The sequence below is a fragment of the Noviherbaspirillum sp. FW303-A3 genome (assembly GCF_058788695.1).
Genome location: NZ_JBYTAZ010000001.1, coordinates 4,987,794 through 5,218,479, shown reverse-complemented (window position 1 = coordinate 5,218,479; position 230,686 = coordinate 4,987,794). Strand labels below are relative to the sequence as shown.

Genomic DNA, 230,686 nt, shown 5'->3' with positions numbered 1-230,686 from the left:
CGATCGAGGGTCGGATACGGGCGTAGGCCTTCGACTCCTGCGAAGGCAGCATGCTGTTTTCAAGTGTATGCAGCACGGCGGCATCGATGTCGCGCTGGGTGAAGCGGCGCTCGGCGGGGGCAAGTGTCGAGTACGCAAGGAACATCAGCACGCACAGCAGCACCGGGACGCTCATCAGCAGAAAACGCTCACGGCGGCGGAGGAACGCGCGGGTCCGGCCAAAACGCGGAGGGCGTGGCGCCGCCGCAGCCTGGGGTGGCGGCGGCGCCTGTCCTCCGGATGGCGGGGACGCAACCGTGCCGCTGCGCTGCCTGCGGGCGGACCTGCTGTAGATGGGCGTCCTCTTCATGCCCGTCCGCGCCTCAATGAAGGTCCTTGTAACGGCCGACGCGGTATTTTCGCATCTGGTAATTGGCGGTCCCGCCCAGGACCAGCACGCCCAGCAGCGGAATCAGGACGATGGGCGAGTCGGTGAAGATCGCGCCGCCAAAGCCCAGGACCCCGCACGCGGCAAGGAGTTTGCCCATTTGCCGCATCCCGACCTTCCACGCCTGCCAGGCGAGATCGAGGGTCATGAGCATGAAGAAGAGATTCAGGAAGGCCATGATGTATTCCCTGGATATCGAGCCGCAACGCGGCCCGGTAAGCCCCTCTGCAGGAGCTGTCCGTCTTGCTACTTTGTCCTCGCGGCGTTGGGCAAGTTCAAGCCGTTTCAGCATTGAGGCGATTCGGATCAGGGAACGTGCGGAAATCTTCCGCAGGCTCACCGGGCTGCGGGGCACGGATATGCACTGCGGAAAGGAAATCGTCCGCTCAAATGGCGCGGATTTCGGAAGGGTTGGCCGGTTCGGCAAAGGGGCCGCGGGTCTCCAGGTGCTCTTCGAAGTCCGCATCCAGCTGCCCGTGCTGTTTCAGGAACTCGCGCACCTCGCGCAACCACAGGCGCTTGTCGCTGAGGCCGGAGTCGTCGCCAAGCGTATACGTATTCCTGTCGCTGAAAAGGTGTTCGGCGTCGCCCGGTTCCAGGCCGAATATGTGCGCCAGGATGGCGGCCTCAGATTCTTCCACCGGCGATTCGCCCGCCAGGACAAGCCTGCTGTCGTCGGCAAGCGACAGTCCGAGTCCCACGAACTTCGGATGTTGCGCAAGCCATCCGGCCGGGGAGCAGATCGTGCCGTACTCCAGTGTTTCGCCGCGCCTGCTGACCAGGCGGTCGAGGTCGATGGCGGTTTCGGGAATGCCGTCGATGATGGCGTAGGCATCCTTGATCAATTCGAAATTCGGGGCGGTATCCATCGCATGTCCTTTCTGCGTTCTGCCGGCACAAATTCCATTTATAGGCGCCGCTATCGGCACACGTCTTGCGCCGCTTCAATGTGCCCTTAATCGCTGGCCGCATAGAGTGCCTGCAATTCCTGCAGCGCCCTGACCGTCGACTCGTGCCCGTGCATCGAAGTCAGCGAAAACACCGTCGAGATCGAGGAACACCTGCAGTTTCGGTTTATGCGCCATGCTGATTGGAAATCCTTCCCTTGCCCGTCTCATTTCAAGCGATTGTCCTCCAGGCTGACTGGTTCCACAGCACCCTTGTCTTGTTTTTACAGGGAACGATTGCGGGCATCCCGGGTCGACTGCCGGGCCCTATATTTAGAGCACGGCACCTAATTTTTCTGCCGTACACTCGCGGGCACACTTTGATCCAGATTAAGGAAGCCCGCCATGGGCCTTTACCTCGCCTACGATTCCGACCACAAGACCTCCGGCCACGATCAAGTGGATGCACGCCCCAAGCTGCTGATTGCCATCCGGCCGGAAGATGTCGCCTTGTCGAAAAGCATCCTCGGCGATGCATTCAATACCGTCTTCTGCCACTCCTATTCCGAAGCATGCGCCCGACTCGACGACGACGTGCGCCTTGTTACTTGCGGCGTGCATTTCGACAACGGCAGGGTCTTCGACCTGCTTCGCTTCGTACGCCAACATCCGCATACCGCAGACTTGCCCTTCTTCATCCTGCTCGGCGCAGGCAGCCGCTACTCGCCTGCCATCGTGCAGGGAATCCGTACGGCGGCGAAGCTCCTCAAGGTGACCGCCTTTACCGACCTGACCCGGTTCTCCGACAAACTCGGGACAAATGCATCCATCGACGCCTTGCGGCAGGGCATACGGGATGCCATTGCCGCTCAACCTTCCCAGGAATCATCCCGCTCCACTTCCCTCGGGTAACCCCTTGCATGCTGCGGCGCATGGCACCAATACGGAGCCTGGCCGTCTAACCTACGTACCTGTACGGCAATTTCACACTCGCATAACCGCTGGTCATGTTGCCGCCCTTTTCCGTGGATCACGACACCAGCCCATTCATGCTCGACAACGCATCTGCCCCGGTTCCCTGCCTGGAAGGCGGGGGGGAATGCGGGCGACTGCTGCGTGCAATGGACTGGAGCTCGAATCCGCTGGGTCTGCCCGCGACCTGGCCGCACACCCTGAAGATGTGGGTCTGCGCGATATTGCACTCAAAGCTGCCCATGGCCGTGCATTGGGGGCCAGCGCTGATCACCATCTACAACGACGCCTTCATTCCGGCCTTTGGCACCAAGCACCCCGGCAACCTCGGGCAGCCGGCCAAGGAATGGTGGAGCGAAATCTGGGACAAGCTCGGCCCCGCTTTCGAGCAAGCCATGCAGGGACAAGCGGTGTACGCGGTGGATATCCCTTATGCCGTCCTGCGTGGCAACCGCATCGAAGAAGGCAATTTCACGCACAGCCACAGCCCGTTGTGGGACGATAGCGGCAATATCGAAGGTGTCCTTGCCGTCGGATTCGATACCACCAACGAAGTCCGTTCCCGTACGGAACTGCAGGCCACAAGCGAACGCCATACGGCGCTGCTGCACATGACGCAATTGCTGCGGAACCTGAAAAATCCGGAGGAGATCATGCAGGCTGCGGCCGAGATGGTCGGCCGCCATCTGGGCGTCAACCGGTCGGGGTTCGCGGAATGGTCGGAAGACGGCCTGTTGCGCCATACCGTTACCTGGACCGATGGCTCGATTGCCCCCATCGATGTGGACCTGCCGGAAACCGCACTGGGCTCGGGCATGCGCACGGGGGCGCATGAAGGCAGGACAATGGCTGTACGCGACGTCGTGACCGATCCGCTCACGGTCGATTCCCTCTTTCCTTCCCTGGGTGTGCGTTCGTGCATCGGCGTTCCCATCGTCCGGCGCGGACGATGGCGGAGCGGCTTCTATGTGCACTGCAGCCAGCCCAGGGCATGGAGCGAAAACGAGATCAGATGCGCCGAGGAAGTCGCTGCCCTGACCTGGGACGCAGTGGAACGGGCACGAGCCCAGACACACCTGCGCGAAAGCGAAACACGGTTCCGCACAGCACTCGACATCGCGCAGCTCGGCACGTTCGACTGGGATTTGCAGTCCGACCGGGTGATCTATTCGGAACGCACGCGCGAGATCTTTGGCCTGTCCGGCAATGAAGGCCGGCGGTCGCAAGACTATTTCGCGCGCATGCTGCCCGAGGACAGCGAGCGCATCCGGCAAATCATTGCCAACCTGAATGCACAGGAACCGCGCATGCAAGTGGACTTCAGGATTCGCCTGCCCGACACGCGCATGCGTTATATCACCAGCATAGGCGAAGGCTTTTGCGTGGCGGGAGGACCATGCACCCGCATCCTCGGCGTGGTGAGCGACGCCAGCCAGGCAAAACTCGCGGAGCAATCCTTGCGGGAAAATGCCGAAGTCTTCAATGTGACTTTCGAGCAGGCCGGTATCGGCATCACCCATATCAGACCGGACGGACGTTTCCGCCATGTCAACCGGAAGTTCTGCGAGATGATCGGCTACACGCGCGAAGAGCTTGGCCGGATGACCATCGCCGACCTCGCCCATCCCGACGACCGGGAAATCGGATGGCAGGCCTTCCGGCAGTCCATCGCCCGCGAGATTCCCAGCTTCACCTTCGAGAAGCGTTACGTGCGCAAGGACGGCAGCACCATGTGGGCACGGATCAATTCCACCTCGATTGTCGACGAATCTGCCGGCACCGTGAAGTTCAACGTGACAGTGATTGAAGACATCACCGAACGCAAGCAGAACGAGGAGCGCCAGCTCTTCATGCTGCGCCTCGACGCCTGCCTGCGCGACGTCACCGATCCGGCGGAGATTCCGCGCGCCGTCTGCCAGATGCTGGGTGAACGCCTGTCGGCGGACTACGTCTATTTCGCCGAGTTCGAGGATGACGAAGACCATCTGGTCATACGCGCCGCTTACCGCAAGGGGAAGCGCCAGTTTTCAGGCTACTGGCGCCTGCATGACTTCGGCGAACGCATCGTGCGCACGCTGCGCGCAGGCAAGACTGTCATCATCAACGATATCGCAGGCGACCCGCAGGTTGCCGGCATCCAGCCTTCGCTGTTCAGGGAGATCGATGCGCGGGCCGGCGTGGCCGTCCCCCTGCTTCGCCACGGACGCCTGCGCAGCGTGTTCGTCGTGCTGTGTTGCCAACGGCACGAGTGGGCCGACACCGCCGTCCACCTGATCGAAGAAACCGCTTCCCGCGCGCGCGATGCGGTCGAACGGGGACGGGCCGAGCAGGAGCTGCGCGTGACCGGCGAACGCCTGAGCCTTGCAGTGGCAGGCACGGGCGACGGCGTCTGGGACTGGTATATCAAGGATGGCCGTGTCGACCTGTCCCCGCGCATGGCGGATATCCTCGGCTACCCGGAGGATGCCATGCCCGACAGCGTCGAAAAATGGACGAAGCTGGTCCACCCCGACGATACCGGTCGGCTGGAGCAGACCACCGCGGAATGCCTGCGCGACGGCGGCACGCTTTCCTGCGAATACCGCATGCGCTGCCATGACGGCAGCTACAAATGGCTGCTGTCGCGCGGGATCGTGGTGGCACGGGATGCGCGCGCCGAGCCGGTCCGCATGACAGGCATGATCACCGACATTTCCGAGCGCAAGGAGGCCGACGAACGCATCTGGCGCCATGCCAATTTCGATGCCCTGACCGGCCTGCCCAATCGCCGCCTGTTCCGGGACCGCCTCAACCGCGAGGTCGTCAATGCCGAACGCGAGGGGACGAAAATTGCCTTGATGTTCATCGACCTCGACCGGTTCAAGCAGGTCAACGACCTCCTGGGCCATGATGCCGGCGACCTGCTCCTGAAGGAGGCCGCGCGCCGCATCACGGAGTGCGTGCGTGCCTCGGACACCGTAGCCCGCCTTGGCGGGGACGAGTTCACCGTCATCCTGACCACGCTCGGACATCGCAGCCATGTGGAACATCTTGCGCAAAAGCTGCTCGACGCGCTCGGCAGCCCCTTCAAGCTGAACGCCGAGTCGGCCTATGTCTCCGGCAGCATCGGCGTGGCCATCTTTCCCGACGATGGGACCACATCGGAAGAACTGATCCGCAAGGCGGACCAAGCCATGTACGCCGCCAAGCACGCCGGCAAGAACCAGTTCAGCTACTTCACCCGGTCGATGGACGAATCGGCGCACCTGCGCCTGCGGCTGACCAGCGAGTTGCGCAACGCGCTTGCCCGCGGCCAGCTGGAAGTGCATTACCAGCCGGTCATCGATTTACGCTCCGGCGAGATCGCAAAGGCGGAAGCCTTGCTGCGCTGGAAGCATCCGCGCATGGGTGAGGTCGAGCCCTCTCGCTTCATTCCTCTTGCCGAAGAGTCGGGGATGATTACCGATATCGGCAACTGGGTGTTCCGGGAAGCGGCAAACTGCTCCCGCCGCTGGAGCACCAACATGGATGCGCCCTTCCAGATCGCCGTCAACAAGTCGCCGCTGCAGTTCATGTCGCATTCCGGGGAGAGCTGGCTGGCTTACCTCGAACGGATGAACCTTCCCGGCGCCGCCATCTCGGTCGAGATTACCGAAGGCATGCTGCTGCACGCCGCAGACAACGTCGCCGCCACATTGCTGCGCTACCGCGATGCCGGCATACAGGTCGCCATCGACGATTTCGGAACCGGCTATTCATCCATGAGCTACCTGAAGAAGTTCGATATCGATTACCTGAAAATCGACCAGTCCTTCGTCAGGGATATCACGACGGACCCGACCAACCAGACCATCGCCGAATCGATCATCGTCATGGCGCACAAGCTGGGGCTGAAGGTGATCGCCGAAGGCATCGAAACCGCCGGGCAGCGCGACCTTCTGGCTGCCGCCGGCTGCGATTACGGACAGGGATATCTCTTTTCCCAGCCGGTGCCGGCAGACCAGTTCGAGCAGCTGCTCGTCGCTACCCAGGCACGCAGAAGCGGCATGGAACCGGGCTTGCGTCGGCTTCACTGAAATGGAACCGCGGCAACGCGCTGTCAAGGGAGTCGTCGCGGCATCGGACGGCTTTGCGCCAGGAGAACAATGACGGCAGACAAACCTCCCCGCTCCCTCGTTCCGTCTCCGAAAAACTGCGAACCTGTCAACAATTTCCAGTCTAATTCTTACCTTCCGAGGTCTTTCGAATTCAACCAATTCAGGAGCGAGCATGAAAAAATTACCTATCGCAATCTTTCTGTCGCTGATCGGAACTGCGACGATGACGTTCGGACAAACCACCACGACCACGACAACCACCGATCCGTCCAAAGCGGGCGCATCTTCGTCCGGGGCCAGCCCATCATCTTCAAGCAGCGGCGCATCGGGAACGGTCACGACGACAACCACAGTGGAAACACCCAAGAGCGACAGCTCTTCCGGCGGTTCGGGCACAAGCGGCAGCAGCTCGTCGGGAAGCAGCGACACGTCCAGCGGTTCCGGCACGAGCAGCAGCTCCCCGTCGAGCGGTTCGTCGTCCACGGACAGCAGTTCCGGCACACTGAGCACGCCTTCCGCTCCGAGCTACGGGTCGGGCAGTTCGACGTCGGGATCGTCGGGCAGCGACACAAGCGGTTCAGGCACGTCGGGATCCGGCAGTTCGACAACGGGCACATCGTCCTCGGGCACCGGCACAACGGATAGCAGCACCTCGTCGGGCACCTCCGGAACCGGCACATCGGGAACGGGCAGTTCGACATCCGGCACGTCCGGCATGGACAGCTCGACGTCCGGCACATCGGGCACCGGATCGTCCAGCGGTTCGATGGGCACAGGAAGCGGTTCGACGCCGGGGACATCCAGCACTACCGGCACGTCGGGGACTTCCGGCACGGATACGTCGACGACCGGATCAGGTACCTCAGGCAGCGGAAGCTCCGACACATCGCCTGGCAGCACAAGCGGTACAAGCTCGACGACAACGCCGTCGTACGGCACTACCACGCCGCCCTCCGGCTCCACCTCCCGCTGATCAGTTGAACCCTGGGGCGAGTCCGCAGGCATCGCGCTCGCCCCTTGGCTAGCGGCTGCCGCCCGGTTGCCGCAGTCCGTCTGTCGACTCTTGTTGCGAGCGGGTGCTGTCATCCGCCGAGCTTGACGTTCCAGACGCGGCACTGCCCTGCCGGCCCCCTCCCGAGGAGGGCGGGTCGTCCGTCGTTCCCGAGCTGGTGCCGGTACCTGTGGCGCCCCCGGTGCTCCCCACGCCCAACCAGCGCCGCGATGTGTCACGATCCGAGGTCGATGCATCGGACGAACTGCCGCGCACGTTCGAATTAAGCGCCTTGTTTCCTTCTGTGGTGGGCGCGGTACCGCTGGCGCCGCGCCCTTTCGTCCCTGACGCACCGCTTGATTCCTGGATCGCCTCGCGCAGGCTGCCTGGCTCCCTTGCAGGCTCCGACGGCGTGGCGGATTGCGCAAATACGGCGCCGGACACTGCCAGCAGGGCGATGGGGACGATCGTGTACCTGTACATGCTGACTCCTGTTCAAAACGATATTGGGGTTAGACCCTTGTCTCCCCGCCGGTTCAGGTGCCGGTTTACAGCACTTGCCCAGCCTGTTACGATCACATGTCAATTTTGGAACTTAATTCTGCATTGCAGAACAACAAGCCATGTCAGATCGCCATTTCGCCCATTGGCCAGCCGGCCATTCCCGTACGCTGAGCGCACCTCAGACCAATCTCTTCTACAACGTGGAGGTCTCCGCCACGCGCTGGCCGGACAAGCCATACATCCAGTATTACGACACGCCCATCAGCTACGCCGAATTCCGCGACGAGGCCGAGCGCATGGCCGGATGGCTGGAGCAGAAGTGCGGAGTACGGCGAGGCGACCGTGTGCTGCTTTACATGCAGAACAGCCCGCAGTTCGTGCTGGCGTATTACGGCATCCTGCGCGCCAACGCCGTGGTCGTACCGGTCAATCCGATGAACCTGACCAACGAATTGCGGCATTACGTGAAGGATACCGGCGCCAAGGTCGCCATCGTCGCCCAGGACCTGTATCCGCAGATGGGGCCGCTGGTGGGCGAAGGCCTGGAACATATCCTCGTGGCCGCCTATTCGGACTATATCCGCCGCCCGACCGACCTTCGCCTGCCGGACGTGGTAGCAGCGCCGCGCCAGCCCATCACCGGCCCCGGCGTCACCCTCTGGAACGACATGCTGGCGCAGCGCCTCCATCCCGGCCCGCTCACCGCCGGTCCGGATGACCTGTGCGTCATGCCATACACCTCCGGCACAACCGGCCATCCGAAGGGATGCATGCATACCCATCGCGGCGTGATGTTTTCGGTGGCGGCCAGCATGCAGTGGTTCAATACCAACCAGGATGCGGTGATCCTGTCGGTACTGCCCTTCTTCCACGTCACCGGCATGGTGGGCAGCATGAGCGGCCCGCTGTACCACGGCGGCACCATCGTCCTGCTCACGCGCTGGGACCGCGAAGTGGCGGCGGAATGCGTGCAGCGCTACAAGGTCAAGACCATGCAGCTGATCGCGACCATGGTGGTGGACCTGCTGGCCAATCCGCGCATTGGCGAGTACGACTTCTCCAGCCTGCACGGTATCCGCGGCGGCGGCGCGGCGATGCCGGAAGCGGTCGCGCAAAAGATGAAGGAGCTGATCGGCGTGCCCTATGTCGAGGGCTACGGCATGTCGGAAACCATCGGCGCCACGCACATCAACCCGATGCACCGGCCGATGAAGCAATGCCTCGGCATTCCGCTCTATGACGTCGATGCGCGCGTAGTCGATCCGGCGGATTTCCACGAACTGCCGCCGGGCGAAGTCGGCGAGATCATCGTGCATGCCCCGCACGTCATGCAAGGCTATTGGAACAATCCGCAGGCCAGCGCCGAGACCTTTGTCGAAATCGACGGCAAGCGGTTCCTGCGCACCGGCGACCTGGCGCAGACCGACGAGGACGGCTATTTCTTCATGGTCGACCGGCTGAAGCGCATGATCAACGCATCCGGCTTCAAGGTCTGGCCGGCGGAAGTGGAATCCTTGCTGTACCAGCATCCAGCCATCCAGGAAGCCTGCGTCATCGCCGCGCAGGATGCGAAACGCGGCGAGACGGTAAAGGCCGTAGTCGTGCTGCGCGAGGCCTGGCGCGGCAAGGTCAGCGAGCAGGAAATCATCGACTGGGCGCACGCCAACATGGCCGCCTACAAGAGCCCGCGCATCGTGCAGTTTGTCGATGCCCTGCCCAAATCCTCGACCGGAAAGCTGCAATGGCGGGAGTTGCAGGAGCGTGAAAAGGCTGCCGGATAACATTTCTCAAAAATTCGATGCATACGGTTATTTTTTCGAGAAATGCGAAATTTTCATTGTAATATCCCCATCGCTGCACCAAAAAAATCCGTTTCAGGATGACGAGTGAGACAGGAGCCCGCGACGCATTTGCATAGCGGGCTTTCTTATTTTCAACGTCCTTATAACTAATTCATATAACTCATATAACAACAATAAAGAGGACAACTATGCTGCGGTGCGATAAAGTTACACCTGTCTCCTCCAACTCTTCTTGAATTGGATTAACCCGCAAACCGCAAGGTCTGCGGTTTTTTTTTCGTCCGTACGGGCAAAGCCCCCGATCCCGAGTTCCCCACAACAGCTGTGGTCAATTCTGTGGACAAGTGAGGAAATGCTTCCTTATGTCCATGATTTTCAAAGGAAACTTTCTGTTGATGAAAATCAAGGCAGATATGCCTCGCCAAGCGTCCTTCGACACATAGCCGGGTGACCGGGAAACTACTGGTATCCGTCTGCCGTCTATCACACGAGCAATCGCACGCACGGCCCGCTCGCCGGGCTTTCCATGAGATCCGTTACCGCAGGGCAGCACGAATGACGACATCCCAGCCCTTGCCTGCCGGGAACGGCCAGGAGGACAGGTAGCATCCGATCGACGTCACGGAGCTGGAGCGCCTGCGGGAAGCGGTCCGCGTATCGGAAGACGGCTCGCCAGTCGAACTGGACGATGCGCAGAGTGGCATATTCCTGCGCGAACTGTTCAGGCAGGCGCCGAGTCCGATCGTCGTCTTCCGGGGAAAAGACCATGTATTCGACATGGCCAACGAAGCCTATTTCTCTGCCAGCTCAATGAAGTCACCGAAGCCTACCGGACGCAGGCGGCGCTGCGCGAAAGCCAGGACAGGCTGCAGGAAGGCATGATCGCCGCGCGCATGCTGGTGTGGGACTGGGACATCGCGGCAGGAAGCCTGACATTTTCGGAAAACGCGCCGGAAATCCTCGGCACCGCCGCAACCCCTTCCACATCCGTGCTCGACGCCGCGAAGAAGGCGGGCCGCAGCAACTTCAAGATTTACTCGCCCGGCATCAACGATCGGGAAAACGATCTGCTCCGCCTCGAGATGCGATTGAAGCCGGGCTGCAGCCGATCACCATTTCCATCAACGTGTCACCGATCCAGTTCCGGCAGCCCTCTTTTGCATCGGTCACCATGCAGGCCGTCGAGGACTCCGGCATGAACCCCTCCTTCCTGCAAATCGAAGTCACGGAAAGCACCCTGATGGACAACATCCCGGAAACCGTGGCCAAACTCCGCCAGCTCCAGACCATCGGCATCCGAATCTCCCTCGACGATTTCGGAACGGGCTATTCCAGTCTCAGCTACCTCGGCAGCCTCCCCCTGGACAAACTGAAGATCGACCGTTCCTTCATCCACGCCATGGCCAGCGACAAACGCAGCCGGTCGATCACCGAAGCCATCATCGCACTCGGCAGGACGCTGAACCTCAAGGTGGTGGGCGAAGGCATCGAGTCGGAAGAGTCGATGAACTTCCTGCGCGATTTCGGATGCGACCAGGCACAGGGCTTCCTGTTCAGCCAGCCCCTCCCCGCGCAGGAATTTGCTTCCTGGTGCAGGCTTCACTGATATTGCGGCGTTAATCGTCACAGGATTTCACCGAGCCGAAAAACTTGATCCAGATCAAATAATTGCAAACTGGCACGGATTCCACCATAAACATGAGAGGCAATCCTCCACTTCGTACGATTTAATTTTCCCGTGGAAATTGAATCGGGAGCCGGAGACATGCAAGACGTCAGAATCTGCGTCAGGGTACTTCGCAATACAAGACCGGCATCCCGTATCGGGAGTCCTCATCCACATCCGTACAACGCTGCAAAAGGAAATCCAGCGGCGCCCCTCCCTCTCGGGAATCACCTTTTTCCACCGGCAATTACCTGCTGAACGCGCTCGTTGTCAATGCACGGCAACCGTGCGTGTTTTTGCGTTCCCTCTAATTTCGCCAGACCGTAAAACGTCCCATTGCTGTTTCAAATTAACAAGGAGGAGACATGAGCAGCGACACTCAAAGCAGCAACGAAAACGAAGTCCTGTCGTTCAGGCTGGGCAAGGAAGAGTACGCAATCGGCATCCTCAAGGTACAGGAAATTCGCGGCTATGAGGCCGTCACCACCATCGCCAATGCACCGGATTTCATCAAGGGGGTGATCAACCTGCGCGGCATCATCGTCCCGATCATCGACATGCGCATCCGCTTCAATGTGGGCACGATCACGTACGATCAGTTCACGGTCGTCATCATTCTCAATATCGACACACGTGTCATCGGCATTGTCGTCGACAGCGTATCGGATGTCGTCGCACTCTCGCCTGACGATGTCAAGCCGGCGCCGGAAATGGGCACCGCGCTCGACAGCAACTACCTCAAGGGGCTGGCCACGATCGGGGAACGGATGCTCATCCTCCTCGACATCGACAAAGTGGTCAATGACGAAGTGCTCGGCCTTGGCACGGCCCTTCGTCACGCAGCCTGATAACCGCGTTCCAATCACCTCGACAGGGAGATATCGTGAATCTTTCCAAGATGAAGGTCAGCCACCGCCTCGGCCTCGGTTTCGGCATCGTGCTCGTCATGCTCGCATTTATCGCCGCGCTCGGCATACTCCGGATGCGGCAGATAGATGATCGCGTCGACGAAATCGTCAACGACAACGTGTACAAGATGGGACTCCTGCAGGATATGTCGGAGGCCGTCCACGTGGTTTCGCGCATCACCCGGACCGTCGTCCTGCTTCAGGATGCGGCCACTATCGAAACGGAAATCGCCAAGATCGTCGAAATGCGCAAGAAATACGACGACGCCGCGGCGGCACTGGACAAGACGCCCGCAAGCGAAACCGGCAAGGGATTCCGGACGCGTATCAGTACAGCCATGCAGACCGCACGCCCGCTCAATCAAAAAGTCATTGAACTGGCGAAAGAGAACAAGGATGCCGAAGCAACGCAATTCCTGATGGAGACCGCTGCGCCGGCTACCCGGAAATGGCAGGAGGCGCTGGACGAAAATATCAACTTCCAGAAGCAAAACAACACGAAGGACGCCCAGGCCGCCGACGAAGCCTATGAGAGCGCGCGATTCTGGATGCTCCTGCTGTCCGCCCTCGCGCTCGTGGCCGGCATTTCTGCTGCGGTGACCATTACACGCGGGCTTGTCAGGCAATTGGGCGGCGAGCCGGCCTACGCCACCGAGATCGCCAACCGCATCGCAAGCGGCGACCTGACAGTCAATGTTTCTCTGCGCAAGGATGACAATACGAGCATGCTGTCCGCAATGAAAGCAATGCGCGACAGCCTCTCCAATATCGTCCAGGAAGTACGCAAGGGAACGGAATCCATCGCCTCGGCCTCCAGCCAGATCGCGACCGGCAACCTCGACCTCTCCTCACGCACTGAAGAACAGGCAAGCTCGCTGGAAGAAACTGCCTCGTCGATGGAAGAGCTGACCTCCACGGTGAAGCAGAACGCCGACAATGCCCAGCAGGCGAACCAGCTCGCGATGTCCGCCTCCGAGGTGGCAAGCAAGGGCGGAGCGGTCGTTTCGCAAGTCGTCGATACGATGGGTTCGATCAATGAGTCGGCAAAGAAGATCGTCGACATCATCGGCGTCATCGACGGCATCGCCTTCCAGACCAATATCCTTGCGCTGAATGCCGCAGTGGAAGCGGCCCGCGCCGGCGAACAGGGCCGCGGCTTCGCGGTAGTCGCCGCCGAAGTGCGCAACCTGGCGCAGCGTTCCGCCTCGGCCGCCAAGGAAATCAAGGCGCTGATCGACGACTCCGTCGAGAAGGTGGATACCGGATCGCGGCTGGTGGACCAGGCCGGCACGACGATGACCGAGATTGTCGACAGCGTCAAACGCGTGACGGACATCATGGGCGAGATCATGGCGGCCAGCACCGAGCAGACGGCCGGCATCGAGCAGATCAACCAGGCCATCTCGCAGATGGATGAAGTCACACAGCAGAATGCATCGCTGGTGGAAGAAGCGGCTGCAGCGTCCGAATCCCTGCGCGAACAATCCGCATCGCTTGCGGGTGTCGTCAGCGTGTTCAAGGTCGCGGGCGGCGTCCCGTCCGATCAACCGGCAGTCCGGGAGATGCGCGCTCCCGCAAAGCACCTGGGCCGCAAGACCACCTCCAGCACGGCCGTCGCCGCGCAACGCCGTACGGAACCCCGCCAGCTGGTCGCACTGAAGACCGGGACAAATGATGAATGGGATGAGTTCTGACGCCGTCAAGCGGCATTGAAAGCAGCCAGCCGGACAAGCCGGCTGGATTCCTTGGTCAAATCCACTCCGTATTGCCCTCGTGTCATATGTGTAATAGCATTCGGCCCGCCGCGGACATATGCTGCGGCAGATTTTCTTCAGGTGCCCGCAAGGGAGAATCGGGAAGGCGGTGCGATTCCGCCACGTGCCCAACGCTGTGAGGAGGACGGGCAGAGCTGAATGCCACTGGCGCGAGTCGGGAAGGCGCTCTGCACGGATGAATCCGAGTCAGAAGACCGGCCTGAAGATCGACAGCGGCTGCAAGGCCCGGCAGCCGATACTTTTCCTGAAGGGGAATCCATGGAAAACCAGACCATCCAGACCGAACACCAATTTTCCGATGCGGCCCGTGCCGCAGTTTATCAGGCCATTTTCAGCCGCCGGGACGTGCGTGGGCAATTTTTGCCCGATCCCGTTCCCGACGAGGTTTTAAGCCGGGTATTGATGGCAGCGCACCATGCTCCTTCGGTGGGCTTCATGCAGCCCTGGAATTTTCTGCTGGTCCGCTCGCAGGAGGTGAAGCAAAGGGTCCACGACGTATTCAAGAAGGCCAATGACGAAGCTTCGCAGATGTTCGACGGTAACAAGCGCGACATCTACAGCAGCCTCAAGCTCGAAGGCATCCTCGAGTCGCCGGTCAACCTTTGCATCACCTGCGATCGCGAGCGCACTGGCCCCGTTGTGGTGGGGCGCACCCATATCCGGACCATGGATCTCTATAGCAGTGTCTGTGCCGTGCAAAATCTATGGCTGGCCGCCCGCGCAGAAGGCCTGGGGGTGGGCTGGGTGAGCATCTTCAACCAGGACGACTTGCAGGATGCACTCGGCATCCCCCGTAGCATTACCCCGGTCGCCTACCTCTGTCTCGGCTATGTCAGTCATTTCTACCAAAAACCGGAACTGGAAAGCGCAGGTTGGTTGCCCAGGCTGCCCATAGACCAGCTGGTGTATTTCGATCAGTGGGCCCAGAAGCCAAAAGCCGACGAAACGCTAATCGATCACTTGCGCCAACAGCAGGCGACCATTGAAGTACGCGGCAATAATGGGCCGGGGCTGAAATAGCCTTTCCGGCATGGCAGGTTGGGCTGCAAAGCCCGACCTTCTGAACATGCGACCTAACTCGCGACGGCTTCATGCCAGGTTATTTGCTTGCGCGGCGCCCTGAATGCTTTCCGAGAGCCGCGTGCGCAACTCCGTCTTCAGCACTTTTCCGTAGTTGTTCTTCGGCAGCTGCCCCACAAGCAGGTAACGTTTCGGCCGCTTGAAGCGCGCGATCTGTTCCAGGCAGTGCCGGTCCAGTAACTCCTCTGTGACTTCCGCGCCGGCGGACGGAACAACAAAGGCCACCACCACCTCGCCCCATTCCGGATCGGGCGCACCGACAACGGCCGCCTCGGCCACGCCCGGGCAAGTCAGCAGCACCTCCTCCACTTCGCGCGGATAGATATTGGAGCCCCCGCTGATGATGAGGTCCTTGCTGCGGTCTTTCAGCGTGAGGAAACCGTCCGCATCCAGGCACCCGACATCCCCGGTAAACAGCCAGCCATCGCGAATGGCGGCGGCTGTCGCGGCGTCATTGCGCCAGTAGCCGGCCATGACGCTGTCGCCCTTGACCAGCACTTCGCCGACGTCTCCTGCGGGCAGGTCGCGCCCGTTCTCGTCAGTGACGCGGACCTGCACGGGCGCCTGCGCAATGCCGACCGAGGCAATTCGTTCGAGATAGCGAGGATGGCCGGAATCCGCGAGGTGACGGCGCGACAGTGCGGTGGCGACCATCGGCGTTTCGCCCTGCCCGTAGATCTGCACGAAGCGCGGCCCCATCACGCGCAGCGCCCGCTGGATGTCGGCCACGTACATCGGCGCGCCGCCGTACACGATGGTCTTGAACGAACGGGCTGCGCCCTCCGGCGACAGGCCGGTTTGCTCCGCATGGTCCACCAGGCGCTTGACGATGGTCGGCGCGGCGAAGGTGGAAAGCGGTCCGGCCGCCCTGCCCAGATCAAACAGCTCTGCGGGGTCCACGCCGCCCGACGCCGGCACCACATGCCGCGCGCCGGCCATGAGATGCGGAATTGCATACAGGCCCGCGCCATGCGACATCGGGGCGGCATAGACGATCGCGTCCTCCGGCGATACCGCATCGACATCCACGAAATACGTGAGCCCCATGGTCATCAGGTTGCGGTGGGTGATCATCACGCCTTTGGGCCGGCCGGTGGTGCCGCTGGTGTAGAACAGCCAGGCGGTGTCGTCCTGTGCGCGTTCGGCAACCGGGATGGCCATCGGGTCCGATGCCGCGGCAAGCAGCATATCCGCCTCAGGCGATTCGATGTCCACCTGGCGCTCCAGTCCGGCCAGCGCATCCGGTGCGACATCTTTGGTTACGAAACCCCAGCGCGCTCCTGCATTGGCGATGATCCATTCCACTTCCCTGGCATGGAGCTTGGCGTTGACCGGCACGACCACGAGGCCGGCCCACCAGGCGCCCCAGATCACTTCGAGATAGCGCGGATGGTTGCGCATGAATAACAGCACGCGGTCGCCCGGCACGAGTCCGGCATCGCGGAACCGCTGCGCGAGGCCGGCACTGCGCGACGCCCATTCGCCGTAGGTCGCATGCACCGCCTCTCCATGCAATATCGCGGGCCGACCTGCCGATTGGCGGGCGTGGCGGGTGAGAAGATGGGCAAGGCTCATGGTCTGTCTCCAATATTTTTTATCAGCCAGAAGGTAACCGCAGCCGGCCGCTCTGACCATATCGTAGTAATACTGCCTGCGGATACCCGCGTCCAGCCTTGATTGCACGCAACTATCGACTCGCATCATTGTCCTGCATTAATTGATCGAACTGTAATATCCAGCCGCAATCAAACGGTCATGAGACGTGGACTGAAAATTGCTGGAATCACGCTTGCGTCGATCGTCGCCCTGCTGGCATTGCTGCTGGCGATCGCATCGTCCCTCGACTGGAACCGTTTCAAGCCCTGGATCAACGACAAGGTCAGCGAGGCCACCGGTCGCGCGTTCGCCATCAACGGCGACCTGTCGTTCAGCTGGGAGCGACCGCCGGAGCAGCAGGTCGGCTGGCGGCGCTTCGTCCCCTGGCCCCACATCCGCGCCCAGGACATCACTCTCGGCAATCCGGACTGGGCACGAACCGGCCCGATGATGGCACGCGTGCGGCAGGTCGACACCACGGTCAATCCGCTCGCCTTGTCCACGAAGACCATCAGCATCCGCACCCTGGTCATCGATGGCGGCACGGTGACTTTGGAGAAGAGCAAGGACGACAAGAACAACTGGACCTTCAAGAAGGAGGAAGAGGACGAGCCGTCGGCGTGGACCTTCTCGCTGCACAGTCTTGCCATCAAGAACGGCAATGTGCGCTACGTCGATCCGGCGAAGAAAGCCGATGCCACCGCGCAGATCGACACGTCGGATGACGGCACGGTCAACTTCAGGCTGGGAGGCACTTTCAACGGCGAGCGCGTGGGCGGCGGCGGCAAGGCGGGCGGCCTGCTGACGCTGATGGAAAAGAACGTGCAGTATCCGGTGGAGGCTACGCTGAAGGTGGGCGAAACGACGATCACCGCCGACGGGCGGCTCACCGACCCGGCACATCCGAGCGCGCTCGACCTCAAGCTCAAGATCCTTGGCGCCAGCATGGCCGACCTGTTTCCGATCAGCGGCCTGGTGCTGCCGGAAACACCGAAATTCTCCACCGAGGGCCGCGTAGTCGCCAGCTTCAAGCCGGACGACATCCGCGTGCGCTACGAAAAATTCCAGGGCAAGGTCGGCGACAGCGACATCGGCGGCACGCTCGAATACCTGCACCGCAAGCCGCGCCCCTTCCTGGGCGGCGAAGTAGTGTCCAACCAGTTGCGTCTGACCGACCTGCGCGCCCTTGTCGGCACCGATGAGGAAGCCAACAAGGAGGACGAAGAAGCGAAAATCCCTCCCGGCAAAGTCCTCCCCGTGTCCCCGTTCAAGACCGACCGCTGGGGCAAGATGGACGTCAAGGTCAAGTTCAGCGGCAAGAAAATCATCCGCGATGCAGCGCTGCCCATCGACAACCTGCAGACGAATGTAACGATGGACAACGGACTGCTGTCGCTGGGGCCGCTCAACTTCGGGATTGCGGGCGGAAGGCTGACCACCGAGCTGAACATCAATGGCCGCGGCAATCCCGCCAAGGCGAGGATGAAGATGTCGGCACGCGGACTGCGCCTGAAGGAACTCTTCCCCAAGGCCGAATCGATGCAGGCGAGTATCGGTGAAGTCAATGGCGACGCCGAACTGAGCGCCACGGGCAACTCCTTCGCCGCCCTGCTCGCCTCTTCCAACGGCGAAGTGAAGTCGCTCATCAGCCAGGGCAGCATCAGCAAGTTCATCCTCGAGGCCGCCGGCCTGAACATCGCCAGCGCGCTTGCCGCCAAGCTGTTCGGCGACCGCCAGGTGCAGCTCAACTGCATGGCGGCTGACTTCGCGGTGAAGGATGGCGTGATGCAAACGCGGCTGTTCGTCATCGACACCAATGATGCGACGATCACCGCCGACGGCAATATCAGTTTTGCGGAAGAAAAACTGAACCTGACCATTCAACCGGAAAGCAAGGGCGTGCGCATCATTTCCCTGCGCTCGCCGCTGTACGTGAGCGGCACGTTCAAGGAACCCGATTTCGGCGTGGACAAGGGTGTGGTGGCAGCCAAGGCGGCAGCGGCGACGGTGCTCGGGGTGGCCGCCGCTCCTGCAGCGGCCTTGCTGGCGCTGATCAACCCCGGGCCGGCCGAGGACAGTCCCTGCGTGTCCTTGCTGAAGGAAGCTGGGAAGAAACCGCAGGCGCCGCCGCCGGGAAAGAAATGACTCAGGCGATCCGCTTGATATCCGACACCTGGCCGAACTCTTCCTCGGGAGCATGCTGCCGGAACGACTCGATCGCGCCGTAGCCCCATGAGACCGCCCCGAACGCGATCCCTTCCTTGCGTGCTGCTTCCAGGTCGGTAAGCTGGTCGCCGATGTAAATTTCCCTGCTGGCGAGGATGGCGGTCTTTTTCAGCAGGTTCCTGATCCTCGCCGCCTTGCCGAAGATCGACATCCCGCAATCGAAATGCCTGATCAGGGCCGAATTCTGCGGCCCCAGCACGCGGACGATATTGTCTTCCGCATTGGACGACATGATGGCGAGGTAGATGCCGGCATTGGAGAGATGCTGCAGCGTGTCGCCGACGCTCTCGAACAGGGGGATGCTGTCGGCATTCTCCCGCATCAGGGCGATGAAACCCGATGCGACGACGGGCAGTTTCCAGCGCGGCAAGCCGACGTGCCGCATCATTTCCGCCGCCGTGTAGTGCCGGTAGGCGTGGACTTTTTCAGGATCGATTTTCCTGAAGCGGTAGCGTTCCGCAAGATGGTTGAACTGGCCCGCGAAAAACGGAAACGAGTCCGCCAGCGTTCCATCGAAATCGAAAATGGCGAGCTGGTATTTCATCGTCCTCGACGCGCCTCCTCGGCAAAAAAATGCAAATTTAACATCAATTCCGTTTGACAGTCGGAACATCGCGGCAACGCGCCCGCTCTCCGCATGGAACAAATATCAACATTTCCCGCTCCTAAGTCGAAAACACATCAGGAGAAGTCCATGAAAACGCAGCATCAGGTCGACCCGGGCGAAATCGTCTCGGGCGTGCTCCAGGTTGCGGTGGCGGTGCTTTCGGTCCTTGTTCTCCGCAAACGCTCGAAGCGCCCCATGACCGCGCGACAGGCATCCGTCTCATACGTCACGACGCCCGCGGTCGGCTACGACAGCGCCTTCGACAAGGAACAGGCGCAGCGTCAGTTGCAGGAAGCGGCACGCAAGGAAGCCGTCCGGAAGAAATCGGACGAGGTCGCCTCCCTGCGCAAGGAATCGAAACCCAAAGCCCTGTTTCATATCGCCATCTCGGCCGCCAAGGAATGGTCGGCCCATCGAGCCGCCAGCAAAGGCGCGGCACTATCGCTGTACACCCTGTTCTCCCTGGCGCCCATGCTGGTGCTGGTCGTGACTATCGCCGGCTTCTTCTTCGGCCAGGACACGGTACGCGATGCCCTGCTCCAGCAGATGTCGGGGCTCATGGGTGAGCAAGGCGGCGACGCGGTACGCACCATCCTTGCCGGGGCACAGAATGAGGACGCGGGCCTCATGGCGGGCCTGATCTCGGCGGCACTGGTGCTGATCAGTGCGACGAGCGCATTTTCCGAACTGAAGGACAGTCTCGATGAACTGTGGGAAGTCCCGCCGTCGAAGGAGTCCGGCATCTGGTCTTTCATTCGCCAGCGCGTGCTTTCCTTCGGACTGATCCTGGTGATCGCGCTGATGCTGCTCATTTCGCTGGCGGTCAGCACGGCGCTTGCGGCAATGGACAGCATCTGGCCGGGGGGTGAAGGATCGCCGCTCAAGATCATCAGCGTGACGATCTCGCACCTCGTGTCCTTCGCCATCGTGACCGGCCTGTTCGCCGTCATCTTCAAGTACCTGCCCGCGACGAAAATCGCGTGGAAGGACGTGATTGTAGGCGCGCTGATTACCGCCGTGCTGTTCATCATCGGCAAGACGCTGATCGGCATTTACGTTGCCAGCGCCGACATCAGTTCCGCCTACGGGGCAGCCGGCTCGGTGGTCATCCTGATTACCTGGGTCTATTACTCGGCGCAGATCTTTTTCTACGGGTCGCTGTTCACGCACGAGTACGCGATGAAACTGGGCAGCCGCGCCGACGCGACCGACAGCGAGAGCATTCCCAACAGCAGCACGCCGCCCGGCATAGAGCGCGCTCAGCCAGTACAAAATTAGACTGCTCGCTTTTGCGTGTCCGTGATGGTCCAGAGATGGATCTTCCGGTCGCGCACCGTCTCGCTCCTGTCCGGCACCCACTCCGGCCCCATGTCCCAGAGATGGGAAACGACGCGTGTGCCGACCTTCAACTGCCGCCAGAGGATGGGGCGCAGCTTGCGGTTCACATGCGGCCAGAGGAAGAGCGTGACGACGGTGGCGTCCGAAAAATCTGCCGTGTACATGTCGCCCACACGGAACGTCACGCGGCTGTCGACGCCGGCGCCCTTCGCGTTATCCCTTGCTTCTTCCACGCGCCGCGGGTCGAGGTCGATGCCGACGCCACGCGCGCCGTACTTCTGGGCGGCGGCGATGACGATGCGGCCGTCGCCGCAACCCAAGTCGTACAGCAGGTCGTCACGCGTCACGGCGGCAAGGGCAAGCATGCGGTCGACCACATCCGGCGGCGACGGATCGTAGGGCACGTCCAGGCCGGGTGGAGGCACGATCTGAGCCCGGCAAGGAACATGCACCAGGCCGGCGGCAAGCGCGGCGATCCCGGCCGACAAAACGCGGCGCCGCACCGGTGACACAGGACCTGCGATCCGATTCCCGGCCATACGCCCTCCATTGACAGACTGTTCACGTCATTGCTGTAGGCGGGAAATGTCGTGAAAAGTTCGCTTTTCGCCATGCCATCCCGCCAAGAATCAGCACGCCGTCTTAATCCATGTCAAAATATTTCCTGCAAACAAGCTGCCTGCAACACTCCCCGCTTGCTCGACGCCCCCACCTATCTACCTTGCTTATCAGGAGAGCATGACATGCAATTCATCACCAAGCCCGCGAACCTGCTGACCTTGATCGCAGCCGCTGCGGCTTTCTTCACCACGCAGCCGTCGCTGGCGGTTGACGCCGCCGCTGCCGAAAAGCTCGCACGCCAGGAAGGCTGCCTGCGCTGCCACGGCATCGACCGCGCCAAGGACGGTCCGGCCTACAAGCAGATCGCAGAGAAGAACCGTGGCAAGGCCGATGCCGAGGCACGCCTGATCAAGCACCTGAGCAGCGGCCAGAAAGTGAAGTTCGAAGACGGCCACGAAGAAGAACACAAGATCCCGAAGACCAAGGACGCCGATCAGATCAAGAACCTGATCCAGTGGATCCTGTCGCTCTGATCCTCTACCTTTCACGATGACGGGGCGGGGCCGCAAGGCTGCCGCCCCGTTTTCATTCCTGCGATCACAAGGCCGGAATGAGTACCTTGTCGATCACATGGATCACCCCATTGCTCGCCCTGACGTTGGTCGCCACGATCCTGGCCGCCGCTGCCGTCGTGTCGCTGATCGTCGGCGGCGTACCGGCATTGATCACGATGGCCTGTGTCGTCAGCGTACTGACCGGCGTCCCGAACGGAATCTGCGACGCGAGAACTTGCGTCCCGAGGACGTGATACCGGAGCACTGTTCCCAGCTGGATCGCGCTCAGTCCCGATGGCGCTTGCGCGAACGCCGCATTGGTCGGGGCGAACACGGTGAACGGCCCGGCGCCTGACAAGGCTTGCTGCAGGTTGGCGCTGCCCACGGCGGCGACCAGCGAGGACAGGTCCGGATTGAGCTGCGCCATCTGGACGATGTTCAAGACGCCGGGCGGAACCAGTACCTTGTCGATCGCATGGACCACACCATTGCTGGCCGCCACATCGGCTGCCGTTACCCGTGCAGATGTCAGCGCGGCGTCGGTGAGTGTGACGCCCGCCTGGCTCGCGCCGACCGCCACCGCTGACGGCTGCCCGTCGAAACTGTACAAGGTCGATTGGGAGGACTGGGATGCTGCGCTCAGTTCGGCGGCCCGCTTTGCTCCGGGGAGAACGTGGTAAGTCAGGATACTGCGCAGTGTCGCCGCCGGCAGCGCGTCGACCATCGCGGCCGCGCTCGAAAACCCCAGCGCCGACGCCAGCCTGGAGAATGCCTCGTCAGTTGGCGCAAATACGGTCAGCTGCGTGTTCCCATCCGCCAGCGCAGCCCCGAGGTCGGCCTTGGTTGCGGCGGCAAGCAGTGCATTGAAACCGCTCGCGCCGGCGACCTTGTCGATGGTCAGCGAAGCGCCGGATGCCGGTGCCGGCGCTCCGGATGCGGCAGGCACGGACGACTGGGATGCGACAGGCTCCGGATCGTCGCTGCTGCCGCAAGCTGCGATCAGTGCCGCAGACAGCAGCACCAGAGAGTGCGTAGTGAGTTTCATGAAGGTCTCCTGAAGAATGGTGCCGGGAAGGCGAAGGTGCGCCCTGCCAGAAAAGCATAGGACGACGCCTCCTCTGTCCTTTGTGATTCATCAAAGGGGCACTCATTTTGTCCTAGACAAATCGTATATTCTTGGTAGAAACAATTTGCATCTGGAGGCAAAAAAAAGCCCGGCACACCAGTGCCGGGCCAGATGCCGCTTGTCATACAGCAATCAAGAATGCGACATTTTCTTCGCCGCAAACAGCGTGTAGAGGGCGGACAACCCGACCAGTACATACACTACGCGCGACAACGCACTCATCTCTCCAAACAGCGCCGCCACGAGATCGAAGCCGAACAAACCGACCAGCCCCCAATTCAAGCCGCCCACGACGAGAAGCAGGGTTGAAATCCAGTCCATCGCGTTCCACCGTCTCGCGCTCTGCCCTCCTGCCACCGCCCTTCTTTCAGGAATGTGGCGCCGCTCATGCATGTGTCCATCAACTGTTGTAGCCATTACTGCCTCCTGTTTACACGAAACCCCGGGCACGAGAATCGTGCCCGCATGGAATACCTCGCAGGCCGGATGATTCCGGCTGAAGGACATTGATATGGACAGCCTGGCATTTGCTTGGTTCGAAAAAATTCCGCTATTGTCTTGGACAAAAACCGCCTAGAATGCACATTAACAAGTTGACAGCACACTAGGCCACAACTGAAAATGCCGCCCCCGCCCTCCCACCTCAGCATTGCGTCTGTCGAACGCGAAACAGGCTTGTCGAAGGACACGCTGCGCGTCTGGGAACGACGCTACCGCTTCCCGCTGCCACAGCGGGACGAGAGTGGCGAGCGCACCTACCCGCCGGACCAGGTGGAAAAGCTGCAGCTGATCAAGAAGCTGATGGATCGTGGATACCGGCCGGGCAAGCTCGTCGGAGAAGCCCCCGACAAACTGCATGCACTTGCCGCGGATGCCGCGCTTCCGGAGCCCCCCGGCGCACTCGTGCGTTACATCGGCATGTGCAGGGAGCACCGTCTCGACGAACTCCGGCAGGCGCTCGCCCAATCCCTGCTGCGCATGGGCATGTACGCGTTCGTGACGGAGGTGGTCGCGCCGCTGACCACCCTCGTCGGTGCCGAGTGGGCCAGCGGCCGCCTCGCGGTCTTCGAAGAACACCTGTACACCGAAGCGATGCAGTCCGTCCTGCGCCAGGCCATCGCCGCCATCCCCGCGGCCAATCCGAGGCGCAGCCCGCTTGTCCTGCTCACGACCACGCCGCGCGAACCGCATTCCCTCGGGCTGCTCATGGCCGAGGCGATCCTTACGCTCGAGGGCGCACATTGCGTATCGCTCGGTGTGCAGACTCCGGTCGGAGAGATTGCGCAAGCAGCCGCTTCGCAATGCGCGGATATTGTCGCCTTGTCATTTTCTTCGTCAGCCCCGGCAGCCCACGCCCTGCAAGCTTTGGCCGACCTCCGCATGGCATTGCCGCCTCACACGGAGATCTGGACCGGCGGCCATTGCCCGGCCCTCAACCGCCGCCGCCCTCAGGGTGTCGCACACTTCCACTTGCACGACATCTCTCCCGCGCTAGCGCAATGGCGCGCCAACAGGCCGGCTTGATTGCCGCAGTGCCGCATCGATTGCCGCATCCATTCCGGACGGTTTTGACCTGAATCAATCAATTCAAATTTCCCGCTCCATACACTGCCTCGAACACCGGCGTCACTGTATTTTCTCGGCAACGGCGAAGGGATAGACGCATCCCGCCGCCATCCCGCGTGCATGGCACGCAAATATGAACGCACGCTGCAAGAGCAGGTGCCTCGCCAAGGAGAGCGCATTGAAGCCGACCGACATCAGTAATCCGGATTTCTACCACCAGGTAGTCAACTGCCAGTGGACCTGTCCGGCACATACCCCCGTCCCCGAATACCTGCGACTGATCGCAGCGGGCCACTATAACGAGGCCTACATGCTGAACTGGCGCGCCAACGTGTTCCCCGGCGTGCTGGGCCGCGTCTGCGACCGCCCCTGCGAGACCGGCTGCCGCCGCTCCCGTGTCGAGAGTGCGGACAGCAACGAACCGGTGGCTATCTGCCGCCTCAAGCGCACTGCTTCCGATTACAAATCCGATGTGAGCGTCCGCATGCCCAAACCTGCACCCCTCTTCGGAAAACGCATTGCCTGCGTCGGTGCAGGCCCGGCATCGCTGACGGTCGCCCGCGACCTCGCGGTCCAGGGTTACAAGGTCACCGTCTTCGACGGCGAGAAAAAGGCTGGCGGTTTCATGCGCAGCCAGATTCCGAAGTTCCGCCTGCCGGACGAAGTCATTGACGAAGAAACCGGCTACATCCTCGACATGGGCGTGGATTTCCGCTCCGGCAAGCGCATCGAGAGCCTCAAGGCGCTGCTCGGCGAAGGCTACGACGCGATCTTCGTCGGCTGCGGCGCACCGCGCGGACGCGACCTCGACGCCCCCGGCCGCAAGGAAGCTGCAGCGCATATCCACCTCGGCATCGACTGGCTTGCTTCCGTCTCCTTCGGCCATGTGACCAAGGTGGCGCCCCGCGTGATCGTGCTCGGTGGCGGCAACACGGCGATGGACTGCTGCCGCTCCGCCCTGCGCCTCGGCGGCGAAGACGTGAAGGTCATCGTCCGTTCCGGCTTCGAGGAAATGAAGGCCAGCCCGTGGGAGAAGGAAGATGCGATGCACGAAGGCATCACGATCCTGAACTACATGGTGCAGAAGTCCTTCACGCATGAAAACGGCAAGCTGACCGGAATGGTGTTCGAGAAGGTCAAGGCTGTGTATGACGACAAGGGCAGGCGCAGCCTCGTCCCGTCCGGCGATCCGGACGAACTTGTCGAATGCGATGAAGTGCTGATCGCCGTCGGCCAGGAAAACGCCTTCCCGTGGATCGAGCGCGACATCGGCCTGCAGTTCGACGACTGGGGCATGCCGGTGGTCGACAAGAAGACCATGCAGGCAACGCTGCCGAACATCTTCTTCGGCGGCGACGCAGCCTTCGGCCCGAAGAACATCATCACGGCCGTCGCGCATGGCCATGAAGCGGCCGTCTCCATCGACCGTTTCCTCAATGGCGAAGACGTCGCCGTCCGTCCCCCGCCGTCGGTCAACCTGGTGAGCCAGAAGATGGGCATCCACGAGTGGAGCTTCGACAATGTCGTCTCGCTCGACCACCGCCACAAGGTGCCGCTGGAAGAATTCCACGTCGCGCGCAAGAGCATCAAGATCGAAGTCGAACGCGGCTTCACGCCGCAACTGGCCGCGAAGGAAGCGCAGCGCTGCCTCAACTGCGACGTGCAGTCGATCTTCACCGCGAGCCGCTGCATCGAATGCGACGCCTGTATCGACATCTGTCCGATGGACGCGCTCACGATGACTGACAACGGTGAGGAAAGCGACCTCCGCACCCGCCTGAAAGCACCCTCGCTGAACCCGTCCCAGCCCTTGTACGTCTCGGCGGCATTGAAAACCGGCCGTGTCATGGTCAAGGACGAGGACTTGTGCCTGCACTGCAGCCTGTGCGCAGAGCGCTGCCCGACCGGCGCGTGGGACATGCAGAAGTTCTCCCTCTGCACCACGCAGGCCGGCCCGAACTGCCGTGACAAGCATATCGCGCAAGTGCGCAAAACCGCGTAACAAGGAGCAAGCGCGATGACTCAAAAGATCCAGGCGACCAACGATTTCGTTGTCAAGTTCGCCAACATCAACGGCTCGGGCTCGGCCTCGGCCAACGAGCTGTTTGCCCGTTCCATGCTGCGCATGGGCGTGCCGGTCAGCCCCCGCAACATTTTCCCGTCCAACATCCAGGGCATGCCGACCTGGTATGAAGTGCGCGTCTCGGAATCCGGCTATCTCGGCCGCCGCGGCGGCTGCGACCTGATGGTCGCGATGAACCCGCAGACCTGGGATGCCGACCTCAAGGAGATCGATGCCGGCGGTTACCTGTTCTATGACAGCACCCGCGAAATTCCCGCATCCCGCATGCGCAGCGACATCACCGTGTTCGCCATGCCGCTCACGCAGATCTGCAACGACGCCTATACCGACGCGCGCCAGCGCCAGCTGTTCAAGAACATCATCTACATCGGTGCCCTCGCCGCCCTGCTCGGCATCGACGAAAAGGTCATCGAGCAGTTGTTCGCGGAGCAGTATCGCGGCAAGGAAAAGCTGCTGGATTCGAACGTGCAGGCGCTGCACATGGGCCGCGACTACGCTCTCGCCAATCTCGACTGCAATGCGATGGGCCTGAAGGTCAAGCGTGCGGACAAGGTCGGCAAACGCATCTTCATCGACGGCAACCAGGCATGCGCGCTCGGCGCGGTCTGGGGCGGCGCCAACGTCTGCGCGTGGTACCCGATCACGCCGTCGTCGTCGATTCCGGAAACCTTCGACAAGTACTGCCACAAGCTGCGCATCGATCCGGAAACCGGCAAGCACAATTTCGCCATCGTGCAGGCGGAAGACGAACTGGCCTCCATCGGCATGGTGATCGGCGCCAACTGGAACGGCGCGCGTGCCTTTACCGCGACCTCCGGCCCCGGCATCTCGCTGATGACGGAATTCCTCGGCCTCGCCTACTTCGCGGAAGTGCCGGCCACCCTGGTCAACGTCCAGCGCGGCGGCCCGTCCACCGGCATGCCGTCCCGTACGCAGCAGTCGGATCTCCTGCAATGCGCCTATGCGTCCAACGGCGACACCCGGCATGTGCTGCTGTTCCCGCAGGACCCGAAGGAATGCTTCGACTTCACCGCCGCCGCCCTCGACCTCGCCGACCGCCTGCAAACGCCGGTGTTCGTGATGTCCGACCTCGATATCGGCATGAACTCGCGTCTGTGCGATTCCTTCGAATGGGATGACAGCAAGCGCATGGACCGCGGCAAGGTCATGACTTATGAAGACCTGGAGGCAGGCAAGGATTTCGGCCGCTATCTCGACGTGGACGGCGACGGCATTCCGTTCCGCACCTATCCGGGCACGCACCCGACCAAGGGCGCGTTCTTCACGCGCGGCACGACCAAGGACCGCTATGCGCGCTACAGCGAGGAAGGCCCGGTCTATGTCGACAACATGGAGCGACTGCAGAAGAAGTTCGAGACCGCCAAGAACCTGGTGCCGATGCCGGAAGTAAAGAAAGCATCGAAGCCGACCAAGTTCGGCGTGATCCACTTCGGCTCGACCAGCCCCTCGATGTACGAAGCGCTCGACGTGCTGGAGCGTCAAGGCCATGCGATCGACTCGATGCGCATCCGCGCCTTCCCGTTCCATTCGAGCGTGCTCGATTTCATCGAAGCGCACGACCATGTGTTCGTCATCGAGCAGAACCGCGACGGCCAGCTGCGAGACATGCTCATCACCGAATGCGGCATCGACCCGGCGCAACTGAGTTCCGTCATCCACTACGACGGCACGCCGATCACCGCACGTTTCATCACCAAGGCCATCGCTTCGCGCCTGGCGTTGTTCAGCCCGCTCAAGGAGGTGGCGCAATGACTTATATCGCTAAACCGAAACTGCATCACCCCAGCCTGCAAGTCAACAAGGCCGGTTATACCCGCCGCGACTACGAAGGCCCGGTCTCCACGCTGTGCGCCGGCTGCGGCCACGATTCCATTTCGGCGGCCATCATCCAGGCCTGCTTCAACATGGATATCGAACCGCACAAGGTCGCCAAGCTGTCCGGCATCGGCTGCTCGTCCAAGGCACCGACCTACTTCCTCGGCGGCTCGCACGGCTTCAACACGGTCCACGGCCGCATGCCTTCCGTGCTGACCGGCGCCGCGCTGTCCAACCGCGACCTGACCTATCTCGGCGTGTCCGGCGACGGCGATTCCGCCTCGATCGGCCTCGGCCAGTTCGCGCACATCATGCGCCGCGGCGTGAACATGACCTACATCGTCATGAACAACGGCGTGTATGGCCTGACCAAGGGACAGTTCTCGGCGACCGCAGACCAGGGCTCCAAGTCCAAGAAAGGCGTCGTCAATTCCGATGCCCCGGTGGACCTGGTGGGACTGGCGCTGCAATTGGGCGCCACCTTCGTCGCCCGCAGCTTCTCCGGCGACAAGGCACAACTCGTTCCCCTGATCGAAGCCGCGCTGGTGCACAAGGGCGCTGCATTCATCGACGTGCTTTCGCCTTGCGTGACCTTCAACAACCACCATGGTTCGACGAAGAGCTACGACTACGTGCGCGAGCACAACGAAGCGGTCAACCGCATCGACTTCTTCACTCCGGGTGAAGAAATCACGACCGAGTATGCGCCGGGCACCGTGCAGGAAGTGACGCAGCATGACGGCTCGGTGCTGCGCCTGCGCAAGCTGCACGAGAGCTACGATGCGAGCGATCGCGTGGCGGCGATGAACCATCTGCAGAAACATCATGCGATGGGCGAGATCGTGACCGGGCTGTTGTATGTGGATCCGAGCGCTTCGGATATGCATGACCACCTGAATACCGTGGCAAAACCTTTGAACCAGCTCGGGGATGAGGCGCTGTGCCCGGGTTCGGCTGCGTTGGAGAAGATCAACGCGTCGTTGCGGTAATGGAAGTTCGAGGGCGGGTGGGGTGCTTTACGCGCCAACCGCCCTCCCCCCCGTCATTCCCGCGAAGGCGGGAATGACGGGGAAAGGAAGTCAAAAGTAACACAGCAGTCGCCCGCCCCCGAGCGACTGCCAGCAACACCAGGAGCCCCTCATGCTATTCCAAGTCCGAATCCACGGCCGCGGCGGCCAGGGGGTCGTCTCCGCAGCGGAGATGCTTTCCGTCGCCGCCTTCCTCGAAGGCAAGCACGCGCAAGCTTTCCCAAGCTTCGGATCGGAGCGCATGGGCGCGCCGGTAATGGCTTTCTGCCGCATCGACGACAAGGAAATCCGCCTGCGCGAACCGGTCATGCATCCCGATGCGCTGATCATCCAGGACCCGACATTGCTGCATCAGGTCGACCTGTTTTCCGGCGTCTCGCCGGAGGGTTACATCCTCATCAACTCCACGCGCAATTTCGAGGAACTCGGCATCGGCGATTTCGTGAAGGGCTACCGCCCGGAACGCCTGTGTACTGTCCCGGCAACCGAACTCGCCCTCAAGCATGTTGGCCGGCCGCTGCCGAACGTCGCGCTGCTCGGCGGCTTCGCCGCCATCAGCGGGATGGTGAACATCGATTCGGTCTGCGCCGCCATCCGCGACAAGTTCCCGTCGAAAATCGCCGACGGCAACATCGCCGCCGCGCGCGAAGCCTATGCCTTCGTCAAGGAAGAAATGAAAGAGGCCAGCCATGCTTAAGCAAACCGAGGGATCGCACGCCATGGCGGAAGCCATTGCGCTATGCCGCCCGGAAGTCATCTGCGCCTACCCGATCACCCCGCAGACTCACATCGTCGAGGGCCTGGGCGAAATCGTGAAGTCGGGCGAACTGGAGAACTGCGAGTTCATCAACGTCGAATCGGAATTCGCCGCGCTGTCCGTGGCCATCGGCGCGTCCGCCGCCGGCGCGCGCACCTATACCGCGACCGCCAGCCAGGGTCTGCTGTTCATGGCTGAAGCGGTCTACAACGCCGCCGGCCTCGGCCTGCCGATCGTCATGACCATCGGCAACCGCGCGATCGGCGCGCCGATCAACATCTGGAACGACCACACGGATTCCATGTCGATGCGCGACGCCGGCTGGATCCAGATCTATGCGGAAAACAACCAGGAAGCGGTCGACCTGCACATCCAGGCCTTCCGCCTGGCGGAAGAGCTGTCGATGCCGGTGATGGTGTGCGTGGACGGCTTCATTCTGACGCATGCCTACGAACGCATCGACGTCCCCAGCCAGCAGCAGGTGGATACCTTCATCCCGCCGTTCGAGCCGCGCCAGGTCCTCGATCCGCGCCAGCCCGTCTCCATCGGCGCGATGGTCGGACCGGATGCCTTCATGGAAGTCCGCTACCTCGCGCACTACAAGCAGATGCGTGCGCTGGAACTGATCCCGCAACTGTCCGCCGAGTTCGAGCAGCAGTTCGGCCGCAAGGCGGGTGACCTTATCAAGACCTATCGCTGCGAGGATGCGAAGACCATCGTCGTGGCGCTCGGGTCGGTGATCGGCACGATCAAGGATGTCATCGATGACATGCGCGACCAGGGCGAGTCCATCGGCGCGGTGTCGATCTGTTCCTTCCGGCCTTTCCCGACGCGCCAGCTGCACGATGCGCTGTGCAATGCCGAACGCATCGTTGTGCTCGAGAAGGCACTGTCGCTCGGCATCGGCGGCGTCGTCTCGCACGACCTGCACATGGCGCTGGCGGGGACGAAGGTCCGCGCCTATACCGTCGTCGCGGGACTCGGCGGCCGCCCGATCACCAAGACCAGCCTGCGCAGCCTGTTCGAGAAAGCGCAGCAGGACACGCTGGAACCGCTCACCTTCCTCGACCTCAACCAGAACGTCGTGAACCGCGAAATCGAGCGCGAGAAGCAGGAACGCCGCTCCGGCCCGACCGCGGAAAACATCCTGCGCGACATTGCCGCCGGCAACGCGCACTGAGGAGCCGGCCATGGAAAAGCAACCCGTCAAGTTCTACCAGACCGGCACCTTCACTGTCGGCAACCGCCTGCTCGCGCCGGATGAACGCTCGGTGCAGGCCAACATGACCCGCACCAATTCGCTCAACTCCGGCCACCGCGCCTGCCAGGGATGCGGCGAAGCACTGGGCGCACGATACGCCATCGATGCGGCGATGCGTGCCGCGAACAACCAGGTCATCGCTGCCAACGCGACCGGCTGCCTCGAAGTGTTTTCCACGCCCTACCCAGAGACGTCCTGGCAGATTCCCTGGATCCACTCCCTGTTCGGCAATGCCTCGGCGGTCGCCACCGGCGTCGCAGCGGCGATGAAGGTCAAGGGCCGCAAGGACGTGCGCGTGATCGCCCAGGGCGGCGACGGCGGCACGACCGATATCGGCTTCGGCTGCCTGTCCGGCATGTTCGAGCGCAACGATGACGTGCTCTACATCTGTTACGACAACCAGGGCTACATGAATACCGGCGTGCAGCGGTCGTCGGCCACACCGCCTGCCGCCCGCACCGCGACGACCATGCCGGTCGGCCCCGAGCCCGGCGCAACCTTCGGACAGGGCAAGAACGTGCCGCAGATCGCGATGGCCCACGAGATTCCCTATGTTGCCACCGCTTCGGTCGCCTACCTGCGCGACCTGGAAACGAAGGTGGCCAAGGCGATGACGATACGCGGCGCGCGTTACATCCATATCCTCGTGCCCTGCCCGCTCGGCTGGGGCGCAGTCTCTCAGGACACGATCCGTCTTGCCCGGCTCGCGGTGGAAACCGGCCTGTTTCCCTTGTTCGAGGCGGAGCACGGCGAAGTCGTGGCCTCGCAGAAGATCCGCCAGCGCGTACCGGTCGAGGAATACCTGAAGCTGCAGAAGCGCTACGCCCACCTGTTCGGCAAGCAGCCGGCGGTAGAAACCATCGCCCGCATCCAGGCGATGGCAGACAGGAACATCAGGAAATTTGCACTGCTGGAGGACCGCTGACATGGACAAACCCTTTGCCATCACGCTCGACGTCGGCTCCTCGCTGGCCAACCGCACCGGCTCCTGGCGGACAAATCGCCCGGTCTATGTCGACCGTCTTCCGCCCTGCAACAACGCCTGCCCTGCCGGCGAAAACATCCAGGCCTGGCTCTACCATGCCGAGTCCGGCGACTACGAACAGGCCTGGCGCGAGCTGGTGAAGAACAATCCGATGCCGGCCATCATGGGCCGCGTCTGCTACCACCCCTGCGAGTCCGCCTGCAATCGCGGCTGCCTGGACGAGCCGGTGAATGTGCATGCGGTGGAACGCTTCCTCGGCGACGAAGCCATCCGGCGCGGCTGGACGGTGGAACCGGGACCGGCAAGCGGCAAGAAGGTACTCGTGATCGGCGCCGGTCCCTCCGGCCTCTCCGCTGCATGGCACCTGCGCCTGCTCGGCCATGAGGTCACGATCGACGAAGCCGGCCCGCTCACCGGCGGCATGATGCGTTTCGGCATTCCGAAATACCGCCTGCCGCGCGATGTGCTCGATGCCGAAGTCCGGCGCATCGAAGCCATGGGCGTCACCATCCGCCTCAACCGCAAGGTCGACGACGTGCAGGCTGCAATGAAGGACGGCGGCTTCGACGCAGTCTTCCTCGCCGTCGGCGCGCATGTCGCCAAACGCGCCTATATCCCGGCGGGAGATGCAAACAAGATCCTTGATGCGGTCTCCGTACTCAAGAGCATGGAAGGCGAGGATAAGCCCCTGCTAGGCCGGCGCGTGGTGGTCTATGGCGGCGGCAATACGGCCATCGACGTCGCTCGTACCGCCAAGCGCCTTGGCGCGGAAGAATCGATCATCGTCTACCGCCGCACGCGCGAGAAAATGCCCGCGCATGATTTCGAGGTCGAGGAAGCGCTGCAGGAAGGCGTGATGATGAAATGGCTGTCCACCATCAAGGAAGCCGGCGAAGACGGCTTCACGGTCGAGAAGATGCGACTGGACGAGAACGGTTTCCCGCAGCCGACGGGCGAGTTCGAAACCATCGAGGCCGATTCGCTGGTGCTGGCGCTGGGACAAGACGTGGACCTGTCGCTGCTGGCGAACGTGCCCGGGCTGGCGGTCAAGGATGGCATGGTGCAGGTCGACCGCAGCATGATGACGTCCCATCCCGGCATCTTTGCCGGCGGCGACATGGTGCCGGCGGAGCGCACGGTGACGGTGGCTATCGGCCACGGCAAGAAAGCCGCGCGCAACATCGATGCCTGGCTGCGCGGCGCAAGATATGAGGCGCCGCCGAAACACGAACTGGCCACCTTCGACAAACTCAACACCTGGTACTACGCGGATGCGCCGAAGACCGTGCAGCCGGTGCTGGACATCATCCGGCGGCAATCAACATTCGACGAGGTGCTGGGTGGACTCGATGAAGGCAATGCGCAGTTCGAGGCGCGCCGCTGTCTCTCATGCGGAAACTGCTTCGAGTGCGACAACTGCTACGGCGTCTGTCCGGACAATGCGGTAATCAAGCTCGGGCCTGGAAAGCGGTTCGAGATCAATTACGACTATTGCAAGGGATGCGGGATTTGTGTGTCGGAGTGTCCCTGCGGGGCGATCAGGACTGAGGCGGAAACCATCTGAGCAGCAATCAAGTGGAAAAAGGAAGAAGGATCAGGAGGCTTTCGGAATGTTGAAGATCAGCACTGGCTGATCAATCTGCTGAGCAATGGAAAAAGTTCAATCGCGACACGATTTTTTGCCCCGCCTTTGCGCAAGCTTTAGCCGCTGAATTATTCTGGAACTTCGTCATTGACGCTGAACAGCGCTAAGACCAGAATAACCAAAAGGCGGTAACTATGGACTTTTTATCCGACGGCGGACAAAAACCCCCAATGGGAAAAATTCTGGTTGTAGACGATACTCCCGGCAACTTGCGTCTCTTGATACGCATGCTAGGTGTTCAAGGCTACACTGCCCATCCCGCCATCAGCGGCAAAGATGCCCTGCAATTCCTGCAAACAACACTTCCTGACCTTGTCCTTCTCGATGTCATGATGCCTGAAATGGATGGGTATGAAGTGTGTCGGCAGATCAAAGCCAATGAACGCACCCGAAGCCTTCCTGTCATTTTCATCAGTGCTGCCGATGAGGTATTGGACAAGGTCAGGGCATTTTCTTCCGGAGCAATCGACTATGTCGTGAAACCTCTGCAAGAGGAAGAAGTGCTGGCGAGGATAAACACACATCTGACGTTGGCCCGACTGCAGAAAAGTCTGGAAGAGCGCGTTCGAGAAAGGACTGCTGCGCTGACTGAAGCCAATATCCAGTTAAACGAGGAAATCAGCGAGCGCAAACAGGTCGAAGCAGAATTGCGTACGAGAGAGGCGCAAATTCGCAGCCTTGTCGATGCCAATATCATCGGGATTTTTTTCTGGGATATCGATACGGGCGTGGTCGATGCAAATGACGCGTTTTTGTCGATCATCGGTCATGGCAGAAACGATCTGATTTCCGGAAAGATAGATCTGGCGGCAATTACGCCTCCGGAATATCTGGAGCGCGACCAGAATGCGCTTTTTCAGCTCAAGAAATCCTCTCGCTTTGTGTCCTATGACAAGGAATTCCTGCGCAAGGATGGCGAGCGTGTGCCGGTAATGATTGGCGGCACGTTCATAGAGGGTTCGCACCAGGAAGGGGTATCTTTCGTGCTCGATCTGAGCGAGCGAAAACATGCTGAAAAGCGCATCAAATACCTGGCGCAGCACGATGCGCTCTCCGGCCTTCTCAACCGAAGATCCATAATAGAGAGGCTTGACCAGTGCATTATGCAAGTACAAGCTGGCAGCCATCATCACGTCACGGTTTTTTTTCTTGACCTGGATGATTTCAAACGCATTAACGATTCCTTGGGGCACCAGATCGGAGACCGGCTGCTGCAGATGACGGCAAGGCGCCTGGAAAGTTGTCTGCGACACGGAGACAGTATCGCGCGCGCAGGCGGAGACGAGTTTGTCCTTCTCTTCCCGGCATTGCATGACAGAAGCGATGCCATCCTGATTGCCGAAAAGGTTCTGTGGTCCATGAAGCAGCCCTTTTCAGTCAATGGACACGAACTGCATATCAGCTCCAGCATCGGCATCAGCATGCATCCTTATGACGGCGCAAATGCCGTTGCTTTGCTGCGCGCGGCGGATGCGGCCATGTTCGAAGCCAAGAAGAAAGGGCGCGACAATTACCAGTTCTATACGACATCACTCGACGCAGCCGTCAAGGATCGCTTTGCGCTTGAAAACCAGTTGCGTCATGCATGGATGCACAAGCAGCTTGCCGTCTATTACCAGCCGCAAGTGGATATGGAAACCGGCAATATCTACTCTGCGGAAGCATTGTTGCGCTGGGAGCAACCGGGATGCGGTCCCGTGTCGTTCGCCAGGTTTGTACCCATCGCAGAATCGACAGGCTTGATTCTGCCGATCGGCGAATGGCTGCTCAGGCAATGTTGTCTTGAACTGCAGCATTGGCGCAATCATGGCAGCCCGGAATTAAGGGTAGCGATCAATCTCTCCCCTCGCCAGTTTGAACAGGGCGATTTGCATGTGCAGGTTGCGATGATTCTTGAGGAATTCGCATTGCCGGCTGATGCGCTTGATCTGGAAATCACCGAAAGCATCCTGATGCAACCCAGTGAGGACAATCTTGCGGTCCTCAACCGCTTGAGCGAGATGGGCATCCATCTCTCGCTGGATGACTTTGGAACAGGCTATTCCAGCCTGGCCTATTTACAGCGATTTCCGATCGATGTCCTGAAGATCGACAAGGCCTTCATCCACGGGCTCCTGACCAGCCCAAACGACAAGGCACTGGTCACAGCGATTATCGCCATGGCGGAGAGCCTGCAGCTCAAGGTTCTGGCCGAAGGCGTGGAAACGCTGCAGCAGGCGCAATTTCTTCAAGAAAGCGGCTGCAAGGCAGCCCAGGGTTTTTACTACAGTGAAGCGGTGCCATCCTCGCAATTTGCGGAACTGTTGCAGAACCAGAGCGCACAGCGAAAACGATCTTCTTTCCAGTCGACTCCCATACCAGCGAAATAGCACTTCGGGAGCTGCCAGGCCTACGCAATCGAAGGCCTTCCACACAAATGCCATGCAGGTAATGTTGAAAAACTTTCAACATTCAAGCCGTTTATTTTTCGGGAGGACTACCCCGGCTTCTTCCAATCTTCCTGCTATCAACTATATTTAAGCAATGCTCAATCTTTAGTAGGATTGCCCAATGAGGCGCTGGGGAGAATCAAAACGGGCGAGGGCACGCATCGAAATCATTCCGATGATCGATGTGATGATGTTTCTATTGATTTTTTTTGTACTCATCAGCATCAACGTCATTCCCACGCTGGGAGTTCGAACCCAACTTCCCAAGTCGTCCCAGGTACAGGAGCTGACTGCGCCGGCACGCATCGTCATCACCATCGCCAAGGAGGGCGAACTGCTGCTTGATGGCCGGATGGTGACTCTGGAAGAGATTCCCGAGCGGCTTCGTGAAAAGCAAGGAAAAGACAGAAAAAAACCGAGCATACTTGTCAATGGCGACGAATCGGTCCGGTTGCAGCGATTGCTGGACGTACTGGATGTGGTCAAGGCCAGCGGCTTTGATTCACTATCGATCGCTGCGCGAAGAAGGTAAGGGCGCGATGCATACCCTATACCGCATCCGGGACTGGGTCGGGATTCCGCCCGCGTTACTTGTTTTGTTGCTCTTGATTGCCATCCCCGTCCGTCAACTGATGGGCAGGTTTCCTGCTGGGCAATTCGAAGTAAATATTGAAGCGCCTGCTCCACTGCCCTCCCCCACGAAACCGGAGCTTGCGCCCACCATAGAAAGCCCTCCGATGCCGATGCCCGCTCCCAGAGCATCGACAAGCCGCCGCATACGCGATTCTGCAACGCCAAGGGCAAAAGCGCAGCCCATGCCGCCGCCGGCAGCATCGATTTCTCCGTCCCCGAAAGAAGTACTTGAACCATCCGAATTGCCACTGCCCGCCGTGCCGGCAAGGGCTCTGACACCAGCTACACCAGTTGCGCCACCCGCACCCGCCGTACCATCCGCCGCTTCGCAGGAAGCAAAAAACCTCAGTGTCGAAGAAGCGTACATCGCCCAGATACGATCCAATGTGCAAAGTCGAAAAAAATATCCGACGGGACGAGAGGCGAGTGTGCAAAAGCCGTCGGGTACGGTTCGCGTCTGCATGGATCTCAGTCGAGCCGGCATTCCAGCAAACGAAATTGTCATCGAACGCACATCCCATTCGATGATTCTCGACGCCGAGGCAAGAAAGCTATTGCGCATCGGCGCCTATCCACCATTTCCGGCTGGCGCATTCCCGGGGGAATCGACGCACCGGTTCTGCATTCACCTGGATTACTCGTTTCAACCGTCAGGTTAGCGTCTACTGGCTACGGGAATCCTGGAAAAAGCGATATTCGCACCTCTGGCAAGTTGCTGGTAAAGGAGAGAATGATGCAGTCGAAACAATGCACATTGCCTGTTCTGGTGACTTCCTTGCTGGCGACATATGGCGGCCAAGTCGTCGCGCAAGCCCCCAGTCCGGACTCCGCTCCAAAAACGTCCGAGGTGGGAACAATCTCCATTGTCGGCGAAGGCGAGCAGTTGGGCACCGGCCTTATCGAGCGGGACGACACACCCAGGGCGCGCAGCGTGGTGTCGCGGACCAGCGCGGAAAAGGCACGTGCGACAACCGATCCATACCAGCTGATTGAATTGCTGCCAGGCGTAAACTCATCCAGCACCGATGCGACAGGGCTGTTTGAAAACGTATTTTCAAGTCGGGTGTTTTCGCACAATCAGATGGGTTTCACGATTGACGGCGTACCGATCAATGATGGCGCCAGCACCGTCTTTACACAACCATTCGTGGACCCCGAAAATCTCTGCCAGGTCTCCCTGACGCGCGCTTCGACTGAATTCGACGCGCCTAATATCTATGCGGTTGGCGGCACCGTCAACGTAGCCACCTGCGACCCAGACGACAAGGCCGGAGTGCGTCTTTCACAGACGCTTGGAGGGCTCAACCTTCGCAAGACATTCGTCCGCGGCGATACCGGCCTTCTGTCCGGTGAGCGGTTCAAAGCCTACATTTCCGCATCAAAGAGTCATGTCGACAAATGGAAGGGAAAAGGCTCTGCAAACCGTGATCAATTCGGGCTCGGGGCAGAGTGGAATATGTCCCCGGGCAATCGCATCATCTTCACCGGCCTTCACAACTTGCAGATGAATGACAATATCAGGGTGATCACCAAACAGCAGTTTTCCCAGTTTGGCCGCTACTTCGACTTTGCCGATACGTTCACAGGCCATCTCACTCCTGTCAATGGAACCGCTCAAGTGGAAACGGCTACCAACTACTATGGTCTCAACCGCAATCCGGCGCGCAACTGGCTGTATTCGTTCAAAGGCAGTTTTCAGATCAGGCCGGATTTGCGTCTCGATGTGGAGCCCTACTATTGGACCAGTTATTCCACCGGAGGCAACCAGGAGGCGGTGATCCCGGAAAACGGTTTCCTCGACAAGACAACCCATACGGTGACGGGAAGAACGGATATCAACGGCGACGGAGATACGCTGGATTCGATCCTGGTCGCTCGCCCGACCATCAACGACACCACCCGCCCCGGCGTGACAGTGCGAATCAACTGGCAGCTGAATAATCACAAACTCACATTCGGTTATTGGTTCGAACGGGCCAGGCTGCGTCAAACCACTCCAGCCACGCGCGTGAATGACGACGGAACCGCAGCCGAAGCATGGCTGAGAAACGCTTTGATCCTGCGCCCCGACGGCACTTCGTACGAGAACGGCGACCGGCTTACCATCACTACCGCAAGGCAGCCTTTTGCGCAGGACTCGATGACGTTCATGAACGATAAGCTGAATGTGGCGATCGGCGTGCGCGCTCCCCAATTCACCAACGACTTTTTCAGCTACGCGAGCGAAGGACGCGCCGGGTCGGGGCCCGTTACAGCGGCAACGTCCAACAGCTTTTCCGATTACCAGTTGCATCAACGGTTCAGCAAAGTGCTTCCAAGCGCCGCCGTACGTTATTGGCTCACGCCGGAAAGTCACGTCTTTGCGAATATTGCGAAAAACTACAAGCCGCCCAATAACCAGATCTACACAAACTCGATCACACGAGGGCAGGTGTTGTTCAGGGCTAGCAATACCGTACCGGAAAGTTCGATCAACACCGATATCGGCTATCGGTCGCAAGGCAAGGATGTCAACTTTTCCGCCATCGCGTTTCGCACGGTTTTTGACAATCGCCTGGCTGCCGCATTTGACGACGAAGCAGCAACAGTCGTCTTTACCAATGTCGGCAAGGTGATCGTCAGGGGGATAGAGTTGGAGGCGGGAACGCGACCGCTCTTCGGCGGGTGGAGTGTTTATGGCTCGTATGCGTATACCGAAAGTACGATGAAGGAAAATCTCAAGACTGGCGCGACAACGGCGCTGCCGACCAGCGGCAAGGATTTCCCCAACACTCCCCACCAGATCGCTGGCGTGCGCATTCAGTATGCTTCAGGCCCGTTCTATGCGCAGCTTCAAACAAAGTACACCGGAAAATTCTTTTCCACCCTCGTCAACGATGAAAGCGTTCCGGGTTATTCGGTGACCAACCTCAACCTGGGCTACAAATTGCCGGACTCGGGGATACTCAAGAATCAAATCGTGCGACTCAGCGTCACCAATCTTTTCGACAAGAGCTATCTGGCCTCCCGGGGAAGTGTCTCCAATGCCGCGGCGAACAACCCTACCTATTTTGTCGGGGCGCCGCGTTTTTTCAGCATTTCTTATGGCGTCGCCTTTTGATCTCTTAACAAGGAGGGGTGGATGGACTACGAGAGGTTTCACCAGATAACCTTCTATGTCATGTACGGGGTAACTGCCATTGCCATCACCGTTATTGTCGAGCGCCTTATTTTTTATGCGGTCAACCTGCGCCATGCTGCTGAACTGACCGCTGCCATGCCTCGTGAAATTCAGTGTCTTGGCGATTTGCCCCAGCCGCTGGTCAATAGAGACAGTGTCGGTGCCCAAGCCTTGCGGGAAATGCTGGACGTCAGACATCTTCTTGTCGAGCCTGGCGACGTTGAAGATTTATCGGAAGCCATCTACATCGCCATGAAGGCGAAACTCGTGAGCCGTCTCTGGATACTGGATACTGTGGTGACCGCGGCACCGTTGCTCGGGCTGCTGGGAACGATCTTCGGCATCATCGATACCTTCGCTGTCCTCGCGCAGTCCGGAATATCCGATCCGGCAGCCGTGAGCAAGGGGATCGGCACGGCATTGTTCGCAACTGCGTTAGGCATTGGCATTGCCGTATTCGGACTGGTTTTCTATAACCTGTTTAACGAGAAGGTCGCCCGCATCGACGATTATTTGAAGATTCTTCTGCTGCGTGCCGGAACCAGGAGCGGCCAGCAGCACGGAAAACGCATTGAAATCGATCATGAGTAAGGCAATGAACCGTCTCTTGTTTGCAGCACTGACGCATTTCCTTGTCGACTACGATGCCTTTGCCGCAAAGATACCGCTCTCGGATTCACCAGCCGTAGCGGAGGCGAACATTCCTGCCAATCTCATGTTCATCGTCTCCAATGAGTATGGACTCGGTGAACACTTCGCCTACCCGGACAGTCCAGGCCGGGTTGAGTTCGTCCACTCAAAAGGGACAATTGGATACAAACAGTGCCCGGGAAGCAGAAGATCCACCCTCCCCCGGATCGGTGAATCGGTAAACGAAACACTTTGCTACTTCAAGGAAATAACCTATGCGGGTTATTTCGATCCGCGTAAATGCTACGACTACGACGCCACGATTCTCTCCAGTACCGCCGACAATACGAGAGGCGCTTTCGTCCCAAGGGAATATGCCAATTCCTTTCATGAATGCCACAGGCGCTGGAGTGGCAATTACCTTAACTGGGCGACCACCCAGCTTGCAGACAGCATTCGCATTTCGCTGACAGGCGGTAACCGCTCCGTTGACACGTCGTCGACCACCATTCTGGAAAAAGCAATACATAGCGGTCGACTCACCAGCATTATTCAGCTAAGACGTATCGGAGGCGACAGTCATACCCTGAACGAGATGACCGTCACCCCAGTGGACCGGAGCACGGTCACGCCTTTTTCAAGCAACGCTAACGCGCCACTCTATCTTCGCCTGAGCGATCAACATATTCAGATACGCGATGGCATGCAAATACAAGTCAGTGACAGCATGACTTTCCACACTGCGGAGACGTATTATCTTCGCGTCAAAGTATGCGATCAGACGATAGGACTGGAGCAGAATTGCAAAAAATACGGTCAGGTGTTCAAGCCTGTCGGATTGATTCAAGACCACAGCCTGGCAATGCGATTCGGCGCCACTTCGTATGTAGTGAATGGCGACATCTCACGCGCCGGCGGCGTATTGCGCGCCCGGCTGAAAGATGTCGGTCCCACGCGGCATGTCGGCGGCAAGGGACTTGCCGGCAATCCCCATGCGGAGTGGTCTTCCTCCAATGGCATATTCTTTACCAATCCTGATTCCGTGGATGCGGCCCAAAGCGATGTCCCCAATAGCGGGGTCGTCAATTTTCTGAACAAGTTTGGCAGGACAGACGGTTACAAGAAGTTCGACCCCGTCGGGGAACTGTACTATGAGTCACTGCGATATCTGCGTGGCCTTTCGCCGACTCCGGAATACATCGTTGACATCGGTAGAAACATGAAAGACGGTTTTCCCGTCATTACAGAATGGGATGACCCCATCCAGTTTTCCTGCCAAAAGAATTTCACTCTTACCTTCTCCGACGCAGGAACATGGTGCGACACGCTTATCCCTGGCAATGCGATCATCGATACCTGCTCCGGCCACGCAGGCGCCCCCCGCTTGCCGGACCCTGCGATTGATGCTGCCGCACTTACCAATAAAGTCGGAGCCCTTGAGGGCTTGGGCAAGCTTGGCCTGGCTAATCCGACTGCAATTCAGTTCAACTCGTTTTATATCGCCGGACTGGCGTATTGGGCCAATACGCAGGACATTCGCCCCGATGATCCGGCAGGGCCTCACACCATCGGCAAACAAACAGCGCAGTCTTTTATTGTTGACATTCGCAATATTCGCGGTCTCCGCGGACGGAAAAACCCGCTATGGCTGGCCGCCAAATACGGCGGTCCCGAGGGCGTTGATATTGAATCCCGTCCACGAGGTGAAGACGGTTCCGATACGCGAGATCCCGCCAATTATTTCGGCGTCCAGAGTGCAAGCGAGATCGCAGGCGCTCTCAACAGCATTTTCGCTTCCATTGCCGCATCGTCACGCACGAGCGCAAGCACCGGGGTGGCATTTCAACATCAGAATAACGCTGATGCCGCTGGCGCAGGCAGCAGTGTTTATCAGACGTTCTTCACATCCTCCCAATGGAGCGGCGACGTCGTGGGTGGAAATCTGGTGATCGACAATGCGCCGTCGATGGCGGCCAGCTTCAAGAAGTCGTGGAGCGCGGCGGCCCTGCTCGATCAGCTTGCAGCCGGCGATGGCTGGAAAAGCAAGCGAAAGATCGTCACGATGAGCGCAGGCCGCACTGTGCCGTTTGTGCGAGACAAGCTTGCCGCATCCCAGCAACGCACTCTGGGAGAAACCATCGCTGCGCAGACCGATATGGTGGAGTACATCCGGGGAAATAAGAGCAAGGAGAAAAAGGCGTTTCGGGCACGAGTCCATATTTTAGGAGACATCGTTCACTCCGGTGCCGTGGTAGTGGCAGAAAAAGGCGCGTCGTATCGCGAATCGACTCACCCGGGTTACGCCGCCTTCAAGGCCAACGCACGCAAGAAGATGATTTACGTCGGCGCCAACGACGGGATGCTGCATGCCTTCAATGGGGAAACCGACCTGGCCAGGGATCCCAATGGCGGGCAAGAGGCGTGGGCGTATATCCCCAGCTTTGTGATGGCCGGGCCGAGCGGCAAGCCTTCGGTGGATGGCCTTGCGGCATACGCTTCGCGGGAAAAGCCGTATCCGCATCGCTACTATGTCGATGCCCCTCTTGAAGTCCGCGACGTCGATTTTTCCAATACGAAGGGTGCGAAAGAAACACGCCGTGATTGGCGCACCCTCCTTGTGGGCGGCTTGGGTAAAGGAGGCAAAGGCTTCTATGCACTCGATGTGACGGATGGCGCCGCAGCGTCAAGCGAGGCGGCGGCAGCGGAAAAAATTCTCTGGGAATTTACCGATAAAGACATGGGTTTCAGCTACGGCCGCCCGGTCATTGTCCACACGGCCAAGGACGGCTGGGTCGTGCTTCTCACCTCAGGTTACGATAATGGTTCAGGAAAGAGTACCGGTGAGGGATTTGTCTATATCGTCAATGCACGCACGGGAAAACTGATTCAGAAAATCGGCACGCCCTCGCGTAGCGTTGGTCTCGCACAGGGTTCGGTCTACGTCGAAAATCCGGAGAATTTCACGGCCGGCCAACTCTATGCCGGAGACCTTCTGGGCAATGTATGGCGTTTCGACTTGTCTGTTAAAACAGGAAAGTACCCGCCGCCTGTCAAGCTTGCCGTTCTGACCGATCCCGGCGGAAAGCCGCAACCCGTGACTGCTGCGCCCCGGATTGCCATATCACCTGCTCGGCATGACCGCTGGGTGCTGGTCGGAACGGGGAGAGATCTGGGGCAGGACGATGCCTGGAATCCGCAACAGCAGACGATGTATGCGATTCGCGACGGCAGCAAGGAGATGCCTTTGACAGTCCGGGATGTGCTGACAAGGCGTGACTTTGCCTCCGTGACCGAAAATGGACAGCGCCTGAATATTCCGGACAAGGGATGGTTGCATGACATGCAGCGGGGCAGTCCAGCAACCGGTAGCGAGCAAATCACGCAGGCCGCAACAGAAAACAGCGGCATTGTCAGCTTCATCGGAAAATCGGCGAGCACCGATCCCTGTCGTCCACATGGCACCGGTAATGCCTATGCAGTCGAACTCGATACCGGATTTACCGTGCTTAAAGACAGCAAGGGCAAACCGAAACATGCTTTTTCAGGCGATGCATTTGTTGGTTCGACGTTCGTGCGGCTGGATGCGGGACTTGCGATCGTTCTCGCCGACATCAACGGTAATTTCGCGATGCCGTTCAGAGAATTGCAAGCACCGGGTCAAAGAAAATAAGGGCAGCTTCCATGTCAATTTCCAGCCAGCCGCGGAGTAACCAGATGTTCCGGTGCCTGCCCGGCTCGCTTGTATGCGCTTTGCTGATTTTCCTGACCTTGAATACACATGCGGCGGTGGACGAGTTGCGTGATCTTGTCCGGATTGTCGATTACGGTCCGGAAGAGGCGATCAAGACTGCATCGGAGGCGGCGGCCAAGGCGAACAAGGAGGGAGACAAAGAAGGGGAATTGAAGGCATTGCGCCTTCAATTTCTCGGCCGCACGTACGTGGACAGACCAATCGAATTCAGAATCGCCGAGCGCGTCGTGGAAATCGGGCGCGAGCTTGGCGACCATGAAGCAATGTGCGAACTGCTCAGCAAAAGAGCCAAGGATGTCTCAAGGTATCAATTCAAGGACGGCAACCTGATGTTTCGTGAAGCAATTGCTTATGCTGAACGACATCAATTACGTTTCTGTGTGCCGATGATCTATCTCGACATGGGAAAGGGCTTTGTTTCCAGGGAGGAGAAATCCGAGGCGATGGCAATGCTATCCAAAGCCTATGCGCTCTTTCAAGAGCAACAAGACAATTCTGGCATGTCCCAGACCTTGGGACAGATTGCCGAAGTCTTTGGCGGACCGGAAGCGAACGAAGAAGACCAGAAAAAGGCGGAAATCTATTTCAGGCAGGCGCTTGAACTCATCGATCCTGCCGTATACCGGCATACCACCAGTTTGCACAACCTGGGTCTTGGGCTTACCTTCTATCATCGCCGGCAATATGGCGAAGCAAGGTATTTCCTGGAAAAGGCGTTAGCCATTTCACTCGAAATGAAAGCGGTCGTCTATACCGCGATCATTCGGTTCCACCTGGCGCGTCTGGCTAAAGAGGAAAAACGTTTCTCGGACGCACTTGCGCTTCTTGAACAAGCGTTTCCCTCCCTGACTGCGATCGCAGACAGGTATTTCCTGGTTGGGGCTTTTCTCACTCGTGCGGAGTCGCTTGCTCTACTCGGCCGCACTGAGGAAACACTGGAATCCCTGCTTGACGCCAGAACCGCCTTGCCACGAAACGGCTTTTACAACAGCGGGAAAATATATACGGATTACTATAGGCGAGCCGGCAGGCTTTACGCGCAATTGGGAGATTACCAAAAGGCCTATCAGGAAATGGAGTCGCTGCAGGAGTCAAGCCAGCGCCTGGTGGAGACTGCCAATACGAGGCTGGCCGATGAGCTCAAGACTCGCTTCGACGTGAGATTGAAGGAAGCGGAGAATGCACGACTGCGCGCGGAACAACAGCAGGCCGACGCGGTGCGAATGGCCATGGCACTTGGATTTGCGCTATCCCTGTTGTTGATGGCCAGTGTCGTTTTGCATCTGCGACGTCGTACAGAAGCAGCTAAAGTCGACGCGATGCATCACCAGGCACTTGCGAATGCCGAGGCCCAGCGCGCCGAAGCATCGGAAGCGGCCAGCCAGGCGAAAAGCGCATTTTTGGCAAACATGAGTCACGAACTGCGCTCCCCATTGAACGCCATGCTGGGATTTACGCGTTTGATGATGCGCGATAAACGGCTTGCGCCGGATTTGATCGATGACTTGCGCGTGGTGCACAAGAGCGGCGAACATTTGTATTTGCTGATCAATCAGGTCCTTGACCTGTCCAAGATCGAAGCGGGGCGCGCGACGCTTGCAGAAAGGAATTTTGATCTTCATGGCTTGCTCGATGAACTGGGGGACATGTTCTCGGCGGCCGCCTGGCAAAAGGGCCTGGATTTAAAAGTCGAACACGACGCCGACATTCCGCAATTCATTCGCGCCGACGAAGTCAAGTTGCGCCAGGTGCTCATCAACCTGTTCAGCAATGCATTGAAGTTCACTACGAACGGCGGCGTGATCCTGCAAGTGCGCAGGCATGCAAGTGAAGCTCTCAAACCCGATCAAGCGCAGTGTGCGGGCGAGGCAGAGTCGCTTTGCTCACTGAATTTCTCCGTTTCGGATAGCGGGATTGGTATTGCGCCTGAAGAATTGAGTCGTTTGGGTGAAGCGTTCGTTCAAGCGAAAGCAGGCCAAATGGCCAAGGAGGGAACCGGCCTTGGATTGGCATTGAGCCGCAGCTTTGTGCAATTGATGGGCGGCGAGCTGAAAATATCCAGCGAACCTGGGCGAGGCTGTACCGTCGCATTCGGCATTCCGGTTCGCCCGGTCTCTCGGCACGATATCGAGGTTAATGCTACCCCGCTGAGCCGGAGAGTGATCGGCTTGGCACCCGGACAGCCGCAATATCGCATCCTGGCAGTGGATGACAGGGAGGACGGACGCCTGCTGCTTTTCAAGCTGCTCACACCGCTGGGGTTCGAAGTGCGCGGTGCGTCCAATGGCGAAGAGGCTATTGCGATCTGGGAAAAATGGCAGCCACATCTCATCTGGATGGATATGCGCATGCCCGTCATGGACGGACGTGAAGCGACCAAGCGGATCAAGGCCACGGAACAAGGAAGGAATACGATCGTTATCGCGCTGACGGCCAGCAGCTTCGAGGAAGAGCGCGAGCAGATTCTCGCCATTGGCTGCGACGATTTCCTGCGAAAGCCGTTTCGCGAGAATGCGCTGTTCGATTTGATGGAAGAGCATTTGAAGGTGCATTTTGAGTACGCCCAGGAAGTCGTGCCGCCCCCTGCGGTGCGACTGGATGCTGCGTCATTGGCACGCTTGCCGGCGCAATTGCGAACGGAACTTGCCCAAGCGTTGGTGAGACTGGATTCGGGCGCGATTAACAAAGTCATCAATACGATTCGTTCCGGCAGCGACATGAATCTGGCGCAGGCACTGGGCGCGGCAGCCGACCAATTTGAATATGGCTCGATCCTGAAAGTGCTGAACGAAATAGAGGAAGATGGCCCGCGGCCATAAACAAGGCATGCAATCTGGCGGTAGTCACCAGCGCAGCGGAATAACTTTTCGACAATTCCTCTGATACAAAATCTACTCGATGCACGAGCGCCGCTGCACGGTCGAGCCGCCCATCCTCAAGCCCTGCAAGGCTTGCCTCAGGCAGGCATGCCATGTGGATCATATTGTCTATAATGAAAATCGGCGGCTGTGACATGAACGGGTCCAGGATACATTTCCGGTGTGGCGAGCCAAAGCAATTCGAAACGACTTCGGGGCCGGTATTTTTCTGCAAACCGTGTCCAATTTTCATATATCGGATGGCGTGTAGCGCGCTGGCACAATGCTGCCCTGCTCCGCTGTGCATACTTAGGGTGCCTAAATGACCGATTCAGTGAGCACGGCAAACACGGAAGGCACGGCGGAAAGAATCCTGATCGTCGACGACACACCAGCCAATCTGCGCCTGCTCATGCATATGCTTGGCGAGCATGGTTATATTGTTCATCCGGCAACCAACGGCGAACTTGCACTGCAATTTGTCCAAACCACGCTTCCCGACCTGATCCTGCTCGATATCTTCATGCCCGGCATGGATGGTTATGAACTATGCAGGCGATTGAAGGCCGATGCGCGCACACGCGATATCCCGGTGATTTTTCTCAGCTCGGCAGACCAGGAACTGGACAAGCTCAAGGCCTTTTCAAGCGGCGGCGTCGATTATGTCGTGCGCCCCTTGCACGTGGAAGAAGTTCTGGCACGGATCAGAACCCACCTGTCGCTGCGCAACTTGCAAAAAAAGCTGGAAGAGCAGGTCGAGGCGCGCACTGCCGAGCTGATCGAGACCAATCTGCGCCTGCAGGCAGAAAACGCGGAGCGCAAGCAAGCCGAATTCCGCATTCGCTACATGGCACATTACGATGCCTTGACGGGCTTGCCCAACCGCGTGCTGCTGCAAGATCGTATCCAGAAGGCGGTCGACTCTGCCAACCGTAACAAGGCACAAATTGCGGTCCTGTTTGTCGATCTCGACTATTTCAAGAATATTAACGATTCGCTAGGCCACATGGTGGGTGACGGCTTGTTGCAACTGGTCGCGCAGCGCCTGCAGCAATGCTTGCGCAAGAATGATGACGTCGGGCGCCTGGGAGGCGATGAATTCGTGTTGTGTCTTCCGCTTATGAATGGGAGGAGCGACGCAGCGCTGGTTGCGCAAAAGGTTCTCGATGCCTTGCATCAACCTTTTATTCTCAACACCATGGAAATGCACGTTGGGGCCAGCATCGGCATCGGGTTGTATCCGGACGACGGCGCCAATGTAGAAACCTTGATGCGCGCTGCCGATATGGCGATGTACTACGCAAAGGAGACCGGCCGCAGCAATTACCAGTTCTTCACGCCATCCTTGAGCAAGTCGGTGGAGCAGCGCCTGGACCAGGAAAATCGCTTGCGCCAGGCCTTCGCGCGTGGCGAGTTCGCACTCTACTATCAGCCGCAGGTCAACATGGAAACCGGCATGATCTATTCGGCCGAGGCCTTGCTGCGCTGGCGGCAACCGGGGCGCGCGCCAATCACCTGCAGTTCGTTCATCGCCATCGCGGAAGAGACAGGCCTCATCCTGCCGCTTGGCGAATGGGTGCTGCGCGAGGCCTGCAAGCAGTTGCGCATTTGGCACAATACCGGCTTTCCCGGATTGCGCATGTCGGTCAACCTGTCGCCGCGCCAGTTTTCCCAATCCAATTTTCTTTCGACGGTCGAAAGCATCCTCATTGAAAGCGATGTGCCGCCCAGCGCGCTGGCACTGGAGATCACGGAAAACCTCCTGCTGCAGCGTAGCGAAGAAAACATGATGGCGCTCAAGCACTTGAGCGCTATGGGAATACAACTGTCGATCGACGATTTCGGCACCGGATACTCAAGCCTCGCCTATCTCCAGCGCTTTCCGGTCCACACATTGAAAATTGACCAGGCATTCGTGCGCGGCATCGGAGAAAATCCAAATGACATGGCGCTGGTCACCGCCATCATCGCGATGGCGCAAAGCCTGCATTTGAACGTGGTGGCTGAAGGAGTAGAAAACCAGAATCAGGTGAATTTTCTCGTGGCGCGGGGCTGTCTCGCCGCACAGGGCTTCTATTACAGCAAGCCGGTACCGGCCGAGGAATTCCTCGAATTGCTGCAGAAAGCAAACGGCACCTTGCAGACCTGACCGATCCACACCCTCTGGTCGGTGCGATCACGGCCGGGTCGATATTCTGGTTTCAATGCGCGTTGCGCCCGGAGCTTATTCCACTTCCGGCATTTCGTGCGTCTTCACGTCACCGCGTTGCACTTGCAGATGCTCCTTCAGCTTGCGGGCTGCCGCGTCGAACGCGTCACGCACCGCGACATACACGTCTTCATTCGGATGCACGCGGTTGAGCACGATTTCCGCGCCGGGGATGGTCAGGTCGATGCGCACTTCGTAGAGGTGGCCCTGGTGCTTGTGCTTGCCGTTGGTTTCCACCGTGACGTCACAGCGGTTGATGCGGTCGGAGATCTGGTTCAGTTTTTCTGCGCGCTTGCGGATTTCGGTTTCGACGGCTTCGGAAGCGGGAATGTTGTGGAACTTGATGTTCAGGGAATTGACCATGATTGTTTCTGATAAAGGATTGATCGGTGGCGCATGACAGGCATTCCACAGGATGCCTCAAATCAATGTGCGCACGGAAACAGGGTATGCACCCTGCCCGCGCATTTCCTTGATCGTGGTCAATAAAACAAGGATGCGATGGAATCGCGTCAGGTCCCGTCGAACTTGATGCCCTGCTTGGTCACCAGGTTCTTCATCTTTTCCAGTTCAAGCCTGATCTCTGCCGCATATTCAGCAGGCGTATTGCCCACCGCCTGAGCGCCGTTGGCCAGGAGGCGGTCCTTCACCTCGGGCATGGCAAGCACCTTGACTGTCGCCTGGTGCAACCTGGCGATGATGTCGTCCGGCGTCTTCGGCGGCGCAACGAAGCCGTACCATGCGGGATCGTTCACCTGCTTCAACCCAAGTTCGGCGAATGTCGGCACGTCCGGCAGCCCCGGAAGCCGCTGCGGCCAGGAGATGGCCAGCGCCTTCAGCTTGCCGGCCTTGATATGCGGCATGGACGACGGCAGGTTGTCGAACATCATGTCCACCTGTCCTCCCAGGAGGTCATTGAGTGCGGGACCGGAACCGCGGTAGGGAATGTGCAGAACGAAGGTGCCGGTGGAAATCTTGAACTGCTCGCCCACCATGTGCAGGATGCTGCAGGTCCCCGAACTGGCGTAGGACAGCTTGCCCGGGCTGGCCTTGACCTGCGCCATGAATTGCTTGAAGTCGGCGGCCGGCATCTTGCTGCCGACGGTCAGCACATTCGGCGTACGCGCCACATTGGTTATAGGTGCGAAGTCCCGGAGCGGGTCGTAACCCAGTTTCGGATTGCATGCCGGGTTGACCGCATGCGTCGATACCGTCGCCATGCCGATCGTGTACCCGTCCGGCTCGGCCTTGGCGATTGCCGCGGCGCCGATGCTGCCGCCTCCGCCGCCCCGGTTCTCCACGATCACCGTCTGGCCGAGCTCCTTGCCCAGCTTGTCGGCAACAACGCGGCCGACGATGTCGGTCGTGCCGCCGGGCGGGAACGGCACGATCAGCTTGATCGGCTTGTTCGGATACGTTTGCGCCTGCGCAGCCGAGGCAACGGTGAACGCGGCGGCAGCCGCGAACAGGGTGAGTTTTCGCATGATGTCCCTCCTTGTGGTTTGAATCAGTTGTGGCGGATCAGGAAGCCGGCATCCAGTTCGTCGAGCCGGTTGATGCCGAGCATCGCCATGTTCCGGTCCACCTCGTCGCGCAGCAGCTGGATGGCGCGGTCGACGCCGTCCGGACCGGCAGCCGCTGCCGCATACATGAACGGACGCCCGGCGAAGACCGCCCTTGCCCCCAGCGCCAGGGCCTTCAGCACATCCGTGCCGCGCCGGACCCCGCCATCGAGCATGACCGGGAAGTCTCCGACGCTGTCCAGGACTTGCGGCAACACCCGCAGGGCCGACGCCGCGCCGTCCAGCTGGCGGCCGCCGTGGTTCGACACGATGATTCCGTCGGCGCCATATTCCCGCGCCTTGCGGGCATCGGCCGGATGCAGGATCCCCTTGAGGACCATCAGCCCCCGCCACTTCTTCCTGATACGGGCGATGTGTGCCCAGTTCAGGTGCTCACGCCCGGTCGTGTCCCGGATCGCAGTGCGCGAGAGGATGGGCGCGCCGCGCGTGGCGAATGAGTTCTCGAAGTGGGGCATGCCTGTGGTAAGCAATGTGCGCGCCAGTGTGCCGACCAGCCAGCGAGGCCGAACAAGTCCGTCCCATGCAAGGCGCAGGCTGGGCCGCAAGGGTGTAGAAAACCCGGAGCGGATGTTGTTCTCGCGATTGGCCCAGACCGGGATATCGACGGTGATGACGAGCGTCTCGAAGCCGGCGTGGCCGATGCGGTCGATGAGGCCGTCGATGCGTGCTTCGTCGGCAGGAAGATAAGCCTGGAACCAGGTGCCGGGCGCGCGGTCGGCCACCTCCTCCATCGGAATCAGCGAGGTACCGCTCATGATCGCCGGGATACCGGCCGCTTGCGCTGACTCGGCCAGCACGATGTCGCCGCGGTAGGCGGACAGCGCGCTGATGCCGACCGGGGCGATGCCGAACGGCGATGCATAGATGCGTCCGAACAGGCGGACCTCCTGGGAACGGCGCGAGACGTCGGCCAGGACACGCGGCAGGAATCGGTATTCGTCGAAGGCCTTGCGGTTGTCGTCGAGGGAACGGTTGTCTTCGGCTGCGCCGGAGATGTACCCGAACAGCGGGCGCGGAAGGTGGCGTCGGGCAGCGTCCTCGAAATCGCCCAGCGAAAGCATGGACAAGAGGCGTCCTGGCATCGTTGCCGCCGATTGATGCCGGATACGGGTTTCTTGCGTAACCATGTCCATGCGACTTCTCCATCCGGTTGATTCGTGATGGAGAGGACTTTAGAACCCGCAAATGTTTAATAAAAGCGAAATTACGCTAACATGTTATTTCGCTTTCTCGACAATAAAACATGACCCTCAAACAGCTCGAAGCCTTCTACTGGGCCGCCACCTGCGCCAATTTCGCAATGGCGGCGGAGCGGCTGCATGTTTCCACGTCCTCGCTCTCCAAGCGCCTGGCGGAGCTGGAAGAATCGCTGGGCGTGCAATTGTTCGACCGGTCCGGTCACAAGGCCGTGCTCACCGAGGCTGGAGAGCGATTGCTGCCGCATGCCGGCGCACTTCTGCTGACAGCGGACGAGACACGAAAATCGGTGCAGCCCGACGCGCGCATCACAGGCAGGTGCATGATCGGCGTAGGCGAACTCAGCGCCCTCACCTGGCTGCCGCAACTTGCGACGTATGCCGGACAACGCTTTCCCGATCTGCGGCTGGAACCGCATGTGGATATCGGCGTGGCCCTGGCGGAACGCCTGCGCAACGGCGAGCTGGACTGTGCCGTGATTGCAGGCAGGTCATCGGATGCCGCGATTTCCTCGCACACCGTGGGCGAGGCGCGGTTCGTATGGGCCGCCTCGCAGGTGCTGATCGGGAAACCGGCAAGGCTGTCAGCGCAGATGCTGCGCGATCACCCGCTGGTGACGCTGCCGCCCGGTGCGGGGACGAGCCGCATTCTCGATGAATGGCTGATGGTCAACGATATCGATTTCGCCTACCGCTTGAGCTGCAACAGTTGGGGCGCCATCGCCGGCCTGCTGATCGAGGGAACGGGCGTCGGCTTCCTGCCGGAGAGCTGGGCGAGGTCGTTGTCGCGGCGCGGCGCACTCCGCGTGCTGAACGCGGCGCCGGCGCTTTCTCCGCTGGTGTACACCTTCCAGAAACGGCGCAACGACGAACGACCGCTGCTGGCCGAAATGCTGGCCGCGGTGCGTGCTACCGCAGATTTCGCCCGCCCGCCGCGGTTGCTGTAAGGTTTATCCGGATACGGTGGCGCGCTTGATGATCGCCGCGCAATCCAGGCCGCGCGGCAGGTTGCCGTAGACCCGCCCGCTGTCCAGACCCGACAGGCGGGAAGCACAAAAAGCCTCGGCAACGGCAGCATTGCCCTGACGGACCAGCAAGGCGCCTTGCAACGCCAGCGCCATCTTCTCGACGATGCCGCGTGCCCGGTATTCGATATCGGACAGGTCGGTGAACTCGCGGCCAAGGCGCGCCACATACTGGTCCAGGCTGCGATTGCCGCCGGCCGCCAGCTGCAGCTCGGCCATGTAGGTTTCCAGCGAGCCCGGCTCGCGCTGCATCGCGCGCAGCATGTCCAGGCACTGCACGTTGCCACTGCCTTCCCAGATCGAATTCACTGGCGATTCGCGGAACAGGCGCGGCATGATGCTGTCCTCCATCACGCCGCTGCCGCCGATGCATTCCATCGCTTCATATGCATGGCCAGGCGTGCGCTTGCAGATCCAGTACTTGCCGACAGCCGTGCCCATGCGCACAAGAAGTTTTTCCGATTCGCTCTGCTCGCCGCTGTCGAGCGCGCGCGCGATCCGCATCGTCATCGCCAGCGCCGCCTCGCTTTCGATGGCGAGGTCCGCCAGCACGTTCTGCATCAGCGGCTGCTCCGCCAGCAGCTTGCCGAATGCGGCGCGCTGGGCGCAATGATGCATCGCCTGCACAACCGCCTGCCGCATCCCGGCTGCCGAACCGATCATGCAATCGAAACGGGTCATCGACACCATCTTCAGGATGGTCGCCACGCCGCGCCCCTCGCCGCCGATCATGACGGCGTATGCACCGCGCAACTCGGTTTCGGACGAGGCATTGGCGACATTGCCCATCTTGTTCTTCAGCCGCTGGATCTGCAGCGGATTCTTGCTGCCGTCCGGACACCAGCGCGGCAGCAGGAAGCACGACAGACCTCCGGGCGCCTGCGCCAGCACGAGGAAGGCGTCGCACATCGGCGCCGACACGAAATACTTGTGGCCGACCAGTTCGTACGGCTGGCCGGGGCCGCCGCTGCCCAGCGGAATGGCACGCGTCGTGTTGGCGCGCACGTCGGAGCCGCCCTGCTTCTCGGTCATGGCCATGCCGATGGTGACGCCTTCCTTCTGGGTGTCGGGCACGTTGCGAGGATCATAGTGCCGGGCGAGGATCTTCGGCTCCCATTGGGCCGCGACGTCAGGCTGCAGGCGCAGTGCCGGAATCGCCGCCGAAGTCATCGTGATGGGACAGCAGTGCGCCGCCTCGACCTGGCTCTGCATGTAAAACTTCGCTGCACGCGCGACCTGCGCGCCCTCGCGCGGATCGCTCCAGTGCGAGGAATGCAGCCCGTGCTCGATCGAAATCTGCATGAGCCGGTGGTAGGCCGGATGGAATCGCACCTCGTCCACCCGCCGTCCGTAGCGGTCGTGCGTGTACAGCACCGGTTTGTTCTCGTTGGCCTGGAAGCCCAGTTCGATCATCTCGAGCGATCCGGTCATGGCGCCGAACGCGTGCAGGTCATCCTCCGCCCACGCCGCACCTTCACGACCCACCGCTTCCCGGAGTGCGCGATCCTCGAGGTACAAGTTGTAGTCTTCCAGCGGGCGCGGCTGGTTCTCGACGGTATGCGTCTCGGCGTAATACAGGTTCGCGCTGGCGATTTCAGGCATGTCTCTCTCCAACTTGCTTAAAGTGTGAATTAATGTTCACTTATTGTCATCAAGTTCACCATGCACCACCCTGGCTGTCAAGCGTTTGCTTGTCGGTAATCTCCTTGCTTTGTTACACTGGTTTGAAGAACAACAACAGGCGAAACGATGGTTTACCGGCCGACTGAAAAGACCGCAGCCCGCAAGGCTGCAATGCGGCAACGCATACTGGATGCATCCCTGCTGCTGGTCTCGACCGGCGGCTTCGGCGCCCTCACCATCAATGCGGTCGCGCGCGAGGCTGGCATCGCCACCGGCGCCGTCTACAAGTACTTCGACTCGAAGGCGCAGTTGTGCGCCGAAGTATTCCGTGGCGCCACGGAAAAGGAACTGGCCGTCGTACGGGAAAACGCCTGGGCCGATGGCGCGCCCGCGAAGCGCCTGCTCAACGCCATCGAAGCATTTTCCGCCCGCGCACTGCGCGGCCGCCGGCTGGCCTACGCCCTGATCGCGGAGCCGGTCGATGCCCTGGTCGACGCGGAGCGGCTGCGCTACCGCCGCGCCTATGCCGATATCTTTGAAAAGCTGGTCGAAGACGGCATCCGCAGCGGCGATTTTCCGCCACAGTCGGCCACTGTTTCGGCCGCGGCCATCGTCGGCGTCATTTCGGAAGCATTGGTGGGGCCGCTCACCTGGGCCGGAGACGTGGAACCGGAAATCGAGAAAACCAGCCTGATCCAGTCCATCCAGTCGTTCTGCCTGCGCGCGGTCGCCATGCAGGAGCCCCGAAGTCCCTGATTTTTGATTGCCGACGAGGAACTGCGAATAAGGTTATGCTGTCCACATGAACGTGAAACCGACCGACACGCTGCCCAACATCGTCGATTTGCTGCTTGATGCTGTCTTCCTCGTGGATACGGACGGACGCATCGTCCACGTCAGTGCCGCCTGCGAACCTATATTCGGCTACACGCCGGATGAAATGATCGGGATGGAGATGATCAACCTCATCGTTCCCGAAGACCGCGCAAAGACCCTGGAGGAAGCCGCGCTGGTCATGTCCGGCCGCCCGCGCATCGGTTTCGAGAACCGCTACATCCGCAAGGACGGCAGCCTGGTCCATCTCATGTGGTCCGCCCGTTGGTCCGAAGCCGACCGGCTCCGTGTCGGCGTGGCACGCGATATCACTGATCGCAAGCGCGCCGCGGACATGCAGACGGCAACTTATGCGATTTCCGAGGCGGCCCATGGCGCTTCCGACCTCGTCCACATGTTCCGCGAAATCCATCGCATCATTGCCCGGCTGGTTCCGGCCGCCGGCTTCGCGGTGACCTTGCGCGACAGCTCGGCCGGCGAGTTTTCCCAGCCTTACCAGACCGACCTGTCCGCCGATCCCGCAGTCCGCCAGATCTTCACTGAAGTCATCCGCACCAGGCGGACCGTTCTCCTCGAGGGAGAATCGCAGGCCGATGGCGGCAACGAATCCTGGATCGGGCTCCCGCTCGTCTTGCCCGCCGGCATCTCCGGCGCCCTGATCCTGAAAAGCCATCCCGGCACGCGTTATTCCGAGAAAGACAGGGAACTGCTGCAGTTCGTTTCCACCCAGGTCGCGATCGCGCTGGAGCGCAGGCGCCTGAACGATGAGCTCAGGCGCGCCGCACGCTACGACGAACTCACCGGCCTGCCCAACAGGCGCCTGTTCCAGGACAGGATGAAGTCTGCCCTGGCCCGCACGCGGCGCCATGGGGGACGGATCGCACTGCTCTATGTCGATATCGACGACTTCAAGCAGATCAACGATACCCTCGGCCATACCGCCGGCGACCAGTTGCTGGGGGAGGTGGCGCACCGCCTGCAGCAGTGCGTGCGCGAAGAAGATACCGTTGCCCGCCTCGGCGGCGATGAGTTTGTCGTCCTGCTGGAGGAAATCCAGGCGCCGGACGATGCGCGGCTCGTGTTGGCCAAGATCACGGCAACCATCAACCACCCGGTTCACCTGGACGGGAACCTGCTCTGCGTGCAGCCCAGCATCGGCATCGCCGTCTATCCCGATCATGGGGAAACCGCGGAGCAGTTGCTCAAGCACGCGGACATGCAGATGTATGAAATGAAGAAGGCCAAGGCGCCAGGCGCCTGATCCGGACAATTACTCCGCAGCAAACTCTGCAGCCGCCTTCGCCGTCCACAACGCCTTGTTGTAGCTCTCGAACGCCGTATCGTAGGAGTCGGTTTCACCGCCCGGCCCGACAAAATGCGTCCACCAGCCCTCCGCATCCTCGACAAGTGCAATGTCGCCTTCCTTGCAGCAGTCGGCAAGGATATCGTCCTGCTCCAGCGTGACGATGCGGACGCCGCGGTGCTTGATGACTTTTGCCATGGGAAACTCCCGGTTCATCTTTTCATTCTACGCCTCTTCCGTCATCCGCCGATCTGCCGGAACGGATCCAGCGCCATGTCGATGATCCTGCGTTCCCTCACCACGATCTCGGCCGTTGCGGTCATGCCATAGCGCAACGGATATCTGGTTTCCCCCACCATGTAGTAGTCCTTGTCGAGCGCCACCCTGCCCTCGTACACCGGCTGCTTGGTCTGCGGCGACATCTTGGTCGCCGGCGAAATGTGGTCCAGCGCGCCGGTGATGACGCCATAGCGCTGGTAGGGGAAGGCATTGAATTTCAGCTTCACCGCCAGCCCCTCCTTCAGGAAGGCGCGGTCGTGTTCGGCAATCTCGATACGCAAGATCGGCCGCGCATCCTTGGGGGCAATGCCGCCGATCGGCGTATTGGCCTGCACCTTGTCGCCCGGCTGGGTGGTGGTCACATCCGTGATCACGCCGTCCACCGGCGCCACGATGAGCAGGAAGTTGTCCTTGTCGATATTCTCGAAGCGGATGCGTGCCGCCGCGTCCGCCACCAGGCGCGCGGTCTGCACTTGCAAGCGCAGCTTCTCTTCGGAATTGGCGATCTCCTTGGTGGCCGCCTCGTACTGCAGTTGCAGCTTGGTGAACTCCTGCCCGCTGGACTCCAGCTGCGCCCGTGCCTGCGTGAATTCCTGGCTCTGGCGCGCGGTCAGCTCGCTGACCCTTGCCTGCGCCACCCGCAGCGCATTCTCCGCCGCCTGCAGCGCGTTGCGCTTGCTTTCCACCTGCAACTGGGACACGCCGCCGCCGCCCGTCATGGAAAACAGGCGCGCATACTTCTCCGACTCCAGCCGTGCGGCATCCCGTGCACGACGGGCTTCCTCGACATTTGTCCGCGCTTCCGCCAGCTGGGCACGCTGGCTTTCGGCGAGCCTGCTGGTGCCTTCCGCGGCGCGCTTCGAATGCTGGTGCTCTTCCAGTTCCATGGCCTGCTTGAGCGCAGCCACCTTGCGCTCCATCAGCGCCCTGCGCTCCGGAAACAGCTTCCACTCCCGCTCTGCGTCCTCCAGTTTCAGCTGCGCTTCCAGCGCATTCTTCGCCGCCTCGATCGCACCGCGCGCGTTCAGCCGGGCCAGCGTGTCACCCTTGGAAACCGGCTGTCCTTCTGCGATATAGAGATTGGCCAGTTCGCCATCGATGGGCGTGTAGAACCGCCTGACCTCGGATTCCGGCTGCAGCGCCCCCTGCGCGCTCACGATCACATCTGCCGTGCCGATGAAGGACCACAGCAGCGCGGCCACGATCAGCGCAAAGACGGTGATCACCACAGCCTGCGTGAATCGCCAGGGTTCGGCGGTGAGGACGGAGATGCCTTCGGCGCTATGGTCTTCCAGCGCCTCGGTCAGCGGACGCAAGCGGGCTTCATTGCTCATTGCCGGATCCTCCCAGCAGGGCGAGTTTTTCCTTCAGCAGGCCGGGTTCCAGCACCATGCGCAGGTCCTGCACGGCCTTGCGCTGCTGTTCGGCTTCCGTGGTGATGTCGTCGCGCAGCTTGTTCCACTGCGGTGGATACTCCGCCTTCAGCTGGCGTGCGATCAGCAGCCCCTGCTGGGCACCCTGCCGCGCCTCGGTCAGCAGCTTTGCCTGCGTGCGGAACTGGTTCGAGACACTGGTTTCGAGGCGCAGTGCGCCCTCGATGGGACCATTGTCCTGGTACTGGCGCCAGCGCGTGGCGGCGCGGTTCATCAATTCCTGAGCCCGCACCAGCGCCTTGTCACGGTTGCGGTTGACGTCCGGTTCCATGGCGCGGATGAAATGGACGTCGTCGTCAGGATCGAGCGCGCCGTAAAAGGTCAGCAGCCGCTCGTCATAGTCCCGGCTCCCGCGCATTTTCTGCAAAGCGGCATACTGTTCGACGACCGCCTTGCGGCGCTGGACCTGGCCCGCGATCGATTTGGCCCACGGTCCGGCATCGAGCTTTTCCAGGGCGGCAAAGGAGGCATCCGCATTCCCTTCGCGCCATGCCTTGTTCGCCGCCTGGTATTGGGCAAGCAGGTTCCCCGGCGGCATCTGGCCGCCTGTACTCAAGGCCTTGAAGCGCGCCTGGAACGGCGGCGTCTCGAAACGCGCCTTCTCGACACTTGACGACAGCCGCGCAAGGTCATGCTCGCGCGCGGCATTGTCGATCCCGGTATAGCGCTGCAGATCCTTGCGCACGGCATCCAGTCCGCCAATGCGCGGATACTTTTCCGCGTACTCCATCAGGATGGGCTCCAGGGCTGCGGGATTGTCCCGCTTCAGTTCATCGGCAATCGAGGTTTTCAGGCGCTCGATTGCGGCCAGGTACACCGCTTCATCGCTCTGCAGCTTGCGCAGGTGGCTAAGCGCTTCCGCATAGACAACCTCGAAGGCCGGCACCATGGCGTTGATCGTTGCGAACGCGCGCTGGTGCTTCTGCGTGCCGTCATCCCATTGCCGCAGCAGCGTCCGTATCCTGTCCTCATCCTGGTACATGCGTATCGGCGCCTCCGGCCCGCCTCTGCCCATCACGAAGCGCTCCAGCCCGCCTATCCATTCCAGTTCGGCGAGCAGAGGATGGGCATGGTCGTTGTGGCGTGCCGCCTCCTTCATGGCGGCCAGCACGGTGGCGGCGCGGTCGAAGTTGCGCGACTTGATTGCCGCCACCCATTCCGGCAACCGTGTCTTGAGCAAGGCTTCCGTGCCGAGCGCCTTGATTTCGGCGTTCCCCGGATTGCGCGCAAGATGGCGCGTAGCCAGGTCGGAGGCCTCCGCAAACTCGCCGTCGGCGATGAGGCCCTTCATCTCCCGCTCCGGCGCGCTCGTCAGGCGCATCACGACGACGAAAGCGATCAGCAGCGCGAAGACCGCCGCGGCGATACGCATCGCCTTCTTCGACATGGCACGTTCGCCACCGGCAAACGCGCCTGCAAGTTCGGACACGAAAACGGCAGACTTGCCCCGCGGCTTGCGCCTGGCATTGTCGCTGGCAGCCGCATCCTCCTGCTTCGCGGCATCGTCGTTGACCTCGTCCTCCTGCTGCGGCGCATGGTCCACGCAAAAGATGTCGAGGAAGGAATCCGGCGCCGCGACGAAGGTCGTCTTGTCCTGATTGCCGGTGGTCGGCATCACGCTCTGCACCATGGTGCTCAGCTTGGTGACCGTCGGGTCGACCTCGTGCTCTTCCTTGTGCAGGCTGGCCTTGTAGACGAAATGGTGGCCGCCGAAGGCCAGCGTATCGCCGTCGTTGAGCGGCACCGCGTGCTCGTCCAGCCGCTTGCCGCCGACGAACGTGCCGTTGGTGCTGCCGAGATCCTCGACGAAAGCCTGGCCCCCCTTGAGGAAGATATGCGCGTGGCGGCGCGACAGGTAGTTGACCTGATGCGGGAATTCATCCTTGTAGCGAGCGAAGGCGTCGTCCGCTTTGCTGATCAGGAAGGGAAAACTGCTGATGACGATCGGCTGCAGCCCGAGGTCATCGCGATCGGGGTTGAGCACGACCGCGACCAGGCGCGCCGACATGATGGTGCGCTCTTTCGGCTTGCCCAGCCGCACGCTGTAGGTCAGCCGTCCGCCGAAGCAGATCTCGTCGCCGTCGTCCAGCTTGGTGATCTTCTGCTGCACGTCGATCCCGTTGACCTTGGTGCCGTTCTTGCTGTCGAGGTCGGCGATGTAGACCGCCCCGTTCTCGGAAAAAATCCGCGCATGCCGGCGCGACAGGTCAGCGACGATGTTGGGCGGATAGTCGGAGAAAGGCGGCTCCGTCCGGCCGATGGCGAACAGGCTCTCGTCGATGCGGATCTCGCCGGTCTCGGGATGCGACACCGGCTTGAGGACGATATCGAACGCCATGTCGACCGTCTGCATCCGCACGGTCGCGGCATTGTCATGCGCCACGCTGCGTTTGACGGTCATTGGCTGGCATTCCCCACGGCGACTGCCGGCCATCCGCCGCCGAGCGCCTTGTAGAGCGTGACCGTATCGGACAGGATCTGCTGGTGGTTGGCCAGCAGCGCGAGCTCTGCCTGCAGCAGGGAGCGCTCGGTTTCGAACACTTCGAGCTGCGACACGACGCCTTCCTTCAGCTGCGCCTCGATCTGTGCCGATACCGTGCGCAGGTTGTCCACCTGCTGCTGCAGTTCGGTGCGCTGCTTCTTGTGCGCGTCGAGGTTGACCAGTGCATTCTCAACCTCTTCAAACGCCGTCACCACCGTCTTGCGGTATTGCTCCTCCGCCACCTTCGTCTGCGCCTCGCTCGTCTTCACCCGTGCCTTCACGCTCGGGTCGAGAAGCGGAATATTGATGCTCGGCAGCAGGCCGAAGGTGAAGGACTTCAGCAGGTCGGTCAGCGCGAAGCTGGACGAACCTCCGCGGCCAGTCAGGCTGATGGACGGCAGTTGTGCAAGCTTTGCCGCCCCGACGAGGTCATATGCCTGCAGCACACGGTACTCGGCCGCGACAATGTCGGGCCGGCGCTTGAGCAGATCGGCGGGCAGGCCGGACGGCACGTTGGGCGCCGTGACCTTGTCGCGCAGGCTGCCCGGCGGCACCTTGAAATCACCGGCGGGAATACCGAGCAAGGTGGCGAGGCCATTGCCTGCGAGGTTGCGCGCCCGCTGCAGCTCGAGGAATTCGTTGGTCAGGCGATTGATCTCGGCGCGCTGCTGCAGCACGCGCGTATTGGGCAGCAAGCCATTCTTGTGCATCGCTTCGTAAATGCCGAGGATCTGCTTGCCCTTGTCCAGCGCCTTCTGCTGTTGCGCCATCTGTTCGTCCAGCTGCAGGATCTGGAAGTATGCCGTCGACACCGACGATGCCAGCGTCAGGTATCCTGCGCGCCAGTCCGCTTCCGACGCCTCGAACCCGGCGCGCTGCGCCTGCACGCCCTTTTCGACCTTGCCCCAGATGTCGATGTCCCAGTTGACCTGGGTGCCAAGGTTGAAAGTCTTGGCGAAGGACTGGCCGGTGCTCTTTTCGAAACTCGCTCCGGCCGCGGCACTCAGCGAAGGCATGGCGCCGGCGCGTGCCTCACCCACTTCCGCATTGGCCACCTGCACGCGCGCCGCGAGGATCTTCACATCGAAATTTCCTGCGACAGCCCTGTCCACAAGGCTGTCCAGATAGGGATCCTTGAATTCCCGCCACCAGTCAGGAGCAATGGTTTCCGCCGCGGAGACAGGCTGCTGCGACCAGGACGCCTTGACGGGGGCAGCAGGCGTCTGGTAGGGCGCCATGCTCACGTCGGCGCAACCGCCAAGCAGGGTGGCGCACAAGCCTCCGGCAAGGGTACGTCGCAGGCCGGGCGCCCAGCGCGGCGCTGGCGGCGTTCTGAAGGAGATACGTGTCGTCGGCATAGTGTTTCCGTTGTGATGTCTTGAAGTGATCCCTGCTCATGTCTGCGCCCAGACGCGGGCATCGACAAACACCTTGAAGAGCCTTGGATCGAGGTGGCCGTCCTGGCATTCGGAACCAATCAGGTCGAGGGCCTGCTCCACCGGCACCGCTTTCTTGTACGGGCGGTCGCCTGCGGTCAATGCGTCATAGATGTCGCAGATCGTCAGGATGCGCGTCTGCACGCTGATCTGGTGGCCGCGCAATCCCATCGGATAGCCCGAACCATCCAGTTTTTCGTGATGTCCGTGCGCAATGGCCGGTACCCCGGAAAGGTCGCGCGTCCACGGAATCAGGATCAGGAAGGAATAGGAGTCGACAACGTGCGACTCGATTTCCTTGCGCTCCTCGGCGGTCAGGCAGCCCTTGGGAAGGCTCAGTGCTGAAAACTCGTGCTCGTGCAGCAGCGGCGACGAGCAGCCGTCGACCTCCTCGTAGGCATACCCCATGATTTCCGAGAGGTCCGGCAAACTGCTTCCATGGGAAATCGCCGGTTCATTCGACTCACGGATGGAAGCCAGGAAGCGTTCCAGCCGAGCGAATTCCTCCTGCAATTCCTCCTCCATCCGGCGCTTCTCGGCACGGAAGGACGCCATCGTCATTTCCTCCACGGCGTGGCGTTCCACCAACCCGCGGTAGGCATGCCGCTCCAGGCAGGCGCGCGCGTACTTGAAGCGTTCCTCCAGCATGCGCATTTCGAAGTGATGCAGCTTCTTCTGCTTGCGCAGCACATGCTCGCGCACACCGACCTTGCCGAAGTCGTGCAGCAGCGCGGCATAGCGGATCTCGCGCAACTGGTCGAGGGAAAATACGACATTCCGCAGATCGGGCGAGTCCGCGCGGTCAACTGCCTTCGCCAGCGCCTCCGCATATCCCGCCACCCGGAACGAATGCCCCGCCGTGACCGGATCGCGCTCTTCGATCGCCTGCACCGATGCACGGACGAAGCCGTCCAGCAATCGTTCGATGTCCGAATACAACTGGAAATTCTTCAGCGCCACCGCCGCCTCGGCACAGACGCCGGTCAGCATTTCCAGGTCCTGTTCCTTGAATGCGTACGGATCGGACGAGGTGTCCACCTGGATCAGTCCGAGGCACTCGCCCTCCAGCACAAGAGGCACGCACATCACGCTGCGGATCGCTTGCGCAAGGATCGACTCCTGCGCACCGAAGTGCCGGTCCGACAAGGTATCGACGGAAAGGATGGATTGCTTGCGGTTCAACACCTCGTCGATGATGGTGCGCGACATGCGCACGCGCTCCAGGTCCTCGATCCTGCCATCCCTGCGCCGCGCCGCCACGGGCAAGGGCTGCCCGCCTTCCGTCTTGCGCAGCATGATGAAGGCGCGTTCGGCGAGCGGGAACAGCTCGAAGATGAAATTCATGATCTTTTCGATCAGGGTTTCCTGGTCCGTCACGGCGCCCAGCGCAATTCCGACCTGCGCCATCGCGTGCAGCTTCTGCATGGTCTGCTGGATGTCGCCATGCGCGGCACCGTCGCCCGGCTCCATGATCCGCGTCAGCTCGGACGCATCGACCACACGGGTGATGATGGTCGGCGTGCTGTCGCGCGCCGGCACCACGAGGGAATGAAAGACCATCTGCGCGTTCGACACCGTCAGCTCGTCGCCGTCCTTGAGCGGATGCCACGCACCCGGCCTGAGCTTGGTGCCATCCACGAAGGTGCCGTTGAAGGAATGCAGGTCTTCCACGAAATAGGTGTCGCCGCGGCGGCGGATGCGCGCATGCCGCCGGCTCACCGTATGTTCGGGAATGCACAGGAATTTGTCGGACGCGAGCGAGTCCTGCGGGTCGCGGCCGATAACCACTTCGTCGTGGATGGGAAACACGGTCGGCCGCACCGATCCGTCACCGGTGACCTCGAGATAGGCCGTCACCGCACCGGCGGAAACGGCCGACGCCACATGGTTGTCCATCGCACCTCCATTCGCCGGCGTCGCGCGCATCGGCTCTTACTGCCCGACCGACCCTGCCGAGGAGGCCTTACCTCCTTACCGTACCGTAATCGTGATCTTCTTCGAGAAGATCGGCGGATTGTGAGGAATATGCTTGTCGTCGCCCATCAGCAACTGCAAGGTGTGCTTCCCCGGCGGCAGTTCAATCATCGCTTCGGTTTCACCCGCTCCGAAATGCAGGTGGTTCCTGTCCGACGGAATCTCCTTGTCGGCAGGCGGTATGGGCGTATCGATCAGCAGGTGGTGGTGTCCGGTATTGGGCAGCTTCACATCCTTGGGCGCCACCCCCATGTCGCGCAAGCCGAACCAGACGCGGAACGGCTTGCCGGCGGAGATCACTTCGCCATTGTTCGGCCAGCCGATGTACAGGTAGGCATGCGGCGCGGCAGGCGTCTCGCCGGCGAACGCTGCTGTCCACGACAAGAGGAAAAAAGCAGCTGCAACGCAGGTCCTGGCCATGATGCATACCCCCGAATCCGTTTTCATCCGCAACAGCGTCCTTGCACCGGTCATCATCTATTTCACCGTGATCGTGATCTTCTTCGACATCACCGGAGGATCGTGCGGAACATGGTTATGGTCCCCGAGCAGCAACTGCAGCGTGTGCTTGCCAGGCGGCAGTTCAATCCTTGCCTCGGTCTCGCCGGCGCCAAAGTGGAGATGGTTCCGGTCGGAAGGAATTTCCTTGTCCATGTCCGGCAGCCCGGTGTCGATGAGCACATGGTGATGGCCGGTGTTCTGGCGCTCCACGCTCTTGGGAGCCACACCCATGTTGCGCAATCCCATGCGGAGCCAGAACTTGCCCCCGCTGATGACCGTGCCGTTCTGCGGCCAGATGATGTATACCGATGCGTTCTCGGGCGCGGGCGATCGTTGTGCATATGCCGCGGTCATGGTCAGCCAGGCTGCGGCGGCTGCAACGAAAAAGGCGAGTCTATGCATGCAATGGCTCCTCCAGCAGGGATATCCGCATGAGCACCAGAGAATACGTCTCCGGCGGCCGTTTTCATGATCAACCTCCTGCGACTGCATCTACCTGCAGGAAAAAGCGGTTGCTCTCATTTTCGGAGAAGTTGTGGGCCGTCGTTTGTGCTTTCGCAAACCGCTACCACTATTGGATATCGATGATATGCAGGAGGAACAATATCGAGCCTGTGTTGAAACTCTCCTGATGAAGGTTTTGCTGTGAGGCCAACATTCCTGATCGCACTTTCGCTGGGCGTGACCGTCTTCGAACTCGCGGCGGCCACCGACCGGCGCTCGGACCTTCTCGATAACGGCATCGCCGCCATCCTGCCCAAGGACAGCGCAGAACAATACGAGCTGGCCTTCTGGGAGTCGATCAAGGACAGCAACCACATCGCCGACTACGAAGCCTACCTGCAGCAGTATCCGAAAGGACGCTTCGCTGCACTGGCGAAGGCCCGCATCGAGCGCCTGCGCGCTGCAGCAAAACCGGAGCCTGCAACGGAACCTGAACGGCCTGCGGCGAAGACGGCGCCGGAGAAGTCGCGCCCCGCTCCGCCGCCAAAGGCGGAACCCGAACGAAAGCGGCCTCCGCCTCCGGTAGCGAAAGAGTCTCCGGCCCCAAAGGAAGCCCCCCCGCAAGCCGCACCCGCCGAACCGGTTCCCGACAAGCCGCCGCCCAAGGCAGCCAGCGGCGAACTTCGTGATTGCCCGGCCTGCCCGGTGCTGGTCAGCCTTCCCGCGGGCAGCTTCATCATGGGCGTGAGCAGTGGCGATCCGTCGGAAAAACCGGCGCACCGCGTCTCGATCGGCGCCCCCTTTGCCATCGGAAAATACGAGGTGACGGTAGACCAATGGAATGTCTGCGCCGAGGGCGGCAGTTGCCCGAAGCTGACCAGCAACAATCCGGGCAATACCCCCGTACGCGACGTAAGCTGGGACGATGCGCAGCAATACGTAAAATGGCTCTCGATCACCACCGGCAAGTCCTACCGGCTGCCGAGCGAAGCAGAATGGGAATACGCCGCACGCGGCGGCACCTCGACCCGCTTCTGGTGGGGTGAGCAAATGAAACCCGGCAACGCCAACTGCAAGGAATGCGGCGAGCCCTGGAGCGCGGATGGTCCTGCCAAGGCCGGCTCTTTTGCCGCCAATCCCTACGGGCTGCATGACATGAACGGCAGCATATGGGAGTGGGTCGCCGATTGCTGGCACAACTCCTACAAGGGAGCGCCCGGCGATGCAAAACCGTGGGACACGCCCGGCTGCAGGGAGCGCGTCATCCGCGGCGGGTCGTGGCGGGACGGCGCAACCTACATGCCCGCGTCCACGCGCTTCAAGTACGGAGCAAGCGTACGCCACTCGCAGAATGGTTTCAGGGTGGCCCGGGACATGAAATGACTTGCGATCAAGACTTGCGCGCCTTGGTCGTGATCTGCAGGAAATCGACCATGATCTTGTCCCGCCCATGTTTGGCGGCGATCTGCTTCAACTGCCTCTCCACTGCCTGCAGGTAATCGCCGGCCACCTCCGCCTCCGGGCGCATCGCATCGAACAAGGGCGCCGGTGTCGCCAGGAACACGATGAGATCCGTGCCAAAGGGTTTGGCAACGACCCAGTTGCCGCCGCTGCCGATGGTGGCCGAATAGTTGGGCGGCGCCTGGTTGGCCCGCAGCCGCGGACTCGGCACCATGTGCAGCACGCTGCCGTCGAAGGAGAAGTAATCCACGTGGACCCAGGAGTCGAAGCCCGGCGTCGTGACATCGAGGACGACGGAATCGCCTTCGACGAGTTCGTTACGGGCCGGCCTGGTCTTTACCGAGACGGATGTCCCGGTCGCCTGGTTGCGCAACCAGTACGGCGCGAAAAGATTGATCGCGCCGCATTTCTCGTCGCCGACCTGGCGCACGTCGAGATTCAATGACTGCACACCCGGGATGGCGCCGAGCAACTCCTTCGCACCGGCCACGCCGCTTCCCGCAAGATAGCCGCGCACCTGGAGTGTGTTTTCCTTGATGGTAGGCACCAATGCGGAACACGGAATACGCGTCAGAACAGGCGTAACCGCCTCCATGGTCAGCGGCGGAATGACAGGCGTCGGCGGCGTGGTGGCCAGCGCCGGCGGTTCGCGCTCTTCGGTCTTCACCGCGGCCGGCTCTTCAGCAGGCTTTTCCTTCGCCCCCTGATAGAAATTGAATGCGAGCGTCACCAGCAATGCGGCAGCGAACGCCGCACCGCCGATCAGCGCAAACGGCGGCAGCTTGCCCGGTCCGCTCATCTCCTTGTAAAAGAGATCCACGCTCGGGGTCCTCGCCTCGCGCTCAAATGCGAGTGCATGGCGCAGTGCCTTCCACGGTGCGTTGCCGAGGTTTTGCGGGCGCTGCGGCTTGAGGCCGGAGTTTCGCGCCTGCGTCGCGGGCACCCGGTCGAAGGGATGACGCCCGGTCAGCAATTCGTAGGCAATGCATGCCAGCGCATACACGTCGTCGCGCGGGTCGGGTTCACGGTTCTCCAGCATTTCCGGGCTGGCATACGCCGGCGTCATCGCACCAAGACTGCCGGGATCGAAGACGGTCGCCTCCACCACTTCTTCCGGCTTGTGGAACACGCGCGCAATGCCGAAGTCGATTACCTTCACTTCGCCATTGTCGGTCAGGAACACGTTCGCCGGCTTGAGATCGCAATGCACGAAGCCGCGCTCGTGCGCATAGGAAAGCGCCTTGGCGATGCCGGCGACAATTTCCAGCGCCTCCTCATGCGGCACGCCGGCGAAACCCGGCGCGCGCAGCTTCCTGCTCAGCGGACCGCCGGTCAGGTATTCCATCGTCAGGTAAACCATCGGCCCGTCGCGGTCGAAGTCGTAGACGCGCACGATGTTCGGGTGCGCCAGCGCCTGCGCCTTCTTCGCTTCGCGCTGCAGCGCGATGAGCGATTTCGGGTGACCGCGGAACTGGACGTTCAGCACCTTGATGGCGATGTAGGGGTTGCGATCGGACGCTTCCAGCTTGCGCAGGTCGAGCGCCTTGTACACGGTGCCCATGCCGCCGAAACCGACGCATTCTTCCAGCACGAAGCGGCCGTTGAGCGTGTCGCCCACGCCCTTGATCCGTTCCAGCCCATCGACCATTTCACTTGTGTAACGCGTCTCGCTGCCCGATGCGTATGGGGGCATCGTGCTCCGGAGGGAACCAGTCCGGATGCGGGTTTCGTTTCCGTTCATGCTGCGCGTCGATTCGACGACGCGTTCGACGCGGCGCTGCAACTCCGCATATACATCGGGAGGCAAGTGCCCCCGTGTGTTCTCGTCGTCAAGAATTTCGAGTAGCTTGGTGGAATCGACGCTGGGCGCGGCGAGCGCACGGTCGACCTGCGCAAAAAATTCATTGTGCGAAACGCCGCCACCTTGAAAGTTGCGAATCGCATGCGCGAGGCTAGCCATAGGTTTTGTGCTTGACATGGGGACCCTAGGATCAATACTGCTCGCCCGCCGCTTTGTCGTTTTAATATAGTACAAACTGACAGCGTTGCCGCCGCGCGAATGTTGTGAAAACAGCGCGAAAAAAAACGCGCCGGATGGCGCGTTGGAAGAGAAATGGCGATGTGCCGGCAGTCAATGCCGGCACATGCGCTGCAAGAAAATCAGCCGCCGAGCAATGCTTGCTTCAGCGTATTGTCGACCGGTTTTTCACCCAGCCAGATGCGCATGAATGCGTTGTAGAACGCAATGTCGGGCAGCACTTCGCCGACGCGCTTGTCATTCACCAGCACCTGCATGCCCTGTCCAGGGACCCAGTCGTTGGTGATGGTGTCGCCCTTGTTCAGCTTCGGGATGGAAGCGAAGATCTCGCCCATCTTCATGGTCTGGTTCACGAACTTGGCTTTTTCCGCCTTGTCGGAGTTCGCGTTCAGGCCGTCCATGAAGGCCTGCCCCAGCTCTTCATTGTTGACGTCGCGCAGCAGCACCAGCTTGATGCGGCGCGCACCGTTCAGCGCCATGATTTCCGGCACGGTCTTCTTTTTCTCTGGCAGGTAAAGTCCCGCGGCATAAACCTTGAACACGGCCCAGGTGCGCAGTCCTGCGCCGTTCAGCTTCAACTCCTGGTTTGCCACCTTGGTCGTGTCATCCAGTTTGACGCCGCCGACTTCGACGGCTTGCGCGTTCATTCCCAGTCCCATCGCGAAGCTGGCCGCTACGACCAGGTTCATCAGGCTCTTGCGTGATTTCATATTGTCTCCGGTTGCAACTAAAACGAATTAAAACTCTTCCCAGCCCTCGCTGGCATTGACGGCTGGCGCCCTCTTCACGACGGCGGGCGGGGTGGAAACTTTTGGCTTCACTGACAAGGTCACGACCTTGTTCACTTTCGGCTCCGGCGCCGGTTGTGCCAGCGCCGGCATGCTGTTGTTGAGCTTGAACACGCTGACCAGCTGCGACAGCGTCGATGCCTGGAACTGCATCGATTCCGCGGATGCCGCCGCTTCTTCCACCAGCGCGGCATTCTGCTGCGTCACGCCGTCCATCTGGACGATCATGTGGTTCAACTGTTCGATGCTGGCGCTCTGCTCCTGGTTGGCGGCAGTGATTTCGGACATGATGCCGGTCACGCGCTTGACGCTGGCGACCACCTCGTTCATCGTGCTGCCCGCCTGGTCGACCAGCTTTGCGCCGGTGTCGACCTTCTCCACCGAGTCGCCGATCAGCTGCTTGATTTCCTTTGCCGCGCTGGCGGAACGCTGCGCAAGGTTGCGCACCTCGGCGGCGACCACCGCGAAGCCCCTGCCCTGCTCACCTGCGCGCGCCGCTTCGACTGCTGCGTTCAGCGCGAGGATGTTGGTCTGGAAAGCAATGCCGTCGATGACGCCGATGATGTCGACGATCTTGCGCGAGGATTCGTTGATCGATCCCATGGTCTGTACCACCTGCGAGACCACTGCACCGCCCTTCTCCGCGATCTGCGACGCGGTGGCAGCGAGGTTGTTCGCCTCGCGGGCGTTCTCGGCATTCTGGCGCACGGTCTGGGTCAGCTGGCCCATCGACGAAGCGGTTTCCTGCAGCGACGCGGCCTGCTCCTGCGTATGGTGCGACAGGTCCATGTTGCCGCTGGCGATCTCGCGCGATGCGTCGGCAATCGTCTCGGTCCCCTGGCGCACATCGCCAACGAGCTTGGCCAGGCTGTCGTTCATGTGCTGCAAGGCTTTCATCAATTCACCGGTCTCATCCTGCGTCTTGACCTTGATCTCGCTGGTCAGGTCGCCATTGGCAACGCGCTTGGCGACGTTCACCGCTTCGTTCAGCGGGCCGGTGATGCGGCGCGTGGTCAGGAAGCCGACCAGGATGCTCAACGCCGCCGCGCCGGCAGCCAGCGCAAGGATGAAGATCGCGGTCTGCTGGGCGGCCGCCGTGGAGTCTGCGCCGGCCTGCGCCATCTCGCTGTCCTGGTGCTTGATGAAACCATCCAGCTGCTCGAAGTACTTCCCCTGCAGCGGACGCACCGAGAACATCAGCTTGACCATCGCTTCGTCCTTCTTGTCCTCGTTGATGAGGGCAACGAACTTGTTCTGCGCCGGCAGGAACTTGTCGCGCAACTCGCCGATGGCCTTGACCTGCTCCTTGCCCTTGTCGTCGGTGATGATGGTGCTGAGCTTGTTGATGGAGGCGTCAATGCTCTTGTTGCGCTCCTCGATGTTGGAAAGCTCCTTCTTGATCTGCCCCGCATCCTGCATGATCAGGACGTTGAGCATGCTGCGGATGCTTTCGTCGAGGTCGGCCTTGATCTTGTTGGCAATCACCGTCTTGGGATAACGGTCATTCACCATGTGGTTGATTTCGCCGGTCAGGCTGGAGATGCGCAGGTAAGACAGGCTGGCGAGCAACACCAGCAGCGTGGTGACAACCCCAAAGCCCAAAGCCAGTCGCTGGCCGATGCGCAAGCGGTTCAGATTCATTTTTGCCCCCGTTATAAGCCCGCCGTTTGTAAGTCGCGGTATTTTTTGCTTCACCAGCAGCCCGTGTCTCGCGAGACTGCGAGGGGCGCTTTTATTGCACTATAGCAACCCCGATATGATGATAGCCCTATCCTGAAAAACTTGCCCGAGGGAGATTAGAAGCACTGCTCTAGCATTTCCCCGGCGACGCATTGCACTTGATCATGATGTTCTTTGTTCGCTGTGGCCCATCATCAGTTGACACATAGACAACCATGTCGTGCCTGGGCAACGGGGGCGCCAATCCCGGAGAGAACACCTTTCGCTCTCTGCAGCGCGGCTTATACTGTACATATATACAGATTTCTCGAGGTGTAGCATGGAACCGGAAGTATCAAAACTTGCTGTGACAGAACGCCGTCTGCGCGAAGAAATCCGCTCGATCGTCAGGTATCGTGTACCGCGCGGAATGCGATTGAATTGGAGACTGATGTTCGAGATCGAGGACGAAGCCGTCGCGCGGCTGCAACAGGATGACGCGCTCGATCTCCACTACATCAACATCATGGTTTCGCCGTCCGCCCAGCGCGCACCGATGACGGAGAAACCAGCGGAACTCGTCGACGTCTACCCCACGCAAACCGCCTTGCGGATGATTCAGGAGGCACACCAGCGTGAGCATTGACCGCGCCCGCCTGCATTGCAGGAACTTCAACCGCGTACACTGTTCAGAGCGAACAGGAACACGCCCGGGAGACCGCATGTGACGAAAAGCCGCTTGCCGCCGTATGTCGTCAGGCACTCCGCCATCCACGGCAACGGCGTGTTCGCCCGCCGGCGCATCGCAGCCGGCGACCGCATCATCGAATACAAGGGCGAGCGCATCGCCTGGCCGGAAGCGATACGGCGCGCCGAAGCGAAAGGCGGCCCGCTGAACCATACGTTCTTCTTTACCCTTGCCGATGGACGCGTCATCGACGGCGGCGCGCACGGCAATGACGCCCGCTTCATCAATCACTCCTGCGAGCCCAACTGCGAAGCGATGGAGCATCCGGACGGCACGGTCCACATCTATTCGCTCATGGATATCGAGCGCGGCGAAGAGCTCTGTTACAACTATGCGCTGATCTACGAAGGCCGCCATACCGCCGCCGTCAAGCGGGCGTTTGCGTGCCACTGCGGCGCGTCAGGCTGCAGCGGGATCATGCTTGCGCCAAGATCCCGCCGGTAATGCGCGTTGTACAGCGCGGACAAGGTCAAGTCGTCGCCGGTGCCACCGATCCTGCTCCGCTTGCCGGCGATTTCCTTTTCTCCATCGCATACTTGGGTGCACGCGGCGCGCTGCCAGCCATGATGTCGTTCACCTGGTCCGCATCCAGTGTTTCCCATTCGAGGAGCGCATTGGCCATCACCTGGACCTTGTCGCGATTGGCTTCCAGAAGGCCACGTGCCAGCGCGTATTGGCCATCGAGGATATGGCGGATTTCCTCGTCCACCTTTTGCTGGGTCTCTTCCGATACGGTGCGGGCGTTGTTGCCGAAGCCATCCTGTTCATCGGTGTAGACCATTGTTCCAAGCGTCTCGGACATCCCGAAGCGCGTGACCATCGCGCGAGCCAGCTTCGTCGCGCGCTCGAAGTCGTTCGATGCGCCGGTCGACTGCTGTTGCATGAAGATTTCCTCGGCAATACGGCCGCCGAACAGGATTGCAATGTCTTCCAGCATCTTGTCCTTGTACATGTTCACGCGGTCATGCTCCGGCAGTTGCCAGGTCAAGCCCAGCGCGTAGCCGCGCGGCATGATCGTCACCTTGTGCACCGGGTCTGCCTTCGGCAAGAGTTTCGCGACCACCGCATGTCCGGATTCATGAAAGGCGGTATTGCGACGCTCTTCTTCCCGCATCACCGCCGACTTGCGCTCCGGCCCCATGATGATCTTGTCCTTGGCATCCTCGAAATCCTGCATGTCGAGCACGTTCTTGTTACGTCGCGCCGCAAATAGTGCGGCTTCGTTCACAAGATTGGCCAACTCGGCGCCCGAGAAACCGGGCGTTCCGCGCGCCAGCACGTCAGCCTGGACATCCGGGGACAGCGGCACCTTGCGCATATGCACGCGCAGGATCTTTTCCCGCCCGCGAATGTCGGGCAGCCCGACCATCACCTGCCGGTCGAATCGTCCAGGACGCAGCAGGGCCTTGTCGAGCACATCGGCGCGGTTCGTCGCGGCGACCACGATAATGCCGGAGTTCGGTTCGAATCCGTCCATCTCGACAAGCATCTGGTTCAGCGTCTGCTCGCGCTCATCGTTTCCGCCGCCCATTCCCGTTCCGCGGGAACGGCCGACGGCATCGATTTCGTCGATAAAGACAATGCACGGCGCGTGCTTTTTCGCGGTCTCGAACAGATCGCGTACACGCGAAGCGCCGACGCCGACGAACATCTCGACGAAGTCGGAACCGGAGATCGTGAAGAACGGCACGCGCGCCTCGCCCGCCATGGCGCGAGCGAGCAAGGTCTTGCCGGTACCCGGCGGGCCGACCAGCAGGACGCCTTTAGGCACATGGCCGCCGAGCTGCTGGAACTTGCGCGGTTCTCGCAGGAATTCGACAATTTCATCGACCTCCTCGCGCGCTTCGTCGCAGCCTGCGACATCGGCAAACGTCGTGGTGTTCGCGTTTTCATCCTGCAGCCGCGCCTTCGACTTGCCCATCGAGAACAAGCCGCCCTTTCCGCCGCCTTGCTGGCGTCGCATGAACCACACCCATACGCCGATCAAAAGCAGCATCGGGAACCAGGACATGAATACCTGGGACAGGAAGGACGGAGCCTCCGGGTTTCTAACATCAAACTTGATGTCGTTATCGATCAGGTCATTGACGAGACCGCGATCAAGCAGCGTCGTGTTCGTGCTCAATTCCTTTCCATCGCTGGTGACAGCTGAAACACGCGTTCCTTCGATCACGGCTTCACGGATTTGCTTCGCCTGCACCATTGCAAGGAATTCCGAATACGCAATCGGTGTGGATTTGCCAGAGGCGCCAGAGTTGAATATCTGGCTAACCACGGCAAAGACAAAGAATGCAGCGAATGCCGATACGGCCAGGCGTAAGTACTTAGGGTTCACTAAGGTTCCTTTGAAAGTCCGGAAGGTGGAACTGCCTGGATGGACCACAAATTCAAGGCAGACACTTCGATGATGCTATCTCTTTCTACACTGCTGATAAAGCGAACATATATAGATGATTACTTCGTAAAATCAGAAGCGCGTTCAGGCTGCTGCGCGAATCGGCAGGTGCCAGGACAACTATGGAGCGTTCCCGGCGGAAGCCGAACGGTTCGCAGATCAAACTCTATTTCCGGCTTCCACGACGTGCTGACGTGACACGCTGTCGGCACCAACCCAACACCCCGCAAATCTGTTGGCAGCAACCCGCCGGCCGGGATTCTCCCGATTGCATCAACGACATCGAACGATCGGCTTGCACATTCAATATTTCACATATTTTTCAATGACTTACACGATGGAGGCATTGAAAGCGGGGGTGCTGGCACACCTCTCGCAATAGGGTTGTCGAGCGCAACGAAATGCTCTTCCAACCCAAACCAACCCAAGGAGATTTATCCATGTCCACCCTGATGATCAAAGACCTCGCCATCGCTTCCGACCTCGACCGTGCTGCCATGGCTTCCGTGCGCGGCGGCTACTACAAGGGCGCACCGTCCTGCTGGACCCCGTCCTACTGCGCGCCGAGCTGGGGCATGCCGACGTCCTACGCACCGGAGTCGAAGTTCTCGTTCGACGCCTCGCAGATGATCGGCCAGTCGCAGAACGTGATGAACAACAACGGCAACAACGTTGCCTTCGCCAGCGGCATCACCTCGACCGTGAACCCGACCCAGACTGCCAACAACAACATCAACTTCTGATTTGCCTGAACACAGACAACCCGATTTGCATCCCCATCCAAGGAGAACTGAAATGACTACCCTGCTGATCAAAGACCTCGCCGCCGCCACCGAACTCGACCGTGCCGACATGGCTGCCGTATCCGGCGGTTGCTACTACTACAAGCAGCCTTCCTGCTGGACCCCGTCCTACTGTGCACCCGACTACGGCATGCCTGCGCCGAAGAGCCACCCGACCTCGTTCTCGTTCGATGCCTCGCAGTCCATCGGACAGTCGCAGAATGTGATGAACAACAACGGCAACAACGTCGCGTTCGCCCACGGCATCAGCTCCACCGTGAACCCGACCCAGTCCGCCAACAACAACATCAACTTTTGATCCGGAAAGCAAGGAGAACATCCATGTCCCAACTCATGATCCACGACCTGCCTCGCAGCGAGGAACTCGACCGGCAAGCAATGGCCCGGGTGCGCGGCGGCAATTCCTGGCTGAAGGGCCTCGGCCCGATTGCCAATGTGAATGTCGGCGTCACCCAGAACATCGCGCAGATGCAGAACGTCGAAGTCAATGCGCTCAACAACATCGGCGTGCTCGGCGCCGGCTTCGGCCCGCTGAAACTGGATGTCAGCCCGTCGCAATGGGCTTCTGCCGACGCCTATTTCTGATCGCGGCACACGGTCAGGCGACAAGCCCGCCGGGGTTATCCCCGGCGGGCTTTCGCCGCATTGCTGCGCTGTATCAACGCTTCACCCGCCCGTGCAGGGCATAACATGTGTATTCAAGGAGAAAGCCATGGCCACCATCGTCATCAAGGACCTGACGGAAAACATCGATCTCGATCGCCAGGCAATGGCATCGATCATCGGCGGCGCGCGCACCCGCGGACGTTTCATTCCGCGGCGAACAGCCGCCAGCACCACGCGCATCGTGAACTATCCGCGCGGATTTGCAGGCAACCTGCCGCCGATCATGGGCGGACCGTCCATCATCCGCAAGGCAGCTAAAGACGAAGAGTAATCTGACTCCGGTTTCGGCCGCTGCTTTTCCAGCGGCGGCCGTTCATTTCTTCTTCTCATCGTCAAATTTTCTTTGCCACAAAATCGGGTAATGTTCGGATTATTCACGAGTCCGTCACATGCACCTGATCGAGCGCCCCCTGTTCAGCAGCGAACTTCTGGCAATTCGCCATGCCATCGCACGCCCTGCCGAAACGAAGTGCAGCGACCTCGCCTGGGCAGAAGCAGACCTGGTGTTATTGCCGATTGCCGGTGTCTTTGCCCTGCATGATGCACCCAGGCAGCATTTCATCGCGAATCCGAACCACGCGCTCTTCCTCGGGCTTGGCCAGCCCTACCGCATGAGCTTCCCCGGCCGCATCGGCGACGAAAGCATCGTGCTCGCGTTTTCCCAGGCGGTCCTGGCGGACATGCTTGCCGATACGGTCGGCGCGCAGGAACTGCGCTCGCCCCGCCTCCATCCCAACTGTTTGCTTTCGCCGGGAAGCGTGCTCGGACGCAGCCTGCTGTGGCGGGAGCTGCTGAGCAGCACCCCGGACACGCTTGCAATCGAAGAGCTTGGTGTTGCGGTAATGGAAGCAGTCCTGCACGGAGCCGCCAACGACAACTGCACCAGCCCCGGCGCAGGTCGCGTCCTTACCCACCGCCGTCGGCGCCGGCAGGTCGAGGATGTCAAAGAGGCGATCTCGCTGTACCCGTCGCAGCAATGGACCCTCGCTGCGCTAGCGCACCTGGCGAACACCTCGCAATATCATCTTGCACGGGTGTTCAGGGAGGAAGTCGGCCTGCCGGTGCACCAATACCTGGTAAGAACGCGGCTCGGCAAAGCCGTCGAAGCCATGCAGGCGACGGGACAGGGCCTGGCCGACATCGCGGTCGATGCAGGTTTCGCCAGCCATAGCCACATGACGTCCGCCTTCCGCACGCACTTCGGGTTGACGCCCGCCGAGTTCCGCCGCAGGACTACTGTCCGTTGATCCGAGCAAGATCCTGATAGCCGTACCGGAGTTCGCTCCCTACCATGATGGCGTTCATCCTGTTCGAAGGACATCATGGCGAGACGCTTCCCGCACACCCCTGCCGCCCGCATTGCGCTCCTTGGGCTGGCTCTGATCCTGTTTCCCTTCATTGCCGCCCGATTCGGCAATTCCTGGGTGCGCATGGCCGACATGACGCTGCTGTACATCATGCTGGCACTGGGCCTGAATATCGTGGTCGGCTTTGCCGGACTCCTCGACCTGGGCTATATCGCATTCTTCGCAGTCGGCGCCTACATGACCGCCTTGCTGGCCTCGCCGCAATTCGCGGTCGTCCTGGAATCCCTCATCAATGCATGGCCTGCTGCCGGCGAGTTCATCCTGCGCCTGCTCGGTCCGGAGGCCGCGACGGAAGGCATTCACCTGTCGGTATGGGCCATCGTGCCGCTCAGTGCCGCGTTCGCGGCCTTCTTCGGCGCCCTGCTCGGTGCGCCAACGCTGCGGCTGCGCGGCGATTACCTGGCGGTCGTGACCTTGGGATTCGGCGAGATCGTTCGCATCTTCATCATCAACCTGAATGCACCGGTCAACATCACGGACGGGCCGAAGGGCATCAACATGATCGACCCGGTTCGTGTCTTCGGTGTATCGCTGGCAGGCGATCCGGGCGCGCGGGCAATGGTCGATGTCTTCGGGTTTGCCATGCCTTCGGTGAATGCCTATTACTTCCTGTTCCTCGCCCTCTGCGTGGCGATCGTGATCGTCTCTACACGCCTGGAGCACTCGCGCCTAGGCCGCGCATTCGTCGCCATCCGCGAAGACGAAATCGCCGCCCAAGCGATGGGCATCAATACCCGCAACATCAAGTTGCTTGCCTTTGCGCTGGGCGCGTCCTTCGGCGGCGTGTCCGGCGCCATGTTCGCAGCCTTCCAGGGATACATATCGCCCGAATCCTTTTCACTGAACGAGTCGATCGCGGTTCTCTCCATGGTTGTCCTCGGCGGCATGGGCCATGTGCCGGGTGTGGTACTGGGCAGTATCATGCTGGCCGCCCTGCCGGAAGTGCTGCGCCACGTGGTGGAGCCGCTGCAACGGCAGCTGTTCGGACAGGTGGCAATCGAAGCCGAGGTGCTCCGGCAGCTGCTGCTCGGTTTGGCGATGGTGCTGGTCATGCTGACGCGTCCGGCCGGCATATGGCCGCGCCCGGGACATGAACCAAGAAAGACAAGGCCGGCAAAGGACGCAAATGCGGCCGGCCGCTCAGGCACCGAGGAAAAGCGGCTGGCGGCATGACTGTGCACATCCTCGACAACATCGTCTGGCATACCCTTTCCGGCCCGCACGCGGCGTACACGGAAGGAAACCATCTCGTCCGCCGGTACGTTCGAGGATTTCCCCCGTTTACGGCTTTCCGCGATCCGGTGCATCCGGACCTTCATTCCCTCGCGCATCTGGTGCAGCCCGGCGAGCGCATCTATTGCGACGGCTGGACCGGCCCGGCTCCGCGCGGCTGGCACGTCGAATCCGAGTCGCCCCTGATCCGGATGACATGGGAAGGCATCGTGAAGATGGCGGATGCGACAACGGACGCCGTGCCGCTCGATGCACGCACCGCAGGGGCTGCACTGGAGCTTGCGACATTGGCCCGGCCCGGGCCGTTCACGCTGAGGACACTGGAGCTCGGTGAGTATTTCGGCATCTTCGATGGCGCAATACTCATTTCCATGGCGGGCAGCCGCACCTGCGCGGGTGGATTCAGCGAACTCAGCGGCGTCTGCACCCACCCCCACTTTACCGGACGGGGCCTCGCACGCCGGCTGGTCGTCAAGGTACTCCAGCGTCTGGTCGCGCGCGGTGAGTCCCCCTTCCTTCGCGTCATGAAAGATAGTGCGAAAGCCTGCCGCCTCTATCGGCAGCTTGGCTTTCGCGACCACGATGAATCGGTGGCCAGGACAATCGTTCGCCTCTGAAAACCGATGTGTCGCAAGCCGGCATACACGCCCTCGAAAACTGTTGGCATCGTACTGACTGCCGCATCGCTGCAGGACGCCCTCAATTCTCGGACATCTGCCTGAAAATCCAGCATTTCCCTCTATTTTTCAAGCACTTACCTCGCATGAGCATGGAGCGCAGCCGCGCTGGCACACTCCTCGCAATAGGGTTGTCGAGCGCAACGAAATGCTCTTCCCCCCCACCAAACCCAAGGAGATTTACTCATGACTACCCTGCTGATCAAAGACCTGGCCGCCGCTACCGAACTCGACCGTGCCGACATGGCTGCCGTATCCGGCGGTTGCTACTACTACAAGCAGCCTTCCTGCTGGACCCCGTCCTACTGCGCCCCCGATTACGGCATGCCTGCGCCGAAGAGCCACCCGACCTCGTTCTCGTTCGATGCCTCGCAGTCCATCGGCCAGTCCCAAAACGTCGTCAACAACAACGGCAACAACGTCGCGTTCGCTCACGGCATCAGCTCTACCGTGAACCCGACGCAGTCCGCCAACAACAACATCAACTTCTGATTTGTTTCGCCCCTGACAACCTGATTTGCCTGCCCACATCCAAGGAGACTTCAAATGACTACCCTGCTGATCAAAGACATCACCACCGCTACCGAGCTCGACAGTGCCGACATGGCCTCCATCTCCGGCGGCACCTGCTACTACAAGGCGCCCGAGTCCTGCTGGACCCCGACCTACTGCCCGCCCGTGTACGGCGCGCCGGCTGAACCGAAGGGATATCCCTCGTCGTTCTCGTTCGACGCCTCGCAGGCCATCGGCCAGTCGCAAAACGTCGTCAACAACAACGGCAACAACGCGGCTTTCGTGTGCGGCATTACGTCGACGGTCAATCCGACCCAGACCGCAAACAACAACATCAATTTCTGAACCGTTTGATTCGACATACCAGTCCAAGGAGAACACCATGTCCACACTGATGATCAAGGATCTGTCCGCCACCATCGAACTCGACCATTCCGCCATGGCGTCCGTGCGCGGCGGCTACAACAAGGAATACGCGGGCTCGATGTCCCTGTATTCCGCAGGCGCCGAACTGGTGAAGCCGACCGTGCCGACGAACACTTATGCATTCGATGCCTCCCAGCTGATCGGCCAGGCGCAGAACGTGACCAACAACAACGGCAACTGCGTCGCCTTCGCCAACTGCATCACGTCGACGGTCAACCCGACCCAGAGCGGCCACAACAACATCAGCTTCTGATTCCAGACACTGTTCGGCGGGGGCCCAGCCCCTGCCGTCATCACCAAGGAGAACACCCCATGTCGAACCTCACCATCCAAGACCTGCCCCGCAGCGACGAACTCGACCAGAAGTCGATGTCAAAAGTGCGTGGCGGCAATTCCTGGCTCAAGGGCCTCGGACCGATTGCCAACGTCAATGTCGATGTGAACCAGAACATCGCACAGCTGCAGAACATCGAAGTAAATGCCCTGAACAACGTGGGCGTGATCGGCGCCGGGTTCGGGCCGCTGAAGCTGGACGTCAGCCCGTCGCAGTGGGCATATGCGGACGCCGCATTCTGATCGCACTGCAACCCGCCGCTGAAAAGCCCGCCCGGGAATCCCGGACGGGCAAAGATCTTTTATCAGCCGGGCCGAGGGCAAATAAATATGTAAGCAATTGTTAGCCTGTCCACCGAATCCTGTCCGCAAGCGTTATGGCCTTGTATCAACAACTTGCGCCAGGATCATCATGGACATTCAGCCCAAATTCGATGCAGACATGACCGTTCGTTCGTTCGCCTATGCAGCCAGGCAGTTGGCACTTTCGCAAGCATCGCTGGCGCATTCCGTGCAGCACGAACGGATTCTTGCCGAAGCGGAAAAGCATCGAAGCGCCCTGCGGTTGGTGCAGCGCGATGTATTTGAAATGGCGGAACAGGGTTTGCGCAAGCAGACGCTGACGAAAGCGGAATTCCATCAGATGTGCGAAGCAGCCGTGCAGGCCGTTACGCAGGCGCAGCAGGCGATTTCCCGGATCGCCGCGCAATACGCGCCGCACAAGCTCGCGGCCTGAGAGACCGCGATCAGGCAGAAAACGCCCGTCCCGCGACGGGCGTTTCCAGTTTTACTGGATCACTCCGCAGACAACGCGCGCACCGCCGCCTCCCAGTGCGGCCGGATGGTCGGAATGGTTGTCCCCGCCCGCATGGACCATCAGCGAGCGTCCGCGCACATCCGCCAGTTTGAGGCGCGGCGAGAGAACCGGGTTGCTGGCATTCCCCGTCATGTCCACATAAAGCGGCGGCAGGTCGCCCAGGTGCCCGTTCCCCCACGGCAGGCCATGCTTCTTTGTACCGGCCGGGTCGTAATGGCCGCCCGCCGCAAGTCCGGCCACCATCTTGCCGTTCTGCTCCTTCGCATCGCAGCTTGGGTTTTCATGTACATGGAAGCCGTGCACGCCCTGTGTGAGCCCGCTCAGCGTCGGCGTCAACTCGAGGCCGTATTGCGTTTCACGAAGGACGACCTTGCCGACGGAGGCGCCGGCGCCGCTTTCGCTAAGCGCCCTCATCTCGACAGTCAGGCCTTCCGAGTTTGCCATTGCGGCCGAAGACAGCGACAGTGCCGCGACCGATACGAGTGCCTTGATTCGTGTTTGCATGAGTGTTGGTCCTTTTTTAAGTTACGACTCTTGGTAACGGCCTCCGGCGTTTGTCGTGCCGACCTGCTTGTAGTCGCATGACTTTAACAGCCGGACTTTTCGCGCCGGTTGAGGAAGCTCAGGACGGAAACAATCGATATTGACCTTGCTCCCGCGGCAGCAACTTGCCCTTGTCGCGGCTGACCAGACAGTGCGGGCGCACCTGTTGGTCCCGCCCCATCACCCCCGCATGGGCAGCGAGTGCAAAAGGTATCACGATATCTCGCGAAATCCCTCAAAATTCCTCACTATTCAATGACTTAGGCACTACTCACCAACCAGGCGAGGATGCTGGCACACTCCTCGCAATAGAGTAGTCGAGCGCAACGAAATGCTCTTCCACCTCAAACCAATTTCCAGGAGATTTACTCATGACTACCCTGCTGATCAAAGACCTCGCCACCGCAACCGAACTCGACCGCGCCGCAATGGCTTCCGTACGCGGCGGCTACTACAAGGCGGCTGTGCCGTCCTGGATGCCGGGCTACGGCGCCACCAACACCTCGATCAAGGCCGAGCAGCTGATCGGCCAGTGCCAGGACGTGGTGAACAACAACGGCAACAACGTTGCTTTCGCAAACTGCATCAGCTCCACCGTCAACCCGACGCAAACCGGCAACAACAGCATCAACTTCTAAGCAAGCGACGATCCGGTGGAGGCCCCTTGCGCCTCCACCCAGCCAACCGAATCCAAGGAGAACCGCCATGTCCAGCATCATGATCCACGACCTGCCCCGCACCGCAGACCTCGACCGTAAAGCCCTGTCCGCCATCCGCGGCGGCAATTCCTGGCTGAAAGGTCTCGGCCCGATCGCCAACGTCAATGTAGGCGTTACCCAGAATATCGCGCAGTTCCAGAACGTCGAAGTCAACGCGCTCAACAACATCGGCGTGATCGGCGCCGGTTTCGTTCCGCCCAGCCTGAACGTCAGCCCGGCCCAATGGGGTTATGCCGGCGTCGCATTCTGACACCGTGCATGGCATGGCGCTTGCACCACTATCGCTGACCGCCCAATAAAAGCACTCGGAGACAAGAAATGGCAACCATCACGATCAAAGACCTGCGTACTGACCAGATTCTCGACCGCAAGGCCATGTCCGCCATACGCGGCGGCAACGGAGGCTGGGTCTACGGCTGGATCCGTCCCTACAGCCGCAACGCAAATCCGTTCGGCTCGGGCTCGGTGGTCAACTTCTACCAGATCAACAACTATGCCGACCAGATGATCAACCAGGTCCAGGTGGTCGACATCAACAACTCGGCCGCCAATGCGAACATCAATGTCGGCCTCAACGAGAGCAGCACAAACGTCAAGCATTAGACGCACCACAATTGTTTTGCGCGGGAAGGCGTGCATTCCGCGTCACTGGTTCTATACTCATCGCAGGGAAGATTTCCTCCTTTCCGCCCGCCGCCGGAGGTGAACGTGACGCAAACCACGCCATTCAAATGGACGTCGTCCTCCCGCACGCACGCGGGCCTGGTCCGCAAGATCAACGAAGACTCCATCCTCGAAATCGCCGATCGGGGAATCTGGGCCGTCGCCGACGGCATGGGCGGACATACGCTGGGCGACTTCGCCAGCAACGCCATCGTCTCCGCGCTCTCGGACTTGCATCCGTTTGAATCGCTCGAGCAGTTTGCCAACGCCGCGGAGGCCAGCCTGCAGGCGGTGAACCGCCAGTTGCGCACCGAGGCGTACAACCGCGGCGCGCAGATCATCGGCAGCACCGTTGTCGTCCTGCTTGCTTGCGGACGACGCTGCGCCTACCTGTGGGCCGGCGACAGCCGCATTTATCTCTGCAGGAACGGCCACCTGCTGCAGCTGACACGCGACCACAGCCAGGTCGAGGAACTGCTCTCGTCCGGCACGCTCACGGCAGAGGCCGCCATCCATCATCCCGCCCGCAACCTGATCACCCGCGCCGTCGGTGCGGCGGAACTGCTGGAAGTGGATGGGGAGATGATCGAAGTCGCCGACGGCGATATCTTCCTGCTGTGCAGCGACGGCGTGAGCAATGAAGTGACCGACCAGGAGATGCGCGCCGCGCTCGTTACCGGCAATTGCCCGCAGGCAGCGAATGAACTGGTCGAGATCGCCCTCATGCGCGGCGGGCGCGACAATATTTCCGCCGTGGTTGTGCGTGCGGACGATATGCACATCACGGAACAGACAGTGTTGAATCCCGCCCTCTAAGCATGCGGAATATCGACAAATAGCGATTCAGATCAAGCCCTGCGATCCTCACGCGACGATCATGATCGGGGGATCATGCGCCCGCCTGCAGAACCGGGCGCGCGCATGATCCGATGAGGCCGGCGTGTCGCTGAATTACCAACAGCCTGTCACGCGCCGGCATCCAGATGTTGGACATGCCCCGACAGCCGCCATGCATTCAATCCGGCCCGCCACGACGCCCGCACCTTCCGCCTCCATGCGCCGCAGCGAACTTCGCTCATCCTGCGCAGATCGAGGCCGGAATCACACGCGCGCAGCCCTTTCCGGCGCGGCGGGACATGCTGGCACCAAAGGTGCTAGTAGCGGTTGTTCCTTGCACATTGCGCTGCACGGCTGTCCACACAGACTCGGTAGATTCCTATGGTGAACGATTTCAATCAGAAGACTGCATTGCGAACCAGGCGCATGCCGTTCAGGCCGTCGCCGGAAAACGATGCGGATCACGGCGCGAACGTCCTTCCGGTCGGCACGCACCTGGGCGAGTTTGAAATCCTCGACCTGATCGGGGAAGGCGGCTTCGGCATCGTATACCTCGCCTATGACCATTCGCTGGAACGCCAGGTGGCGCTGAAGGAGTACATGCCCTCCGGTCTCGCCAAGCGCACCACGCGCCTGGCGGTGACGGTCCGGTCCCAACACAACGTCGAGACCTTCACGGCAGGCCTGAAGAGCTTCATCAACGAGGCCAAGATGCTGGCGCAGTTCGATTCGCAATCGCTGGTGAAGGTGCATCGCTTCTGGGAAGGCAACGGCACCGCCTACATGGTGATGCCGTTCTACGAAGGCATTACCCTGAAGCAGGCGCTCAAGCAGCGCCGGATCACGCCGTCGGAGTCGTGGATACGCGTGCTCCTCGCCGACCTGTTCGACGCGATCGAAATCATCCATCGTGGACAGTGCCTGCACCGCGACATCGCGCCCGACAACATCCTGCTGCTCAAGGATGGCCGGCCGCTGCTGCTCGATTTCGGCGCGGCACGCCGTGTGATCGGCGACCTGACGCAGTGCCTGACGGCCATCCTGAAACCCGGCTACGCGCCCATCGAACAGTATGCGGATATCGCCGGGCTGCGCCAGGGGCCGTGGACGGATATCTATGCGCTGTCGGCGGTCGTGTACTACCTGATTGCCGGCAAGGCGCCGCCGCCCGCAGTCGCGCGCATGGTGCACGACGAACTGGTGCCCGCGCGCGAAGTCGGCAAGGGGCGCTACAGCGCCGGCTTCCTCGCGGCCATCGACAAGGCGCTGTCCGTCAAGCCGGAAGCGCGCTTCCGCTCCATCGCCGAGCTGCGCCATGCGCTCGACATCATGGAGACCGCCCCGCGCACGCTTCCCCATTCGGATCCCGGTTTCACGACCACCATGGTGCACGCCACGGCCATGGATCCGATGCGTACCCAGATGCCGCTCGATGCCATGCCCGATATCAGGACGCGCATCGCGCCACCGCCGACCCAGCGCAGCGAGCGCCAGCGGTCCCAGTCGCAACCGGCAAGAAATTTCATGCCCGCCGGCTCGACCTACGGCAAACGGGAATGGGCGCTGCTCGGCATCCTGCTGACCGCAGGCGTTGCATCCGGCATTTACCTCGGTACCGGGCAATCGTGGAAAGACCTGGGCGCGGATGCCGGCGGCAGCACGACGATGGAATCCTCCGGTGCAAGTGAGGTGCCCGAGCAGGATGCGGAGGACAAGACCGTCGCCGCATCGCCCTACACGCTGACGCCGCCGGTACCTCAAGTGCCTGCCGAATCAAAAGCGAAGCAGGCCCAGGCCATGCCGCCCGTGGCGAAAGCCCCTGTGCCGCCGCCTGCACTGCAGGAAGTGCCACGCACGAGCGAGGCAACTGCGCAGAAGTACCTGCGCGAGCAGGCCGCACCGCCCTTGCCGTCGACCACACGCGAAGATGAGATCTGGCGCATGGCAAGCAGTGCGGACAAGACAACCGCGTATGAAAAGTACCTGAAGGAATTTCCCAAGGGTCGTTATGCCGCAGTGGCTCGCCTGCGCCTGGAGAGCAAGCAGGCCAAGGAAGCGCCTTCGTCGCCGGAAGAGGACTTGTGGACCGCATCCACCTCGGTCCATACGCAGACCGCGTACGAGGCCTATGTGAAGAAATATCCGAAGGGACGGTATGCGGCACTGGCGAAGGACAGGATCGCCAGCTTCAAGGAGCCGGACCGTGCCGAGCGGGAGGAACCGGTTCCCGCGCTGCCGCCGGTTGCCAGCGCGAAGAAGGAAGCGCCGGTGCCAGTGCCCTCGCCCACTCCGGCGCCTGCAACCGTGTCCGCTCCGGCGACGCCGGCACCGGCCACCGCCCCGCTGGCATCCGAATCCAACCCGGCTTCTGTTTCGGCATCGTCCACCGGCCAGGGCAATGCCTCCGCCGTTCCACCGCCTTCGCCACCTCCAGCGGTGGAACGCAAGCCGCAGGAAGACAAACTGGCGAGCATCAAGCCTGCCGAGAAGGCGGCACCGGCCGTCATCACAGCCAAACCGCCGGCCGAATCACGCCCGATGCCAGCTCCGGCACCCGACGCATCCACCTCGCCCGGACGCAAGCCGCTGGTGCTGGACGACCAGACCATGGCCGGCAACTTCTCGGTCGACCCGAAGACCGGTGCGGTTTCCGGCACGGGCAAGGTCACCTGGACCAACGGCAACCAGTTCGAAGGAACCCTGGTGCGTGGCATGAAGGAAGGCAAAGGCAAGTTCGTCTGGAACAACGGCCAGCGCTACAGCGGCGATTGGGCACGTGACATGCCGAACGGCCGCGGGACGATCACCTTCGCGGACGACAGCAAGTATGAAGGCGATGTGCGGGACGGCATGCCGCACGGACGCGGCGCCACGCGCTTCAAGAGCGGCGACGTTTACGATGGCAGCTGGGTGCGCGGCAAAAGCCACGGACAGGGCCGCTACACTTGGGCCAACGGCAGCTACTGGGAAGGCGAGTTCAGGGACGACAAGCGCACGGAAAACGGCAAGATGGTGTTTGCGGACAGTGTACCAAAGACGGCCGAAACCGAAGCGCCCATGGGGTCGACGCAAAGCGCCGAGCGCAAGGGCGGCGGGAGCGAGTCGTCAGGCAACTGACTGGATGAACGAACAAAGGCCCCGGCGGGGTAATGTCGTTCACTTAAGCTCGATCATCGCTCGCCATCCCGGCGAAAGCCGGGATGACTTCTTTACCTTGCAACGTTAATTGAACAGCATTAGCATCAACACTGAAGTCGGCTTTTTTCAATTTCCTTGATCTGAACAAGGTTTGCGGACGCATAAACCAGGATGGCCTGACCGTCAGAAGCTGGAAGAATCCGCAAGAGATCATCGAGGAGGCCTTATGCCGGGCATGACTTATCACGAGGGAATGCGGCAATTGCAGGAGCGCCGCGACACCCGCCAGCTGGCGGAGCGGTTGAACGAGGTGACGGTGCGTACCGCGTTCACGGACGAAGACCGCGCCTTTATCGAACGTTGTCCGATGTTCTTCATCGCCACGGCCGATGCGGAAGGCAGGCCAGATTGCTCATACAAGGGCGGGCTTCCCGGATTCGTCCATGTTATCGACGACCGTACCCTCGCCTTTCCGGATTACGACGGCAACGGGATGTACCGCACCTGGGGAAATATCCTTGCGAACCCGCACATCGGCATGCTGTTCCTCGACTTCGAGAGTCCGAAGCGATTGCGGGTGAACGGGACGGCGCGAGTCAGCGAGGACGATCCGCTGCGGGAGGAATATCCGGGATCGGTGTTCATCATCCGAGTGCAGGCCGAGACGATTTTCCCGAACTGCCCGCGCTACATCCACAAGATGCGCCTGCAGGAGTACTCGGTCTACGCGCCGCGGCCCGACTACGTTCCTCCAGTGCCTGCATGGAAGACCTTCGACGTTTTCCGCGATGCCCTGCCGGCGCGCGACCGCGACAACGGAAAGGAAGAGTCCTGAGTGGCCGGCGGCCTCAAGCCACCGACTTTTCCTGCGCCGCTTCTGCCGCAAGGATCTCCTTGTAGCAGGCGGCGGCTTCGTCCCCTTCGAGGCAGGCTTCTGCATGGTCCGGCCGCAAGCGGCCGTGCTTGACCAGAAGGTGGATCTTGCAGATCCGGTCGGCGAGGCGCACGGCTTCGCCGAGTTCTGAAGCGGGACCGGTGCGGTCGACCGCGGCAACCGCCTGCGCGGGAAATTCCCAATGCTTCCCGACGACGCGCGCGAGCCGCCGGGCGTAATGCGCGAACGATGCCTGGAAGTCGAGCGACCGCAGTTCGCCCGGCGCGGCGCCGCCCGCCTGGTCGAGCACGCGCAGTGCGACGATCGCGCCGACGTTCTGCAGCAAGCCCGCGAGGAAGGCTTCAAAGCCGTCGACATGGCGGGACTGGGCAAAGTAACGGCAGGCCACGCCGTAGGAATCCGCCAGCTCCCACATCCTCGGCGCCCCTTCCGCCGTGAAATGCCCGAGACCCGCGTTGAACAGCGGCTTGAAAGCGACACTGGCGACCAGCATGCGCAAGCCGTTCTGGCCGATGATCGCGATCGCGTCCTCGATCGTGTTCACCGAAGACGAGCGCCGGAAATAGGAACTGTTCACCTGCTTGAGCACCGCCGCCACCAGCACCGGATCGTGCGCCACCTGCTCGGCGAGCTGGCTGTTGGAGACATTGCGGTCGCGCAGGCTGCGCAGCAGCATGGGGATCACCGAAGGAATGCGGGGAACAAGTTCCACGGTCGCAGGATCGTCGGAATCGGCAACGCGCTTGAGCGTCCGCAGCAGGCGGTTCTCGGCTTCGTCCATGTCTTCCGCCACGGCGGATCCCATCCCCAGCAGCCAGGGAAAGAACAGGTTGTCGACGTCGATCATTTCGACCTGTGCCGGCGCTTCCATCGCGAACACGGTCAGGGGATTGAGCGCGAGGTCGTCTTCCGGCTCCATCGGTCCGGGCGCGCGGTTGAAAAATCGGTCGAGAAGTCTCTTGAACATGGGGCGCAGGCATTTCGGAAAGCAGCGCACAGTGTACTGCGTTGCCCCGTGGCGATGCGCGCATCCAGCTCAATAAAATCCGAAACTCCTTGGCATTGCAAAAGCAGCATCAATGCGTCTTGCTCTTGTCCTGCCCATCCGCCGCCTGGTGCCTGAAATCCTTTGACCGGATGCCGTGCTTCTTGAGCAGCATCTGCAAGTGGGAGCGGTTCATGTCGCAGCGTCTTGCCAATTCAGCCACGGTTCCACCAACCTCCTTCAGGCCGCGCTCCAGGAAGGCGCGCTCGGCCTCGTCGCTGGCGGCGCGTTTCGCATCGCTCAACGAGGTCAGCTTGATGGCTTCCAGATCGATGCCGCTGGCCGTGATCGAGCGCGCCGACGATTTCGGGCGGATGTCTTCCGGCAGGTGCACGATGTCGGCCATGTCGCTGGCAAGGCAGGAAATGCGGTAGATCAGGTTGCGCAGTTCGCGAATATTGCCGGGATAGGCGTAATTCAGCAGGAAATCGCGCAGGCGGGGCGTCATTTTCACCGGGGGGCGCTTCAGTGCCTCGGCCGCCTCGTCGCCGAAGAAGGAAAACAGCAGGGGAATTTCGTCCTTGCGCTCGCGCAGCGGCGGCAGCGTCACCTGGATGACGCTGAGGCGGTAGAACAGGTCCTCGCGGAAGCTGCCCTCGGCGATCAGCTTGCGCAGGTTCTTGTTGGTGGCGGCGACGATGCGGGTGTCGACATTGATAACCTCGTCCGAACCGACGCGCTGGATCTCGTGCGCCTGCAGCACGCGCAACAGTTTCACCTGGCCGGGCAAGGGCAGTTCGCCGATTTCGTCGAGGAAGATGGTGCCATGGTGCGCGCTCTCGAACTTGCCCTTGCGATCGTTGGCCGCCCCGGTAAAGGCGCCCTTCTTGTGTCCGAACAGTTCGGACTCGAGCAGGTTTTCGGGAATCGCGCCGCAGTTGACGGAGATATAAGGCTTGTCGGCGCGCGAGCCGTTGGCATGGATCACCTTGGCCATCAGCTCCTTGCCGGTGCCGCTTTCGCCGTCGATCAGCACAGGCAGGTCGGACGGAGCGGCCTTCTCGGCGATCTCCAGCGATTCGAGCAGCTTCGGATTGTCCCCGAAAGTCCCTTCGAAAATAAAGCTGCGATCCATCAGGCCCTGGCGGCGTTCGCCCGGCGGGCGCTCCACCGGCTCCATCGGCTCGACTTCGGCGCTGGCGGCACGCACGAACCTTTCCTTGTGCGACAACTGCATCACTTCGTCGCGCAAGGCATTCGACTGGCGCAGCAGCTTTTCGATCTCGGCACGTTCGAGCCTGGAAGACCAGCGCAAGGTATTGCGCATGATCTCGATCTTTTCCAGCAATCCGGCGTACGAGATGCTGGAGCCGCCGAGGCGTTGGTCGAATATCTTCATGCGGCGCTCAACTGCTTCTGCACCAGTTCGTAATACATGCCCCTGCGGGCGACCAGTTCATCGTGGCGACCCTGCTCGACCACCGCGCCCTCGAACAGCACGAGGATCTTGTCGGCGCGCATGATGGTGCTGAGGCGGTGCGCGATGACAACGGCCGTGCGACCCTTGAGGATCTCGTGCATGTTGCCCATGATGTTGCTCTCGGACTGGGTATCGAGCGCGGAGGTCGCTTCGTCAAACACCAGCAGGCGCGGGTCGTGGTACAGCGCGCGTGCAATGCACAGGCGCTGGATCTGTCCGCCGGACAGCCCCATGCCGCGCTCGCCGACGATCTGTTCGTAACCCAACGGCAGCTTGGCGATGAAGGCATGGGCGTCGGCCATCTTGGCCACTTCCTCGATGCGGCGGCGGTCGGGGCTCTCTTCGCCGCTGGCAATGTTCTCCGCGATCGTGCCCGAGAACAGCAGGTTGCTCTGCATGACATAGCCGACTTGCGCCCGGTAGTAATCCTTGTCGATCACATTCATGTCGTAGCCATCCACGACGATCTTGCCCTCGGTCGGCGGATAGAAGCCGACCAGCAGTTTGGCCAGTGTGGTCTTGCCCGAACCGCTGCGTCCGACGATGGCGACCAGTTCTCCCGGCTTGATGTCGAGGCTGATGTTCTCCAGGACGTAGGCCGTATCTTCGCCGCCGTAGCGGAAATAGATACCTTCCAGCTTGATCTCGCCCTGCAGGTCCGGCAGCACGACACGCGACGGCAAGTCCTGCGGCTTCTGCTCGGGCTCCATGTCGAGCACGTCGCCCAGCCGCTCCATCGCCACGCCGGCATCGTTGAGCAGGTTCCACAGGCCGACCAGGCCCATCAGCGGTGCGAGCACGCTGCCCATCAGCGCATTGAAGGCAATCAGCTGGCCGATGCTCAACTCGCGCGACAGCACGAGGCTGGCGCCGACCCAAAGCACGGCGATGGTGGTGGCGGCATTGAGGATCTGCCCCGCGAAGGAAATCCAGATGCCGAAGGTCTGCGCGCGATACTGCACTTCCAGCGCCTTCACGTACTTCCGTTCCCACTTGAGCCGGACCGGCCGCTCGATGCCCATCCCCTTCACGGTTTCCACGCCGCCCAGCGTCTCCATCAGGAAGGCCTGGGCATCGGTCGATGCGGTGAATGCTTCCCGCGCGAAATTCTTCACCTTCGGCGTCGCCAGCACGGTCAGTGCGATGATCGGGATGACAAAGGCGATCAGCACCATCGTCAGCTTCACGTTGTAGAGGAACATGATGGTGAAGTAGATGAACACCATCAGCAGGTTGAGGATGGTCGTAATCGTCGACTCGGTGAGGAAGGCGCGGATCGTCTGGTTCTCCTGGAAGCGCGCCAGGATGTCGCCGGTCTTGCGCTTGGCAAAGAAGGAGAACGGCAGCGACATGGTGTGCTTGAAGAAATGCGACATCATCGCGAAATCGAGGTTGCGCACCATGAAGCCGGCGAGGAAGGAGCGTATCGTCGTCATCAGCTGGGAAAACAGGCTGGAGACGACGAGGCCGACGATCAGCAGGTGCAGCAGGTTGACGTTCTGGTGGACGATCACGCCGTCGAGGATGTTCTGGATGATGAGCGGCGGCACCAGTCCGAGCACCTGGATCACGAAAGTGGCGAGGAAGATGTGCAGCAGGATTTTCTTGTACGGCTTGAGATAGCCGACGAAGCGGATCCACGGCGAACGCGACGCGGCCAGCTGCACCATGTCCTGCCCGGGCGTGAAGACGAGGCAGGTGCCGCTCCATCCGCGTTCGAATTCCTCCACGGCCATCTTCTTGAAGCCGATGGCGGGATCGGCGACCCAGACGTGCGACTTCGACACGCCGTAGATGATGATGTAGTGGTAACCCTCCCAGTGCGCAATGAAGGGCAACTGGAAGCCGAGCAGCGACTCATAGGTGCATTGCACGCCGCGCGTCGAGAAGCCCAGCGAATCGCCCACCCGAGCAAGACTGTCGAGCGTGGCGCCGGCCGTGGTCACGTTGGCCAGCTCGCGCAGCTTGCCCAGCGTCATCGGGATGCCGTAATGCTTGCAGATCATCGCGAGGCAGGCCGCACCGCAATCCATTTCCTCGGCCTGCTCGACCAGGGGGAAGCGCCGGATGACCTTTTCGCCCATCTCGGGCTTCGACTGGAGGTCGAGCAGTACCGGACGCCTGCGCCGTTCCTCCAGCTTCTTCTGGCGCTGCAATTCCCGTTCGACGATGCGGATACGGTCTTCCAGCACTTCACGCAGTTTTGGATTGCGCTCCAGGATGACGTGGATGGTTTTCTCGGGGATCACCAGCAGCGTGGTGTCGGTGACGGCGCTGACGGTCACCATCTGCTCCTGGCGCATCAGGCACGCCTTCTCGCCGAAGATATCGCCCTGATGCAAGGTTGCCAACGGGTATTCCGTTCCCTCCTCCATGCGCACCAATTTGACCTCGCCCTGGCGAATCACATAGAGGCGCCGGTCTTCTTTCGCATCCTGCTTGAGAATGTCCTTGCCGGCAGCGACGCGCTTGACGCCGACGCTGCGCACGAATTCTTCCAGCTCCGCCTTGTTGACTTTGCCCCGCAAGTCGAACAGGCGCGTGACGAAGCCGCCGGCGGAACTGATCGCCACATAGCTGGCGATGAATTCCAGCGCCGCCGGATTGCGCGCGATGATCGGTTCGATGACCTTGCGCGGGATGAACAGCAGTTCCGTCTTCAGCGATGCACGGACCGAGGATTCGTGCCGGTAGTCGCGCAGCATGGCGATCTCGGCAATGACCTCGCGCTCCTTGCGCACGCCCATGCTGATTTCCTTGCCGTTCTCCTCGGTGAATACGCGCACGGAACCGGACTTGACGATGAACAATCCTCCGGCCGGATCGCCTGCGTTGCAGACGGTGTCGCCAAAGGCAAAGAAGCGCGATTCCGCATGCTCCGCCAGGCGTTCGATCTCTTCCCGGTTGAAGGGTGAAAGGATCTCGACGGACGCAAGGAAATCCGCGAGGGGTTGCTGCTGCTTCTGCGCTGCGTCCATGGATCAGGAAGCGGACTCAACGCGCTTCGATGATGTGTTCCTGCGCGCGGGCGAACAGCCATTCTTCACGAAGCAGGCGGCGGATCTCAGCGGCGGTGTCCTCATCGAGCCGGGCCGGATGCTTGGCGTCCACCTTGAAGATTTCGAACACCGTCTTGTCGGATGAAGGGAACGGTCCGAGCAGGTCGCCCTCCGAGGCATTGAAGACCTTGGCCTCGATGTCCGTCTTGAGCGATCCGCGCAGCACCTTGCCGATGCGGCCGCCCTGTTCCTTGGTGTCGGCGATAGAGTGTTCGCTTGCCATGTCCTCGAAGCTGTCGGGATCGTCGCGCAGGTAGGCGATCATTTCCTTGGCCTTGTTTTCGGCATCGAGCACCATGTGGCTGACCTCGATGCTGTCGAACTTCGGCGAGTTGAGCTTGAAGTAATGCTCCACCGCCTTGTCGCTGCAGACGTCGGCCATCATCTTTTCCTGGTACAGGCTGTCGGTGACAAAATTCTCGAACTCGTCGAGGCTGACGCCGAGCGCGTTGAGGTAGTTGTTCATGTCGGCCGCGCGATGCAACCCCTGGACCCGGCGGAAATTGTCGGCGCGCTCCTGGATCTCGTCCGGCGTCACCTTCACGCCGTGTTTCTTCGCCGCACGCACCGTCAGCTTGTCCCTGACGATCTGCTCGATGAGACCTTCGAACTGGCCCGTGAGCTTCAGTGTCCTGACAAAATCCTCGATGCCGATGACTTCATCATCGATACGCACAATCGCCGTCATCGTCCTCTCCTTGCGGTTAGCCTCATTGGATGCGAGACATGCCCGCCGGGTTCACTGCTCCCCGGCATGAAGTTGGAGCTCGCGCAAGCCTTGTTCGAATTCCTCTCTGGAGCCGCGAAGAAGCAGTACAGGCCTGCGCGAGCAAGCGTTACAGAAACCTTAGGATTTCATGCAGGGGGGACGTTTGCGGATGCTCAAACCGGCGTCAATCGCCGCACCGGTTCAGCAGGGATTGAGGCAATAGCGATTCTTGCCGGCCTTCTTTGCCTTGTACATCAGGCGGTCCGCCGTTTCCATGACGGAGGATTCGTCATGGCAATCGTCGTCGGGCAGCAGGCAGATGCCGACGCTGGCGCCGATACGCATGTCGCCCTGGCCGTGCACATGGATCGCGGCGATCGATTCGATGATCGATTGCGCCAGCCTTTCAAGTTCGCGCAGGTCGGACGCGTCGGCCACGACGATGCCGAATTCGTCGCCGCCCAGGCGGGCCACCTTGTCCGCCGCATCGACGCAATCATGCAGGCGGTTGGCCACGCATTTGAGCACATCGTCGCCGGTGCCATGGCCGCAGACATCGTTGACGCCCTTGAAGCCATCCAGGTCCAGCAACATGACCGCGCTGCGGTTGCCATTGCGCGCGATGTCCTGGATCAGCTTCTGCAAGCACTGGAAAAAGCCCGCGCGGTTCATCAGGCCGGTAAGGGAGTCCGTACGGGACGCGGACTCGAAACGTGCCGCGCGCTGCTGCATCTCGCGCTTGGCCTGGGCGATCTGTTCCGACAGCAGGAGCGTGTACCAGGGCAGGACGATGATCGACAGTACGATCCCTTCGGTCACCAGCTTGCCGGCATGCCAATAGGGCGACAGCCACAGCGCGCCGCCGATGCAGACACCGCCGAGGACTGCGGACAGTTTCGCGAACCGGGGGCCGTTGCGCATCCCGTTGCCGATTGCCATCACCACCGGCGCCCAAAGCACGGGCGCCAGCACGTCCCCGCCCTGGTAAACGGCGAATGCGAACACCGCCTGGTCCAGCACGATGGAGATCATGCGGCGGGAGCGGAAGGTCAGCAGCGAAAACCCGACCACGCCAATCCAGATGGCGCCGAAGCCAAGATATGCGGCAATGCCGGTGACGGCATTCCTGAGGTCGGCAATGTGCCCAGCCCAATGCGCGATGGCGACATAGACGACAAATACCAGCGTGCCGGCAAACCGGAAACACGCGTGCCCCATTTCGCCGCCGAGGTTGAGCGACAGCGTTTTCGACTGCGATGCCGTTACCGGAATATCCATGGCGCCTTATCCGTATGGGGGCTCCTCGTCAGGCGCAAGAAGGGTGCCGGGCCTGGCCGCACCTGCGCTACTGCCGGGTTGTCTCCGTATTGTTATTGCATTTGGGAAACTATTATAAACATACATTCGAAGTGACTTTTAATTATTTGTAGAGGATGGACACTAGAAGTTTCTTGCCTGAATCGCGGGCAGATATTTTCCATAAGGGAACAAAATCCGACACGCACCGGTCTAGGGAATACCGAGTGGCTTTAAACAGGAAAAACCATCATGATGCTTGACGAGCAACACAGCGAAGAACTGCGCGCGCTGCGCAACCTTGAGCGCACCGTGCGTGCATACAGCCTGACCGCGCACATGATTCCTGCCTACCGCCGCCAGGAAATGCTCGCCGCCGCGCTGCGCGAAGTCATCAACGCACGCAAATCGGCGATCCGGAAGTCCAAGTGCGCACCCTTCCGCGAAGCCTAGGAGTTCGCGTCCGATACACCGTCTGCAACAGACTCGACATCTTTTCGACAAAGAATTTCCCTTTATCAACGCTTCCTGGCCTTTCGCGGTAACATAACAGTCTCGTTATTTAGCCGTCCGATCTCGCCATGAGCGCCCTGAATCCTGTCCCGCTCCTGTCGGTAGACGTCCTCTCCGACCAGAACCGTACCCCAGCCGCGCTGCTGCTCGACTTCAGCATCTGTGCCGCGGACGCGTTCATGCCGCTTGTGCAGGGCGAGGATTTCCGGACGCTCGCAAGCCGTTTTCCCTGCATCATGCGGGCGGCGGGCCTGGAGCCGGCGCTCGAACAAGCCTTGCTGGATGCAGGCTGCCGCATCGTGCCTGATGAATCGGTCATCCATCTCGCGGCGCTTCCCGAGGAAGCCCTGCCGCCACGGGTGGAATGGATTGCCGGCCCCTGGTACATGGCCCCGCGCGCCAAGCCGGCCGGCAACCAGGCTGCATCGCGCGCACTGGCGCTCCAACTCGTACAACTCGTGTCGGCCGATGCGGATACGCATGAGATCGAAGCCGTGCTGCGGCGTGACCCTGCGCTTTCCTACCATCTCCTGCGACTGGTCAATTCCCTGGGCATGGGCATGAGCCGGCAAGTCACCAGCTTCTCGCAGGCGATCCTGATCCTCGGCCGCGCGCAACTGCGCCGCTGGCTCAACCTGATGCTGTTTTCCTCGCGCTCCGGCGACGAAGGCTCTGCAATGCTGCTGGCACGCGTGGCCGCCCGCGCCCGCCTGATGGAATTGCTCGCCAAATCGAGCGGCCTGGACAAGACCGGCCAGGAATCGGCATTCATGGCGGGCATGTTCTCGCTGCTCGGCATCCTGTTCGGCATGCCCCTGGAAGAAGTCCTGCGCCCGCTGAAAATCAGCGAGTCGCTGCAGTCCGCCCTGCTGCACCGGGAAGGCGAGGTCGGCCGGCTGCTTGCCCTGGTCGAATCGGCGGAACACGCAGAACACGCTGAAATCGCAGCGCACCTGCAGGCAATCGCCCTGCCCGCTCCGGAATTCAACCTGCTGACCGTACAGGCCCATGCATGGATGCTGGATGTGGTACGCGAAAGCGCCGGAGGCAAACATGCCTGATCCGAAGACCATCGAGCGCTGCCTTGCGCTGTGCCGCGAGGTGCGTTCGCTCGATGGCGCCGCCCAGTTGCAGGCATTGAGCGAACTGGAAGCGGCCCTGGCAGAAGCGCAACAGGAGCCGTCCACGGCAAAACCGGCCGAACCGGTCATCACGATGGACCCGGCGGGCTATATCACCGGCTGGAACGACGGCGCCGAGCGCCTGTTCGGCTACTCGCAGGAAGAAGCCATCGGCCAGCATGTGCTTTTCATCTATGCGGACGACGACGAGGAAGTCGCCGAGCTTTTCCTGGAGGAAGGCACGTCCCCCTTAATGGAAGTCCGGCGCCGCAAGAAATCCGGCGAGATATTCTGGGCCAGCCTGGCGCTGTCCATGACCACGGACGAAGCCGGCCACCCGGCGGGCATGATCGCCCGCATGTCCGAAATCACCGAACGCCTCTCCGACGAAGACAAGCTGCGCCTGCACGCCCGCATCATCGAAGACAGCGACCAGGGCATCCTGATCACCGACGGCGAGGAACGCATCGTCTCGGTCAATACGGCATTCACCCGCATCACCGGCTACTCCGCCGCCGAAGCCATCGGCAAGACCCCCGACCTGCTTCGCTCCGGCAAGCACACGGCAGACTTCCGCGCCCAGGTGCGCTCGGCGATGAAAGGATCGGGCCCGTGGCAAGGCGAGATTTTCGGCAGGCGCAAGAACGGCGAAGTCTTCCCGCAGTCGGTGACCATCAGCGTCGTGCGCAATGACAAGGGCGAGATCACGCACGCTTTCTCGATCTTTTCCGACATCAGCGTTTTCAAGGAAGCCGAGGCCCGCATGCAGCGCCTCGCCAACTACGACACGCTCACCGGCCTGCCCAACCGCGCCCTGCTGAACCAGCTGGTCGGCCAGGCGCTGACCTCCGCGCGCCGCACCAAGGGACATGGCGCGCTGCTGGTCATCGAATTGCAGCGGTTCCATTCGATCTACGACACGCTTGGGCACGAAGTCGGCGACGCCCTGCTGGTTGAAGTGAGCAACCGGTTCCGCCATGTCCTGCGCGATGAGGACGTCCTCGCGCGCATCGACGGCGACAAGTTCGCCGTCGCGCTGTTCGACATCCAGAAACGGGAACACGCCGGCATCGTCGCGAACAAGCTGCTCATCAAGCTCGACGATCCCTTCGAAATCGACGACCACAACCTGCGCATCGGCGCCAGCATCGGCATTTCGATCTATCCGGAAGACGGCATGGATACCGCGGCGCTGCTGCGCTACGCCGATGCGGCCCGGGTACGCGTGCACGACCACGGCGCCAACGGCTACATGTTCTACAGCCCGGAGATGAACCAGCGGGCAAAGGAACACCTCTGGTTCGAAAGCGAATTGCGGCGTGCGCTGGGCGGCAACCAGCTGCAGTTGCACTACCAGCCAAAGGTCAGCCTGCGCAGCGGCCGCATTGTCGGCGCCGAGGCATTGTTGCGCTGGAAGCATCCGGACCGCGGCATGGTGTCGCCCGGCATTTTCATTCCCGTCGCGGAGGAAACCGGCCTGATCCTCGATCTGGGCACCTGGGTGCTGGAAGAAGCCTGCCGGCAGATTCGCCAGTGGCAGGACGCCGGCCTCGATGTGCCGCCGGTCGCCGTCAACCTTTCATCGCGCCAGTTCGACCGCCACCTGCCGGACCGCATCCAGGAAGTGCTCGAACGCCATGGCGTCACGCCCGACCGCATCAAGCTAGAAATCACCGAAACCCTGCTCGTGCGCGGCCCGGAAACGGTTATCCCGATCATGAATGAACTGGCGGCGCGCGGTCTGGCGCTTGCGCTCGACGATTTCGGCACCGGCTATTCCAGCCTGGCCTACCTGAAGAAATTCCCGATCAGCACGCTCAAGATCGACCGCGCATTCGTGATCGGCCTGCCGCATGAGGAGAACGACTGCGCGATCGCCCGCGCCATCGTGACCATGGGCCAGCAACTGCGCCAGGAAATCGTCGCCGAGGGCGTCGAAACGCCGGAGCAGATGGCCTTCCTGCGCGACCTTGGCTGCGACCAGCTGCAAGGCTACCTGTTCAGTCCTCCGGTTGCCCCTGGCGATTTCGAACGGATGGTGCTCGACAACAAGCGGCTCAACCTGGCGATCGTTGTCGAACAGCGTACGGCCAACTGATCAACCGGGCAGGAACGCTTCCACCTGCGTAGCGAAAGTCTTGATATCGAACGGCTTGGAAATATAGCCGTTGAACCCCGCAGCAAGCAATTCACTGCGATCGCCGTCGCGGACAAGCCCCGTCACCGCGACCATCGGGATAGCAGCCGTCGCCGCATCGTTCCGGATCTCGCGTGCCACCTCGAAACCGGTCATGTCGGGCATGCGTCCGTCGCAAAGGATCAGGTCCGGCAAGTCCCTGCGGGCGGCTTCCAGCCCATCTCCACCGCACGACACGCCGGTCGCCTGGTATCCGGCCGCTTTCAGCAGCAATACCATCAGCCGCAGGTTGGCGGAATCGTCTTCGATCACCAGCACGCGCTTACCAGCCATATGTCTTGCTCCATTGGGACAATGTTTCCGATGCCGGGTCCAGCACGTTGTACTCTCGGTACGGCGCGACCGTCATGCACGCGTGGTTGGGCAGGATGCGCAGCTGCGCACCGACGGGAAAGCGTTCGAAGGGTGGCGCACCGCCGGCGCTGCGGACAAAACCGTGTTCCTGGTGGACCTCGGCCACATGCAGTCCGTCGATCAGCCGCCCTTCGATGTCGCAGACCAGGCCGTAGCCGATATGCGGGTCGTGCTCATTGGCGCTGACATCCTTCGACAGCGCGAGGGCGCCGGCATCGACCAGCAGGTGGCCGGACTCGCGGTGATGCCCGATGACCGTCGCCAGGACGCTGACGGCGATATCGTCAACGGCGCACACGCCCAGCCTGGCTTGCGAGAGGTCGAAAAAGACATAGACGCCGGGCCGAATCTCGGTCACGCCATCCAGAGGAACATCGGTCAGCGCAGTCGGCGTCGAGCCGATGCTCACCGTTTCGCACGGCAGTCCGGCCGCGCGGATGCGTTCCGCGGCGCGAACCGCCGCATCGCGCTCGGCGGCCGCGATCTGCCTGCGCGCCGCATCATCGGCAGCGTGGTAGGAGTGGCCGGCGTGGGTGAGCACGCCTTGCAGCATCAGCCCCGGCGCGGCGGCGATGCGCTTTGCGATGGCGATCAGCGCGTCGCTTTCCGCTGCGACCCCGGCACGATGGCCGCCGCAGTCGATCTCGATCAGGACAGGCACGGGTGCACCGGCATGACCGGCAATATCTTCAGCCGCCCGGAGCGAATCCAGGACAACGTTCACGCGCGCGCCCTGCGCGATGAAGCGTTCGATGCCCGGCATCTTCGACGGCACGATGCCGACGGCGTAAGTCATGTCGCGAAAACCGGCGTCGAAGAAATAGGCAAGTTCGGCCATCGTCGAGACAGTGATGCCGCCGAACCGCCCCGCCGTCGCGATGCGCGCCACCTCGGCGCTTTTTGCGGTTTTCAGGTGCGGCCTGAGCTGGACGCCGGCCTGTGCGGCACGCTGCGCCATGCGCTCGCAATTCGCCTCGAGGCGCTGCCGGTCGAGGATGACCGCCGGCGTGGTCAATGCGGAAAGAAGATGTGCGGAGGATGTCACGATGGTCGAAAGCGATGCGGGAATTGCTCCGGTGGACCTTTCCGCCGGTATCATGTCGATGTTAACATGAACACCGCCGCCGTTTTTTCGATGATGCCTTCCCGCCCGTTCCGCTCGCCCCATCCGACGATGACATTCCTGCAGCTTTCCGGCTGGAGGATGCGCGCATGCTGAACGGACTGTGGCTGGGTTTCTTCCTCGTCGCGGGGGTGAGCGCATTCAGCCGGTGGCTGGCCGGAGGCGATGCCGGCGTCTTCGCCGCGATGGTAGAGAGCCTGTTCGGGATGGCGAAGCTGTCCGTCGAAGTCATGGTGCTGCTGTTCGGCACGCTGACGCTGTGGCTGGGATTCCTGCGCATTGCGGAGAAGGCCGGCCTGGTCGAACTTCTCGCGCGCTTGCTGACGCCGCTGTTCCGGCGCCTCATGCCGGGCGTCCCCGCCGGCCACCCTGCACTGGGACTCATCACGCTGAATTTCACCGCAAACGGTCTCGGCCTGGACAACGCGGCCACGCCCATCGGCCTGAAGGCCATGCGGGCGCTGCAGGAGCTCAATGACAAGCCGGACACGGCAACCAATGCGCAGATCCTGTTCCTCGTGCTAAACACGTCGTCGCTCACGATGCTCCCTGTCTCCATCTTCATGTACCGGCTTCAGCAGGGCGCGGCCGACCCGACACTGGTTTTCCTGCCCATCCTGATCGCCACGAGCATCGGCACCCTCGTCGGCTTCCTTGCCGTCGCCGCAGTACAACGGCTGCGGATCTGGGATCCGGTCGTCCTGGCCTGGGTGGCCGGCTTTTCGATCCTGCTGAGCGGGTTCATGGCGATCCTGGGCGGCATGTCGGCCACGGCGCTGGCGGCACTCTCCTCCTTGCTTGGGAACCTGGTCCTGTTCGGGTTGATCCTGCTTTTCCTGCTGGCCGGCGCGTTGCGGCGCGTGCCTGTTTACGAAGCTTTTGTCGAAGGTGCAAAGGAAGGCTTCGACGTTGCGAAAAACCTCTTGCCCTACCTGGTGGCGATGCTTTGCGCGGTGGGCGTGCTGCGGGCATCCGGCGCGCTCGATGTGGCGCTGGGCGGCATCCGCTTCCTGGTCGAGACGATCGGCTGGGACACCCGTTTCGTCGATGCCCTGCCGACGGCGCTCGTCAAGCCATTTTCCGGAAGCGCAGCGCGCGCGATGCTGATCGAACTGATGAAGACAGGCGGTGTCGACAGCTTCCCGGCGCTCGTCGCCGCCACCGTGCAAGGGAGCACCGAAACCACCTTCTATGTATTGGCGGTGTATTTCGGCGCCGTCGGCATCCAGCGCGCAAGACATGCCGTCGGCTGCGCATTGCTGGCCGATGCGGCGGGCGTGCTGGCCTCGATCCTGGTCTGCTACTGGTTCTTCGGCTGATCAGCCTGCCAGGCGCGCGGCCACACCGGAGCGCAGCAGGCTTTCGATTTCCTCCGGCGGCAGCGGATCGCTGATGCAGGATCCCTGGATTTCATCGCAGGAAGTCGTGCGCAGGAAGGCAAGATGCTCCTTGCTCTCGACGCCTTCGGCCACGACGGACAGGTCCAGCGTGTGCGCGAGGTTGATGACGGCCTCGGCCAGTTTCCAGGGACTCACCTCGTCGGTATCGTTCTGCCGCAGGAAGGAACGGTCCAGCTTGAGGCAGTCCAGCGGAAAGCGGCGCAGGTAGGCCAGCGACGAGTAGCCGGTACCGAAATCGTCGACCGACAGCCGCAGGCCGAGCGCTTTCAGTTCCTTCAGCAGGTCGGCGCCGGCATCGGCATCCTCCATCAGCGCCGATTCCGTCAGTTCCAGCTCGAGCTGCTCCGGCCGCATGCCGCTCTGGCGCAAGGCATGCGCCACAGACGCCAGGATTTTCTTGTTGCGCAACTGGCGTGCCGAGAGGTTGACCGAGATCGTGAACGGCCGCCCGTAGCGCACCGTCCACTCCTGTACCTGCTCCGTCGCACGCCGCAGCACCCAATCGGTAATGTCATCGATCAGGCCGCTTTCCTCGGCAAGCGGGATGAAGTCCGAGGGCGATACGGCGCCGAGTTGCGGCTGTGTCCAGCGTAGCAAGGCTTCCACGCCGGTCACGCGCAAGGTCTTCAGGTCGACGCGCGGCTGGTAGTAAATGACGAACTCGTTCCTGTCCAGCGCATGGCGCAGCGCGGCGTGCCGCATCATGCGCGTGCGCGACTCGGCGCTCATGTCCGGCGTATAAAAGCGGAAACAGTTGCCGCCGGTTGCCTTGGCGCGATACAGGGCGGTATCCGCGTTCTGCAGCAGCACAGCGCTGGTCGTACCGTCATGCGGAAACTTGCTGATGCCGATCGATGCCCCTGCCCTGACTTCGTGCCCCTCGATCATGACCGGCCGGTCGAGCGCCTTGCACAGCTTGCCGGCGAGACGGACGGCCGATGCCTCCCCGTGCTTGCATTCGGCAAGGACGACAAACTCGTCGCCCCCCAGGCGGCCGATCGTATCGTCGGGCCGGATGCAGCGCCGCAAGCGCAGCGCAATTGCCTTGAGCAATGCATCGCCCGCGGCGTGGCCCAGCGAGTCGTTGACCTCCTTGAAGTTATCGAGGTCGATGAAGAACACCGCAAGCATCGCGTCATCCCGGCGGTCTTCCAGGCATTCGCGAAGGCGCCGCTGCAGCAGTGCACGGTTGGGCAATTCGGTCAGCGTGTCGCGCGTGGCAAGATGTTCGAGCGCATTGGCGGTACGGACCTCATGCGTGACATCGCGGCTCACGCCGCGATAGCCGCCGAACACGCCGTCCTCGGTGAACGGCTCTCCCGAAATCCTCAGGAAACGGACCTCGCCGGGCTTGGCCAGCGACCAGACCGGGTAGATCAGGTCGTGGAACGGCCTGCGGGCCGCAATGCTTTCCGCGCAGGCAATGAATCCGGATGCCTTCGGGTCGGCGATATGCTCCTCGAAACTGGTACCAAGCAATTCGGACGCGCGCAGCCCCAGCCGCTGGTAAATCCCTTCGGAAAAGAAACTGAAACGGACGTGGGCATCGGTCTCCCAGTACCAGTCGGACGACAGGGTCGTGAGGCTGCGGAATCGCTCTTCGCGCCGCGCCAGTTCCCGCCCGGCCTGCAGCTGCGCGGTGATATCGCGCGCGATGGCGACGATCCCCATCTTTGCGCCCGTCTTCGGGTCGCGCACCGTGCGCGTGCTCGCCCCCAGCCACACCCAATGGCCTTTCTTGTGGCGGAAACGGATATTGACCAGCCCTCGCTGGTGCCGCGGCCCCTTCGGAACGTCCCGCCTGGCATCGTCCGGATGGACGTAATCGTACAAATGGGTGCCGACCAGTTCGTGCTGCTCGTAACCGAGCGTGTCCTTGTGCGAGGGCGACACGTACTGATAGATGTTGTTGGCATCGCTATAGGAAATGAGGTCGCGCGCGTTCTCCGTCAGCAGGCGGTGCTCGATTTCGCTTCGCATCAGCTTCGTGCGCACATCGTAGCTTGCCGTCACATCGACAAGCGTACCGAGGTAACCAAGCAGGCTGCCATCCCCCGCGAGCCGTGGCGCACCGGTTTCGGCCACCCAGCGGGTGCGGCTGTCGGCGCGAGTGATGCGGTATTCGAACTGGTACTGGAGGCCCTTCCGTCTAGCGTCCAGGATCTTCTGGATGGCGGCCGGTGCGTCCTCCGGATGGATATGCGCAAACCAGTCGTTGATGTGAACGTCCCCGGGCGACGAAAAGGCCTGCATCGCTTCCGGGTTGAGGTAAGTGCAACGCCCGTCCGCGTCCGCCTCCCACACGATCATCGATGCATCCCCGACGAGACGGTGAACGGCATCCCGTATAGCGGCCCCATCGGCTGCTGTACGGCGAAATGACAATGAAAGGGAACTGGAGGCCATGTGGCCAATATGTTACCACTTTGATACGTTCCAAAAATGGTGCACTGCAGCGGAACTAAGGAAGTCTCGCCGCGTCACAGAAGGGATTGCCTGAAAGAATTTCTTCTCCAACCAAGGCGGTAAACATGAAAAACCATCACAACGAACTGAGACGCGAAGAGATACTGGAGCTTGCCCATCAGGCCAAGCTGATGATTCTCGACGGGGATGTCTGCTACCTGAACGACATGGCGACGGACAAGGAGCTGATGAACTTTGCACGGATGATCGAAGCACGCTTCGCCGAGCACAAGCAAACCTAGAAGCCGGAGTCGCCTCCGGGAACCGGCACAAGGAGCGTCGTTCCCTGTCCGCTTCGCGTGCCGTCTGTAATCTCGTCGATTTCATTGAGCTCGATGAGCGCAACGATGAACACGCCGACGACAAGCGCCACCGTAAGGATCGCCAATGCCAATATTATTGTTGTCACCATCGCCCCTGTCTCCTGAGACGCGCTGTCCGATTAGATTCATTTAAGCACCTCATCCGCCGCCGGGCTTGCGCATGATCAATATCCGGTTGCGCATCGACATTGTTTCCTTCGGGGACCGTCCCGGATAGTGCGCTGCGGCACTATCCTCTCCATAGAAAAAATCTCTGGCTTTTTCTTTTGTGCGCGGCAACCAAAACCCGCGTGCCCTGTCCTATTGGCTTCTGACCAGAAACGTTGCGCGACACTGGACGATGCATCCGGGACACGCGCTCTCAGTGACCCTTCAAGAGGACGAACGAATGTCAAGATGTTCCAAGGTGTATCAAGCCTTCAACCATGCCTACGTCGGTGCGGTACTGATGGTGCTGCTGGCTTTTGCCAGCGTGGCCGCCGTCGTATTCAAGCCGCTGGCGCTGCGCGACGCCAACCCGATCGTGCATTCCCAGGATATTTCAGAAATCACCCGGCTGGCCACGAACCCGGCTCGCCTCGAATACCTGCTGGTGGCACAGCCGCTGTCGGACTTTCCCCGCTATGTTTTCAAGTACAAGGACGCTGCGCAGATCAACGTCGTCAAGGTGCCGAGCACGTCGCACAGCAACCTCGAACGCGAGGTGCTGCTGAAGAACGGCATTCCATACGCGATCGCCAACACCGAGTACCTGCAAGCAAACAAGGAAATTCTCGAAGACAAGGAAGCCAAGGCCAGCGCCGCGAGCGAAATCGGCGGCTTTCTTGCGCGCAACGCCATTGGCATCGCGTTGCTGGCCTTCCTGTTCTTCAGCCTGCGCAAGGGCTTGCCTGGGATGGGCCTGGGCGGCGGTGCATCCGTCGTCAAGCCGGAAAACCTCAAGGGCAGCATGGACGACCTGATCGGGATGGAAGACATCAAGCAGGAAGTCGCGCATCTGGAGGAAATGATTCGCAACCGCGACCTGTACCGTTCGCACAACATCGACAAGCCGTTCAACGTCATGCTGACCGGCCCGGCCGGCACCGGCAAGACCAAGCTCGCCGGCTACCTGGCCAAGAAGCTGGATATTCCGCTCATCCAGGCATCCGGCTCCGGCCTGGAATCCGGCCTCGTCGGCGGCGGTTCGAAGGCGCTCAACGCCATCTACAAGAAAGCTTGCTCGATGGAACGCTGCATCATCTTCCTGGATGAAGCACAGAGCCTCTTCATGCCGCGCGGCCGCGGCGACAAGAAGTGGGACGACGACACCGCGAACACCCTGCTCTCCCTGCTCGACGGTATCAAGAGCGACAAAGGCTCCGGCGTGATCTGGGTCGTGGCCTCCAACTTCAACGACGCCACCACCCAGATGGACGAAGCGATGCTGCGCCGTTTTGCGGTGAAGATCAATTTCCGCCTGCCGAACAAGGCGGAACGCCGCGAACTGCTGAACGTCTTCCTGGCGAAGAAAGATCCGGAATGTGTCGACTGGGCGAACCTGAACCTCGACTATGCCGCCGAGATCACCGCCAACCTCAGCCCCGCGCTGCTGGAAACCGTGGTCGACCGCGCCAGCATGATCGCGATCCAGGAAAAAATCCTGATCACGACCGATGTCATGTTCCGCGCCTTCGAACGCTCGATGATCGGCCTGACCGACCGTGCCACGACTGCCGACCTGGACAAGAAGCGAGAGCGCGTCGCCCTGCACGAACTCGGCCACTTCTTCATGCAGATCGATCCGTACCTGCGCGAAGGCCTGAGCTGGGATGAGGTGAAAGCCAAGTCGCCGCTGCTCAAGATCAGCACCGAGTCGGTGTCCAAGGTCGGCGCGCTGGGCTATGTGCTGTCGTCCTCGGAGGATGTCTCCCTGCAAACGCTGGAGGAAATGGAACAGGACGTGATCCAGCTCTACGGCGGCGTCGCGGCGGAGGAGTTGTTTTACGGCGCGCGCGGCATCTCGACCGGCAGCCAGAACGACATCCAGAAGATCACCGTCAAGCTGGACCTGATGGTGAACCAGTTGTCGATGTACTCCCGTTCCAAGGTGGACTACACCCAGTTCAAGCGCGAAGGCGCGAGCGAAGATGCCATGCGCCAGGTCGAATCCAAGGCGGACGAGCTGTACACCCGCACCCTGGAATCGATGAAAGCCTACAAGGATGTCATGTGGTCGCTGAAGGACACGCTGCTCGAGCGCTATGTACTGTCCAAGGATGAAGTCTTCGAACTGCTGTCCGAGATGACGATCCCGCAGCAATCCAAGGCTGCCTGACCTTTCCCGCTTACCCGCATCTGGCCCCGGTGATCCGGGGTCTTTTTTTTGTCCATTCCCGAATCCGGGAAACAACCTGTCCCGCAATCGGGACTTTTGGGCCGAAAAATGCGGGAAAACCGTCTGTTTGCCCCGCCATCCCGTCAGACAGTTGCTGCTGGCGCGAAAGATGCTTCATCAAAAAACATTTCCGACAGCGACACGCATCCTGTCGCTTCTTCACCTACAAAAGGACAACATCGATGAAAGCCATCTCCGCCCTGTTTGCACTGGCCGCACTGGCCGCCGCAGTTTCCGTAGAGGCTGCGCCTGCCGGGCATCCCTCCCCGTCCATGTCCGCCGACATGCTGAAGGCGCCCAAGAACACGCCGGATGCAGACCTGCCGCTCAAGGGCAAGGTACTGAGCACGCTGGAAGCAAGCGAATACACCTATATCGAAGTCGCGCAGGGCAAGGAAAAACTGTGGCTGGCCGCGCCGAAGGTGGCGGTGAAGAAGGATGCCGTGGTGCGTTTCGAGGATGGCGCCGTGATGACCAACTTCCGCAGCAAGCTGCTCGACCGCACCTTCCCGAGCGTGATGTTCGTGAATCGCGTGGTGGTCACCAACGAAAAGCCCTGATCGTCGTTTCCTCCCCTTCCGGGCGGCATTGCGCCGCCCTTTTTTTTACGCCGCCTGCACGTCCACTGCGACGTCGAAGCGGGCGCGCAACTCCTGCGCCACCGGAATCAATCCCTCCAGCGAGAGGTCATCGAGCTGGATCTTGGGCGACTTGTCGATTTCCGGATAATTTCGCAGGATAGACCGGCGATAGGTCGGGTCATAGTGGTTGCGCATCAGGCGTTCGAACAGCGCCGGCACTTCCCGACGCTCAGCCAGGTCCTCCCAGGCGGAAAATTCTTCGCCGCCGATCAGCGGGCGCAGAAAAGCCAGGCGATCGATGAGCGATTTGGGATCCAGCTCGAAGTGCGCGTAATCCTCCCGCAATAGCTGCACACGCTGCGGCATGGTGGCGTCGACGGCGATCGTCTGGCCGCTGCGCATGGCGCCCAGGAGAGCGTCCGGCAACTGCACCTGCCCGATCTTCTTGCTTTCGGACTCCACCCATACCGGCCTGGCCGGGTCGAATTGCTTGAGCTGCCTCAGCAGCATGCTGTCGAACATCTTCTGCGTCGGCTGCTTCTTTCCCGGAACGGCGCCGATGATAGAACCGCGGTGCGTCGCGATTCCTTCAAGGTCCAGCACCTGCGCGCCCGCCTTGTGCAACGCGCCGAGCAGGCGCGTCTTGCCGCAGCCGGTCGGGCCGGACACGACGATGCACCGGAATCCGGACGGGAAGACGGCCATCTCTTCATTCACCCAGCGCCGGTAGGCTTTCCAGCCGCCCTTGAGCTTTTCGACGCGATACCCGATGGTGTCGAGCACGTCGAACCAGACCTTGCTGCGCTTGCCGCCCCGGAAGCAATACACCAGGATGCGGCTTTTGCCCGGATATTTCGAAATGCACTGCTCGATGTGGCGGGCAATGTTCATCAGGGAATAGCGCGCACCCAGCTGGTAAGCGGCCAGGGGATCGGTCCGGTGCAGGATGCCGACCTCGGCGAATTCCGCATTGTCGACGACAGGCAGGTTGATGGCGCCGGGAATATGGTCTTCGTCATATTCGCGCGGGCTGCGGGCGTCGATGATCAGGTCGTAGGAATCGAAATTTTGCATCCCGCCATTGTACCTGCAGGGGCGCCCGCTACAGCGTGCCGGAGTCGGAAACGGAGGGCGGAACAAAGGCTTCCCGGAGTGCGGTGTACAAACCGAATGCTTCGCGGACATTCTCGATGAGCAACTGGTCGACCCATGGCTTGACGAGAATCTTGTAGATCGCGCCCTTGTTGATCGCATTGACGACCGTGGCGATTTCCGCTTCGCCGGTGAGCAGGATGCGGATGGGATCGGGATGCAGGCTCTTGGCCCGGGCGAGAAACTCGATCCCGCTGTCGCCGGAGATATCCAGGTCCGCGAGGATGACGCCGACGCTGTTCCTCGCCAGCAGCTCGAATGCCTCGTCCACGCGCGTTGCGCACAGCACATGGAGCCCCTCCTTGTGCAGCAGGCGCTTGAGTGCTGCGCCGACACGGGCGTCATCGTCCACCACCAGCAGGGTATGGTCGCCAAGCGGCAAGTGCGAATACAGCGGTATCCGCCTGTCCGACTTCAGCAGCGCGGTCATCTCCTCCGCAGGGAAAGGAGGGCTGAACAGGAAACCCTGAATCTCGCCGCATCCCTGCTGCCGCAGGTATCCAAGCTGCGCTTCCGTCTCGACCCCTTCCGCAATCGCGCCCAGGCCCAGCTTTTGCGACAGCGCAAGGATACTGCGCACGATGTCGGAGCCTCCGCTGTCGGATGTCATGTCGTGGACGAACGAGCGATCGATCTTCACGCGGTCCACCGGGAAGCGGCGCAAGTAGGACAAGGATGAATAGCCGGTGCCGAAGTCGTCCAGCGAGAGGCTCACCCCCATGCGCTTGAGTTCATTCATCGCATGGATGACCCGCTCCGAACCTTCAAGGATAAGGCTCTCGGTGATCTCCAGCTCCAGCCACTCCGCTCCCAGGCCCGACTCTTCCAGTGCTTCGGCCACTGTCCGCACGATATCGTCGCCGGCGAACTGCCGCGCCGACAGGTTGACCGCCAGCCTGATCGGCGGCAGTCCCATCTTCTGCCACTCCGCAGCCTGCGTGCAAGAAGCGCGCAAGACCCATTTCCCGGCTTCGGCCATCAGGCCGATTTCCTCGAGGATCGGGATGAACTGGGCGGGCGGAATCAACTCTCCCGAGCCACGCTTCCAGCGAACCAGCGCTTCGACGCCCACGATGGCGCCGGAACGCAGGCTGACCTGCGGCTGGTAGTGCAGTACGAATTCTTCGCGCGAAACCGCCTGGCGCAACTGGTTGGAAGCGATCAGCCGCTGCTGGGCGGCGATATTGAGCGCGGGCGTAAAGAACTGGTAATTGGCGCGTCCCTTTGACTTGGCATCGTACATCGCCGCATCGGCTGCGCGCATCAAGGCTTCGACATCGTGGCCGTCGAGGGGATACAGGCTGATGCCGATGCTGCTGCCGATCTGTAGCGCGTGGCCATCGACCGTGAAATCTTCCGCCAGCGCGGCCTGGATCTTTTGCGCCACTGCGGCTGCGTCGCGGTTGCGGCTGACCTCGGCCAGGCAAATGACGAACTCATCCCCGCCGAGACGGGCGATGCTGTCGCCGTCGCGCAGGCAAGTCTGCATGCGCGTGCCGATCGCCTGCAGCAACCGGTCGCCGATATGATGCCCCAGCGAATCGTTGATATGCTTGAAGTGATCGAGGTCGATGAAGAGGACGGCAACCAGCGTGTGGTAACGCGCGGCGCGCGCGATAGCCTGCTTCAACCTGTCTTCAAGCAATAGCCGGTTCGGCAGGCCGGTCAGCACATCATGGTGGGCCAGGTGCCGGATGTACGCTTCATCCTGCTTGCGCTCGATCGCGATGCCGGCAATGCGCACGGCCAGTTCGATGAGATTGAGTTCCGGCGTCTCCGGTATCCGCGCCTGGCGGTAATACACGGTAAACGCGCCGATCACCTTCCCCGAACCAGATACGATCGGGTGCGACCAGCACGCCCGCAAGCCGTTGGCGACAGCCAGTTCGCGCATGCCCGCGCAGAGCGGATTGGACAGGATATCCGTCACGATCACCGGTTCGCGCCGGAACATGGCAGCGCCGCTGCAGCCGGAGTCGGGCCCCATGTGACTGCCAGCAATGGCCTGGGCGTACGACGGCGGCAAGCTCGGCGCGATGCAGGCGCGCGCGCTGCTCCCCTCTTCATCGAGCAGCACAATGGCTGTCAGCATGCCCTCGTGCTGCGCCTCGACGCATCGCTGCAATGCACCCAGCGAGTCCTCCAGCGGAGTGTCGACGGCGATCATTTCAAGTACCCGGTTCTGTCCTTCCCGCAATGCATCTGCGCGCTGGCGCTCCGTGATATCGCGTGCAATGCCGGTAAAGTAGCGCCGGCCGTTCTGCACGAACTCGCCGAACGAGAACTCCAGCGGTACGATCCGGCCATCCTTGTGCACGCCGGGAATCTGCACCCCCAGCCATGTCAGTTTGCGCACGCCGGTAGTCAGGTAGCGATGCACCCCTTGACGGTGGGCCTCCCGCCGGTCCTCCGGCATCAGCATGCCGACATCCTGCCCGATCACCTCGGACGGCGCGTAACCGAGGATCGTCTCGATGGATGAATTGACGAAGACGACCGTATTCCCTTCATCCACCGTGATGAAGATATCCCGTGCCGCTTCGGTCGCCGTCCGGTAGCGTTGCTCGCTCTGGTACAGCGCATCCTGCGCCTGCTGCCGCTGGCGAAATTCCTTCTCCATCTGCGCGGTCGCATTCTGCAGCGCGCGGTTGATCTTTTCATTCTCGCGCAATGCCGCCTCGAGGTCCTCGGTGCGCCGGCGGACCTGGTCTTCGAGCATGATCGCGGTCTGGAACAGGCTGAAGTCGGATCCGCGCGCACTGGTGCTGCGCTCTGCCCTGTTCATCAGCGCCTCCACCATTTTCCTGAGCCGCACGATTTCGTCGCGCAGGGCCTGCACTTCGCCGGAACCCGGGACAGGCACAGAATCAGTCATCGCCGGTCTTTCGCTGATTGCCGATGGCGATGCCGGTAAAGGTCTGGTTCACATGCACGCCGGCATACTGCTCGCCGTATGTATTGAAACCGACGGTGTTGTACTCGCGCAGCACCTCGGCGACACGGTCTTTCAGTCCGTACTGCACGATCTCGAGCTGGCGGAGGATGCAGTCGCAGCCGAATACGACCTGCGGTCGCCCGATCTCGGCCTCGATCCGCTGGAATGTATGCACCAGGTTGTCGACCAGGTCCACGCCACGCGCCACACGCAGCACCAGCCCTTCCTCGATGGCGCAATAAAAGGTCAGGCTGCCGTCCGGATTGGCTTTCTGGATCGACCGGACATAATCCATGCCGTCGATCAGCACCACCACCGGCGATGCCGCAAAGCGCATCGGGTCGAGGTCGTTGACGTCCACACCCACCAGGCGCGCGTACTCCTGCGCAGCGGGCAAGCCATTGATTTCACGCACGATCCTGTTTTCCGCATCGGCCTCGGTCACCACCATTCTTTCGTCGGTGGAAACGAAATGCTGCGTCTTGAAGATCCTGAAAGGCAGCGTGGTCGTGACCAGGATCAGCACGGCGCTGTCGTCATGGAAGCGTCCGTCGTGGAAAACCCGTGTCGAGGAAAACTTCAAGTCATCGCCTGCCGAACCGCCGAACATCGGGATGCGCCCGAGGGCATTCTGCAGGGAGCGCGTGACAGGTTCTTCGCGCACGGACATGCCGTCGATCAGGAGGAAGGCAAAGCTGTTATGCGGGTCGGCGCCGGGAGCCATGGTTTCGAGGCGCTGCAGCAGGGATTGCGCGAAGACCTGCCCGCGCGCCATCTCGAATTGCCGCAGGCCGTCGAGGTGGCCGGTCACGGCGGTGCAGGTTCCCGCCGTGAAGCTGGCGCCGGCAAGGCTTTGTCCGCGATAGCCGGCGGGACCGATCTCGCCCGCGGTCGTGCAGCCGACCACCGGTATGCCGGCAAACAGCTGCCGCATCTCGTCCGCAACGACATCGAGGTCGTATTCGATCGAACAAAAGAACACCGCCAGCACCATGTCAGCCTGCGCGACTCCCGCATGGAACTCGCGAACGGCTTCACGGGAATCCGATGCACAGGAATGCGACGTGCGTATCTCTTGCGCCATGCTCATGGTGGCCTCCGTCCGCCCGGCCTGCTGCATTTGTAACCGGGGGTCTCTTGACTATAGTCAATAAAATTACGGAACGTCAATATGACGGCAAACGCTTTCCGGAGTATTCTTGGCGCCTTCCCGGCCCTCGTCCTGCCACAGCCTTTTATCCAGAAAACAATGAACAATCCTGTCGACAACAGCATCCGTCTGACTTCCTTTTCCCATGGCGGCGGCTGCGGCTGCAAGATCGCACCCGGCGTCCTGGCGGATATCCTGAAGCGCTCCAGCGGCTTCCCCGTTCCCAAGGAATTACTTGTCGGCATTGAAACTTCGGACGACGCCGCCGTGTACAAGCTTAACGACGAGCAGGCGCTGATTGCCACGACCGATTTTTTCATGCCGATCGTGGATGATCCGTACGACTTCGGGCGGATTGCGGCGACGAACGCGATTTCGGATGTTTATGCCATGGGTGGCACGCCCATCATGGCCCTGGCCCTGGTCGCCATGCCGATCAACCAGCTCCCGGTCGACGTGATCGGGAAAATCATCCAGGGTGGCGAGGCGGTATGCGCGGATGCCGGCATCCCGATCGCGGGCGGCCATACCATCGACTCGGTCGAGCCGATCTACGGCCTGGTGGTGATGGGGCTGGTGCATCCGGACAAGGTCAAGCGCAATGCGGACGCGCGGCCCGGCGACAAGCTGGTGCTCGGCAAGCCGCTCGGGGTCGGCGTGCTGTCGGCCGCGCTCAAGAAGAACGCGCTCGACGCCGGCGGTTACACGGCGATGATCGAAAACACGACGAAACTCAACAAGCCGGGCAAGGCGCTCTCGGCGATGCCGGGTGTCCATGCATTGACCGACGTGACGGGCTTTGGCTTGCTTGGACATTCCCTGGAGCTGGCGCGTGGCGCCGGCGTCACGGTAGCGCTGGAAATGAAGAAGGTGCCGATCCTGCCGCAAGTCCTGGAGCTTGCCGAACGCGGTTTCGTCACCGGCGCCTCCGCGCGCAACTGGGCCGGATACGGGCAGGACGTTGTTCTTTCCGAAGGAGTCAGCCCCGTCCAGCAAGCACTCCTCACCGATCCGCAGACTTCCGGCGGTTTGCTCGTGTCCTGCGATGAAGCGTCCGTGGACAAAGTGCTGGCGCTGTTCCGCAATGAAGGCTTTGCCCATGCCGCCGTAATCGGCCAAGTTATCGAAGGGCCGGCGCGCGTCAGCGTCAGTGCCTGATCCCCTCCATTGATCACTTTGGGGAATTGCGCTTCCAGCAATTCCTCTTCTCTCCTCTTTTCCTCCTCCCTCCCCCTCGCCTCGCCGGACCAAGGTCCGACTACAGCGTTTGTCCTACGCGCCATTACCTCTTCCATAACAAGTTTTTCCACACAGAAATTTATTGTTGCAGGGATGCTGTTTTTGCCGTGATTTCTTTCATGAATTCATCATTCTGCAAATCAATATTTCCTGCAGGACAGTACAATTGATATAAATCAACTGTTTGAAATTTTTGTGTTTACAGAAAGCAACAAACCTACAGTTTTGCCGCCGTCTGCTGGCATCGCCCAAACACAACGCCTTCCCCTGGATCCTTATTCACTTCCATCATGACCGTTTCGTCCTGCGCCGCCCCCCGAGCTGACTCCAGACCGTTTCCCCGCCTGCGTACCTGCAGTGCCGCAGTGGCCGCCGCCCTTGTGCTGGGTGCCTGCGGCACCGTCCAGGTCCAGCCGCTCGGCAAGCCCGAAATTGCGGAACAGGCCGCCCTCGACCGCGAAACCGCCCGCGCCGGCGTGCAGCCGATCACGGGCGAGCTTTCCATGGACGAGGCGATTGCACGCGCGCTGAAGTACAACCTCGACCGCCGTACCAAAATGATGGAAGAGGCGCTGGCGTTCAACCAACTCGACAGCACCAATTGGGACATGTTGCCCAAACTGACGGCCAACGCCGGCTACTCCACCCGCGACAAGGATCTCATCACGCGCAGCATCGATTCGGTGACGGGCCTGCCCTCGCTTGCCAATCCCTACATTTCGTCCGAACGTTCGCACGTTTCCTACGACCTCGGACTGACCTGGAACATCCTCGACTTCGGACTGAGCTATATCTCGGCGAAACAGCAGGCCGACCGCGTGCTGATCGCCTCCGAACGCCGCCGCAAGGCCATGCATGCGCTGATCCAGGATGTGCGCTTCGCTTTCTGGCGCACGGCGAGCGCGCAGCGCCTGAAGGAAGACGTGCGCAGCGCCATCGCGCTGGCCGAGGATGCCTTGAACGATGCGCGCAAGGCAGAGCATGAACGCCTGCGCAATCCCGTGGATGCGCTGCGCTACCAGCGCCAGCTGCTCGAAAACCTGCGCCTGCTTGAAAGCATCGAGCAGGAACTGTCCACCGGCCGCATCGAACTCGCCAACCTGATCAATGCGCCGCTCGGCCAGGACATCAAGGTGCAGGAACCGAGCGACAATATCGACGCTTCCCTGCTCGACGTTCCCGTCGAGCGCATGGAACAGCTCGCCGTGGAACAGAACGCCGAGCTGCGCGAACATTTCTACAGCGCGCGCATCGCCGTCGAGGAAACCCGGCGCACGATGCTGCGCCTGTTCCCCAACCTGTCGTTCCGCTACACCGCGCACTACGACACGGACCGCTTCATGATCAACAACAGCTGGAATGATGCAGGCCTCCAGCTCTCCTACAACCTGCTCAACCTGCTCAGCGCGCCGTCGCAGAAAGCGCTGGCCGACGCCGGCGTGCAGCTCGCCGACCAGCGCCGCGTCGCCGCACAGATGGCCGTGCTGACGCAGGTGCACCTGTCGCGCCTCGCCTATACGATCGCCTACCGCCAGTTCCTCCGCGCGGACGCGATCTGGCAGGCGGACGCAAAGATCTCCGCCCATATCCGCAACCGGGAATCGGCGGAAACGCAAAGCAAGCTGGAACAGGTCGCCAACGGCACCACGGCCATCCTGAGCCTGCTGCGCCGCTACCAGTCGCTGTCCCAGCTGCAAGGCGCGGGAAGCAAGCTGCAGGCGACGATCGGCCTGGAACCCGCCATCGGCAGCACGACCGACATGCCGCTCGACGAGCTGACGAAGAAGGTTTCCGAGGCGCTGCGCGACTGGAACAAGGAAGCGTTGAAGCCCGCCGCAAGCGCGCCTGCTCCGGTGGATACGCCTGCCCCTGCAAAGAAGCGTGCCGTGGCGGCTGCCCCTATCAAGCTCAAGCTCACACGCGCTCCGGCTGGCTGGCAACGCCATGCCGAACCAATCCTCGCTTTCACTCGTACAGAGGAGAATTAAGCGATGCAATACCGACGTTCGTTCTCCCGGATTGCGCTGGCACTGGCCCTTCATGGCGCGGCGTTTGCCGCCTGCGCGCAAGCCGTTCAGTCGGCAGCCCCTGCCCCGGTGAAGACGACAGCGCCCGCCCCCCGGCCTGCGCTGGAGAAGCAAGACATCCGCGCACAACTGTCCCCGCGGCGCTTCACCACCATCGCCGCCGAGATCGGCGCGAAGATCAGCCGCCTTCCTGTCATGGAAGGCGGCAGCTTCCGCGCCGGGCAGGTACTGGTATCGCTCGACTGCTCCCTGCAGCAGGCACAACACCAGAAGGCGCGGGCCGCGCTTTCCGCGGCAGAGCGCACCTTCGCGGCGAACAAGCGGCTCAACGAACTCAACTCCGTCGGCAAGGTGGAGCTGGACGTCTCCGAATCCGAAGTCGCCAAAGCGCGTGCCGAAGTGTCCCTGATGAACGTCTCCCTCGAGAAATGCCAGATCGCCGCGCCCTTCACCGGCCGCGTCGCCGAGCAGCGCGTGCGGGAGCAGCAGTACGTGCAGCCCGGGCAGGCGATGCTCGACATCCTCGACGACAGCGTGCTCGAACTGGAATTCATCGTGCCGTCGCACTGGCTCGCCTGGCTCAAGCCGGGGTACGGTTTCCAGGTGAGGATCGATGAAACCGGCAAGTCCTACCCCGCCAAGATCCTTCGCATCGGCGCGCGCGTGGACCCGGTCAGCCAGTCGGTGAAAACCGTGGCTGCGATCGACGGCAGCTACAAGGAACTGATGGCCGGCATGAGCGGCAAGGTGTCGATCGCACCGCCGTCGGTACAAAACTAGAGCGCAGCGCCCTTCCGCCAAGGAACCAGAACATGAAGACAACGAACAGGAATCGCAACCGGCTTGTCACGGCAAAGCCCCGCCCCCTTGCCCTGGAAGCGCGCATCATGTTTGACGGCGCCGGCGTTGATGCGGCGCTCGCGGCCCGGCAGGCCGCCGATGCCGTCGTGCGCGAAGCGCAACGCGCCGAACAGCCGTCCATCAAGCCAGCCGCGGAAACCCGTTCCCCCGCCGAACCTGCGGCCGCTCCGCGCGACATGCAGGCCGAAAAGGCACTATTCAACCTCCAGGCCCAGGAAGGCGCCGTCAAGGATGCGGCTGCAGACGCGGCGGAAGCCATCCGCAGCTACCTCGCCGACCATCCCGACGATGCCACGCTCTTCCAGCTCTTCAACGGCGGCCGGCAGGAAGCTTCCGGGGAATGGCTGGATGCGGCACGCGCCCTGCGCCTAGACATCCTCGATGGACACCATACCGTACAAGTGATCGAGATCAGCGGAAGCGAGATCGGTGGCGGTTTCGCGGCATTCGCAGCCAACGGCCCTGGCGACAAACCCGCCATCTTCATCAACCGTGACTGGCTTGCCACGCATCCCGCATCGGCCGCGATTACCCGTGTGTTCGTCGAAGAATTCGGCCATAGCATCGACGCCGCCCTGAACCGCGGCGCCGATACCCGCGGCGATGAAGGCGAAGCATTCGCCGCTGCCGTCCTGCACTTCGACCTGGGCGAAGGCGACCGCCTGCGCATCGCCGGCGAAGACGACCGCTCCACCATTTTTGTCGACGGCACAGCCTACGAGGTGGAGGAAGCCTCCTTCACCTTCGCCGGTGCGTACAAGGGCACGCCAAGTTCCTGGAGCCAGGAAGCCAACCAGATTGCGAACGTGACGACGGTCGCCGGTACCCGGTTCAAGTTCACTTCCGCCGATCCTTCCGCGCCCTATTTTTCCGGGAACAATGTCGCCGGCACGCTTTCGTATATGGACAACGCCGGCCAGGTCAAGACTGTCGACGGTGTCATCAGCCGGCTGTTCAAGACTAACGGCGTGGTGCAAGGCCTGTTCTTCTACGCCTGGGGCACCACGACCACGATCGGCGACGGCGGCGCAGGCGGCGACGCTACCGAGACAAGCTACCTGCTCGTCCTCGATGCGAGCAAGTTCAGCGCCGGCGGCACCTACCGCACCAGCTCCGACCCGGTGGACACCGCGCTCAACAAGCTGATCGTGCCGAACAGCGCGCCGGTGGCAACCAACGATACGGTATCCGTTGTCGAAGACGGATCGCTCAGCGGCAATGTCCTGAGCAACGACACGGACGTCAACTACGACACGCTCTCCGTCACCGGATTCAAGATCGGCGCGGCGACCGGGACGCTGGGGCAGGACCAGGCGATTTCCGGCGTCGGCACGATCCGCGTCAACAGCGACGGCAGCTACACCTTTACGCCGGCGGCGAACTACACCGGTCCTGTTCCGGTGATCACTTACACGGTGTCCGACGGCCAGGCGACGGCTTCGGGAAGGCTGACGATTTCGATCACGCCCGTCAATGACGCACCGTCCGGCGCGAACAAGACCGTCACCATCCTCGAAGACAATTCCTACACGTTTGCAGCGTCTGATTTCGGCTTTGCGGACACCACCGACAATCCCGCCAATTCCCTGCTGGCGGTCCGGATCGCCACCCTGCCCTCCGCAGGTACGCTGAAGCTGAACGGCGTCGCCGTCACCGCCGGCCAGGAGATTGCGGCGGCAGACATCACGAAGCTGGTCTACGCGCCGGCGGCAAACGCCAACGGGACGACATATGCCTCGTTCACCTTCCAGGTGCGCGACAACGGCGGCACCGCAAACAGCGGCGTCGATACCGACCCGTCGCCGAATACCATCACGTTCAACGTCTCCGCGCAGAACGATGCGCCGGCCGGTGTGGCCGACACGGCGACTGCAGTCGAAGCAGGCGGCACCAGCAACGGAACGGCGGGCACCAGTCCGGCGGGAAACGTGCTGTCCAATGACACCGACATTGACAGTGGCGACAGCAAGACTGTAGCGTCGGCATCGAGCGCATCCCAGGCCAGCACGCTTGTCGCGACAAACACGGTCATCAACGGCCTCTACGGCACATTGACCATCAGCTCCACCGGCGCGTACACCTATGCGGTGGACAACAGCAATGCGACGGTGCAGGCGCTCCGCCTCACGTCCAACACCCTCACCGAGACGTTCAACTACCAGGTAAAGGATGCCGCCGGTCTCCTGTCCTCGGCCGCGCTGACCGTGACTATCCAGGGGGCGAACGATGCGCCGGTTGCAAGCGGCGACTTCAATCTTGCCGTGCATTCCGCGTCCACGCCGTCCGCCCGCATCAACCCGAGCGGAAACGTATTGACCAACGATACGGACGTGGATGGCAGCGACAGCAAATCGGTCGTCCAGGCGAGCAAGGGACAGACGCTGTCGGCAACGCCGACGTCGGTTGGATCGGGCAGCGCCGTCGAAGGCGTAGAAGGCAGGACCTACCTGTCGTTCCAGACCCAGGGGGCGGGTAACCTGAAAGTGGGCGATTCGGTGAGCGGAACCGGCATCCCGGCCGGCACGACCGTTACCGGCATTGCGACGAATTCCGGCACGCGTACGGTCACGTTCTCCACGCAAGCGGCGCTGGACTGGGTGACCCTGGGCACTTCCACCATCACCATTGACGGAAACAGCTTCACGGTAGACGCGCTGGGAGCCGCCGACGCCAATGTGATTGCCGTGTCCTCCCTCACAGGAGGAACCATCACGTCCGGCATGAATGTCACCGGCACCGGAGTCCAGTCCGACACGACCGTATCGAATGTATCGACCGTCAGCGCCTATTCATTCGTCACTCTCAGCAAGAGTGTCAGCGGCGCGCTGGGAACCAATGTGCAGTTTGCATCCAACGGCACGTCGATCACCGGTGATTATGGGACGCTGGTGCTGAAGCAGGACGGCTCATATACCTACACCGTCACGGGCTCGCCCACCAGCACCGTTTACGACTACTTTACCTACAAGGTACAGGATGCCGCCGGCTTGGCATCGACTGCTGTCCTCAAGATCGAAATCAATGTCTCCAATTCGGCCCCGCCGACTGCAGCGGCCGATACCAATTCGATCACGGAAAACACCGCTTCAATTTCGTCGACAGCATCAACCAATGTGCTGAACAACGACTCGGGTTCGTCGAAAACAGTCACATACGCATGGGCGGCCAACGACGCGGCCATGACCACGGTGACATCCGGCGGAGTCGATCTTGCCGGCTTGTACGGGACAGTCAACATCAAGTCCGACGGCAGCTACACCTATACCCTGAACAACGGCAACAGCACGGTCAACACGCTGCGATCGGGACAGTCGCTCACCGAAGAGTTCCGCTACCGGATGACGAATTCTGGCGGCGGCGTTGCGCTCTCGACGCTCACCATCACGATCAACGGCGCCAACGATGCGCCAACAGGAACCAACGATACCGCTACGGCGATCGAGGCCGGCGGAATCGCCAACGCAAGTGCGGGCGTCAACCCGACCGGAAACGTCCTGTCCAACGACACGGACGTGGAAGGCGACAGCCTGACCGTGTCCGGCCTGACCGGCGGCGCGGTCGGTGCGGCGACCGCGGGAAATTTCGGCTCACTGACGCTGAACGCGGACGGCAGCTTTGCCTATACGCTCGACAACGGCAATCCGACTGTCGAAGCCCTCGCCTCCGGAGCCACGCTCACTGACACCTTCACCTATACCGTCAGTGACGGCAACGGCGGAACATCTACGGCCACGCTGACGATCACCATCAATGGCGCCAACGATGCGCCGGTGAATGCGCTGCCGGGCACATCGCCCACTGTCGCCGAGGGCAATTCCGTCACCGTGACCGGACTCTCCGTGTCCGATGCCGACGATACCAGCCTGAGCGTTCAGCTCACTGTGCTGAATGGCGCCCTGACCATCGACAACCTGAATGGAGCAACCGTATCCGCCGGCGCGAACGGATCGCTCACCCTGACCCTGAGCGGGACGAAGGCACAGTTGAACAGCGCGCTCGGCACGCTGCGATACCAGGGCGCAGCGGATTTCAGCGGCAGCGACACGTTGACGATGACGTCGACCGACGCTGCCGGCCTCTCCGATGTCGACACCATCGGCATCACTGTCACGCCCGACGACCGCGCATTGACTGTCACCGGAACGACGGTAAATGAAGCGTCGCCATACGCATTCTTCAGCGTCGTCGGTGTCGCCGGGCAAAAGCTTTCCCTGGCACTCTCCACGACCGGCACAGGCACGGGCCATGCAGGAAGCGGCATCGATTTTTCGCCGGGCATGGAATATTTCGACGGCACTTCCTGGAACACCTACACCGGCGGCCTGGTCGCCATCCCCGCAGGCGGCACTGCCATGCTGGTGCGCGTCGCCGTCCTGAACGACGGCACCTACGAAGGCGCGGAAACCTTCCGGCTCACGGCCTCGAACAAGAACGGCACGCCGTACTCTGGCAATTCCACGATCAAGGACGACGGCACCGGCAGCGTGTTCCTCGATACCAACAACGACGGCACGCCGAACGCTGCTGGAGACACCGGATACCCTGACTATCTCGACGACGATCGCTCGCTGTCGGTCGACAGCATCACGGTCAACGAAGCATCCCCATACGCCATCTTTACCGTTTCCGGCAGTGCGGGCCAGATCGTTGGCCTCACCCTTGCCGGAGGAACCGCGACCGTCGGCACCGACACGGGAACCGGCCTGTCTTACTATGACGGCGCGGCCTGGCAGGCTTACAACGGGACCTCCGTCACCATGACGGGATCCACCCTGCTGGTACGCGCGGCCATCGCCCAGGACACCAGCTACGAAGGCGCGGAGACATTCGGACTGGTGGTCACCAACCTCGGCGGTGGCGACGCCGCGCTCGGGATCGCGACCATCGTGGATGACGGAACCGGGACAAAACATACCGGCGCCGTGACGAACGGCTCGCCTGCAACCTCGACCAGCAGTCTTGACGATGACCGCAGCCTCACGGTCGGCGGCACGACCGTCAATGAAGCGTCGACGTACGCCATATTTACGGTGAACGGGAACACCGGCGAGCAGGTATCCCTCACCCTGGTCAACGACAGTGCGGGCGGAACGGTCGCCGGCAAGGCCAACGTCGATACGGCGCAGGTGCTGCAGTACTGGACCGGCACCCAATGGGAGAACTACGACAGCGCCTACCTCCCCGCGATCCAGTCGGGCGGCAAGCTGCTCGTGCGCGCGAACATTTCGGGCGAGCATGACCTGCCGTATGAAGGCGCGGAGACTTTCAGCCTCACGGCTACATTCGCCAGCGGCGACACCACGCGCAGCGCATCGGGCACGATGACCATCATCGACGACGGCAGCGGCACGCGTTATCCGGGCACAGTCACGACGGTCACCAATACGGCCAATAACGTCACCACCGTTGTCAGCAGCAGCCCGGATACGTCAACAGCCAGCCTCGACGACGACCGCGTGCTCACGGTAAGCAGCCCCGTTGTCAACGAAGCGTCGAACTACGTGGTCTTTACCGTCACCGGAACGCAAGGCCATACCGCCTCGCTGCAACTTATCGAACAGACCGGATCCGGCTACGCCAATATCGTCGAAGGCCAGACCCTGAAGGTATGGGACGGCGCCGGCTGGGTCGATTACAGCAACGGCATCACCTTCCCCGCGGGCGGCACGGTGCTGGTGCGCGCGGATATCGCGGCCGAACAGGACAATGTCTTCGAAGGCGCGGAAACCTTCCAGCTGAAAGCGACCAGCACTTCGGGCGGCACCTCCCTCAACGGATCGGGCACCGCAACGATCAAGGACGACGGCACCGGCGTCACTTATCCGGGAACCGTCACCAGCGGCAGTCCGGATACCTCTACCGCGAGCCTGGACGACGACCGTACGATCGCGGTCAGCAGCCCCTTGATCAACGAAGGATCGAACTACGCCATCGTTAGCGTCACCGGAGCCGCCGGTTACAGCGTATCCCTCCAGCTGATCGAAGGCAGCGGCAGCGGTTTTGCCGACATCGACCAGAACCAGACCCTGAAAGTCTGGTCCGGCACAGCATGGACAGACTACAGCGGCAGCGTGGCGATACCGGCCGGTGGCGTGCTGCTGGTACGCATCGACGTGTCGGCGGAGCAGGACACGCCATACGAAGGCGCGGAGACCTTCCAGGTCAAGGTGACTTACACGAGCGGCAATGGCGGCAATGCCGCCGGGACGGTATCCATCATCGACGACGGCACCGGCACCAAGCATGTCGGCACCGTCACCGGAACCACGCCCGATACGAACGTCTCCAGCCTCGATGACGACCGCGTGGGCGCGCCAACGGCGAGCGCCGATACCGCGACGGCATCGGAGGCCGGCGGCACGAACAACGGCACAGCCGGCACCGATCCCGGCGGCAATGTGAAGGGCAACGACAGCGGAACCGGCATCACCGTGGTCAAGGCACAGCCCGGGAACGCAATCGACGGCAATGCGGCCGCGGTTGCGGCCTCCAGCTCTTCGGCATCAGGCGGCACCTCCCTCAGCGGCGCCTACGGCACGCTCGTGATCGGCGCCGACGGCAGCTACACCTACACCGTCAACAACAGCAACACCGACGTGCAGGCGCTCAACACCGGCGGCTCGCTCACCGACACTTTCAGCTACCAGATCAAGGATTCCACCAACCAGACCTCGAACAGCAAGCTGACGGTCACCATCAACGGCGCGAACGATGCGCCGGTTGCTTCCGCCGTGACCGACAAGAGCGCAACGGTCGGCTCAGCCATGACGGCATTCACGGTCGGGGCATTCTCCGATGTCGACGACAGTTCGCTCACCTACAGTGCAACGCTTGCGGACGGCAATGCCCTTCCGGCATGGCTGGCCTTCGATGCCGGCACCCGCACCTTCAGCGGCACGCCATCCACCGGAGCCAACGGTACTTACAGCATCCGGGTCACCGGCAGCAACGGCGCATTGAGCGGCAGTACAACCTTCACGCTCACCGTGGTCAATCCCGGTTCGCCGGCACAAACCGTGGCCATTGCGTCGATGACGAAAGACACCGGATCGTCGCAGACGGACTTCGTGACGTCGGACGGCTCGGCGAACCGGACCGTGAGCGGCACGATCAGCGCCGCACTCGGCACGAACGAAGTCGTCCAGGTATCCTTTGACGGCGGCAACACCTGGAGCACAGCCACCACCACCGGAACCAACTGGACAATCGCCGATCCCAGCACTCACGGCAGCGACTGGGTCATCAAGGCGCGCGTGTTCAACACGGCTGCCAGCCTGGCCGGCGCGACTGCGCTGCAAAATGCGGTCCTCGACGCCACCGCGCCCAATGCCCCCACCGTCAACACCCTCGTCACCGCAAGCACGACACCGACGCTGACAGGCAACGCGACAACCGGCAACGGAGAGACGCTGGCAGTGACGGTAAACGGAGCGACCTATACCGTCGTTCCCGCAGGTGGAACATGGACGCTGAATCTTGCAACCGCACAACCCGCCTCCGGCACCCTGACGCCCCTCGCGCAGGGACAATCGTACGAAGTAACGGCAACGATCACCGATACCGCCGGCAACGCGTCTCCCGATACCACGGCCAATGAATTGACCATCACGGCCCCGGCGCCCACGCCGGCTCCTGCACCGACGCCTGCACCGACCCCGGTACCAACACCGGTGCCGACTCCGGTACCAACACCGGTGCCGACTCCGGTACCAACACCGGTGCCGACTCCGGTACCAACACCGGTGCCGACTCCGGTACCAACGCCGGTGCCGACGCCTGTTCCGACTCCGACACCTGTTCCAACTCCGGTTCCAACGCCGACACCTGTTCCGACGCCGGCGCCAGCACCTGTTCCAGTACCGGCGCCCGTACCGGTTCCTGCTCCGGCACCCGCCCCGGCGCCGACGCCGACCCCAGCCCCGGTTCCCGCGCCCGCACCGCCCGCCGTCGAGGTCGCACCACCCGTATTCACGCCGTCCCCCGTCGTCGATGCAAAACCCACGGATACCACCGCGCCGGCCGTCCCCGGAAGCACGGTTGGCAACGATTCGCTCAAGGTAGGCAACTCTCGTGGCGCAACTTCATCCGATACGCCCATCGAAATCCAGGTGCAGCGCCAGGGCGATCTGAGCGACGTATACACGCGTTCCGAGGGGTTCCGTACTGTCGTCGTGAAGGCAGAAGAACCGGCGCTTGTCGTTTTCCGCGGCGTGCCGGACCAGTACACGGAGAGCGGCGCGAGGATTTCCCTGACCGTGCCGGCAGATGCATTCGCCCATACCCAGCCCAAGGAGGTGGTGCGTCTCGCGGCCACCTTGCAGGATGGCCGTCCGTTGCCGGCATGGGTGCAATTCAATGCACAGACCGGCCAGTTCGCCGGCGAGGTGCCATCCGGCACGACCGGGGAACTGCGCATCAAGGTCATTGCGCGCGACATGCAAGGCCGTGAGGCGACATCGCTGTTCCGGGTCAACATCGGCGTCACCATAAAAGGCGGGGCGGACAAGGACAGCGACAAGGCCCCGGCCGGCAAGACGGGCCTGTCCGACCAGCTGCGCCAGCGCGGCACGACCAGCCAGAGGGATGGCCGACTGGCGTCACTCGCGCGTGCCGCCGCCCCCGTGCCGCGTACCTGAGAAGAGGAAGCAGATGGATGCTCCGGTACAGCCAGGCACGGGTGGAGTCACCCGCCTGCTTGACCTTGCCCACCAGGCGCGGCATGTCGAGGACAGCGTCGAACTCGATTTCATGGCCGTCAATTCGTCCCATGCGCTGGCGCCCTACCGGCAGTCCGCCCTCTGGTTCGCCGACCGCAACGTATGCGCACTGTCCGGCGTCGTGCAGATCGAAGCCAATGCACCCTACGTGCAATGGCTCGAACGCGTTTGCCGCGCACTGCACGCATCCGGCCCCGTCGATGCCGATTCCCTCGCCCCGGAAGTTGGCGATGAATGGCACGACTGGCTGCCCGCTTACGGCCTGTGGATACCCCTGACGTCGGCGTCTCGCGAAGCCAATGGCACGCATGGCGGCCTTCTCCTCGCACGCGACATTCCCTGGCTCGAAGATGAAATCGCCCTGCTGCTCGAATGGGGCGATGTCCTGCAGCATGCATACGAAGCAAAACGTCCGGCACATGCGTGGAGCCTGGCGTCCCTCAAGTCATCGGCAAGGGACATGTTTGCCGGGAAGGCGAATGCAGCGACGCCCTGGTGGAAGCGGCGCGCAACTGTCGTTGCCGCCCTGCTCCTGCTCGCACTCCTGTTCCCCGTTCGCCTGACGGTACTCGCTCCGGGCGAACTGGTGCCCGCCAGTCCGGCCGTCCTCCGCTCCCCGCTCGAAGGCGTGATCGCGCAATTCCATGTGAAGCCGAACGAGCACGTGAAAAAGGACCAGCCGCTCTTCGACTTCGACGAGGCGCAACTGGCAAGCCGCCGCGCCGTCGCCGAGCAGGCATTGGCCACGGCGGAAGCCGAATACCGCCAGGCGCTGCAACAGGCGCTGAACGACGGCAAGTCGAAGAACCAGCTGGCCAGCCTGCAGGGAAAGATCGAGGAACGCCGCGCCGAGACCGAATTCCTGCGCGGCCAGGTGGATCGCGCCCGCGTGGTATCGCCGCGCGACGGTATTGCACTGTTCGACGATCCGGGTGAATGGATAGGCCGCCCCGTGGCAACCGGCGAGCGCATCATGCGCATCGCGACGCCGGACGATATCGAAGTGGAAGCCTGGCTCGCGGTCGGCGATGCCATCCGCCTCGACGCCGGTTCCGACGCCGGGCTCTACCTCAGCGCCGCGCCGCTGTCGCCGGTCTCCGCGCGCATCCGCTACGTCGCCTATGAAGCCGTGCAGCGTCCGGACGGCAACTACGCCTATCGCGTGCGCGCGACGCTGGACGAAAAAACCGGCCACCGCGTGGGGCTGCGCGGAACGGCAAAACTGTCCGGCGGCCGCGTTCCCCTCGTGTACTGGGTGCTGAGGCGTCCGCTCGCTGCCATCCGCCAGTTCCTCGGATGGTAGCCATGGAAGCCGCTGCCCTGCCGCCGCTGCGCGAGGAGCTGTCCCTGCATCCCGGCCCCATCCTCGCCAATGGCGAACCGAGCCACATTCTCGAAGATCCGGTGCGCAACCAGTATTTCCGCATCGACTGGATGACCTTCGAGATCCTGCAACGCTGGTCGTTCGGCAATCCGGACGACATCGCGCTGTCAGTCCGGTCCGCCACCACGCTGCATCCCGATGCGGACGATGTCGAGGGCGTGCTGAAATTCCTCTCCGACAACCAGCTCCTGCGGCCCGATCCTCGGGCATCGGTGAAGCCCATGGCACGCCGGCACATCGCGGCGCGCGGATCATGGAGCAAGCAGTTATTGCATCACTACCTGTTCTTCCGCATTCCGCTGCTCAAGCCGGATCGCTGGCTCGCGCGCATTGCTCCTGCCTTCGACTGGATGTTTACGAAGACCTTCGCGCGCCTGACCCTGCTCGTGCTCGTGCTGGGCGGCGTACAGGTATTCCGCGAATGGGAGCGCTTCACCACAACGCTGGCCGACACCTTCACGCCTGCCGGCCTGCTGGCCTACGCGATTGCGCTGGCGGGCGTGAAGTGCGCGCATGAACTCGGCCATGCGCTGACCGCCAAACGATACGGATGCCAGGTGCCCTCCATGGGCCTGGCCTTCCTCGTGCTGTGGCCGGTGCCGTACACCGACACGAACGCGGTCTGGCGCCTGCGCGACAACCGCAAGCGCCTGCATGTCGCCGGCGCCGGGGTCGCCACCGAACTGGTCATTGCCGCCTGGTCCACGCTGGCCTGGACGCTCCTGCCGGACGGCCTGCTGCGCTCCATCGCTTTCCCGCTGGCGACGACCACGTGGATTGCGACGCTGGCCATCAACCTCAGCCCCTTCATGCGCTTCGACGGCTACTTCCTGCTTTCCGACTGGCTCGACATGCCGAACCTGCATGCACGTGCCTTCGACCTCGCGCGCTGGGACCTGCGCGAACGGCTGTTCGCACTCGGCGCGCCGCCGCCGGAGCATTTCCCGCGTCTGCGGCACGCAGGGCTGGTCCTCTTCGCATGGGGAACCTGGCTGTACCGGCTCTCGCTTTTCCTGGCCATCGCGCTGCTGGTGTATCACTTCTTCATCAAGGCCGTCGGCATCTTTCTCTTCGCGGTGGAAATCGTGTGGTTCATCCTTCGCCCGATTGCAAACGAAATCGCTACCTGGCGCTCCCTCTGGCCGCAACTCAGGCACAGCGCACGCGCGCGCCGCAGCGCCGTCATCCTTGCGATCCTGGCGCTGCTGTTCATCATCCCGTGGCCATCCCGCATCCAGGCCGGCGGCAGCCTCCACGCACGCCAGGTGTTCCCGGTTCATGCACCGGTCCATGCCCAGGTGATCGCCACGCCGCTGGCCGAAGGCAGCGACGTCAAGGCGGGGCAGGTCCTGATCGCGCTTGGCGCCATGGAAAACGACAAGCGCCGCCAGGCGCTTGAAGCACGCATTGAACGGTTGCGCTGGCAGGTGTCATCGGTGGCGGCCTTCGACTCGGAACAGCGCGCGCGCATGGCAACGGCCCGCGAGGAGCTGGAGACGGCGGAAGCGGAATGGCGCGAACTGCAGCAGGAGACATCGCGTTTCCAGCCCGTAGCCCCGTTCGATGGCCGGCTGCACGATATCGAGCCGGATCTCGCCCCCGGCGTGTGGGTTCGCAAGAATGAGCGCCTTGCACTTCTCGTCGGCAAGGATGGCAGCGAAGCGGAAACCTTCCTCGATGAGGAAAGCGTGCATCGTGTCGCCATCGGTGACGCCGCCCGCTTCTATCCGGACAGCCTCGACGGCCCCGCACGCAGGTTGGTCGTCACCGGTATCGACCAGGACGCAACCCGCGTGCTCCCGAGCGGTTGGTGGGCGGCACAGCACGGAGGCTCTGTCGTTGCGCGTGAACGGCAAGGCGCGTGGTACCCGGAACATGGCGTGTACCGCGTCAAGCTCGCCATTGCCCCGGATGAGGCCGGCGAGGCTGCGCATCAGGCACAGCGGGGTACAGTGGTCATCGCCGGAAAGTGGGAGGCACCGGGCGTGCGATTTGTCCGCAATTTCTTCTCGGTGCTCTGGCGGGAACTGGGATTCTGACCTCCGGAACGCTCCCGCCGGGAGCCGTTCCGGTTAATCGATCAGTAAGACAACCGGCCGTTCGCGCCCACGACGGCGATGTCCAGGTAATGCGCGCCCTTGCGGTTGGATTCGCTGAAATTGATCGGATAACCGGCCAGCATGAAGCTGTTCATCGAGGTCAGCGCATGGGTGACCTTTTCCGGGGTCGGCTTGGAACCGGCCATGCGGACGGCCTCGACGGCCAGGCGCAGGTTGAGGAACACTTCGAAGTTCAGCGGATTGGAGCTGATGCCTTTGCCGTAGGGCGACTTGAGGAAGGTCTGGAATTCCTTGGCCAGCGGCAGTGTCGTCGATGCCGGGTTCGGCACCACCTGGCTGATGCCGACGCCGCGCACACGCTGCTCGCCTGCGAAATCCGCCAGCTGCTTGGCCGGCACGAAGGACAGCGCATACACCTGCGCCATGGTCTTCGATTTGTCGTAGACCTTCATGAAGCGCGACACCGCTTCGGGCACGCCCATCAGGAAAATCGCCTGCGGACGGGCATCGACCACCTGCGCGGCATGTGCGGTGAAGTCCGTCTCGCCCGGCTTGTAGGGCACCTTCTGCACCACCTCGAAGCCATAGGTCTCGGACGCCTTGGCAATCGCCTGGTTGATGCTCGCGCCGAATCCGTCTTCCTGGAACAGCACGGCGACGCGCTTCAGCCCCAGTGTGCTGGCAAGGCGCGAAATCTTCATCACCTCATCGGTGTAGCTGGCCCGCGTGTGGAAAATCTGCTCCGAACCCGGGCCGCGAATGACGTCCGAACCGCTGAATACGCCGACCAGCGGGACGCGGTGCTGGCTCAGGACGCCCGATTTCATCAGGGCCGCCGTATTGGCGGTGCCGAGGCCGTTGACCAGGGCGACGATGTTTTCCTTGCTGATCAGTTCTTCGACCAGGGCCGGCGTCTTCCTCGGGTCGTACTGGTCGTCCCGCACGGCGAGCTTCAGCGTGTTGCCGTTGATGCCGCCTTTCGCATTGATCATTTCAAGGTAGCCGTTGGCAATCGCCATGCCTTCGGCCGCAGTCGAGGCGGTCGGGCCGGTGAGGCCGAAAACGGAACCGATCCGGACCTCCGCTGCATGGGCCAGGGTGATGGCCGAGAAGGCAGCGAGCGCTGCCAGCGTCTTGATGAACATGTTGTCTCCTCGTGAATGGATGGGAAAGCCCGGATGCTTTTTTCTGGTCCCTGTTGACGCGTCCCGGGCTGCCTTGCCGCCGGAAAAGCTTGACGACAGGCACTCTTTCTTTTTGTCAGGCCAATCTATCTACTTTTCGTCAGGCAAGAAAGTGCCGGTTGTAGAGCAGTTGTTCTAAAATCATGCGGTTTGCGCCGGGAATTCGGCGCGGATTGACCTTTTTCGGAGAACACCCTTGGCACTGAATCCCCGGCAGCGACAATTGCTCGAGTTCGTCCGTCAGCACGAGACGGTCTCGGTCGAGGAACTTGCCAGGAAGTTCGACGTCACGCCGCAGACAGTCCGGCGCGATATCAAGACCATGGAAGAGGCACGGCTGCTTTCCCGCTACCACGGCGGGGTCGGGCTGGCTTCCTCGGTCGAGAATATCGACTACCTGCAGCGCCAGACCCTGCACCTGGGGGCCAAGCGCGGCATCGCCGCCGAAGTGGCAAAGCGCATCAAGCCGGGCTGCTCCCTCCTGATCAACATCGGCACGACGACGGAAGAAGTCGCCCGCGCACTCGTCAACCATGACAACCTGCACGTCATCACCAACAACCTGAACGTGGCCACCATCCTGTGCGACAACCCGTCTTCCGAGGTCATCCTCGCCGGCGGCGTGGTGCGCAAGCGCGACCGGGCGATCATCGGCGAGGCGACCAGCGACTTCATCCGGCAATTCAAGGTGGACATCGGCATCATCGGGATTTCGAGCATCGAACCGGACGGGACGCTGCGCGACTTCGACCCCCGTGAAGTGCGGGTGGCGCAAACCATCATCGAACAATCCCGCGAAGTCTGGCTGGTAGCGGACGGCAACAAGTTCGGCCGCGAGGCCCTGGTACGGATGGGCCACATTTCACAAGTTGACAAACTGTTCACGGACATCCGGCCACCCGAAGCATTGGCAAAAATCATGAAAACCGGTGGCGTCGAAGCAATTATTGCCACTCCTTCCGCCTGAAACCCGCATTTCCACAGGGGTTTAGAACGGTTTTCCCCATTTTTGCGTGTGACCTGCAGCCGGGAAATGGTAAAATTCTACGTTTCGCTTCACGCGACAGGCACATCCGCGTCGCGTCCGCAACCCCGGTTTCATTCCGCCTACTGTCATCAATCATGAGTGCATTCAACGAAGAGCGCGTGCTGAGCGTGCATCACTGGACCGACAAGCTGTTCACCTTCACGACCACCCGCGACCCGTCCCTGCGGTTCTCCAACGGCCATTTCACGATGATCGGCCTGCGCGTGAACGAAAAGCCGCTGCTGCGTGCCTACAGCATCGTCAGCGCCAACTATGAAGACCATCTCGAATTCCTGAGCATCAAGGTGCCCGACGGCCCGCTGACCTCGCGCCTGCAGCACATCAAGGTGGGCGACACCGTCATCGTCGGCCGCAAGCCGACCGGCACGCTGCTCATCGACTACCTGCTGCCCGGCAAGCGCCTGTACCTGCTCTCCACCGGCACCGGCCTCGCGCCCTTCATGAGCATCGTGCGCGACCCGGAGACCTACGAGAAGTTCGAGCAAGTCATCCTCGTGCACGGTGTGCGCGAAGTGGACGAGCTGGCCTACCACGACCTGCTGGTCGAGCACCTGCCGAACCATGAATTCCTCGGCGAGCTGGTGTCGAGCAAGCTGCGCTACTACCCGACCGTGACCCGCGAGCAGTACAGGAACATGGGCCGCGTGACCGAGCTGATCGAAAACGGAAAGATCTTCGAAGACCTGCAGGTCCCCGCGCTGGATCCGGCAGTCGACCGCGTCATGATCTGCGGCAGCCCCGCCATGTTGCGCGACCTGAAGCAAATGCTGGAAAAGCGCAACTTCAAGGAAGGCAATACTTCCACACCTGGCGATTTCGTGATCGAGCGCGCTTTCGCCGAGCAATAAAGGCATTTCTCCTGCCCCGTCGAATTCTCGGCGGGGCAATCCTCCCTCCGCCGGCAGTTCAGCCAACGCATCGCCTTCTTTCAGCCGATCAAGCTTCCCGACGTTTTTCGGGAACAAGTAACCCCTGTTGCCTCTCTACCCACGACACATCGCCCGGTGCGTATGCGTATGCACCGGGCGATGTGCAGGCCGGCATGTGCCGGCATCCCCAACATTGGAACCGGGCACTGAACATGAAGATTGCACAGGTTTCCCCCCTATTCGAGAGTGTTCCTCCGAAGGGTTATGGAGGTACGGAACGGGTTGTTTCCTATCTCACCGAGGAATTGGTCCGGCAAGGGCACGAAGTGACACTGTTCGCATCGGGCGATTCGCAAACCAGCGCGCAGCTTGTTTCCACTGTGGAGGAAAGCGTACGCAACAGCGCCTTCGACCATTCCTGGCTGGCCTATCACCTGATCCAGATGGACATCGTGGCTGAAATGGCAGACGAATTCGATGTCATTCATTTCCACACCGACTTCCTGCAATTCCCGACAATCAAGCACACCGCCACGCCCCATTTGACGACACTGCATGGACGGCTCGATCTCCCCTTCCTCATTCCGGTGTACCGGCATTTCAGTAGCCCGCCGCTGGTTTCCATTTCCGACAGCCAGCGCAAACCCTTGCCATGGGCAAACTGGGTGTCGACGGTCTACCATGGCATGCCGCCCGGCCAATATGCATTCACATCCGATCCCGGCGACTACTTCCTTTTCATCGGCAGGCTGTCGCCCGAAAAACGGGTAGACCGTGCGATCGACATTGCCATCCAGTGCAACCGGCCGATCTACATTGCCGCCAAGCTTGACATGGCGGAAGAAGACTACTTCAAGCAAGTTGTGAAGCCGCTTCTCCGCCATCCGCTCGTCACCTATGTGGGCGAAGTCGGCGAAACCGAAAAGCGCGAATTGCTCGAACATGCCTGCGCGCTGCTGTTTCCGATCGACTGGCCAGAACCATTCGGGCTGGTCATGATCGAAGCGTTTTCATGCGGCACGCCCGTGATTGCCTATGACCATGGATCGGTTCCCGAGATCGTGGACGATGGAGTCACCGGCTTCGTCGTTTCCAATCAGGAGGAGGCCGTACGCGCGGCCCGCCGTATCGAGTCCATCAACAGGCAGGATTGCAGGGCAGCTTTCGAGCGCCGCTTCACGGCTCCATGCATGGCAGCGAATTACCTCACCACGTATCAACGGCTGCTGTCGCAGTGAAACTTCTCCCCCGCCCCCAACGCAAACGGAGAGTCCCATGGTTGAAAAAATCCGGCTAGGCGAACAGTGGTACATCCTCGCAACCTCATCGCCGGCAGACGAGCGCCGCCGCGTGCTCAAGCACAACGACCTGTTCGCAATGTTCGACCGCTTCGGCGACGTGCAGCCCATCGGCCTGGGCGAGGAAGGCATTTATCACGGCGACACCTGCTTCCTCTCGCACCAGGAACTGCTGATCGAAGGTGTACGGCCGATGTACCTGAACTCCACGGTAAAGGACGACAACGGGCTGTTCATCGTCGAACTGATGAATCCCGACCTGCACCCGGACGGCAAGAACAGGATCGCAAAGGGCGACCTGCATATCTTCCGTGCCAAGCTGCTGTGGAACAATGCGTGCTATGAGCATGTGCGCGTGGTCAATTACGGACTTGAACCGATCGAGGTCACCGTATCCCTCGAGTACGGCGCCGATTACAAGGACATTTTCGAAGTGCGGGGATTCAGCCGTGAACGGCGCGGCGTCATGCTGGAGCCGCAGGTGTCCCAAAGCGAAATGCTGCTCGGCTATCGCGGCGTCGATGGCATGGAGCGGCACACGCGCATCACCTTCGAACCTCGGCCGGACAAGATCGCGCCGGGCCGTGCGGACTTCCGCATCTCGCTGCTGCCGAAGGCGGAGTCGCATATCTACGCGACCATCGGTTGCGAGCCGAATGGCGACAAAGTACAGAACAGCACCGACTACTTCGGCGCCTTCACCGAGTTGAACCGCACGGTCAGCGAGCGGCTTGAGAACCGCTGCCGCGTGGTCACGTCCGATCCGCTGTTCAACAACTGGCTTGACCGCTCCACCGCCGATCTCGTGATGCTGACCACGAACCGCAAGGACGGCGACTATCCCTATGCTGGCCTGCCGTGGTATTCCACGACCTTCGGCCGCGACGGCATCCTGACCGCGCGGGAGTACCTCTGGATCGACCCCGGCATGGCCAAGGGCGTGCTGACCTTCCTCGCCGCCACGCAGGCAACGGAATTCGACCCGGTGCGCGATGCCGAACCCGGCAAGATCCTGCACGAAGCCCGCCAGGGCGAACTGGCCGCCTTGAACGAGATTCCCTTCGGCCGCTATTACGGCACGGTCGACGCCACGCCGCTGTTTGTCGGACTGGCCGGCGCATATTACGAACGCACAGGCGACCTCGAATTCATCCGCGGCATCTGGGGCAATGTCCGCAAGGCGCTGAACTGGATCGACGAATACGGCGACCGCGATGGCGACGGCTTCGTGGAATATGCGCGCTACAGCGAAACCGGCCTGGCCCAGCAGGGATGGAAGGATTCGAACGACTCGGTGTTCCACAAGGACGGACGCCTCGCCGACGCGCCGATTGCGTTGTGCGAAGTACAGGGCTATGTCTACGAGGCAAAGCTGCGCGCATCCGAACTGGCCCATCTTCTGGGCGATACCGCGCTGGCGAACCGCCTGCAGAGTTCCGCGGAATCGCTGCGGAAAAAATTCAACGAGGCTTTCTGGTGCGAAGAAATCGGCACCTATGCGATCGCACTGGACGGCAGCAAGCAGCAATGCGCCGTGGCCTCCTCCAACGCAGGCCATACGCTCTGGTCCGGCATTGCCACGCCCGAATACGCGGCGCGCATCGCCGAGCAGATGCTGACGGAGGAATTTTTCTGCGGCTGGGGCATCCGCACCATTCCGACCAATGCCTCGCGCTACAACCCCATGGCCTACCACAACGGTTCGGTCTGGCCGCACGACAATGCGCTCATCGCCGACGGCATGGCGCGCTACGGCTTCACCGGCAAAGCGATGCAAGTCTTCAGCGCCCTGCGCGAAGCGAGCCTGTACATGGACCAGAGTCGCATGCCGGAACTGTTCTGCGGCTTCGAGAAGCGGCCTGACGAGGGACCGACCCTCTATCCGGTCGCCTGCTCCCCGCAGGCATGGGCAGCGGCCACGGTATTTTCCCTGCTGCAGGCATGCCTCGGACTTTCCTTCGATCCGCACAAGCCGGAGATCCGCTTCCGGCACCCGCAATTGCCGCCCTTCCTCGAGCGCGTCGAAATACGCGGCCTGTCGATTGCCGGATCGACCGTCGATCTCTTGCTGCAACGCTATCCCAACAACGTTGGCGTCAACGTGATTCGCAAGGAGGGGCCGGCCGAAGTCGTCGTAGTGGCTTGAGGCACTGCTGCATCCTTTTTACAGCCGCTTGTACAAATTTCCATGCACTTCGCGCGCCCTTGCGCGGAGTTGCGTGGCGTAGCGTATAGCATGGTTCTTGCAGCCGGGTCTTTCGATATTTTTCGCCGTTCAAGATTGAAAAATCGAAAGGAACACCATGCTCAATGACCTCACCGCGACATCCCTCGCACGGTTTCATGACGACATACTGACCAACCGGGACTGGCCTGCCGTCCAGCCGCTCGACGAGCGCCCGGGCGCGTGGTTCTGGATCGAAGCAAACCACCGTTACAACACCCTGCTCTGGAATGAAGAAGACAAGGCGAGGCGCACCGATGTCAGCCCGAGCGAAATCGCCGCATGCAAGCGCCGGATCGACCAGTACAACCAGAAACGCAACGATGCCGTGGAGGCCATCGACGAGGCAATCCTCAACGCACTCGATGACCGTGAACCGGCAAGCGATGCGCGCCTCAACAGCGAAACCGCGGGCGCGATGATCGACCGCCTGTCGATCCTGAGCCTGAAGATTGTCCACATGCGCGAGCAGACGCAACGCGTCGATGCCGGTCCTGACCATATTGCAAAATGCAGCGAAAAGCTGCAGCGCCTGCTCGTCCAGCGCCAGGACCTGGGCGCCTGCTTCGACCAACTGCTTGCAGACGCACAGCATGGCCGCGCGTATTTCAAGGTATATCGCCAGTTCAAGATGTACAACGACCCCACGCTCAATCCCTATCTGTACGGTGCGCAGCAACGCGCCGTCGCGGGAGGCGTGGCGACATGATGCGGCGCGCGACCATCGACGTCCTTGTTCCGACATGCAACCGGCCATGCGCGCTGGCCGTGACACTGGCGTCGCTGTCCGCGCAGACGTTCGGCGACTTCCGCGTCGTCATGTCGGACCAGTCGGATGACGCGGCATCCTTCGACAAGGCAGAGGTGCAGGCGGTCATGTGCCAGATGCAGGCTACCGGCCGCGACGTGCTTGCCTTGCGCAACCTGCCGCGGCGCGGCATGGCGCAGCAGCGCGCCTTCCTGCTCTCGCACGTGACGGCGCCCTACTGCCTGTTCCTGGACGATGACGTGCTGCTGGAAAACGACGTGCTGGACCGCATGTTCCGCATCATCGAGGAACAGCAGTGCGGCTTCATCGGCAGCGCGCTGCACGGCATGAGCTTCCTCGACGACATCCGCCCCCATCAGCAGCACATCGAATTCTGGGATGGCAAGGTCGAACCGGAACGGGTGATGCCGGGCAGCGAGAAATGGGCGCGACACCACCTGCACAGCGCGGCCAACCTGTTCCATGTGCAAGCCAGGCTTGGACTGACGCGTGCAACGACGCGGCTCTATCGCATTGCCTGGATCGGCGGCTGCGTACTGTTCGACACGGAGAAGCTGCGCAGCGCAGGCGGATTCGACTTCTGGGAGCAACTGCCGACGGCGCACTGCGGCGAGGACGTGCTCGCACAACTGCGCGTCATGGAACGCTTCGGCGGTTGCGGAATGATTCCATCCGGCGCCTATCACCTTGAGCTGCCGACGACCGTCACCACGCGCGATGTCGATGCGCCCAGGGTCCTGCCGCTTTCTTCGGCCATGAACATGTCCTGAGCGCCATGGAGGATTTCCATCCTTTGCCCGGTGTCCGCCGGATCGTGGTCATGCACCCCAGCGCGGTGGGCGATTTCGTGTTTGCGCTGCCGTGCCTGCATGCCTTGCGCATCACCTATCCCGACGCGCGGATTTCCTACATCGGGAAACAATGGCACGCGGACTTTCTCGCCAACCGCCCCGGCCCCGTCGACGACGTCACCGTCCTGCCGCCCTGCCCGGGCCTCGGCCTGCCGGCCGAGGCGAACATCGATCCCGAGCCATCGTGTTGCAACCGGGGGGGCAGCGATCCACGGCGGCGCTGGCCGGCGGAACGCTTCGCGGCGCTCGGCGACATCCTCGCGCGCGAAGGCGCCGTGGTCGCCATCAACGGAAGCCGCGAGGAATCGGACGTCGTCGCTCGCGTTCTCGAAAGCATGCGCCATCCTGCCATCAACCTGTGCGGACAGCTTTCCTTGTCGGGGCTATGCGGTGTGCTGGAACGTGCGTCGCTGGTCGTGTCCAACGACACCGGCCCGCTCCACCTCGCGCTTGCGGTCGGCACGCCCGCTGTGGGCATCTACTGGCTGACCAATGTCCTGGAGTCCGCGCCGCTGAGGCAGGACCATCACCGGGCAGCGATGTCGCTGCGCGTGCATTGTCCCGTGTGCGGGGTGGAGAACATCAAGACGCGCTGCGCGCACGACGACAGTTTCGTGAACGGCGTGTCGATCGAGGAAGCAAGCCAGCTTGCCCTCGCGTTGTATCACGAGCGGGCAGGCGACTAACCGCTCTTCAGCAAAGCCCGTGCATGCTGCAAGGCCAGCTCGACGCGCTGCCCTTCCGGGTCCCAGATACAGCGATGGCGCTCCTGGTCCAGCGGCGCCCAGCGCTGCATGTCCGCCTTGTTGAACACCACCACGCTCGGCAGGCGCAGGCCGGCGGCGATATGCGAGACGCCCGTGTCGTTGCAGACCAGCAGGCGCGCCCGGCTCATGAGCGCCGCCATGGCGCCCAGGGACAACGGCGACGCTGTATCGACAGCCGCGTTGCGCATGCTGCCAGCCACCGCTGCGGTGAGATCGGCCTCCTTCGCCGATCCCGTCAGGACGATGCGCAACCCGAATTCATCCGCCAGCGCATCCGCCACTTCGGCGAAGCGTTCCGGCGGCCAGCATTTGTCGCGGATGCGCGCGCCCGGATGGATGCAGATATAGCCGCCGGGTTCGAGTCCCGCGGTCAATCCGCTGTCCCGCAATTCGCGCGCATCCTCCTCGGTCAACGGAAATTCGAGATGGCTGCCGAGGGCCGGGGCGCCGATGAATTCCGCCAGTCTCAGCAGGCGCAGCGGCTCCGGCCCTTCCTCCGGATACTCCATGAACGACACCGGATCGGCCACTGCGCTGCCCGGGGCAACACAGCCCGCGACGGCACCGGCACCGAATTCGGCGACGATGCGGTTGCTGACCTGGCCGCTGCCGTGCATCTGCAACGCGAGATCGAAACTTCGCCCGCGCATGCCGGCATAGAAGGCCTCGAGTTCCATCTCGCGCACGGGCTGCTCGGGAAAGGCAGGATGCCCGGGGAAAGAAACGAACTCATCCACATACCGCCGGTAACGCTGCGCAAACTGCGCCGCCCAGGGCAATCCGGCCAACGTGATATGCGCGCGCGGCAGCGCCGCCCGGATCGCGCGCAATGCAGGAACCGCGCACAGCATGTCGCCGACCTGCAGCGCACGGAATATCGCGAGCCGGTCGACCCTCATCCTTCTGAGAAGCGGTATTCCCATTGACGGTCCATCCACGATTTCTGCAAGCGCCACGCGCGGCCCCCTGTCGGTGTGACTTCTCCGGTCATGATAGGGAGGCGTCGCCACGCCGGCTTGATCCTGCCCAATCGCGGACTTTGCCTGCATCAACAAAGATGACCGCCCGTGCTCCGTCACGAGCGGTCTTTCGCGCGCGATGTCAATGCAGGATGGACGCGGAGGACTGCGGCTGCTGCGCGGCGTCGGTCGGCATCCTGCCCGTCTCGATGAATGCCTTCATGCGCGCCAGGTCCTCGTCCATTTCCTGTTTCGGGTTGGAGGCGAACAGCGATGCGATGGCATGGCCGAGGCCGCCGCCCGGGGGCGAGTACGACATATAGACGCTCACGCGGGTACCCTTGCCTTCCGGTTCGAAGCGGACCTGCCCGCTGTTCTGCACATCTGCCTCGGCTTCGCTTTGCCAGGCGAGCACCTCGCCCCGGCGCGAATCCGTCAGGCGCGCATCCCATTCCACCACCGACCCCGCCGGCCCCTTCACGACCCAATGCGAGCGGCCGTTGCCGAGGTCGCGCACTTCCTGCACATTGGACATGAAGCGCGGGAAGTTCTCGTAATCGCTCCACAGCTCGAATACCCGCTCCGGCGGCGCGTCGACGTGGATGGTCTTGTTGAGGATGACCGGTTCACGTGCCCCGCCCAGAGCCGACGAACGCTGCGACAGCAGGTAAAGTCCCAACGCGCTGCCGGCCAGCATGACGATGGTGCGGATCGAGGGCGACCAGCTTTCCATCGATGCGGCGGGCTGGTAGCTGCTGTAGCCTTCCCGCGCCGTATAGCCTGCCGCCTGCTCCTGCATATCCAGGAAGTCCTCCACCTGGACGACGCCATCCACACGGCGGACGCTGTCCAGCAGGTACTGCCGCTCATGCTTCGGAATGCTTCCGCTCAACGTGACCACGCCCTGGCTGACCTGGATATCGATGTTTCCCGGCTGCGATGCCGCACTCGCGATCTGCTGCCGCACACGCGCTTTCAGCACCTGGTCGTCGATCTGCTCCTTGCCGCGAGTCAACATGGAATCGGCCTGCGCGCGCCAGCCCTGCACGCGGCTTCCCAAGTCGCGCCGCGCCACGTCGAGCACATCGCCCGTGCTTGCAGCCGCACCGCGCAATGCCTCCTTCGCCATGGCACGCCGCTGCGGTCCGCGCTCGGGATCCGCGAGGTACATGGCGAGCGCGCCCAGCGACACGCCGCCCAGTACCCATGCCAGGCGGGACTGATTGCTTTCGTACTCCTCTCTCATTGCCTGCTCCTTTCTGCCATACAAGGTTGGATATGCCAGGCGCTGGTTCATTGCTTTTCTTGCGGGAATCAGCAGAACCGGACACATGTCGCCTGCCCGCCCTTTGGACTCGAAGAGTTGGACAATCGTTGCGTCGGCACATACGGGTATGCGCAAACATCCCGCAATTGGCGGAGGAGCTTGCCGTATGCCTACCTGACCGGGATCTTCTGGCTGGCGGCGACGGGAACCGCCGTGATGCTGTTCTGCGGACTGCCCTCGATCAGGCGGTCGGAGTAGACGAGATACACCAGCGCATTGCGCTTCGGATCGACCATGCGCACGACGCGCACACGCTTGAAGAGAATCGATGCGCGCTCGGTGAATACTTCTTCCTGCTTCGGAATGGCGCCCGCAAAGGCGATCTCGCCGACCTGCCGGCAGGCAACAGAGGCCTCCGCCTTGTCTTCGGCCAGGCCCAGCGCGCCCTTGATCCCGCCTGTCCTGGCACGCGACAGGAAGCAGCTCACCCCGCTGACCTTGGGATCGTCAAACACTTCGACCACGATCTTGTGGTCGGGGCCGACCAGCTTGAAGGCGGTGTCGACTTCGCCGACCTGTTCCGCCAGCGCGGGCAAGGCAAGGAATGCCGCAAGGAAAGCAGGGAGAACAGTTTTCATGGGAATCCGGTGTGAGAAATCGCTATTGAAAGTACACTACCACGCAAATCGATGAGAGCCCGACAATGAAAATCGAACTTGATCCTGATCGCATGGAGGAAATGCTGGACACCTGGCGCAAGTCGGTGGACCTGCAGATCCCGATGATGGACGACTTCAAGATCCGCATGATGCAGAACCGGCGCCAGATCCTGGAAAATTTCCTGCAGACGGGTACGGGCTGGACGCTCATGCTCAGCTGCATGGAACCGCTGGACGATGCCGCGCGCTTCGACGATGTCCGGATCAAGGTCAAGGCTTTTGTCGACTGGGCGGCGTCGGAAATCGACACGCTCGACACGATGCGCTGAACCACACCAATCACCTTATCCGACGCAATGACAATCACACGCCCGCTCCGCCTTGGTACCCCTTTATCTCCCTCCGCCGTCAAGGTGATGCTGCTCGGCTCGGGTGAACTGGGCAAGGAAGTCATCATCTCCCTGCAACGCCTCGGCGTCGAAGTGATCGCCGTCGACCGCTACCCCAATGCCCCCGGGCACCAGGTTACCCATCGCTTCCACGTCATCGACATGACGGATGCCGCTGCGCTGACCGCGCTCATCGCGCAGGAAAAGCCGGATCTCGTCGTCCCGGAAATCGAGGCGATCGCCACCACTGCCCTCGTGGAACTGGAAAAGCAAGGCGCAGCGACCGTCATCCCGACCGCGCGCGCCGCCTGGCTGACCATGAACCGCGAAGGCATTCGCAGGCTGGCCGCCGAACAGCTGGGCTTGCCGACTTCCCCCTACCGCTTCGCCGACAGCCTGGATGAACTGAAAGCCGCATGCGCCGAAGTCGGCTTCCCCTGCGTCATCAAGCCGGTCATGTCATCCTCCGGCAAGGGACAGTCAAAGATCGACGGGCCGGGGGAAATCGAGCAAGCGTGGAACTACGCCGCCTCCGGCAGCCGGGTCAACGCCGGCCGGGTGATCGTGGAAGGCTTCATCGACTTCGATTACGAAATCACGCAACTGACCGTACGGGCGATCAAGGACGGCGCGGTCGCCACGCATTTCTGCGAGCCGATCGGCCATGTGCAGGAAAAAGGCGACTACATCGAATCCTGGCAGCCGCATCCCATGCCTGCCGCCGCGCTTGAAAAGTCGCGCGACATCGCGAAGAAAGTCACCGACGAACTCGGCGGCCTCGGCATCTTCGGCGTCGAACTCTTCGTCAAAGGCGACATGGTGTGGTTCTCGGAAGTCAGCCCGCGCCCGCACGACACCGGCATGGTGACCATGGCCAGCCAGCGGCAGAACGAATTCGAGCTGCATGCAAAGGCCATCCTCGGCCTGCCCGTCGATGTGTCGGTCATTTCCCCCGCCGCTTCCGCCGTCATTTACGGGCGGCACGAGGCAAAAGCCATTGCCTTCGAAGGCGTGGCCGACGCGCTGCAAGTCCCCGGCGCCGACATCCGCCTCTTCGGCAAGCCGGAATCCTTCGCCCGCCGCCGCATGGGCGTGGCGCTGGCAACCGCGCCGGACATCGATACCGCCCGCCGCCGCGCCAAGGAAGCCGCCGCCAAGGTCCGCCCGGTCAAGGCCGGCTGAGCATCGAACCTTTCCGCCCGGTCTTCATCTGACAACGATCGGATGACAGACCGGCAACGCCCTGCAGGTATTAACGCAGGCAAACAAAATAATCGCCTGCAATAAAGCCAAGCTATCACATATATAGAAACTATTGATTTTACACAGCAATAGATCACATCTATTATTCACTCATCCGAGCTTTTTCAACCAACAGAGGTAGACATGTCCCTGATCAATACCCAAGTAAAGCCCTTCAAAGCAACCGCATTCCACAACGGCAAGTTCATCGACGTGACGGAAAACGACCTGAAAGGCAAGTGGTCCGTCGTGTTCTTCTACCCGGCCGACTTCACCTTCGTCTGCCCGACCGAACTGGGCGACCTGGCTGACAACTACGACACCTTCAAGTCCCTGGGCGTGGAAGTCTACGGCGTGTCCACCGACACCCACTTCACCCACAAGGCATGGCACGACACGTCGGACACCATCCGCAAGATCCGCTACCCGCTGATCGGCGACCCGACCGGCGCGATCACCCGCAATTTCGAAGTCATGATTGAAGAAGAAGGCCTGGCCCTGCGCGGCACCTTCGTCATCAATCCGGAAGGCCAGATCAAGCTGTGCGAAGTGCACGACAACGGCATCGGCCGCGATGCCAAGGAACTGCTGCGCAAGGTGCAGGCAGCCCAGTACGTCGCTTCCCATCCGGGCGAAGTCTGCCCCGCCAAGTGGACCCCGGGCGCAGAAACCCTGGCTCCGTCGCTGGACCTCGTCGGCAAGATCTAAACTTGCTTCGCGCCTCCTCCGAGGCGCATCCGCTCCCCGGGCGCAGCGCAAGCGCCCGGCGGCAGCGCCAATCCCCGATCAGTCTTATCTGGTCCGGTAGCCAAGGCTGATCCGGAATTGGCACTGCTCATCCTGAAGAATTAGAGCAGTTTCAGCCTGACTGTGCAGGAGCCAAGGTCGGGTTGAGAAGCGCAACCGTACGTGATGTACGGTGAGCATCGCAGGCCCGAGATTGGCCCTGTACGGTCAGGATCAAACTGCTCTAGCAACCTTATAAAGGAAGCCATTATGTTGGATAACAACCTGAAAACCCAACTCAAAGCCTATCTCGAAAAAGTCACCTATCCGATCGAGATCACGGCATCGCTGGACACCAGCGAAAAGTCGCACGAAATGTCCTCGCTGCTGAACGATATCGCCAACCTGTCGGACAAGATCGCGCTGACCGAGCGCCGCGATGCCGGCGACGGCGAGCGCGTGCCATCCTTCGGCATCAACCGCGCCGGCAGCAAGATGGGCATCCGCTTCGCCGGCATCCCGATGGGCCATGAATTCACCTCGCTCGTCCTCGCCCTGCTGCAGGCCGGCGGCCATCCGCCCAAGGTCGGCGCAGACGTTATCGAGCAGATCCGCAACCTCGAAGGGCAATTCCGCTTCGAGACCTATATTTCGCTGTCCTGCCAGAACTGCCCGGACGTCGTGCAGGCACTGAACCTGATGGCCGTCCTCAACCCGAACATCACCCATGTAATGATCGACGGCGCCCTGTTCCAGGATGAAGTCACGCAACGCCAGATCATGGCCGTGCCGACCGTGTTCCTGAATGGCGAAACCTTCGGCCAGGGCCGCATGGGCCTCGAGGAAATTCTCGCCAAGCTGGATACCGGCGCCGCGCAGCGCGAAGCCGCCAAGCTGGCGACAAAGGACGTGTTCGACATGCTGGTCGTCGGCGGCGGCCCCGCCGGCGCATCGGCTGCCATCTACTCGGCGCGCAAGGGCATCCGCACCGGCGTCGTCGCCGAGCGTTTCGGCGGCCAGGTGCTGGACACCATGGGCATCGAGAACTTCATCTCCGTGAAGGAAACCGAAGGCCCGAAGCTCGCCGCCGCGCTGGAGCAGCATGTGAAGACCTATGACGTCGACGTGATGAACCCGCAGCGCGCCGAAGCCCTGGTCCCGGGGGACGTGATCGAAGTGAAGCTTGCCAGCGGCGCCAGCCTGAGGGCGAAGACCGTTGTCCTGGCCACCGGCGCGCGCTGGCGTGAAATGAACGTGCCGGGCGAGAAGGAATACCGCAACCGCGGCGTGGCCTACTGCCCGCACTGCGACGGCCCGCTGTTCAAGGGCAAACGCGTGGCCGTTGTCGGCGGCGGCAATTCCGGCGTCGAAGCCGCCATCGACCTGGCCGGCATCGTCGCCCATGTGACGCTGCTGGAATTCGACAGCAAGCTGCGCGCCGACGCGGTCCTGCAGCGCAAGCTGTTCAGCCTGCCGAACATCACCGTCATCACCCAGGCACAGACTACCGAGGTGACTGGCGACGGCAACAAGGTGAACGGCCTGCGCTACACCGACCGCCAGTCCGGCGCATCGAAGACGGTCGACCTCGAAGGCATCTTCGTACAGATCGGCCTGCTGCCCAATACCGACTGGCTCAAGGGCACGGTGGCGCTCTCCAACCGCGGCGAGATCGAGGTGGACGCACGTGGACAGACCTCGGTACCAGGCGTCTTCGCCGCTGGCGATGCGACGACCGTGCCGTACAAGCAGATCGTCATTGCGATGGGAGAAGGTTCGAAAGCAGCATTGAGCGCCTTCGACCACCTGATCCGGACATCGGCGCCGGCGGATGAGAAAGTCGCTGTCGCTGCCTGAAAATGAAAATGCCGGCGGATTGCAGAGTCCGCCGGCTTCAACTGTTGCATCGATGCAGCTTCTGCAACCTGCATGACAGCGTTACTTCACAGCGAACCTTACGTTGACAGTCTTCTTGTCCGCAAAGGTCACGGTCGCAACAGCCTTTGAACCCTTCGCCAGCCTGGCGTCACCATTGGCGACCATCGTATTGTCGCCGACGGCCTCAAGGGGAACCTCCGTTTTTTCTGCTCCGGTCAGGACCGTCAGCTTTCCGGTCGCGCCGCTCGTTGTCTTTGGCTTGCCGTGGTCTTCAACATAAATCGTCGCTTTGCCGTCGTTATTGACCAGCTCGAAGTGCAGGTCGCTTGCACTGCTCACGACGCCGCCGTGCTTCGGCTTGTCTCCGTGTGCCAAGGCACTTCCGGATACCGCCACAGTTACCGCCATTGCCACGAGGGCCATCAGTTTCTTCATTGCTTTCTCCATATGGGCAGCGGCTCTGTCATGGGCGCCGCTGCAATAGCCCATTCTTAATAAGCTTCCTTCGATTCGCCTGCAACAAGTGCGTCCAGCGGCCTGCGTCCCACCAGCCAGAAAATCAGCGGCGTCAACAGCGAATCAAGTATCGTCGAGCTGACCAGCCCGCCGAAAATCACCACAGCCACCGGATGCAGGATTTCCTTGCCGGGTGCATCGGCGGCCAGCAGCAACGGCACCAGCGCAAACGCGGCAACCAGTGCCGTCATGAGCACAGGGGTCAGCCGCTCCAGCGAACCGCGCACGATCATCGGCATGCCGAAGGTTTCGCCCTCGAACTTGCACAGGTTGATGTAGTGGCTGACCTTCAGGATGCCGTTGCGTGTGGCAATGCCGGCCAGTGTAATGAAGCCGACCATCGATGCCACGGAAAGCGACACGCCTGCAATCCACATGGCGATGACACTGCCGATCAAGGCAAATGGAATGTTCCCCATGATGACCAGGGCCAGGACAGCGGACTTGTAGCGTGAGAACAGCACCAGGAAGATCATCGCCAGCGAGACCAGCGACAGGCTGATAATCAGCTTTGTCGCCTGTTCCTGCGCCTGGAACTGCCCCTCGATACTGACGAAGTAGCTGCCCGGAAGCCGGGTCGCGGCAATCGCCTTGCGAACGTCTCCAATGACGCGGGACATGTCCGAACCATCCGTGTTCGCATAGACAACGATGCGCCGGCGTCCGTTCTCGCGTCCGATCTGGTTCGGGCCATCGCCTTCCTCGACGGTGGCAACCTGCGACAGCGGAATCCGTCCTGCGGGAGTGTCGAGCATGACCCGGGCCAAATCCTGCGGCGAGCGGCTCTCGTCCGGCATGCGCACCAGCAGGTCGAAGCGGCGCGGGCCGTCGACCACCTGGGTCACGCGCTCGCCTTCCGACAAGGTCTGCAAGGCACTCAACACCTGTCCCGGCGCGAGTCCATACTGGGCGGCCTTTCGATAATCGACACGCACCTTGACCTGCGGGATAAGCACCTGGCGTTCGACCGACAGGTCGACCAGTCCCGGAACGGTTGCCAACCTGCCGCGCAGGCTTTCGGCGAGGCCGCGCAGGGTATCGAGGTCGTCGCCATAGATTTTCAGCGCGATCTGTGCCCTGACGCCGGACAGCAGGTGGTCGAGCCGGTGCGAAATCGGCTGGCCGATGGCAATCGATGCAGGGATGACGGCAAGGCGCGAGCGGATATCGGCCATGATCTGTTCGCGGTCACGCCCGGATCGCTTCAGGTCAATGTCGATTTCCGCCGAGTGGACGCCTTCCGCATGCTCGTCGAGTTCGGCGCGGCCGGTGCGGCGGCCGACCTTCTTTACCTCCGGCACTTCCTGGGCGAGTGTTTCGGCAAGCGCACCCATGCGGTTCGCCTCCGCCAGCGAGGTTCCAGGGGTGAAAGTCATCCCCATCACCAGCGAACCTTCGTTGAAGGCCGGAAGGAACGCACGCGGAAAGAACGGCACGCTGGCTGCGGCGGCCACCACCGCGACGGCGGCAACTGCCAGAATGCCTTTCGCCCTCGGGAAGGACCATTCCAGGATGCGGGTATCCCATGCCTTCAGCCGTTGCACGACGGGGCTGTCGCCGTGCGCAAGCTGTTTCATGTCAGGCAGCAGGTAGTACGCAAGTACCGGAGTGACCGTCATGGACACCAGCATCGAGGCCAGGATGGAGACGATGTAAGCCACGCCAAGCGGAGCGAACAGCCGGCCTTCGATGCCGGGCAAGGCAAACAGCGGCACGAACACCAGCACCACGATGATGGTGGCATAGACGATGCCGGACCGCACCTCGACGGAAGCTTTCCAGATGGTTTCCAGCACCGATAATGGATTGGCTTCACTGCGCCGCTGCTTCAGGCGGCGCAGGATGTTCTCCACATCCACGACCGCGTCATCGACCAGTTCGCCGATCGCAATCGCCAGTCCGCCCAGGGTCATGACGTTGATCGACTGCCCCAGCAGGTGAAAGGCGACTGCGGTCACCGCCAGCGACAACGGAATCGCAATCAGCGAAATCGCCGTGGTGCGGAAGTTCAGCAGGAATGCGAACAGGACGATGGCAACCAGGATCGCGCCGTCGCGCAATGCTTCCACCACGTTGTTGATGGAAGCCTCGATGAAGTCTGCCTGCCGGAACAGGACTTCGGGCGTCGACAGGCCGGCGGGAAGTCCCTGCCTGAGTTCCGCCAATGCATTCTCGATGTCGCGCGTCAGCTTCACGGTGTCCGCGGCCGGCTGCTTCTGCACGCTGACAATGACCGCCGGCTTGCCGTTCATGCCTGCATCGCCCCGCTTGAATGCCGGTGCGTACCTGACGGAAGCGACCTGCTCAAGCAGGATGGGCGTGCCGTTGCGGAACGCGACAGCCAGTCCCTTCACGTCATCGAGCCTGTTGGTCCGGCCAAGATTGCGGATCAGGTATTCCCGGCTGTTCAGGTCGATGAAGCCGCCGCTGGTGTTGCCGGCGAAGCCGCGCACCGATGCCTCCACCTGGTCGAGCGTCACGTTGAACTGCGCCATGCGTGCGGTATCGGGCTCGATGCGCAATTGCCGCACGTCGCCGCCGATCGGAATGACTTGCGAGACGCCGGAAATCGACAGCAGACGCGGGCGCAGGACAAAGTCCGCATATTCCCGCGCCTGCATCGGGCTGGCTTTCGATACATCGATGGGCAGCGCAATCAGCATGATCTCGCCCATGATGGACGACACCGGCCCCATGACAGGCGTGATGCCGCCGGGGAGCTGCTCCCTGACCAGGGTAAGGCGTTCCGACACCTGCTGGCGATTGCGGTAGATGTCGGTGCCCCAGTCGAATTCGGCGTACACGATCGACAGGCCGACACCGGACACCGACCGCACGCGGGTCACGCCGGGCATGCCGTTGAGCGATGTCTCGATCGGGAATGACACCAGTTGCTCGACTTCTTCCGGCGCCATGCCTCCGGCTTCCGTCAGGATGGTGACCAGCGGCTTGTTCAGGTCCGGGAAGACATCGACCGGCGTGCGGGTCGCCATCAGCGCGCCGTAGACCACCAGCATCGCTGCCGCCGCCAGCACGAACAGCCGGCTGGTCAGGCTGAAACGAACTATCCAATTGAACATGTGTGCGCCCCTATCTGATCTGGTTGACCAGCGAGGCGCCGGAGACGACAACGCGGTTGTCCGGTCCCAAACCCTTGACGACGACGATCGTTTTCGCGTCCAGCGGCTTGACCTCGACCGGTTGCGCAATGAAGCGTTCCGCACCGGACTTGATCCACACGACGGGCTCGTTGTTCGGGTTGCGGACCAGTGCCTCCGCGGGCAGCGCGATGCCCTTCACCTTCTCGTTCAACCTGGCGACCACCGTCACAGGCTGCCCGACGGCAAGCGCGGCATCCTTCAGGTTTGCCCTGAAAGTGAGGGGCAAGGCGCCGTCACGCAGGCTTCGTCCACCGCCGATGAAGGACAGCTCGGCGCCCGGGTAGCCGGCCAGTCCCGCATTGGCGATCCTGCCCGTGAGCGATGCGTCCGGGGTTGCCGCTTCAACCACCATGCGGGCCGGGTCAACGATGTCGAACAGCACATCGCGCGCTTCCACGATCTGCCCCGCCAGGATGTTTGCGCTGGCAATGACGCCGGAGGCCGACGCGGTGACGGCTTCATTTCCGCTTACGCTTGCCGCCACCGCCCGTTCACGGCCGATCAGGCTGTTCAGCTCCGCATGCGCCGCTTCGATTTCCTTTTGCGGCACGGTTCCTTCCAGCGCCTCGAGACGCTTCACGCGTTGTTCTGCCAACTGGCGGTTGGCACGGATATCGACCAGCTGCGCCTGCTGGTTGCCGCGCTCGACGGCGCTGGCAATCGGCAGCACGTACGCAAGGACCTGGCCTTTTTCGACCCGCTGGCCCGCAACCGGGAGCCCTTTGGGTCCGGCTTCGATCCGTCCGGAAAACGGCGCCTGCACCCGGCCGCCTGCGTTCGGGTCGATGCCGACGCGCCCGTTCAATTCAACCGTGAACGGGTGCTCGTCTTCATGGCCCTTCACCGTACGGATGGCCATGCGGCGCTGTGCCTGCTTCGGCACATTGACGCTGCCGTCCGGGAGACGCGCGAGGCCGGTGGCGTTGCCGGATGCAGGGGCATCGAGGTGTTCGCCGTTGGGGCCGTGGGCGCCCGGTGCGGCAAGGGCGACAGGCGAGAGCGCACCTGCCATCAAAAGAGAGAAAACAATGGTCTTGTATTTGTTCAGCATGATTTTTCCTGTCAGGGCTTGCGGCGCAGCTGGCGAATGACGATGGCGACGAGCAGTGCCGCCAGCAGCAAGCCGGCGATTGCCCAGGTCGTCAGGTTGGTGCGCGGATGGTCGTGGTCGTCGTCGGAATGGCCATGGGCGCCCTCTCCGGCTTTCACCTCCAGCATGCCTTCAAGAAGGTCGCTGTCGTCTCCCGCGGTCAATGTGAACAGGAGCGCGTGTTTCCCGGGTTTGGCCAGGGCTTTCAGGAAGTTTTCATCGTCGACGGCATAGTCGCCATGATCGGCGTGAAACCTGGCGGCGACCTTCATGCCGTTGAACTCGACTTCGAGCTTGCCGTTCAGGACAGGCTCGTTGGTGTCGTAGCGGTCAATCAGCATGGAAAGCTCGCCATCCTGCAGGCGGCCGACCAGTTCGAATGATTCGGTGAATGTTTCGATGCGGGGCCCGGCATCGCTGACCGCATGGCCGCCCGGCGCATCCAGATGCTCGCCGTTCGGACCGTGGGCGCCCGGCGCCGCGAAGGCCGCAGACATCGTCACCACGTAAAAAAGGAAGATATTGAGGATGTTCATGGAGTGATTCCTAATGCTTGATTCAGTCGGGCATGGGCAAGACCTGCTGCCACACGCTGTTGGCTTTCGGCGAACTCGGCGTCGTGCAGCTGGCTTTGCGAGCGCAACAGCTCCGCCAGGCCGCGCTCGCCGAAGCGGAATGCCTTTTCGATGAGCGCCATATGCTCGCGTGCCAGTGCAAGGCGCGCCGTTGTAGCGTCGAGCGCCTGCCGGGAAGTCGTGAGCTGCAGCCTTGCCATGTCGATGTCCGCCTGCAGTGTCGCCTCGGTTTGCGCCAACTCGGCGGCGGCGGACGCGATCTGCGTTTGTGCGGCTGTTTCAAGCGGGCGGTTGCGGGCATTGGTGCCGATCGGAATTTGAACGGACACGCCCACGCTCGATGCCGGACTGGCTGCGCCTTCCTTTTCCCGCCGCATCAGCAGGCCGATTGTCGGCGGTTCGCTGCGCGTGCGATTCACCACGTCCAGCGAGGCCTGGGAGCGCTTAAGGGCCGCGCGCGCGGCCAGCATCCGCGGATGCTGCTCGCGTACTCCCTCGGCAATCGGTTCCGGCTCGATGGAAGGGATATCCGGTTGACCGGTCAAGGCGGTGTAACGTGCCTGCGCTTCCTGCATCCTGGCGCGGGCAGAAGCAACCGCCCCCCTGGCTGCCAATACTTCCTGCTGTGCAAGAATGCCGTCAATCCGCGCAAGATCGCCAGCCTCGACCCGGCGCATCACTTCGTCAGCAATGCCTTCGAGATGGTCTTCGTGATCTTCGGCCTCGTTGAGTGCTTCTTGCGCAGCAGCGACCGCCCAAAGCCGCTCGCGCACTTCGCCGGCAATGTCCAGCCGCGCGCTGGCGATTTGTGCTTCCAGGTCTTCTGAACTGCTTTCGGCAAGGCCCTGGCGCGCGGCTTTCTGGCCTGGCAGCCAGACCGGCGCGGAGAGCGACACTTCCGTTTCCCTGACGCCGTTCCGGTCGGTCCAGCGGTCGCTTCTCTGCGCAAGACCAACGGTCGGCGAACCGGCAATCCAGGTGTCCGCCGCATCGCGGCCGGCAAGCATCTCGTTGCGACGGGCCTCCAGGGTCCGGCCTTGCGGCGACCTTTGCCAAGCCGCGTCGAAGGCAGCTTTCAAGCCGGGCGGCCCCGATTGTGACAACGCCATGGGCGATGCCAGCGCCACGGCGGAAAACAAAACACTTAAATAATATGCACGCATGCAATCTCCATTCGGTATGAAAAAGCCAGGACCGAAGGCAAATACGACCGGCGCGACAGGATGTCGCGCGGACGGACTCAGCGAAAGTCAGGATGAGTGCTGAAATGCCCTCGGTGGATCAACCGAGGGATTGAGGAGGCCGTTGCGGCCGTTCAGGAACAGGATCGGGAATAAAGTGGCCGAGGTCGCTGCGAGCGGCCTTGAACGGCATACTCGCAAGGAACGGTACTGCGATGGACGGCAGTGCGACGCAAGGCTGGGACGCGGAATGTTCCGCGAAGTGCTTTGCCGACTCGCCCGAGTCGTCATAGTGCGTCCCATGCTCGTCGTGATGATGGCTCGCCCCTTCCATGTGATCGACCTCGTGGGCGATGTCAAACGCTTTCTTGAGCGCAAACTCGCCGTCCTGCACGGCAAAGCTGTGCAAGGGAAGCAGGAGCATCAGGAAAATGCAGAGAATGCGACGCACGGGAAGTCATTGGACGAGTTGAGCAGTGATTATACCAACGGCGCCATGATCAGCGGGAAACGATAATATTTCCGGACATCCGCTTGAATCCGGTTGACCCGAAACAAGGATCTTATTCTCCATTGCGAGGATAGTGATTCTTGCAATCGCTGAAACTGCGGGAGGATGCCATGAAAATCCCCTTCACCGTCAAGCAGTTCTTTGCGGTCTTCCACGTATACAACGAGGCGGTTTGGCCGGCTCAACTCTTGTTGCTGGCGCTCGCCCTCATTGCCATCTTCCTGGTCTTCACGAAACACCCCATGGCCGGGCCGGCGGTGTCGGCTATTCTGGCATTTCTCTGGGCATGGATTGCGGTCGCCTATCACCTTGCCTTCTTCGCGCGCATCAACCCCTTGGCCTATGGTTTTGCCGGGCTGTCGCTGATCGGCGGGCAGGCTGCGTTCCTGCTGGGCGTGCCGCAGGATCTTGGCCTTGTCGCCGCCGGCGTCATCGGCGTATGGATGATGGCGAGGCGGAAGACAAGTCAGTCGCGGCCCGCGACGGCATAAGCCGACGCCGCGCGCATGCGCAGACTCGAAAAACATATTTGTAATCATTCATACATCATGTAGATTACTCTACATGACAATAAATAATTCGACTTGGAGCCTGCTGGTCGTCAGCCTGCCGACATCCGGCGCCACTGCGCGCATGCGCCTGTGGCGCGCGATCAAGGCCCTGGGCTGCGCGTCTCTCCGCGATGGCGCATATCTCCTGCCTGATGTTCACGCCGCTGCCCTGGCCGAGCTTGCTGCCCAAACCAATGCGGAAGGTGGACAAGCGTGGGTGGTTGGCGTTACCGCGCGTTCCGAAGAGGACAATGCAGCCTTCCAGGCATTGTTCAGCCGTGCGGAGGAATATGCCTCCCTGGCCGGCGCGCTGACCAAGGCAAGAAAGGAACTGGCATCCCAGCCTCCCACGGACATTGCAAGAACGCTCAAGCGCCTGCGCAAGGAGCGTGAACTCGTCCGGCGCATCGACTTTTTCCCCGATGAAGCGTCGCTGGCAGTCGAAGCCGCCTGGACCGACTTCGAAGACGCGGCCAACGCGACACTCTCGCCCGGCGAGCCGCAGCCTGCGACGCATGCGATCCCGGCGCTGAAGAAAGAGGACTATCAGCAGCGCATCTGGGCAACGCGCCGCAATCTCTGGGTCGACCGTGTTGCCAGTGCCTGGCTGATCCAGCGATTCATCGACCGCCACGCCCGCTTCCTTTGGCTCGACAGCCCGGCGAAATGCCCGAAGCATGCCCTCGGCTTTGATTTTGACGGTGCGGCCTTCACCCATGTCGGGGACAAGGTCTCGTTTGAGGTACTGCTCGCCAGCTTCAACCTTGATGGCGACCCCGGCCTCGCAAAGCTTGCGGCGCTTGTCCACGCACTGGATGTCGGCGGCGCGGTTCCCGCCGAAGCCGCGGGATTTGAAGCCATCCTTGCCGGTGCGAGGGCGCGGCACAGCGGCGACGACGATGCCTTGCTTGCCGGGATGGGCGCAGTCCTCGATTCCCTTTACATCCACTTCAACAGAGAACGTACGCAATGAGCAATTCCGTCGACAAACCGAGCTACACGCTTTGGCAACTCGTCCTTTACATGCTGCGCCTGGGCACGCTCGGATTCGGCGGGCCGGTGGCGCTGGTAGGCTACATGCACCGCGACCTGGTCGAGGAACGCAAATGGATTACCGAGGCGGACTACAAGGAAGGCCTTGCGTTGTCCCAACTGGCGCCGGGGCCGCTCGCGGCGCAGCTCGGCATCTATCTCGGCTACGTGCACTATCGCATCCTCGGCGCGACGCTGGCCGGCCTCGCATTCGTCATCCCGTCGTTCACCATGGTCGTCGTGCTGGGCTGGGCGTATGTGCGCTTCGGCGGCATACCGTGGATGCAGGCGGTGTTCTATGGCGTGGGTGCGGCGGTGATCGGCATCATTGCGATGAGCGCCAAGAAACTCACCGAGAAGAGCGTCGGCAAGGACAAACTGTTGTGGGCCATCTACCTGTTGCTGGCGGTGGTGACCATCATGACCGAATCCGAAATCGCCTGGCTGTTCATCGCCGCGGGCGTGCTGGTCTGGCTGCTGCGCGCGCCGCCGCGCTGGCTGGGCAAAGGCAATGTGAACGGCGCCGCACTCACGCAGCTCCCCATGGCGGGCAGCTTGTTCGGAACGATGGATGTTTCGCTGCTCACCCAGATCGGCTTGTTCTTCGCGAAGGCCGGCGCATTCGTGTTCGGTTCGGGCCTGGCCATCGTGCCGTTCCTCTATGGCGGCACGGTCACCGAGCATCAGTGGCTGACCGAAAAGCAGTTCGTCGATGCGGTCGCCGTTGCGATGATCACGCCTGGACCGGTTGTCATTACGGTCGGCTTTATCGGCTACCTGATTGCCGGCTTGCCCGGAGCGACGGTCGCGGCCGTGGCCACCTTCCTGCCGTGCTACCTGCTCACCATCATCCCCGCGCCGTACTTCAAGAAATACGGCAAGCTGCCGGGCGTCGTCGCGTTCGTCGACGGCATCACCGCAGCCGCGATCGGCGCCATTGCCGGCTCGGTGATCGTGATCGCAAAGCGGTCGATTATCGACATTCCGACCGCGCTGATTGCCCTGGTCACTGTCGCGCTGCTGTGGCGGTTCAAGAAGCTGCAGGAGCCTGTCGTCATCGCTGCCGCGGCGGCGGTGGGCCTGGTTCTTTACCCCTTGCTTCGCGCTTGAAGACATGAAGCCACAGGCGATCGGCGCTCCTGCAGCGCGCCTCCGTGGATGCGCCGCTGCAGAAACCGCTATTGCGGCAATTTCGCAATGGCGCTCTTGAGCGCCTCGAAACAGGCTGGATCGAGCGCGGTGCCAACCGTCTGTTCCATCATTTCCAGGGCTTTTGGAATGGGAATCGCGCCCCGATAAGGGCGGTCGGCGGTGATGGCATCAAATATATCCGCAGTGGTGATGATGCGGGTTTCAGTGCAAATATCCCGTTCCGTCAGACCGCGCGGGTAACCGCCGCCATCCAGCCGTTCATGGTGGGCGCCGGCAACCTGCGCCAGCTCGGAAAAAGCACCGATGCGTCCAAGGATGGTTTCGGTATAGGCGGCATGCTGCTTGACGGCGTCCCATTCGGCACGGTCCAGCTTGCCCGCCTTGTCCAGCACACTATTGCTGACGCCCAGCTTGCCGACGTCGTGCAGCAATGCTCCGCGTTTGAGCCAGCGGCGACGCTCGTGCGACAAGCCAAGCTCTTCGGCAATCATGTCGGTGTAGAGCGCAACGCGGATGCTGTGCCCGCTCGTGTAAGGGCTTTTCGAGTCCACCACCTGGCCGAAGGCGGCAGCGATATCGTCCAGGTAGTCGTCGTCCAGCGGCACTTCGTAACCGGAAGGCTCCAGGACGTGTACCGCCGCATCGACGTCCGGCGATTCGAGCGTATTCCAGAATGCCTCTGCCAGCGCGACCTGTTCAAAGGCACGGACGAATTCCGGGTCGAACCAGTGCCCGGAGCGGCGGCGCACTTCCTCCAGCGCCCCGCTGCGGCCGCCGGCGGCATGGAATACATCGACGACCTGCGCAAGCAGTGCGATGCGCGAATAGACCGGTATGGCATCCCCCGCCAGCCTGTCCGGTTTGCCGTTGCCGTTGTAGTGTTCGTCGAGGCTGTAAATGCCGGCCGCGACGCCGTCCGGAAAATGCAACAGCCTGGCGATCTCCGCGCCGCGCTGGCACCGGGTCGCAATGAGGTCATGGGCGATCTCGCTGCCGTTCCGGAAGATGGTCATGACGCTCCTGAACCGCTCCGCCAGGCCGGCCTGAAGGCCGGTATGCGTCAGGACAAACGAAAGCACTTGCGGAAGGCTGTCGCCCACGCGCTTGAAATCCCTCTTGAACTGGAGGTCATCGGTCAGGTACAGCTCGCAGATACGCGCCGCATTGCTGCTGCAGCCGAGATCCTTGAGCAGCAAGGTGTAGTACAGCTCCCACAGCTGGTCCCGGGACAACCTGGCTTCCTGTCCGATATGCATGCCGATCCAGCAGCAGCGGATGCAGTGCCCGGGAGGCTGTCCTTCGGTCAGGTCGAGCGCGTAGCTGAACGCGCCAATCAGCTCGGACAGCTTGAGGGAAGGTGCAATGGGAAGGACGGCCGCCATATCAGGGACTTTCGATGCACGCGAAAATTGCCATTTGGCAATGGATCGATTGTACGCGATATGGGGAAATGCAACAGATGCGAGACGGAAATACGACACTGCGGCATTGCTGCCGCTCAATCCTTGCGGAAGCCGTTCAGCACTTCCATCATCTGGGCGAACTTCACCGGCTTTTCGAACACACGCGTAAAACCGGCCTGCAGCGCCCTTTCGCGCTCAGGCCCGTCGGCGTAGCCGCTGACGGCGATCAGGGGAATGTCTGCCAGGTCCGGGTCCGCGCGCATCTCGACAGCCAGCTCGAAACCGCTCTTGCCGCCAGGAAGGCGAAGGTCGCAGAACACGAGGTCCGGAGCCTTCGCGCGTGCGCTGTCGAGCGCCATGCGTGCATTGAACACCGCTTCCGTGGCGCACCCCATCACTTGCAGCAGGTCGCAGAACAGCTTGGCAAGGTCGCGGTTATCCTCCACGACCAGGACACGCAAGGGGTATTGCTGCAGAAGGGTGCCGTCGGCCTTGGCTGTTGAAGTGTGCATGGTCTTTATTGGTTGTCGCCCGATATCGCGGGCAATGCCATTATCCGCTACGGCTTTACCGTGCGCGGGACATCCTGTTGCGATGCGTTTGCCTCCTGGCTCTCCGGCCGGCAGCCGTCCATGCTGGCATGCGCGCCGTATACGCTATCGAGGGCCGAATTATACCCGTCGGTGCGGAACGCGTCCGACCGGTACGTACACAGCAGGGTGAACGGCAAACGCGTAGCGAGGCCGCTCCACAGTTCTTCGAGGCGGATGGCCGCCGCACGGTTCCCCGACTCCCATAGCATGCCGGCAAGCTCGGTGATGATCCGTACATTACCGAAGCGGCGCAACGAGCACTCGACCAGGGCGCCTGCGCGTTCGTGGAAACGACAGTCGTCCGGCATGCCGTTTTCGAGCAAACCGGACAGTACCGCTTCCGCATCTATATGGCGCAGCTGGCCGCTCATCACCGAATCGACGAGATCGATGCCGCGTATCGTCGCCAGCTTGCCCACCATCCTCGACCAGTGCGCCTGGGTGGCGACAATCACCACCGCCTCGCCGTGTCGCAAACCGTCCATGATGTAGCGGCAGGCCGCCCGCACCATCTGTTCGACATGCCGATAAAAATGCGCAATATGCTGCCCCGGGTTTACGCCGCCTTCGTGCCGCTGGAGGATTGAATCAACCACTGTATATCCCTAATCACGCCATCTTGTTCCGACATTCATCGCCGTCAGGCTGCGAAAAGACAGCGCGCCGGGCGAATCGTTCCATTCCGATACTGCAAATCGATCAAGCGCCCCATTGAAATGCTTCAAGTTGTCAATTGATCTAACCTAATGCACACATTTTGCTTTCCCTCAATAATGGGCCGATTTACCAGACACTTTCCTCATTCCCTTGCGCATCCGTTTCATTTCAAGGCATACGTCAGAAGGCCTCAGCTTGCGACGCTCGATCGCCGCGCTGATGGCAACACTGATGCTTGTGGCACAGGCCCTGGCACAGGAGGTGCGTAGCTACACGGTGGAGATCTCCGGCGCGGATGAATACCGCGAGATGCTGACGGAGCACCTCGACATCAGCCGGAAGGCCGGCGACGCGTTACCGACCGAACAGCTTGAAAGGCTGGTCGGCACGGCGCCGGAACAGGTCAGGGACTTGCTCGCGACCGAAGGTTACTTTTCCCCGGTCGTCCGCACCCGGCTGGACACGTCGGGTGCGGAATGGCGCGTCCAGCTGGAAATCGATCCCGGCACGCCTGTCCGCGTCACTACCGTCACGATCCGCTTCAAGGGCGACATCGCCGAGGGGCCAGCGGCCGACGAATCGCGCATGAAGCGGCTCCGGCGCCGGTGGGGCCTGGACCCGGGCGATGTCTTCCGGCAGCCGGCGTGGACCGAGGAGAAGAATGATCTCCTGAAAGACCTGCTGTCACGCGACTATCCCACTGCCGCGATCACGCACAGCGAAGCACGGATCGATCCGAAGGACAACAGTGCGGTCCTGACGGTGGAAGTCGACTCCGGCCCCGCATTCACCTTCGGCGAACTCGACGTCCATGGCCTGACGCGCTATTCGCGCGCCATGATCGACAACCTGAATCCCATCCAGCCCGGCGATCCCTACTCGCAGGATAAGCTGAATGAACTTCAGGCGCGGCTCGAGGACAGCGGTTACTTCCGCTCGGCATTCGCAACGCTTGAACCCGACCGCGAGCGGCCCCGGCAGGTACCGGTGCGGCTGGATCTCGTCGAGAATCCGCGCAAACGACTGGCTCTTGGTGTCGGCTTTTCGACAGATACCGGCGCCCGCGCCCAGGTACGGTGGCTGGACCGCAATTTCCTCATGCGCGACTGGCGGCTGGAGTCGGAGTTGCGGATCGACCGCGAAACGCATGTCCTTGGCGGCGATGTCTTCCTTCCGCCCGTGTCGTCGGGCTGGCTGCCGGCCGGCTGGCAGCCAGGCTTCGGCGCCCGCCTCGAACGGACGACGAGCGGCGGCGAAATCAACGACAAGATGCGCATCGGCGCGCGCGTCACCAGCCCCAACCGCTTCGATGAAAAAGTCTGGGCACTGACCTATCTCGGCGACCGGCAGCGTATCGGCGATGCCTTCGCCAACAATCGGCAGGCGCTGGTCGCCACCTTCACCTACACCAAGCGGCGCCTCGACCACCCACTGCGGCCACGGGATGGTTATGTCGCTTCCGTGGAACTGGGCGGCGGCCTGCGCGGCATCATCAACGAGAGCAATATTTTCCGCGTCGTCAGCCGCGCCACCCTGTTGCAACCGCTGGCCCCGCGCTGGCAAGCCGTACTGCGCGCCCATGTCGGACAGGTGTTCGGCGGCAGCCGCCTGACGGTTCCGGCGGACCTGCTGTTTCGCACCGGCGGAGACCAGAGCGTGCGGGGTTACGGATTCAATTCGCTCGGCGTTCCGCAGGATGGGGCCATCGTGGGAGGAACCGTGACCGCTGTTGCCAGCGCGGAGCTGGTGCGGCAACTGGCGCCGCAATGGGGCGCGGCGGTGTTTGTCGATGCGGGCAATGCGGCGGATTCCTGGAACGGGTTCCGCCTGGAACGCGGCACCGGTGTCGGCGCCCGCTGGCGCAGCCCGATCGGTCCGGTCAATATCGATCTGGCATACGGACATGCCACGCGCAAGCCGCGGCTGCATTTCTCGGTGGGTTATGGCTTCTGAATCCAGACCCGCAACATCCCGGATACACAAGGCGGCTTATGTGCTGTTGGGAATGTTCGTCCTCGTCATCGGGATATTCGCCTGGCTGCTCGGCACGACCGGCGGCGCACGGACTGTCCTTGCCGCGGCAGGAGCACTGAGCGGCGGCACATTCAATGCCGAGGGAATCAGCGGCAGGATCACCGGGATGCTGCACGTCGAGCGGCTCTCCCTGGCACAGGACGATGGGAGTATCGCCCTGTCCAGCGTGCGATTGCGCTGGCAGCCGGGCAGGCTGCTGGATGGAACGGTGCACGTCGAGGCGCTGCACATCGGTCACCTGCAGATCGACCGCACAGACAGCAAGGAACCCGAAGCGCCGCAACTGCCGGAGCGTATCGGCCTGCCTGTCAAATTGCAGGTCGATGACTTGCGGCTGCAATCCGGCGAGATCCGCCGCAACGGCATCAGCCTCCTACGGCTTGGGCCGGCCGGCTTGCGCCTCGCTTTCGACGGCGACCGTTATGACCTCCAGCTCCACCGCCTGGCGACGGATTCTCCGCTCGGCAGCGGCCGGCTCGCCAACGACTTCAGGGGCAATGCCACACTGTCCGCAACCAGGCCTTATGCCATGGACGCGCGCTTCGCGAGCAACGGCACGGCTGCCGTCGGACAGCAAACGTTCGATGCGACGGGCACGATCAACCTGAACGGTTCTCTCCAGCAGCTGGAAACCGTGCTCGACCTGGCCGTGGACCGGGCAAGCGTGAACGGCACGGTGATGCTCCATCCCTTTTCAGCAAGCCCGCTAGGCCGCGCCAACCTGTCGGCCCGCGCCCTCGACCTCGGCCGGTTCGACCCGCAGTTGCCCACGACCGCGCTTGCGCTTCGCTTGACCGCCGATGAACATGGCGCGGGAGAACTGCACGTCACCAACCCGGAGGCCGGCCTATGGGATGCGAAAAAACTCCCGCTGCAGTCACTGCGCCTTGCCTTCCGGCAGGAAGCCGGACGCGTGATGCTGGATCGGGTGACTGCGGCGCTTGGCACCGCCTCCCGTCCGGCAGGCAGCGTGGACGGACAGGGGGAGATGGCGGATGGCCGGATGCAGCTCCACCTCCAGACCGATGCCCTGGACCTGAAGCGCATGGACGGCCGCGCCCGCGCAACGAGGCTGGCTGGCACGGCGGACCTGAAACGCGATGGCGCTGCGCAGGAGATCCGCCTTTCACTCAGCGAGCCGCTGGAACGCCAGCAGCGCATGACGCTCGACGCGCATGCGCTGCTTGACGGGCAGAACCTGACGATCCACCGGGCGGAGTTGCGAGCAGGAAGCGGACGCATCGGCTTCACCGGGCAAGCATCGCTGGATGGGGACAAGACCTTCAGCGCCGAAGGCAAGGTCGATCATTTCCGGTTGCGCGAACTGGGTAATTTCCCGCAATTCCCTGAACTCGAACTGAATGCCGGGTTTACCCTCCGCGGAAAACGCGTGCCGCGCCTCGACGCCGACCTGTCCTACAGCATTGCCGACAGCAGGCTCGCCGGCCAGCCGCTGTCCGGCAGCGGCGAGGTGCGCGTGCGCGGTGAACAGTTGGAGATCCCGCGCCTGCTGCTGGCTTCCGGCGCGAACCGGTTGAATGCAGAGGGCCGCCTGACAGGCGAAGATGCAGTGCTGTCCTTCAGACTGGAGGCGCCGCAGCTTGGCCAGCTCGGCGCAGGCTTTGGCGGCGCCGTCTCCGCAAACGGGACAGCGCACGGCACACTCGACCGCCCCAGGATTTCCGCCGAATGGACGGCGAGCGCGGCACGCCTTCCCGGCGGCATCCGTGTCGAGCGCATGCAAGGAAAGGCGCAACTCGCCCTCGACCGCAAGCGCACGGTGCCGCTGGATAGCGGAATGGCCGAGCTGGATGCATCCGGGATGCAACTCGGCGACGAAAGGATTGCAGCACTGGCCGGACGCCTCCGGTTCTCTCCCAAACCGGACGCGCCGCTCGAACTCGTTCTCCAGGCAAAGGGCATTTCCACCCAACGCCTGAAGGCGGAGCGGTTTACGGCAACGGCCAAGGGTACGACGGGAGCACACACGATCGATCTTGCACTCGACGAGACCGGCCAGGCCTGGACCATGCGCGCATCGGGCGGACTCGGCCAGGTCGAAACGGCCCCACGCTGGAAGGGAAGCATACAAGCCCTGGATGCCAATGGACGTTTTTCCGCGCGCCTGTCGTCGCCCGCGCCACTCCTACTGTCAGCGGAACGGGTGCAGCTCGAGCAATTCCTGCTCGACGCCGATGCCGGCCGCTTCGCGGTCGAGGTGTTCTCACGCGACAGCACGGGTATTGTCACCCGCGGCCGCATCGAGCGGCTGCAGGTCGCGCGTCTTCTCAGTCATATCGAGCCTGCGCCGCCGGTCCGGACAGACCTGGTGCTTGCCGGGGAATGGAACGTCCGTCTCGGGGAGTCGCTCAACGGCTCGCTCGGACTGCGCCGCCAGAGCGGCGACCTGACCGTGCTCGCCAATGCACCGGTCGCCCTCGGCCTCTCCACCCTCGCCGCCAGCGCAACCGTATCCGGCGGCCGGCTCAGTGCTGGCATGCAGGCCGAGGGCAAGCGCCTCGGCCGCATTCGGGTGCAAGGCGAAACAAGCATGGGCAATGGCGACAACCGTCTTGCCATCGCCCCGGACGCGCCCATTTCCGGCAGTGCCGGCATCGACGTTCCATCGCTGGCATGGCTCGCTCCGCTGCTGTCTCCCGCGATGGCGCTCGAAGGCAGCCTGAAAGGCGATATCTCGCTCGGCGGCAACGTCGAACAGCCGCGCCTGGCCGGACGCATCACCGGCCAGTCACTGCGACTGGCGCTCGCCGACCTCGGACTGGACCTGCGCCAGGGATCGCTGGACAGCGAGTTCCAGGGAAACCGCTGGCTCGTGCGCAGCCTGAACTTCCAGGGCGACGAAGGACGCGTATCCCTGTCCGGCCCCATCGATGTCAGCGGCGGCAGCGTCACCGCGAACCTGTCCCTGCTCGCGGAACGGTTTGCCCTGATCAACCGCAGCGACCGCCGCATTGTCGTCAGTGGCGCCAGCGAACTGGAGTGGCGCGGCAACCAGGGCAAGGCCACCGGCACCTTCACCGTCAATTCCGGTTTCGTCGATCTGGGCAGCGCCGAGAAGCCGCGTCTGTCCGACGACGTTGTCATCGTCGGCCGCGAGCACAAGAACGGCGCCAACAAGACCGCATTCGACGTCGACATCACGGTGGCACTGGCCGACAGCGTCGCGCTGAAGGGACGCGGCCTGGACGCCATGCTGGGAGGGCAAGTCCGCTTCCTGGGCAAGGCAGGCGAGGCATTGCAGGCGCAAGGCTCCATCAATGTCGCCAAGGGCACCTACACCGCCTACGGACGGGAGCTCGCGATCGAACAGGGATTGCTGCGCTTCCGCGGCCCGCTCAACAATCCTTCGCTGGACATCCTCGCGATGCGGCGCGGGCAGGAAGTGGAGGCCGGCGTCTCGATCCGCGGCACCGCCCTCACCCCGCGCGTGACGCTGGTATCCGAACCGCCTGTGCCGGATGCGGAGAAGCTGTCCTGGCTGGTCCTCGGTCGAGGCCTGGCGGCGGCCGGCGATACCGACATCGGCGCGCTGCAGAGCGCCGCCAGCGCACTGCTGTCCGAAGGCGCGAAGGCCGGCGTGCAATCGCGTATCGCCAGCACTTTCGGCCTCGACACCTTCAGCATCGGCACCAGCCAGGACACACTGCAGCAGCGCATCGTCACCATCGGCAAGCAGGTTTCCTCGCGGCTGTACCTCAGCTACCAGCAAGGACTGGAAAGCGCAGGCAGCGTGGTTCAGGTCCGTTATGCCCTTTCGCCGAAACTGTCGCTCGAAGCGGAAGCAGGTTCCCGCAGCGCAATCTCGCTGTTCTACAACATCGCCTTCGATTGAATTGAACAAATTGCGCGCGTTCACAACCAAGAGGAATCAAGAACCGTAAAACCCGAGGAGGAATCCATGCAAACAGTCTCGTCCGGAATCCGCTGGTGGTTCGAATCGCTGGACAAGGCGCGCAGGCGCCGGGGCGTCGCCATGGACCATCTGGGCTACGGTCCCACCGAGAGCCCGTACCAGACCGCCCTCTCCGTCCCCGGCGTCCGGCTGCGCTTCTACGGCGGCAATCCCTCTGGCAACAGCATCGCGTTCATCGTCCCCGCACCGATCAAGCGCCATTACATCTGGGACCTCGCGCCGGAATGCAGCGTGGTGCAACATGCAATGCGTGAGGACATGCAGGTCTACCTCGCGGAATGGACCGATCCGCTCGAACACCAGGGCCGCCTCGGGCTGGCCGACTATGCTTACCGGCTGCTGGACCTGTGCGTGCGTGCCATCCGCACCACGCATCCATCCTCTCAAGTGTTCCTGCTCAGTCATTCGCTGGGCGGCATCTTCGCGGCCATCTATGCGGCCATGCGCCCGGAACAGGTTGCCGGGCTGGTGCTGGTGGAATCGCCGCTGCATTTCGGCGGCGCATCCGGCTCCTTCACCCCGCTTGTCACCTTCGGGCCGCGCGCCGACAAGGTGGCGCAATTCTTCGACAACGTGCCCGGCTCAGTGCTGAACATGGCCAGCGTGATCGCCTCGCCGGCGACCTTCCATGTCGAACGCTATGGGGATTTTGTCGCCAGCCTCGGTTCGACCCGGACGCTCCGGACGCACATGCTGGTGGAACGCTGGATGCTCGACGAGTCACCCATGCCGGGCCGCCTGTTCGAGCAGGTGGTGGAAGACCTGTACCGCCGCGACAGCCTGATGCAGGGAAGCCTGACGATCGCAGGGCGCACGCTGTCGCCATCGGACGTGACCGCGCCGCTGCTGGCGGTCTACGATCCCCACAGCGTCGTCATTCCTCCGGATTCGGTGATCGCCTTCCATGACGCGGCCGGAAGCAAACAGAAGCGCCTGCTTTCCTATGAGGGCGATACCGGTGTTGGGCTCGCCCATGTCGGAGCGCTGATGGGAGAGAATGCGCACCGCACGCTATGGCCGCAAATTTTTGCCTGGCTCAGCGTGATTGGTGCGCGGCGGCACTAATCAGATTTTATTTCGACGTCCCCGTATCCTGCCCTGACGATGCATCCGAACCGGTGGATGCGCCGGAACTGCCGTTCGCCTTGCCGCGCTTCATCGACTTCTTCGAATGCATGCGTTTGCCGGCTTTCTTCGTGGTTGTGGCGTCACTTGCACCGGACGACATATCGGCGCTGGACGACTGGCGGGACTGGATTTCCTGTGCACGGCGCATGACGTCGTCATAGCGCGCCGGGTCGGTGCTTTCCCTGATCTCCGACGTCGGTGACGGCGATTGCGATTGTGTGTAACCGGAGCCGGAAAGCGCCAGCAGCGATGCGGCCAATGCGATAGATACTTTCTTCATCCTTGCCTCCTTGAATGATGCGAATTGTCATTCCGGACAGTGTTGCTTGCCCGGCTGCCAGTAATTAGGACTGCGCGGATGTCTTTCAGTTTCGTCATTGTCAGTAGTTCAACGCATCATTGCTGGATGTCCCTGCCACCTTTCCCGACGTCATGTCGAAGTGAACGTTGAACAGGCGCGGGACCGTGACGTCCTGGTAGCGCCAGTCCCATACCTCTTCGTTCTTGAGCTTGAATTGCGCGACGGAACGCGGCTTGCCGAGCATGCGCCTGACCTCGTCGCGGCTCATTCCTTGTCGCACCCTGGAAAAATTTTCCTGCGTGAGGAGCTGGCGGTAGTCCTTGAGCTTGCCGGACTTGTCGATGGTGAATTCCCAGGTCCGCACGCCTTCCGGCCCCTTGGGATACTGGAGCACCCGCGTGCCGTCCTCTTCTTCCCAGACGGTTTCGGGTTGCCCCATCACGGTACGGACGTCGCCTTCGGACGACACGCCCTTGGCCAGTTTATCCAGGCCGAATTCCTCGACCGGCCTTCCCTGGCGGTCGCAGCCGGACAAGCCGGCAACCAGCAAGGCAAGCAGAATCGCTCCAGTCAGTTTCAGCATGGCATCCCTTCTCCCATCATCAATCGCGCGCCTGAATGAGAGCAGCGATGGAGGGACGCGTTTCCCCCCGTATGCACGATATTGCGTGCCGTCAAACCGGCAGCTTCAAAAGCCGATGCGACGGCGGCCGGCGTCGGACTTGAGACGAACGTCCTCGGGGACAAGCGCCGTGCGGCCTTCCGCTACGGCAAAACCGAGGCCATCGAGCAGTGTCTTGCGCATTTCGCGCGGGGATATCGTCGACAGCTTGTCGAGCACATTGTCGGGCAAGTCTTCCTCGACATGCTGGAGCTTCAGCTCGCGCAGGAGACCGATGTATACGCGCCTGGCGATGCCGGCCGCTTCGTCCGGCGTCGGCGATGGCACTTCATACACCGCCATGCGCGACAGCAAGGCTGGCGGAATGCCGTCCAGGCTGTTGGCCGTCAGCACCCAGAACACCTGGCTGGCATCGAGATCGACGTCGATGAATTCGTCGTGGAAGGCGCGCGAGGTTTCCGGTTCGAGCAATTGATAGAGTGCGGCCATCGGATCGGACTGCGTGGAACCGGTTGCCTTCTCGACCTCGTCCAGCAGGACCACGGGATTGGCGAACTTGCCGCGCACGAGGCGTTCTGCCACCTTGCCGCACTTCGCCCCTTTCCAGGTCGACGAAGAGCCGGTGATGACGAAGCCGGCCGACAGTGCGTTCATGCTGATGAATTCGAATTCTGTGCCGAGCACCGAGGCGAGCCGCTTGCCGAAATGCGTCTTGCCGACGCCGGGATCGCCCAGCAGCAGCACCGGCATGACATTGATGCTGGCGCCGCCGGCAATCGACAGGCCGAGGTAGCGCGTCAGGTCGTCCAGCACTTCGCGGAAATTCGGACAGTCCTCATAGAGCGGCTGCAGCGCACTGGTCGACGACGGTGTTGTCACAAAGCGCTCTGCTCCTTTTTCGAGCATGTCTTCGTAAAAGGCTTCCAGCTCCGGCGATTTCAGTGCACGCGCCCGTTCCTGGGCGCTTTCGACGGCTTTCACGCAATAGATAGGATGAGAGCGGGCGAGAGTAATCGTCATGGTGAGCAACCTCCTCGGATCAGGCCGTCCTGAACGGTCGGAACACAAGCAATAATGCAGTCCTGCATAGGCAATATCGTCCGCAAGCCGGTTTTCCTTGATGCAGCGATGAAAGCAATGCCGGACAGACTCAAGTCATGCAAGCTTCATTCCATCTGCGGATCAATTGATTGCATGAATCATTTCAGCGAAATTGAAATGCGCTGTCAATCGATCTTAGAGGAATGTTGCAACAAGGCTGGCAGCAGCAGAGTGCGAGTGCTACTCCGCTGCTGCAGGGGAAACAGCTGAAGAAAATCAGCTGTTGATCGGCAGGATGGACATCAGTTCGACCGCAGCGACGGCGATCGATTCGGCGACGTCGATCTGGTTGGTCGCATGGCTGATCGTATTGCAGCTGACGATCTTGTCGACACCGGACGCACGCAGGTCGTCATAGGCAGAACCCGCGAAAACGGGATGCACCGAGATGCAGACGGGAGCCGGCAGGCCTGCCTCCTTCAAATTGCGCACCGCGGCGATCATGGTCTGTCCGGTCGAGGTAATGTCATCGACCAGTACCGGCGCCCCCCCTTTCCATACGGATGCATCCAGTGCCGAGACTTCCACATCGCGGTCGCCCTTGCGTATTTTTTCCAGCACCACGTAAGGGCAGCGAACCGCCTTCGCGACCTTCGCCGCCCACTGCTCGCTTTCCGCGTCCGGACCGACGATCACCGGATTGTCGACGTGTTCCGCGATCCAGTCGCCGATGGCCGGCGCTGCATGCACCACCTTGGTCGGGATGCTGTAGATCTCGTTCAGCTTGTGGTGGCGGTGCAGGTGCGGGTCCACCGTGACGAGCCAGTCGAGGAAATCCGACAGGAAAGCGGCGAAGTGCGTGGAAGTAATGCCTTCGCCCTCCTTGAAGCGCGCATCCTGGCGCATGTAGGCGAGGTAAGGCGCGACGAGGCCGACACGGCGTGCACCGAGCTCGCGCGCAGTGCGTGCGGCAAGGTAAAGCGCCATGACCTTTTCATCGGGCCGGTCGAGCGTGCAGACGAAAATCACATCGCGGCCGTGCACCTGCGACTGCAGGCGCACATAGGTTTCGCCGTCGGGAAAGCGGCGCATCTCCATCTGCCCGACTTCGCAGGAAATCGCACGGTCGAGATGCAGCGTGAAGGCTTCGTTGCCCGGCATCGCGAAGAGGATCGGTATCATTTTTTTCCTTGCTCCAGAGTTGTCAGTGTTCCTGTACCTGCACCAGGTCTTCCTGTGCATCCGCATATGTTCGCGCGTACGCAAGCTCGCCGGGCGAGTCGGCATGGATGGTCAGCATCGGCTGTCCGGCTTCGAGCACGGTTCCCAGGGGCGTGTGGAAAACCACGCCTGCCGCATGGGCCTTCGGTGCGCCGGCCAGCTTGGCGATACGCGCGAGACGGCGATTATCGATGGCCACCACACGCCCATGATGCCTTGCCTGCACCACATGCGTAAAACGCGCCGCGGGAGGCGTGCGCATGCCTCCCTGCGCCTCGCAGATCGACTGGAACTTGCTCCACGCCAGCCCGCTCTCCAGCACCGATTGCGCCATCGCCCTGCCCTCGCCGGGAGGCGCCTTGCCGCCGAGCTCCAGCACCTGCCCTGCCAGCAACAAGGCGCGCTGCCGCAGATCGCCGGGGGCGCCGGGCTGGTTCTGCAGGACCGCGAGCACATCGTACGCTTCCAGGGCGGGCCCGATGCCGCGCCCGACCGGCTGCGTGCCATCGGTGATGATCGTGCGCAAGGTAATGCCGAGCGACTGTCCCACCGTCACCAGTCGTTCGCCAAGCGATTGCGCGGCTTCCGCCGAGCGCACCTTGGCCGTCAGGCCGACCGGAATATCGATCAGCACATGCGTCGATCCGGCCGCGTATTTTTTCGACAGCACCGATGCCACCAGTTGCCCGTCGCTGTCGAGCCCCAACGGACGCTCGACCCGGATCAGGATGTCGTCGGCCGGACTGAGGTTGACGCCGCCGCCCCATGCGATGCACCCATGCTCGCGTTCGACGACACGGCGGATCTGCGCAATGTCGAGATCGACCGGCGCCAGCGTTTCCATCGTGTCTGCGCTTCCCGCCGGAGAGGTGATGGCGCGCGAGGATGTCTTCGGAATCGTCATGCCGCAGGCGGCAACGATAGGCACGACGATCAGGGTCGTGCGATTGGCCGGCAAGCCGCCGACGCAATGCTTGTCCACCACGGGGTGCACATTCCATTGCAGCCGTTTTCCGGCCTGGATCATCGCGCGCGTAATGGATGTCGTTTCCGCGAAATCCATCCGGTTTCCCGCGCAAGTGGCGATGAAGGCAGCCATCTCGATATCCGAGTAGCGGCCGTCGACAATGTCGCGCACGATCTCGCTGGCGCCTTCCGAAGTGATCGGCGCACCGTAGATCTTGGCACGGACATGGGAGAACGATTGCACCGGCGCGGGATGGAAGACCTTGATGTGGTCACCATCATGCCCACCCAGCGAGCGCCACGCCGCTTCCGACAGCCCGGCTTCGTCGGCGCCGAGCAAGGGGGCTTCGACCACGTTCAGGGTAGCAATGATGCGCTTGCTGCCGCGCCACACTTCGACGCGCGAATAGGCTTCAAAACCTTCCGAGCGGCAGATATGGCAATCACGCCGCATGTAGATGACCGGTTCGAGATAGGTGTCGATGCCCATGCGCCGCATGCGCAGGGCGTGGGCAGCGCCATTGGCCGGTTTCTTGTCTCCGTGATGCGATTCCATGGCTACACCAGATCGACGCTTTCAAGGTAATCGGGCACGCTGCATGGCCATTTCAGGCTTTCCTCGATGCGCCTCCGCAAGGAATCGGCGGCATCGGGTTCGCCATGCGTAATGAAGGTGCGCTTGGGCGGCTGCCTGAACTTCGATACCCATTGCAGGATTTCATCGGCATCGGCATGCGCGGAAAGATTTTCAATCTGCACGACTTGCGCGCGCAACGGCACATATTCGCCATGGATCTTGATGGCATCGATGCCGCCAAGCATGGCTGCACCGCGCGTGCCGCCCGCCTGGAATCCGGCGAACAGGATAGTGTTGCGCGGATCGGAAGCAAACGCCTTGAGATGGTGCAGAACCCTCCCCCCGGTCGCCATGCCGCTCGCAGCAATGATGACCATGGGCATGTGCTTCAGATTCAGCGCCTTCGACTCTTCCACCGTATTGACGAACTTCGCCGCGTTGCACATTGCGCGGCATTGAGTGTCATCCAGTTTGTGATCCTTGCGGTACTCGCGATACAGGGCCGTGACATCCACCGCCATCGGACTGTTCAGGTAGACAGGCAATACCGATGATATTGCCCCGGATTGCTTGAGACGATCCATGTAGTAAAGCAAGGTTTGCGCGCGCCCCACTGCAAACGACGGCACGATCACGACGCCGCCGCGCGCGACCGTCTCCTGGATGGTCTTTCCAAGCAGATCCATCGGGTCTGCGGGATCGTGTCTCCGGTTGCCGTAGGTCGATTCGAGGACAAGGTAATCGGCGCGGTCGATCTGCGACGGCGGCGCAAGGATCGGGTCGTTTATCCGTCCGAGGTCGCCCGAGAACGCGATCGTGGTTTTCCCATCGTCGAGCGTCACCATGGAGGCGCCGAGGATATGTCCCGCGCGCGCGAGTTCCGCGTGCAACTGGCCTGCAACCGCGAACCGTTTGCCGAACTTCACCGGCGCGAAATACTCGAGCGAAGCCTTGGCTTCTTCCTCGGTATAGAGCGGCAATGCAGGACTATGCCTGGAATAGGCATGCCGGTTTGCATAGCCGGCTTCTTCCTCCAGCAGATGCCCGCTGTCCGGCAGCAGAATGCGGCAAAGGTCATAGGTGGCCTCGCTGCAATAGATCTTGCCGCGGAAGCCGTTCTTCACCAGCACTGGAATATAGCCGCTGTGATCGAGGTGGGCATGGGTCAGGACGACCGCGTCGATGGATGACGGCGCAACCGGCAAGGACGACCAGTTGCGCAGGCGCAGTTGCTTGAAGCCCTGGAACAGTCCGCAGTCGATCAGGATTTTCGAGCGGCCGGAAGTAACAAGGTACTTCGATCCCGTGACTGTCCCTGTCGCCCCAAGGAATTGCATATGCATTGTTGAATCCTCCACAGCGCCGCCTTTTGACTGACGTTATTGAACTGCGGCAAGCATACGGACACTATGGCCAATGGGACAACCGCCGCCATTGATCCAGATCAACCATTCCGGAATGCCGCCACGAAGGGTATATCGCGAGCTTCCTGCATGTAAGTTTTTCAAAGTCATTCTTTTTCCCGCGGCGCTTTTCCCTCCCGCACCGATGTTCGCCACCACCATGCATGCATGGATATGCTTGCATGCATCTTGCTATCCCATTGTGTACCGATACGCACACATGAATCATCATGGGGCGAGGAAAAAGACATAGCGGTGCATTCATTGACCATCCTCATCATTCGAGCTTTTTGCAGCGCCCTATACTTAAATCGAGAGTGTCCTATCGAGAGTGACAGAAACGTAAACCCATTTCGGATGTCCATTCTGGGCAATCGATAAACTTACGGGGAGCACATGCAATGACCACGCATAGCGACGTCAATCGTACCGAGCAGCAAGACGACCTGCTGAAAAGCCTGATCGAATTCACGAAGGATCATCGGGCGATCCACTGGTCCGGGACAGTTTCCGAATTCCTCGAAAGAGTGATGACGGCAGACCCGAAAGGAGCCGCGCGCACGTCGCACCAGTACATGTGGGACATGATCCGCTGGATGGGCTGCGAAGAGAACGGGGCTTTCCGTTGCAAACTGTTCGACCAGGAATTGTTCGGTGTCGACGAGGCGATCGAACGTGTCGTCGATTATTTCAAGGCGGCAGCGGCAGGATCGGAAGTCGGCCGCCGGCTGCTGCTCCTGCTCGGCCCGCCGTCGGGCGGCAAATCCACCCTCGTCATCCTTCTCAAGCGCGGCCTCGAAGAATACAGCCGCACCGAAGCCGGCGCGATGTATGCCATCCAGGGTTGCCCGGTCCACGAATCTCCGCTGCACCTGATTCCGCATTCGCTGCGCCCGCGCTTCCGCGACACCTATGGCGTCGACATCATCGGCGAGGTGTGCCCGCATTGCCGCACGCGCCTGGAGAATGATTACGCGGGCGATTTCCTGCGCATGCCGGTGGAACGCATCTTCATTTCCGAAGCGGGCCGTGTCGGCATCGGCACCTATGCGCCGCATGACCCGACCACCGCCGACCTGGCCGACCTCGTCGGTTCGGTCGACTTGTCGAAGGTGGCCGAATATGGCGACGAAGGCGACCCGCGCGCCTGGTCGTGGTCGGGCGCCGTGTATGCAGCCAGCCGCGGCATGCTGGAGATGATCGAGATCCTGAAGGTCAAGCGCGAATTCCTTTACCTGCTGCTGACACTGACGCAGGAAAAGAACGTGAAGGTCTCGCGCTTCCCGCTGATCTATCTGGACGAGACCATCCTCGCGCACACCAACCTCGCGGAATTCCGCAAGTTCCTGCAGGAGAGCGAGAACGAAGCCCTTCTCGACCGCATGGTCATCATCCAGGTGCCCTATACCTTGAATTACAAGGATGAGGCGCGAATTTACAAGAAACTGATTTCCTCCGCGGCACCCGCCTTCCGCGAAGTGCATCTCGATCCGCATGTCCTTCATGCCGCCGCGGTCTTTGCGATCCTCACCCGCCTGCACGAAGCGGACGACAAGGAGGTTGAACTAAGCAAGAAAGTGCGCCTCTACGCCAATGAAGAGGTGGAAGGCTATGCCCACGCCGAGGCAGAACGCATGAAGCAGCGCATGCCCGACGAGGGACTGGCGGGAATCTCCCCGCGCTTCGTCATCAATGCGCTGTCGAATGCGATCATCCAGACGAACGTGAAGAGCCTGACCACGATGGATGTGCTGCTCGCTCTCAAGGATGCAATCGAGAACGACGCCCGCATCGATCCGAAGCGCAAACGCAAGTGGATCGATTACCTGGTGCTGGCGCGCAAGGATTTCTACAACCGCTGGGTCAAGGAAGACGTGCACAAGGCCCTGTTCGTCTCTTTCGAACAGGAAGCGCAGGATCTGCTCGACAAGTATCTGGACGAGGTGGAAGCGATGCTCGACAACCGCCAGATCAAGGACCCGATCACCAACGAGGAGCGCAAGCCGGACGAGCGTTTCCTGCGCGCGGTCGAAGAGAAGATCCACATTTCCGATTCCGGCAAGCAGTCGTTCCGGCAGGAAGTGGTGCGCAAGGCGATGGGTGCGTACAAGCGCGGCGAGAAATTCACGCTCGACAGTCACGCGCAGTTGCATAACGCCGTGCAGCAATACCTGTTCGAGCAGCGGCGCGAGGTACTGCGCCTGGTCAGTTCCACCACGCGGCCTGACGAGGAAGTGCGCCAGAAGATATCGGTCGTCGAAAAGCGGCTGGTGGACGAGTACGGATATGACAGCCACAGCGCACGTGAGGCGCTCAATTACGTGACCACGCTGATGGCACAGGAATGAGGCGGCATGCTCTATGACAGACCACCACATCACGATTTCTGCTGAGACACCTTGGTACGACCTGTTCTCCAGGGGCTCGCGCGACTGGCTGCGCCACAACCAGAAAGTCCGCGAGGCAGTACAGCAGAACCTGCCCAACCTGGTAGCCGGGCCGGATGTCATGACCGGTGCGGAAGACCGCACCGTGCAAGTGCCGGTCCGCCTGCTGGAGCACGCGCGTTTCCGTCTGTCCGATTCCAACCAGAGCTACAGCAGTGCGGGACAGGGCAAGGGCAAGCCCGGCGATATACTGCGCCAGGCGCAACCCGACATGGGCGGCGACGAGGGCGAAGGCGGCAACAACGATGGTGAAGTGAAACTGCTGCTGGAATTCAAGGTTGACGACATCATCGACTGGCTGTGGGAAGAATTGCAGCTGCCCGACCTGCAACCCAAGCGCAATACCGCCGTCACCGACGACGAATATGTGCGCGAAGGCTGGGACAAGCACGGTGCCCGTGCCCGCCTCGACCGCCGCCGCACAGTGAAGGAAGCGGTGAAGCGGCGTGCCACGCAGGAAAGGACGCAGGAAAATCCTGTTCCCTTCACCAACGAAGACTTGCGCTTCAAGCAACTGGTGCAGCGGCGCAAGCCGGCGACGAACGCGGTGGTCATCTTCGCGCTCGACGTGTCGGCGAGCATGACCGATGCCGAACGCAAGCTGGCCAAGAGCTTCTTCTTCTTCGTGCTGCAGGGCATCCGCCGTCGCTACGGCAAGGTGGAAACACGTTTCATTGCGCACACCACGCAGGCCTGGGAGTTTTCCGAAAGCGAATTCTTCAACGTCAGCGGCACGGGCGGTACCGGCGCATCGACCGCATTCAAGCTGGCGCTCGAACTGGTCGAAACCGAGTACGACCCGTCGCAGTACAACGGCTACCTGTTCTACGCGTCCGACGGCGAGAACTTCACCGAAGACCGCGCGGCGGCAACCGAGTACCTGACGAAACTCGGCAAGCTGCTCAACTACATCGGCTATGTCGAAACCGTGCCCGGCTCTCCGCGCACTTCGGAAACGGAAATGAAAATGCTGTGCACCGAAGTCGAACGCAGCGGTGCACCACTCGGCAGCAGCATCCTGACCAAGCACGAGGACGTGTGGAAAGCCATCCGCAAGTTCTTCGTGCAGCAGCAGGAGGAATAGGGAGCCACGCATGTGCAATTCCACCCACACTCCTGAAGCGATCGAACAGCTGAAGGAGTATTCGACACGCATCGAGAAGCTGGCGCGCGACCTCGGCCTGGATTACTACCCGGTCGATTTCGAACTGGTGCCGAACAATTTCATGATGGAAATCGCCGTCTATGGCCTGCCGGTGCGCATGCACCACTGGTCCTTCGGCGTGCGCTACATCCATCAGCTCATCCGCCAGGGCATGGGTCATTCGCGTATCTTTGAAGTGATGTTCCCCGGCGATCCTTGCCGCGCCTATCTGGTCAACGGCAACACGCTGCCTGAGAATGCCTTGGTCACGGCACACGTGCTGGGCCACGCCGACTTCGCGAAGAACAACCACCTGTTCGCGCACTTCATGGAAATGGCCGGCGGCCACATCCTCGAACAGGCGGCCGACCGCGCGCACCGTATAGAAACAGCGATCCAGGAACACGGGCAGGAGCGCGTGGAAGCGGTACTCGATGCCGCGCTGGCACTTGAGCCGCACATCGACATCAACCGCGAGATTCACCGCCAGCCCTATCCCACGCACGCGCCGAAACACGAGCCGGAACCTGCGCTCGACGAGTTCCAAAAACGCTTCCGCACCTTGCCCGGCGAGCGTATGTTTGCCGAGGTCCATGCGCAGAGCAAGCGCCCCGCCATCCCGCCGCAGCCGGAGTACGACCTGCTCTGGTTCATCGCGCACTATGCGCCCGAGATGGAAGACTGGGAACGCGACATCTTCCTCGCCGTTCGTGAAGAGTCGTATTACTTCTACCCGGTGTTCGCCTGCCAGATCATGAACGAAGGCTGGGCATCCTACTGGCATGCACGCCTGCTGCGCGAGGCGGATTTCCTGCCGCAGGACCTGTACCTGTCGGCGATCAAGGCCCACTCCGACGTGGTCCGTCCCTACGCCGCCGAGCGCCAGCTCGCACTGGCCGTCAATCCCTACCACCTGGGTTTCTCGATGTGGGAAGACATCATCGAAAAGCACGGACTGGAAAAGGCACGCCAGATCGTCAAGGAAGAAGACGACTTCGGCTTTATCCGCAACTACCTGACCAGGGACATGATCGAGAAGCTGGAACTGTTCGTGTACGAGGCGCGGGATGATGGGGATATCCGGATTTCGGCCAACGAAGTCCATGCGGTGCATGAAGCCATCCTCGCGCCGAAATTCAACTACGGCGCACCGCGCATCGCGGCCAACCACCTGCATGTGGACGGCAGCCTGCAACTGGTGCACGACCACCAGAGCGACGGTCGCGGCGTCGACCTTGCCCGTGCCGAACGCGTGCTGGAATACATCGGCCGGGTCTGGCGCCGCCCTGTCACGTTGCATACGGTCGGCGACCGGGGCGAAGCCCGCGTCGTCACCAGCAAACGCCTGTAAATCGGCTTTTCCAACAGCCCGCGTTGTCATTCCGACCACGCGGGCTGTTGCATTTCCGCAGAAAAAGAGCAAAACGGCAAGGCCAGGAGAATAAGATCGACTTCAGATCAATCTTATTTCCCGGACGGGGCTATAATCAGCATGTATTCCGCCAAAGACTGATCGAGCCATGCGCCTGACCGACTACACAGACTATTCCCTCCGTACCCTGATGTACCTGGGAACGCACCGCGATAACCTTGTCACCATCCAGGATATCGCCGATGCCTATGGCATCTCCAAGAGTCATCTCATGAAGGTGGTGCACCAGCTCGGACTGTCGGGACTGGTCGAAACCATCCGCGGCCGCAGCGGCGGCCTGCGCCTCGGGAAGGAGCCGGAAGAGATCAACATCGGCGACGTCGTGCGCGGCACGGAACCCGACTTCATGATGGTGGAATGCTTCAGCCGCGAGACGAACGAATGCATACTCTCGCCCTCTTGCGAACTGCAGGATGTGCTTCGCCGCGCAACCAAGGCCTACCTGGAAGTGTTGAGCGGCGTGACGCTGGCAGACCTGCTGCGCAACAGCGGCAGCCTGCGCAGGCTGGCCCGCGTGCAAGTCCATCCGCGTGAAAAATCCAAGGCGGCCTGATTCACGCTATACAGTTCGCATCGAATCGTCGCCGGTTCGTTGCACAACTTGCGCAACAGCTCCTTCGAGATCGGCGCCTCGACGTCGGTGATTACATAGCCGATCAGTCCGCCCGCCTGCAAATGCTGCGCCACGATGTTCAGCCCCGCCTCGGCGAAATCCGCATTCATCCTCGCGATCACGCCAGGCTCGTTACGGTGCGCATGCAGCACGCAGCTTGCACCGCCGCCGCATTCAGGTCCACCTGATTGGTGCCGATGCAGAAGCAGCCGATGGCTTTCAATCGCGGAAGTGCCTGCAGCGCATCCGTCTTCAAGGCCGTCGGGATCGGCACGATCCTGGAAAAGCCTTCTGCATTCAGGTGTGCCACCGCGCTCGCATGAATTTTCTCCAGCAGGACAATTCTGGTCATCGCCCACCTGGATTAAGATTCATTTACAATAGATATTAGAACGTGCAGAAAGGAATGACATGCTCACGGACCCGAAAATCGCCGAAAAGGCGACCGTGGAGAAAGTACTCCGCCTGCAATGGTGGACCGACAAGCTCCTCACCTTTACGACCACGCGGCCGCCGGGATATTCCTTCGCCGCCGGCCAGTATGCGCGGCTGGGCTTGCGCGACGCCAACGGCCTGGTCTGGCGCGCTTACTCGATGGTGTCCTCCCCCGCCCAGGAGTTTCTCGAGTTCTACGGCGTCCTGGTTCCCAACGGACTCTTTACGACGCAGATGAAAGCATTGAAGGAAGGCGACGGCATTCTTGTTGAAAAGCAGTGCTTCGGCTTCATGACGCCAGACCGCTTCACGGATGGCGAGGACCTCTGGATGATCGCGACAGGCACGGGCGTCGGTCCGTTCATTTCCATGCTGCGCGATCCGTATGTATGGGAAAAGTTTCGCAACCTCATCCTCGTGCATGGCGTGCGGCATGCGGACGAGTTCTCCTACCGGGATGAACTTGCGAGTTACTGCCGCAACGCGCCTTTCGGCACGAGTTCCCGCCTGCAGCTCGTACGTTCAGTGACGCGCGGCCAAGCGTCGCCTCCCGATCCACTGACGCTGAACGGCCGGGTGACAACCCTGTTCGAAAACGGTGCGCTGGAAGAGGCGACAGGACTTCCGATGACGGAGGCCGGCTCCCGATTCATGATGTGCGGCAATCCGGAGATGATCGAAGACATGCGCAAGCTTTTGCACGGACGCGGCATGCGGCCGGTGCGGCGCACCCTCCCGGGTCATTTCGTGACGGAGAACTACTGGTAGGTATCAGGCGGCGGCCGACTGTGCTTCCCGGTACGGCAGCCAGACCATGAATTCGGAACCCTGGCTTAGCTCGCTGCGCACGGTCATGACCCCGCCGTGCAATTCGACCAGCTGCTTGACCAGCGCCAGGCCAAGGCCGCTTCCTTCGTACTTGCGCGCAAGGCCGCTGTCGAGCTGCACGAAGGGCTTGAACAAACGCCCCAGGTCGGATTCGCTGATCCCTATCCCGGTATCGATGACGCACAGGGTCAGGAAGTGCTGGATCGATGGGTCAGGCCCCTCCTCGCCGACAAGCCGATGCGATTTCAGCGCACCGGCTTCCTGGCTGCACATGCGCAGCGTGATTGCCCCGCCCGGCTGCGTGAACTTGACGGCATTGGACAGGAGGTTATAGACGATCTGGCGGGTCTTGCGCCGGTCGACCAGCACCGTGCCCACCGTCTCCATCTCCAGGCGCAGGCGGATCTGCCCGGCGATCGCCTTGTCCTTGAACACGGTGAGCGTGCTCTGCATCAAATCCTGCATGTCGGTCGGTTCGAGCTCGAGTTCCATCTTGCCGGCCTCGATCTTGGACAGGTCGAGGATGTCATTGATCAGCAGGAGCAGGTGCTTGCCGCTGTCGTAGATATCCCCGGCCGCGTCCTGCTGCGCCGGCGCGAGCTGCCCCAGCAACCCGTCGCGCAGGGCTTCCGAAAATCCGATGATGGCGTTGAGCGGCGTGCGCAGTTCATGCGACATGTTGGCGAGGAACTCCGACTTCATCCGGTTTGCCTGTGCCAGTTCCGCGTTATTGCGGGCGATCTCGCGGTTGGTCGATTCCAGCTGGGCCGCGTGGTGCTCGAGCCGCACATTGAGCTCGTTGACCTGCCGCTCGCGGACCTGCAACTCCTCATTGACGAGCACCGCCTGCTCATACGTGGAAACCAGCAGGTCAAGGATCTGCTGCCGCTCCGCATTGACGATATGCTTCTCGCCGTTGAGATAGATTGCCGTGCCGCCCGGCTCGCCGTCTTTCCGGAGTTGGTAATTCATGAGCACATGTTCGATGCGCACAAGCAGATAGTCCTCGGCGTAGGGCTTGCGCACGAAATTGTCGGCGCCGCACTCGAGGCCGCGCACGATATCTTTCGGATCGATGAGCGAAGTCACCAGGATCACCGGCACGGAGCGGGTATCAGGGTCCGACTTGATCGCATGGCACAGGGCGTATCCGTCCATCTCCGGCATGATGATGTCCGACAGCACGAGGTCGGGGCGACGGCGCCGGATGAACTCCAGGGCGAGCATGCCGTTGCCCGCCAGCTGGACCCGGTAACCTTTTCCTTCCAGCAGAAGACGTAACTTCGCAGCCTGGGTCGGGCTGTCCTCGACAACCAGGATCTCGATGATTCCCTGCGACTTCTGACTTTCTGGTTGCACCTGTGCGCTCCTGTTATCCCTGCGGCATTCAATCCCCTATTGGAGCCGTTGCACCCGGTTCCATTCCATGATCAGGATCAACTTGGCGCAAAATCATTCCTGCCGGGTTTCATAACGCCGGTAGGCTTCACGCATGCATGCCTGTAATTGTTCAGGCGCGACCGGCCTCGTCAGGACCCGGAAAACTTCGCCGCGATTGACCGCATCGACCACGGTTTCGACATTCGCATTGCCAGTGAGAAGAATGCGCACCGAATCCGGATACATATGGCGTACGCGATGCAGGAACGCCCCGCCTCCAGCGTCCAATCCGGAAACCACTACCCCAAGCTGGTTGGCGGCCAGCAGCGAGAATGCTTCCGCGGCACTCGATGCCGCCAGGACGCGCCAGCCGTCGCGCTCCAGGGCATGCCGCAATTCCTCTAGCGCCATGCCATCCTCGCCGACCACAAGGACACCCCGGTTTGCGACCGCTGCCGCATCCGCCGACTGCAGCCGGCGCCCTTCCGACAGCATGTGCGCGATCTCGGCGGCGGGAACCGCCCTGCTGAACAGGAAACCCTGCATTTCATCGCAAGGCTGTTTGCGCAGGTATTCGAACTGCTCCGTGGTCTCGACGCCCTCGGCAATCGTCTCCAGCCCGAGGTTGCGCGCCATGGCGAGAATGCTGCGGACCAGTGCCGCGCTGCCCGCATGGGCCACCATGTCGCGGATGAAGGATTGGTCGATCTTGATCCGGTCCACCGGATAGCGGCGCAGGTAGCTGAGCGACGAATAGCCCGTGCCGAAATCGTCCAGCGACAGGCTCACGCCCAACTGCTTGAGTTGATGCATGGCCTGGATGGTTTGTTCGACGTTTTCCAGGATCAGGCTCTCGGTCAGCTCGAGCTCGAGGAATTCCGGCGCCAGCCCCGCATCGTCCAATGCGCCGCGCACGATCGATACCAGTTCGGCCAGCCGGAACTGCAACGCGGACAGGTTGACGCCCATGCGCAGCGGCGGCAAGCCCATGAGCTGCCATTCCTTCGCCTGGCGGCAGGCCTGCCGCAGCGCCCATCCGCCGACGGCTGGCATCAGGCCGCACTCCTCGATCAAGGGAACGAAATGGCCGGGGCCGAGCAGCCCCCGCTGGGGATGCTGCCATTGGAGCAGGGCTTCGACGCCCACTATCCAGCCGGTGCGCAGGCTGAGCTGAGGCTGGTAGTAAAGCTGGAATTCGCCGCGCTCCAGCGCCCTGTGCAGCTCCGCCTCGGTACGGGCACGCTGCTCCAGTCCCCTGTCGAGGGCGGCGTTGTAAACGCGGAACCCGCCCTCGGCGCCGTTATGGTCGGCCGCCGCCCTCGCTCGCCGCAGCAGGTGCCCGATTTCCGCCTCGTGCCTGGGATAGGCCGCGGCGCCAACGCTGGCGCCGAGAAAAACTTCGCGCTCACCGAGATGAACCGGCTCTTCCAGTGCGGCGAGCATTCGCCGGGCAATCGCTTCGACTTCCCCGGTGTCTCCCTGCCCGGGGAGGACCAGCACAAACTCATCCTGCCCGATCTGTGCCAGCAAGCCGTCGCCGCGCAAGGCCTCCAGCCGCTGCGCAAGCTGGCCCAATACATCGTCCATCGCCAGCCTGCCAAACAGGTGCCATGCGCGATCCAGCCGCAACAGGCGGATATCGAGCAGCGTCAGGGCGACGGCTTTCTTTGCCAGCGCCGAAAGCCGTTCGTCCAGCAAGGCGCGGTTCGGCAGGCCTGTCTGCGCGTCGTAGAAAGCCATGTAATACAGCTTGGATTCCGCAGCAAGGCGGCGCTGCTCGCCAAGCATGTGTTCGAGTGAAAACGAGATGTCCTGGCCGACTTCATGCAACAACGAAACCGTCGCTTCGTCCAGCAAGTCGGCGCGCGATGCATAAAGCATGAACACGCCGGCGACACGGCCATTTTCATGCAGGGGCAAGGCAACGACAGCGGCAATGCCGAGCTGCGTCCAGGCATCGCCGGAAAGATCCTTGCAGACGCACGCGCGGCCGCTTTCGCGCGCAGAATCGGCAATCGTTTGTACCATCTCAAAAGCGCCGTCCCCCGCACTCTCGCCGGCGTGCGCCAGCATGCGCAACTCGTTGCCGAGAGGATCGGCAAGTCCTACCCATGCAAAGCTGAACAGTCCGCACTCGACGGCAATACGGCAGGCATCGCGGTAAAGCATGTCCGGGGAGTCGGCACGGACTGCGGCGCGCACAATCCCGCTCAGCATCGACAACACACGATGGGTATGTCCGGGGATGGGTCCTGGCTTGTTCATCAGCCGCCAGGACCCGCCTTGAGAAGCCGCGCGACATGCTGGGAAAGCTCCCAGCGGTCCACGGGTTTGTGAATGACCTCATTCGCTCCTGCCGACATGACGCGACGGCGTGACGCGATATCGTCGAGCGATGAAACGACGATCAGCGGAATGTGGCAGAGAGAGGCATCCCCTTTCAGCGCGCGCGCCACGTCAAAACCGTCCATGCCCGGCATCATCATGTCGAGGAGGACCAGGTCGGGGCGTTCGCGCGCCGCAATGGCTACTGCCTCACGTCCGTCACCGACGGAGATCGTGCGATAGCCTTCGGCCTGCATGAAGACTTCGAGCAATTTTCGGTTCCGCTCCTCATCGTCGACAATCAGGATGGTGGCGGTGACGGATGCTTGCATGCGGCGCCTTGTTCTGTTTATTGGAGAAAACATGCCTTTGGACAACCAAGGTCGGCGTTATTGCGTCTTTTATCCAAACTCGTTGCAAGAATGGCTCGCCAAGGACATGGAGCTATCTTAGCAAGATACGGAAATTGCTTCACGCCTCGATTCGTTACAAATTGGAACGAAAAACAAAAAAGCCCGGAGGCATGCCCCCGGGCTTTCGATGCTGCGACAGCGACTTAGTTGAAGGATTTTCCTTCCGCAGCCAGCTTCGCCAGCAGCGGCGCCGGTTTCCAGGCATTGCCGTGGCGGCCCTTCGCATACTTCTCCATTGCCATCACGACATTCTGCAGCCCGACGGTGTCCGCGTAGAACATCGGGCCGCCGCGGAATACAGGGAAGCCGTAGCCGGTCAAGTACACCATGTCAACGTCCGACGCGCGCTGGGCGATGCCTTCTTCCAGGATATACGCTGCTTCATTCACCAGCGCATACACCAGGCGTTCGACGATTTCCTGATCGCTGATCTTGCGGCGTTCGATACCGAGGTCAGCCGAGTGCTTGACGATCATGTCGTTGACGACCTGCGAAGGATACGGCTTGCGGTCGCCCGGCTTGTAGTCGTACCAGCCGGCGGAAGTCTTCTGGCCGAAGCGGCCCATTTCGCACAGCAGGTCGGCGGTCTTCGAATAGGTGACTTCCGGCTTCTCGATGTAGCGGCGCTTGCGGATATACCAGCCGATGTCGTTGCCGGCCAGGTCGCCCATGCGGAACGGGCCCATGGCGAAGCCGAACTTCTCGATCGCCTTGTCGACCTGCTCCGGCAGCGCGCCTTCCTCCAGCAGGAAGCCGGCCTGGCGGCTGTACTGCTCGATCATGCGGTTGCCGATGAAGCCGTCGCAGACGCCGGAGACGACACCGGTCTTCTTGATCTTCTTGGACAGCGCCATCGACGTGGCCAGCACGTCCTTGCCGGTCTTCTCGCCGCGCACGATTTCGAGCAGCTTCATCACGTTGGCCGGGCTGAAGAAGTGCAGGCCGATCACGTCCTGCGGACGCTTGGTGAAGCTGGCGATCTTGTTGACGTCGAGCGTCGACGTGTTGGAGGCGAGGATTGCGCCCGGCTTCATCACTTCATCCAGCTTCTTGAACACCTGCTCCTTGACGCCGATATCTTCGAACACGGCTTCAACCACGATATCTGCCTGGCCGATCTCTTCATACGACAAGGTGCCGGTGATCAGGCCCACGCGCTGCTCGAACTTCTCGGGCGTCAGCTTGCCCTTCTTCATCGTGTTTTCGTAATTCTTGCGGATGGTGGCCAGGCCTTTGTCCAGCGCTTCCGGCTTCATCTCGAGGATTTTGACCGGGATGCCGGCATTGGCGAAGTTCATCGCAATGCCGCCGCCCATGGTGCCCGCGCCGATGACGGCCGCGCTCTTGATCTGGCGGGTCGGGGTGTCTTCCGGCACATCGGGAATCTTGCTGGCGGCGCGCTCGCCGAAGAACGCATGGCGCAGTGCCTTCGATTCGGTGGTCTGCACCAGCTCCACGAACAGGTCGCGCTCGAACTTGATGCCGTCGTCGAACTTCTTGGTCACTGCCGCAGCCACTGCCTCGACGCATTTGAGCGGCGCCGGGAACGGACCAGCCATTGCCTTGACCGTGTTGCGGGAGAACTGCAGGAAGCCTTCATGGTTCGGGTAATCGATCTTGATGTCGCGCACCTTCGGCAGCGGACGCACATCGGCGACCTTGTTGGCGAAAGCGACGGCCGCTTCCATCAGGTCGCCTTCGACCAGCTGGTTGAACAGCGCGGTCTTGGCCAGCTTCTCGGACGGTACCGGCGTACCGGAGACGATCATGTTCAGTGCCAGTTCCAGGCCGACGACGCGCGGCAGGCGCTGCGTGCCACCTGCACCCGGCAGGATGCCCAGCTTCACTTCCGGCAGCGCGATCTGCGCGCCCGGGGACACGACACGGTAATGGCAGCCGAGCGCCAGTTCCAGTCCGCCGCCCATGCAGACGGTATGGATCGCGGCGACGACCGGCTTGGTGGAATTTTCGATGACGTTGATGACCGTATGCAGGGTCGGCTCGGCCATGGCTTTGGGCGAGTTGAACTCCTTGATGTCCGCACCACCCGAGAATGCCTTGCCGGCACCGGTGATCACGACTGCCTTCACGGCGTCGTCATTCTGGGCCTGCTTCATGCCTTCCACAATCGCACTGCGGGTCGAATGGCCGAGGCCGTTGACCGGAGGATTGTTGAGCGTGATGACGGCGACGGAGCCGTTGACCTTGTATTCGGCAGTCATATCTCTTCCTTTTAAATTAGATGTCTGATGGGAGCTTGAAGCGGGTCTTGTTTGTTTTGTAGCGCTTAACTATACCCCAAAATAGAACGATCGTATTATTTTCAAAGAAAAAAATCCGGCGACCCTTTTGCCGGCCGCCGGATTGGCCTGGTTGCAACGTCCTATTGTGCTTTCAGACGTAGCAGCGCCCCGCGCTTCTGATCGTCCGCATTGGCATAATCGACGCGCCCGTTGGTCACCATGCCCATGATCAGCATGTTCTGGGTAATGGCGTCGTGGTCCTCTTTCGAGAACGGCTTGTGATAGCTGGTGATGACGCCCTGGTAGCGGCTCTTTAGGGTTTCCAGCGCTTCCTTGATCTTCGTCCCGTCCGTAGAATTGGCCTGACGCAAGGCCAGGTACAACAAGTGCATGCCGTCATACCCCTGGGCCGCGCTCATCGGTGAAGGAATGCGATCCGTCTTGAACGTGCGCTTGTAGGCGAGCAGGAAACTGTTCTTGCTGCTGGAGCCCAGGTCTTGGATGAAGGTCTGGGGCATCAGCGCCCCTTCACCCGCCCTGCCCGCGCCATCGATGAAATTGCGCATGGAAAAGGTCCAGCTTCCGAGCATCGGCACCTTCCATCCGAGGGCGTCCTTGTTGCGCGCAATTACGGCGAGTTCCGGGCCGATACCCCACACCACCAGTGCCTGTGCACCGCTCGCCTTCGCATTCTTTACCTGCGAGGTCATGTCCTGGTCGCCGATCTTGAAACGCTCCTCGCCGGACACTTCCAGGCCCGCGCCCCGCGCCTGCTCCTGGAATGCTTTCAGACCCGCATCGCCATATGCTGTTGTGTCAGCAAAAATGGCCACTTTCTGCGTCCCCTTGCGCTTGAGTTCAGCCACCACCACCTTCGCCTCGAGATCGAGTGTCGGCGAAATGCGGAAGATGTAGTTTTCGGGCGCAGCGGGCGGCGCGTATTTGCGTGTGAGCGAAGTCCCGGTGGACACGGCGACCAGCAGCGGGATCTTTGCTTTCTGATAGACGTCAATCGATGCGAGGCCGACGCCGGTATTGACGATGCCGACCGTCGCGACGACTTTCATGCGCGTCAGTTCATCGGCAATCTTCGCCCCAAGCTCATTGTTGGCCTGGTCATCGCGCTCGACCAGCTCGATCTTGCGGCCGTTCAATCCGCCGATGTTGTTGATCTCTTCGACAGCGATGCGAATGCCGTTGCGCATGCTTTCGCCCATCGGGCTGGAGCCGCCGGTAAACGGCCCGGAGACACCGATGCGAATCGGCGTTGTGTCGTCCGCCTGTGCGAGAGCGAAGGCGGGAATCAGGGAAATGGCACCAAGAAGCAGCGCACGGCGGCCATGCATGAACATCAATTTCTCCTCTTAGACAACAAGCATAGAAATACACAAACTGCTCAAGTGTAACTACGCTTACCCTTGGGCAACAAGCGCATGTTGCTGTGGAGATACTGAAATAAATTACAGCGCGGCGTCGCCGCCCTCACCTGCAAGCAGGATCGTCAGGCGTTGCATTTCCGCCATCATTTCGACAGGGAAGGAAGATTCGTCCCAGGCTCGGAAATGTCCGGAGGCGTAGGCGAGCGCATTCTTGTAATACGCATAGGCATTGAGCCGGTTGCGCACGAAATTGTTCTGCGTGCGCGTCACCTTGCCCGGCGCGCCGACCACGATGGAATTCGGCGGCACGATGGTGCCTTCCTTCAGGTAGGTGTGGCCGCCGACGATACTGTTCTCGCCGATCACGCAGCCATCCATGATCGTGGCATTGATGCCGATGAGGCAATTGTCGCCGATGGTACAGCCGTGGATGGTGCAATGGTGGGTGATGGAGCAATGGCTGCCGATGATGGTGTCGGTGCGGTCACCGATGTGCAGCATCACCAAATCCTGGATGTTGGTGTACGCGCCGATCACGATCTGCCTGTGCTCGGCGCGTGCCACGACATTGGCCCAGATCGACGCATGTTCCTCGACCGTCACCTTGCCATACAGGTAAGCGGTCTCGTGCACATACGCCGGATTGCGAAGGACAACGTCCGGGCCGATGAATCCCATCACACCTCCAGCCATTCCTTGCGGATATTGGCGTTGGCGCGCAGGTCCGACGGCGAGCCTTCGAACACGATGGAGCCATGGCCCATCACGTACACCCGCTGCGAAATTTCCAGCGCAATCGCCAGCTTCTGCTCCACCAGCAGCACCGAGATGCCGCGGTTCTTCAGCTCCTTCAGGTACTCCGCCACCAGGTCCACGATCTTCGGCGCCAGGCCTTCGGTCGGCTCGTCGATCATGATCAGGTCCGGGTCGCCCATCAGCGTGCGGCACAGCGTCAGCATCTGCTGCTCGCCGCCCGACAGCACGCCTGCCGGCGTATGCTGGCGTTCTTTCAGGCGCGGGAACATCTTGTACATGTCGTCGATAGACCAGCGCGACTTCTTGCCCTTCTTTTCGCCGAGGATCAGGTTCTGCTCCACCGTCAGCGTCGGGAAGACGTCGCGGTTTTCCGGCACATAACCCAAGCCCTTGTGCGCGATCTCGAAGGCCTTCAGGCCAGTGATTTCCTCACCCTTGAACTTGATCGAGCCTTCCACATCCACATGACCCATGGTGGCCTTGACCGTGGTCGAGCGCCCCACCCCGTTGCGGCCCAGCAGGCTGACGATCTCGCCTTCGCCCACTACCATGTCCACCCCGTGCAGCACATGGCTCTTGCCGTAGAAGGCGTGCAGGTTCTTGATTTCCAGTAGTGCCATTTATGCCGCCTCCACGGGAGCATGACCTCCCAGATATGCTTCCTGCACCTTCGCGTTGTTCCGGATGTTCTGCGGGGTATCGCACGCAATCACCTCGCCATACACCACCACCGCGATCTTGTCGGCCAGGCCGAACACCACGCTCATGTCGTGCTCCACCATCAGCAGCGTCTTGCCGACGGTGACCTTGCGGATCAGTTCGACCGCTGCGTCCGACTCGGAACGGCTCATGCCCGCCGTCGGTTCATCCAGCAGGATGACGTCGGCGCCACCGGCGATGGTGATGCCGATCTCCAGCGCACGCTGCTCCGCATAGGTCAGCAGGCCGGCCAGTGTGTCGCGGCGGCGGCGCAGGCCGATCTGTTCCAGCACCTGTTCGGCGCGCTCGTGCGCATCCTTCAGGCCGTTCAGGCGATGCCAGAAGGAATACTTGTACCCGAGCGACCACAGCACCGCACAGCGCAGGTTTTCGTACACCGACAGCCGATGGAAGATGTTGGTGATCTGGAAGCTGCGCGACAGGCCGCGGCGGTTGATCTCGAAAGGCTTCAGGCCGAGGATGCTCTCGCCATTGAGGCGAATGTCGCCTGCGGACACCGGGAAGCGGCCCGAGATCAGGTTGAACAGCGTCGACTTGCCGGCGCCGTTGGGACCGATGATCGCAAAGCGTTCGCCCTTGGGCACAGCCAGGTTTGCGCCGCGGATGATTTCGGACTTGCCGAAGCTCTTGCGGACGTCTTTCAGTTCGAGGGACAGGTTGCTCATGCTTCTGCCCTCCGGATCAGGTCTTCGATTTCGGTATTCACTTCGCCCCACGCGTGTTTGAAAGACTTCCTTGCATGCCAGAAGCCGTAGATGCCAATGGCCAGTAGTGTTGCCGCAACGAACCAGCCCGACGGTGCAGCGGTATCGACCATGAAGCCGAACAGCTTCATCTCGGTGCCGTTGGCCGATTCGAGCGTCAGGTGGTACAGCATCTCGATGACCATCACGAGGCCGAACAGGCAGACCGCCGCCATCGCCGTAACGGCCCACAAGTGGGGCCAGACGCGGCCGAACCTGCCGTACTTCGCCACTCGCAGGTTCAGCATGATCAGGCTGGCGATGCCGCCCGGCGCATACATGACCATGACGATGAAAAACACGCCGAGATACAGCTGCCATGCCTTGGTGAAATCCGACAGCATCACCGACAGGAACACGCCGATGATGGCGCCGATCATCGGGCCGAAGAAGAAGCCCACGCCGCCGATGAATGTGAACAGCAGGACGCCGCCCGAACGGATCGCGCTGACGTTTTCCGCCGTCACGATCTCGAAGTTGATCGCCGACAGACCGCCCGAAATGCCGGCGAAGAAGCCGGACAGGATCAGCGTCAGGTAGCGCGCCCACTGCGTGTCGTAGCCAATGAACTCGACACGTTCCGGGTTGTCGCGCACCGCATTGATGATGCGGCCCAGCGGTGTCTGCGTGAAGGCAAACATACCGATGGTGCTGATGAACAGCCAGAAGGCGATCAGGTAATACACCTGGATCTGCGGACCATATGTGATGCCGAGGAATTTCTCGCCGTACACGCGATTGGTCGAGATGCCGCCCTCGCCGCCGAAGAATTCCGGGAACATCAGCGAGCAGGCGAACACCAGCTCGACAATCCCCAGCGTAATCATCGCAAAGGTCGTGCCCGACTTCTTGGTCGTCACATAGCCGAACAGGATGCCGAAGAACATGCCGGCCAAACCGCCCACCAGCGGGATCATCGTTACCGGCATCCACATCTTGCCGGCCGTGGCCAGGTTCATCGCATGGATGGCAAAGAATGCACCCAGGCCCGAATACACCGCATGGCCGAAGGACAGCATCCCGCCCTGCCCCAGCAGCATGTTGTAGGACAGGCCGAAGATCATCACGGTGCCGATCTGCGACAGCAGCGAGATCGAGGATCCCGAGCTGAACACCATCGGCGCGAAGATCAGGATCAGGGCGAACATGCCCCAGACGATCCAGCGCCCCAGATTGGCGGGCTTGTAGGTCATGGAATTGGTCATTGTGATTGCATTCATCGGATCAGCCCTCGCGAGTACCCATCAGACCGCGCGGCCTGAAGATCAGGATCAGCACCAGCAGCAGATAAGGCATGATGGGTGCGACTTGGGAAATGGTCAGTTTCAGGACCGGATAGCCGAAGGTTTCCGGCGTGATGCTGGCCCCGAAGCCGGTGAACAGGGTCATGATCGAATGGTCCAGCGCAACCGCATAGGTCTGCAGGATGCCGATCAGGAGCGACGCCAGCAAGGCGCCGGTCAATGAGCCCATGCCGCCGACCACGACCACCACGAAGATGATGCTGCCGACGGTAGCCGCCATGCCCGGTTCGGTGACGAAGGCATTGCCGCCGATCACGCCCGCCAGGCCGGCCAGTGCGCAACCGCCGCCGAACACCAGCATGAACACGCGCGGCACGTTGTGGCCTAGCGATTCCACCATCTCGGGATGGGTCAGCGCCGCCTGGATCACGAGGCCGATGCGGGTCTTGGTCAGCACCAGGAAGATCGACACCAGCATCAGCACCGCGATCAGCATCATGAAGCCGCGATACATCGGGAAGGTGGTGGTGAACAACGTGAACAGCGGACCGTCCAGTTCCGGCGGAATCGGATACGGCACCGCGGCGCGGCCCCAGACCAGCTGCACCATTTCCACCAGCACGTAGGACAGGCCGAAGGTGAACAGCAGTTCCGGAATGTGGCCGTACTTGTGCACGGAACGCAGTCCGTAGCGTTCCACGACGGCACCGATGACGCCTACCAGCAGCGGCGCGACGATCAGCGCCGGCCAGAAGCCGATCTTGATGCTGATCGAATACGCGAAGTAGGCGCCGAGCATGTAGAAGCTCGCATGCGCAAAGTTGAGCACACCCATCATCGAAAAGATGAGCGTCAGCCCGGAGGAAAGCATGAACAGCAGGAGCCCGTAGCTCAAACCGTTAAGCAAAGTGATTAAAGTAAACTCCACGAGGCACCCCTATGACTTACTACCTAGAATTAAATTCTTGTACGACCGTACTATTTTTTGCCCAAACAAATGCAGCGTGACGGTTGGGCCGTCACGCTGCCCTGCAAAAACAATCAGGACGGACGCTTCATCTGGCACGACGTCGGCTGTGCGCCTACGTGCGTGTCGAACTTGACGTCGGTCTTCCAGCCGTAGCCGGTGTTTTCCTGGTCGAACTTCACATCCTTGCCGTTGACCTTGGTCCAGGTGGCAATGTAAAGCGGCTGCTGCAGTTGGTGATCCTGCTTCCGCATTTCGACCTCGCCATTCAGGCTGGTCATCTTCATGCCCTCCATCGCGAAAGCCACCTTTACCGGATCGGTTGACTTGGCTTGCTTGATGGCCTGGCCCAGCATATTCAGGCTGGTATAAGTCGCCAGCACATAGTAGTCGTCGTTGAATTTCTTCTTGTAGCCCTCGACGATCTCCTTGCCGGTAAACTTCTCGTTGTTCACATTCCAGTAGCCGGCATACTTCACCCGTTCCGCACCGGCTGCGCCCATTGCAGTAGGCACGCCGGTAGTCGACGCGTAATAGGTATAGAAGTTGGCTTCGAGGTTTGCATCCTTTGCCGCCTTGATCAGCAGCGCCAGGTCGGCGCCCCAGTTACCGGTGATGATGGTGTCGGCACCCGAGGCCTTCATCTTCGCGACGTAGGGCGAGAAGTCCTTCACTTGTCCGATCGGATGCAGGTCGTCGCCGACGATCTGGATATCCGGACGCTTGCGCTTCAGGTACTCCTTCGCGGCGCGCGTCACCTGGTGGCCGAACGCATAGTTCTGGCCGATGATGTAGACCTTCTTGATGTTCTGGTTTTTCTCGATGAAGGACGTCATCGCCTCCATCTTCTGGTCGGAGTTCGCATCGAAGCGGAAGTGCCAGAAGCTGCACTTGCTGTTGGTGAGATCCGGGTCGACCGCGGCGTAATTGATGAACACCACTTCCTTGCCGGGATTGCGCTCGTTGTGCTTGTTGACTGCATCGAGCAGCGCCGCCGCTGCGCCCGATCCGTTGCCCTGAATGATATAGCGGTAGCCCTGGTCGATGACCGTCTTCAGGACGGAAAGCGACTCCTGCGGGCTGGCCTTGTTGTCGAAGCCGGTGATCTCGAACTTGTGCTCGCCTGCCCACTTCTCGTTGTTCGCCTTTTCGGCGATGTATTGGAAGCTCTTGAGGATGCCCTGACCCACCGGCGCGAACGGACCGGACAAGGGATCGATGAATGCCATCTTCACCGTCTCCGCGCTTGCCGAAACAGGCAATGCAAAGGCGGCGGCCAAGGAAAGCGGAATGATCAGTTTCTTGAATTGAGTAGCCATTGTCTCTTCCTTTATGAATGTTATGTGGTTTACAGCATATCGGTGGTTATACCCAGTGTAAAGCACTGATCTAGCTTGTATTGGCCATGGCTTTTCCCCTTTACGCGTGGTTCGTTTCTGTCGTCTTTCAGCCGCCAAGAGCACGCCGCCGCACCGGCCTCTACCGGGCCGTTCTGCAGGCACCGCGGCATGGACAGGGCTGCCCTGTCTGCCGCGTGTTCAGGTCTGTTGATTCTCTTTCGCTGCGCCGCAGCGAACTACGGCACGGACCGCTTCGGCCCGTGCCGCGACCATCGATCGATGGATTAGGAAGGACGTGCCGGACGCTTCATCTGGCACGAAGTCGGCTGGGTAGCCACATAGCTTTCGACCTTCTGGTCCATCAGCCAGCCATAGCCGGTGTTTTCCTGGTCGTACTTCACCTTCTTGCCATCGACCTTTGCCCAGGTGGAAATGTAGAGAGGCTGCTGCAGCTGGTGGTCGACGGCGCGCATTTCGACTTCGCCGTTGATCGCCTTGACCTTGGCGCCTTCCATCGCGAACGCCACCTTCACCGGATCGACCGAGTTGGTGTCTTTCGCAGCCTTTGCCACCATCTGCACCAGGGTGTAGATGTCCTGGACGTAGAAGTCGTCGTTGTACTTCTTCTTGAAGGCTTCGACGATTTCCTTGCCGGAGAAGGTTTCATTGTTCGGGATCCAGTAGGCGACCTGCTTCACCAGGCCTGCCGTGGAGCCGCCCATTGCGGTCGGAACACCCGAAGTACCAGCATAATAGGTGTAGAACTTGGCGGTCAGGCCCGCATCCTTCGCTGCCTTGACCAGCAGCGCGAGGTCGGCGCCCCAGTTGCCGGTGATCACCGCATCGGCGCCCGCTGCCTTGATCTTGGCGACGTAAGGAGCAAAGTCTTTCACCGTTGCAATCGGATGCAGGTCGTCACCGACGATCTGGACGTCCGGACGCTTGCGCTTCAGGTATTCCTTCGCGGCGCGGGTGACCTGGTGGCCGTGGGCGTAGTTCTGGCCGATGATGTAGACCTTCTTCAGATCCTGGTCCTTGGCCATGTAGGAGGTCAGCGCCTCCATCTTCATGTCGGAATTGGCGTCGAAGCGGAAGTGCCAGAAGCTGCACTTGCTGTTGGTCAGGTCCGGGTCGATTGCAGAGTAGTTGAGGAAGACGATTTCCTTGCCCGGATTGCGTTCGTTGTGCTTGTTGACGGCATCAACAAGCGCCAGCGCCACGCCGGAACCGTTGCCCTGGGCGATATAACGATAGCCCTGGTCGATCACGGTCTTGAGCTGGTTCAGCGATTCCTGCGGGCTGCCCTTGCCGTCAAATGCGTTGACTTCGACGGTATGATTGCCGGCCCACTTCTGCTGGTTGGCCATTTCCGTGAACATACGGAAGGTATTGAGCTGGTTCTGGCCGATGGGTGCAAATGCACCGGACATCGTTTCGATCATGGCGATCTTGATGGTATCGGCGTGAACCGCGGGTGCTGCGCATGCTGCTGCTACGGATAGTGCCAAAACGAGGGGGCGCATCTTCATCATCTGTCTCTTTTCCTTTGGTGGTTTATCTAGTTATAAAAACGATGGCTGATTGGCTTCTGTTCTTGTACATCAATTCGATTACGCAGTCGGCAGTTTGTACTCCTTGAATTGCTCTCGAATACGGTTCTTCAGGACCTTGCCGGTCGCACCGATCGGCAGCGCCTCGACAAAGACCACGTCGTCCGGCGTCCACCACTTGGCGATCTTGCCGTCGTAGAACTTGACCAGTTCTTCCTTCGACACTTCCGCGCCCGGCTTCTTCACGACGACCAGCAGCGGACGCTCATCCCATTTCGGATGGAACACGCCGATACACGCGGCCTGCTGTACTGCAGGATGTGCCATGGCGATGTTTTCCAGGTCGATGGAACCGATCCACTCGCCGCCGGACTTGATCACGTCCTTGCTGCGGTCGGTGATCTGCATGTAGCCGTCGGGGCTGATGGTGGCCACGTCGCCGGTCGGGAACCAGCCGTCCTGCAGCACGTCGCCGCCCTCGCCCTTGAAATAGCTGTTGATGATCCACGGCCCGCGCACCAGCAGGTTGCCGTAGGTCTTGCCATCCCATGGCAGTTCTTCGCCGTCATCGCCGACGATCTTCATGTCGACGCCGTAGATCGCGTGTCCCTGCTTTTCGAGGATGGCCTGCTTCTGATCTTCGGGCAGGTCCAGGTGATGGCTCTGCAGCGTGCAGGCGGTACCCAGCGGCGACATCTCGGTCATGCCCCAGGCGTGCACCACCTCGACGCCATACTTGTGGCGGAAGGTCTTCATCATCGCGGGCGGACAGGCCGAGCCGCCGATGACGGTGCGTTTGAAGGTGGAGAACTTCAGGTCATTCTGCGCGACATGATTGAGCAGGCCGAGCCACACAGTCGGCACGCCGGCCGAGAAGGTCACCTTCTCCTGTTCGAACAAATCGTAAACCGATTTGCCATCCAGCGCGGGTCCCGGGAAGACCATCTTTGCGCCTGTCAGCGGCACCGAATACGGCAGACCCCAGGCATTGACGTGGAACATCGGCACGACCGGGAGGACAGCATCGCGTGCAGACACGTTCAGCGCATCCGGCATGGTCGACGCATACGAATGCAGCACGGTCGAACGATGGGAATACAGCGCCCCCTTCGGATTGCCGGTGGTGCCCGAGGTGTAGCACAGGCTGGATGCGGAGTTCTCGTCGAACAGCGGCCACTCGTACTTGTCGGAGCTGTTCTCGATCAGGTCTTCGTAGCACATCAGGTTCGGGATCTTCGACCCGGCCGGCATGCGGTCCTTGTCGGCCATCAGGATGAAGCCCTTGACCGTCTTGCAGTGCGCGGCGAAGGCCTCGACCAGCGGCACGAAGGTCAGGTCGAAGAACAGGTACTGGTCCTCGGCATGATTGGCGATATAGGCGATCTGCTCCGGATGCAGGCGGGGATTGATGGTGTGCATGACAGCGCCGGAGCCGGAGATGGCGTAATACAGCTCCAGGTGACGGTAGCCGTTCCAGGCCAGGGTTGCCACGCGGTCGCCCAGCTTGACGCCGAGGCCGCCGAGCGCGTTGGCCATCTGCCGCGCGCGCTTGTGGCAATCCCGGTAGGTATAGCGATGGATGTCACCTTCCACACGCCGCGATACGATTTCGTTGCCGCCGAAATAACGATCCGCATGCTGGATGATGCTGGAAATGAGCAAAGGCTGACTCATCATCTGGCCCATGAGCGGGCTCTTCGGGTACTGCGACATCCTGCCTCCTGGATATTGTGGTTAGAGTAATGCCACTAATTTTAGATGTGATTTTTGAACGACCGTACGAAAATCGTCAATGAATTTCGATGGTGCACCGCACCAATGTCACCTGTGCGACGTTTCACTCGACAACCGCCTTGTAGATCGTATTTTTGGGACGCGCCATCACGCGGCGCAGCATCGGTTCGAAGAAATCGAGCGGGAGTGTCTCGTATTCCGGATCGAACGCGGGCGCATCGTATTTTTCGCAGAACTCCAGCGTCCGGTCGTACAGCGCCTGGCCGGCAAACTGGTCGCGCAGGTTGCGGTCCATGCCGAGATGGTGGAAGAAATAGTAGCCTTGGAAAATGCCGTGTTTTTCCACCATCGCATGGTTCTCCGGACTGACGAAGGGCTTCAGGATGGCCGCGGCGATATCCGGGTGGTTGTAGCTGCCGAGCGTGTCGCCGATGTCGTGGAGCAAGGCGCAAACGATGTATTCCTCATCCCGGCCATCGCGATAGGCACGGCTCGCGGTCTGCAGGCTGTGCGTGAGCCGGTCGACCGGGAAACCGCCGCAGTCGCCATCGAGCAGGCGAAGATGCGCCAGGACGCGCTCGGGCAAGGCTGAGGCATAAGGCTGGAATTCGCCGGCGATGATCTTCCAGTCCTCGGCGGTGCTCTCCTGCATGTCTTTGAAATTGGCGCGTGCGTTCATGTTTGCCTCCAGTGGGATGTGAAGTGCCCGCGGCCTGCGCCACGGGCAAGGACGAGAAATGGAAATCCGCCGGCGAGCGCATGCTGCCGGCGGACGGAAACGTGGAAAATGCGCCGCTTCAGGTCCGATAGGACGGATCGATACGGTCAAGACGGCGCAGCAGTGCCGGCCATGCCAGCATGCCGCCCTGCGACTTGGTCACTGCCTTTGCCTGCTGCTGCGCGCCGTCGATGATGGCTTGCGGAACACGGACGAGTTCGCCGCCTCCCGCCTGCGCGCGAACCTGGATCATGCAGGTCGCTTCGAAGATGTACATGTTGACGAAGGCGTCGGCAATCGTCTTGCCGAGGGTAAGCAGGCCATGGTTGCGCAGCATCAGGTAAGTCTTGTCGCCAAGGTCGGCCACCAGCCGCGGTTTTTCCTCCGCGTTCAGCGCCACGCCCTCGTAACCGTGGTAGGCCAGGCTGGACAGCACGAAGATCGATTGCTGCGAAATCGGCAGCACCCCCTCCTTCTGCGCCGACACCGCCACGCCGTTCACGCTGTGGGTGTGCAGTACGCACAGCGCGTCATGGCGCACGGCATGGATCGCAGAATGGATGGTGAAGCCGGCCGGATTGACCGGGAACGGCGACTCTTCGACCTTGTTGCCGTCGAGGTCGATCTTCACCAGCGAGGACGCGGTGATTTCATCGAACATCATCCCGTAGGGATTGATCAGGAAACGGTCTTCTTCGCCGGGCACGCGCGCGGTGATGTGGGTGAAGACAAGGTCGCTCCAGCCGAAATTGGCGACCAGGCGATAGCATGCCGCCAAATCGATGCGTGTCTGCCATTCTTCCGGAGAAACCCGGTCTTGCAACGATGGAATCGCCAGCTTTTCAGGGGCGTTCATATGGGGTCTCCTCTTCTCTGTCAAAATATGGGCGCCTGCCTTGTGCAGATCTGGTCTTGTCCCGCAAGTATCGGCATAACGCGCCGCACAAGACTGTCAACTTTTTAACATTCGACATGGTTATCCGCCGCGTGCATGACATCGATAAATGCGAATTGCTGCGCAAGTCGTGGCTCTCCGGCTTTCCGGAGGACGTGATTGCCGATGCAGCGGCATGCGGCAACCTGCGCGCAGTGGGGGACGGAACGCTGCTGCATGCACGGGGAGCGGAAGCCGACGGTTTCTTTACGATTGCAAGCGGCTCCGTCCGCTTTACCCGGACGACCGAGGACGGACACGCGACGACCATTGGCGTGCTCGACGCCCCAAGCTGGTTCGGAGAAATTTCGCTGTTCGACGGGCTGCCCCGCTCCCATGACGGGTACGCGGTCGGGCCGACCACCGTGCTGTTCCATGCGAAATCCGATTTCAAGCGGTTGCTCGACACCTACCCGGCCATCTACGAACGCTTCGCGAAGATGTTGTGCCTGCGCTTGCGTGCCACCTTCGATCTTGTCGAAGAAGCGGCAGTCGCGCCCCTGCCGCAACGCCTCGCGCGACGCCTGCTCGAACTGGCGCACCTGAAACCCTCCATGCTGGAAGCGCCGATGACCGCGCGCATGCGTGAAGTCCCGCTGACGCAGGAAGAACTCGGCCACCTGCTCGGCAAGTCGCGGCAGAGCATTTCAAAGTTGCTGCAGGGATGGGAGCAACACGGCTTGATCCAGACCAAATATGGCCGCATATCGATCAAGCAGCCCGACGCGTTGCGCAAGGTTGCCTTCCCGGATCAGACGGCGCAGCGTGGCCGAAGCCCATCAAACGCCGCAGGCCAGAATGCGCGGCGCAAGGAAACAACATGAACGCACCAGACTCCGGCTTCTTCCGCCATGTGACGGATACATTGCCGCTCGAAAACTCTTTCGCCAGACTGCCGGGGGACTTTTATACCCGCCTCCGCCCGACTCCGGTCCGCTCGCCATATCTCGTCGGCGCCAGCACGCGTGCAGCGGAACTGATCAACCTCGACCCGGCTGAATTTGCCCGTGACCGTTTTGTGGAAGCATTCGCCGGAAACAGCATCCTGCCCGGATCGATCCCGCTCGCGGCAGTGTATTCGGGCCACCAGTTCGGTGTCTGGGCAGGCCAGCTCGGCGACGGGCGCGCCATTCTCCTCGGCGACGTCCCTGCCGGCGCCCCGACAGCGGAAAACCCGACCGGCCGCATGGAGCTGCAGCTGAAAGGGTCGGGCCTGACGCCCTACTCCCGGATGGGTGACGGCCGTGCCGTGCTGCGCTCCTCGATCCGCGAATTCCTGTGCTCCGAAGCCATGGCCGCGCTCGGCATCCCGACATCGCGCGCGCTCTGCGTCGTCGGCACCGACATGATCGTCATGCGCGAGACGCCCGAGACCGGTGCGGTCGCCACCCGGATGGCGCCCACCTTCGTGCGCTTCGGTTCGTTCGAGCATTGGTTCTACAACGACCGCAAGGACGAGCTGAAGATACTCGCGGACTACGTTATCGACAATTTCTACCCGGCGCTCCGCGACGCTACCAACCCGTACCAGGCGCTGCTGGCCGAAGTCACGCGCCGCACCGCCGAACTGATCGCACAGTGGCAGGCAGTCGGCTTCATGCACGGCGTGATGAACACCGACAACATGTCCATCCTCGGCATCACCATTGATTACGGCCCGTTCGGCTTCATGGAGGCATTCGATGCGCGTCACATCTGCAACCACAGCGATCACCAGGGCCGCTACTCCTATCAGATGCAGCCGCGCATCGGGCAATGGAACTGCTTTGCGCTCGGCCAAGCCTTGCTGCCGCTGATCGGCGAAGTCGACGACGCACAGGCGGCGCTCGAAACCTACAAGCCGGCCTACGACGGAAAGTTCGAGCAACTGTTGCATGCCAAGCTCGGCCTCCAGACGACGCAGCCGGACGATGGCGTACTGACCGACGCCATGTTCACCCTGATGCAGGCCAATCATGTGGACTTCACGCTCTTCTTCCGCCGCCTCGGCGACCTGAAGATGGACGATCCGGGCTCCGGCGAGCCCTTGCGCGACCTGTTCATCGACCGGCCGGCATTCGACGCCTGGGCGGTACAGTACCGCCAGCGGCTGAAACAGGAAAACAGCCGGGACGCCGCGCGCCGCGCCGCGATGCATGCGGTGAATCCCAAGTTCGTGCTGCGTAATTACCTTGCGCAAGTCGCCATCGAAAAAGCGCAAAATAAGGACTTCTCGGAAGTTGCCAAACTGCTCAGCATTCTCGAACGTCCCTTCGACGAACAGCCGGAGCACGAGGCATACGCCAACCTGCCGCCCGACTGGGCGAGCCAACTGGAAGTGAGCTGCTCATCATGAACAAGGTAATGAAGACCGACGCCGAATGGCAGGCCCAACTCGATCCCATCGAATACCAGGTAACCCGGAACGCCGCGACCGAACGTGCTTTCACCGGACGCTACTGGGACCACCACGAGCACGGCATCTACACCTGTGTCTGCTGCGGCACGCCGCTGTTCGAATCCGACGCCAAGTTCGACTCGGGCTGCGGCTGGCCCAGCTACTTCAAACCGATTAATCCAGAGCATGTAACCGAGCGCGTGGACCGCAGTCATGGCATGATACGCACCGAAATCCTGTGCAATGTTTGCGATGCGCATCTCGGCCATGTTTTTCCGGATGGACCGCCGCCGACGGGATTGCGCTATTGCATCAATTCCGCTTCCCTGCGGTTTGACCCCAAGTAACCGAAAGCCTGGCTCAATGAAGTTTCTATTCGATCTTTTCCCGGTCATCCTGTTTTTCGCCATGTTCAAGTGGGGCGAAGGCCATCCCGACGCCGCGCAGGCACTCGCCCAGCAATATCTCTCCGGCCTGACATCCGGCGCCGCCACGTCTGCCCAGGCGCCGATCATGCTCGCCACCGCGATCGCCATCCTCGCCACCTTCGCGCAGATCGGCTACCTGCTGCTTCGCCGGCGGAAGGTGGATGGCATGCTGTGGGTTTCGCTGGCCATCATCACCCTCTTCGGCGGCGCCACCATCTACTTCAATAACGAAACCTTCATCAAGTGGAAGCCGACGGTCCTCTACTGGTGCTTCGGCGCGGCGCTGTTGATTGCGCAGGTACTGTTCGGCAAGAATCTGATCCGCATGATGATGGAGAAACAGATCGCACTGCCCGATCCGGTGTGGCAGCGTCTGAGCTTCTCGTGGGCAGGCTTCTTCGCGGCAATGGGAGTCATCAATCTCTATGTCGCCTACAGCTTTCCGACTTCGTTCTGGGTGAACTTTAAGCTCTTCGGCTTCACCGGCCTGATGATCGCCTTCGTTGTCGCGCAGAGCGTTTTCCTGTCCAAACATGTGAAGGACCAGCGATGAGCGAACGTATCGAAAAAATGCGGACCCTGTTGACCGCAACTTTTGCACCGCTCGAATGTCAACTTGTCGACGATTCGCATCTGCATGCCGGACATGCAGGCGCCGCCTCGGGCGCGGGACATTACAGCGTGCGCATTGTTTCCGACCGTTTTGATGGGTTAAACCGCGTGGCGCGCCATCGGCTGGTGTATGATTGCCTCCGTGACATGATGACCAGCGATATACACGCCCTCAACATCATCGCATTGGCGCCGTCGGAAGTTGCGAAATAGCGCGCCGCATTTTTAACCTTTCATCCCTCGATACTAGGAACGAAAACAATGACTCTGAAACCCGCTCGCCTGCTGATGCTGCTTGTCGCAGCAGTGGCATTGCCCGCTTTCGCACAGAACCTCGCAGTGGTGAACGGCAAGCCCGTCCCCTCTTCCCGTGCAGACGCAATGATCAAGCAGCTCGCAGCACAGGGCCAACCCGATTCCCCGCAACTGCGCGCAATGGTCAAGGAAGAGCTGATCAACCGTGAAATCCTGATCCAGGAAGCCGACAAGCTGGGCCTGTCCAACTCTCCGGACGTCAAGAACCAGGTCGAGATCGCCCGCCAGTCGATCGCCATCCGCGCGCTGGTGCAGGACTACCTGAAGAAGAACCCGGTCAAGGATGCCGAAATCCAGGCCGAGTACGACAAGTTCAAGTCCCAGGCAGGCGACAAGGAATACCATGCCCGCCACATCCTGGTCGACAAGGAAGACGAAGCCAAGGCGATCATCACCAAGCTGAAGGGCGGCGCCAAGTTCGAAGACCTCGCTAAGCAGTCCAAGGACCCGGGTTCCGCAGCCAATGGCGGCGACCTCGACTGGGCATCCCCGGCCTCCTTCGTGAAGCCGTTCTCCGACGCCATGGTCGCGCTGCAGAAGGGCCAGATCACCGAAACTCCGGTGAAGACCCAATACGGCTACCACGTGATCAAGCTGGAAGACATGCGTACGGCCAAGCTGCCGGCCCTGGAAGAAGTGAAGCCGCAGATCGCGGAATCGCTGCAGCAGAAGAAGCTGCAAGCCTACCAGGAAGACCTGCGCAAGAAGGCAAAGATCCAGTAACGCTGGACAGGCATCGTCCCATGAACAGCCCCGCACATGCGGGGCTGTTTTTTTTCAGGCGGCGGCGAGGACGTGTCTCGCCACGTCTATCCAGACACTGTCGCCGTTCTTCGGCTTCACCGGAAGAATGGTGTCACGCGGCAGGCCGTTGACGTGCCGTGTGACGACATCCATCACCCAGCCGTGCGAAATGACCAGCACGCGCTCGCCGCGATGTTGCATGCCGATGTCGTCCAGCGCGCCAAGCACGCGATCTCCGAACTCATCCATCGACTCGCCGCCGATAAAGCTGGCGGCAGGATTGCGGCGCAGGATCTGTTCGAGCAGCGCGGGATTGAGTTCGGCCAGTTCGTCCTTCGGAATGCCCTGGATGGCACCGAAGTGCCTTTCCTTGATGCCCTCGTGACAGGACGGCGGCGGGAGATGGAGCGCAGCGGCAATGATGTCGGCCGTTTCGCGCGACCGCGCAAGGGGGCTTGACCAGACAGAGGAAAATCCGGCGCCGGCAAATCCCGCCGCCATCTCCTGCGCCTGCCGGCGTCCCAGATCATTGATCGGCACATCGAGCCACCCCTGCAGGATGCCGCGCCTGTTCCAGTCGGTTTCCCCGTGGCGGGTGACGCAGAGATGCGCGGCTTTCGCGCGCGCAGAAGGATTCAGTCGCGGAATGGCATGTACGGCGGCATTGGCATGCATGGCAGCTTTCTCCCTTGAAAGACGAGTCCGCCCGGAAGTATCGGGTCCTATGCTGGCACGAAAGTTCTCTTGAGGCAACGATCCTGCGCAACTTGCTTTGGATCGACAGCGCGGTACACTAAAAGCCATCCTTTTCCCGACTGCTGCCGCATGAAACCCGACGCTGCCTCTGCCATCCATTTGCTGCACCGCACTTCCTTTGGCGCACTTGCCACTCAGGCATCACGGATACCCGGCTACCCGTTCGCCACAGCCCTTCCTTTCGTCCCCGACGAAAGGCATTGCCCGGTATTCCTGCTGAGCGGCTTGGCGGAGCACACGAAGAATCTGCTGGATAACCCGAAAGCCAGCCTGCTCGTCACCGCCCCGGATCACTCGAACGTCCTGGAATCGCCGCGCATGACCCTGGTCGGCGACGTGCGACGCGTTGACGCCTCGCCGGCGTTGCGCACGCGTTACGTGCGCTACCTGCCCGACGCGGAGCAGTACCTCGAACTCGGCGATTTCGCCTTCTTCCGACTGGTGCCGAAACGCGTCCGCTACATCGGCGGTTTCGCGCAGATGGGATGGCTTGAGGAGGAAGAATGGGGGAAGACCGACGTGCTGGAACCGGCAGATGAAGAAGGCCTGCTGCACGCGCTTGGCCCGGCGGGCGCGGACGTGCTCGGACTCGATCGCTACGGCATCGACCTTCTGCGACATGGACGGCGCGAGCGCATTCCCTAAGAGAGCACGCTTGCGCCCGCAGGCATCCTGGCCGAAGCACAGCAGCTGCTTGCGTAATGCTCAGAAGGACGAGCCGGGCTCCTTGAGGAAGGCAATTTCCTCCACGGTCGATTCCCGCCCCAGAATGTGGTTTCGATGCGGGAAACGGCCGAAGCGCGCAATGACCTCGCGATGACGCCGCGCATAGTCGAGGAAGCCCGCAAACACGTCCCTGCCCGGCTCGCCCACGCTATCCACCAGTTCACGGAACAGGGTCACTGACTGCTCCTGGTCGTCCAGCGACTCGGAATGCTCCAGCGGAAGGTAGAAGAAGACGCGCTCGATCGGACGCAGCGCGTTATGCATATTGTTGCGCAATCCCTCCTTGCACCACGTGCGCGCCAGTTCATCCCAGGCAAATGCGCCCGGAGTGTTGCGGAACATGTTGCGCGTGAATTGGTCGGTGAGGATGATCAGCGCGAGACGTCCCTGCGGCGACTCCCCCCATGCGTCAAGCTCACGCTGCACCGCCTTGCGCACGACTGCCTCGAAGCGCTCGCGGATGGCGCTGTCGGTTTCGTCGCGCTTGATCCACCAGAGCTTCGCACGCTCGGAAGCGACGGCTGCGTCGTCCTTGTTTGTGCCGAACCAGAACTCCAGGATGCTTGCCGGAATTTCCATCGTGCCGCTCATCGCTGTGTCGTCGCCAGCTTGAGCGCCAGTGCCGCGAACACGGTGCCGGCAACGCGGTTCATGATCTTTTCCGCCCGCGCCGACTGCCCCAGCCTGCGGCCTATCGTCCCCGCAAGCAGCGCGATGCCGCCGAACACCAGCAGCGTCGCCAGGATGAACAGCCCGCCGAGCAGCATCATCTGCACGGTGAGCGATCCCCGCGCAGGTTCCGCAAATTGCGGCAGGAACGCCAGGAAGAAGATCGACACCTTCGGGTTGGTGATGTTCATGATGATGCCACGACGGTACAACTCCCAACCGCTCGCGCCACTGCCCTCGCCGAGATGAATCCCGGCCGCCGGCGCACGGAAGGCCTGCCACGCCAGGTAAAGCAGGTAGGCGGCGCCCACGAACTTCAGCACGGTGAACGCGATGGCCGAAGTCTGGAAGATGGCGGCGACGCCGAACGAGACGGCGAGCGTGTGCACGATCAGTCCCGTGCACAGGCCCAGCGTGACGAAAATACCTGCAAGCCGGCCGCGCAATGCGGATTGCGTCAGCACGAAGATGTTGTCCGGGCCGGGCGAGATGCCGAGGAGGACGGAGGTAGTGAAGAATGCGAGGGCGATGTCGAGGGGGATCATTTCCGGTATGGGATTTCAGATGAAGATCAGGATTATGCCCATGAATCCCGCCGCATGTGTTTGCTTGCCGGCTTTAGAGATGGTTGTAGAAAACCGGCGCGTTCTGCCAGTTGTCGTGCAAACCGTCGACATAGGTAATCGGCACCTTCGACAATTCCTCGTCCGACACGCCTTCGAGGCACATGACGTTGACACCGACCATTTTCCCTATCGGCGTTTCGTTCCCGATGCCGAATGCGCGCACGCCGCAGTGCTTGCAGAAGTAATGATGGTTCTTGCGCGTATTGAACACGTATTTCGTGAGGTCGGTTTCGCCCGTCAGCAGGCGGAATCCATCGGCCTTAGCAATAGCAGGCCAGAAGCGCGTGCGGCGGCAGATCGAGCAGTTGCAGCGATATGTACTCTGCGTGAGATCAAGCTCGGCCTCGAAAGTGACGGCGCCGCAGTGGCAGCTGCCATGGTAGGTTTTCAGCATCGCGTCCTCCCAAAGAAATGCGATCAGCGTGAGAATCCGGGCAGAACGACGCAGCGCGTCAGCTTCTGGTCAAGTGCTCAACGCCAAATCATCATAAAAAAACGTCAACAGTGTACCCCTGCTTGATGCCAAAAATAAATCCACGATACAACAAGTGCAGCAATCCGGGCACCGCCCGGCATTCAATCGATAATCAGTACGTATAAAAACCCCTCTTCGACTTCCGCCCCAAATATCCCGCATCCACCATCTCCCGTAACAGCGGCGCAGGCCGGTACTTCGGATCATTGAATTCCCGGTACAGCACCTCCATCACTGCCAGGCAGGTATCCAGCCCGATGAGGTCCGCCAGCGCGAGCGGGCCGATCGGATGATTCGCCCCAAGCTGCATGCCGGAGTCGATTTCCTCCGCCTTCGCCAGCCCCTCCTGCAGCACGAAGGCCGCTTCATTGATCATCGGCACGAGGACGCGGTTGACAACGAAGCCGGGAGAATTCTTCACGGCGATCGGTGTCTTGCCGACGCGCCGCGCCAGGGCCTCGGTCGCCGCATAGGTTTCATCGCTGGTCTGGATGCCTCGGATCACTTCCACCAGCGCCATCACCGGCACGGGGTTGAAGAAATGCATGCCGACGAACTGCTGCGGACGTGAAACCATTGCCGCCAGGCGCGTGATGGAAATCGACGAGGTATTGGTCGCGATGATCGCGCCCGGCCTTGCCAGGCCGTCGATGTCCTTCAGGATGTTTTTCTTGAGTTCGAGGTTTTCGGTCGCGGCTTCGACGATGAAGTCGGATTGCGCGAGTGCGTTGAGATCCGTCGTACCCTGGATGCGGCCGAGGATGGGCTGTTTGTCCGCCGCAGGCAGCTTGTCTTTCTTGATCAGCCGGTCGAGGTTGGCCGATACCGTGTCGATGCCGCGTTGCACGGCAGCGGCGTTGATGTCGCACATGACCACCTTGATGCCTGCCGTTGCGCATACCTGCGCGATGCCGTTACCCATCTGGCCGGCACCGATGATGCCCAGAGTCTGAATATCCATGGCTGTCCTTTGCTCGCGAGAAAAAAATCCGCGGTGCTGCTCCACCGCTTGTCAATAGATGCAGCGGCAGAAAAAAGAATCCCGGATGGTGCCTGGGAAGAACCATCCGGGACAAGCCGGCATTGCGGCCGGACGCACATGGAAACAGTAGGATCAGAACTCCATCTTCGCGGTCAGCTTCAGCGTGCGCGGCAATCCGACGCCAAGCAGGCCGTTGCCGGCGGTCGACCAGTAATCCTTGTCGGCAACGTTGTCCACCACCGCCTGGAAGGTGCTGCGCTTGCCGGCCACTTTGGTGGTGTAGCGGGCACCCAGCGAGAGCGTGGTGTAGCTGTCGATGAAGGCCTGGTTGGCATTGTCGACCGCGCGCTTGCCGACGTAGTACAGGCCCCCGCTCAGCGCGAGGCCGGGCACATCCTGCAGACGATATTCGGCGAACAGGCTGGCAGTGCGCTCGGGGGTGTTCTCAGGCACCTTGCCGAAGGTCGATGCGCTCGCGGCGTTGAGCTGCTTTGCATTCATGAAGACGGTCGATGCAATGAGCGAGAGCTGTTTGCTGACTTCGCCGCTGGCGGCCAGTTCGATGCCCTTGTAGTGCGCCAGGCCGTTCATCATGAAGACGTTGCCAGTGGTCGTGGTCGACGGGCGCTTGATGTCGAAATAGGCAGCCTGCACCAGAACGCCCTGCGCGACCTCGGCCTTCACGCCAAGCTCCTTCTGTTTCGACAGCGCGGGCGGCAGTACGGTGCCCTGGTTGAGCGTGCCGGTGGGCGCGGTGCCGGATTCTTCCAGCGCCTCGAGATAGCTGCCGTAGACCGACAGGCCGCGCATCGGCTTGTACATCAACGATGCCGACGGACTCACCTCATCCGCTTCGTAGCGCGTGGTCGGCGTCACGTTCTGGTAGCGGCTGCTGCGCGCGCCAACCATTGCCTGCCACTGCTCGCCGATCAGGACGCGGTCCGACAGGTACCAGCCGCGGTCCTTGATCGTCAGCGGGCTGGAGCCAAATGCGCCGGTGGGCGAACGCTCGGCGATGGTGACCGGGTTGTACAGGTTCTGCGCGACGTTCACGCTCTGCGCGGTGCCGGAATCCTGCGGGCGTTCGTTGGCGGTATAGCCGAAGGACACTTCATGCGTGACGAGCTCGCCCGGCAGGCGGCCGAACAGTTCGGTGCGATAGTTTTCGTTCTCCCACCACTGGCCGCGGTTGAAGGTGATGTTCAGCGTGCCGTTGCCTGTGGCGAGGTTGGTGTTGCGCAGGCGGCCAAGATTGCGGTCGCGCTCCGTGCGTGCCTTGCCCGCCTCGAACAGCACGCCCCAGTTGTCGTTGAGCGAATAATCGGTGCGGAACAGGATGTTGGTCGCCTTGGCATCGTACTTCTGCCATTCGCCGCCGAGGTTCTGGCTGTTGTTCGGAACAGCCGGCAGCGTGATGACGCCGCCAACCGCCGCCGGGATATCGATCAGGGCCTGCTCGGTCACGTCCTTGCGGTAGTGCTCGACGTCGAGCTTGAACGACAGGTCGCGGTTCGCGCGCAGGTCGAATGCGGCCGTCGCAAAGGCACGGTTGCCGGAGTAATGATCGACGCCGATATCCTCGCGTCCGCCGCCCGCATTGATGCGCACGCCCACCTGGTCCTGCTCGCCGAAACGGCGGCCGAGGTCGACATGCAGGTTGGCCGAGCCGTGCTGGTTGGCCGAGACCGCGACGCTGGACACCGGGTCCTTGCCGGCGCGTTTGGTGACGAGGTTGACGATGCCGGACGGCGGCACGAAGCCATAGTACAGCGACGATGCGCCCTTCAGCACTTCGACGCGTTCCTTGTTTTCGAGCGGAATGTCGACCAGGTTGATCACCGGCAGCGAACCGTTGAGGCGGTAATTGGCGCGGTTCTCCACGAGGATGCCGCGAATGGAGATGTTGTCATAGGTCGATCCGTTCAACTGCGAACGGGACACGCCGGCGGTGTTCTGCAAGGCGCCGAACAGGCCGGTGACGCCTTGCGCGTCGAGGACCTCGCGCGTCACGACATTGCTGGTCTGCGGAACGTCGATGGGTGCCATGTCGCGGAAGGTGCCGACCTGCACGCTGCCGGACTTGAAACTGCCGGTGCGTTCGGCGGAAACGGTGACCGTCGACAACTCCTTCTCTCCCGATGTTGCGGATTGGGCAAAGGCATGGGGTGCGGAAAACGCGACGGCCAGCGCGCTGGCCAGCGTGGATAAGCGGAACTGCATGAAAACTCCTGGGAAGGTAGCTAAAAATTCGGGGCGCGGCATGACGCCGCTTTGGCTGGCTGGCGACGCGGAAGCGCCGGATGGCTGGCAGGAATGTCTCGCGTGAATTCAATAACGCAGCAAGGCGTTACCGGATATCAACATTTAGCGCATATTAATACGAATAATTCTCATTTACAACCGGGATCCATTGCATTTTTGAGTCGGATCGTGAATAATGCAAATACGAATTGTTCTCATTTACAGATTGGATACAGCCTGCGAGAACAGCCCCGAACATCCAGCCAGCCATCTGCGGCGTCATGCCTGACGGTAGCCAGCCACGAAAAGAACAGCCCAAGGAACGTGACATGGCCTCCCGTGGATTTGCATCCGCACAAACCGAACCGACTCGCGCACACGCCTGCGCTGCCGTGGCAGCATGACGGCCGCTTCCGTGAGCGCACGCCCCGCTCCGTCCGGTGCGTCTTTTGAACAGGCGCGTCAACTGCTCCGCCGCATCGGCCCGCTCGGCACGATCATCCTGCTGCACGTCGCCTTTTTCTATGCACTGCAAAGCGGCCTGCTGCGCAAGGCAGCCGAGGCACTGCCGCGCGAAGTCACGGTGACCTTCATCACACCGCAACCGCAGTCCAAACCCGAGCCGTCCAAGCCGCAGCCCGCGCCGGAAAAACCGAAAACCGTCCCGGTGGTGAAGAGGCAGGTGGCGCCGCCTCCACCGGTCCCGGTTGTTAACGCGGCGCCCTCGCAGAACGCGATCACCGCACCGCCGGCCCCGCCCGCGCCTGCACCAGCCGATCCCGCACCGCCGGTCGTATCCGCGCCGCCCGCGCCCGCCGCTCCGGCCTTGCCGAAGACAGTCACTTCGGGCATCGAATACCTGAGGGCGCCGCAGCTGGAATACCCGCCGGTCTCGCGCCGCATGGGCGAGGAAGGCAAGGCAGTGCTGCGCGTGCTGGTCAACGACAAGGGCCGCCCGGAGCGGGTCGACGTGCAGCAGAGCTCCGGCTCCGCGCGACTGGATGAAGCGGCCCGCCAGGCCGTCCTGCGCGCGATGTTCAAGCCCTTCATGGAAGACGGCAAGGCAGTCCCCGCCTTTGCCATCGTCCCTATCCGATTCCAACTGGACAATTAATCCCAAGACTTAGGACTCAACATGCAAGCTAGCCCGTACGGACTCGAAACCCTCTGGACCCAAGGCGACTTCGTCACCAAGGGTGTCGCCTTCCTGCTGATTGCGATGTCGATCGCCTCCTGGTACGTGATCGTCACCAAGGCGCTGCAGCTGTGGCGCTACGGCCGCGCCGGCAAGGCCGCCGGCCATGAATTCTGGGATACCACCAGTGTGAACGAAGGCCTCGCCACCCTCGGCAAGGACAACCCCTTCGCCGATATCGCCAACGCCGGCGTCGTCGCCATGCGCCACCACAACGCGCACAAGGGCCATCTGCATGACCAGCTGTCGGTCAGCGACTGGGTCACGCTGTCGCTGCGCCAGGCAATCGACGAAGCCGCCGGCAAGCTGCAGACCGGCATGGCGGTGCTGGCTTCGGTCGGTTCGAGTGCGCCGTTCGTCGGCCTGTTCGGCACCGTGTGGGGCATCTATCACGCGCTGGTATCGATCGGCACCGCCGGCCAGGCCAGCATCGACAAGGTGGCCGGCCCTGTCGGCGAGGCGCTGATCATGACGGCACTCGGCCTCGCGGTCGCCATCCCCGCCACCTTCGGCTACAACGCCCTCGTGCGCGGCAACAAGGCGGTGATCGCCAAGATGAACAAGTTCGGCTTCGACCTGCATGCCCTCTTCGTCACCGGCGCACGCGCCGAGCAGAACGAAGGCGCGAAGCTGGTCGCCATCGGCAAGTAAGGAGCACATCATGGCCATGGGCTCCCTGTCCGATTCCGAAGACGATTTCAATCCCGAGATCAACACCACGCCGCTGGTCGACGTGATGCTGGTGCTGCTGATCATCTTCATCATCACCGTGCCGGTCATGAACCACAGCGTGAAACTGGACCTGCCGCGCGCAACCAACCAGCCGAACCAGACCAAGCCGGAAAACATCAACCTGTCGATCGATGCACAGGGCAAGGTGTACTGGAACAGCGAGGCGATTGACGACGGCGAGCTGAAGAACCGTATCGCCACCGCTGCGCAGAAGGAACCGCAGCCGGAGCTGCACCTGCATGCGGAACGCACCACGCAGTATGAAAAGATTGCGCAGGTGATGTCGGCGGCGCAGTCCGGCGGACTCGGCAAGATCGGGTTCGTCACTGACCCGCAAGGAAAATAACCTCTCACTTAAACCGCCAGCCAGGTCCGCCCCAGCCAGCCTCTTCACCCAAAGAATGAAAACATGAACATAAAGAAGACCAAGCTGGCGCTCCTGGTGGCGCTCGCCGTACAACAACTCGCCGCTCCCGCATTCGCACAAACCAAGGCCACTGAAGCCGCCCTCCCGGAAGTGAAGGTCAAGAGCAGCCGCGAAGTGCCACAAACCTACAACCTGCCAACGGCCACCAGCGCGACGAAGATCGAAGCGCCGCTGCGCGACATCCCGCAGACCGTCAACGTGGTGCCGCAAACCCTGCTGCGCGACCAAGGCGCGAATTCCATGCAGGACGTCATGAAAATGGTGCCGGGCATCGGCCTGTCGCACGGCGATGGCCAGCGCGACCAGGTGACCATCCGCGGCTTCACCGCGATTGCGGACCAGTTCATCGACGGCCTGCGCGACGATGCGCTGTATTTCCGCGACCTGTCGAACATCGAACAGGTGGAAGTCATCAAGGGGCCTGCATCTGTGCTCTACGGCCGCGGCTCGTCCGGCGGCCTGATCAACCGCGTCACGAAAAAACCCGGCATCGACAAGAGTGAAGTCGGCCTCACCGTCGGCAGCTGGGGCCAGCGCCGCAGTGAGTTCGATGTCGCTCGCAATTTCGAGGACAGCGGCGTCGCTTTCCGCGTGACCGGCGCGATCGAGCGCGCGGACAGCTACCGCGACCAGCAATTCCTCGAGCGCGAAGCAATCTCCCCTTCCCTGTCGTTCAAGCTCGGCGACAAGACCAAGGCCTTGCTCCAGGCCGAGTACCTGTCCGACCGCCGTGTGACAGACTTCGGCATTCCCGCCTACCAGGGCCGACCGGTCGCTGTCTCGCCGGGTACCTATTACGGCGCCGCCAACGCAAAGAATTTCGATTTCTCGCAATCCGACGTGAACGCGCTCAGTTTCACGCTCGACCACCGTTTCAGCAATGAGCTGTCGCTACGCAATGCATTCCGCCGCTACACGTATTCGCTCGACCGCAACAACACCAATGTCGGCTCCGTGAATGAAACCGCACAGACAGCATCGCTGAACCGCGGCAATGTGCGCCGCAACGAAGACGGCTTCTTCAATCAGACCGAACTAGTGCAGAAGGCAAGCATCGGCGGCATCGCGCACCAGATCCTGTACGGCGTGGAGTTCGGCAAGCAGGACAAGGACCAGTTCTTCCGCTCACAGGCCAACATCGCGACCGTGTCCCTGTTCAATCCGGTGGCACCGGTCGTGCCGTTCAACGCCACCGCTACACCGTCGTCCGACAACATCGGTATCCTCACCACCTCCAGCGCCTATGTCCAGGACCTGGTGACCCTGTCCGAAAAATGGAAGGCACTGGCAGGCGTGCGCTACGATGCGTTCGAGCAGGAAACGCAGAATCGTGCCGGCGCGATCACACTGAGCCGTACCGACAAGGCATGGAGCCCGCGTGCCGGTGTGGTGTACCAGCCGACGCAGGCACAGTCGTACTACGTATCCATCAGCAAGTCGTTCCAGCCGTCCGCAGAAATCTTCCCGCTGGCCGCGAACAATGGGCAGCTCGCCCCCGAGGAAACCACCAACAAGGAAATCGGCGCAAAGTTCGACTTCTTCGATGGCAAGGCATCCGCAACCGCGTCGCTGTTCCGCCTCGAGCGCACGAACATCAAGTCGACCGACCCGAGCAGGCCGGGCATATTGATCCCGATCGGCACGCAGCAGACCGACGGCCTGGAGCTGACCTTCACCGGCGACCTGTCTCACGGCTGGCAGATCTGGTCGGGCTATTCGTATCTCGACGCGAAAGTCACCGATTCGCCCTCGGTCGACAACAGCGACAACCGGACCGCATTCCGCAATATGCGCATTCAGGGCAAGCGCCCAACGCTGACGCCGAAGCACAGCGCCAACATCTGGCTCACCAAGTTCCTCGGTGGAGGCTACCGTGCAGGAGCTGGCGTGAACTATGTCGACGACCGCTTCGCCAATCCGGGCAATACCGTCACCCTGCCCGCCTACACCACGATGGACGCCATGGTCGGCTACAAGATCGCGAATCTGGACCTGCAGTTGAACATCAATAACGTGTTCGACCGCAAGTACATCGTGTCCGGGCACGGTACCGTGCCAAACCTGAATCTGCCGGGTGCACCGCGCTCAGTGCAGCTCACCGCGCGCTATACGTTCTGAACATTGCACGGAGAACCCATGAACAAGATCACCATGGCCATCGCGGCCGCGGCATTGATGGCCAGCGGCGCCGTGCAGGCGCACTATCTGTGGATCGAGTCTGCCGACGGCAATGCGAAACTTTACTTCGGTGAAGCCGACGTGCTGCTGAAGGAAAAGAGCCCCGGCAAGCTCGACAACATCAAGGGACCACAAGCCTTCGAAACGGATGCCGGCGGAAGCAGGACATCCGTCGCGATCAGCCGCACCGCCGAGCACTTCGCCATCGCCGGCGGCAAGGCGGTCGCCGTACTGGCGGCCGAGGAGTCGCTCGACGTGCGGGACATGAGCAAGAACGGCCTTGGCGTCGCCAAGCCGAACTACTATGCGCGTCACGGCAAGGCGGACGGCACTGCACTGGTGTTGGATGTCCAGGAACGCGGGCCGAACGCCTTGGTCGTCCTCTACCGCGGCCAGCCGCTCAAGGAGGCCAAGCTGGAGGTGATTGCACCCAATACCTGGATGCAGGAGCACACCACCGATGCGCAAGGCGTGGTTCACATCAACACGCCCTGGCGCGGCCAGTACGTGCTGCATGTGCTGCACGTGGACAAGACGCCCGGCGAGTTCGGCGGCAAGAAGTACGACAACGTCCGCAGCCACTTCACCTACACCTTCGTGAAGACCGATGGCGCCGATCCCGGCCCGGCGGTTCCGCCGAAGCATCCGGCGGAGTAAGCAATGAAGGCCGATGCATACACCCGCACGCTCGATACGACAACCACGGCGCAGCAGAAAACCAGGCCAGCAGTACGCAAGCGCAGCAGGCGTGCCGTCTTCCTGACCTGGCTGCGCAAGACACACCTCTATGTCGGCTTGTGGGGCGCGGTGCTCGGCCTGCTGTTCGGAGTCACCGGATTCCTGCTCAACCATCGCGCGATCATGAAGATTCCGGTCGAGAAAACGGTGCAGAACACCGTCCAGGTCAACCTGCCGGAGCGCAATTTCGCCAATCCGGAAGAATTGTCCGCCTGGCTGCAACAGGAACTGAACTTCATCCCGGCCTCCCCTGCCGTGGTGAAGAAGCAGCCCGAGAAGACCGTCGTGTGGGCCGACCGCGAGGTCCGGCAACCGGAACGCTGGACCGTGACGCTCACCCGCCCGGAGCGCGGCGTGACCGCCGAGTATTTCGTCGGCAACCGCTTCGTCAAGCTCGACCAGGTCGATGCCACGCCGATCGGTACATTGACCCGCCTGCACATGTCGATCGGGGTCAACGCGTTCTGGGTGCTGCTGTCGGATACGATTGCGGGCGGCATGATCCTGCTGTCGATCACCGGCCTGCTGCTCTGGACGCAACTGCACACGGTCAGGACTATCGCCGTGATGACCAGCGCAGGTGCTTTGGCTGGTGGAATCTGGTTCATGTGGACGATATGACGGGCATGAGCGCAGAGGTAGGCCAAATTCCCGGAGGCCGCACAGCGCACCACGGCAGCACGCCGGATGCGTTCTACTTTGCCAATCTGCCCGCGCTGGAATAAGCGGCGTAGATGGCAGGCCGGGCCACGTACACCCCCACGGTCTGCTAGCGCAGGCACGATCTGGGATGGCGGCAGACTGGCGAATTCGGCGCTGTTGGCAATGGCCAGCATCTGCTCGCGTTCGGCCTCGCTGAGCTTGTGCGCAGGCGCCGGGCGAACAGTCCTCGTGCGCGCGTCGGCACCAATCACCTCATCGCCTTCTCGCACCCAGCGAAAAACGTGCGCACGCTCAATTTCAGTTCGGCACAGGCACAATGCAAGCGGCAGCCAGCCTCTTGCGCTTCGCGGATCAACGCTACACATAAACGGCGATCTGGGACGCTGATCAGTCTTCCGAGGACCATCCCTCGGGATTCTTCCCATCTCCCGGCACCGGCATTCCCTGATTCTTCAATTGATGCCGCCAAGTATAGAGTGTCTGTTCGGTGATGCCAGTTTCCCTGGCCAGTTCCGACACCGCCTTGTTCTCCGGCGGCATCATCCGCCGCGACACCGCTTCTTTCCGTTCCGCTGAATACGCTTTCACTTCGACTCTTTGCCCGTCCCCGATACGATTTACTTCAATCAGGTGACGCGACAACTATTTTGACACCGGGGGTGTTCTTCCGTCTCGTTTCATGGACGGTTTGATCATCGGATTCCTAATCCGTTCTTAGTTTGTCGTATTAGTTTGAGACTGCTCAGCAACGAAGTCAAATTCGTGTCCAGCCAAACGGAGCCACCTCTTCGTGCACTATTTTGCCATCACCAATCACAATCACACGGTCAGCTGTAGCAATTGTTTCGGGACGATGCGCCACAATCACTCTGGTAATGTTAAGTGATTTTACTGCAGCATTAACTTGGCGCTCCCGCGATACATCTAAGTGACTCGTAGCTTCGTCAAGGACGAGAATTTTGGGGCGCTTGTAGAGCGCACGCGCCAATAGAATTCGCTGCTTCTGTCCGCCCGACAAGACTGTTCCCATATCTCCGACGAGTGTGTTGTATCCCATTGGCATCGCTGTAATCTCAGAAGCAACCGCCGCCACTTGTGCGCAATGCTCAATCCATTTTTGATCGGCCTGAGGATCGAAGAAGCTAATGTTGTCAGCGACAGAACCTGCGAAAAGCACATCATCTTGCATCACCGCTCCAACCAAGTGACGTATGTTTTCGACACCGATCTGCTTTACACTTATTCCACCGATGAGAACATCACCTTCCGTGGGAGGATGAATTCCTAAAATCACATTGATTAGTGTCGACTTACCGCAACCAGACGGGCCTGTTATAGCAATCGATTCCCCTGGAGAGATTTTGAGATTCACGCCGTCAAGAACGAACGATTCATGGTCGCCGTAACGAACACGGAGATTAGACACCTCAATAGTCGACTCGAGTTGTGTGCCGCTTAAATTTATCACGTCCCCGTGTAGTGCCTCAGGCTCGGACAACACAATGTCGGCTAGGCGTGCGCCTTGCAACTGCAGCAGTTTCACTTCAAAGTACTTATCAATTAAGGAGCACACGCGACTGTCGAATTGGTTTCGGTATGCATTAAAGGCCATCATCATGCCAACAGTGAAACTGCCGTCCAAAACGGCCTTCGCCCCCAACCATATAATCAAAATATTCTCAATTCCGAACAGCACGCCATTCAAGAGTTTGTAGATCAATTGAAGTTTCTGGGAACTTAAGTCGGCATTAATATGATCGACGACGAGCGAAAGCCAAGTTGAACGGCGTTCGCTCTGTCGTTGAAAAAGTTTGATCGCCCTAACCCCTCTTATCGTTTCCAAAAAGTGACTTTGCTGCTTGGCAGCCTGGACAATTTGCTGTTCATTCGATGTCCGCAACGGGTAGTACCATGCCCACCGACTCAATGCATAGAGTGCCATTGCTCCAACTGCAATCCAACCTAACACGATACTGTAAACAAACATCATCACCAAGGTCACTATTGCCATCAATCCATCAATAACAGCTTCCAAGAACGAAGTAGTCAAAACTTTTTGAATTTGATCGATTGCACCAAAACGTGATACCACATCACCTAAGTGTCGCTTTTCGAAATACTGGACAGGCAATCGTAGCAAGTGTGTAAACACGTTGGCTCGCCACTGAATATTCAAGGTTGTGCCCAAATACATAATGACCCAAGAGCGAACAGCACTAATTGTCTGCTGCATTAGTATTAACAATCCAAAGCCTAATGCAAGCGTAGTCAATAAATCGTGATCGGCAGACACGATTACGTCGTCGACTACCCATCGCATGTAAAATGGACTAACTAATGAGAACACCTCCAAAGCAAGAGCCAACAATAGAACTTGCACAAAAGAGCGATTGAGACCGGTCACTCTCCCCATCAAATTACGTAACCTCAGGGGCTGCCTTTGGTCTTGCGGTCTAAAGCCGGAATTTGGCCATAGCTCAAGCGCGACACCGGTAAATGATTGCGATACTTCTTCCAAGGACAATTTTCGAATCCCAAAAGCCGGATCGTGAATCGTGATTGTTTTTGTGCCAATCTCCTTCAACACCACAAAGTGATTGAAGTTCCAATGCAAGATACATGGCAGCTTTAACTGAACCAACTCGTCTAGTTCCAACTTGAGCGGCCGTGTCACCAACTCCAGACTGTTAGCTATCTGAATCAGGTTTGTAAGCGTCGCCCCCTTGAGGGAGATTGAAAAATGACGGCGCAGACTCGCTAAATCGGTACGATGGCCGTAGTAACTTACTACCATACCCAAACATGCAAGACCGCATTCAGTCGCCTCGGTCTGCAAAATCAGCGGGAGCTTCGACCCAAAGCCAAAGGAAATCTCATTAAGAAAGGACATACAGCAGCAATATTTTTCTTTTTAAAGTCTACTCATCATGCCGTACAGTGGCTCCAACACCCATTCATACAGGCGCCTAGTATCCTGGAGCACATCTGCATCTAGCAGCATCCCTGCCTGGAGAAGTTGATGTTTGTTGTATACCGCGATGGTTTGTGTGCTTAGATTGACGACAATGCGGTACAACGGTTCATTAACCCCACTTATACCGTTGCTCACCAAACTTCGCATATCTGCAAGTTCACTGCTGAGCAGAGCCGTTCTTGCGACAGTGGCTACGACTCCGCGGGCATGACCAAATTTTTGATAAGGATATGCTTGATAGCGCAATAGCACAGCATCCCCTACTTTAATAAAGCCAATCGCTTTACTCGATGCATATAGATGGGCTTGTAATACTGCGCCATCGGGTACGATACTCACCACCGGCATGCTTGCATCGACGGCCTGTCCAATTTCAGCGACCACGGAAGTAACTATGCCGTTTCCCGGCGCAGTAATAGCCAGATGACGCTTTGCCTCACTTTCAGAGAGTTCCTGCGCAACACTGGAGATGTTACGTTCAATTTGCGCCAGCTGACTCTGCTGTTTAGCCGGGAGGCTAGAAAGCCCGTTTTGTTGAGAAGTCAGTTCGCGCCTAACGACGATACGATCCCGCTCTAAGCTTTCCAAGCGAGCTCGTTGATCGAGATGATCCTCCCGCTTCTGTTGTAACTGCACTTTGGAGATGTATCCCTGTAGAACCAGATCATGGTAACGAGAGATAGCCTCTTCAGCGAGATTTAACCGGCTCTCCTGAATTTCAACTTGGTTGTCAAGTCTTGCCAACTCCATCTGCAGCCCGGCAATTTTCTTTAACAGGGCATCGTGTTCTTCCTTCTGAACATATCGCATCTTTTCCAAATCGTTACGAAGAGACTGCTGCCGTGCTGCGACTTGGCGGCTAATTGCAGCTTGAATATTCCTCTGCGTACTGCTCTGCCGTTCACTAGATAACGTGTAAAGGATCTCTCCTCGTTTGACGAACTGGCCTTCGACAACATGCTTTTCATTTACGATTCCCGGCAGTGGTGCATATACCTTGACTAACCCCGTACTAGGAACCAATTGCCCTATGACTGAAGTACGTTTAGTGTAAGTACCCCAAATCAGAAAAACGACAATGGTAGATGCCAGAACAATTGAAAAAGCAGTAAATGCACTAAATGAAATGGGACGAATTAAAACAATATCGCCGAGCCACTGAGTCTGTTTCGCACTTAGGGAAGCATGTCTATAGATGCTGTCTTTCGTCAATTTTTTTGATCCTTGTTTCTTGCTCGGTGCTTCGCCAGTGGATCACTGAGTATTAATCAGCCGCCTTCAACTAGCACGACAAATTAATTTCGCCTTCATTGAAAAAGGCTGGGCTAGGTCGTCCTATTTACGGACTACCGAATAAGCGTGGATGGGTATCCTCTGCTGTAGCTATCGATAGCTACAGCAGAGCATCTAACGAACAGTGTTCATACATTCTTTTTTATGCGGCGATATCTATCACCTCTCGAAAAGCGAGGTTATACAATAGGGATTTGAGCTTGTCTTCGCAAATATCTGGTAACTTCATCTTAAGTTCCTTAATCGAGACACTGCCTAAATCGGAAACAATTTTCATTATTGCGGCCCCGGAGTCGTCAAGATTGATTTTGAATCCATTGACAAGAATGCTCTTCGAATCAAACGTAGTCTTATGATGAGAGTTAAGCCGAATAAGTGATGCCGGATTAATTTCTACTTTATCTACACGTCCAAAGGCTTTTATATCAAAGTTCGAAATTATTCTCTGATGACTAATAACGGAATTATGAAATGATTGAAGATTTCCAGTATCCAAAATTTCTCGTTCTAACAAATTGAATATCTCCATAACTGGCGCAAGACCGCTATTTGTTTGTCTTATCGATTTACGGCACTCCACGTGCTTAGACAACGCATGCTGACATATCCAATATATGTAATCTATTACCAGTGTCGGATGCACCCCAACTGCAAGATGAAATGTCTCCTCCTGTAATGGTATTGCTGTATGCCACCAGCCGCGGGGGATATAAAGAATGTCACCAGCCTCCAGCACGATATCAAACACAGGATTCTGCGGGCATTCGTGTCCGAGTTTCTTACATGTTTGAGGCAAAAGCGGAAGCGAAAAAGTCGGTTCATAGACCTTCCATCTTTTTCTACCGATCAGCTGCAAAGCAAATACATCATGAGTATCCCAATGATTACCAAAAGACTCTTTATCACCAAACGCAACGTATCCGTTGGCAACAGTCTGTTCACCAACAAACTCAGAAATTTCCCTACAGAATTTTTTCGTAAGAACTGATGCAGCGTCCAATCTGTTAAGCACGAGAGTGGCGCCATTCTTCATATGCTGATAGAAAATGTCTTTAATAATTCTTTTCCTCGGAAGACGAACATCAAAATAGTCTTCAACGTAATTCTCTTCAGGAACAAGTCCATTATTAAAAAGCCTGATATTTCGCGCAGTGGGATCTAGGCTAAATAAAACGTTATTTATTTCGTCCCAACTAACTGAATGATTAAAAGCTGCTTTTCGGAAAAAGGGGCGTTTCTCATAATAGTTATCAAGGAATTCTTGTTGCGACACGCCAAAGGTAATTAATTTCGTCATAGTAAATTCGTCATATTTGCGAATACCAAACAACAGGACCATTCTTGCAAACATGCGAACAATCGAGCTAGAGGCACATCTGCTAAGCTGGGAATTATTGTTTACTCAGCGGTCGGCATGTAAGTTTGTTTGGCTGTACTAAAGAGAAGATTTCGTTCATCAGTAATCTTGATTATTCAAGCGTCGCCGACCACTCATGAGTCGCGAACATAGGCGACCGTTATGAGTGCAAGCTCCTTCCCCTTCAAGAAAAAGATTGGAGGATGAATTTCCTTCGGCGCCCCCCTGAAGAGAAGGGAATCGTCCCTTCTTCGTCACCTATATTCGCGGCTCCTTAGTAAGTTCTATTGAGAGCAACAAGCCCAAATATCATCAAAGCAATCGCCAGAAAAGCATAAAAGGTCGGCTTGTTTACCATTGAAGGGGCAGTGACATACTTGGCCTTGAACAGAACAATCGACACAACAACAGTGATAATCCCGATTACTAGTAGATATACAACTGTTTCATTCATTTTTAAAATCCTCATGTAGAAGAGAAGTTAAAACTATCAAAATTGCGCGCCGCGCACCTTCATGCGATGCGGTCTTAATGTCGGAAATTAATCTCTTCTGTAACCATAGGCACTCATAATTACATGAGTGCCTATGAATGGCTAAGCGTTACTCAGACGTCACCGAATGAGAAAACAAAGTTAGCCAAGTTCTGTGCGAGAATGGCTAGCCCATGTTGTCCTACTTGCCGACTGCTGAGTACGTTCGATATTAGTCACCATCAGCGGGATCACGGCCACCAAACACTTGGCCACCGATTAAACCATCGCCGATCATGACACCACCCAAATAGCTAAGCGCAGTAGCACCAGCAAGACCGATCGCCCCAACCGGAGTAGCGACGATAGCAACAGCTAGTGCTACAGCCCCAAGCCCCGTCCCAATTTCTCCCATGTCAGCGGCGCCTGACACCACCTCCAATTCGTTAATACTAAGTTCTCTCATTTAAAAGCCCCCTTTTATCAGTTTGAGATGCAACCCGAGATTATCGGGATTGCCGAATTTAAAAATTGCAACAGGTATGTTGAGTACTTATTTAGCAATGCCTCCTAACGGGTGAAAAGAAAATTTTGCGCTCCATGCTCTATTCGTTAAGAGCGTTTTTCTGATTGCCACAATAGCGGTAGCTGTTGGACGCGACACGTGTGTGATGTACCTGCTTCTCTAATGATAGAAAGACGACCTATTGAGGTTTGACAAGCATTCGGACATTCGCATACTTCATAAATTTGCGTGCCACAAAAATATATGAGAACTCATTTCATAAATACCTTCGCAGCAAAATCATAGAGCAGGCGAGATGAACGAAGCCGGTAAAGCGTTGATCGTCGCACTCCCACCGAGTGAGTATTCGCCGGTATTTGTTCAGCCATGCGAACAATCGCTCAATCTTCCAACGCCGTTTGTATCGGCGCAGTACACGGCCGTCCTGGGTAGCTGGCCTGACGCGACCTCTTCTATGGGGCGCAATCAGCTCAATGCCGCCGGCGGCGAGCTTTTTATCAAGCAGATCACTGTCATAGGCACAATCCCCAACAAGTCGCTCGGGCAGTCCAACGGTGACAGTTTCATCGACGGTAGCTTCGACAAGGGTGACTTCATGTGGGCTAGCAGAATCCGTGTGCACGGCGAGTGGAAGACCAGCAGCGTCCGCGATTGCCATGAGCTTCGTACCTTTGCCGCACTTGGTCTTTCCCACTTTGCGCCCGCCCCTTTTTTGCCACCACGAAGGTGCCATCGATGAAGCATTCCGATAGGTCGATGCCCCCCTGGCTTGCAGGTCCAGCACCAAGGCTTCGAGCAGGTGCCGCCGTGTCCCGTCCTTGACCCACTGGCTGAAACAGCGGAAGCAGGTCGAATATGAAGGGTACCTGTCGGGCAAATTGAAGGGTACCTGTCGGGCAAATCGGCCCATGCAGCACCAGTGCGAAGCACCCATAGCACACCGTCCAAGACGGCACGAGCATCGTGCTCGAGCGGCCTGCCGCGCCCGTCAGCACGCAGCTTGGGCGGCGGAATTAACAGTGACAGAACTGCCCATTGTTCATCTGTAAGAAATTGCCGGCTCGCCATTTCAGCCCCCGCTTTGCCTGAAAAAATGCGCAGACCTGTATTTATGAAATGAGTTCGAATATCTTTTACATCCTTTTGTATGAGGAAGGGGCCGCTATTAATTCATGCTGCAAATGGCTGAGCGGAGTTGAATGAATTCAGAAATTGATACCATCGTTTTAACTTTTTCCGGGAGTGCTCACTTAATGGCTGAGCAATTAACAATGGCTGGCTGATCCCGAAAAATGTCAATCCTAGCGGGGTGGCTGGCTATATGAAACCTCAAGCCAACATGTTAAATTTTTGACAACCCTTAGACAATCTCATAGTTATGGCATTGACTTTTTGATAATTATTGCAACTCGGCATTCGGCGTGAGAAATAACACCTCAAGGTAGGACATACGACATACTCGAAAGGTATTGACCACATCAACATTCGCGCGCCGGCAAATACGTGCTGCATCTCGTGCATGTCGATACGATGCCAGGGGAGTTCGCGGGGAAGCCGTACGACAAGGTCCGCATCCAATTCAGCTTTGTCGTCGTGAATATCGACGGCACCGTTTCCGGCGCAGAGGCTCCTTTGAAACATGCTGTGAAGTAAGCAATGAAGGCCGCTGCATTGACCTGTCCTCCCGACACGACTGAGACCGCGCCGTCCGGGGCTGGAACTGGAACGAAAGCGCAAGCGCAGCAGGCGTGCCGTCTTCCTGACCTGGCTGCGCAAGACACACCTCTATGTCGGCTTGTGGGGCGCGGTGCTCGGCCTGCTGTTCGGAGTCACCGGATTCCTGCTCAACCATCGCGCGATCATGAAGATTCCGGTCGAGAAAACGGTGCAGAACACCGTCCAGGTCAACCTGCCGGAGCGCAATTTCGCCAATCCGGAAGAATTGTCCGCCTGGCTGCAACAGGAACTGAACTTCATCCCGGCCTCCCCTGCCGTGGTGAAGAAGCAGCCCGAGAAGACCGTCGTGTGGGCCGACCGCGAGGTCCGGCAACCGGAACGCTGGACCGTGACGCTCACCCGCCCGGAGCGCGGCGTGACCGCCGAGTATTTCGTCGGCAACCGCTTCGTCAAGCTCGACCAGGTCGATGCCACGCCGATCGGTACATTGACCCGCCTGCACATGTCGATCGGGGTCAACGCGTTCTGGGTGCTGCTGTCGGATACGATTGCGGGCGGCATGATCCTGCTGTCGATCACCGGCCTGCTGCTCTGGACGCAACTGCACACGGTCAGGACTATCGCCGTGATGACCAGCGTCGGCGCGCTTGTCGGCGCGATCTTCTTCATGTGGTCCGTATAAGCCACTTCCTGCACGCCGGACCGTGTTGTCCGGCGCATCCGCCATTTCCCCCTGAAATCACGTAATCGGCTTTTTCGGCCGAGCAAAAACCGCGCACGCCATGAAACATGGCGTCGCGGCAAATTGAAAGGCTGTAGAGATAAAGGCGATTGCCCAGGCGTCGCCTGGCAGGGGTGAATCAGCGTCTCGCCGTACGCCTGAGGGCTTCGACAGAAATGCTGTTCCGTTTTTGCGGGGCGTCCTCAGTGCTGCATCCCGAGCAGCCGCCACAGGCTGAAGCGCCTTTCATGCCTTCCAGCGCCTTTTCCACGCGTGCGGCCAGCGCCGCATGGCCGCCTCGTCGCGCCATCCGGACAATCGCGTGTCCGGCGGCGCCGACAAGAGCCTTGGGGGTGTAACGCACGGCCAGGAAGCCGGCTGCGCCGGTGACGGCGACGATCACGATCAGTTCCTGCATCACGCACCTCCCAATAGCATGCGGCTGACCTGGTAAGTCACGAACGAGGCCAGGTAGGCCAGGGCGAACATGTAGCCGGTCATCGCCAGCACGGGCAGCCAGGAGCCGGTTTCCCGCCTGACGGTCGACAGCGTGGAAATGCATTGCGGCGCGAACACGTACCATGCCAGCAGCGACAAGGCCGTCGGCAGGCTCCATGTGGCGGCGATCATCGGCGTGAGCGCGGTGGCGAGTTCGTCGCCGGTGACCGACATCGCATACACGGTGCCGAGCGCGCCGACCGCGACTTCGCGTGCGGCAAGCCCGGGAATGAGCGCGATGGAAATCTGCCAGTTGAAGCCGATTGGCGCGAACAGCGGCTGCAGCAGCTGGCCGATCTGGCCGGCAAGGCTGTACTGGATCGCTGCGCCGGTCGCGCCTTCCGGCGGCGCCGGGAAGCTGGACAGGAACCAGATCAGGATCATCATCGCGAGGATGATGGTGCCCACGCGGGTCACGAAAACCTTTGCACGCTCCCACAGGCCGATCGCCAGGTTGCGCATGTTCGGCCAGTGGTAGTTGGGCAATTCCAGCATCAGTGGCTGGTAACGCCCCTTGGCCTGTGCCAGCTTGAAAACCCAGGCCACCGCCATCGCCGACACGATGCCGGCGACATACAGCGCAAACAGCACCAGCCCCTGCAGGTTGAAGATGCCGACCGAGCGTTCCGGGATGAAGGCGCCGATGACCAGCGCGTAGACCGGCAGGCGCGCGGAGCAGGTCATCAGCGGCGCAATCATGATGGTGGCAAGGCGGTCGCGCGGATTCTGGATGGTGCGTGTCGCCATGATGCCGGGAATCGCGCAGGCGAAGCTGGAAAGCAGCGGGATGAACGCACGCCCCGAGAGTCCGACGCTGCCCATCAGGCGGTCCAGCAGGAAAGCTGCGCGCGGCAGGTAGCCGGAATCCTCGAGGATGAGGATGAAGAAGAACAGCACCAGGATCTGCGGCAGGAAGACCAGCACGCTCCCCGCGCCGGCGATGATGCCGTCGACCAGCAGGCTGCGCGCGGGACCTTCCGGCATGTATGCCGTGACCCATTCTCCAATCGCGCCGATGCTGCTTTCGATCAGGTTCATCGGCGCCTCCGACCAGCTGAAGACGGCCTGGAAGATCAGGAACAGCACGGCAGCCAGGATCAGGTAACCCAGCACCGGATGCAGCACAATCGCATCGATGCGGTCGTTTGCCGAATGCGGATCGGCTTCCCGGCGGATCACCGCGCCGAGGATGCGGCGCACTTCGCGCTGCGTGGCATCGAGTGCATCGTCGTTGCCGGAATGGAAGGCGGCCTGGGAATAAGGCAGGAGGGATTGCGGCTGCGCGGCAATCCGGTCAAGCTGGGACACGAGGGCTTCGCCGCCGCCCGGCCGGACCGCGACGGTTTCGATCACGGGAATCCCGAGTTCTTCCTGCAGCCGGGCGGTGTCGATGACCAGCCCGCGCTTGCGGGCGACGTCCATCATGTTCAGCGCCAGGACTGTCGGCCGCCGCAGGCGCAGGACTTCGAGCACCAGGCGCAGGTTGAGCTTGAGGTTGGTCGCATCCGCCACCAGGACGATCACGTCCGGCAGCGCCTCGTCGGCCTGCTCGCCGAAGAGCACGTCGCGAGTGATCGCCTCGTCCGGCGTCATCGCATTCAGGCTGTAGGCGCCGGGGAGATCGACGATCTGGAAGACGCGGCCGGTAGTGCCGGAAGTGAAACTGCCCTCCTTCCGCTCGACAGTGACGCCGGCGTAGTTGGCGACTTTCTGGCGCGCGCCGGTCAGACGGTTGAAGAGCGCGGTCTTGCCGCAGTTCGGGTTGCCGACAAGCGCCAGGCGCAGTGGTTGGGTATGCATGGGGACCTCAGGACGGGCTGTGCGCGGCGACGCGGATCAGTGCTGCCTCGTGCCGGCGCAGCGCGAACGTGGTATTGCCGATGCGGACGGCCATCGGATCCCGGGAAGGAAAGGCTTCCGCCACCACGCGGATCGTTTCGCCTTCGACGAAGCCAAGCTCCAGCAGGCGGCGCTTCAATGCGGCGTGGTCCGCACCATTGCCGTCGAGCGTGCCAAGGACGCTGGCGGATTCGCCCTTCCTGAGATGGCTGAGGCGGAGCCCGTCGACTGTACGCTGCGCGTGTGTGGTTTCTGACATGATCAACCCTCCGGATGTGCGAAATGGCGCTTGCCTATGCCTCAGGCAAGCAAAATCACTTAATGATAATCATTCTCAATACGATTCGCAATTATTAAAAAGAACTACTCCGCCGAAACTGGCCTGGCGGCGTGCTTTTGATGGGGATCAGGGGCGCTTGCGCGGAATGACGAATACCGTCGGCTCCGTGACACGCAAGGAGGGATCGTTCACTGCGGCAAGTTCGAAACGGATGCGGTTCGTTCCCGCTTCTCCCCTGCCCTGTGCGAGGCGCACGCGGACCGGGACGGACCGGGTGCTGGTTGCATCGACATCGATTTCGGCATCGGATGCCAGGTGGATGGAATCGATGCCCGATACCGTCAGGCGGAAGCGATGCGCCCGCTCGCCGGTATTCATCAGTTGCAGGCGGTAGACGTTTTCGATCATGCCATCCTCCACCTCCCGGCCCATGACGCTGCGGTCGTGGATCACGTCGAGCTTGACCGGGGTGCGCGTGGACAGCGCGCCGAAGTACAGGACAAGTGCGGCAGCAAGGATGCCGGCATAGGCCAGCACGCGCGGACGGGCGATGCGGCGTTGCATCTCCTTCGAGGACAGGCCGTTGCGCAGGGCATTCTCCGTCGCATAGCGGATCAGGCCGCGCGGCGCGCCGACCTTGTCCATCACGCCATCGCAGGCGTCCACGCAGGCGGCGCAGTCGATGCACTCGAACTGCAGCCCGTTGCGGATATCGATTCCCGCTGGGCAGACCTGCACGCACAGACGGCAATCGATGCAGTCGCCCAGCTTCGGGCCAGCGCCGGCACGCCATGTGCGCCGCACCCCGCGCGGCTCTCCCCGGCTCTCGTCATAGGTGATGAGCAGCGTGTCGCGGTCGAACATGACGCTCTGGAAGCGCGCGTAGGCGCACAGGTACTGGCAGATCTGCTCGCGCATCCATCCCGCGTTCATGTACGCAAAGCCGCTGTAGAACAGCATCCAGAATGCCTGCCACGGCCCGATGTCGAGGCTGGCGATCTCCTGCAGCAGCGTATGCATCGGCGTGAAATAGGCCACCAGCGTGATGCCGGTCCACAGCGCGACGACGATCCATGCCGCGTGCTTGGCCGCCTTGCGTGCCGCCTTCCCGGGTGAAAGCGGCTGTTTGTCGAGCCGGATGCGGGCGCTGCGATTGCCCTCGATCTTGTGCTCGATCCACATGAAAATTTCGGTGTACACCGTATGCGGACATGCCAGGCTGCACCATACCCTGCCCGCGATGGCGCTCAGCAGGAACAGCAGGCAGGCGCAGATCATCAGCATCGCGGCCAGGTAGATGAAATCCTGCGGCCACAGCACGATGCCGAAAAGGTAGAACTTGCGCGCAGCCAGGTCGAACAGCACCGCCGGCCGGCCGTTCCATGTCAGCCAGGGCAAGCCGTAGTAGACGACCTGCGTCAGCCATACGCACAGCCAGCGCAAGCGCGTGAAACGGCCGCTCACCTCCCGTGCGTAGATCTTCGCGCGGGGCGCATACATGTGGACGATGGAGGACGGGCGTTCTGGTTGCATCTCTTGGTACGCCGCCGTGATGCGGCGGCAATTACGTCTACTCGCCCAGAGGATGCGCGCCGCGGTCGCGGACCATGCGCAGGTGCGACAGCACGGCTGCCCGTTCCGCGGGCGTGCCGGGCAGCGTGTCCGGCAGGTGGCGCACCGAATGGCGGATGCGGCGCAGGCGCAGTCCCTCGGCGCGCTGCCAGCGCAGCACACGGTCCAGCACGATGTGCGTGCGTTTCACGTTGCGCTGTGCAGTCAGGTCCAGGCGTTGCGCGGCCAGCATCACCTTGTCGAGGTTGCGGACGATGCTCTTCACGTACCACGCCCAGATCCGGTCCGCGATGATGATGGCCGCCAGGTTGACGATGCCTGTGCCGATCAGGATTTTCGCGCCATCGATGAAGAAGTCGCGCAGCATGTTGTCGTCGGGCGAGAAATGGATGCGATAGGTGTTGCGCTCGATGATCTCGCCCAGCGACGCGTACAGCCCCCAGATGGCAAGGCCGGTCAGGGTGCATTCGAGGATGACCAGCGCGACCAGCAGCCATTTCTGCATGATGTGGTCGACATAGAAGGTCCGGCGGCGGTCATCGGCAGAAATCGGGATCATATGTCGTGGCACTCGTAACAGAGCTTGGAATGTTCAACGGAGACCACTAGCTTGCCATGGTCCTTCTGGTATCCCTGGTGGCAGGAAACGCAGCTGACGAGGCCGCCCGGCAGCAGGAGCTTCTTCTCGACCGTCTTGCGCGGGCGATACCCGCCGAAGGTGGACGCTTTCTGGTAATCGACGCCCACCGGATGGTTGATCTGTCCGCCCGCATGGCGAGCAATGCTGTTGCGGTCGACCTTGGTATTGAGGCGTGGGTCGCCATTGTTGCCGTGGCATTCCATGCACTGCCGCGTATACACGTCGAGCGACGGCGCGCCGATCTCGCCCTTGCGTGCCAGATGGCCGACCATCAGCGAGGCGCCGCCATCGCGCATCTTGCGGAAGAATGCCGAGTCATGGCAGGAGAAGCACAGCTCCTTGCCCGCCTTGGTGCCGCGCATCAGGCCGGGCGATTTGCCGTGGACCTCATGGCAGGTGCTGCATGTGAGGTCGCCCTTCCAGTCGAGCGGGTAACCGTCCGGGATTTTCGTCTTGGGCATGAAGCCGCTCGGGTGGCTCACCTTGGTGGCGGCCGGATGGCACTTGCCGCACAGGGCTTCCTGGCTGCCGACCAGCATGCCGGCCTGCTGCGGCGTGACATCGCGTCCGCCGAGATGGCAGGCGGCGCAATCCTCTTTCTGCAGGTGCGTCTGCCCCGTGCCGGTGAGGGACGCGTGCAGCAGCGAACCGGCCGCGAGCACAGCCAGCGCCAGCAGCGCAATGAATCTAAACGCGTACCTGGTCATCGAGCGCCTTGAGCCGTGCGACGGCATCCGTATAGGCTTCGGCGTCGTCCTTCTCGAACGCCGCGAGCGCCTCTTCCGCCACCTGCTCCACGATGGCGTAGTGGTCACGCAACGATGAAACCGCCATCATGATGTGGGCCGACTGGTCCCGCAGCGCGTCGCCCTTGCGCAACTCGATCAGCCGGGAAGAATCGCTGGTGCCGGCAAGCTTGAGGTTTTGCGTGAAACGGTACAGCGGGCCGACAATGCGGAAGCTGCTGTAAAGCGTGATCAGCCAGGTGATGACGCCCGCAATCGCGACCAGCATCAGTCCGATGGTCAGCATGACCGTGCCGAGGTTTTCGCGCGTCATGCTGTTGCTGCGGACAATTGCCGAGTAGCTGAGGTCCGTCGGCCCGGAGATGAGCAGCAGCGAAATCAGCAGGGACAGCACGGCCACGGTGCCGACGCCCAGGCTGATCTTTGCCACCAGCTTGAGGTGGAAAAAAATCAGAGGTTCATTGCGCATCGCGGACTCCTCCCTGTCGGTCCGTTCTTGCTGTTACAGCCGTAGGGTGCGCCCTGCGCACCGGTGTTATCCGTTGTGTGCTTTTGCCCCCGCCAGTCGCTCCCGCATTGCCGGCGTGATCACCACATTCTTTTTCGTATCGATCAGCATCACTTCCTTCAGGCCAAGACGGTCCGCCATCGCCTGCCACTGCTGCGGCCCGACGACGAACAGCGGCTTGGTATAGCCGTCCGAGCGCGTACCCGCATCTTTGCCGCCGGAAGTGATGATGGTGACCGCGGCAACATGGTCGACCGTCTGTCCTGTCCGCGGATCGATGATGTGCGCGTGGCGCTTGCCATCCTTCATGAAGTAGCGCTGGTAATCGCCGCTGGTGCCGACCGCTTCGCCGTCGCGCAGTTCGATCGTGGCGATCATGCCCGACCCGCGCGGGTCCTGGATGCCGACAGTCCACAAGCGGTTGCCCGGTTGCCCGATAGCCAGCAGGTTGCCGCCGACATTGATGAGCGCCGCCTTCACGCCTTCCACGCGCAGGATCTGCGCGGCACGGTCCAGCGCATAACCCTTGGCGTAGCCGCCGAGATCGAGCATGACGAGCGGATTGCGGCTGGAGATCTTCGTGCCCTCGAACACCAGGTCGGACATGCGCGGCTTCGCATCGACCAGCCGCTGGATCTCTTCCTTCGACGGGCCCTGCGGACGGATGTCGCTGGCCTGGAATCCCCACAGCCGGATCAGTCGGCCGACCGCAGGATTGAAGGTGTGGTCCGACTCTTCCGCCAGCTTGGTCGCGGCCTTCAGCAGGTCGACCATTTCGGCATCGGCCTGATAGGGCTCGCCCCGGGCGATGGCGTCATTGAGTGCGGTCAGCTCGCTCGGCTTCCAGGCGTGGAATTTCTTGTGCAGGCGGCTGAACTCTTCCATTACCCGCTCGCCAAGCTGGTTGGCGCGCGCCTCCGACTCCCCGTAAATGCTGACATCGACCACCGTGCCGAATACTTCCCCCTTCGTGCGGTAGGTCGTCTCGTTGCGGCTGCAGGCAACAAGCAGGAGCAACAACGAGAATGCCAGCAGGGAGCGGAGCACGCGCATCGGAATCATCAGCTGTTGGCGACCTTGAGATCGGCACCGCCATTTCGCAACGCCCGGCTCATCTCGTGCACGGCCTCGACCAGCACCGACACCGATTCCGGCGGGGTGAATTGCGAGATGCCGTGGCCGAGGTTGAACACATGTCCATACCCGGCGGACGGCTTGCCGTACGAATCCAGCAGCTTCGCCACTTCGTCGCGGATCTGCTCCGGACCGGCGAACAGCACGTTCGGGTCCAGGTTGCCCTGCAGCGC

At 61.1% G+C, this 230,686-nt stretch carries 193 protein-coding genes, 2 pseudogenes and 1 riboswitch (2 of these 196 only partly in view); of the genes and pseudogenes, 100 read left to right on the top strand and 95 right to left on the bottom strand.

What is annotated here, in order from left to right:
• The 3 genes from AC3WOY_RS24925 to AC3WOY_RS24915 form a co-directional block, all read right to left on the bottom strand.
• On the bottom strand, window positions 1–349 hold the 5' portion of the coding sequence (locus AC3WOY_RS24925; RefSeq protein WP_492428732.1) for a S1C family serine protease. The gene continues 584 nt to the left of window position 1, outside the view; 349 of the gene's 933 nt are visible here — the first part of the coding sequence; its start codon is at window positions 347–349; its stop codon lies off the left edge, out of view.
• 13 nt (window positions 350–362) lie between these two features.
• On the bottom strand, window positions 363–605 hold the full coding sequence (locus tag AC3WOY_RS24920) for a hypothetical protein (protein WP_492428730.1): 243 nt from the start codon (window positions 603–605) through the stop codon (window positions 363–365).
• 208 nt (window positions 606–813) lie between these two features.
• Window positions 814–1,296, bottom strand: a complete 483-nt coding sequence (locus AC3WOY_RS24915; RefSeq protein WP_492428728.1) for a hypothetical protein — start codon at window positions 1,294–1,296, stop codon at window positions 814–816.
• A gap of 423 nt (window positions 1,297–1,719) precedes the next feature.
• On the opposite strand from AC3WOY_RS24915, the gene AC3WOY_RS24910 reads away from it, so the two are divergent.
• Window positions 1,720–2,226 (top strand): hypothetical protein, encoded by a 507-nt coding sequence (locus AC3WOY_RS24910; protein WP_492428726.1) that lies wholly within the window; start codon window positions 1,720–1,722, stop codon window positions 2,224–2,226.
• Between the two features lie 137 nt (window positions 2,227–2,363).
• Window positions 2,364–6,341, top strand: coding sequence for a bifunctional diguanylate cyclase/phosphodiesterase (locus AC3WOY_RS24905; RefSeq protein ID WP_492428724.1), 3,978 nt, complete (start codon window positions 2,364–2,366; stop codon window positions 6,339–6,341).
• A gap of 546 nt (window positions 6,342–6,887) precedes the next feature.
• Here the strand turns inward: AC3WOY_RS24905 and AC3WOY_RS24900 are convergent.
• The gene (locus AC3WOY_RS24900; RefSeq protein WP_492428722.1) at window positions 6,888–7,367 is read right to left on the bottom strand and encodes a hypothetical protein; all 480 of its coding nucleotides are present in this window, start codon (window positions 7,365–7,367) and stop codon (window positions 6,888–6,890) included.
• Between the two features lie 16 nt (window positions 7,368–7,383).
• Entirely contained in the window at window positions 7,384–7,836 is a 453-nt protein-coding gene (locus AC3WOY_RS24895) for a hypothetical protein (protein ID WP_492428720.1), read from the bottom strand.
• A 140-nt stretch (window positions 7,837–7,976) separates the two neighbouring features.
• On the opposite strand from AC3WOY_RS24895, the gene AC3WOY_RS24890 reads away from it, so the two are divergent.
• From AC3WOY_RS24890 to bluB, 6 genes are all read left to right on the top strand, one after another.
• On the top strand, window positions 7,977–9,638 hold the full coding sequence (locus tag AC3WOY_RS24890) for a long-chain fatty acid--CoA ligase (protein ID WP_492428718.1): 1,662 nt from the start codon (window positions 7,977–7,979) through the stop codon (window positions 9,636–9,638).
• A gap of 899 nt (window positions 9,639–10,537) precedes the next feature.
• On the top strand, window positions 10,538–10,858 hold the full coding sequence (locus AC3WOY_RS24885; RefSeq protein WP_492428716.1) for a hypothetical protein: 321 nt from the start codon (window positions 10,538–10,540) through the stop codon (window positions 10,856–10,858).
• On the top strand, window positions 10,786–11,265 hold the full coding sequence (locus tag AC3WOY_RS24880; protein ID WP_492428714.1) for an EAL domain-containing protein: 480 nt from the start codon (window positions 10,786–10,788) through the stop codon (window positions 11,263–11,265). Before AC3WOY_RS24885 ends, AC3WOY_RS24880 begins: the two co-directional genes overlap by 73 nt.
• 425 nt (window positions 11,266–11,690) lie before the next feature.
• Window positions 11,691–12,173 carry a chemotaxis protein CheW gene (locus AC3WOY_RS24875; RefSeq protein ID WP_492428712.1) on the top strand — a complete coding sequence of 161 codons (483 nt, stop codon included), beginning with the start codon at window positions 11,691–11,693 and terminating at the stop codon, window positions 12,171–12,173.
• Between the two features lie 50 nt (window positions 12,174–12,223).
• The gene (locus AC3WOY_RS24870; RefSeq protein WP_492429402.1) at window positions 12,224–13,927 is read left to right on the top strand and encodes a methyl-accepting chemotaxis protein; all 1,704 of its coding nucleotides are present in this window, start codon (window positions 12,224–12,226) and stop codon (window positions 13,925–13,927) included.
• A gap of 122 nt (window positions 13,928–14,049) precedes the next feature.
• A riboswitch (cobalamin riboswitch) is annotated at window positions 14,050–14,225 on the top strand.
• A 41-nt stretch (window positions 14,226–14,266) separates the two neighbouring features.
• A complete protein-coding gene (bluB, locus tag AC3WOY_RS24865; RefSeq protein ID WP_492428710.1) occupies window positions 14,267–15,028 on the top strand; it encodes a 5,6-dimethylbenzimidazole synthase in 762 nt (253 codons plus the stop codon).
• A gap of 69 nt (window positions 15,029–15,097) precedes the next feature.
• On the opposite strand, the gene AC3WOY_RS24860 is transcribed toward bluB, so the two are convergent.
• Window positions 15,098–16,663, bottom strand: coding sequence for a class I adenylate-forming enzyme family protein (locus AC3WOY_RS24860; RefSeq protein ID WP_492428708.1), 1,566 nt, complete (start codon window positions 16,661–16,663; stop codon window positions 15,098–15,100).
• A gap of 180 nt (window positions 16,664–16,843) precedes the next feature.
• Here AC3WOY_RS24860 and AC3WOY_RS24855 point away from each other — a divergent pair, with 180 nt between their 5' ends.
• Complete coding sequence (locus AC3WOY_RS24855; RefSeq protein ID WP_492428706.1) at window positions 16,844–18,829, top strand: AsmA family protein; 1,986 nt, start codon at window positions 16,844–16,846, stop codon at window positions 18,827–18,829.
• 1 nt (window position 18,830) lies between these two features.
• Here AC3WOY_RS24855 and AC3WOY_RS24850 read toward each other — a convergent pair whose 3' ends face one another.
• Window positions 18,831–19,454 carry an HAD hydrolase-like protein gene (locus AC3WOY_RS24850; protein WP_492428704.1) on the bottom strand — a complete coding sequence of 208 codons (624 nt, stop codon included), beginning with the start codon at window positions 19,452–19,454 and terminating at the stop codon, window positions 18,831–18,833.
• A gap of 150 nt (window positions 19,455–19,604) precedes the next feature.
• On the opposite strand from AC3WOY_RS24850, the gene AC3WOY_RS24845 reads away from it, so the two are divergent.
• On the top strand, window positions 19,605–20,795 hold the full coding sequence (locus tag AC3WOY_RS24845) for a YihY/virulence factor BrkB family protein (RefSeq protein WP_492428702.1): 1,191 nt from the start codon (window positions 19,605–19,607) through the stop codon (window positions 20,793–20,795).
• On the opposite strand, the gene AC3WOY_RS24840 is transcribed toward AC3WOY_RS24845, so the two are convergent.
• On the bottom strand, window positions 20,792–21,394 hold the full coding sequence (locus AC3WOY_RS24840) for a class I SAM-dependent methyltransferase (protein ID WP_492428700.1): 603 nt from the start codon (window positions 21,392–21,394) through the stop codon (window positions 20,792–20,794). The genes AC3WOY_RS24845 and AC3WOY_RS24840 overlap by 4 nt on opposite strands.
• Window positions 21,395–21,598: 204 nt before the next feature.
• Between AC3WOY_RS24840 and AC3WOY_RS24835 the strand changes: the two genes are divergently transcribed.
• On the top strand, window positions 21,599–21,949 hold the full coding sequence (locus tag AC3WOY_RS24835) for a c-type cytochrome (protein ID WP_492428698.1): 351 nt from the start codon (window positions 21,599–21,601) through the stop codon (window positions 21,947–21,949).
• 64 nt (window positions 21,950–22,013) lie between these two features.
• Here AC3WOY_RS24835 and AC3WOY_RS24830 read toward each other — a convergent pair whose 3' ends face one another.
• Together AC3WOY_RS24830 and AC3WOY_RS24825 are read right to left on the bottom strand one after the other, a co-directional pair.
• Entirely contained in the window at window positions 22,014–23,015 is a 1,002-nt protein-coding gene (locus tag AC3WOY_RS24830; RefSeq protein WP_492428696.1) for a fasciclin domain-containing protein, read from the bottom strand.
• A gap of 213 nt (window positions 23,016–23,228) precedes the next feature.
• Window positions 23,229–23,513, bottom strand: coding sequence for a DUF378 domain-containing protein (locus AC3WOY_RS24825; RefSeq protein ID WP_492428694.1), 285 nt, complete (start codon window positions 23,511–23,513; stop codon window positions 23,229–23,231).
• 204 nt (window positions 23,514–23,717) lie between these two features.
• On the opposite strand from AC3WOY_RS24825, the gene AC3WOY_RS24820 reads away from it, so the two are divergent.
• The 16 genes from AC3WOY_RS24820 to AC3WOY_RS24745 all read left to right on the top strand — a co-directional run bounded on the left by AC3WOY_RS24820 (window position 23,718) and on the right by AC3WOY_RS24745 (window position 49,867).
• Complete coding sequence (locus AC3WOY_RS24820; protein WP_492428692.1) at window positions 23,718–24,620, top strand: MerR family transcriptional regulator; 903 nt, start codon at window positions 23,718–23,720, stop codon at window positions 24,618–24,620.
• A gap of 220 nt (window positions 24,621–24,840) precedes the next feature.
• The gene (locus AC3WOY_RS24815) at window positions 24,841–26,664 is read left to right on the top strand and encodes an FAD-dependent oxidoreductase (protein ID WP_492429401.1); all 1,824 of its coding nucleotides are present in this window, start codon (window positions 24,841–24,843) and stop codon (window positions 26,662–26,664) included.
• Between the two features lie 15 nt (window positions 26,665–26,679).
• A complete protein-coding gene (locus AC3WOY_RS24810; protein ID WP_492428690.1) occupies window positions 26,680–28,518 on the top strand; it encodes a 2-oxoacid:acceptor oxidoreductase subunit alpha in 1,839 nt (612 codons plus the stop codon).
• Window positions 28,515–29,570 carry a 2-oxoacid:ferredoxin oxidoreductase subunit beta gene (locus tag AC3WOY_RS24805; RefSeq protein ID WP_492428688.1) on the top strand — a complete coding sequence of 352 codons (1,056 nt, stop codon included), beginning with the start codon at window positions 28,515–28,517 and terminating at the stop codon, window positions 29,568–29,570. The genes AC3WOY_RS24810 and AC3WOY_RS24805 overlap by 4 nt, the downstream gene beginning before the upstream one ends.
• Before the next feature lie 151 nt (window positions 29,571–29,721).
• The gene (locus AC3WOY_RS24800) at window positions 29,722–30,306 is read left to right on the top strand and encodes a 2-oxoacid:acceptor oxidoreductase family protein (RefSeq protein ID WP_492428686.1); all 585 of its coding nucleotides are present in this window, start codon (window positions 29,722–29,724) and stop codon (window positions 30,304–30,306) included.
• Window positions 30,299–31,546: a pyruvate ferredoxin oxidoreductase gene (gene porA / locus AC3WOY_RS24795; RefSeq protein ID WP_492428684.1), complete on the top strand. Its 1,248-nt coding sequence runs from the start codon at window positions 30,299–30,301 to the stop codon at window positions 31,544–31,546. Before AC3WOY_RS24800 ends, porA begins: the two co-directional genes overlap by 8 nt.
• A gap of 10 nt (window positions 31,547–31,556) precedes the next feature.
• Window positions 31,557–32,552 carry a thiamine pyrophosphate-dependent enzyme gene (locus tag AC3WOY_RS24790; protein WP_492428682.1) on the top strand — a complete coding sequence of 332 codons (996 nt, stop codon included), beginning with the start codon at window positions 31,557–31,559 and terminating at the stop codon, window positions 32,550–32,552.
• A 1-nt stretch (window position 32,553) separates the two neighbouring features.
• Window positions 32,554–34,176, top strand: coding sequence for an NAD(P)-binding protein (locus AC3WOY_RS24785; protein ID WP_492428680.1), 1,623 nt, complete (start codon window positions 32,554–32,556; stop codon window positions 34,174–34,176).
• 215 nt (window positions 34,177–34,391) lie between these two features.
• Window positions 34,392–36,626: an EAL domain-containing response regulator gene (locus AC3WOY_RS24780; RefSeq protein ID WP_492428678.1), complete on the top strand. Its 2,235-nt coding sequence runs from the start codon at window positions 34,392–34,394 to the stop codon at window positions 36,624–36,626.
• 181 nt (window positions 36,627–36,807) lie between these two features.
• Window positions 36,808–37,218, top strand: coding sequence for an ExbD/TolR family protein (locus AC3WOY_RS24775; RefSeq protein WP_492428676.1), 411 nt, complete (start codon window positions 36,808–36,810; stop codon window positions 37,216–37,218).
• 7 nt (window positions 37,219–37,225) lie between these two features.
• Window positions 37,226–37,978: an energy transducer TonB gene (locus AC3WOY_RS24770; protein WP_492428674.1), complete on the top strand. Its 753-nt coding sequence runs from the start codon at window positions 37,226–37,228 to the stop codon at window positions 37,976–37,978.
• Window positions 37,979–38,049: 71 nt separating this feature from the next.
• Window positions 38,050–40,419, top strand: a complete 2,370-nt coding sequence (locus AC3WOY_RS24765; RefSeq protein ID WP_492428672.1) for a TonB-dependent receptor — start codon at window positions 38,050–38,052, stop codon at window positions 40,417–40,419.
• Between the two features lie 21 nt (window positions 40,420–40,440).
• Window positions 40,441–41,070 carry a MotA/TolQ/ExbB proton channel family protein gene (locus AC3WOY_RS24760; protein ID WP_492428670.1) on the top strand — a complete coding sequence of 210 codons (630 nt, stop codon included), beginning with the start codon at window positions 40,441–40,443 and terminating at the stop codon, window positions 41,068–41,070.
• On the top strand, window positions 41,051–44,779 hold the full coding sequence (locus tag AC3WOY_RS24755) for a pilus assembly protein (RefSeq protein WP_492428668.1): 3,729 nt from the start codon (window positions 41,051–41,053) through the stop codon (window positions 44,777–44,779). Before AC3WOY_RS24760 ends, AC3WOY_RS24755 begins: the two co-directional genes overlap by 20 nt.
• Before the next feature lie 11 nt (window positions 44,780–44,790).
• On the top strand, window positions 44,791–47,679 hold the full coding sequence (locus AC3WOY_RS24750) for an ATP-binding response regulator (RefSeq protein ID WP_492428666.1): 2,889 nt from the start codon (window positions 44,791–44,793) through the stop codon (window positions 47,677–47,679).
• A 361-nt stretch (window positions 47,680–48,040) separates the two neighbouring features.
• Window positions 48,041–49,867 (top strand): EAL domain-containing response regulator, encoded by a 1,827-nt coding sequence (locus tag AC3WOY_RS24745; RefSeq protein WP_492428664.1) that lies wholly within the window; start codon window positions 48,041–48,043, stop codon window positions 49,865–49,867.
• A 75-nt stretch (window positions 49,868–49,942) separates the two neighbouring features.
• Here AC3WOY_RS24745 and AC3WOY_RS24740 read toward each other — a convergent pair whose 3' ends face one another.
• The 3 genes from AC3WOY_RS24740 to AC3WOY_RS24730 all read right to left on the bottom strand — a co-directional run bounded on the left by AC3WOY_RS24740 (window position 49,943) and on the right by AC3WOY_RS24730 (window position 52,637).
• On the bottom strand, window positions 49,943–50,290 hold the full coding sequence (locus AC3WOY_RS24740) for an HPF/RaiA family ribosome-associated protein (protein WP_492428662.1): 348 nt from the start codon (window positions 50,288–50,290) through the stop codon (window positions 49,943–49,945).
• Window positions 50,291–50,439: 149 nt separating this feature from the next.
• Window positions 50,440–51,411: a Bug family tripartite tricarboxylate transporter substrate binding protein gene (locus AC3WOY_RS24735; RefSeq protein ID WP_492428660.1), complete on the bottom strand. Its 972-nt coding sequence runs from the start codon at window positions 51,409–51,411 to the stop codon at window positions 50,440–50,442.
• A 23-nt stretch (window positions 51,412–51,434) separates the two neighbouring features.
• A complete protein-coding gene (locus AC3WOY_RS24730) occupies window positions 51,435–52,637 on the bottom strand; it encodes an alpha-hydroxy acid oxidase (RefSeq protein WP_492429400.1) in 1,203 nt (400 codons plus the stop codon).
• A gap of 116 nt (window positions 52,638–52,753) precedes the next feature.
• Between AC3WOY_RS24730 and AC3WOY_RS24725 the strand changes: the two genes are divergently transcribed.
• Window positions 52,754–53,653 carry a LysR family transcriptional regulator gene (locus AC3WOY_RS24725; RefSeq protein WP_492428658.1) on the top strand — a complete coding sequence of 300 codons (900 nt, stop codon included), beginning with the start codon at window positions 52,754–52,756 and terminating at the stop codon, window positions 53,651–53,653.
• Window positions 53,654–53,656: 3 nt separating this feature from the next.
• Here AC3WOY_RS24725 and AC3WOY_RS24720 read toward each other — a convergent pair whose 3' ends face one another.
• On the bottom strand, window positions 53,657–55,333 hold the full coding sequence (locus AC3WOY_RS24720) for an isovaleryl-CoA dehydrogenase (protein WP_492428656.1): 1,677 nt from the start codon (window positions 55,331–55,333) through the stop codon (window positions 53,657–53,659).
• Window positions 55,334–55,480: 147 nt separating this feature from the next.
• Here AC3WOY_RS24720 and AC3WOY_RS24715 point away from each other — a divergent pair, with 147 nt between their 5' ends.
• Together AC3WOY_RS24715 and AC3WOY_RS24710 are read left to right on the top strand one after the other, a co-directional pair.
• Window positions 55,481–56,110: a TetR/AcrR family transcriptional regulator gene (locus AC3WOY_RS24715; protein ID WP_492428654.1), complete on the top strand. Its 630-nt coding sequence runs from the start codon at window positions 55,481–55,483 to the stop codon at window positions 56,108–56,110.
• 46 nt (window positions 56,111–56,156) lie between these two features.
• Window positions 56,157–57,449 (top strand): diguanylate cyclase domain-containing protein, encoded by a 1,293-nt coding sequence (locus tag AC3WOY_RS24710; RefSeq protein WP_492428652.1) that lies wholly within the window; start codon window positions 56,157–56,159, stop codon window positions 57,447–57,449.
• Window positions 57,450–57,458: 9 nt separating this feature from the next.
• Here the strand turns inward: AC3WOY_RS24710 and AC3WOY_RS24705 are convergent, their stop codons facing one another.
• From AC3WOY_RS24705 to AC3WOY_RS24675, 7 genes are all read right to left on the bottom strand, one after another.
• On the bottom strand, window positions 57,459–57,689 hold the full coding sequence (locus AC3WOY_RS24705) for a hypothetical protein (RefSeq protein WP_492428650.1): 231 nt from the start codon (window positions 57,687–57,689) through the stop codon (window positions 57,459–57,461).
• Window positions 57,690–57,730: 41 nt separating this feature from the next.
• A complete protein-coding gene (locus tag AC3WOY_RS24700; RefSeq protein WP_492428648.1) occupies window positions 57,731–59,104 on the bottom strand; it encodes a beta-barrel domain-containing protein in 1,374 nt (457 codons plus the stop codon).
• Window positions 59,094–61,604: an FHA domain-containing protein gene (locus tag AC3WOY_RS24695; protein ID WP_492428647.1), complete on the bottom strand. Its 2,511-nt coding sequence runs from the start codon at window positions 61,602–61,604 to the stop codon at window positions 59,094–59,096. Before AC3WOY_RS24695 ends, AC3WOY_RS24700 begins: the two co-directional genes overlap by 11 nt.
• The gene (locus tag AC3WOY_RS24690; protein WP_492428645.1) at window positions 61,601–63,043 is read right to left on the bottom strand and encodes an efflux transporter outer membrane subunit; all 1,443 of its coding nucleotides are present in this window, start codon (window positions 63,041–63,043) and stop codon (window positions 61,601–61,603) included. Before AC3WOY_RS24690 ends, AC3WOY_RS24695 begins: the two co-directional genes overlap by 4 nt.
• Before the next feature lie 36 nt (window positions 63,044–63,079).
• Window positions 63,080–65,017 carry an HD domain-containing phosphohydrolase gene (locus AC3WOY_RS24685; protein WP_492428643.1) on the bottom strand — a complete coding sequence of 646 codons (1,938 nt, stop codon included), beginning with the start codon at window positions 65,015–65,017 and terminating at the stop codon, window positions 63,080–63,082.
• 75 nt (window positions 65,018–65,092) lie between these two features.
• Window positions 65,093–65,515, bottom strand: a complete 423-nt coding sequence (locus AC3WOY_RS24680) for a DUF4399 domain-containing protein (RefSeq protein WP_492429399.1) — start codon at window positions 65,513–65,515, stop codon at window positions 65,093–65,095.
• A 57-nt stretch (window positions 65,516–65,572) separates the two neighbouring features.
• Window positions 65,573–65,950 (bottom strand): DUF4399 domain-containing protein, encoded by a 378-nt coding sequence (locus AC3WOY_RS24675; protein WP_492429398.1) that lies wholly within the window; start codon window positions 65,948–65,950, stop codon window positions 65,573–65,575.
• Between the two features lie 291 nt (window positions 65,951–66,241).
• Here AC3WOY_RS24675 and AC3WOY_RS24670 point away from each other — a divergent pair, with 291 nt between their 5' ends.
• The gene (locus AC3WOY_RS24670; RefSeq protein WP_492428641.1) at window positions 66,242–67,423 is read left to right on the top strand and encodes a formylglycine-generating enzyme family protein; all 1,182 of its coding nucleotides are present in this window, start codon (window positions 66,242–66,244) and stop codon (window positions 67,421–67,423) included.
• A 7-nt stretch (window positions 67,424–67,430) separates the two neighbouring features.
• Here the strand turns inward: AC3WOY_RS24670 and AC3WOY_RS24665 are convergent, their stop codons facing one another.
• From AC3WOY_RS24665 to AC3WOY_RS24655, 3 genes are all read right to left on the bottom strand, one after another.
• Window positions 67,431–69,461, bottom strand: a complete 2,031-nt coding sequence (locus tag AC3WOY_RS24665) for a serine/threonine-protein kinase (protein ID WP_492428639.1) — start codon at window positions 69,459–69,461, stop codon at window positions 67,431–67,433.
• Between the two features lie 200 nt (window positions 69,462–69,661).
• Entirely contained in the window at window positions 69,662–70,249 is a 588-nt protein-coding gene (locus AC3WOY_RS24660) for a chalcone isomerase family protein (protein ID WP_492428637.1), read from the bottom strand.
• 27 nt (window positions 70,250–70,276) lie between these two features.
• Window positions 70,277–71,968, bottom strand: coding sequence for a methyl-accepting chemotaxis protein (locus AC3WOY_RS24655; protein WP_492428635.1), 1,692 nt, complete (start codon window positions 71,966–71,968; stop codon window positions 70,277–70,279).
• 358 nt (window positions 71,969–72,326) lie between these two features.
• Between AC3WOY_RS24655 and AC3WOY_RS24650 the strand changes: the two genes are divergently transcribed.
• Both AC3WOY_RS24650 and AC3WOY_RS24645 read left to right on the top strand, forming a co-directional pair.
• Window positions 72,327–72,632, top strand: a complete 306-nt coding sequence (locus AC3WOY_RS24650) for a hypothetical protein (RefSeq protein ID WP_492428633.1) — start codon at window positions 72,327–72,329, stop codon at window positions 72,630–72,632.
• A 78-nt stretch (window positions 72,633–72,710) separates the two neighbouring features.
• Window positions 72,711–73,178 (top strand): SET domain-containing protein, encoded by a 468-nt coding sequence (locus AC3WOY_RS24645; RefSeq protein ID WP_492428631.1) that lies wholly within the window; start codon window positions 72,711–72,713, stop codon window positions 73,176–73,178.
• A gap of 25 nt (window positions 73,179–73,203) precedes the next feature.
• On the opposite strand, the gene ftsH is transcribed toward AC3WOY_RS24645, so the two are convergent.
• On the bottom strand, window positions 73,204–75,069 hold the full coding sequence (ftsH, locus tag AC3WOY_RS24640; RefSeq protein ID WP_492428629.1) for an ATP-dependent zinc metalloprotease FtsH: 1,866 nt from the start codon (window positions 75,067–75,069) through the stop codon (window positions 73,204–73,206).
• Window positions 75,070–75,569: 500 nt separating this feature from the next.
• Here ftsH and AC3WOY_RS24635 point away from each other — a divergent pair, with 500 nt between their 5' ends.
• From AC3WOY_RS24635 to AC3WOY_RS24580, 12 genes are all read left to right on the top strand, one after another.
• Window positions 75,570–75,872 carry a hypothetical protein gene (locus tag AC3WOY_RS24635; RefSeq protein ID WP_492428627.1) on the top strand — a complete coding sequence of 101 codons (303 nt, stop codon included), beginning with the start codon at window positions 75,570–75,572 and terminating at the stop codon, window positions 75,870–75,872.
• A 52-nt stretch (window positions 75,873–75,924) separates the two neighbouring features.
• Window positions 75,925–76,230, top strand: a complete 306-nt coding sequence (locus AC3WOY_RS24630) for a hypothetical protein (protein ID WP_492428625.1) — start codon at window positions 75,925–75,927, stop codon at window positions 76,228–76,230.
• A gap of 23 nt (window positions 76,231–76,253) precedes the next feature.
• Window positions 76,254–76,517 (top strand): hypothetical protein, encoded by a 264-nt coding sequence (locus AC3WOY_RS24625; protein ID WP_492428623.1) that lies wholly within the window; start codon window positions 76,254–76,256, stop codon window positions 76,515–76,517.
• Between the two features lie 127 nt (window positions 76,518–76,644).
• Complete coding sequence (locus AC3WOY_RS24620; protein ID WP_492428621.1) at window positions 76,645–76,869, top strand: hypothetical protein; 225 nt, start codon at window positions 76,645–76,647, stop codon at window positions 76,867–76,869.
• A gap of 118 nt (window positions 76,870–76,987) precedes the next feature.
• Window positions 76,988–77,845 (top strand): AraC family transcriptional regulator, encoded by an 858-nt coding sequence (locus AC3WOY_RS24615; RefSeq protein ID WP_492428619.1) that lies wholly within the window; start codon window positions 76,988–76,990, stop codon window positions 77,843–77,845.
• A gap of 75 nt (window positions 77,846–77,920) precedes the next feature.
• Window positions 77,921–79,138: an ABC transporter permease subunit gene (locus AC3WOY_RS24610; RefSeq protein ID WP_492428617.1), complete on the top strand. Its 1,218-nt coding sequence runs from the start codon at window positions 77,921–77,923 to the stop codon at window positions 79,136–79,138.
• Window positions 79,135–79,815: a GNAT family N-acetyltransferase gene (locus AC3WOY_RS24605; RefSeq protein WP_492428615.1), complete on the top strand. Its 681-nt coding sequence runs from the start codon at window positions 79,135–79,137 to the stop codon at window positions 79,813–79,815. The genes AC3WOY_RS24610 and AC3WOY_RS24605 overlap by 4 nt, the downstream gene beginning before the upstream one ends.
• A 246-nt stretch (window positions 79,816–80,061) precedes the next feature.
• Complete coding sequence (locus tag AC3WOY_RS24600; protein WP_492428613.1) at window positions 80,062–80,367, top strand: hypothetical protein; 306 nt, start codon at window positions 80,062–80,064, stop codon at window positions 80,365–80,367.
• A 54-nt stretch (window positions 80,368–80,421) separates the two neighbouring features.
• Window positions 80,422–80,733, top strand: coding sequence for a hypothetical protein (locus tag AC3WOY_RS24595; protein WP_492428611.1), 312 nt, complete (start codon window positions 80,422–80,424; stop codon window positions 80,731–80,733).
• 37 nt (window positions 80,734–80,770) lie between these two features.
• Window positions 80,771–81,067 (top strand): hypothetical protein, encoded by a 297-nt coding sequence (locus AC3WOY_RS24590; RefSeq protein ID WP_492428609.1) that lies wholly within the window; start codon window positions 80,771–80,773, stop codon window positions 81,065–81,067.
• Window positions 81,068–81,126: 59 nt separating this feature from the next.
• Window positions 81,127–81,390, top strand: a complete 264-nt coding sequence (locus tag AC3WOY_RS24585; RefSeq protein WP_492428607.1) for a hypothetical protein — start codon at window positions 81,127–81,129, stop codon at window positions 81,388–81,390.
• A gap of 169 nt (window positions 81,391–81,559) precedes the next feature.
• The gene (locus AC3WOY_RS24580; protein ID WP_492428605.1) at window positions 81,560–81,883 is read left to right on the top strand and encodes a hypothetical protein; all 324 of its coding nucleotides are present in this window, start codon (window positions 81,560–81,562) and stop codon (window positions 81,881–81,883) included.
• A gap of 51 nt (window positions 81,884–81,934) precedes the next feature.
• Here the strand turns inward: AC3WOY_RS24580 and sodC are convergent, their stop codons facing one another.
• Entirely contained in the window at window positions 81,935–82,468 is a 534-nt protein-coding gene (sodC, locus tag AC3WOY_RS24575; RefSeq protein WP_492428603.1) for a superoxide dismutase [Cu-Zn] SodC, read from the bottom strand.
• A gap of 410 nt (window positions 82,469–82,878) precedes the next feature.
• On the opposite strand from sodC, the gene AC3WOY_RS24570 reads away from it, so the two are divergent.
• The 6 genes from AC3WOY_RS24570 to AC3WOY_RS24545 all read left to right on the top strand — a co-directional run bounded on the left by AC3WOY_RS24570 (window position 82,879) and on the right by AC3WOY_RS24545 (window position 88,699).
• On the top strand, window positions 82,879–83,145 hold the full coding sequence (locus AC3WOY_RS24570) for a hypothetical protein (protein ID WP_492428601.1): 267 nt from the start codon (window positions 82,879–82,881) through the stop codon (window positions 83,143–83,145).
• Window positions 83,146–83,212: 67 nt separating this feature from the next.
• Window positions 83,213–83,476, top strand: coding sequence for a hypothetical protein (locus AC3WOY_RS24565; RefSeq protein WP_492428599.1), 264 nt, complete (start codon window positions 83,213–83,215; stop codon window positions 83,474–83,476).
• A gap of 68 nt (window positions 83,477–83,544) precedes the next feature.
• Complete coding sequence (locus AC3WOY_RS24560; RefSeq protein ID WP_492428597.1) at window positions 83,545–83,829, top strand: hypothetical protein; 285 nt, start codon at window positions 83,545–83,547, stop codon at window positions 83,827–83,829.
• Between the two features lie 105 nt (window positions 83,830–83,934).
• Entirely contained in the window at window positions 83,935–84,705 is a 771-nt protein-coding gene (locus tag AC3WOY_RS24555) for a PP2C family protein-serine/threonine phosphatase (protein ID WP_492428595.1), read from the top strand.
• Between the two features lie 432 nt (window positions 84,706–85,137).
• Window positions 85,138–87,843, top strand: a complete 2,706-nt coding sequence (locus AC3WOY_RS24550; RefSeq protein WP_492428593.1) for a protein kinase domain-containing protein — start codon at window positions 85,138–85,140, stop codon at window positions 87,841–87,843.
• A gap of 247 nt (window positions 87,844–88,090) precedes the next feature.
• Window positions 88,091–88,699 (top strand): pyridoxamine 5'-phosphate oxidase family protein, encoded by a 609-nt coding sequence (locus tag AC3WOY_RS24545; protein ID WP_492428591.1) that lies wholly within the window; start codon window positions 88,091–88,093, stop codon window positions 88,697–88,699.
• 13 nt (window positions 88,700–88,712) lie between these two features.
• Here AC3WOY_RS24545 and AC3WOY_RS24540 read toward each other — a convergent pair whose 3' ends face one another.
• From AC3WOY_RS24540 to AC3WOY_RS24520, 5 genes are all read right to left on the bottom strand, one after another.
• Window positions 88,713–89,726 carry an HDOD domain-containing protein gene (locus AC3WOY_RS24540; RefSeq protein WP_492428589.1) on the bottom strand — a complete coding sequence of 338 codons (1,014 nt, stop codon included), beginning with the start codon at window positions 89,724–89,726 and terminating at the stop codon, window positions 88,713–88,715.
• Between the two features lie 109 nt (window positions 89,727–89,835).
• Window positions 89,836–91,143, bottom strand: a complete 1,308-nt coding sequence (locus tag AC3WOY_RS24535; RefSeq protein WP_492428587.1) for a sigma-54 interaction domain-containing protein — start codon at window positions 91,141–91,143, stop codon at window positions 89,836–89,838.
• Window positions 91,140–94,202 carry a peptidase domain-containing ABC transporter gene (locus tag AC3WOY_RS24530; RefSeq protein ID WP_492428585.1) on the bottom strand — a complete coding sequence of 1,021 codons (3,063 nt, stop codon included), beginning with the start codon at window positions 94,200–94,202 and terminating at the stop codon, window positions 91,140–91,142. The genes AC3WOY_RS24535 and AC3WOY_RS24530 overlap by 4 nt, the downstream gene beginning before the upstream one ends.
• 16 nt (window positions 94,203–94,218) lie before the next feature.
• Window positions 94,219–94,971: a peptidylprolyl isomerase gene (locus AC3WOY_RS24525; protein ID WP_492428583.1), complete on the bottom strand. Its 753-nt coding sequence runs from the start codon at window positions 94,969–94,971 to the stop codon at window positions 94,219–94,221.
• 222 nt (window positions 94,972–95,193) lie between these two features.
• Window positions 95,194–96,270: a GGDEF domain-containing protein gene (locus AC3WOY_RS24520; RefSeq protein ID WP_492428581.1), complete on the bottom strand. Its 1,077-nt coding sequence runs from the start codon at window positions 96,268–96,270 to the stop codon at window positions 95,194–95,196.
• A 270-nt stretch (window positions 96,271–96,540) separates the two neighbouring features.
• Here AC3WOY_RS24520 and AC3WOY_RS24515 point away from each other — a divergent pair, with 270 nt between their 5' ends.
• The 3 genes from AC3WOY_RS24515 to AC3WOY_RS24505 all read left to right on the top strand — a co-directional run bounded on the left by AC3WOY_RS24515 (window position 96,541) and on the right by AC3WOY_RS24505 (window position 100,020).
• Window positions 96,541–96,741 (top strand): hypothetical protein, encoded by a 201-nt coding sequence (locus AC3WOY_RS24515; protein ID WP_492428579.1) that lies wholly within the window; start codon window positions 96,541–96,543, stop codon window positions 96,739–96,741.
• Window positions 96,742–96,869: 128 nt separating this feature from the next.
• Window positions 96,870–97,862 (top strand): EAL and HDOD domain-containing protein, encoded by a 993-nt coding sequence (locus tag AC3WOY_RS24510; protein ID WP_492428577.1) that lies wholly within the window; start codon window positions 96,870–96,872, stop codon window positions 97,860–97,862.
• Window positions 97,855–100,020, top strand: coding sequence for a putative bifunctional diguanylate cyclase/phosphodiesterase (locus AC3WOY_RS24505; protein ID WP_492428575.1), 2,166 nt, complete (start codon window positions 97,855–97,857; stop codon window positions 100,018–100,020). Before AC3WOY_RS24510 ends, AC3WOY_RS24505 begins: the two co-directional genes overlap by 8 nt.
• Here the strand turns inward: AC3WOY_RS24505 and AC3WOY_RS24500 are convergent, their stop codons facing one another.
• Both AC3WOY_RS24500 and AC3WOY_RS24495 read right to left on the bottom strand, forming a co-directional pair.
• Window positions 100,021–100,392, bottom strand: a complete 372-nt coding sequence (locus AC3WOY_RS24500; RefSeq protein ID WP_492428573.1) for a response regulator — start codon at window positions 100,390–100,392, stop codon at window positions 100,021–100,023. It lies immediately after the preceding gene.
• Window positions 100,382–101,518: an alanine racemase gene (locus AC3WOY_RS24495; RefSeq protein WP_492428571.1), complete on the bottom strand. Its 1,137-nt coding sequence runs from the start codon at window positions 101,516–101,518 to the stop codon at window positions 100,382–100,384. Before AC3WOY_RS24495 ends, AC3WOY_RS24500 begins: the two co-directional genes overlap by 11 nt.
• 167 nt (window positions 101,519–101,685) lie before the next feature.
• Between AC3WOY_RS24495 and AC3WOY_RS24490 the strand changes: the two genes are divergently transcribed.
• Window positions 101,686–102,915, top strand: coding sequence for a nucleoside recognition domain-containing protein (locus tag AC3WOY_RS24490; protein ID WP_492428569.1), 1,230 nt, complete (start codon window positions 101,686–101,688; stop codon window positions 102,913–102,915).
• Here the strand turns inward: AC3WOY_RS24490 and AC3WOY_RS24485 are convergent, their stop codons facing one another.
• Window positions 102,916–105,306 carry a sensor domain-containing protein gene (locus tag AC3WOY_RS24485; RefSeq protein WP_492428567.1) on the bottom strand — a complete coding sequence of 797 codons (2,391 nt, stop codon included), beginning with the start codon at window positions 105,304–105,306 and terminating at the stop codon, window positions 102,916–102,918.
• A 221-nt stretch (window positions 105,307–105,527) separates the two neighbouring features.
• Here AC3WOY_RS24485 and AC3WOY_RS24480 point away from each other — a divergent pair, with 221 nt between their 5' ends.
• Complete coding sequence (locus tag AC3WOY_RS24480; protein ID WP_492428565.1) at window positions 105,528–105,704, top strand: hypothetical protein; 177 nt, start codon at window positions 105,528–105,530, stop codon at window positions 105,702–105,704.
• On the opposite strand, the gene AC3WOY_RS24475 is transcribed toward AC3WOY_RS24480, so the two are convergent.
• A complete protein-coding gene (locus AC3WOY_RS24475; protein WP_492428564.1) occupies window positions 105,701–105,874 on the bottom strand; it encodes a hypothetical protein in 174 nt (57 codons plus the stop codon). The genes AC3WOY_RS24480 and AC3WOY_RS24475 overlap by 4 nt on opposite strands.
• A gap of 299 nt (window positions 105,875–106,173) precedes the next feature.
• On the opposite strand from AC3WOY_RS24475, the gene AC3WOY_RS24470 reads away from it, so the two are divergent.
• Window positions 106,174–108,102, top strand: a complete 1,929-nt coding sequence (locus AC3WOY_RS24470) for an AAA family ATPase (RefSeq protein ID WP_492428563.1) — start codon at window positions 106,174–106,176, stop codon at window positions 108,100–108,102.
• A 242-nt stretch (window positions 108,103–108,344) separates the two neighbouring features.
• On the top strand, window positions 108,345–108,722 hold the full coding sequence (locus tag AC3WOY_RS24465) for a hypothetical protein (protein WP_492428562.1): 378 nt from the start codon (window positions 108,345–108,347) through the stop codon (window positions 108,720–108,722).
• A 45-nt stretch (window positions 108,723–108,767) separates the two neighbouring features.
• Here AC3WOY_RS24465 and mnmH read toward each other — a convergent pair whose 3' ends face one another.
• From mnmH to nosP, 3 genes are read right to left on the bottom strand one after another with little or no spacing between them, the layout of a single operon-like run.
• A complete protein-coding gene (gene mnmH, locus AC3WOY_RS24460; RefSeq protein WP_492428560.1) occupies window positions 108,768–109,817 on the bottom strand; it encodes a tRNA 2-selenouridine(34) synthase MnmH in 1,050 nt (349 codons plus the stop codon).
• Window positions 109,818–109,845: 28 nt separating this feature from the next.
• On the bottom strand, window positions 109,846–112,770 hold the full coding sequence (locus AC3WOY_RS24455) for an EAL domain-containing protein (protein WP_492428558.1): 2,925 nt from the start codon (window positions 112,768–112,770) through the stop codon (window positions 109,846–109,848).
• The gene (gene nosP, locus AC3WOY_RS24450; RefSeq protein ID WP_492428556.1) at window positions 112,763–113,920 is read right to left on the bottom strand and encodes a nitric oxide-sensing protein NosP; all 1,158 of its coding nucleotides are present in this window, start codon (window positions 113,918–113,920) and stop codon (window positions 112,763–112,765) included. Before nosP ends, AC3WOY_RS24455 begins: the two co-directional genes overlap by 8 nt.
• A gap of 159 nt (window positions 113,921–114,079) precedes the next feature.
• Here nosP and selD point away from each other — a divergent pair, with 159 nt between their 5' ends.
• From selD to AC3WOY_RS24420, 6 genes are all read left to right on the top strand, one after another.
• Complete coding sequence (gene selD / locus AC3WOY_RS24445) at window positions 114,080–115,138, top strand: selenide, water dikinase SelD (RefSeq protein ID WP_492428554.1); 1,059 nt, start codon at window positions 114,080–114,082, stop codon at window positions 115,136–115,138.
• A gap of 446 nt (window positions 115,139–115,584) precedes the next feature.
• The gene (locus tag AC3WOY_RS24440; protein ID WP_492428552.1) at window positions 115,585–117,207 is read left to right on the top strand and encodes a TolC family protein; all 1,623 of its coding nucleotides are present in this window, start codon (window positions 115,585–115,587) and stop codon (window positions 117,205–117,207) included.
• 3 nt (window positions 117,208–117,210) lie between these two features.
• Window positions 117,211–118,026, top strand: coding sequence for an efflux RND transporter periplasmic adaptor subunit (locus AC3WOY_RS24435; protein ID WP_492428550.1), 816 nt, complete (start codon window positions 117,211–117,213; stop codon window positions 118,024–118,026).
• 32 nt (window positions 118,027–118,058) lie between these two features.
• Window positions 118,059–126,743, top strand: coding sequence for a cadherin-like domain-containing protein (locus AC3WOY_RS24430; RefSeq protein ID WP_492428548.1), 8,685 nt, complete (start codon window positions 118,059–118,061; stop codon window positions 126,741–126,743).
• 13 nt (window positions 126,744–126,756) lie between these two features.
• Window positions 126,757–128,127, top strand: coding sequence for an efflux RND transporter periplasmic adaptor subunit (locus tag AC3WOY_RS24425; RefSeq protein WP_492428547.1), 1,371 nt, complete (start codon window positions 126,757–126,759; stop codon window positions 128,125–128,127).
• Between the two features lie 2 nt (window positions 128,128–128,129).
• A complete protein-coding gene (locus AC3WOY_RS24420; protein WP_492428545.1) occupies window positions 128,130–130,247 on the top strand; it encodes a secretion protein HylD in 2,118 nt (705 codons plus the stop codon).
• A gap of 41 nt (window positions 130,248–130,288) precedes the next feature.
• Here AC3WOY_RS24420 and AC3WOY_RS24415 read toward each other — a convergent pair whose 3' ends face one another.
• Window positions 130,289–131,413, bottom strand: coding sequence for an ABC transporter substrate-binding protein (locus AC3WOY_RS24415; protein WP_492428543.1), 1,125 nt, complete (start codon window positions 131,411–131,413; stop codon window positions 130,289–130,291).
• Window positions 131,414–131,654: 241 nt separating this feature from the next.
• Here AC3WOY_RS24415 and AC3WOY_RS24410 point away from each other — a divergent pair, with 241 nt between their 5' ends.
• From AC3WOY_RS24410 to AC3WOY_RS24380, 7 genes are all read left to right on the top strand, one after another.
• Window positions 131,655–132,419, top strand: a complete 765-nt coding sequence (locus AC3WOY_RS24410; RefSeq protein ID WP_492429397.1) for a DeoR/GlpR family DNA-binding transcription regulator — start codon at window positions 131,655–131,657, stop codon at window positions 132,417–132,419.
• A 155-nt stretch (window positions 132,420–132,574) separates the two neighbouring features.
• Window positions 132,575–133,348 (top strand): ferredoxin--NADP reductase, encoded by a 774-nt coding sequence (locus tag AC3WOY_RS24405; protein ID WP_492428541.1) that lies wholly within the window; start codon window positions 132,575–132,577, stop codon window positions 133,346–133,348.
• Window positions 133,349–133,581: 233 nt separating this feature from the next.
• Window positions 133,582–134,607 (top strand): glycosyltransferase family 4 protein, encoded by a 1,026-nt coding sequence (locus AC3WOY_RS24400; RefSeq protein WP_492428539.1) that lies wholly within the window; start codon window positions 133,582–133,584, stop codon window positions 134,605–134,607.
• A 37-nt stretch (window positions 134,608–134,644) separates the two neighbouring features.
• Complete coding sequence (locus AC3WOY_RS24395) at window positions 134,645–136,813, top strand: amylo-alpha-1,6-glucosidase (RefSeq protein WP_492428537.1); 2,169 nt, start codon at window positions 134,645–134,647, stop codon at window positions 136,811–136,813.
• A gap of 157 nt (window positions 136,814–136,970) precedes the next feature.
• Entirely contained in the window at window positions 136,971–137,600 is a 630-nt protein-coding gene (locus AC3WOY_RS24390; RefSeq protein ID WP_492428535.1) for a DUF4254 domain-containing protein, read from the top strand.
• Window positions 137,597–138,430: a glycosyltransferase family A protein gene (locus tag AC3WOY_RS24385; protein WP_492428533.1), complete on the top strand. Its 834-nt coding sequence runs from the start codon at window positions 137,597–137,599 to the stop codon at window positions 138,428–138,430. The genes AC3WOY_RS24390 and AC3WOY_RS24385 overlap by 4 nt, the downstream gene beginning before the upstream one ends.
• A 50-nt stretch (window positions 138,431–138,480) precedes the next feature.
• Window positions 138,481–139,197: a glycosyltransferase family 9 protein gene (locus AC3WOY_RS24380; RefSeq protein WP_492428531.1), complete on the top strand. Its 717-nt coding sequence runs from the start codon at window positions 138,481–138,483 to the stop codon at window positions 139,195–139,197.
• On the opposite strand, the gene AC3WOY_RS24375 is transcribed toward AC3WOY_RS24380, so the two are convergent.
• The 3 genes from AC3WOY_RS24375 to AC3WOY_RS24365 form a co-directional block, all read right to left on the bottom strand.
• Window positions 139,194–140,201, bottom strand: a complete 1,008-nt coding sequence (locus AC3WOY_RS24375) for a glycosyltransferase family 9 protein (RefSeq protein ID WP_492428529.1) — start codon at window positions 140,199–140,201, stop codon at window positions 139,194–139,196. The two genes, AC3WOY_RS24380 and AC3WOY_RS24375, sit on opposite strands and share 4 nt — an antisense overlap.
• 178 nt (window positions 140,202–140,379) lie before the next feature.
• Window positions 140,380–141,483, bottom strand: a complete 1,104-nt coding sequence (locus tag AC3WOY_RS24370; protein ID WP_492428527.1) for an SRPBCC family protein — start codon at window positions 141,481–141,483, stop codon at window positions 140,380–140,382.
• Between the two features lie 191 nt (window positions 141,484–141,674).
• A complete protein-coding gene (locus tag AC3WOY_RS24365; protein ID WP_492428525.1) occupies window positions 141,675–142,142 on the bottom strand; it encodes a CreA family protein in 468 nt (155 codons plus the stop codon).
• Window positions 142,143–142,207: 65 nt separating this feature from the next.
• Here AC3WOY_RS24365 and AC3WOY_RS24360 point away from each other — a divergent pair, with 65 nt between their 5' ends.
• The 4 genes from AC3WOY_RS24360 to ahpF all read left to right on the top strand — a co-directional run bounded on the left by AC3WOY_RS24360 (window position 142,208) and on the right by ahpF (window position 146,377).
• Window positions 142,208–142,492, top strand: a complete 285-nt coding sequence (locus AC3WOY_RS24360) for a hypothetical protein (RefSeq protein WP_492428523.1) — start codon at window positions 142,208–142,210, stop codon at window positions 142,490–142,492.
• A gap of 33 nt (window positions 142,493–142,525) precedes the next feature.
• Entirely contained in the window at window positions 142,526–143,734 is a 1,209-nt protein-coding gene (gene purT, locus AC3WOY_RS24355; RefSeq protein WP_492429396.1) for a formate-dependent phosphoribosylglycinamide formyltransferase, read from the top strand.
• 204 nt (window positions 143,735–143,938) lie between these two features.
• A complete protein-coding gene (gene ahpC / locus AC3WOY_RS24350) occupies window positions 143,939–144,502 on the top strand; it encodes an alkyl hydroperoxide reductase subunit C (protein WP_492428521.1) in 564 nt (187 codons plus the stop codon).
• A gap of 288 nt (window positions 144,503–144,790) precedes the next feature.
• Window positions 144,791–146,377: an alkyl hydroperoxide reductase subunit F gene (gene ahpF / locus AC3WOY_RS24345; RefSeq protein ID WP_492428519.1), complete on the top strand. Its 1,587-nt coding sequence runs from the start codon at window positions 144,791–144,793 to the stop codon at window positions 146,375–146,377.
• 81 nt (window positions 146,378–146,458) lie between these two features.
• Here the strand turns inward: ahpF and AC3WOY_RS24340 are convergent, their stop codons facing one another.
• The 6 genes from AC3WOY_RS24340 to AC3WOY_RS24315 all read right to left on the bottom strand — a co-directional run bounded on the left by AC3WOY_RS24340 (window position 146,459) and on the right by AC3WOY_RS24315 (window position 153,372).
• On the bottom strand, window positions 146,459–146,833 hold the full coding sequence (locus AC3WOY_RS24340) for a hypothetical protein (protein ID WP_492428517.1): 375 nt from the start codon (window positions 146,831–146,833) through the stop codon (window positions 146,459–146,461).
• Window positions 146,834–146,889: 56 nt separating this feature from the next.
• Window positions 146,890–149,994, bottom strand: a complete 3,105-nt coding sequence (locus AC3WOY_RS24335) for an efflux RND transporter permease subunit (RefSeq protein ID WP_492428515.1) — start codon at window positions 149,992–149,994, stop codon at window positions 146,890–146,892.
• Window positions 149,995–150,004: 10 nt separating this feature from the next.
• The gene (locus AC3WOY_RS24330) at window positions 150,005–151,126 is read right to left on the bottom strand and encodes an efflux RND transporter periplasmic adaptor subunit (protein WP_492420900.1); all 1,122 of its coding nucleotides are present in this window, start codon (window positions 151,124–151,126) and stop codon (window positions 150,005–150,007) included.
• A gap of 11 nt (window positions 151,127–151,137) precedes the next feature.
• Complete coding sequence (locus AC3WOY_RS24325; protein WP_492428513.1) at window positions 151,138–151,701, bottom strand: hypothetical protein; 564 nt, start codon at window positions 151,699–151,701, stop codon at window positions 151,138–151,140.
• Entirely contained in the window at window positions 151,698–152,903 is a 1,206-nt protein-coding gene (locus AC3WOY_RS24320; RefSeq protein ID WP_492428511.1) for a TolC family protein, read from the bottom strand. The genes AC3WOY_RS24325 and AC3WOY_RS24320 overlap by 4 nt, the downstream gene beginning before the upstream one ends.
• 118 nt (window positions 152,904–153,021) lie before the next feature.
• On the bottom strand, window positions 153,022–153,372 hold the full coding sequence (locus AC3WOY_RS24315) for a hypothetical protein (RefSeq protein WP_492428509.1): 351 nt from the start codon (window positions 153,370–153,372) through the stop codon (window positions 153,022–153,024).
• 170 nt (window positions 153,373–153,542) lie between these two features.
• Here AC3WOY_RS24315 and AC3WOY_RS24310 point away from each other — a divergent pair, with 170 nt between their 5' ends.
• The 3 genes from AC3WOY_RS24310 (at window position 153,543) to AC3WOY_RS24300 (ending at window position 156,125) form a co-directional block, all read left to right on the top strand.
• Window positions 153,543–153,923 (top strand): DUF6064 family protein, encoded by a 381-nt coding sequence (locus AC3WOY_RS24310; RefSeq protein WP_492428507.1) that lies wholly within the window; start codon window positions 153,543–153,545, stop codon window positions 153,921–153,923.
• Window positions 153,924–153,996: 73 nt separating this feature from the next.
• Window positions 153,997–154,956: a chromate resistance protein ChrB domain-containing protein gene (locus tag AC3WOY_RS24305; RefSeq protein WP_492428505.1), complete on the top strand. Its 960-nt coding sequence runs from the start codon at window positions 153,997–153,999 to the stop codon at window positions 154,954–154,956.
• Entirely contained in the window at window positions 154,953–156,125 is a 1,173-nt protein-coding gene (locus AC3WOY_RS24300; RefSeq protein ID WP_492428503.1) for a chromate transporter, read from the top strand. The genes AC3WOY_RS24305 and AC3WOY_RS24300 overlap by 4 nt, the downstream gene beginning before the upstream one ends.
• Before the next feature lie 68 nt (window positions 156,126–156,193).
• Here AC3WOY_RS24300 and AC3WOY_RS24295 read toward each other — a convergent pair whose 3' ends face one another.
• From AC3WOY_RS24295 to AC3WOY_RS24285, 3 genes are all read right to left on the bottom strand, one after another.
• Window positions 156,194–157,549 carry an HD-GYP domain-containing protein gene (locus AC3WOY_RS24295; protein ID WP_492428501.1) on the bottom strand — a complete coding sequence of 452 codons (1,356 nt, stop codon included), beginning with the start codon at window positions 157,547–157,549 and terminating at the stop codon, window positions 156,194–156,196.
• A 116-nt stretch (window positions 157,550–157,665) separates the two neighbouring features.
• Window positions 157,666–158,082 carry a response regulator gene (locus tag AC3WOY_RS24290; RefSeq protein ID WP_492428499.1) on the bottom strand — a complete coding sequence of 139 codons (417 nt, stop codon included), beginning with the start codon at window positions 158,080–158,082 and terminating at the stop codon, window positions 157,666–157,668.
• A 47-nt stretch (window positions 158,083–158,129) separates the two neighbouring features.
• On the bottom strand, window positions 158,130–158,759 hold the full coding sequence (locus tag AC3WOY_RS24285; RefSeq protein WP_492428497.1) for an MEDS domain-containing protein: 630 nt from the start codon (window positions 158,757–158,759) through the stop codon (window positions 158,130–158,132).
• A 256-nt stretch (window positions 158,760–159,015) separates the two neighbouring features.
• Between AC3WOY_RS24285 and AC3WOY_RS24280 the strand changes: the two genes are divergently transcribed.
• From AC3WOY_RS24280 to AC3WOY_RS24270, 3 genes are all read left to right on the top strand, one after another.
• Window positions 159,016–160,773 (top strand): autotransporter assembly complex protein TamA, encoded by a 1,758-nt coding sequence (locus AC3WOY_RS24280; RefSeq protein WP_492428495.1) that lies wholly within the window; start codon window positions 159,016–159,018, stop codon window positions 160,771–160,773.
• 40 nt (window positions 160,774–160,813) lie between these two features.
• On the top strand, window positions 160,814–164,707 hold the full coding sequence (locus tag AC3WOY_RS24275; protein WP_492428493.1) for a translocation/assembly module TamB domain-containing protein: 3,894 nt from the start codon (window positions 160,814–160,816) through the stop codon (window positions 164,705–164,707).
• Window positions 164,708–164,773: 66 nt separating this feature from the next.
• Complete coding sequence (locus AC3WOY_RS24270) at window positions 164,774–165,853, top strand: alpha/beta fold hydrolase (RefSeq protein WP_492428491.1); 1,080 nt, start codon at window positions 164,774–164,776, stop codon at window positions 165,851–165,853.
• A 7-nt stretch (window positions 165,854–165,860) separates the two neighbouring features.
• Here the strand turns inward: AC3WOY_RS24270 and AC3WOY_RS24265 are convergent, their stop codons facing one another.
• The 6 genes from AC3WOY_RS24265 to AC3WOY_RS24240 all read right to left on the bottom strand — a co-directional run bounded on the left by AC3WOY_RS24265 (window position 165,861) and on the right by AC3WOY_RS24240 (window position 171,987).
• Entirely contained in the window at window positions 165,861–166,196 is a 336-nt protein-coding gene (locus AC3WOY_RS24265) for a hypothetical protein (protein WP_492428489.1), read from the bottom strand.
• A 100-nt stretch (window positions 166,197–166,296) separates the two neighbouring features.
• Window positions 166,297–166,800 carry an outer membrane protein assembly factor BamE domain-containing protein gene (bamE, locus tag AC3WOY_RS24260; RefSeq protein WP_492428487.1) on the bottom strand — a complete coding sequence of 168 codons (504 nt, stop codon included), beginning with the start codon at window positions 166,798–166,800 and terminating at the stop codon, window positions 166,297–166,299.
• A gap of 105 nt (window positions 166,801–166,905) precedes the next feature.
• A complete protein-coding gene (locus tag AC3WOY_RS24255) occupies window positions 166,906–167,859 on the bottom strand; it encodes an AAA family ATPase (protein WP_492428485.1) in 954 nt (317 codons plus the stop codon).
• A 297-nt stretch (window positions 167,860–168,156) separates the two neighbouring features.
• On the bottom strand, window positions 168,157–169,062 hold the full coding sequence (locus AC3WOY_RS24250) for a ribose-phosphate pyrophosphokinase (RefSeq protein WP_492428483.1): 906 nt from the start codon (window positions 169,060–169,062) through the stop codon (window positions 168,157–168,159).
• Window positions 169,063–169,084: 22 nt separating this feature from the next.
• The gene (locus AC3WOY_RS24245; protein ID WP_492428481.1) at window positions 169,085–170,623 is read right to left on the bottom strand and encodes a thymidine phosphorylase family protein; all 1,539 of its coding nucleotides are present in this window, start codon (window positions 170,621–170,623) and stop codon (window positions 169,085–169,087) included.
• A 2-nt stretch (window positions 170,624–170,625) separates the two neighbouring features.
• Window positions 170,626–171,987 (bottom strand): MBL fold metallo-hydrolase RNA specificity domain-containing protein, encoded by a 1,362-nt coding sequence (locus AC3WOY_RS24240; RefSeq protein ID WP_492428479.1) that lies wholly within the window; start codon window positions 171,985–171,987, stop codon window positions 170,626–170,628.
• Between the two features lie 461 nt (window positions 171,988–172,448).
• On the opposite strand from AC3WOY_RS24240, the gene AC3WOY_RS24235 reads away from it, so the two are divergent.
• The 4 genes from AC3WOY_RS24235 to AC3WOY_RS24220 all read left to right on the top strand — a co-directional run bounded on the left by AC3WOY_RS24235 (window position 172,449) and on the right by AC3WOY_RS24220 (window position 177,623).
• A complete protein-coding gene (locus AC3WOY_RS24235) occupies window positions 172,449–174,395 on the top strand; it encodes a serine protein kinase (protein ID WP_492428477.1) in 1,947 nt (648 codons plus the stop codon).
• Between the two features lie 13 nt (window positions 174,396–174,408).
• On the top strand, window positions 174,409–175,578 hold the full coding sequence (locus AC3WOY_RS24230) for a DUF444 family protein (protein WP_492428475.1): 1,170 nt from the start codon (window positions 174,409–174,411) through the stop codon (window positions 175,576–175,578).
• Window positions 175,579–175,588: 10 nt separating this feature from the next.
• A complete protein-coding gene (locus AC3WOY_RS24225) occupies window positions 175,589–176,989 on the top strand; it encodes a SpoVR family protein (RefSeq protein ID WP_492428473.1) in 1,401 nt (466 codons plus the stop codon).
• A gap of 169 nt (window positions 176,990–177,158) precedes the next feature.
• The gene (locus tag AC3WOY_RS24220; protein ID WP_492428471.1) at window positions 177,159–177,623 is read left to right on the top strand and encodes an RrF2 family transcriptional regulator; all 465 of its coding nucleotides are present in this window, start codon (window positions 177,159–177,161) and stop codon (window positions 177,621–177,623) included.
• 178 nt (window positions 177,624–177,801) lie between these two features.
• Here the strand turns inward: AC3WOY_RS24220 and AC3WOY_RS24215 are convergent, their stop codons facing one another.
• On the bottom strand, window positions 177,802–178,035 hold the full coding sequence (locus AC3WOY_RS24215) for a hypothetical protein (RefSeq protein WP_492428469.1): 234 nt from the start codon (window positions 178,033–178,035) through the stop codon (window positions 177,802–177,804).
• Window positions 178,036–178,094: 59 nt separating this feature from the next.
• Here AC3WOY_RS24215 and AC3WOY_RS24210 point away from each other — a divergent pair, with 59 nt between their 5' ends.
• The gene (locus AC3WOY_RS24210; protein WP_492428467.1) at window positions 178,095–178,886 is read left to right on the top strand and encodes a ferredoxin--NADP reductase; all 792 of its coding nucleotides are present in this window, start codon (window positions 178,095–178,097) and stop codon (window positions 178,884–178,886) included.
• Window positions 178,887–178,889: 3 nt separating this feature from the next.
• Here AC3WOY_RS24210 and AC3WOY_RS24205 read toward each other — a convergent pair whose 3' ends face one another.
• From AC3WOY_RS24205 to AC3WOY_RS24135, 15 genes are all read right to left on the bottom strand, one after another.
• Window positions 178,890–180,305: a hybrid sensor histidine kinase/response regulator gene (locus AC3WOY_RS24205; RefSeq protein ID WP_492428465.1), complete on the bottom strand. Its 1,416-nt coding sequence runs from the start codon at window positions 180,303–180,305 to the stop codon at window positions 178,890–178,892.
• Window positions 180,306–180,398: 93 nt separating this feature from the next.
• Entirely contained in the window at window positions 180,399–182,591 is a 2,193-nt protein-coding gene (locus tag AC3WOY_RS24200; RefSeq protein WP_492428463.1) for an EAL domain-containing protein, read from the bottom strand.
• Window positions 182,591–182,983 (bottom strand): response regulator, encoded by a 393-nt coding sequence (locus AC3WOY_RS24195; RefSeq protein WP_492428462.1) that lies wholly within the window; start codon window positions 182,981–182,983, stop codon window positions 182,591–182,593. The genes AC3WOY_RS24200 and AC3WOY_RS24195 overlap by 1 nt, the downstream gene beginning before the upstream one ends.
• A gap of 224 nt (window positions 182,984–183,207) precedes the next feature.
• The gene (locus AC3WOY_RS24190; RefSeq protein WP_492428461.1) at window positions 183,208–185,286 is read right to left on the bottom strand and encodes a 3-hydroxyacyl-CoA dehydrogenase NAD-binding domain-containing protein; all 2,079 of its coding nucleotides are present in this window, start codon (window positions 185,284–185,286) and stop codon (window positions 183,208–183,210) included.
• A 161-nt stretch (window positions 185,287–185,447) separates the two neighbouring features.
• Window positions 185,448–186,659, bottom strand: coding sequence for an ABC transporter substrate-binding protein (locus AC3WOY_RS24185; RefSeq protein WP_492428460.1), 1,212 nt, complete (start codon window positions 186,657–186,659; stop codon window positions 185,448–185,450).
• 108 nt (window positions 186,660–186,767) lie between these two features.
• Window positions 186,768–187,364 (bottom strand): gamma carbonic anhydrase family protein, encoded by a 597-nt coding sequence (locus AC3WOY_RS24180; RefSeq protein ID WP_492428459.1) that lies wholly within the window; start codon window positions 187,362–187,364, stop codon window positions 186,768–186,770.
• A complete protein-coding gene (locus AC3WOY_RS24175; RefSeq protein WP_492428458.1) occupies window positions 187,364–188,062 on the bottom strand; it encodes an ABC transporter ATP-binding protein in 699 nt (232 codons plus the stop codon). Before AC3WOY_RS24175 ends, AC3WOY_RS24180 begins: the two co-directional genes overlap by 1 nt.
• A complete protein-coding gene (locus tag AC3WOY_RS24170; RefSeq protein WP_492428457.1) occupies window positions 188,063–188,827 on the bottom strand; it encodes an ABC transporter ATP-binding protein in 765 nt (254 codons plus the stop codon). It lies immediately after the preceding gene.
• Window positions 188,824–190,110: a branched-chain amino acid ABC transporter permease gene (locus AC3WOY_RS24165; protein ID WP_492428456.1), complete on the bottom strand. Its 1,287-nt coding sequence runs from the start codon at window positions 190,108–190,110 to the stop codon at window positions 188,824–188,826. The genes AC3WOY_RS24170 and AC3WOY_RS24165 overlap by 4 nt, the downstream gene beginning before the upstream one ends.
• Window positions 190,111–190,129: 19 nt before the next feature.
• On the bottom strand, window positions 190,130–191,077 hold the full coding sequence (locus tag AC3WOY_RS24160; RefSeq protein WP_492428455.1) for a branched-chain amino acid ABC transporter permease: 948 nt from the start codon (window positions 191,075–191,077) through the stop codon (window positions 190,130–190,132).
• A gap of 113 nt (window positions 191,078–191,190) precedes the next feature.
• Window positions 191,191–192,435 carry a branched-chain amino acid ABC transporter substrate-binding protein gene (locus tag AC3WOY_RS24155; protein WP_492428453.1) on the bottom strand — a complete coding sequence of 415 codons (1,245 nt, stop codon included), beginning with the start codon at window positions 192,433–192,435 and terminating at the stop codon, window positions 191,191–191,193.
• A gap of 305 nt (window positions 192,436–192,740) precedes the next feature.
• Entirely contained in the window at window positions 192,741–193,988 is a 1,248-nt protein-coding gene (locus tag AC3WOY_RS24150; protein ID WP_492428451.1) for a branched-chain amino acid ABC transporter substrate-binding protein, read from the bottom strand.
• 78 nt (window positions 193,989–194,066) lie between these two features.
• On the bottom strand, window positions 194,067–195,719 hold the full coding sequence (locus tag AC3WOY_RS24145; RefSeq protein ID WP_492428449.1) for a 3-(methylthio)propionyl-CoA ligase: 1,653 nt from the start codon (window positions 195,717–195,719) through the stop codon (window positions 194,067–194,069).
• Between the two features lie 124 nt (window positions 195,720–195,843).
• Complete coding sequence (locus AC3WOY_RS24140) at window positions 195,844–196,419, bottom strand: HD domain-containing protein (RefSeq protein WP_492428447.1); 576 nt, start codon at window positions 196,417–196,419, stop codon at window positions 195,844–195,846.
• Window positions 196,420–196,537: 118 nt separating this feature from the next.
• Complete coding sequence (locus AC3WOY_RS24135) at window positions 196,538–197,314, bottom strand: class II aldolase/adducin family protein (RefSeq protein WP_492428445.1); 777 nt, start codon at window positions 197,312–197,314, stop codon at window positions 196,538–196,540.
• Window positions 197,315–197,430: 116 nt separating this feature from the next.
• Between AC3WOY_RS24135 and AC3WOY_RS24130 the strand changes: the two genes are divergently transcribed.
• From AC3WOY_RS24130 to AC3WOY_RS24105, 6 genes are read left to right on the top strand one after another with little or no spacing between them, the layout of a single operon-like run.
• Window positions 197,431–198,216 carry a Crp/Fnr family transcriptional regulator gene (locus AC3WOY_RS24130; protein ID WP_492428443.1) on the top strand — a complete coding sequence of 262 codons (786 nt, stop codon included), beginning with the start codon at window positions 197,431–197,433 and terminating at the stop codon, window positions 198,214–198,216.
• A complete protein-coding gene (locus AC3WOY_RS24125) occupies window positions 198,213–199,727 on the top strand; it encodes a protein adenylyltransferase SelO (protein WP_492428441.1) in 1,515 nt (504 codons plus the stop codon). Before AC3WOY_RS24130 ends, AC3WOY_RS24125 begins: the two co-directional genes overlap by 4 nt.
• On the top strand, window positions 199,724–200,116 hold the full coding sequence (msrB, locus tag AC3WOY_RS24120; RefSeq protein ID WP_492428439.1) for a peptide-methionine (R)-S-oxide reductase MsrB: 393 nt from the start codon (window positions 199,724–199,726) through the stop codon (window positions 200,114–200,116). Before AC3WOY_RS24125 ends, msrB begins: the two co-directional genes overlap by 4 nt.
• A 16-nt stretch (window positions 200,117–200,132) precedes the next feature.
• Complete coding sequence (locus AC3WOY_RS24115; RefSeq protein ID WP_492428437.1) at window positions 200,133–200,750, top strand: septation protein A; 618 nt, start codon at window positions 200,133–200,135, stop codon at window positions 200,748–200,750.
• Complete coding sequence (locus tag AC3WOY_RS24110; RefSeq protein WP_492428435.1) at window positions 200,747–201,022, top strand: BolA family protein; 276 nt, start codon at window positions 200,747–200,749, stop codon at window positions 201,020–201,022. The genes AC3WOY_RS24115 and AC3WOY_RS24110 overlap by 4 nt, the downstream gene beginning before the upstream one ends.
• 48 nt (window positions 201,023–201,070) lie before the next feature.
• Window positions 201,071–201,847, top strand: a complete 777-nt coding sequence (locus tag AC3WOY_RS24105; protein ID WP_492428433.1) for a peptidylprolyl isomerase — start codon at window positions 201,071–201,073, stop codon at window positions 201,845–201,847.
• A 54-nt stretch (window positions 201,848–201,901) separates the two neighbouring features.
• On the opposite strand, the gene AC3WOY_RS24100 is transcribed toward AC3WOY_RS24105, so the two are convergent.
• Window positions 201,902–202,543: a histidine phosphatase family protein gene (locus AC3WOY_RS24100; protein ID WP_492428432.1), complete on the bottom strand. Its 642-nt coding sequence runs from the start codon at window positions 202,541–202,543 to the stop codon at window positions 201,902–201,904.
• A gap of 150 nt (window positions 202,544–202,693) precedes the next feature.
• Here AC3WOY_RS24100 and AC3WOY_RS24095 point away from each other — a divergent pair, with 150 nt between their 5' ends.
• On the top strand, window positions 202,694–203,269 hold the full coding sequence (locus tag AC3WOY_RS24095) for a HugZ family pyridoxamine 5'-phosphate oxidase (protein WP_492428430.1): 576 nt from the start codon (window positions 202,694–202,696) through the stop codon (window positions 203,267–203,269).
• Window positions 203,270–203,329: 60 nt separating this feature from the next.
• On the opposite strand, the gene AC3WOY_RS24090 is transcribed toward AC3WOY_RS24095, so the two are convergent.
• The 5 genes from AC3WOY_RS24090 to AC3WOY_RS24070 form a co-directional block, all read right to left on the bottom strand.
• Complete coding sequence (locus tag AC3WOY_RS24090; protein WP_492428428.1) at window positions 203,330–203,929, bottom strand: DUF924 family protein; 600 nt, start codon at window positions 203,927–203,929, stop codon at window positions 203,330–203,332.
• An 8-nt stretch (window positions 203,930–203,937) separates the two neighbouring features.
• Entirely contained in the window at window positions 203,938–204,564 is a 627-nt protein-coding gene (locus AC3WOY_RS24085; RefSeq protein WP_492428426.1) for a LysE family translocator, read from the bottom strand.
• Window positions 204,565–204,637: 73 nt separating this feature from the next.
• Complete coding sequence (locus tag AC3WOY_RS24080; protein WP_492428424.1) at window positions 204,638–205,039, bottom strand: GFA family protein; 402 nt, start codon at window positions 205,037–205,039, stop codon at window positions 204,638–204,640.
• Window positions 205,040–205,232: 193 nt separating this feature from the next.
• On the bottom strand, window positions 205,233–206,081 hold the full coding sequence (locus AC3WOY_RS24075) for a 3-hydroxybutyryl-CoA dehydrogenase (protein WP_492428422.1): 849 nt from the start codon (window positions 206,079–206,081) through the stop codon (window positions 205,233–205,235).
• Between the two features lie 153 nt (window positions 206,082–206,234).
• On the bottom strand, window positions 206,235–208,322 hold the full coding sequence (locus AC3WOY_RS24070) for a TonB-dependent siderophore receptor (protein WP_492428420.1): 2,088 nt from the start codon (window positions 208,320–208,322) through the stop codon (window positions 206,235–206,237).
• 421 nt (window positions 208,323–208,743) lie between these two features.
• Between AC3WOY_RS24070 and AC3WOY_RS24065 the strand changes: the two genes are divergently transcribed.
• The 6 genes from AC3WOY_RS24065 (at window position 208,744) to AC3WOY_RS24040 (ending at window position 214,234) form a co-directional block, all read left to right on the top strand.
• Entirely contained in the window at window positions 208,744–209,457 is a 714-nt protein-coding gene (locus AC3WOY_RS24065) for an energy transducer TonB (RefSeq protein WP_492428418.1), read from the top strand.
• 21 nt (window positions 209,458–209,478) lie between these two features.
• The gene (locus AC3WOY_RS24060) at window positions 209,479–210,189 is read left to right on the top strand and encodes a MotA/TolQ/ExbB proton channel family protein (protein WP_492428416.1); all 711 of its coding nucleotides are present in this window, start codon (window positions 209,479–209,481) and stop codon (window positions 210,187–210,189) included.
• 10 nt (window positions 210,190–210,199) lie between these two features.
• A complete protein-coding gene (locus AC3WOY_RS24055) occupies window positions 210,200–210,616 on the top strand; it encodes an ExbD/TolR family protein (RefSeq protein WP_492428414.1) in 417 nt (138 codons plus the stop codon).
• Between the two features lie 63 nt (window positions 210,617–210,679).
• On the top strand, window positions 210,680–212,815 hold the full coding sequence (locus AC3WOY_RS24050; protein ID WP_492428412.1) for a TonB-dependent receptor: 2,136 nt from the start codon (window positions 210,680–210,682) through the stop codon (window positions 212,813–212,815).
• An 18-nt stretch (window positions 212,816–212,833) separates the two neighbouring features.
• A complete protein-coding gene (locus AC3WOY_RS24045) occupies window positions 212,834–213,532 on the top strand; it encodes a DUF4198 domain-containing protein (protein WP_492428410.1) in 699 nt (232 codons plus the stop codon).
• 3 nt (window positions 213,533–213,535) lie between these two features.
• Complete coding sequence (locus tag AC3WOY_RS24040; protein WP_492428408.1) at window positions 213,536–214,234, top strand: PepSY-associated TM helix domain-containing protein; 699 nt, start codon at window positions 213,536–213,538, stop codon at window positions 214,232–214,234.
• A 137-nt stretch (window positions 214,235–214,371) separates the two neighbouring features.
• On the opposite strand, the pseudogene AC3WOY_RS24035 reads toward AC3WOY_RS24040, so the two are convergent.
• From AC3WOY_RS24035 to AC3WOY_RS24005, 7 genes and pseudogenes are all read right to left on the bottom strand, one after another.
• Window positions 214,372–214,864, bottom strand: a pseudogene (locus tag AC3WOY_RS24035) (transposase); the annotation flags it as partial.
• A gap of 166 nt (window positions 214,865–215,030) precedes the next feature.
• Window positions 215,031–217,166, bottom strand: a complete 2,136-nt coding sequence (locus AC3WOY_RS24030) for a peptidase domain-containing ABC transporter (protein ID WP_492428406.1) — start codon at window positions 217,164–217,166, stop codon at window positions 215,031–215,033.
• A gap of 21 nt (window positions 217,167–217,187) precedes the next feature.
• Window positions 217,188–218,462, bottom strand: a complete 1,275-nt coding sequence (locus AC3WOY_RS24025) for an HlyD family secretion protein (protein WP_492428404.1) — start codon at window positions 218,460–218,462, stop codon at window positions 217,188–217,190.
• A gap of 223 nt (window positions 218,463–218,685) precedes the next feature.
• Window positions 218,686–219,840, bottom strand: coding sequence for a JmjC domain-containing protein (locus AC3WOY_RS24020; RefSeq protein WP_492428402.1), 1,155 nt, complete (start codon window positions 219,838–219,840; stop codon window positions 218,686–218,688).
• A gap of 764 nt (window positions 219,841–220,604) precedes the next feature.
• Window positions 220,605–220,838 carry a hypothetical protein gene (locus tag AC3WOY_RS24015; protein ID WP_492428400.1) on the bottom strand — a complete coding sequence of 78 codons (234 nt, stop codon included), beginning with the start codon at window positions 220,836–220,838 and terminating at the stop codon, window positions 220,605–220,607.
• A 316-nt stretch (window positions 220,839–221,154) separates the two neighbouring features.
• On the bottom strand, window positions 221,155–221,808 hold the full coding sequence (locus AC3WOY_RS24010) for an IS5 family transposase (RefSeq protein ID WP_492428398.1): 654 nt from the start codon (window positions 221,806–221,808) through the stop codon (window positions 221,155–221,157).
• A 29-nt stretch (window positions 221,809–221,837) separates the two neighbouring features.
• Window positions 221,838–221,966, bottom strand: a pseudogene (locus AC3WOY_RS24005) (hypothetical protein); the annotation flags it as partial.
• A gap of 625 nt (window positions 221,967–222,591) precedes the next feature.
• On the opposite strand from AC3WOY_RS24005, the gene AC3WOY_RS24000 reads away from it, so the two are divergent.
• Entirely contained in the window at window positions 222,592–223,257 is a 666-nt protein-coding gene (locus tag AC3WOY_RS24000; protein WP_492429395.1) for a PepSY-associated TM helix domain-containing protein, read from the top strand.
• 178 nt (window positions 223,258–223,435) lie between these two features.
• On the opposite strand, the gene AC3WOY_RS23995 is transcribed toward AC3WOY_RS24000, so the two are convergent.
• The 9 genes from AC3WOY_RS23995 to hemE form a co-directional block, all read right to left on the bottom strand.
• Window positions 223,436–223,714 (bottom strand): DUF6587 family protein, encoded by a 279-nt coding sequence (locus AC3WOY_RS23995; RefSeq protein ID WP_492428396.1) that lies wholly within the window; start codon window positions 223,712–223,714, stop codon window positions 223,436–223,438.
• Window positions 223,714–225,594: a ferrous iron transport protein B gene (gene feoB / locus AC3WOY_RS23990; protein WP_492428394.1), complete on the bottom strand. Its 1,881-nt coding sequence runs from the start codon at window positions 225,592–225,594 to the stop codon at window positions 223,714–223,716. The genes AC3WOY_RS23995 and feoB overlap by 1 nt, the downstream gene beginning before the upstream one ends.
• Before the next feature lie 7 nt (window positions 225,595–225,601).
• Window positions 225,602–225,892, bottom strand: coding sequence for a FeoA family protein (locus tag AC3WOY_RS23985; protein WP_492428392.1), 291 nt, complete (start codon window positions 225,890–225,892; stop codon window positions 225,602–225,604).
• A gap of 147 nt (window positions 225,893–226,039) precedes the next feature.
• On the bottom strand, window positions 226,040–227,446 hold the full coding sequence (gene ccoG / locus AC3WOY_RS23980) for a cytochrome c oxidase accessory protein CcoG (RefSeq protein WP_492428390.1): 1,407 nt from the start codon (window positions 227,444–227,446) through the stop codon (window positions 226,040–226,042).
• A gap of 37 nt (window positions 227,447–227,483) precedes the next feature.
• Complete coding sequence (locus AC3WOY_RS23975; RefSeq protein ID WP_492428388.1) at window positions 227,484–228,044, bottom strand: hypothetical protein; 561 nt, start codon at window positions 228,042–228,044, stop codon at window positions 227,484–227,486.
• Window positions 228,041–228,832 (bottom strand): cytochrome c3 family protein, encoded by a 792-nt coding sequence (locus AC3WOY_RS23970; protein ID WP_492428386.1) that lies wholly within the window; start codon window positions 228,830–228,832, stop codon window positions 228,041–228,043. The genes AC3WOY_RS23975 and AC3WOY_RS23970 overlap by 4 nt, the downstream gene beginning before the upstream one ends.
• Complete coding sequence (locus AC3WOY_RS23965; RefSeq protein WP_492428384.1) at window positions 228,813–229,340, bottom strand: hypothetical protein; 528 nt, start codon at window positions 229,338–229,340, stop codon at window positions 228,813–228,815. Before AC3WOY_RS23965 ends, AC3WOY_RS23970 begins: the two co-directional genes overlap by 20 nt.
• A 66-nt stretch (window positions 229,341–229,406) precedes the next feature.
• Window positions 229,407–230,441, bottom strand: a complete 1,035-nt coding sequence (locus AC3WOY_RS23960; protein ID WP_492428382.1) for an FAD:protein FMN transferase — start codon at window positions 230,439–230,441, stop codon at window positions 229,407–229,409.
• Window positions 230,441–230,686: the end of a uroporphyrinogen decarboxylase gene (gene hemE, locus AC3WOY_RS23955; protein WP_492428380.1), read on the bottom strand. It continues 864 nt past the right edge of the window; 246 of the gene's 1,110 nt are visible here — the last part of the coding sequence; the start codon falls outside the window, past its right edge; the stop codon is at window positions 230,441–230,443. The genes AC3WOY_RS23960 and hemE overlap by 1 nt, the downstream gene beginning before the upstream one ends.

Excerpts from the sequence above, each read along its gene's own strand:
- AC3WOY_RS24125 (WP_492428441.1), top strand. The coding sequence starts at position 198,213 with ATGAACGCACCAGACTCCGGCTTCTTCCGCCATGTGACGGATACATTG.
- AC3WOY_RS24395 (WP_492428537.1), top strand. The coding sequence starts at position 134,645 with ATGGTTGAAAAAATCCGGCTAGGCGAACAGTGGTACATCCTCGCAACC.
- AC3WOY_RS24045 (WP_492428410.1), top strand. The coding sequence starts at position 212,834 with ATGAACAAGATCACCATGGCCATCGCGGCCGCGGCATTGATGGCCAGC.
- AC3WOY_RS24850 (WP_492428704.1), bottom strand. The coding sequence starts at position 19,454 with ATGAAATACCAGCTCGCCATTTTCGATTTCGATGGAACGCTGGCGGAC.
- AC3WOY_RS24220 (WP_492428471.1), top strand. The coding sequence starts at position 177,159 with ATGCGCCTGACCGACTACACAGACTATTCCCTCCGTACCCTGATGTAC.
- AC3WOY_RS24250 (WP_492428483.1), bottom strand. The coding sequence starts at position 169,062 with ATGATACCGATCCTCTTCGCGATGCCGGGCAACGAAGCCTTCACGCTG.
- AC3WOY_RS24615 (WP_492428619.1), top strand. The coding sequence starts at position 76,988 with ATGCACCTGATCGAGCGCCCCCTGTTCAGCAGCGAACTTCTGGCAATT.
- sodC (WP_492428603.1), bottom strand. The coding sequence starts at position 82,468 with ATGCAAACACGAATCAAGGCACTCGTATCGGTCGCGGCACTGTCGCTG.
- AC3WOY_RS24230 (WP_492428475.1), top strand. The coding sequence starts at position 174,409 with ATGACAGACCACCACATCACGATTTCTGCTGAGACACCTTGGTACGAC.
- AC3WOY_RS24465 (WP_492428562.1), top strand. The coding sequence starts at position 108,345 with ATGAAAGCCATCTCCGCCCTGTTTGCACTGGCCGCACTGGCCGCCGCA.
- AC3WOY_RS24840 (WP_492428700.1), bottom strand. The coding sequence starts at position 21,394 with ATGGCCGGGAATCGGATCGCAGGTCCTGTGTCACCGGTGCGGCGCCGC.
- AC3WOY_RS24785 (WP_492428680.1), top strand. The coding sequence starts at position 32,554 with ATGGACAAACCCTTTGCCATCACGCTCGACGTCGGCTCCTCGCTGGCC.
- AC3WOY_RS24195 (WP_492428462.1), bottom strand. The coding sequence starts at position 182,983 with ATGCAAGCATCCGTCACCGCCACCATCCTGATTGTCGACGATGAGGAG.
- AC3WOY_RS24390 (WP_492428535.1), top strand. The coding sequence starts at position 136,971 with ATGCTCAATGACCTCACCGCGACATCCCTCGCACGGTTTCATGACGAC.
- AC3WOY_RS24600 (WP_492428613.1), top strand. The coding sequence starts at position 80,062 with ATGACTACCCTGCTGATCAAAGACCTGGCCGCCGCTACCGAACTCGAC.
- AC3WOY_RS24325 (WP_492428513.1), bottom strand. The coding sequence starts at position 151,701 with ATGAACATCCTCAATATCTTCCTTTTTTACGTGGTGACGATGTCTGCG.
- AC3WOY_RS24150 (WP_492428451.1), bottom strand. The coding sequence starts at position 193,988 with ATGATGAAGATGCGCCCCCTCGTTTTGGCACTATCCGTAGCAGCAGCA.
- AC3WOY_RS24515 (WP_492428579.1), top strand. The coding sequence starts at position 96,541 with ATGATGCTTGACGAGCAACACAGCGAAGAACTGCGCGCGCTGCGCAAC.
- AC3WOY_RS24340 (WP_492428517.1), bottom strand. The coding sequence starts at position 146,833 with ATGAAGAAACTGATGGCCCTCGTGGCAATGGCGGTAACTGTGGCGGTA.
- AC3WOY_RS24560 (WP_492428597.1), top strand. The coding sequence starts at position 83,545 with ATGGCAACCATCACGATCAAAGACCTGCGTACTGACCAGATTCTCGAC.
- AC3WOY_RS24145 (WP_492428449.1), bottom strand. The coding sequence starts at position 195,719 with ATGTCGCAGTACCCGAAGAGCCCGCTCATGGGCCAGATGATGAGTCAG.
- AC3WOY_RS24210 (WP_492428467.1), top strand. The coding sequence starts at position 178,095 with ATGCTCACGGACCCGAAAATCGCCGAAAAGGCGACCGTGGAGAAAGTA.
- AC3WOY_RS24320 (WP_492428511.1), bottom strand. The coding sequence starts at position 152,903 with ATGCGTGCATATTATTTAAGTGTTTTGTTTTCCGCCGTGGCGCTGGCA.
- AC3WOY_RS24710 (WP_492428652.1), top strand. The coding sequence starts at position 56,157 with ATGAACGTGAAACCGACCGACACGCTGCCCAACATCGTCGATTTGCTG.
- ccoG (WP_492428390.1), bottom strand. The coding sequence starts at position 227,446 with ATGCAACCAGAACGCCCGTCCTCCATCGTCCACATGTATGCGCCCCGC.
- AC3WOY_RS24745 (WP_492428664.1), top strand. The coding sequence starts at position 48,041 with ATGACCGATTCAGTGAGCACGGCAAACACGGAAGGCACGGCGGAAAGA.
- AC3WOY_RS24435 (WP_492428550.1), top strand. The coding sequence starts at position 117,211 with ATGCAATACCGACGTTCGTTCTCCCGGATTGCGCTGGCACTGGCCCTT.
- AC3WOY_RS23985 (WP_492428392.1), bottom strand. The coding sequence starts at position 225,892 with ATGTCAGAAACCACACACGCGCAGCGTACAGTCGACGGGCTCCGCCTC.
- AC3WOY_RS24415 (WP_492428543.1), bottom strand. The coding sequence starts at position 131,413 with ATGTTCATCAAGACGCTGGCAGCGCTCGCTGCCTTCTCGGCCATCACC.
- AC3WOY_RS24235 (WP_492428477.1), top strand. The coding sequence starts at position 172,449 with ATGACCACGCATAGCGACGTCAATCGTACCGAGCAGCAAGACGACCTG.
- AC3WOY_RS24360 (WP_492428523.1), top strand. The coding sequence starts at position 142,208 with ATGAAAATCGAACTTGATCCTGATCGCATGGAGGAAATGCTGGACACC.
- AC3WOY_RS24750 (WP_492428666.1), top strand. The coding sequence starts at position 44,791 with ATGTCAATTTCCAGCCAGCCGCGGAGTAACCAGATGTTCCGGTGCCTG.
- AC3WOY_RS24030 (WP_492428406.1), bottom strand. The coding sequence starts at position 217,166 with ATGTCCTTTCTTAATGAGATTTCCTTTGGCTTTGGGTCGAAGCTCCCG.
- AC3WOY_RS24425 (WP_492428547.1), top strand. The coding sequence starts at position 126,757 with ATGGATGCTCCGGTACAGCCAGGCACGGGTGGAGTCACCCGCCTGCTT.
- AC3WOY_RS24480 (WP_492428565.1), top strand. The coding sequence starts at position 105,528 with ATGAAAAACCATCACAACGAACTGAGACGCGAAGAGATACTGGAGCTT.
- AC3WOY_RS24665 (WP_492428639.1), bottom strand. The coding sequence starts at position 69,461 with ATGGCTAGCCTCGCGCATGCGATTCGCAACTTTCAAGGTGGCGGCGTT.
- AC3WOY_RS24265 (WP_492428489.1), bottom strand. The coding sequence starts at position 166,196 with ATGAAGAAAGTATCTATCGCATTGGCCGCATCGCTGCTGGCGCTTTCC.
- AC3WOY_RS24690 (WP_492428645.1), bottom strand. The coding sequence starts at position 63,043 with ATGCCGACGACACGTATCTCCTTCAGAACGCCGCCAGCGCCGCGCTGG.
- AC3WOY_RS24530 (WP_492428585.1), bottom strand. The coding sequence starts at position 94,202 with ATGGACGCAGCGCAGAAGCAGCAGCAACCCCTCGCGGATTTCCTTGCG.
- AC3WOY_RS24825 (WP_492428694.1), bottom strand. The coding sequence starts at position 23,513 with ATGGCTACAACAGTTGATGGACACATGCATGAGCGGCGCCACATTCCT.
- AC3WOY_RS24655 (WP_492428635.1), bottom strand. The coding sequence starts at position 71,968 with ATGAATCTGAACCGCTTGCGCATCGGCCAGCGACTGGCTTTGGGCTTT.
- AC3WOY_RS24890 (WP_492428718.1), top strand. The coding sequence starts at position 7,977 with ATGTCAGATCGCCATTTCGCCCATTGGCCAGCCGGCCATTCCCGTACG.
- AC3WOY_RS24300 (WP_492428503.1), top strand. The coding sequence starts at position 154,953 with ATGAGCAATTCCGTCGACAAACCGAGCTACACGCTTTGGCAACTCGTC.
- AC3WOY_RS24010 (WP_492428398.1), bottom strand. The coding sequence starts at position 221,808 with ATGGGCCGATTTGCCCGACAGGTACCCTTCAATTTGCCCGACAGGTAC.
- AC3WOY_RS24805 (WP_492428688.1), top strand. The coding sequence starts at position 28,515 with ATGACTTATATCGCTAAACCGAAACTGCATCACCCCAGCCTGCAAGTC.
- AC3WOY_RS24255 (WP_492428485.1), bottom strand. The coding sequence starts at position 167,859 with ATGACGATTACTCTCGCCCGCTCTCATCCTATCTATTGCGTGAAAGCC.
- ahpC (WP_492428521.1), top strand. The coding sequence starts at position 143,939 with ATGTCCCTGATCAATACCCAAGTAAAGCCCTTCAAAGCAACCGCATTC.
- selD (WP_492428554.1), top strand. The coding sequence starts at position 114,080 with ATGAACAATCCTGTCGACAACAGCATCCGTCTGACTTCCTTTTCCCAT.
- AC3WOY_RS24765 (WP_492428672.1), top strand. The coding sequence starts at position 38,050 with ATGATGCAGTCGAAACAATGCACATTGCCTGTTCTGGTGACTTCCTTG.
- AC3WOY_RS24870 (WP_492429402.1), top strand. The coding sequence starts at position 12,224 with ATGAAGGTCAGCCACCGCCTCGGCCTCGGTTTCGGCATCGTGCTCGTC.
- AC3WOY_RS24915 (WP_492428728.1), bottom strand. The coding sequence starts at position 1,296 with ATGGATACCGCCCCGAATTTCGAATTGATCAAGGATGCCTACGCCATC.
- AC3WOY_RS24570 (WP_492428601.1), top strand. The coding sequence starts at position 82,879 with ATGACTACCCTGCTGATCAAAGACCTCGCCACCGCAACCGAACTCGAC.
- AC3WOY_RS24605 (WP_492428615.1), top strand. The coding sequence starts at position 79,135 with ATGACTGTGCACATCCTCGACAACATCGTCTGGCATACCCTTTCCGGC.
- msrB (WP_492428439.1), top strand. The coding sequence starts at position 199,724 with ATGAACAAGGTAATGAAGACCGACGCCGAATGGCAGGCCCAACTCGAT.
- AC3WOY_RS24335 (WP_492428515.1), bottom strand. The coding sequence starts at position 149,994 with ATGTTCAATTGGATAGTTCGTTTCAGCCTGACCAGCCGGCTGTTCGTG.
- AC3WOY_RS24905 (WP_492428724.1), top strand. The coding sequence starts at position 2,364 with ATGCTCGACAACGCATCTGCCCCGGTTCCCTGCCTGGAAGGCGGGGGG.
- AC3WOY_RS24200 (WP_492428463.1), bottom strand. The coding sequence starts at position 182,591 with ATGAACAAGCCAGGACCCATCCCCGGACATACCCATCGTGTGTTGTCG.
- AC3WOY_RS24270 (WP_492428491.1), top strand. The coding sequence starts at position 164,774 with ATGCAAACAGTCTCGTCCGGAATCCGCTGGTGGTTCGAATCGCTGGAC.
- nosP (WP_492428556.1), bottom strand. The coding sequence starts at position 113,920 with ATGAGCATGGCGCAAGAGATACGCACGTCGCATTCCTGTGCATCGGAT.
- AC3WOY_RS24740 (WP_492428662.1), bottom strand. The coding sequence starts at position 50,290 with ATGGTCAATTCCCTGAACATCAAGTTCCACAACATTCCCGCTTCCGAA.
- AC3WOY_RS24090 (WP_492428428.1), bottom strand. The coding sequence starts at position 203,929 with ATGGAAATTCCGGCAAGCATCCTGGAGTTCTGGTTCGGCACAAACAAG.
- AC3WOY_RS24590 (WP_492428609.1), top strand. The coding sequence starts at position 80,771 with ATGTCCACACTGATGATCAAGGATCTGTCCGCCACCATCGAACTCGAC.
- AC3WOY_RS24705 (WP_492428650.1), bottom strand. The coding sequence starts at position 57,689 with ATGGCAAAAGTCATCAAGCACCGCGGCGTCCGCATCGTCACGCTGGAG.
- AC3WOY_RS24015 (WP_492428400.1), bottom strand. The coding sequence starts at position 220,838 with ATGAGAGAACTTAGTATTAACGAATTGGAGGTGGTGTCAGGCGCCGCT.
- AC3WOY_RS24660 (WP_492428637.1), bottom strand. The coding sequence starts at position 70,249 with ATGAAATCACGCAAGAGCCTGATGAACCTGGTCGTAGCGGCCAGCTTC.
- AC3WOY_RS24490 (WP_492428569.1), top strand. The coding sequence starts at position 101,686 with ATGCTGAACGGACTGTGGCTGGGTTTCTTCCTCGTCGCGGGGGTGAGC.
- AC3WOY_RS24800 (WP_492428686.1), top strand. The coding sequence starts at position 29,722 with ATGCTATTCCAAGTCCGAATCCACGGCCGCGGCGGCCAGGGGGTCGTC.
- AC3WOY_RS24080 (WP_492428424.1), bottom strand. The coding sequence starts at position 205,039 with ATGCTGAAAACCTACCATGGCAGCTGCCACTGCGGCGCCGTCACTTTC.
- AC3WOY_RS24065 (WP_492428418.1), top strand. The coding sequence starts at position 208,744 with ATGACGGCCGCTTCCGTGAGCGCACGCCCCGCTCCGTCCGGTGCGTCT.
- AC3WOY_RS24075 (WP_492428422.1), bottom strand. The coding sequence starts at position 206,081 with ATGGATATTCAGACTCTGGGCATCATCGGTGCCGGCCAGATGGGTAAC.
- ahpF (WP_492428519.1), top strand. The coding sequence starts at position 144,791 with ATGTTGGATAACAACCTGAAAACCCAACTCAAAGCCTATCTCGAAAAA.
- AC3WOY_RS24540 (WP_492428589.1), bottom strand. The coding sequence starts at position 89,726 with ATGTTCAAGAGACTTCTCGACCGATTTTTCAACCGCGCGCCCGGACCG.
- AC3WOY_RS24175 (WP_492428458.1), bottom strand. The coding sequence starts at position 188,062 with ATGGCACTACTGGAAATCAAGAACCTGCACGCCTTCTACGGCAAGAGC.
- AC3WOY_RS24910 (WP_492428726.1), top strand. The coding sequence starts at position 1,720 with ATGGGCCTTTACCTCGCCTACGATTCCGACCACAAGACCTCCGGCCAC.
- AC3WOY_RS24100 (WP_492428432.1), bottom strand. The coding sequence starts at position 202,543 with ATGCATGCCAATGCCGCCGTACATGCCATTCCGCGACTGAATCCTTCT.
- AC3WOY_RS24730 (WP_492429400.1), bottom strand. The coding sequence starts at position 52,637 with ATGGTTACGCAAGAAACCCGTATCCGGCATCAATCGGCGGCAACGATG.
- AC3WOY_RS24385 (WP_492428533.1), top strand. The coding sequence starts at position 137,597 with ATGATGCGGCGCGCGACCATCGACGTCCTTGTTCCGACATGCAACCGG.
- AC3WOY_RS24790 (WP_492428682.1), top strand. The coding sequence starts at position 31,557 with ATGGAAAAGCAACCCGTCAAGTTCTACCAGACCGGCACCTTCACTGTC.
- AC3WOY_RS24625 (WP_492428623.1), top strand. The coding sequence starts at position 76,254 with ATGTCCCAACTCATGATCCACGACCTGCCTCGCAGCGAGGAACTCGAC.
- AC3WOY_RS23965 (WP_492428384.1), bottom strand. The coding sequence starts at position 229,340 with ATGCGCAATGAACCTCTGATTTTTTTCCACCTCAAGCTGGTGGCAAAG.
- AC3WOY_RS24855 (WP_492428706.1), top strand. The coding sequence starts at position 16,844 with ATGAGACGTGGACTGAAAATTGCTGGAATCACGCTTGCGTCGATCGTC.
- AC3WOY_RS24330 (WP_492420900.1), bottom strand. The coding sequence starts at position 151,126 with ATGCTGAACAAATACAAGACCATTGTTTTCTCTCTTTTGATGGCAGGT.
- AC3WOY_RS24770 (WP_492428674.1), top strand. The coding sequence starts at position 37,226 with ATGCATACCCTATACCGCATCCGGGACTGGGTCGGGATTCCGCCCGCG.
- bluB (WP_492428710.1), top strand. The coding sequence starts at position 14,267 with ATGGAAAACCAGACCATCCAGACCGAACACCAATTTTCCGATGCGGCC.
- AC3WOY_RS24085 (WP_492428426.1), bottom strand. The coding sequence starts at position 204,564 with ATGATCCCCCTCGACATCGCCCTCGCATTCTTCACTACCTCCGTCCTC.
- AC3WOY_RS24845 (WP_492428702.1), top strand. The coding sequence starts at position 19,605 with ATGAAAACGCAGCATCAGGTCGACCCGGGCGAAATCGTCTCGGGCGTG.
- AC3WOY_RS24240 (WP_492428479.1), bottom strand. The coding sequence starts at position 171,987 with ATGCATATGCAATTCCTTGGGGCGACAGGGACAGTCACGGGATCGAAG.
- AC3WOY_RS24620 (WP_492428621.1), top strand. The coding sequence starts at position 76,645 with ATGGCCACCATCGTCATCAAGGACCTGACGGAAAACATCGATCTCGAT.
- AC3WOY_RS24170 (WP_492428457.1), bottom strand. The coding sequence starts at position 188,827 with ATGAGCAACCTGTCCCTCGAACTGAAAGACGTCCGCAAGAGCTTCGGC.
- AC3WOY_RS24215 (WP_492428469.1), bottom strand. The coding sequence starts at position 178,035 with ATGACCAGAATTGTCCTGCTGGAGAAAATTCATGCGAGCGCGGTGGCA.
- AC3WOY_RS24780 (WP_492428678.1), top strand. The coding sequence starts at position 34,392 with ATGGACTTTTTATCCGACGGCGGACAAAAACCCCCAATGGGAAAAATT.
- AC3WOY_RS24475 (WP_492428564.1), bottom strand. The coding sequence starts at position 105,874 with ATGGTGACAACAATAATATTGGCATTGGCGATCCTTACGGTGGCGCTT.
- AC3WOY_RS24860 (WP_492428708.1), bottom strand. The coding sequence starts at position 16,663 with ATGAGCCTTGCCCATCTTCTCACCCGCCACGCCCGCCAATCGGCAGGT.
- mnmH (WP_492428560.1), bottom strand. The coding sequence starts at position 109,817 with ATGCAAAATTTCGATTCCTACGACCTGATCATCGACGCCCGCAGCCCG.
- AC3WOY_RS24580 (WP_492428605.1), top strand. The coding sequence starts at position 81,560 with ATGGACATTCAGCCCAAATTCGATGCAGACATGACCGTTCGTTCGTTC.
- AC3WOY_RS24650 (WP_492428633.1), top strand. The coding sequence starts at position 72,327 with ATGGAACCGGAAGTATCAAAACTTGCTGTGACAGAACGCCGTCTGCGC.
- AC3WOY_RS24165 (WP_492428456.1), bottom strand. The coding sequence starts at position 190,110 with ATGACCAATTCCATGACCTACAAGCCCGCCAATCTGGGGCGCTGGATC.
- AC3WOY_RS24735 (WP_492428660.1), bottom strand. The coding sequence starts at position 51,411 with ATGCGAAAACTCACCCTGTTCGCGGCTGCCGCCGCGTTCACCGTTGCC.
- AC3WOY_RS24680 (WP_492429399.1), bottom strand. The coding sequence starts at position 65,515 with ATGGCCAGGACCTGCGTTGCAGCTGCTTTTTTCCTCTTGTCGTGGACA.
- AC3WOY_RS24055 (WP_492428414.1), top strand. The coding sequence starts at position 210,200 with ATGGCCATGGGCTCCCTGTCCGATTCCGAAGACGATTTCAATCCCGAG.
- AC3WOY_RS24775 (WP_492428676.1), top strand. The coding sequence starts at position 36,808 with ATGAGGCGCTGGGGAGAATCAAAACGGGCGAGGGCACGCATCGAAATC.
- AC3WOY_RS24155 (WP_492428453.1), bottom strand. The coding sequence starts at position 192,435 with ATGGCTACTCAATTCAAGAAACTGATCATTCCGCTTTCCTTGGCCGCC.
- AC3WOY_RS24420 (WP_492428545.1), top strand. The coding sequence starts at position 128,130 with ATGGAAGCCGCTGCCCTGCCGCCGCTGCGCGAGGAGCTGTCCCTGCAT.
- AC3WOY_RS24180 (WP_492428459.1), bottom strand. The coding sequence starts at position 187,364 with ATGGGATTCATCGGCCCGGACGTTGTCCTTCGCAATCCGGCGTATGTG.
- AC3WOY_RS24630 (WP_492428625.1), top strand. The coding sequence starts at position 75,925 with ATGACTACCCTGCTGATCAAAGACCTCGCCGCCGCCACCGAACTCGAC.
- AC3WOY_RS24820 (WP_492428692.1), top strand. The coding sequence starts at position 23,718 with ATGCCGCCCCCGCCCTCCCACCTCAGCATTGCGTCTGTCGAACGCGAA.
- AC3WOY_RS24830 (WP_492428696.1), bottom strand. The coding sequence starts at position 23,015 with ATGAAACTCACTACGCACTCTCTGGTGCTGCTGTCTGCGGCACTGATC.
- AC3WOY_RS24545 (WP_492428591.1), top strand. The coding sequence starts at position 88,091 with ATGCCGGGCATGACTTATCACGAGGGAATGCGGCAATTGCAGGAGCGC.
- AC3WOY_RS24110 (WP_492428435.1), top strand. The coding sequence starts at position 200,747 with ATGAGCGAACGTATCGAAAAAATGCGGACCCTGTTGACCGCAACTTTT.
- AC3WOY_RS24295 (WP_492428501.1), bottom strand. The coding sequence starts at position 157,549 with ATGGCGGCCGTCCTTCCCATTGCACCTTCCCTCAAGCTGTCCGAGCTG.
- AC3WOY_RS24585 (WP_492428607.1), top strand. The coding sequence starts at position 81,127 with ATGTCGAACCTCACCATCCAAGACCTGCCCCGCAGCGACGAACTCGAC.
- AC3WOY_RS24135 (WP_492428445.1), bottom strand. The coding sequence starts at position 197,314 with ATGAACGCCCCTGAAAAGCTGGCGATTCCATCGTTGCAAGACCGGGTT.
- AC3WOY_RS24430 (WP_492428548.1), top strand. The coding sequence starts at position 118,059 with ATGAAGACAACGAACAGGAATCGCAACCGGCTTGTCACGGCAAAGCCC.
- AC3WOY_RS23975 (WP_492428388.1), bottom strand. The coding sequence starts at position 228,044 with ATGATCCCGATTTCTGCCGATGACCGCCGCCGGACCTTCTATGTCGAC.
- AC3WOY_RS24190 (WP_492428461.1), bottom strand. The coding sequence starts at position 185,286 with ATGACTGCCGAATACAAGGTCAACGGCTCCGTCGCCGTCATCACGCTC.
- AC3WOY_RS24130 (WP_492428443.1), top strand. The coding sequence starts at position 197,431 with ATGGTTATCCGCCGCGTGCATGACATCGATAAATGCGAATTGCTGCGC.
- AC3WOY_RS24535 (WP_492428587.1), bottom strand. The coding sequence starts at position 91,143 with ATGAAGATATTCGACCAACGCCTCGGCGGCTCCAGCATCTCGTACGCC.
- AC3WOY_RS24040 (WP_492428408.1), top strand. The coding sequence starts at position 213,536 with ATGAAGGCCGATGCATACACCCGCACGCTCGATACGACAACCACGGCG.
- AC3WOY_RS24700 (WP_492428648.1), bottom strand. The coding sequence starts at position 59,104 with ATGAGCAATGAAGCCCGCTTGCGTCCGCTGACCGAGGCGCTGGAAGAC.
- AC3WOY_RS24900 (WP_492428722.1), bottom strand. The coding sequence starts at position 7,367 with ATGCCTGCGGACTCGCCCCAGGGTTCAACTGATCAGCGGGAGGTGGAG.
- AC3WOY_RS24485 (WP_492428567.1), bottom strand. The coding sequence starts at position 105,306 with ATGATCGTGTGGGAGGCGGACGCGGACGGGCGTTGCACTTACCTCAAC.
- AC3WOY_RS24720 (WP_492428656.1), bottom strand. The coding sequence starts at position 55,333 with ATGCCTGAAATCGCCAGCGCGAACCTGTATTACGCCGAGACGCATACC.
- AC3WOY_RS24400 (WP_492428539.1), top strand. The coding sequence starts at position 133,582 with ATGAAGATTGCACAGGTTTCCCCCCTATTCGAGAGTGTTCCTCCGAAG.
- AC3WOY_RS24370 (WP_492428527.1), bottom strand. The coding sequence starts at position 141,483 with ATGAGAGAGGAGTACGAAAGCAATCAGTCCCGCCTGGCATGGGTACTG.
- AC3WOY_RS24510 (WP_492428577.1), top strand. The coding sequence starts at position 96,870 with ATGAGCGCCCTGAATCCTGTCCCGCTCCTGTCGGTAGACGTCCTCTCC.
- AC3WOY_RS24810 (WP_492428690.1), top strand. The coding sequence starts at position 26,680 with ATGACTCAAAAGATCCAGGCGACCAACGATTTCGTTGTCAAGTTCGCC.
- AC3WOY_RS24380 (WP_492428531.1), top strand. The coding sequence starts at position 138,481 with ATGCACCCCAGCGCGGTGGGCGATTTCGTGTTTGCGCTGCCGTGCCTG.
- AC3WOY_RS24595 (WP_492428611.1), top strand. The coding sequence starts at position 80,422 with ATGACTACCCTGCTGATCAAAGACATCACCACCGCTACCGAGCTCGAC.
- AC3WOY_RS23970 (WP_492428386.1), bottom strand. The coding sequence starts at position 228,832 with ATGACCAGGTACGCGTTTAGATTCATTGCGCTGCTGGCGCTGGCTGTG.
- AC3WOY_RS24290 (WP_492428499.1), bottom strand. The coding sequence starts at position 158,082 with ATGCACACTTCAACAGCCAAGGCCGACGGCACCCTTCTGCAGCAATAC.
- AC3WOY_RS24095 (WP_492428430.1), top strand. The coding sequence starts at position 202,694 with ATGAAACCCGACGCTGCCTCTGCCATCCATTTGCTGCACCGCACTTCC.
- AC3WOY_RS24685 (WP_492428643.1), bottom strand. The coding sequence starts at position 65,017 with ATGGACAACCATGTGGCGTCGGCCGTTTCCGCCGGTGCGGTGACGGCC.
- AC3WOY_RS24500 (WP_492428573.1), bottom strand. The coding sequence starts at position 100,392 with ATGGCTGGTAAGCGCGTGCTGGTGATCGAAGACGATTCCGCCAACCTG.
- AC3WOY_RS24310 (WP_492428507.1), top strand. The coding sequence starts at position 153,543 with ATGAAAATCCCCTTCACCGTCAAGCAGTTCTTTGCGGTCTTCCACGTA.
- AC3WOY_RS24610 (WP_492428617.1), top strand. The coding sequence starts at position 77,921 with ATGGCGAGACGCTTCCCGCACACCCCTGCCGCCCGCATTGCGCTCCTT.
- AC3WOY_RS24675 (WP_492429398.1), bottom strand. The coding sequence starts at position 65,950 with ATGACCGCGGCATATGCACAACGATCGCCCGCGCCCGAGAACGCATCG.
- AC3WOY_RS24520 (WP_492428581.1), bottom strand. The coding sequence starts at position 96,270 with ATGGATATTCCGGTAACGGCATCGCAGTCGAAAACGCTGTCGCTCAAC.
- bamE (WP_492428487.1), bottom strand. The coding sequence starts at position 166,800 with ATGCTGAAACTGACTGGAGCGATTCTGCTTGCCTTGCTGGTTGCCGGC.
- feoB (WP_492428394.1), bottom strand. The coding sequence starts at position 225,594 with ATGCATACCCAACCACTGCGCCTGGCGCTTGTCGGCAACCCGAACTGC.
- AC3WOY_RS24060 (WP_492428416.1), top strand. The coding sequence starts at position 209,479 with ATGCAAGCTAGCCCGTACGGACTCGAAACCCTCTGGACCCAAGGCGAC.
- AC3WOY_RS24715 (WP_492428654.1), top strand. The coding sequence starts at position 55,481 with ATGGTTTACCGGCCGACTGAAAAGACCGCAGCCCGCAAGGCTGCAATG.
- AC3WOY_RS24895 (WP_492428720.1), bottom strand. The coding sequence starts at position 7,836 with ATGTACAGGTACACGATCGTCCCCATCGCCCTGCTGGCAGTGTCCGGC.
- AC3WOY_RS24565 (WP_492428599.1), top strand. The coding sequence starts at position 83,213 with ATGTCCAGCATCATGATCCACGACCTGCCCCGCACCGCAGACCTCGAC.
- AC3WOY_RS24525 (WP_492428583.1), bottom strand. The coding sequence starts at position 94,971 with ATGACGGCGATTGTGCGTATCGATGATGAAGTCATCGGCATCGAGGAT.
- AC3WOY_RS24185 (WP_492428460.1), bottom strand. The coding sequence starts at position 186,659 with ATGTTCATGCATGGCCGCCGTGCGCTGCTTCTTGGTGCCATTTCCCTG.
- porA (WP_492428684.1), top strand. The coding sequence starts at position 30,299 with ATGCTTAAGCAAACCGAGGGATCGCACGCCATGGCGGAAGCCATTGCG.
- AC3WOY_RS24115 (WP_492428437.1), top strand. The coding sequence starts at position 200,133 with ATGAAGTTTCTATTCGATCTTTTCCCGGTCATCCTGTTTTTCGCCATG.
- AC3WOY_RS24725 (WP_492428658.1), top strand. The coding sequence starts at position 52,754 with ATGACCCTCAAACAGCTCGAAGCCTTCTACTGGGCCGCCACCTGCGCC.
- AC3WOY_RS24835 (WP_492428698.1), top strand. The coding sequence starts at position 21,599 with ATGCAATTCATCACCAAGCCCGCGAACCTGCTGACCTTGATCGCAGCC.
- AC3WOY_RS24245 (WP_492428481.1), bottom strand. The coding sequence starts at position 170,623 with ATGGAATCGCATCACGGAGACAAGAAACCGGCCAATGGCGCTGCCCAC.
- AC3WOY_RS24365 (WP_492428525.1), bottom strand. The coding sequence starts at position 142,142 with ATGAAAACTGTTCTCCCTGCTTTCCTTGCGGCATTCCTTGCCTTGCCC.
- AC3WOY_RS24635 (WP_492428627.1), top strand. The coding sequence starts at position 75,570 with ATGTCCACCCTGATGATCAAAGACCTCGCCATCGCTTCCGACCTCGAC.
- AC3WOY_RS24875 (WP_492428712.1), top strand. The coding sequence starts at position 11,691 with ATGAGCAGCGACACTCAAAGCAGCAACGAAAACGAAGTCCTGTCGTTC.
- AC3WOY_RS24695 (WP_492428647.1), bottom strand. The coding sequence starts at position 61,604 with ATGACCGTCAAACGCAGCGTGGCGCATGACAATGCCGCGACCGTGCGG.
- AC3WOY_RS24885 (WP_492428716.1), top strand. The coding sequence starts at position 10,538 with ATGATCGCCGCGCGCATGCTGGTGTGGGACTGGGACATCGCGGCAGGA.
- AC3WOY_RS24140 (WP_492428447.1), bottom strand. The coding sequence starts at position 196,419 with ATGAACGCACGCGCCAATTTCAAAGACATGCAGGAGAGCACCGCCGAG.
- AC3WOY_RS24920 (WP_492428730.1), bottom strand. The coding sequence starts at position 605 with ATGGCCTTCCTGAATCTCTTCTTCATGCTCATGACCCTCGATCTCGCC.
- AC3WOY_RS24760 (WP_492428670.1), top strand. The coding sequence starts at position 40,441 with ATGGACTACGAGAGGTTTCACCAGATAACCTTCTATGTCATGTACGGG.
- AC3WOY_RS24455 (WP_492428558.1), bottom strand. The coding sequence starts at position 112,770 with ATGACTGATTCTGTGCCTGTCCCGGGTTCCGGCGAAGTGCAGGCCCTG.
- AC3WOY_RS24105 (WP_492428433.1), top strand. The coding sequence starts at position 201,071 with ATGACTCTGAAACCCGCTCGCCTGCTGATGCTGCTTGTCGCAGCAGTG.
- AC3WOY_RS24225 (WP_492428473.1), top strand. The coding sequence starts at position 175,589 with ATGTGCAATTCCACCCACACTCCTGAAGCGATCGAACAGCTGAAGGAG.
- AC3WOY_RS24050 (WP_492428412.1), top strand. The coding sequence starts at position 210,680 with ATGAACATAAAGAAGACCAAGCTGGCGCTCCTGGTGGCGCTCGCCGTA.
- AC3WOY_RS24020 (WP_492428402.1), bottom strand. The coding sequence starts at position 219,840 with ATGACGAAATTAATTACCTTTGGCGTGTCGCAACAAGAATTCCTTGAT.
- AC3WOY_RS24070 (WP_492428420.1), bottom strand. The coding sequence starts at position 208,322 with ATGCAGTTCCGCTTATCCACGCTGGCCAGCGCGCTGGCCGTCGCGTTT.
- AC3WOY_RS24470 (WP_492428563.1), top strand. The coding sequence starts at position 106,174 with ATGTCAAGATGTTCCAAGGTGTATCAAGCCTTCAACCATGCCTACGTC.
- AC3WOY_RS23960 (WP_492428382.1), bottom strand. The coding sequence starts at position 230,441 with ATGATTCCGATGCGCGTGCTCCGCTCCCTGCTGGCATTCTCGTTGTTG.
- AC3WOY_RS24505 (WP_492428575.1), top strand. The coding sequence starts at position 97,855 with ATGCCTGATCCGAAGACCATCGAGCGCTGCCTTGCGCTGTGCCGCGAG.
- AC3WOY_RS24375 (WP_492428529.1), bottom strand. The coding sequence starts at position 140,201 with ATGGGAATACCGCTTCTCAGAAGGATGAGGGTCGACCGGCTCGCGATA.
- AC3WOY_RS24305 (WP_492428505.1), top strand. The coding sequence starts at position 153,997 with ATGACAATAAATAATTCGACTTGGAGCCTGCTGGTCGTCAGCCTGCCG.
- AC3WOY_RS23995 (WP_492428396.1), bottom strand. The coding sequence starts at position 223,714 with ATGCAGGAACTGATCGTGATCGTCGCCGTCACCGGCGCAGCCGGCTTC.
- AC3WOY_RS24405 (WP_492428541.1), top strand. The coding sequence starts at position 132,575 with ATGAGTGCATTCAACGAAGAGCGCGTGCTGAGCGTGCATCACTGGACC.